The sequence below is a fragment of the Rhodococcus sp. NPDC006774 genome, assembly GCF_040636045.1.
Classification (GTDB): domain Bacteria; phylum Actinomycetota; class Actinomycetes; order Mycobacteriales; family Mycobacteriaceae; genus Rhodococcoides.
The window spans coordinates 112,907-338,922 of record NZ_JBEYIW010000005.1 but is presented as its reverse complement, the minus strand read 5'-3'; the positions used below and the strand labels follow the sequence as shown (position 1 = coordinate 338,922).

Genomic DNA, 226,016 nt, shown 5'->3' with positions numbered 1-226,016 from the left:
CTCAATGCGTTCGCGATCACCTTCGAAGGACGCATCACCCCGAACGGTAACTAACCGACACCGAGGTCGGATCCACCGTTAATCGGACACTCCCTCACATTGAGTGGACGGTCGGGTCCGGCAATGGGGAACTGACTCGGTCGGCGGGGATACCGTCTACGTTGCAAGTGCATTCTGACTTCGGGAGTGAGATATGACGGCGACAGCAGTTCCCTCGGAGCGGTCCGGGTCCATGGCTCCGCGGTCGTTCGTGCCACCCGCGCGTGGTCGGTTGAGTGAGGTGCCCCATATCGCGGGGTTGGTGCTCGGCGTGTTCGCGGTGTTGTTGTTTCTGTGGAGTCTGTCGCCGACTCTTCGCTTCCTGATTCATGTTCCTCGCGAGTACGTGGACAGCTACTACTTCGATGCTCCCGATACGAGTTTGTCGTGGGCGTTGGTGGTCGGGTTGTTGGCGGCGGCGCTGGCGAGTCGCAAACGCATTGCGTGGTGGTTGTTGACGATCTACCTGGTGTTGTTGGCGATCACCAATGTCGTCGAGGGCATCACGGAGAAGGACGTCAGCTCGTGGATTGCACTGGCTGTGCATGTCGTGGTGACGGGGTTGTTGATCGCCGCGCGCAAGGAGTTCTACACCCGTGTGCGCCGCGGTGCGGTGTGGAAGGCGCTCGGCGTGCTCGTGCTGGGCGCCGCCATCGGGACGGTGATCGGGTGGGCGCTGGTGGCGTTGTTCCCCGGGTCGTTGCCGGAGAGTCAGACGTTCCTGTGGGCGTTCAATCGGGTCACGGCGTTGGCGACGGTGGACAACGAGCAGTTCGACGGCAGGCCGAACGGAATCGTCAACACGGCGTTGGGTCTGTTCGGAGCGTTGGCGTTGCTGGGGGCTGTCATCACGTTGTTTCGGTCTCAGCGGTCGAGCAATGCGCTCACCGGTCGCGACGAGTCCGCTCTCCGTGGCCTGCTGGACAAGTGGGGCGCCGACGATTCCCTCGGCTACTTCGCCACCCGACGAGACAAGGGCGTCATCTTCGCCACCAGTGGCAAGGCAGCGGTGACGTATCGCGTCGAGGTCGGTGTGTGTCTTGCCAGTGGTGACCCGATCGGCAACCCCGAGGCGTGGCCGCATGCGATATCCGAATGGTTGGACCTGGCCGAGAAGTACGGCTGGACCCCGGCTGTCATGGGAGCGAGCGAGATCGGCGCCACCGCGTACAAGCGGGCCGGCCTGAGCGTCCTCGAACTCGGCGACGAAGCAATCCTGAAAACCAAAGATTTCAACCTCAATGGACGCGAGATGCGCCCCGTGCGTCAGGCGGTCAACCGGGCTCGCAAGGCGGGTGTTGTGGTCACCGTGCGTCGTCATCGGGATATTTCGTCGGAGGAGATGTCGGAGATCATTGCGTGCGCGGATGCGTGGCGCGATACCGAAACCGAGCGTGGTTTCTCGATGGCATTGGGCAGGCTGGGTGATCCGCTGGACGGCGATTGCCTTCTGGTGCAGGCAGTTCAGGGTGAGAAGGTGATCGGTGTTCTCTCGTTGGTCCCGTGGGGTCGTACCGGTGCATCGCTGGATCTGATGCGCCGGGATCCGGCGTCGCCCAACGGCGTGATCGAACTGATGGTGACCGAGCTCGCCACCGGCGCAGATCATTTCGGTATCAGCAAGATCTCGCTGAACTTCGCGGTGTTCCGCGCGGCGTTCGAGGAGGGCAGCCGGATCGGGGCCGGGCCGGTGTTGCGGATCTGGCGAAGCGTGCTGGTGTTCTTCTCCCGGTGGTGGCAGCTCGAGGCACTGTATCGCTCGAACGTGAAGTACCTTCCGGAATGGGAGCCGCGCTACCTCTGCTTCGCCGACAATCGGGTGTTGCCCAAGGTCGGCGTCGCGTCGGCCATCGCCGAAGGCTTCCTGACTCTTCCGACCTTCCGACGGGCCTCGAAGCACACCGGTTCCCACGTCGCGGTGCCCGCAGCTCTGGCCGACGCCGCCGACATTCATCCCGACGGCAGTGGACCCGACAGCGTTCCGGACGAGCCGACGCCGGGCCGGAAGCGTCCCGACCAGGTGCGCGTGCGCATGTCGAAGCTCGATCGTCTCGAACGCGAGGGCACCGAGGGCTATCCCGTCGCGTATCCCCCGACCCACACCGTCGAGGCAGCGGTGGCGTCGCCGCAGGGCACAACGGTGCGAATCGCCGGACGCATTCTGCGTATCCGTGACTACGGCAGCGTGTCCTTCGCCGTCATCCGTGACTGGTCGGCCGATATCCAGGTGCTGTTCGACCGCGAACGCGTCGGCGACAGAATCGAAGAATTCGATGCCGACTTCGACCTGGGTGACCTCATCGAGGTCAGCGGCACCATCGGGTACAGCAGGCGTGGTGAGCTCTCCCTGCTGGCCACCGAGTGGCGCATGAACGCCAAGTGCCTGCATCCGTTGCCGGACAAGTACCGCGGTCTCACCGATCCGGAAGCTCGGGTGCGGCAGCGTTACGTGGACCTGGCGATCAATCGGGATGCTCGAGCTCTGCTGATCGCACGCTCGAATGTGGTCAAATCCCTCCGTGATTCGCTGGCAGAGCGCGGGTACATGGAAGTCGAGACACCGATTCTGCAGCAGGTGCACGGCGGTGCGAACGCCGCGCCGTTCGTCACCCACATCAATGCCTACAACCTCGATCTCTACCTGCGAATCGCCCCGGAGCTGTATCTCAAGCGCCTGTGCGTCGGCGGCATGGAGAAGGTGTTCGAGATCGGGCGTGTGTTCCGCAACGAAGGAGCGGACTTCAAACACAATCCCGAGTTCACGATCCTCGAGGCGTACGAGGCCCACAGCGACTACGAACGCGCAATGGTGTTGTGCCGCCAATTGATTCAACGGGCTGCTGTTGCGGCGCACGGACGCGAGATCATCCTGCGTCCCGACGGCCCGAACGGAGAGATGATCGAGATCGACATCTCCGGCGAGTGGCCCGTCAAGACGCTGCACGGTGCCGTCGCCGAGAAGTTGGGCGTACCCGTCGAACCGTCGACCCCATTGGGCGAACTGCAACGCCTGTGCGACGAGAACGGCATCCCGTACGAGAAGACCTGGGATGCGGGAGCCGTCGCGCAGGGAATGTACGAGCATCTCGTCGAGGACTACACGGAATTCCCCACCTTCTACAAGGACTTCCCGACGTCGATGTCGCCGTTGACGAGGCCGCATCGGAGCATCCCCGGGGTCGCAGAGAAGTGGGATCTCGTCGCGTGGGGTGTCGAGTTGGGTACCGCGTACAGCGAACTGACGGACCCGGTCGATCAGCGGCAGCGACTGACCGAACAGTCTCTGCTCGCGGCCGGGGGCGACGAGGAGGCGATGAGCTTGGACGAGGACTTCCTGCAGGCACTCGAGCACGGGATGCCGCCGACCGGTGGTCTCGGCATGGGCGTCGACCGGGTCGTCATGCTCATCACCGGAGGCAGCATCCGCGAAACGTTGGCGTTCCCGCTGGCCAAGCCGCGTCAATGACCTCCGCCACGACCCCATCCGCGAGGCCGAGTGTGAAAAACCGGGAAAATGATGGAAACTGGACGGTGAAACAGACGGCAGGTCGGCTGAGCATCGTGGGGAACCAAATATGGACAACGGGGATCGAGCCGAACGCAGTGCGTTGTTTCCCGTGAAACATCCGCCCGGTCGATACGTCGAGGTGGACGGACAACGTCTGCACCTGCTCGTACGCGGAACCGGCCCCACGGTGGTCCTCTGCGGAGGCCTCGGCAGCAATTGGTTCGACTGGAACGACACCGTCGACATCTTGAGCGCCCACCATCACGTGGTCGTTCTCGACCGCCCTGGCTTCGGACTCAGCGACCCCCTGCCCGTCGGTGCCACGCCCACCGTCCACGGAGAGGCAGACAGGATCATCGGCGTCCTCGACGCACTCGGAGTCACCGAGCCGGCCGTCGTCGCAGGTCATTCGATTGCCGGCTTCTACGCAGAAGCCGTCGCCCGGCTGTACCCGTCGCGCATCCGCGGGATTCTGTTGCTCGATTCCAGCGCAGAATCCGACCCCCGACGTTTCATCCCGGCTGCCGTGCGTGTCGAGGCCGCGCACGTGATCGCAACGATGCTCAGCAAAACCGGCGTGCAGAAACTGATCGGACCGCGTGTGCGCCGCATCCTCAACCAAGCGACACCGCCCGACGGCACACCGCAGGAGACATTCGACTGGGTCGACGACATCTATCGCAGACCCACCTACCTCGCCGCCGCGCTGGTGGAGGACGTCGTCTACCCGGATCTCTCGGTCGAACTGAACCGCATCCGTAAGCAGTTCCGACTCGGTGTGCCCGTCATCGTGGCGGCCGCACACACGGGCAGGCCGTCGCCGTGGGGCAAGAGATGGGTACGGACACAGCGCAAACTCGCTGCCTACCTGCAAGCGGATTTCACCGTCGTCATGCCCGCCCATCACCACGCCATGATCGACAAACCCGCCGAGGTCGCGGCCCTCATCGCCGAACTGGTGTGAACTCCTCGCGGCGACGCACGTAACGTGTGTCACCGAGCCCGCAGCCCAAGACCCGAGCCGAAGCTCGGCGATGGCGCGGTAGCACGAGAGGAAATTGAAGATGGGTGCGATCAGCACGACGCAGGGACGACAGTCGAAACTACTCGGACTCGGCGTTCACCGCCCCGAACGAGTCGTGACCAACGACGAGATCTGCGAATTCATCGACTCGAGCGACGAGTGGATCCAGACGCGATCGGGAATCAAGAACCGGCGCTTCGCCGATCCCAAGGAAAACGTCGTGGAGATGTCCATCGCAGCAGGCCGCAAGGCCCTCGAGGCCAGCGGAATCACGGCCGACCAAGTCGACACCGTCATCGTCGCCACCTCGACGCATCTCGAACTGACACCCCAGGCAGCTGCGAAAGTAGCGCACGGACTCGGCACCAAGGGGCCGGCCGCATTCGACATCTGCGCCGGCTGCGCAGGCTTCTGCTACTCCCTCGCCGTCGCATCGGACCTGGTCAAGGCCGGAACCTCCAAGTACGTCCTCGTCATCGGTGCAGAACAGCTCAGCGTCACCACCGACCCCTACGACCGCACCACGCGATTCATCTTCGCCGACGGTGCCGGTGCCGTGGTCGTCGGACAGAGTGACGAAACCGAGATCGGGCCCGCCGTCTGGGGCTCGGACGGCTCGCAATCCGACGCCATCGTCCAGACAACCGACTGGTACGACTACATCACCGAGGAAGGCCTCGAACGACCCTGGATCCGGATGAACGGAATCTCCGTCTTCCGCTGGGCCGCATTCGAAATGGGCAAAGCCGCGCAGCGGGTCCTCGACGTCGCCGGCATCAAGACCGACGAACTGCACGCCTTCATCCCCCACCAGGCAAACAGCCGCATCACCGAACTGCTGGCCAAGAGCCTGAACCTCGCCGACGGCACCCCGGTCGCCAACGACATCGCCGAAACCGGCAACACCTCGGCTGCCTCGATCCCCCTGGCCATGGAAGAACTACTGCGCACCGGCAAAGCAAAAGCAGGAGACACCGCACTGCTACTCGCCTTCGGTGCCGGACTCTCCTACGCCGGACAGGTAGTCAAACTCCCCAACCTGTAGTCCCACATCCACACCGAGTGCACCCGATTCCCGAGTGCACCCGCAACCCCAGTCCACTCGATGTGACATTCAGTGGCCTTTTCGGCAGTCAATGTCACATCGAGTGGACTTCGGGGGCGGTGTGGGCGGAAGCAAGACCGCTGCGGGGGTCGAGTCGTAAGGTTGTCGTATGCCGAAGCCCCCGTTGCCCGATGCTGCTGTGGAATTGTTGAAGAAGCCGAATCCCGCCGTCATGGCTGTGGTTCGTGCCGATGGAACGCCGATCACCGCACCCACCTGGTATTTGTGGGAGGACGGGAAGGTCGTGCTCAATTTCGACGCGTCTCGGAAGCGTCTCGAGCACATCAGGGCCAATCCGAAGGTCTCCATTTCGGTGTTGGACGAGGCCAGTTGGTACACCCATGTGACGGTGCACGGCTCGATCGAGTTGCAGGACGATCCCGATCTGGTGGATATCGATCGCATTTCGACGCACTACACCGGTAATCCGTATCCGGTTCGGGATCAGCCTCGGGTGACCGGTTACGTCACCGTCGACGCGTATGTGGGCTGGGGCAAGCTCGGCACGTAGCGTCGCGAGAGAACGGTTGCGACGGCTGTCCCGAGGTGCCACACTCCCGCCATGGGTTATCCGCAGGGTGATGGCAGCGATTCGTTCGACGCGTCCAGGAAGGACGAGTCGTACGGGGATTCGCAGCAGTACCCTCCGTACCTGGACCCGAACGCCCAGCACCAGCAGTACCCTCCGAACCCGCAGTACCAAAACGCCCAGTATCAAAACCCGCAATACGCCAACCCCTACTACGGGAATGCACCGTATGCCGGCGGGTATCAGGCTCCCGCGTCCACGAACACGTTGGCGATCGTGTCGCTGGTGCTGGGCATTCTCGGTCTGACGTTCATTCCGTTGCTTGCGTCGGTGTGCGCGGTGGTGTGTGGCCACATTGCGCGCGGTCAGATCAAGCGCACCGGCGAAGGCGGGTCGGGGTTCGCGACCGCAGGGCTGATCATCGGTTACGTCTCGATCGCACTGTTCGTCGTCATCGTGGGTGCGATCGTCATTTTCGCCATCGCTGCCGCGAACACATCAACCTACTGATACCGGCTGCGCCAATCGGCCGTGCAGACATGCGGCCCACACGCCTGCGATCAGTGCCAACGCAATGACGAACAGCGCCAACGCGTTCCATCCCAACGACTGGAACACGACGCCGCCGATCCATCCGACCATGGACGATCCGCCGTAGTAGAAGAGGTTGTACAGCGAGGTCGCCTGCGCGCGGCCGTGAACGGCGCGTTGTCCGGTCCAGCCCGACGCGATGGCGTGGGCCGCAAAGAATCCCATGGTCAGGATCACCAGGCCGGTCAGAATGACGACGAGATTCGACGCCATCGTCAGGGCCACTCCGGCGATCATCGTTGCGGTGGATCCGGCGAGCACCATCGACCTGCCGTGCTTCGTCGCGAGCTTGCCCGCTACCCGTGAGGACACCGTACCGCTGAGGTACGCCACGAAGATCAGGCTGATCAGAGACTGTGGGAGCCCGAAAGGCACGGCCTCCAAACGGAATCCGAGGTAGTTGTAGATCGCGACAAACCCGCCCATCAGCAGGAATCCCTGGCCGTAGAGTGCCGCCATCCCCGGTTCGCGCAGGTTCACCAAGAGCCTTCCCGGCAGGTCGCGAATCTGGCTGTGCACCAGCGTCATTCGCGGTTTCGGTGCAAGCCACACGAACAGCGCGGCGGCGAGGGCCGCGATCAGCGAGACGGTCAGGGTGCCGATGCGCCAGTTGGTGTATTCCGCAACGGGTCCGGCGACGATGCGACCGAGCAGTCCGCCGAGCGTCGTGCCGGACACGTACGTCGCCGCGGCCAAGGCAGTGTGACTGCGATGCACCTCTTCGCTGAGATACGCGATCGCTATGGCGGGGAGACCGCCCAGTGCGGCACCTTCGAAGAATCGAACGACCAGAAGGACTTCGAGCGACGGCGCGAGCGGTACCAGCAGTCCCAACGTCGTGGCGGTGAGGATCGACGCCGTCATGGCCCGGACTCGACCGATGCGATCGGCCGCAACCGACCAGGGAATGACCGACACCGCGACGCCGACCGTCGCGAGTCCGACGGCGAGCGAGGACAGCGACGGGGTGATGTCGAGATTGGCGGCGATGAGCGGCAGGATTCCCTGCACCGAGTACAGCTGAGCGAACGTTGCGACGCCGGCGAACAGCAGGGCCAGGACCAGTCGGCGGTATTCGCGCGATCCCTTCGGGTGTCCCTCCCACCCGAGGACCTCGGGCTGCGTCGTAGTCATGGAGATCACGTTAGAAGCGCTCACGGTATTCGTCCAATGCATGAGACATGGCAAACCGATACACCAGCGATATGATTCGTCTCATGCGTCGCGAAGCGATCGAACTGCTGCCGCTGCTGCCGACCCTCGTGGCGGTGGCCGACACCGAACACATCACCGACGCCGCGCACGTGCTGGGCCTTCCACAGCCCACCGTCAGTCGGCAGGTGGCCCGCGCGTCGGCGATCCTGGGCGTCGACATCGTCGAACGACGCGGCCGCGGAATCGTGCTCACCAGCACCGGCCGAGTGCTGATTCCGTACCTGCAGCGAGCGTTGAGCGATATCGATGCCGGCATCGACGCCATGACCGAGCACGACGCTCGGGCCCGCGGCCGTATCGCAGTGGCGTTTCAGAACACCCTGGGCGAGGACGTCGTACCGGCGCTGATCCGGCAGTTCCGCGTCGACCACCCGGCCGTCACGTTCGATCTGGATCAGGGTGCCCGCGCGCGCTGCCTCGACCGTCTCGCCGATGGAGTCTCCGACCTGGCGTTCGTCTCTCTCAGCGCCGAGCACACCGACGACAATTCGTTCCAGCTCTACGACGAGAGGCTGATGCTCGTGGTCCCGGCCGATCATCGCCTGGCCACCCGCAGATCGGTCGATCTCGCCGACACCGCCGACGAGAACTACATCGCGATGGGCCACGGTTTCGGCATGCGGTCGATCTGCGACGAGTTGTGGGCGGACGCCGGTTTCAGCCCGCGCATCGCCTTCGAGGGGCAGGACACCCACACGGTGCGCGGACTCGTCGGGGCCGGACTCGGCATCGCCATCCTGCCGCGGATCCGAGCGCACGGCGGAGAAGGAGGAACCGTCGACATCGGGCTCACCCAGCCCGCGGCTCGTCGACGTATCGGCATGGTGTGGGATCCGCAGGCCGATTCGCCGCGTCAGGTCGCGGCCTTCCGATCGATGGTGCAGCGCAGCGGCCGCACACTCGTGATTAGGTGAGTCGATGCAACTGGTTCTGGTGCGGCACGCGCTGCCACAACGGTCGGAGACCTCGGCCGATCCCGCTCTCGCCGACCTCGGCGTCGAACAATCTCTGCGGGTGCCGGGTGCAGTGGCCCGATTCCCGATCTCCCGAGTCGTGTCGAGTTCGCAGCTGCGCGCCGTCCAGACGGCGCAGCCTCTTGCCGATCGGCTCGGTCTGACCGTCGAGTCCGACGAGCGCGTGACCGAATACGATCGCGACTTCGGCGGGTACGTTCCGATCGAGTCGGCCAAGACCGAATTCCGGGAGGCATTCGATCGCATCAAGGCCGGGCATCTTCCCGAACAGGTCGACGAGCAGGCATTCCGGCAGCGAGTCCTGGCCGGTGTCGCCGATATCGTCGCGGCCGCCGCACACACCGACACCGTGGCGCTCTTCGCCCACGGCGGCGTGATCAACATCCTGCTGCAGGACATTCTGCAGGTCCCGAAGGTGCTCGGCTTCCCGATCGACTACTGCTCGGTGACGCGTGTGCTGTTCTCGCGCAGTGGCGCGAGGTCGGTCTCCTCGGTGAACGAGACCGAGCATGTGTGGGACCTGCTGCCCCGCAACCGGCAATCCACAGAGAGCTCTTAAACTCCCAGGTAGAGGGCATGAAACGCGGCGTCGACGGCCATCGAGTGGTCGGCGAGGCCGTACTTGGCAGTTAGCCTCGAACCCATCATGGGTGAATTGCGTATCTTCCGACGTCCTGCCGTTGCTCTCACTGCGCTGGCGTTTCCTCTGGTGGCGGTGGGTGCTTTTGCACTGGGCACCGGCTACGACCTCGGCGGCGAATCCACGGCCACCACCACCGCCGCCACAGAGCAGGCACCGGACCAGCAGACGGCGGACCAGCAGACGGCGGATCCTCTGGCCGCGGCCAGGAGCAGCCTCAACAGCGCTTCGCTGCCCATCACCTTTCTCTCCAGCGGTATCGGTCAGCTGACCGACGGCGGCACGCAGCTCAACGACGGCGTCGGACAGCTCGCCGACGGCATCACCCAGGCGCACGACGGAACCATCCAGCTCGCCGACGGGTTCGGGCAGTACCGCGACGGCATCGGTCAGCTCGGGGACGGCGCGTCGCAGATCAGCGGTGGCGTCGACCAGGTTGTCGACCAACTCACCGGCTTCGGCGCTCTGCAGGCCGATTTCACTGCGAAACTCGCCGCCACCGCAGACCAGGTCGATCGCTTCCCGCACCCAGGATCCGACGCCATCTCCGGCGAGATCCGCGGGGTCATCGACACCCTGAACACCCAGGCATTCGGGCCCGACACCCTCGCCCAGCTGCAGACCCTCAAGGGCGGTGCTCAGCAGCTGTCCTCCGAACTCAACGACCCCAACAGTCAGTTCCTCGGTGCCACCGCACAGCTCGGCGACGCCACGGTCCAGCTGCGGGACGGACTGGGCCAGCTCGACGACGGCGGCCAACAGCTCAAAGCGGGCACCGATCAGCTCGTGACGTCCGTCGAGCCGGTCGAGGGAATCGTCAACGGCATCGCCACCAACGTGCGCGACGCCTCCGCGGCACTCCCGCAGGGAACCGCTGCCACCACCACCGACGACGCCGCCACGGACCAGAATCTCGCGGCCGTGACGACGTCCACCGGAACCGGTGCCACCCCGTATCTGATCGCAGCCCTGGTGGCTCTCGGAGCTCTGGGATGCGTCAGCCTCGTTCGAGTACTCGGCAAGGACAGCAGCCCACGACTGCTCTCGGTGGTTGCGGCCGTCGCCGCGGTCGGCGTCAGCGCCGCTGTGGCCTTCGCCTTCGCCACCGATGCGGCCCTCGGGCCGGTGCTCGGCGCAGGCGTCTTCCTGATCGTCTCCGCCGCGGCATATCTCGCCGCAGCGGGAGCGATTCAGCGAGTGCTCGGCGCCGTGGTCGGCCAGATCGTCAACGTCGTCGCGCTCGTGGTGCAGGTCGTCGTCTGCGGGTTCGCATACGCGTCGACCGCGCCCATCTGGGGCGATCTGGCGGCGTTCATGCCGATGAGTTACACCGCGGCCGGTGCCCGCATCATCGCGTCGGGCGAGATGAGCGGGACCGGCTGGCTCGCGATCGGTGCCACGGCGGCTCTGCTGGCCGTCTCGGCGCTGGTGTATGCGAGCGCGCGGGGTGACTCAGCCGACGGGCCGGAGCGGATGGATGGCGGGCGGAGCCGCGAGATGGGCACCGAACTCGCTTAGCGCCTGCTGCAGATGCGGGGTCTGCATGTGACCGTCGAGGTCCTCCTGCGACTTCCATACCTCGATGGTGACGAACGTGCCCGGCTCCACTGCTGACTCGAACAGCTCGTAGGAGATGTTCCCGTCTTCCTTGCGTGTTTCGGCGACGAGGGCCACCAGTCCGTCGCGCACGGCGTCGACGGCATCGGGCTTGGCGATGATCGTCGCGACGACCTTCAGATCGTTGCTCATGAGGCGTTGCTTCCTTCGTTCGGCGAGAGAGACATTCCTTCACCGAACGTACCCCCGACCCGCCTAAGCTGAGGTGTCCATTCGGGAAGGGAAGTCACAGTGAGCCAGACGGCAACCGACCAGCGCGCCACCAAGAAGGATTGGCTCGGCCTCGCAGTGTTGGTGGTGCCGATTCTCGTCGTGTCGATGGACATGTCGGTGCTGTACCTCGCTCTGCCGTTCATGACGGCCGATCTCGAACCCACCGGCAACCAGACACTGTGGATCCTCGACATCTACGGGTTCCTGCTCGCCGGCCTCCTCATCACCATGGGCTCACTCGGCGATCGGATCGGCCGTCGCACCCTGCTCATGATCGGTGCCGTCGTGTTCGGGGCCGCGTCACTCGCCGCGACGTTCTCCACCTCCCCCGAGATGCTGCTCGTCGCGCGTGCACTACTGGGCATCGGTGGAGCCACCATCGCACCGAGCACATTGTCCTTGATACGCAACATGTTTCACGACCCGACGCAACGCAAGGAAGCCATCGGCCTGTGGACCGCCGGCTTCGCGGGCGGTGCCGCGGTGGGACCTGTCATCGGAGGTGTTCTGCTCGAGCACTTCTGGTGGGGTTCGGTGTTCCTGATCAACATCCCGATCATGGTCGTACTCTTCGTCGCGGCCCCACTTCTGGTCCCCGAGTTCAAGGACACCGACCCCGGCAGATTCGACCCGATCAGCGTGGTCCTCGCGATCTCCTCGATGCTCTCGATCGTCTTCGCCATCAAACACGGCGCGCAGGAGGGAATCGACCTCGCAGCAGCCGTGAGTGCGGTGGCCGGGCTGGCATTGGGCGCGGTGTTCGTTCTCCGGCAGCGCAGGGCCGCGAACCCGCTGATCGACGTGACGCTGTTCGCCGAACGAGCCTTCAGCGCAGCTGTTGTGGTGCAGTTCCTGGTCATCTTCGCGATGACCGGATTCAGCCTCTTCGCCTCCCAGTACCTTCAGCTCGTCGTCGGTCTCGGACCGCTCGAAGCCGGCCTGTGGCTGCTGGTTCCCGCCGTCGCGGCCGCGGCCGGTGCCGTGCTCGCACCGACGCTCAGCAAGGTGATCCGGACGGGCACGATCATTGCGGGCGGACTGTTGTCCATCGCCATCGGTTGCACGGCAATGGCATTCGTGAACGCCGATTCCGGGCTACCGTTACTGCTCACCGGTATGGCCGTGCTGACCTTCGGGATCGGCGCTGCCTCGACGCTCAACTCCGACATCGTGCTCACCGCCGCGGCTCCCGAAAAGGCCGGGGCCGCATCGGCATTGTCCGAAACCGGAGCCGAATTGGGCGGAGCCGTCGGTATCGCCATCCTCGGCACGATCGGCAGTACCGTCTATCGACACCGCATGGACGACGCCATCCCCGCTCAGACGCCCGCCGAGATCGCCGATCCGGCACGAGAGACCATCGGTGGTGCCGTCGCCGTCGCCGATTACCTACCGGAGCCGTTCGCCTCGCAACTGACTGCAGTCGCGAACTCGTCGTTCATCGACGGCTTCACTCTTGCGTCGGGTGCGAGCGCCGTCCTGATGGCCGTCAGTGCGGTCACCGTCTTCGTGCTGCTCCGCCGTCAGACCGCGTCGGTGAGGTAGCGCGCCAACCACCGCGTCGCGGACTGGCCGTTCTCGACGTCGTAGCTCTGGTACTCCTGGTGGATGCCGGAGCGGTAGAACGCCTCGATCTCCCGCTGACGCTGAGCGTTCGCCTGGTCGGTGAGCTGGCCCTGCAACACCGGCAGACCACCGGCCGCTGCGAGGTCCGCGATCAGGGACTGTGCTTCCTGCGAGTACTGATCGGCAACGTTCGGCGCGGGGTTGGAGGACACTGCCAAGAAGCCGGCCAACCGCGCGACGTAATCGTCCTTGGGCGTCGAGCAGTACAGATCGCCGACGGCACAGAACGTCCGCACCACGGGGCTGACGTAGCCGAATCCGCCGACCCGGGGTCCACCGACACCGGTTCCGACTACGGCCGGCCCCACCAGAGCGTCGGTATCGGAGCGCTTCGGGTCGGAGATCAAGCCCACCGCCACCACCTTGTCCGCGGGAACGACGCCGACTCCGGTGCCGATGGCCGCGGCGAGATCGCCCGCCGCGTCCGCTCCCTGGCTGTAGCCGATGATGCCGAGTTTCGTAGCACCGCAACGATCCGCCATCGCCTTCAGCATCCCGCCTGCGTTGGCGACGGCTGCGGCGCGGGACTGCCCGTACACCTCACCCTCCCAGGGGAACGCGGTGGCGGGATACGAGACGTAGTCGGTGCGGATGCCGCTACCGAGACGATCGGTGACGTCGGTGAGCATCCCCGGCTTCGGTGCGGCACCCGAGCTCGTCTCCCAGGTTCCCGGAATGGCCACGACGTACATCGTCGGGCAATCGGCAGGGTCTGCGGCGGCGGGCGATGCCGCTCCGACGACCAGCCCGGACGCAACAGCTGCAGCGACGCCGATACCGGCGCAGATCTTCTTGACACTCATGGGGAGGGGGCCTCACTGGGTGATCGAACGCTTCGTTTGTTCGATCACCACAATGACAGCGGCCTGTGACCATCAGATGCCCACATGGTTAACGGACGTAACCGTGTGGCCGGCGCCGTGAAACGCAGACGAGCTCGACGTTGTGGACGGGATCGGACCGCAATCCGTCCACAACGTCGAGCTCGGCGGGAAAAGCTACTACCGCTGCGGTGCCTGGGTCGGCACGATCGGCGACGGCAGTGCGGTTGCTCCCTGCAGGAAGGTGTCGACGGCGGCCGCGCAGGAGCGGCCCTCGGCGATGGCCCACACGATGAGCGACTGGCCACGACCCATGTCTCCGGCGACGAACACACCGGGGACGTTGGTGACCCACTCGTTGGTGCGCTCGACGTTGCCGCGCTGGTTGAAGTCGACGCCCAGGTCGGTCAGCAGACCGCCCTTGTCCGGTCCGACGAATCCCATGGCGAGCAGCACCAGATCGGCTTCGAGCGTGAATTCACTGCCCTCGACCTTCTCGAACTTGCCTGCCTTGAACTCGACCTCGCAGGCTTCGAGTGCGGTGACCTTGCCGTCTTCGCCGACGAAACGTTCGGTGTTGACCGAGAAGACGCGCTCGCCACCCTCCTCGTGTGCCGAGGCAACCCGGTACATCAGCGGGTACGTCGGCCACGGGGTGGACGTCGCACGCTCCTCGGGCGGGCGGGCCATGATCTCGAACTGGTGGACGCTCTCGGCGCCCTGACGGTGCGAGGTACCGAGGCAGTCGGCGCCGGTGTCGCCGCCGCCGATGATGACGACCTTCTTGCCCTCGGCGCTGACGGGCGGCGCAGCGAAGTCGCCCTGCTGGACGCGATTGGCGTGCGGCAGGAACTCCATGGCCTGGTAGATGCCGTCGAGCTCGCGGCCCTCGATGGGCAGGTCGCGCCATGCGGTGGCACCGCCGGAGAGGACCACGGCGTCGAACTGCTCGCGCAGTTCGTCGGCCGAGATGTCCACGCCCACATCGACACCGGTGCGGAAGACGGTGCCCTCGGCCTCCATCTGCGCCAGCCGACGATCGATGTGGCGCTTCTCCATCTTGAACTCGGGGATGCCGTAGCGCAGCAGTCCACCGATGCGATCGGCACGCTCGAACACCGTGACGGTGTGGCCTGCGCGGGTGAGCTGCTGCGCTGCAGCGAGTCCCGCGGGGCCCGATCCGACGACGGCGACGGTCCTACCGGTCAGGTGGGTCGGGTAGACCGGCGTCACCCAGCCTTCTTCGAAGGCCTTGTCGATGATCTCGACCTCGACCTGCTTGATGGTGACCGGATCCTGGTTGATGCCAAGGACACACGACGCCTCGCACGGGGCGGGGCACAACCGTCCGGTGAATTCCGGGAAGTTGTTGGTGGCGTGCAGCCGATCGATGCTGTCGCGCCAGCGGTCCTTGAACACCAGGTCGTTCCACTCGGGAATCAGGTTCCCCAGTGGGCAACCGTTGTGGCAGAACGGGATACCGCAGTCCATGCATCGACTTGCCTGGGTGCGCAGGGTGTCCTTCGAGAAGTCTTCGTAGACCTCTTTCCAGTCCATCAGGCGCAGGTCGACGGGCCGCCGCTTGGGCACCTCGCGAACCGTGTTCTTCAGAAATCCCTGTGGGTCACCCACGAGCTGCCTCCATGATCGCTTCGTCCACGTCCGCGCCGTTCTTCTCGGCTTCGGAGATGGCCAGCAGTACCTTCTTGTAGTCGCGAGGCATGACCTTCACGAAATGGTTCACCTGCTGTGACCAATCCGCGAGGATCCGCTCGGCCACCTCGGAGCCGGTCTGCTCCTGATGGCGAGTGACGATGTCGCGGAGCCAGGTGAACTCGTCACCCTCGAGCTCCTCGATGTCGACCAGCTCGGTGTTGAGGTTGGCCTCGAACGTCTTGTTGGGATCGAAGACGAACGCGACGCCACCGGACATACCGGCACCGAAGTTACGGCCCGTCGTGCCCAGAATGACGACCTTGCCGCCGGTCATGTACTCGCAGCCGTGATCGCCGACGCCTTCGACGACGGCAACGGCACCGGAGTTACGAACCGCGAAGCGCTCACCGACGACGCCGCGGATGAGAGCCTCACCGCTGGTGGCGCCGAACAGGAACACGTTTCCGCCGATGATGTTGTCCTCGGCGACGAATCCCTTCGGGGCGTTCAACGACGGCCGCAGCACGAGATGTCCGCCGGACAGTCCCTTGCCGACGAAGTCGTTGGCGTCCCCGTTCAGGCGGAGCGTCATCCCGGACGGGACGAACGCGCCGAAGCTGTTGCCTGCCGAGCCGGTGAACGTGATCTCGATGGTGTCGTCCGGCAGTCCGACGCCGCCGTACGCCTTGGTGACCTCGTGCCCGAGCATCGTGCCGACGGTGCGGTTGACGTTGGTGATCTTGGACTCGAACGCGACCTTCTCGCCCTTGTCCAACGCATTGCGGCTGGCCGCGATGAGCTGCTGATCGAGTGCCTTGTCGAGACCGTGATCCTGGACGCCGGTGTTGTAGAGGTTCTGGTTCATGAACGCCGACTCGACCTCTTCGAGGATCGGCGACAGATCCAGCTTCGACGCCTTCCAGTGCTCCTTGGCCGCGGTGGTGTCCAGCAGACCCACCTGACCGACGGCCTCGTCGAGCGTGCGGAATCCGAGCTCGGCCATGAGCTCGCGAACCTCTTCGGCGATGAACATGAAGAAGTTCTCGACGAACTCCGGCTTGCCCGCGAAACGCTTGCGCAGCAACGGGTTCTGCGTCGCGACACCCACGGGGCAGGTGTCGAGGTGGCAGACGCGCATCATGATGCAGCCCGAGACGACGAGCGGAGCGGTGGCGAAACCGAACTCCTCGCCGCCGAGCAGAGCGGCAACCATGACGTCGCGGCCGGTCTTGAGCTGACCGTCCACCTGCACGACGATGCGGTCGCGAAGTCCGTTGAGCAGCAACGTCTGCTGGGTCTCGGCCAAACCGAGCTCCCACGGCCCACCCGCGTGCTTGACCGACGTCAGCGGCGTCGCGCCGGTGCCGCCGTCGTGACCCGAGATGAGCACCACGTCGGCGTGCGCCTTGGAGACACCGGCCGCGACCGTTCCGACGCCGACCTCGGAGACCAGCTTCACGTGGATGCGGGCCTGCGGGTTGGCGTTCTTCAGGTCGTGGATCAGCTGCGCGAGATCCTCGATCGAGTAGATGTCGTGGTGCGGCGGCGGCGAGATCAGGCCGACGCCGGGCGTCGAATGCCGAACCTCGGCGACCCACGGGTACACCTTGTGCGCCGGAAGCTGGCCGCCCTCACCGGGCTTGGCTCCCTGCGCCATCTTGATCTGGATGTCGGTGCAGTTGGTCAGGTAGTGCGAGGTGACGCCGAAACGTCCCGACGCGACCTGCTTGATGGCACTGCGTCGCCAGTCGCCGTTCTCGTCCGGCTCGAACCGCGAGACGTCCTCGCCGCCCTCACCGGAGTTCGAGCGCCCGCCGAGACGGTTCATGGCGATGGCGAGGGTCTCGTGCGCCTCGGCCGAGATGGAGCCGTAGCTCATCGCACCCGTCGAGAAACGCTTGACGATCTCGCTGGCCGGCTCGACCTCGTCGATCGAAATGGCTTGCCGCTCTTCGGTCTTGAAGCGGAACAGACCACGCAGCGACGCGAGTCGCTCGGACTGGTCGTCGACCATCTTCGTGTATTCCTTGAAGATGTCGTACTGGCCGGTGCGGGTGGAGTGCTGCAGCTTGAACACCGTGTCCGGGTTGAAGAGGTGGTACTCCCCTTCGCGACGCCACTGGTACTCGCCACCGGTCTCGAGCTCGCGGTGCGCGCGCTCCTGACGGTTGTCGAGGTACGCGACGGCGTGCCGCGCTGCGACGTCGTCGGCGACCTGATCGAGATCGATGCCGCCGAGGTGGCTGTTGAGGCCGGTGAAGTACTCGTCGACCAGTTCCTGCGAGAGGCCGATGACCTGGAACAGCTGAGCTCCGGTGTACGACGCGAGGGTCGAGATGCCCATCTTGGACATCACCTTGAGCACACCCTTGCCCGCGGCCTTGATGTAGTTGGTGACGGCCTTGTCGAACTCGATGTCGGTGAGGGCGCCACGCTCGATCATGTCCTCGATGGACTCGAACGCCATGTACGGGTTGACCGCGGCGGCACCGAAACCGATGAGCAGAGCCATGTGGTGCACCTCGCGGGCGTCACCGGCCTCGATGATCAGGCCGACCTTGGTGCGGGTCCGCTCGCGGACCAGATGGTGGTGCACCGCGGCGGTGAGGAGCAGCGACGGAATCGGAGCGAGCTTCTCGCTGGACTCGCGGTCCGAGAGCACGATGATCCGGGCGCCACCCGAGATGGCTGCGGAAACCTGAGCGCGAATGGCCTCCAACGACTTTCGGAGGCCCTCACCGCCCTCGGCCACCGGGTAGAGACCGCGCACGACCACCGAGCGCAGCTCTTCCTGAGTGCCCTCGTCGTTGATGTGGACGAGCTTGGCGAGGTCGTCGTTGTGCAGGATCGGCTGCGGAAGCACGATCTGCTTGCAGCTGTCGGCACCCGGGTTGAGCAGATCGCCCTCGGGTCCGATGGTGCCGCCGAGGCTGGTGACGATCTCCTCGCGGATGGCATCGAGCGGCGGGTTGGTGACCTGCGCGAACAGCTGCGAGAAGTAGTCGAACAGCATCCGCGGGCGAGCCGACAGTACGGCGATCGGGGTGTCGGTACCCATGGAACCGATGGCCTCGGCACCGGACTTCGCCATGGGCGAGACCAGCACGTTCAGTTCCTCGGTGGTGTACCCGAAGATCTGCTGACGGATGAGCACGCGGTCGTGCGGCATGTGCACGTGCGGACGCTCGGGCAGATCGTCGATCGAGGTCAGGCCCTCGTCGAGCCACTGCTGGTACGGATGCTCGGCGGCGAGCTCGTCCTTGATCTCGTCGTCGGAGACGATGCGGCCCTGCGCGGTGTCCACCAGGAACATGCGGCCCGGCTGCAGGCGAACCTTGCGGACGACCTTGGACGGATCGATGTCGAGAACGCCGACCTCGGAGGCCATGACGACCAGACCGTCGTCGGTGACCCACAGCCGGCTCGGGCGCAGGCCGTTGCGGTCCAGGACCGCGCCGATGACGGTGCCGTCGGTGAAGCACACCGATGCCGGTCCGTCCCAGGGCTCCATCAGCGAGGAGTGGTACTTGTAGAACGCCCGACGAGCGGGGTCCATGGACTCGTGCCGCTCCCACGCCTCGGGAATCATCATGAGCACGGCGTGCGGCAGACTGCGTCCACCGAGGTGCAGCAGCTCGAGCACCTCGTCGAAACGTGCTGTGTCACTTGCTCCGTGAGTGACCACGGGGAAGATCTTCTCGAGTGCCTCGGAGCCGCCGAACACGTCGGAGGTGATGAGCGCCTCGCGGGCACGCATCCAGTTCTCGTTACCGGTGGCGGTGTTGATCTCGCCGTTGTGGGCGACGCGTCGGAACGGATGCGCCAGCGGCCACGACGGGAACGTGTTGGTCGAGAAGCGCGAATGCACAAGTCCCAGTGCGCTTTCGACGCGCTCGTCCTGCAGGTCGAGGTAGAAGCCCTTGAGCTGAGGCGTGGTCAGCATGCCCTTGTAGACGAAGGTCTGCGAGGACAGTGACGGGAAGTACACGGTCTCGCGGCCGGGGCCGTCCTTGCCCGCGCCCTCTTCGCCCAGCTCGTGCTCGACGCGCTTGCGGATGACGAACGCACGAAGCTCGAGTTCGAGGTCGGTGATCGACGCGTCGGGGGCAGCGAGGAACAGCTGACGGAAGGTCGGCATCGCATCGCGCGCCAGAGCGCCGAGGGAGGAGTCGTCGGTGGGAACCTCACGCCAACCGAGGACCGTCAGGCCCTCGTTCTCGACGATGCGCTCGACACCCTCGCAGGCGCGTGCTGCGTCGCTGCGGCCCTGCGGAAGAAATGCGACACCGGTTGCGTACGCGCCGGGCGCGGGGAGCTCGAAATCTACGACGGCGCGGAAGAACGCGTCCGGAACCTGGATCAGAATGCCCGCACCGTCACCGGTGTTCGGTTCGGAGCCGGCAGCACCGCGGTGCTCGAGGTTGACCAGGGCGGTGATCGCCTTCTCGACGATGTCGCGACTGCGTCGACCGTGCATGTCCACCACGAACGCGACACCACAGGAGTCGTGTTCGTTGGCGGGATCGTAGAGGCCTTGCGGGCCCGGAGTGTGCTTCATACCTAGCCTTCGGATAAGTCCAGCCTTGATACTCGTCGGCGACGGTGTGGTGTAACCGGCTGCACGAACGGCCTGCGGTGCGTCCTCGCCGTTGAAGCTGCACCTGTCGATCGTCGACGCTTTCCTCTGCACGAGCAGGTAGGCGCGTGGTAGAAAAGTGAGGTCGGGCGGATCCGGCCGTGGTGAGGCCGATCCAACTACGAACGATAAGTCAGTACCTGGGTGCCCCCGCAAATAAGGTAAGCCTATTATGGGCTCTCACCTGCGAATTTCCGTATACGAGACGTCCTCGGGACCGGCACTTCGACTCCACTGCCGACATCGGCCGAAAATCACACGCCTGTAAGACGATTCGATGCAGAACACGCGGAAAAAACTACTGGCCGCAGCGATCGAATCAGCTGCGGCCAGTGTGGTGGGCGGAGGGGGACTTGAACCCCCACGTCCCGAAGGACACTGGCACCTGAAGCCAGCGCGTCTGCCATTCCGCCACCCGCCCGGGTGACGGCGAGAACACTAACACGCACCATGCCGCGCTCGAAAATCGCCACTTCGAGCTGCCGGCAGCCGACGGCGGCGGGCAGTCCCCGTCGGCGGCACCGTATATCATGCTTGCAGCGCGACTTCGTGATGACACGCGGCCGTCGCGGCCTGCACACCAGCAGGCACCACACGGTGGAAGAACACAGTGAGAGGAGGGGTCACGATGGGCATCGTTCAACGTTTCGAGCGCAAGCTCCAAGGCGCTGTCGGCGACGTCTTCGCCCGCGTGTTCGGCGGAGGCGTCGTACCGGCGGAGGTGGAGGCAGCGCTTCAGCAGGAGGCGTCGGATCTGGTTCGGCCCCTCGAGGGCGGGCACCTCCTGGCACCCAACAGCTACGTCATCACCATCAACAGCTCGGACCACGACGAGCTCGCCGGTGACCGAGCACTCACGGTCAAGGCGTTCTCGCGCCACCTCGACGATTACATCCGCGATCAAGGCTGGCAGACCTACGGCGACGTGGTGGTTCGCTTCGAGCCGTCACCCACCCTTCACACCGGGCAGTTCCGTGCCAGTGGCTCGGTCGATCCCGATGTGGGACGATCGGCGACTGCTGCGCGGAACGAGTCCGCACAGCAGGGCGCGTCGGCACAAGCAGCACCGAGTCCCGTCCCTTCAGCTACGCAGCGACCGTCTGCCCCACCGATGTCGATACCAGGAGCCGGCCACATGACGCAGAACCCAGGCTACGACCCGCAGCGCGACCCCGCGGACGGTCATCGTCCCGATCCGCGCGCGCGCAACGGTTACGCCGGTGGCCAGGATCCGCGCTACCCCGCACGTGAGCAGAACGCACGTGAGCAGAACGGGTACGACGCTCAGGCCTACGCACCGGCCGATCACGACCCGCGCTACGACCAGCAGGCGTACAACGGCGGTTACGACGAGCAGCCGTACCCCGAGCAGGGTCAGGCCTACAGCGCAGCCGGCCAGGACCAGGGCTACGACCCCCACGCCTACGGTGCGCCCGGCGGCCAGGACCAGGGCTACGACGCGCAGGCCTACAACGCGCAGGGGTACGACGGCCAGGCGTACGACGCACAGGGTTACAACGGCCAGGGCTACGACTACAACGCCGCCGAGCAGGGTGCTGCGTACTCCGAGGCCCCCTACCAGGAGCAGGCGTACAACGACCAGGCCGGTCGGTACGCCGAGCCCCAGGCCGCCGGATACCAGCAGCCCGGCTACCAGCAGCCCGGTTACGACTACCCGCCCGCTCCGGCCGCCTACGGTCGTGGCTACCCACAGGGCGCGGGGGACCGCGGCGACGGGTACGGCTACGACCAGCCCGCCTCGTACGCAGGTCAGAGTCAGGCGCTCGCCGCGACGCTGCAGCTCGAGGACGGCAGCGGCCGCTACTACCAGCTCCGTGACGGTCAGAACATCATCGGCCGGGGCCAGGACGCACAGTTCCGACTCCCCGACACCGGCGTCTCGCGTCGACACATCGAGATCCGGTGGGACGGCCGCGTGGCCATGCTCTCCGATCTCGGTTCCACCAACGGCACCACCGTCAACGGTGCCCCGGTGCAGGACTGGCAATTGGCCGACGGCGACGTCATTCGGGCCGGCCACTCCGAAATCCTGGTCCGGATCGTCTGACGATCCTCGTGGGCTCGGGTGGGGGTTCGACTCGCACTCTCGTCCACCCGTATGTCGTCCACACGAGCTGCTTCACCCTATGATGCTGCGAGGCAACCATGTCTGCCGCGCCGCGGCTCTGTGCGTGGGCGGGATGCAGGTCGATTGCGAAGGAGGAGGTGAATCGTCGTGCAGGGATTGATTCTGCAACTGACAAGGGCGGGCTTCCTGCTGTTGTTGTGGTTCTTCGTCTGGGCCGTCCTTCGCACCTTGCGCAGTGACATCTACGCGGCCGCAGGCATGCGAGTGCCTGCTCGCTACTCCGGCGGTTCGAAAGTTCTTCCGTCGTTCAACAAGCAGAAGGTGGCCAAGTACCTCGTGGTGACCCAGGGCGGTCTCGCCGGAACGCGCATCTCGCTCGGCACGCAGCCCGTCCTCATCGGACGCGCGGACGACTCCACTCTCGTTCTGACAGACGACTACTCGTCGACGCGGCATGCGCGCATCTCGCCCCGCGGCGGTGATTGGTACGTCGAGGACCTCGGTTCGACCAACGGCACCTACCTCGACCGCGCGAAGGTGACCACCGCCGTTCGCGTCCCCTTGGGAACCCCTGTCCGCGTCGGCAAGACCGTGATCGAGTTGCGCCCGTGACCCTCGTCCTTCGCTATGCCGCCCGCAGTGATCGCGGTCTGGTTCGATCCAACAACGAGGACTCCGTGTACGCCGGCGCTCGCCTACTGGCGCTGGCCGACGGCATGGGCGGTCACGCCGCCGGTGAAGTGGCCTCGCAGTTGATGATCGCCGCACTGGCTCATCTCGACGACGACGAGCCGGGCGAGGATCTGCTGGGCAAGCTCGAAGCAGCCACCCGCGAAGGCAACGCGTCCATCGCAGATCAGGTCGAGGACGAACCCGAGCTCGACGGCATGGGGACCACGCTGACCGCAATCCTGTTCGCGGGCAAGCGAATCGGGCTGGTGCACATCGGCGATTCGCGCGCGTACATGCTGCGCGACGGCTCGCTCACCCAGATCACCCGAGACGACACCTTCGTTCAGTCCCTCGTCGACGAGGGACGCATCACCGCCGAGCAGGCGCACACACACCCGCAGCGCTCCTTGATCATGCGTGCCCTCACCGGCAACGAGATCGAACCGACGCTCACCGTTCGGGAAGTACGTGCGGGTGACCGATACCTGCTGTGCTCCGACGGCCTCTCGGACGTCGTCAGCGACGAGACCATCGAGAACACCATGAACGAGGGTGAGACGGGGCCCTGCGCAGATCGTCTCATCGAACTCGCGCTTCGCAGTGGCGGTCCGGACAACGTGACGGTCGTCGTGGCCGACGTGATCGACCTCGACTACGGACAGAGCCACCCCATCCTCGGCGGTGCCGCCAGCACCGAAGACGAGGAGGACGCCCCTCCGCCCAACACCGCAGCAGGGCGCGCCGCAGCGATGCGGCCACCGCGTACGACGCCCAAACGCGTCACCGCACCGGTCGTCACGCCCGAGAAGAAGTCGCACAAGCTGCGCTGGACGTTGATCGCCCTGACCCTGGTGGTGCTGGCGGGAATCGGTGCGCTGGTGGCCAATTCGATCATCAAGGGCAACTACTACGTCGGTGCCGACAACAGCAAGGTCACCGTGCTGCGCGGGCTTCCCGGCTCGGTACTCGGCTACTCGTTGCAGAGCGTCGAGCTGATCGGCTGCCTCGACGACGACGGAGCCGTCACGCTGACCGCACCGGATGCCGCTCCGGCGGACTGCGTTCCGTTCGAGATCGACGATCTTCTGCCCGCCGCACGCGAGCAGGTCACGGCCGGCCTGCCGTCGGGATCTCTCGACGATGCGCGCGGCCAGGTCGAGCGGTTGGCCTCCGGGGACCTGCTTCAGGTCTGCGAGACCGAGCCGGTCGTCACCACGACCGTCGAACCGACTCCGACGGCGATCATCCCGCCGCCCGCGGCACCGCTGCCGCCCACGGTCGAACCCACTGCGGAACCAGCACCGACGACCACAGCGGCACCGACACCGACGGTTCCGCAGATTCCCGGCCAGAACTGCAGGACCGGTACTCGATGAGTTCCAATCCGTCCGCGGGAGGGTCCTTTCCGAGTCCGCCCGAAGGATTCGCGCCAGCACCGATTCAATCGAACCGGCGCGGCGTCGAACTGCTTCTGCTCGGGGCCGCCGTCCTGATCACCACGATCTCGCTGGTACTGGTCGAAGCCAGTCAGGAACAGACCATCACCTGGGATCTGGCGAAGTACGCGGTCGCGTATCTCGCGCTGATGACAGTGGCGCACCTGGCCGTGCGACGCTTCGCGCCCTACGCGGATCCGCTGCTGCTGCCGATCGTGGCGCTGCTCAACGGACTCGGTCTGGTGCTCATTCATCGCCTCGACCTGGCCGACGAGCAGCAGGCTCAATATCTCGGAAACCCCATTCCGTCGCCCGATGCCAACCAGCAGGTGCTGTGGACCACGCTGGCCATCGCCGGCTTCGTCGCCCTGCTGGTGCTGTTGCGCGATTACCGCACCCTGGCTCGCTACGGCTACACCGTCGGACTCGCCGGACTGGTACTCCTGGCCATCCCGGCGATGCTGCCGTCGGCATTCTCCGAGGTCAACGGATCGAAGATCTGGATCAGGCTGCCCGGCTTCAGTATTCAGCCCGGCGAGTTCGCGAAGATCCTGCTGCTCATCTTCTTTGCATCGCTGCTGGTCGCCAAGCGTGAACTGTTCACCGTCGCAGGCAAGCACTTCCTCGGCATGGACTTCCCGCGAGCGCGCGATCTGGGGCCGATCCTGGTCGTCTGGATCGTCTCGGTCGGCGTGCTGGTGTTCGAGAAGGACCTCGGCACGTCGCTGCTGATCTTCGGAACCGTCCTGGTGATGATCTACATCGCCACCGAACGCGTCGGTTGGTTGATCATCGGTTTCGGGCTGCTGCTAGTCGGGTTCCTGTTCGCGTACCAGGTGTTCGGCCACGTCAAGATCCGCACCGACACCTGGCTGCACCCGTTCGACGACTACAACGACACCGGCTATCAGATCGTCCAGTCGATGTTCAGCTTCGCCACGGGCGGGTTGGCAGGCACCGGACTCGGTAGTGGTCGCCCCTCCCAGGTTCCGTTCGCCAAGACGGACTTCATCATCGCCACGGTCGGCGAAGAGCTGGGCCTCATCGGCCTGACCGCGGTCCTGATCCTGTACTTGCTGTTCATCATTCGCGGCATGCGTACAGCGCTGGCCGTTCGCGACAGCTTCGGCAAACTGCTGGCCGCGGGGTTGTCGTTCACCATTGCCATCCAGCTGTTCGTCGTCGTCGGCGGCGTCACCAAACTCATCCCACTCACCGGCCTCACCACGCCGTATCTGTCCTACGGAGGATCGTCGCTTCTCGCCAACTACCTGCTCCTCGCGCTGCTGATCAAGATCTCCGACGCAGCCCGTGAGCCGGCAAAGCCCAAGAAGAAGCCCGCCCCGGCGGCGCCCATCGCGGAGGCACCGACCGAGATGGTGAAGCGCGCATGAACACTCCCCTGCGCCGCGTGTCCATCGCCGTGATGGTCATGGTCGTCGCGTTGCTCGCCAACGCCACCTACCTTCAGGTCATCAAGGCCGACGATCTGCGCACCGACCCGAGAAACTCACGAGTGCTGCTCGACGAGTACTCACGCCAGCGCGGTCAGATCTCGGCAGGCGGCCAGGTGCTCGCATCCTCGGTCCCCACCGAAGACCGCTACAAGTACCTGCGCACGTACCCCCAGAATTCGATCTCCCCGGCCAGCCCGCAGGCCAACGCGCCGATCACCGGCTACTACTCGATGCTGTACTCGAGCAGCGGCCTCGAACGCGCCGAGGACCCCGTACTCAACGGATCCGACGACCGGCTCTTCGGCGGACGACTGTTCGACCTCATCTCCGGCCGAGATCCCCGCGGCGGCAACGTGGTCACCACCATCGATCCCGTCGTTCAGCAGGTCGCCTACGACCAGCTGACCGCCAAGGGATACACCGGCTCCGTCGTGGCCCTCGACCCGGCCACCGGCAACATCCTGGCCATGGCCAGCACCCCCAGCTACGACCCGAACCTCCTGGCCAGCCACGACGGCAGCACCACCACCGCGGCATGGGAGAACCTGAGCAACGATCCCGAGAAGCCGATGGTCAACCGGGCGATCTCGCAGACCTACCCACCCGGATCGACGTTCAAGGTGATCACCACCGCAGCCGCACTCGAAGCGGGCGCGACACCGGACGATCAACTCACGGCCGCGTCGAACATCACGTTGCCGGGAACCTCGACGACGCTGGAGAACTACAACGGTTCGACGTGCGGCGGCGGCCAGACGGCAACGCTGAGAGAAGCTTTCGCACGCTCGTGCAACACCGCCTTCGTCGAGCTCGGCATCGACACCGGGGCCGACAAGATGCGCGAGACCTCGGCGGCGTTCGGCATCGGTGAGAACACCACCATTCCGCTCACCGTCGCCGACAGCACCATCGGACCCATCGACGACGACGCCGCCCTCGGTCAATCCAGCATCGGCCAGCGCGACGTGGCGCTGACCCCGCTGCAGGACGCCGTCATCGCTGCCACCGTGGCCAACGACGGTGTGCGAATGGCCCCGAACCTGGTGCAGCAGCTGCAGTCTCCCGACCTGTCGGACCTGTCGAGCTACCAGCCCAAGGCCATGGGCCAGGCGATCAGCTCCACCACCGCGGCGACGCTGAAAGACCTGATGATCGGCTCCGAGAACAACACCAGCGGCGAGGGCAAGATCCCCGGGGTACAGATCGCATCGAAAACCGGTACAGCAGAACATGGTTCCGACCCGCGAAACACCCCGCCGCACGCGTGGTACATCGGATTCGCACCCGCCGACGACCCCAAGGTCGCCATCGCCGTCATCGTCGAGGACGGCGGCGACCGCGCCCTCGCCGCGACCGGTGGATCCGTGGCCGCACCCATCGGCCGCGCCGTCATCGCAGCCGCATTGCAGGGGAGGTGACATGACGTGCCACTGAGCAACGGAGCTGTCATCGCGCAGCGCTATCGACTGCTGCGACTCATCGCCACCGGCGGCATGGGTCAGGTGTGGGAAGCAATGGACAACCGCCTCGATCGCCGAGTCGCGGTCAAGGTGCTCAAGGCCGAGTTCTCCGAGGACCCGGAGTTCCTGCAGCGCTTCAGGTTCGAGGCACGCACCACCGCGCAGCTGAACTACCCCGGAATCGCCGGGGTCTACGACTACGGCGAGACCCGCGACGGCGCGGGCGAATCACTGGCCTACCTGGTGATGGAACTGGTCAACGGTGAGCCGCTCAACGCCGTGTTGGGTCGGATGTCCCGGTTGCCGCTCGGCCATGCCCTCGACATGCTCGAGCAGACCGGCCGTTCCCTGCAGATCGCACACACCGCAGGCGTCGTCCACCGCGACGTCAAGCCGGGCAACATCCTGATCACCCCCACCGGGCAGGTCAAGATCACCGACTTCGGCATCGCCAAGGCCGTCGACGCATCCCCGGTGACCAAGACCGGAATGGTCATGGGCACAGCGCAGTACATCGCCCCCGAGCAAGCACTCGGCGAGGAGGCCACGTCGGCTTCGGACGTCTACTCGCTCGGAGTCGTCGGATACGAAGTACTCGCGGGCACGCGGCCCTTCGTGGGTGACGGAGCGCTGACCGTCGCCATGAAGCACGTCCGCGAGATGCCGGCCCCCATGCCGCTCGACCTGCCCCCGGCCGTGCGGGAACTCATCGAGATCACGATGGTCAAGGACCCGGCCGCGCGCTACGCCAACGGTGGCGAATTCGCCGACGCCGTCGCCGCGGTCCGGGCCGGCCGTCGCCCACCCGCACCCGGAAACTCCCGCGGTACGGGCACCGGCAGGGTCATGATGCCGGGCGTCGTACCCAGCCCTGCGCCGTCGAGCACCCAGATGATGCCGACGTCGCAGCGCGAGTACCGCGGACCGGCCACCGGAACGGCTGCGGGCGCAGTGCCCGAGGCCACCGGAATGTCGTCGGCGCAGAAGGCCCTCGCCTGGGGCGGTGCCGGACTGCTGCTTCTCGCCATCCTCATCGGCGGATACGTGCTGTTGACCGGGGGCAGGGACGACTCGCCGACGCCGTTCGTGCCGCCGACCACCACCACCACGCAGCCGACCACCACCACGACCACGACGACGACCACCACGCAGGAGCCGACGACCACCGAAGAAACCACGACGACCTCGGAACAGCCCACGCAGACGACCACGAGACGGCCGCTGATCGAGATTCCATCCCAGCAAGATCCTCGAGGACAACCATGACGACTCCCCGTACGCTCTCCTCTCGCTACGAGTTGGGCGAGATACTCGGTTTCGGCGGCATGTCCGAGGTTCATCTGGCACGTGACACTCGGCTCGACCGCGACGTCGCCATCAAGGTTCTGCGCGCCGATCTCGCTCGCGACCCCACGTTCTACCTGCGGTTTCGACGCGAAGCCCAGAACGCGGCCGCACTGAACCACCCCGCCATCGTCGCCGTGTACGACACCGGTGAAGCCGAGACCGAAGCCGGTCCGCTCCCGTTCATCGTCATGGAATACGTCGACGGCGACACCCTCCGAGACATCGTGCGCGCCGAAGGACCCATGGCGCCGCGTCGAGCCATGGAGGTCATCGCCGACGTCTGTGCCGCACTCGATTTCAGCCACCGCAACGGAATCGTGCACCGCGACGTCAAACCCGCGAACATCATGATCAACAACGCAGGCGCGGTGAAGGTGATGGACTTCGGCATCGCGCGCGCCATCGCAGATTCCTCGTCGCCGATGACCCAGACGGCAGCCGTCATCGGAACCGCTCAATATCTCTCGCCCGAGCAGGCACGCGGCGAACAGGTCGACGCTCGATCGGACGTCTACTCCCTCGGATGTGTGCTGTTCGAGATCCTCACCGGCGAGCCCCCGTTCAAGGGTGATTCACCGGTCGCCGTCGCCTACCAGCACGTGCGCGAGGATCCTCAGCTGCCGTCGCTGGTCAACGACACGGTGCCGCGCGAACTCGACTCGATCATCCTCAAGGCGATGGCCAAGAACCCCGCCAACCGCTACCAGAGCGCCGCCGAGATGCGCACCGACCTGGTCCGTGTCCTCGGAGGTCAACGGCCGAGCGCCCCGATGGTCATGAACGACGAGGACCGCACCACGATTCTCGGATCGGTCGATTCCCGGCAGGCAGACTTCTCCGGCACGGACAAACCCGCCGCCGTCGCCGCCGCACCCCGTGCGTCGAGGCACGGCGAACCCGAGGATCGACCCAGGAACCGTCGAGGCCTCAAGATCGCGCTGATCTCCGCGGCGTCGATCATCGTCGTCGCGATCGTCGGAGCATTCCTGTGGTCCCTCGGTCCAGGAGCGGATCCCAAGTCCGTCACCGTGCCGTCCGTCGTCGGGCTGGCCTCGGACGAGGCGCAACGGGAGCTGGAGAATGTCGGCCTGCGCGTCACCGTGCAGGAGAAGCCCGACGCCTCGGTGCCGGAGGGGTCGGCGATCGGCACCAACCCGGCCGCGGGGTCGCAGACCGAATCGCCCGGGGACATCCAGCTCGACGTCTCCTCGGGCCCCCAGCAGGTGCAGGTGCCGCGACTGACCGGACGGACGCAACAGGAGGCGTCGGACGCCTTGAACGAGGTGGGCCTCGAACTCGATCCCACCGTCGCCCGTGCGCCGTCGACGCCGGAGAACCTCGACAAGGTCGTCGAGCAGAACCCGTCCTCGGGCGTGAGCATGAACGCCGACTCGCAGGTTCGCATCACGCTCGGTTCGGGACCGGCGCAGGTACGGATGCCCAACGTCGTCGGCCAGCTCGTCGACGTCGCGCAGCCGAACGTCGAGGGTGCCGGGCTCCGCGTCCAGGTACAGAACATCGATTCCAGCCAGCCGGTGGGGCAGGTCGTCTCGACCGACCCCGCCGGTGGTGCCAACGTCGCCGAGAACACCGTCGTGACGTTGCGCGTCTCGAACGGGGACAAGATCCCGATGCCGGACCTCTCCGGCCTCACCGAAGCTCAGGCTCTGACAGCACTGGAATCGGCAGGATGGACCGGAACGGCGTCGAACCTGTCGACATCGAGGCAGTCGACGCTCGACCCACTGATGGTCGGCCGGGTCGTCAACCAGACCCAGCCGGCGGGCTCGGAGATCAGCAAGACCGACACCATCACCGTGAGCATCGGGGCGTTGGGAATCCCCAGCGGCAACTAGCCGCCCCGAGGCCGGCTCAGGCGAAGGCGTCGGCGACCTGAGCTTCGAGCTTGGCGACGAGACCGGGGTCGGTGGGCATCCCGCAGACGGTGAGCCAGTTCGCCAGCATGCGGTGTCCGCCCTCGGTGAGGATGGACTCCGGGTGGAACTGGACGCCGTGAATCGGTAACTCGGTGTGCCTCATCGCCATCACCAGACCGGATTCGGTGCGCCCGATGATCTCGAGTTCGGCCGGGATCGTGTCTTCCCGGACGGTCAGCGAGTGGTAGCGAGTGGCGGTGAAGGGCTCGTTCATGCCCTCGAGAACTCCGACGCCCGAATGGTGCACCAGACTGGTCTTGCCGTGCAGCAGTTCTGGAGCCTTCTCCACGGTTGCGCCGAACGCTGCGCCGATCGCCTGATGACCGAGACAGACCCCGAGCAGGGGCGTCTTCGTGCGAGCACTTGCCGAGACCAGATCCATCGTGGCACCTGCGCGCTGCGGCGTGCCCGGTCCCGGGCTGAGCAGAATTCCGTCGAACCGGCCCGCGACCGCATCGCGGTCGGTGAGGCGCTCGTCGTCGTTACGCCAGACCTCGACATCGGCGTTCAACTGGCCCAGGTACTGGACGAGGTTGAAGACGAAGCTGTCGTAGTTGTCGACGACGAGAATACGCATGCGGACAGCGTACTCAGCGAGGCTGTGCATACCGCATGCGCACCGATTCGGAGTACGCGGGCACCGAGAGGTCCTCGGACGCTGCGACGTCGTAACGGAGGCCGTATCGCAACGCGTACTGCTCGTACAACCGCACACCCGGCTCGTTCTTCAACGCCGCGCGCAGCCGATCCGAATCCCCGATCGCCGTCATCACGTACGGCGGACTGTATGTCCGCCCGCCGAGAAGAAGGGTGTTCCCGATGCAGCGCGGAGCCGACGAGGCCACCAGCCGTTGATCCTGCATCGCGATCGCCGACGCGCCGCCTGCCCACAACGCGTTGAGCACGCTCTGCACATCGACCTGATGAACAACCAGATCGTCGACCGACGCGTCGGACGCATACGAGCCGTCCGGACCACGAGGGGCGTCGGCCATCGTGACGGTCAGACCCCCGCCGGACGCGGGCTCGCGTCCCGCCGCGTCGGCCAGGGAATCGACACGCGCCAACGCGTCGGCGACCTCGGTGTCCCCCGTCGCAGTGCGCTGCTGAATGGACTCGAGCTGCTGCTCGAGCGTGTCCCGGCTCCGCTGGGCATCGTCACTGCTGCGTTGGGCCGCGTCGACCAGATCTGCGAGCCGGGTGGTGTCCCCGCCGCGCAACTCGGTGCCGTCGGATACATGCCTGGTGGTGCCGAGCAGGAGACCGACGACAGCGCACACCGCAACGGCGAGCACCCACCAGCGGGTGTCGGCGGGGGCAGTCGATCGTCGTGTCACGGGTGCTCGCAATTTGTCCGGTGGGTCGGTGCTGGGCTCACCTGCGTTAGCGTGTACAGCAACCGGTCGGTGACCGTCACGGTCCTCGAGGTCACACTAGCCTGGGGATGCGCGGCATCCGCCGATCCACAGGTTCCGGTCGTCAGTTGTCCACAGGTACGGCCGCAGTGCCACGGGCCGTCACGAACGCGAAGAGGAAGCAATGCCGAAGTCGAAGGTACGGAAGAAGAACGACTACACGATCAACCCGGCGAACCGCACGCCGGTCAAGGTCAACGCCGGGCCGTCACCGGTCTGGTACGTGGTGCTGATGCTGGGATTCATGCTGGTCGGGCTTCTGTGGCTGATCGTCTACTACCTGGCTTCCGAGGACATCGCCTTCATCGGAAACCTCGGTGCCTACAACTTCCTGATCGGCTTCGGGTTCATGGTCGTCGGACTCGTCATGACCATGCGGTGGCGCTGAGAGCCGACCGAGTTACATCGATGTCATTCATCCCCAATGTGGATAAACCCTGTGGATAACTCTACGAACGATCCACAGGGTGTGTACGAACAGCAGTGGGCGACGCCCCTCGTCGCCGTCGCAGCCCTGGTCGTAGGCGGAATCGCCCTCGGAATCGGCGCCGCATTTTCCTCCACCGACGCCGCCGGAACATTCCTCGTCGGCCTCGCAGCCGTCGGAATGTGGATCATCGCCGCACTCGCCGCCGCACAACGCCCGCGACTGGCCATCACCCGCGACGGATCACTGGTGATGAAACGCCTCACCGGAACACGCACCTACACCCGCAACGACATCGTCCGCGTCAAAATCGTGCGATACCCCAGACTCGGCCGACGAGTGCCGATGCTCGAACTCGACATCCGACCACCCGGCGAAGACGACGACAGACTGATCATCTTCGGCCGATGGGACCTCGGAACCGACCCGCGAGACGTATTCGACGCACTCGAAATCCACGGGCTGGTGCCACGCAACACCTGAGCGTCCGGCCCCTGTGGGTTACTCGATGTGACATTCGGTGGACTTTTGGGGGGTCGATGTCACATCGAGTGGACTTGCTAGAGGCCCATCTGGGCGCGCAGGTCGAGGACGCGGATCGCGATGATTCCCAGGGACACCAGAGCGACGGCGATGACCGACAGCCATGCCATGGACACGCCGGCCATGGTTCGTGGTTGTCCGGTGTCTGGGGTTCGGTTGGACAAAAACACCAGACCGGCGGTGGCGGCGGCTCCGGCGACGAGTCCGCCCATGTGTCCCCACAGCGAGATGCTGGGGATCGAGATGCTGATGAAGATGTTCACCGCGATGACGATGAGGATGGGTGCCGGGCTTCGCTTGAGCCGTAGCAGGATGACGGCCTGGGCACCCAGGAGACCGAAGACGGCTCCGGACGCGCCTACGGTGAGCGCCAGTGGGTTCTCCAGCAGCATCACCGACGCACTTCCTCCGAGGAGCGAGAGGAAGTAGACGACCAGGTAGCGGGTTCGGCCAAGCACGAGTTCGACGTCACGACCGATGATGTACAGCGCGAACATGTTCACGAGCAGGTGTATCGGCCCGTAGTGGACGAAGCCGCTGCCGATCAGCCGGAACACATCGCCGTTGGAGACGAGCAAGCTGTTGAGGGTCCAGCTGCGGGCGAGCGCGGATCCGGAGGTGTTGTTCATCGGATCGCCGGACTGCGCCACCGTGATGGCATAGACGATCACGTTGATGGCGATGAGAGCGTATGTCAGCGGGGTCTTGGCGGATCGTGCCATGGGTGCACCGGCGACGGTCTGCGCAGTGCGGACGTTCTTGTTGCCCTCGCGCACACAATCGACGCAGTGCTGTCCGACGGCCGCGGCCTGCAGACACTGCGGGCATGCGGGCCTCCCGCAGCGCGAACAGGCCAGGCCGGTCGGGCGATCGGGATGTCGGACGCACACCGACTGGGGTGGGTTGGGCTGGTCGCCGTACGCGCCACCCCAGCCGGGGTTCGTCATCTTGTCGAAAGTCCTTCGGTCAGATCAGGCGATGGTGATGTTGTTGATGACAACCTCGTCCACCGGGCGATCTCCGCGGCCGACCGGCGTGCTCGAGATCGCGTCGACGACCTTCTTCGACGCCTCGTCGGTGACCTCACCGAAGATGGAGTGCTTGCGGTTGAGGTGCGGGGTCTTGCCGGTGGTGATGAAGAACTGCGAGCCGTTGGTGCCGGGGCCTGCGTTCGCCATGGCCAGCAGGTACGGGCGATCGAAGGACAGTTCCGGGTGGAACTCGTCCTCGAACTTGTAGCCCGGTCCACCGGTACCGGTGCCGGTGGGGTCGCCGCCCTGGATCATGAAGCCGTCGATGACGCGGTGGAAGACTGCGCCGTCGTAGAACGGTCCGGTCTTGGCACCCGACGCGTTCTGCGTCGTGTACTCCTTGGATCCGTCCGCGAGGCCGACGAAGTTCGCGACGGTCTTGGGGGCGTGATTGCCGAACAGTTCGATGACGATATCGCCGCGGTTGGTGTGCAGCGTGGCCGTTTGGGTCTTGTTTGGTGAAGTCACGCCCTCCATCGTGCCATCTCGGGTGATCGGGCAGTTCACAACGGGCGTCGAGTCCGCTGGATCGGGAAGGTTCAGCGGGGGTCGTGTTGTGGAACAGTGAGGGTATGACGAGCACAACGAAGTCCGACCGGGTTCGGTCGTCCACCGGTACCGCAGCATCCGCGCTGCTCGGCGCCGCATCCGCCGCAAGCAAGGGCCCGGCCGGAGTCGGTCTGCTGTTGGCCAGACGAGGTTACGGGCTGGCCCGCAAGCAGGCTGCGCAGCGCCGGGCAGTGACCGCAGAACGCATTGCCGAAGCGAATCGCACCCGAGCGTTGGTCACGGTCGACTCGGGATCGCGTCGGACCAGGCGAATTCTCGTGTTCGGCGCCGCTGCTGCCGTGGTCGGTGGTGTCGTGTTCTTCCTCGGTCGCCGTCGCAACGAGGTGCCCCCGCCCGCCGATGTTCCGCCGAGCCTGGCCGACTACGACGACACGTCGTCATAGGTACAGAACTCTCTGCAGCAGATCGAGCAGACCCGGCCTCGCTCTGACCACGGCCTCCCCGCTGCGATCGGCGACGACCAGCGCGGTATTCCGACCGCTGGTGGAGCCCTCGGTGAGATAGTCGCTGTGCCCGATCGAATCGTGGCCCCCGTCGGAACGCTCCGTGGACAGCACGGTGACTCCGTCCAGTGCGCCTGGATCGCGACCGAATGCACCCAGGTCGGCGACGATATCGCCCTCGGCCTCCGCCGCGAAGACGTGTCCGACGGGAAGCCGAAGATCTGCGACGCTGTGTGTGCCGAATCCCGGTGATCCGAGAGCGACGAAATCGTCGACCCCGGTGTCGTCCCGGAGAGCGGTTGCCGCGGTGAGGGACCCATACGAGTGGGCCAATACCGACAGATGCGGGTCGCTCGCACGTGCGGCGTCGAGGCCGTCCAGGAACGGAACCAGTCGATCCGCTCCCGCCCGCGCCGCCGCATCCGAGGCCACGCTCCGGTCCGGATCGAGCAGGCTCCAACCGAGCTGCGGGGCCTGGTAGTCGAGCCATGTCACCGCAGCCGCAGACTCCGAAACAAGCTGCGACACAGTGTCTTTGACGTTCTCCATGTCGCCGTCGTAACGAAGAAGGTTGCCGTGCACGGTCGAGTCGAGACCGGGCACGAAGACGGCGACATGGGTGGCCGAGTCGACATCGCCCACCGCTACGGCCGCCAGCGTCTCCTCGTACGAAGAATTGTCGAGGACCAGAAGCTGCCGAGCCCCCTGCGCCAGCGTCGCGTCGATCGCATCGAGTGATGCCAGCCGCGTGCGAGTCTGCTCGAGTCCGGCATCGGCGTCACTGAACATGCCGCCGAACACGTTGTCGGCCAACTCTTTCTGCAGTTCGACTTCGACGGCGCGGAGGCGGAGACGCTCGGCGGCCAACACTCGACGGTTCGCGCTGTCACGTACTCGTCCAGGCAGGCCGTCGAGATTGCCGATCAGCGCCGACTGTTCGACCAGCAACCTGGTGCGTGCCGCAGGCGAGAGCGCGCTCCAGAAGGCAGCATTGGCCGCCGGGGACCCATCACGGGGCACCGAAGCGGCAACTGCCGTCGCAACGGAGGCTGCGGAGGTTCCCCCGACGAGGCGTCGGGCAAGGACGTCGTCGAAGTCCGTGGCCGTACGAATCAGCTGCGCGATTCGCTCGGCGAGCTCCTCACGGCATCGACGTCGCTCTCGCATCGTCGACCACAGATCCAGGAGGGCAACCGAATACGACGCGCCGGCGTCCGACACCGAGCCGTCGGAGCCGACCGCGAATCGCTCCTCCGCCGCCGTCTGCTCCACCGAGCGGAGCGCAGTGACCAGACTCTGCATGTCGATCGACGCATCCGCGGTGCATGTCGCGATCCGAAGCAACTCGGCTGCGGCGTCTCCCAGATCGGACCGGATGCGTCTCATCGCCTCCCGTGCCGCCTCGGCCGCGGGACCGTCCCACCCTTTGCCCACAATTTCGTCCGTTACCGAATCGTGGACGGCAGCCACCTCTCGCCACCGCCGCATCAGGCTTTCGGACGCGGCGACCAGCACTCGGCTGTCCCATGACCTGAATTCGTCGAGAGTGACCATCGCGTATCCCCCGCAGCATCGTCGTTGCCGACGAGTCAACGCGAGAAGTACACCTCGCCGAGAAATCTATCCCCAGCCTGTGGATGAAATCTGGGGATCAACGGTGCGTCGAGTGAGTGCTACTGCGCAATTCTGCGGATCGGGCCGCTGTAACCGGCGTCGGGATCGGACGGCCGACTGGTCCTCGGCGGCCTGCTTCGCTTCGCCCGGTACAGATCGGCGTCGGCTGCGCGATAGATCTCGCCCCAGCGGCGTCCCGCGGGCATGCACGCCAATCCGACGCTCCATTCCGCGCGATGAGCGAGGCGCAGGCGCTCGATGATCTGCCAGGCCTCCTTTTCGAGAACTCCCGGCATGAACAGGACGAATTCGTCTCCGCCGAGCCGACCGAGAACATCCCGTTTGGTCAGCTGCCCCTTCCAGGCCTTCGAGACCCGAGTGAGCAGGACGTCACCGGCAATGTGGCCGTACTCGTCGTTGATCTCCTTGAAATTGTCCAGATCGAGCACGGCGAGACTGACCGACAATCCGCGAGCAGCACACGCCGGCAGCATCTTTTCGATCTTGGACTCGAACCCGAACCTGTTGAGCAGACCGGTCAGGGCGTCGTGCGTCGCGGAATAGCGCATTCGGCGCGCGAAGACACCGAACACCTCGGTCGCACCGACGATGCCGAGCGCCACGAGGATGTAACTGATGAACGGCGTTCCGTACGGCGCGATCGCCGCTCCGATGACCGCCGAAACAGCAAGCACTGCAACCCAAATGCCTGCGTTGCGTTCGGACCAGAACGCACCGATGTGCATACCGAGGAACATTGCGGCCTGCACGCAGATCAAGAACGCGGGCATGGTGTCGCTGCTCCCCAACGCACAGGCGAGTGCCATCACCGACAACGCGGTCGCGAATCCCACCGCCTGTTTGGGGCTCGGCACACCCGCCCTCGCCAGCACCACGATCGCAGCCGGACCCAGAAGCAGAGCCAACGCGGCCAGAACCTGCTGGGCACCGGTCAGATTCGACCACGACGCTATCGCGCTGGCAGCGTAGAGAACCGTGGTGACCGCCGCGAAGACGGCGAGCATGCGGCCGGACTCGTCGAACCTGGGCCTGCTCACCAGTCGATTCCAACCGTGCAAGACCATGATTCGGCCGTCTGGAGGCAGCATTCACCGATGGAGACACCACCACTCACCCGATACCCCCCAGGCACCATCGGCCCTCCCCACGCACTACGGCCATCGCCTCACATGACCCAACGATGCCCGGACTCTAACACCTCCGAGACGCGATCACGACTCTGGCCAGAGAAGATGCAGCAGGTCAGGACGCCTTCTCGGCGCGAGCAGCCTCCCTGGCAAGCAGTCGATCACGTGACTCCTCGAACTTGGTCGCCTTCTCCGCCAAGTCTTCGACGAACGCTGCCAGTCGATCGCGATCCCGCTCGCCCTCACCCGTGAAATCGTTGCGCTCGAAGATCTTCCATTTGCGCAGAACCGGCATCAGCACCTCGTCGAGATGCTGCCGGAGATCGTAGATCCCGTGCTTGGCCAAGGTCATCGCGTTCTTGCGGAAATTGGGCATGTTCAGGCCGGGCATCTGGAAGTCGGTCGCGACATCGGTGATGGCACGAACCATCTGATCGGGCACCAGATCCAGCGACGCCTCACCGAGGTTGCGATAGAAGATCATGTGCAGGTTCTCGTCCGCTGCAACACGAGCCAACATCCGATCCGCCACCGGATCTCCGCACGCCAACCCCGTGTTTCGGTGCGAGACCCGCGTGGCCAGCTCCTGAAACGTCACATACGCCACCGAGTGCAGAAAATTCGCGCCGTCCATCGGCGCATCGATACCCACCGTCATGTGATGCATACGAGCCCGCTCCAACTCCACGGGATCGACGGCACGGGTCACGACCAGATAATCGCGCATGACGATGCCGTGACGGTTTTCCTCCGCAGTCCAGCGCCCCACCCATGTGCCCCACGCACCGTCCAACGAGAAGTTGTCCGCCAACCCCCGGTGATACGACGGCAAGTTGTCCTCGGTCAGCAAATTGGTGATCATCGCCGTACGAGCCACTTCCGACAGCGACGACTGCTCGAGAGACCAGTCCTGCCCACCCATCGCCGCAAAGTTCCGCCCCTGATCCCACGGAACGTAATCATGCGGATGCCATTCCTTAGCCATGGACAGATGGCGATTCAGATTGGCTTCCAGCGTGCCGTCGAGTTCGGTCAACAGCTCTTCATGATCGAGAACACGCGTCATCTGCGGGGCTCCTTCGAAACTCGAGATGCCCGAATCGCCAACCGATCCGAGACAGTGGCGAACACCGCCCGCCGAGATCGAACGACGGCACACCCCCCTGCGGTGCGCCGTCTCGACCGTTCACGTCGATCCGAGAACCGACGCCCTTGCACACCGACCACGCTAAGGACCGAACCATCGATGCGACACAGAACAGATGACTGTCTGGATATATGGGCGCCGAAGCACAGACCGCCTTGGGTCCGATCACAACCGGTCGGCTGATCCGCTGCGGACGTCTCGGTACTCGAGGGCACTCAATGTCACATTCAGTGGACTTTTGGGGGGTCAATGTCACATCGAGTGGACTTGGGACCGGATGGAGAGACAAAAAAGGACGCCCACCGAAGTGGACGTCCTTTTTCTTGTGGAGCCTAGGAGATTCGAACTCCTGACATCTGCCTTGCAAAGGCAGCGCTCTACCAACTGAGCTAAGGCCCCGGGTGTTGCCGGTAATCGTGAACGAACCTTACACGTCCACTCCGAGCGATTGTCACGCGGTGGGGATGCTGTGCCAGACGCCGTCCGAGCTGCGCTGCGAGCGCACCTTGGATAATGTCAGCACTGCGATCACCGCCGATGCGACCAGAAGAAGGATTTTCATGTCCTGCCTCTTTTCGTTCGTTCGGTGTGGGCCTAGGAGGACTTGAACCTCCGACCTCTTCCTTATCAGGGAAGCGCTCTAACCGCCTGAGCTATAGGCCCTCATCACTACTTCGGACCGAAGAAAACCTCTCCTCGAACCGAGGCATGAGATTACCGTATCGGGCCGCTGTCTTCCAAAACGGCCCGATACGGCTCTCGATGGTGCAGGTCAGTCGCGGTCTGCCAGGGTCACTTCGACGCCACCGACCAGGTCCGACGACAGGTTGTAGATGAAGGCGCCGATGGTGGTGAGAGCTGTGAAGAGTACGACATTGATCACACCGATCACCGCTGCGTAGCCGAACACCTGCCCGGCACTGACGAGTCCGCCGTCGCCGGATTCGTTGACGATCTCGGTGAACGCACTGTTGAGACGTTCCCAGACGCCCATGCCGTCGAGCACGGCGTACAGCAGGCCGACGGACACCATCCACACGAAGAACAGTGATACCGCGATCACGAGGGCGATCTTGAGCGTCGACCACGGATCGATCTTGCGGATCTGAATGGTCGCCCGCAGGGGATCGCCGTCCGCACTGGGCACGGCCGTGATCGCCGCGGGTGCTGCGCGCTCGGACGGGGACGGCTCCGGGTGCCGGACGGCAGACAGATCCGGCATGTCCTTCGCCAGATCCTTGCGTTCGATGTGCCGTGTCGGTCCGTCGATGACCGCTGCTTTCGACCTGGCGGCTTCTCGCCGTTCGGTCTTGTCCTCGGTCGATTCGCGCTGGACCGGCTCGGCGGCCGTACGTGCGGACCGATCGAACTCTGCGTTCGGAGGCAGTGCGGCACCGCGTCCGGACAGGTTGGTCTGCGGCTGGTTCTGCGGCTGCTGCCGGTCGTCCGTTCCTTGCGATGCGGGACGCTGACCGACTCCGCGCTGCCAGGGCGGCGTTCCGGAGCCACCGTGTGGAGCGTCGCTCTGCTGGGCCGGCATCGCCTGAGTGGCTGCCGGACCGGCCTCCTGAACCCGAGCGGGCTCACGAGATGCTTCACCGGTAGCCGCCGACTCGGCGGACACCTCCGGAGAGCGCACGGTCTCGTCGGGCGACGCCGAAGGCTGCGGGGCCGAGGGCTGCTGTCCCGACGGCTGCGGGGCTGCCTGCCGTGGGGGTTGACCGGCCGGTGCCTGCTGCTGCGGTGGCTGACCGTTCGGCGGCGGCCCACCATTGGGCCGGCCGGGTGCTTGCTGACCTGGACCGGGTTGACGGCCAGGAGCCTGGGGCGGCTGAGCCTGCGGCGGACCGGCAGGAGCCTGTCCCTGACGAGGGGCAGGCGGACCCTGTTTGCCGGATCCCGGGGGCGCCTGGGGCGGCGGTCCCTGAGGTGCGGGCGGTCGCTGCGGGGGCGGAGGTCCCTGAGCCGGACGTGCCGGGCCGTTCTGAGCACCGGGTGCCGGTCGCATCGGAGGACGGGCACCCCCCTGCGGGGCCGGGCCACGGCCCGCGGCGGGCGCGGGACGAGCAGCCGGCTGCGGGCGGTTGCCCGGGCGAGCTCCCTCGGGCGGCACCGGACGCGCGGGCTGCGCAGCCCGATCGCCGTCCCGGCTGTCCGGTCCACCGCTGGGGCCGGGCCTGCTACCAGGCCGGTTGGGAGTGCTCACTTACGACTCCTTCGCTGCATCGTCTTCGGTGCCCAGAGCATCCGGTTCGATCTCGTCGGCGTTGCGCGCGATCGCGAGCAGGGTGTCGCCTTCACCGAGATTCATCAACCGCACGCCCTTGGTCTGTCGGCCGGCCTTCCGAACCTGCTTGGCAGCGGTTCGGATTACGCCACCACTGGACGTGATGGCGTACAGCTCGTCCTCGTCGTCGACGATGAGAGCTCCCACCAGCGTGCCACGCTTCGGGTCGTACTGGATTGTCAGCACTCCCTTTCCGCCGCGGCCTTGCTGGGGGTAATCCTCCATCGCGGTGCGCTTGGAGTAACCGCCCGACGTAGCGACCAGCAGGAACTTGTTCTCGCTGACGACGTTGAGCGAGAGCAGCGCGTCCTCGCCGTTGAAGCGCATACCCTGCACACCCGAGGTGGCACGGCCCATCGGGCGCAACACCTCGTCGGTGGCAGAGAACCGGATCGACTGGCCCTGCGCCGAGACCAGCAGCAGATCGTCGTCCGAGGACGCGAGAACGGCTCCGACCAACTCGTCCTCACCACGCAGGTTGACCGCGACGATGCCGCCGCTGCGGTTGGAGTCGAAGTCGGTCAGTCGTGACTTCTTGACCAGACCGCCCTTGGTGGCGAGCACCAGGTATGGAGCATCCTCGTAGGTCTTGATCTGGATGACCTGCGCGATGCGCTCGTCCGGCTGGAAGGCGAGCAGGTTCGCGACGTGCTGACCGCGGGCGGTTCGGTTCGCCTCGGGCAGTTCGTAGGCCTTGGCCCGGTAGACGCGACCCTTGGTGGTGAAGAACAGGATCCAGTCGTGCGTGGAGCAGACGAAGAACTTGCTGACGATGTCGTCCTGCTTGAGCCCTGCGCCCATCACTCCCTTGCCACCGCGCTTCTGCGAGCGGTAGAGGTCGGTCTTGGTGCGCTTGGCGTATCCGGTCTCGGTGATCGTGACGACCACGTTCTCCCGCGCGATCAGGTCCTCGTCGTTGACGTCCCCGTCGGCGGCGATGATGCGCGTACGACGGTCGTCGCCGAACTTCTCGACGATCTCGGCGAGCTCGTCTCGCACGATCTGTCGCTGCCGCTCCGGCTTGGCCAAAATGTCCTGCAGGTCGGCGATCGTACGTTCGAGTTCTGCCAACTCGTCGATGATCTTCTGACGCTCGAGGGCTGCGAGGCGTCGCAGCTGCATGTCGAGGATGGCCTGGGCCTGGATCTCGTCGATGTCGAGCAGGTCGATCAAGCCCTGCTTGGCCAGATCCACCGTCTGCGACGCACGGATGAGCGCGATGACCTCGTCGAGTGCGTCGAGAGCCTTGACGAGTCCACGCAGAATGTGGGCCCTCTCCTCCGCTCTGCGTAGCCGGTACCGAGTACGCCGAACGATCACGTCGAGTTGGTGAGTGACGTAGTACCTGATCATCTGGTCCAGGCGCAGTGTGCGCGGGACGCCGTCGACGATCGAGAGCATGTTCGCGCCGAAGCTCGTCTGCAGCTGCGAATGCTTGTAGAGGTTGTTCAGCACCACCTTCGCGACCGCGTCGCGCTTGATGGTGACCACGATGCGCATACCGACACGGTCGGAGGACTCGTCGTCGATCTTGGAGATGCCCGAGAGTTTGCCGTCCCGCACCTGCTCGGCGATCGAGGTGATCAGGTTGTCCGGGTTGACCTGGTACGGCAACTCGGTGATGACGATCGTGGTGCGGCCGTTGGAATCTTCTTCGATCTCGACGACGCCGCGCATCCGGATGGAGCCGCGGCCGGTGGAGTACGCATCCTGGATGCCCTGGCCACCGACGATGAGTCCGTGCGTCGGGAAGTCGGGGCCCTTGACGCGCTCCATGCAAGCCGCGAGCGTTGCTTCCTCGTCGGCCTCGAAGTTGTCGAGTGCCCAGAACACCGCGTCGCCCAGTTCACGCAGGTTGTGCGGCGGAATGTTGGTGGCCATACCGACGGCGATGCCGTTGGAGCCGTTCATCAACAGGTTCGGTACCCGCGACGGAAGTACCGTCGGCTCTTGGGTTTTGCCGTCGTAGTTGGGGATGAAGTCGACGGTTTCCTCGTCGATGTCGCGCAGCATCTCCATCGCGAGCGGGGTCAGCCGCGCCTCGGTGTAACGCATGGCTGCGGCGCCGTCGTTACCGCGCGAACCGAAGTTGCCCTGGCCATCGACCAGCGGGTACCGCATCGACCACGGCTGGGCCAGACGCACCAGTGCGTCGTAGATCGAGGTGTCACCGTGTGGGTGGTAGTTACCCATCGTTTCGGCAACGGGGCGTGCGGATTTGACGTAGCTGCGGTCGGGTCGGAAGCCCGAGTCGTACATCGCGTACAGCACGCGGCGGTGTACCGGCTTGAGTCCGTCACGCACCTCGGGCAGGGCACGCCCGACGATGACGCTCATGGCGTAATCGATGTAGCTGCGTTGCATTTCCTGCTGGATGTCGACCGGATCGATCCGGTCGCCGCCCTCGGCGTTGGTGGTCGATCCCGGCGGGGGTCCTACCGGCGGTTCGGTGATGTCAGACATGCAATTCTCCTCGAGAAACGGTCACCTTCACGCACCGAGAGAACACATCGGTGCGTGAAGGGAAGTGACTAGACGTCAAGAAAGCGAACATCTTTCGCGTTACGGGCGATGAAGCTACGACGCGCGGAGACGTCCTCGCCCATCAGAACGCTGAACAGTTCGTCGGCGGCGGCCGCGTCGTCGAGCGTCACCAGACGCAGGACGCGGACCGACGGATCCATCGTGGTCTCCCACAGTTCCTTGGCGTTCATCTCGCCGAGGCCCTTGTAGCGCTGGACGCCGTCCTCGATGTTGATCTTGCGCTTGTTGGCGATGCCGGCCTCGAGCAGACCGTCGCGCTCGCGGTCGGAGTAGGCGAAGTCCGGTTCACCGCGGCTCCACTTCAGCTTGTACAGCGGCGGCATGGCGAGGTAGACGTGGCCGTGCTCGATCAGCGGTCGCATGAAGCGGAACAACAGCGTCATCAGCAGGGTGGAGATGTGCTGGCCGTCGACGTCTGCGTCGGCCATCAGCACGATCTTGTGATACCGCAGCTTGGTGATGTCGAACTCGTCGTGGATGCCGGTACCGAACGCGGTGATGATCGACTGGACCTCGTTGTTCTTGAGGACGCGGTCGATGCGAGCCTTCTCGACGTTGATGATCTTTCCGCGCAGCGGCAGGATCGCCTGGAACATCGAGTCTCGCCCCGACTTGGCCGAGCCGCCTGCGGAGTCGCCCTCCACGATGTAGATCTCGGACTTGCTCGGGTCGTTCGAGCGGCAGTCGGCGAGCTTGCCGGGAAGGCCACCGATATCGGTTGCGCTCTTGCGGCGCACCAACTCTCGGGCCTTACGTGCGGCCATCCGGGCCTGCGCGGACGAGACCGCCTTGTTGATGATGGTCTTGGCGTCGGCCGGGTTGGATTCGAACCAGTGCGCCAGGTGCTCGTTGCATGCCTTCTGTACGAACGACCGAATCTCGGTGTTGCCGAGCTTGGTCTTGGTCTGCCCCTCGAACTGCGGTTCCCCGACTCGCACCGAGATGACTGCGGCAAGACCCTCGCGGATGTCGTCGCCGGTGAGCTTGACGTCCTTCTCCTTGACGAGCTTCTTCTCCAGCGCGTACTTGTTCACCGTCGAGGTCAGAGCGGTTCGGAAACCCTCTTCGTGGGTGCCGCCCTCGTGCGTGTTGATGGTGTTGGCGAAGGTGTGCACCGACTCGGAGTAACCGGCGTTCCACTGCATGGCGATCTCGACCTCGTGGCCCTCACCCTTGCCGGTGAAGCCGACGACCGAGTTGTGGATCGCGGTCTTGGTCCTGTTGATGTGCTTGACGAAGTCGACCAGACCGTCGGGGTAGTGGTAGGTGCGCTTGCGCACCTTGGCCGGCTTGGCTGCTGCGGCGTCGGCCTGCTCTTCCTCCGCCGTCTTGGGAGCCTCGGCCGTCTCACCGAGTTCTTCCTCGGTCGCGTCGGTTGCCGCCACTCGCTCGTCGGTGAAGTTGATGGTCAGTCCCTTGTTCAGGAACGCCATCTCCTGCAGGCGGCGGTGCACGGTCTCGAAGCTGTAGTCGAGGGTCTCGAAGATCTTGCCGTCGGCCCAGAAACGCACGGTGGTACCGGTCTCACCGGTGTCGCCGACGGTCTCGAGGGGACTGGGCTTGGCGTAGTCGTAGGTCTGCTTGTAGCGATGACCGTCGCGCGCGATCTGCAGCTCGACCTTGGTGGAGAGCGCGTTCACCACCGAGATGCCGACGCCGTGCAGTCCACCGGACACCGCGTAGGAGTCGGAGTCGAACTTGCCGCCTGCGTGCAGCTGCGTCATGACGACCTCGACGGTGGGTACACCGGAGGAGTGCATGGCGACGGGGATTCCTCGACCGTCGTCCTTGACCTCGACGCTGCCGTCCTCGTGGATGGTGACGTCGACGGTGGAGGCATAGCCGGCCATGGCCTCGTCGACGGAGTTGTCGACGACCTCCCAGATCAGGTGATGCAGGCCTCGTTCACCGGTGGAACCGATGTACATACCGGGCCTCTTACGAACCGCTTCCAGGCCCTCGAGGACCGTGATGGACGAAGCGCCGTAATCCTTGCTGTTCTCGTTGTTACCTGACTTCTGGGCAGCCACGGTTAGCTGGTTCTCCTTCTACGCGTCCACTACCCCGCTCACACCCCGTCAGGGTGCTACCGCAGGGACGAGCGCAGTCGCTTTCGGCCGCGCCCGGGTCCATGCGTTTGTTCCGGGCTTGATGTCGTACCGGTCCATAGTACTGGTTGCCTACGACAGCATGGGCACGATGACACCCCTAAAAGCCCCCTGATTGCTTCACAGGCGCATTTTCTCGATGCCGGACGACAAATATGAAGGGTGAATCCAGCTGCTCCCCTAGAGATCGAGCACGATCCGTTCGCCCTCGGATCGCGAAACGCAGATCAACATCTCGTGTTGCTGCTCCTCGACCGTGAGTCGATTCTCTCGATGCTGCGGTGTTCCGCTCAGTACTCGAACCCGACACGTCCCGCAGAATCCCTGTTGGCAGGAGTACGCGACGTCCGGGCGCAGACGCCGAATGGCATGCAGCGCAGTCTCGTCCGGACCCACTGCGATGACCTGCCCGGAATCGACGAGCTGGACCTCGAACTCGGCGCCGTTCTTCACCGGCGGAGGCGAGAACCGCTCGAAGTGCAGATGAGTGGCGGGCAGCGAGTCGAACGAGGCCCGAACCAGATCGATCATCGGCGGAGTGTCATTGGTGACCGATGCGCTCGACAAATGGTTCGCTCTGCTCGACGGTGACGACTACGACGCGTCGTTCGCGGCGCCGGCCGTCGCACGCACCCGGCTACTGACGTTGGATTCACGCGAGGTGCTGTGCGTCGACGAGCAGGTGGTCCAACTGACGTTCTCGGCCGCCGACGGCGCGGCGCTGCCTGCTTGGGCACCGGGAATGCACCTGGATTTCTATCTCCCGTCCGGACGCCGTCGGCAGTACTCGCTGTGCGGACGACCGAATACCGACTCCTACTCCATCGCCGTGCGCCTGGTGCCCGACGGCGGCGGCGGGTCGCGTGAGATGCACGATCTCCCGGTCGGTACCGAGGTGGCAATTCGCGGGCCGCGCAACGGTTTTCCGTTCGTCCAGTCCGAGCATGCAGTGTTCGTGGCCGGCGGAATCGGCATCACCGCCATCATCTCGATGGTGCGTCGTGCTCGTGAGACGGGGATGGACTGGCACCTCGTCTACTGCGGCCGCTCGCGCGAATCGATGCCGTTCCTCGACGAGATCGCCGGCTGGGATGCCGATCGCGTGACGGTGCGGACCGACGATGTGGACGGCATGCCGTCGAGCATGGATCTGCTCGGTGCCACGGCACCCGGCGGTTCGGTCTACGTGTGTGGACCGGTCTGATCGGGCTCGTCACGGCCGTACAGATTCTTCGGAATGGTGCGTCCCGCTCGGAACGAGTCGACCATCTGTGCCATTGCGCCGAGCTTGCTCCGCAACGTGCGTTTGGTCATCGATCGGCGGACCGAGCTGCCGGTGAGGTGGCCAGATACTGCACTGCCTGCGCCGTCGACCCTTCCTGAGAAGGGTGATAGGTGCGCTTGAAGTAGCGCAGCGATGCCTTCATCATCGACATCGGGGTCGGGAACAGACCGGCGTTGGCCACTCGGCGAAATTCTCGGAACGACGGTGTGCGCTGCTTGGGTGGAAGGTGCGCGAGCGTCGGATCCTGGCTCATCAGAAAGCGAACGCCGCGGGTCCAGAACCACACGAGGGTGGGCGCGATGACGACGTACGTGCGAATTCGGCGGGCCGGGCGCACGTCGAAGTACCGCATCACCTCGTAGGCCACCGAACGATGTTCGACCTCCTCGGCTCCGTGCCACCGCAGCAGATCCAGCATGATCGGATCGACGTCGGCCTCGTCCAACTCCGAGGCATTGAGCACCCAATCGCCCAGGAAGGCGGTGAGGTGCTCTGCGGCGGCGATGAGGGCGAGACGTTCGACCAAACTGTTCTGGCCGTGACCGGACCTGTTGCCGAGGGCGCGGCCGAAGAGAAACTTCATCTGATCGACGTAGGGATCGACATCGATGCCGTGCGCCCTGAGCTGGTCGTGGACATCGGTGTGCGCCTGCGCGTGCATGGCTTCCTGACCGATGAATCCGATCACGTCGTCGCGCAGCTGATCGTCGTGGATGAGCGGCAGCGCTTCCTTGAACGTGCGCACGAACCATTCCTCACCCTCGGGCAGAAGCAGGTGCATCACGTTGATCAGGTGGGTCGCGAGTGGATTGCCGTCCATGTAGTGCAACGGCAGAGAATTCCAGTCGAACTCGACTTTTCTGGCATGTAGAACGACTCGGTCTTCGGGGGTTCCGTCCACATCGACGGCCGCTGTCGATGCCTTCTTGGTTGGTGCAGACACAACTTCTCCTCGTCCGATGGCCGTGCAGAACATCTTCATCGATCCCCCGACCGCTGAGTGTCGCGAATCACGCTACGCACATCGACCATGTCACAGCAACACTGGCCCCAACATCTGTTGAGGATCACCTGGACCAGCCGGTTCGGAAAGCCATCGTTGGGATGTATCACTATCCGTACGTGTCGCGCGGGCCCCGTCCGCGCACGTGACGTTCTCCCTTTCTCCAGCTCTGCGTCGTCGGACCGGTGATACGCAGAGACGTCACCACGCCGTGACCGACGGCAGCTGCGATCTTGGCCAGAATCTGCGACTGCATCAGCCTCAACTGCGTCGCCCATGCCGTGGACTCCGCCGAAATACTCAACACTCCGTCCTTGAGACCGGTGGGGTCCGCATGAGCCGAGATGTCCTCGCCGACCACGCTCGGCCACCGGCCCAGCACCGCGCCCTCGGACACCTTGGCCGACCACCCACGCTTGGACGCGATCGAATTCGCCAACGCCCCGAAGGCCTGGGGATCACGGTCGTCCGGTCCGGCACCCGACCAACCGCGTCTACGACGCCCCCGCAGCGCTCGAACTCCGCCGGTGGGCGACGACCGTCCCTGTCCCACCGATTTGCCACTGGCCTTGGCTGCGGCCCGCGCGTCCTCGAGTGCTCGACGCGCCAGATCGACGCCTTTCAGTTCCGGTACTTCACCGTTGTCTGTGGGCGATGCCTCGTCGTCAGTCATGGAACCTCACCTTCCGAACGTGCGATGCCGTTGTCGTCCGACAGGTCCGAGATTCGCGAGATACGCCCTGCTGCACCGGAATCCGAACTCTGCGTCGCCTCGACCCCGTACCGTCGAGCATCGAGTTCGGGAGGGACGTCCTCCGGTACCGCCGCCGTGATGAGGACCTGCTCTGCGCCGGCGGCCACCGTCGCCAACGCAGTGCGCCTCTTGCGGTCGAGCTCGGCGAACACGTCGTCGAGCATCAGAACCGGGTCGGTGCCGTCCTCTCGCAACAGCGCAAAGGACCCGAGCCGCAACGACAGTGCATACGACCACGATTCACCATGGCTGGCAAAGCCTTTGGTCGGTTGATCACCGAGCATCAATTCCAGGTCGTCGCGGTGCGGTCCCACCAGACACACCCCACGTTCGATCTCGCGCTGTCTCATCACCGAAAGTTGGTGAAGGAAAGCAGCTTCCAGCACATCGATGTCATCAGGCTCGGGTGCGCGATCGGCATCGGAGAATTCCGGTGGGAGCGCATCGGCAAGACTGCAACGATAGGCAACGGCAGCCAACCGCGATTCCGGTGCGATCGAACTGTAGGCCTGTTGCACGAAAGGCATCAGCTCGTGCACCAAAGCTATTCTGGCAGCGAGCAATCGAGCTCCATGAGCCGCGAGATGACCATCCCAGACGTCCAGGGTGGCAAGGGCACTCGCGCCGTCTCCGGACGACGCTCCGCGGCGCAACGATCCACTCGCTGTCTTCAGCAGAGCCGATCGTTGCCGCAGAACCTTGTCGTAATCGGCACGGACAGTGGCCATTCGAGGAATGCGACTGGTGAGCAGCTCGTCGAGATAGCGTCGTCGCTCGCCGGGATCGCCGCGGACCAGCGAGAGATCCTCGGGAGCGAACAGCACACTCTGCAACACGCCCAGAATCTCGCGTGGGCGCCGCAGTGGTGACCTGTTCATCCGAGCCTTGTTGGCTCTACCTTCGAGAAGCTCGACATCGATGATCAGTTCGCGACCGTGATTGACCACGGCACTGCCCACGAACGCCTTGGCGGCACCTGCCCTGATCATGGGAGCGTCCGACGACACGCGATGGGAGGACAACGTCGACAGATAGTTGATCGACTCGAGCAGATTGGTCTTGCCGTGTCCGTTCGGCCCCACGAACACGGTCGAGCCCGGTCCGAGGTCGACGGTGAGGTCGTCCCAGGATCGGAAATCGTGTAGCTGCAGAGACCGGACGAACACTTACTCGGTGTTCTTCGGCGCCGGGGCGCGCAGGGTCTCGTCGGCGTCGGCCTTCTTGACCGCATGCCCGCCGAACTGATTCCGCAGTGCCGAAACAGCCTTCATGGCAGGCGAATCCTCTTGCCGCGACGCAAATCTCGCGAACAACGCCGCAGAGATCACCGGCGCGGGGACAGCGTGACGAATGGCTTCCTCGACGGTCCAACGGCCCTCACCGGAATCCTCGGTGTACCCGGAGATCTCACTGAACTCCGGATCCTGACCGAGCGCTTCGACCAGTAGATCGAGCAGCCACGACCGCACGACCGTGCCCTTGCTCCAGGCCCGAAGCACTCCTTGCACGTCCTGCACGAGTTCTTCGGCTTCGAGGATCTCGTAACCCTCGGCATACGCCTGCATCAGCCCGTACTCGATGCCGTTGTGCACCATCTTCGAGTAGTGACCGGCACCGACCGGACCGGCGTGAACGAAACCGTCCGCGCGCTCGCCCTCGGGACGCAATGCATCGAAGATCGGCATCGCACGGGCGACATGCTCGTCCTGGCCACCGACCATCAGGCCGTAGCCGTTCTTCAGGCCCCAGACGCCACCGGATACCCCGGCATCGATGTAACCGATTCCCTTGGCGTCCAACAACTCTGCGTTGGGCTTGTCGTCGGTGAACCGAGAGTTGCCGCCGTCTATCACCAGATCGCCCGGCTCGAGTACATCGGCCAGACCGGTGACGGTATCGCGGGTGATCTTGCCCGACGGAACCATCACCCACACCACGCGGGGCGCCGTCAACGCCTCCGCCAGACCGGCCAGTGACGGGGTATCGGTCACCTCGGGTCGAGGGTCGTAACCGACGACCTCGTGACCGTGCTCACGCAGTCTCTCGCGCATGTTGAAGCCCATTTTTCCGAGACCGACCAAGCCCAGCTGCATGATGAGGCGTCCTTGTCTGTGTCAGGTGCGAAAGTTCCCGCGGGTTCAACAGTAACGAGGCTGGATCAGCCCGGCAGCCTGACCGGCATCAGCAAGTACGTGTACTCGGACTGCGGTGCCGCGAACTTGCCTGCGTCATCGGGCACGAGTTCTTCGTCCGAGGTCGGCCGCAGCACTGCGGGCCGGCTCGGCGTGGTGAATCCGAAGGTGACCTTCTCGCTGTGCAACGACGACAGTCCGTCGATGAGGTAGCCGGGGTTGAACGCGATGGTCAGTGCCTCGCCCTGGAAATCGGCAGGCAGTGCCTCCTCGGCGCGGCCTGCATCGTCGCCACCTGCGGAGAGCAACACGCCCTCGGCGTTGAATTCGAGGCGAACCTGCGCGCCACGCTCGGCAACGAGAGCCACACGCTTGATGGCCTCGATGAGCGATGCGATCTCGAGGGTCGCCACCGCAGTGTGCTCGGCCGGCAGCAACTGACGGAACTTCGGGAATTCGGCATCGAGCAGACGCGTGGTGGTGCGGCGCCCGTCGCTGACGATGCCCAGCAAACCGTCGCTACCGATGGACGAGCCGGAACCGAGGGCCAGCTCGACCGGTGAGCCGGAGTTACCACCGAGCGTTTTTGCCGACTCGGACAAAGTCTTGGCCGGGATGAGCACCGCGGTGGTGGTGTCGGCCCCGGCGGGAGCCCATTCCACCTCACGAACCGCCAACCGGAAACGGTCGGTGGCCGCGAGAACGACGTTGGTGCCGTCGATCTCCACGCGGATACCGGTGAGCATGGGAAGCGTGTCGTCCTTGCCCGCCGCAATCGCGACCTGGGCAATCGCCTCGGAGAAGACATCACCGGCCAGCGAACCGGTGTTGCTGGGCAACTCGGGGAGCTGCGGGTAATCCTCCACCGGCATCGTCGGCAGCGAGAACTTGGCGCTTCCGCAGTTGACCAGAACGCGGGTGCCGTCGACCGTGACGTCGACCGGCTTGTTCGGCAAAGACTTGGTGATATCGGCAAGTAGCTTGCCCGACACCAGGACTCGGCCGGCAGTGGCAACTTCGGCCGACACTTTGACCTGAGCGGAGACCTCGTAGTCGAATCCGGACACCGTCAGACCCTGCTCGTCGGCAGCGAGAAGAACTCCACCGAGAACGGGAACGGGCGGCCGAGACGGCAGGCTACGGGCTACCCACGCGACGGAATCGGAAAAATCTTCACGAGCAACGCGAAACTTCAAACTTCCAAGCTCCATCGCTCGGCATTTCCTCTCGTTCGGTGGTGTTCGTCGTCATGGCCGGAGCGGTGCAACCACGATGGTTGCGGCTCGAACCGATGCAAGGACGAGTGTGGCACATCCAGCGCAAGCACACCGTATGCCCTCCGAACCGAAGACGGAAGCGCGAGGGTCACGCCGAACGTGGGATTCGGGTGATCTCGGGGGGCCTGTGAACGGATCGTTCCCCAACACCTGTTTTCAAAGAAGTTCTTTCAAGGAGAAAACAGAAGTATTAATAGGTCCTGTGGAATCTGTGCACGGACCATTCGATCCGCTGGTGGCCGAGCGTGGTGTCGTGGGGATGAACTCGGGACCAATACGTGGTTGACGACCGGCTGCCTGTGGACGAATCACATCGGTGCACAGGCGCCCACACTCCATCCCCAGAACTTCGATGTTGTCCACATGGTTATCCACAGGTGTGAATCAATGGTCGGCGCCTCCAGAAATCGAGGAATCTGCGTCGAGAATCGCTCCGGCGAACGACGGGAAAACAGCGACGGCACCGAACCCGCGATGGGATTCGGTGCCGTCTTCCGGGATCGTTCGTTGCCGGTTGCCTACCGCTTCGAGCGCTGCTTGATCCGCGCGGTCAGCTCCTGAACCTGGTCGTACACCTTGCGACGCTCGGTCATCTCCTTGCGAATCTTCTTGTCCGCGTACATCACCGTCGTGTGGTCCCGGCCGAACGTCTGGCCGATCTTGGGCAACGACAGATCGGTGAGCTCCCGGCAGAGATACATCGCGATCTGCCTGGCCATGGCCAGTGCTCTGGCCTTACCCGGCCCACACAGGTCCTCGATGGAGGTGTTGAAGTACTCCGCGGTCACGGCCATGATCGTGGCCGCATTGATCTCCAGACTCGACGAATCGGGGATGAGATCGCGGAGAACCACCTCGGCCAGAGTGAGGTCGAGTGCTTGTCCGTTGAGCGATGCGAACGCCGTCACTCGGATGAGGGCGCCTTCGAGCTCACGAATATTGCGCTCGATTCGGCTGGCGATGAGCTCGAGCACGTCGTGCGGCACATCGAGCCGGTCCATCCGAGCCTTCTTGCTCAGAATGGCGATCCGCGTCTCGAGCTCGGGCGGCTGCACATCGGTGATCAGGCCCCACTCGAAGCGGGTACGAAGCCGCTCCTCGAGCGTGGCCAACTGCTTCGGTGGGCGGTCGGACGAGACGACGATCTGTTTGTTCGCGTTGTGCAGGGTGTTGAAGGTGTGGAAGAACTCCTCCTGGATGCCTTCCTTGCCCTCGATGAACTGGATGTCGTCGACGAGCAGTACGTCGGTCTCCCGGTAGCGGCGCTTGAACGCCACCTTGCGGTCGTCACGAAGACTGTTGATGAAGTCGTTGGTGAATTCCTCGGTCGAGACGTACTTCACGCGCATGCCCGGGAACAGGCGCTGCGCATAGTGCCCGGCCGCGTGCAGGAGGTGAGTCTTGCCCAGACCCGACGCCCCCCACACGAACAGCGGGTTGTAGGCGCGAGCAGGTGCTTCGGCAATCGCCACCGCGGCTGCGTGAGCGAATCGATTGGAGGCGCCGATGACGAAGGTGTCGAAGGTGTACTTCGAGTTGAGGCTGTTGGCACCCGAAGAAGGAGGCGTCGACTCGGGAGGTTTCGTGAAGTACGTCGGCCACGAGTTCTGGACGCTAGCGAGAGCCTCGCGTTCGTCGTCGACCTCTTCGTAGTCGGCCGTCTCGGAGTCCGACGGCTCGTCGTCTCTGCTGGTCAGGACGCGGCGCCGATAAGTCGGAGAACTGGGGGCATCGGGGTACGGCGATCGCTCGGAGTCGATCTTCTCGTCCTCGGGAGCGGAGATACGCACTCCGAGTCCCTCGACACCCTGTCCCAGGTGACGCCCGAGGGCGCCGAGAATGGGTTCGCGAAGATCTCGTTCGATCGCTTCCTGCGCAAAAGTCGACGGAACTGCGAGCAGTGCGAAGCCCTGCGTCAATGTCAGCGGTTTGACCAGCGCGAGCCAGGCCTTCTGGCCTTTGGTCAGCGGCGACCCACTGTGTCGGTCGGATGTGAGCTCCGCGACCACCTCGGGCCAGATGCGCGCGAGCGCATCCGGATCGTCGTTCACGTTGGGCCCTCCGTCGTCGAGCATTGGTCTCGGGCGGTGTTCGACGCGTGAATTCGCGCGTCGTTTCGTACCCGCGCGGCAACGTCGTCGGATAGCGTCGTCGTTCGTGCGTCGCTGCGGCCGAGACCAGGGTCCGTGGGTGGACCCCGCAAGGTACGAATATGCCACCTGAACTGTGTTTCCACACAATTATCCACAGGTGTGGATAAACGACACCGATGTGACCCCAGAACGCGTTCGGGCTCGTGGTATGGCAATTGCGCCAGTCTGACCTGCACCGATGCCGACTGTCTGTGGTGCGATCGAACGAATTGTGTCGCAGCGTGTGGTCGTCCGGCGGCGATTTCGACGCACATCACACCATCGGTGGCGGGAAACCGGCACTGCCTGTGTATGAACGACGGCGCTCGTGGCTCGAGAGCGAGTTTGACCGGCGGTGACTCGATCAGTACTCTCGAACAGTCACCCAATAGCGAGGTGGCCGATGCTTGCTGGCTGCTCACAGTCTGTCTTCACTCGGATTTCTCGCTCGGGAGGCAAGCAAGTTCATCCGGACTCGCTGAGAACCTTTCCAGCAGGCGCCGACAGATCGGCGTTTCAATCTCGAGGAGTGTTGACCGTGGCCAAGGGCAAGCGGACGTTCCAGCCGAACAATCGCCGCCGCGCGCGCGTTCATGGCTTCCGTCTTCGTATGCGTACCCGTGCGGGTCGTGCAATCGTTTCCGCACGTCGCGGCAAGGGCCGTAAAGAACTCACAGCCTGATATCTGTTCGTCCGAAGCTTGGAGCTCGGGATGCTTCCTGAGCCGAATCGACTACACCGAGCACGTGATTTCTCCGTAGCGGTGCGTCGAGGACGCCGAATGGGTAGATCGAATCTTGTGGTTCACGCCGTAGTGCGTGACGAACAGGACATCGCATCGACCGTTCGCGGGCCACGTTTCGGATTGATCGTCAGCAAGGCAGTCGGGCCGGCCGTAACTCGTCATAGAGTTGCGCGCCGGCTTCGGCATATCTGTACCGACGTCATCGGTGAGCTCCCGGAGACCACCGACGTGGTGATCCGTGCACTGCCCGGAGCTGCGAGTGCGTCCTCGGCAGATCTACTGGTTCAACTGCGTTCAGGATTGAAGAAGCTCGGTCTTCTCGAAGCTCCGAAGGGTCCGCCGTCATGACATTCATGGGCAACCTTCGTTCCATTCCTGCTCGAACACTCGTCTATTTCATCGGGTTGTACCGGACCTACGTGTCCCCGATGAGACCCCCCACCTGTCGCTTCTCCCCCACCTGCAGCGAATACGCCATCGAGGCGCTCCAGGTACACGGGATGACGAAGGGCTCGTTGCTGGCAGTCGTCCGCCTCCTCAAATGTGCTCCCTGGCACTCTGGAGGTTGGGACCCGGTACCCGAACCCGGTAGGTGGCGCGCGATCGTCACCGAACCGACCGAAACCGAAGAACACCACGATCTCGCGCGAGTGGAAGAACAGAGGAGTACATAGAGCCGTGCTCGACTTCATTTACTACCCGGTTGCCTGGATTCTCTGGGTGTGGCACAAGGTGTTCGGCTTTGTGTTCCAGGATCCCAGCAATGGGTTCGCCTGGGCACTGTCCGTCGTCTTCCTGGTCTTCACCCTCCGCCTGATTCTGTACAAGCCCTTCGTCAAGCAGGTCCGCACCACGCGGCAGATGCAGGAGCTACAGCCGCAGATCAAGGCTCTGCAGAAGAAGTACGGCAAAGACAAGCAGAAGATGGCCGTGGAGATGCAGAAGCTCCAGAAGGAACACGGCTTCAATCCGCTGATGGGTTGCCTGCCCGTGCTGGCGCAGGCACCGGTGTTCATCGGTCTGTTCCACGTGCTGCGCTCGTTCAACCGCACCGGTACCGGCTTCGGCCAGCTCGGGTTGACCCCCGAGGAGAACCGCGAGCTGTCCAACTACGCGTTCAACGTGGCCGACGTGCAGTCCTTCCTGGACGCCCGTCTGTTCGGCGCTCCGATCTCGGCGTGGATCACCATGCCGCAGGATCAGCTCAACGCGTTCGCCGTGGGTCCCGACGCCACCATTCCGTCCACGTGGGTCATCGCTGCTGTGTCGATCCCGCTGATGATCATCGCGGCGATCATGACGCACATGAACTCCCGTGCCTCGGTTGCACGCCAGAGCGCAGCCGCTGCTGCGAACCCGCAGTCCGCGATCATGAACAAGCTCGCGCTCTACGTCTTCCCGCTCGGCGTTCTGGTGTTCGGCGCCCTGCTTCCCGTCGCGATCCTGCTGTACTGGGTCAGCAACAACACCTGGACGTACGTGCAGCAGCATCTGGTGTTCGGAAAGATCGACAAGGAAGAAGCATCCAAGGCCGCAGTTGCGATGGAGAAGCGTTCCGAGAACGCGCCGAAGCCGGGTGTGAAGCCGGTGTCCACCACCAAGCCGAAGCCCGGTGCTCGCCCCAAGCTCTCGAAGATGACGCCGACGAGCGATTCGTCGACGGCCGAGACCGGCGAGGGCATTGCCGATTCGACCACCGGTGCTGCATCGCCGGCGAAACCGAGACCGCAGGCGAACCGGAACAAGTCGACCAAGCGCAAGCGGCGCTGACCGACACGTCGAGAGAAGGACGAACATGGCAGCGGACGTAGAAGAAGCTCAGAACGACGAAGTACAGAACACAGTCGGTGCGGTATCCGGGGATGGAGCAAGTGACGTGGCGGTCGAGGCCGATCAGGTGAGTGCAGTCGACGTGGATTCGAACGAGACTCCTGTGGTCGAGAAGTCCGAGGATTCGAGCGTCGTCGAGGACAAGTCCGACGATGCGTCGGACGAGGACGATGAGGACGACGAGGACTACCTGGTCGAAGAAGGCGAGATCGCCGGCGACTACCTCGAGCAGTTGCTCGACGTCCTGGACTTCGACGGCGATATCGATCTCGACGTGGAGGGTGACCGCGCCATCGTCAGCATCGACGGTGGCGACGATCTCGCCAAGCTCGTCGGTCGCAAGGGTGAAGTTCTCGATGCACTGCAGGAGCTGACTCGTCTCGCCGTTCAGCAGTCGACGGGTGAGCGCAGCAAGCTGATGCTCGACGTCGCCGGCTGGCGTGCGAATCGGCGGACCGAACTCGGCAACCTCGGTGCCGAAGCAGCGCGTCGTGTACTCGAATCCGGAGAGCGCGAAGAGCTGACCCCGATGACCCCGTTCGAGCGAAAGATCGTGCACGACGCGGTCGCCAAGATCGACGGCGTCGCGAGCGAGAGCACCGGCGTCGAGCCGGCTCGACGAGTAGTCGTCGTCAAGGCATAACAGAGCGTTCCAGTCGATGGCCCCCACTTCGGTGGGGGCCATCGTCGTATCCGGATGTTCTGGATCCGTCGGCGGAATCTCATCGATGTAATTTGCTCGACGGCTGCCAATGGGTCGCGCGGTTGGGATCGATTTTCTTGCCGGATTCTCGAGATCAGGCATGCACTGCGCTTTCGTCACTGTGACGGCAAAGACGACGGTGATTCTTCTGCTCCGTTGCGCGTCGGTCGAGTTTGTTTCACGTGAAACACGCCGCATGCGAGGCGCGAACATTTGTGGCCGAAACTTCGATGGAGATTAGTTCGTGGAGGGCTGCCGTGCGACCGACCGCCCGGATAGATGCACGGGCGTCGGTTCCAGGCAGTTGCGAATTTTGGCGACCGATCGAGCTGGTCCGGATCCCGGCGGTTTCACGGGAAACAGTACGACTGCTATCGGAGTCCATCGACTTCTGGTCAGCACAGGACACCCAGCCACAATCGATCCGGTGGGCCGAATCGATTCGATCCAGATCGGCCTTTGTCGGGTTCAGCGATCGTGTCCGCTGAGCGGGTCTCTGCCGGTGGCCCTACCCATGATGTCGTGACCATCCCTCAGTGGCGCGACCTGTGCCAGTTGTGAAGGGCTGGAGTCGCACTCCACGAGATGTCGACGATCCATCGGTACCGGATCCATCCAAGGCAATCGGATTGCAGGAAGGGCACCGCTAGTCGGAGGTTCGAGCTGTGACCATCCTCGGCAGGCCATCCAGGCGCGTGGGGCCGAGGTTGTCACGAGCGGTGCCGATCGAGGAGCTCGATGTTCTCGATTCGGAGAGACGGGCCGGAGAGACGGGCCGGAGTGCGTTCGGGACTGCGGGACATCGACAGGACGCGCGTGTGGGTCGTCGAGTCCGTGGGCGATCTGGATGACCGGTAGATGCAAATGATCTGTGGATGCGGCTGCGAGTTCGGATGCGGCGAGTAGGTGTTCGAGTCGATCATGATGCGATCGAGAACATCTACGTCTCGGGGCCGCTCCCCGACTGTGGCCGTGACTGGAACCGCGGGTGCCCGGAACTGTGCTCGTCGCGGGACGAGATTCGTTCGTGTTCCGATCGTCCGCGGATCCACTCCCCCCGGACAACGTCGGCTCCAGCTGGTGCCCAGTTTCACGTGAAACATTGTCATCGTTGATCGGTTGCTCACGGACGTGTCTGCAGACATGGACGCGATCGATGTCGGGTGTACATCAACGCGTGGGGTCAGGGATGGGCGGCCGACATTGATGTGGCCGACACTTCGCCCTGTGGATCCGTCCATTGTCGTGCGGGCGCGCGCCAACCGATCGGCCGAGCCCGTTGTGTGTAGCGCCGGCAATCCGATCCAGTTGGGACGAGACAGCTCGCCGAGTCACGGGCGCGACGATGTCGACATCGATGCGTCGGGAAGTCGTCGACCGCGATGTCGTCGACGACGCTCGGGAGAACGTGTCGAGAGGTTCGGCCGATGGTCCGTCCGGCAGCAGTTTCACGTGAAACATGGCATGCCGACTCGAGCGGCCTGTGAGGGCTAAGAAATGGCCCGGCGGCATCGGTCACACCATTCCGGTTCGGGTCGGCAGATTGGCCGCAAGACCGAGGACGGGATAGCTCCATCCGTTGGCCCGACTCGGCCGAACATCGGCATGCGCTTCGTTCGTGAATGGATGAGCGGCTCCGTCCGAGTGTCGCCCGTCAGGTGCCCGCTCTGCGGCCGATTGTGAAGTGGAGAGCGTATTCGACCGAGTTACAGCAATGTCGTTTGGCGTTCCGTGCCCGGGCACGGGAAGATGTTTCACGTGGAACAAGAAGGATCGGATAGCAACCAGTTGATGGCCGTGGCGGAGCAGATCTTCGGTGATCGGCTCGAGTTGGCACGGAGGTATCACGACTCGTTGGCGACGGCCGGTGTCGAACGAGGCCTCATCGGACCGCGTGAAGTGCCACGGCTGTGGGAGCGACACATCCTCAACTGTGCGGCGATCGGTGAGCTGATCGATGAAGGCGAGACCGTTGTGGATATCGGCAGTGGCGCGGGCTTGCCAGGAATCCCGCTGGCGATCGCGCGACCCGATCTGCGCGTGACCCTCGTCGAGCCCCTTCTTCGCCGAACCGTGTATCTCGCCGAATTCATCGAAGAACACGATCTGAATATCTTGGTCGTGCGTGGCCGCGCGGAACAGCCCGGCGTCAAGAAGGAAGCCGGCGGTGCCGACGTGGTCACGTCGAGAGCGGTGGCGCCGTTGGAGAAGCTGGCGAAGTGGTCACTCCCCCTGGTTCATGAGCACGGGCGCATGCTGGCTCTGAAGGGTTCGAGCGCCGCAGAGGAGATCGAACGCGACCGGACTTCCCTCACTCGAATGGGTGCTGGCAAGCTGGAGGTAGTGGAGTGTGGAGTGGGTCTGTTGCCCACTCCCACCATCGTCGTCAGAGCGGTGCGTGAGCCGCGGAGACTGAGTCGTCACTGATTTCGATCGTGGGCTCGTACGCCCCACGCTCGATCTGATCGATCGTATTGAACACAGTCAGTTCCGCACTAAGGAGCACATATGTCGGGTGGGTCCGATCCCGCTGTTTCACGTGAAACAGCGTCCAAGAAGAACGCGTCGAGCAACTCGGGGAACAAGTCGGGGGTGGCGGCCAACTCCGGGTTCGAGTACACCAACGCGATCTCACCGAACGACACTCCCATCGGCGCCGCGGCACATCGAGCCAGCCAAGTTCTGCATCCCGGATCGGTGTCGCTGCCGAAGCCTGCGAAGCGACGCATGCTGACGATTGCCAATCAGAAGGGCGGCGTCGGGAAGACGACGACCGCCGTGAACCTGGCTGCCGCTCTCGCACTCCAGGGCCTGACAGTTCTGGTGGTCGATCTGGACCCTCAGGGCAACGCCAGCACGGCGTTGGGCGTCGAGCATCACTCCGGTGTGCCGTCCAGCTACGAGGTCCTCATCGGTGAGGTGAGCGCCAAGGACGCAGTGCAGAAGAGTCCGCACAGCGACAGGTTGTTCTGCATCCCGGCAACCATCGACCTCGCCGGCGCAGAGATCGAATTGGTGTCCATGGTCGCCCGTGAGGGGCGCCTCAAGACGGCGCTGTCGGTGGAGGAGCTCGCCGGCATCGACGCCGACTTCATCCTGATCGACTGCCCCCCGTCGCTCGGTCTGCTGACGGTCAACGCGCTCGTCGCTGCGACCGAGGTGCTCATCCCCATTCAATGCGAGTACTACGCGCTCGAAGGTGTGGGCCAGCTCCTTCGCAATATCGAGCTGGTGCAGTCGCATCTGAATCCCGAACTCCACGTCTCCACCGTGATCCTGACGATGTACGACGGGCGCACCAAGTTGGCAGACCAGGTCGCGGAAGAGGTCCGCAAGCACTTCGGCGACGCCGTCCTGCGCGCCGTCATACCTCGCAGCGTGAAGGTATCCGAGGCTCCCGGGTACGGCATGACGGTGTTGGATTACGACCCCGGTTCACGAGGTGCGATGAGCTACCTGGACGCCGGACGAGAGCTCGCTGCCCGATCGGCCGGCATCGACGAAGCACGAAAGAAGTAACCAGATGAGCTCAACGCGCAAAGGTGGTCTGGGTCGCGGCCTGGCCTCACTCATTCCCACCGGACCTGACGCCGGCCCACGTCTGGGCAACGCTGCAGCAGACGTGATCATCGGGGCCGATCGCAACGCGAAGGACCGTCCGGACACGTCCACCAAGCCGAAACGAACCGCACCGGCCGACGAGCCCACCGAGACCGCGACGGCACCCACACCGACACCGCCGGTGCTGAGTGGAGACGACCTCTCCCCCGTCGGCGCCGTCTACCGCGAGATCGCACCGGATCGAATCGAAGCCAATCCGAAGCAGCCGAGGCACGTCTTCGACGACGACTCGTTGGCCGAATTGGTCCACTCGATCCGCGAATTCGGGCTCATGCAGCCCATCGTGGTTCGTCTCGTATCGGGTTCCGCTGCCGCCGGAGACGCGAAATATCAGCTCGTCATGGGCGAGCGTCGGTGGCGAGCAAGCCAGGAAGCCGGCCTCGAGTCGATCCCCGCGATCGTTCGGGAAACCGCAGACGACGCCATGTTGCGCGATGCCTTGCTCGAGAACATCCATCGGGTGCAGCTCAATCCACTCGAAGAAGCGGCCGCGTATCAACAGCTGCTCGAAGAATTCGACGTCACGCACGAGGAATTGGCCGCGAAAATCGGTCGGTCACGTCCGGTCGTCACCAACATGATCCGTCTGTTGAAGTTGCCGATTCCCGTGCAACGACGAGTAGCTGCCGGAGTTCTGTCGGCCGGCCACGCCCGCGCCTTGCTGTCGCTGGACGCTGGGTCGGATGCGCAGGAGTCGTTGGCGGCGCGAATCGTCGCCGAAGGTCTGTCCGTTCGCGCGACCGAAGAGGCCGTCACCCTTGCCAATCGGGAGGACGGAAAGAGCCCGGAACCGGCACCCCGGCGCAAGCCGATTCAGATGCCGGGCCTCCAGGACGTCGCCGATCGCCTCTCGGATTCGTTCGATACACGGGTGACAGTCAGTCTCGGCAAGCGAAAAGGGAAGATCGTGGTCGAATTCGGTTCTGTCGACGACCTTCAGAGGATCGTCGAGATGATGGAAGCGCAGAAGAAAAAGTAGCGGCGATTTTTCAGGACCAGTCATACGCGGTCGAAACGTCACTGTGACGTAGCTCGGTCGGAGGCGGTCCCGAAATCTCGAAATCTGCTCGAAAAATACTGTGATGCAACACATTTGAATGATCGGCTCCACCCGACGGGTTAAACGAATCAATCGCCTATCCTGATCGAGGAGCGGATCGGCTCCGATCGAGAATTCTCGCGGTGAACGAGAGCACGAAGGCTGAGGTAAGCGGTGTCGGCGATGGTGACCGGAGTGACGCTCGGTTCGTTCGAGCACTTACCGACGCATTCGCGGCGATGCAGCTTCTGGGTCCTCGACCCCGCGTCGGAGAGTTCCACGGTCGACCTCGAATTCGAGAACGAAGTATGGCTGTCGACCATCATGCTCGAGTGGGGATCGTGCGGGCAGTTGCTGTCCGTCGACGGCAGGACGATCGGATGCGCCCTCTACTGTCCACCCCGCGCAGTTCCGCGGGCGACGACGTTCCCGACATCGCCGGTCAGTCACGATGCAGTTCTACTGACCCAACTCCGGATCGATTCGCCGGACGACGCGGACCTGCATTCGGCCACGCTGATTCAGGCGGTCGTGGGCGATCTCGTCAATCGTGGAGTTCGCGCTCTGGAGGCGTTCGGTATTCGGCGCAACGCCGACGATGCTGCGCCGGCGGTTCCGAACGCCACGGCGCAGCTGACGTGTTCGGCGTCGACGTGCATGATCGAAGCGGACTTCCTCGAGAAGGTCGGGTTCGAGGTCATTGCTCCCCACCACAGATTCCCGAGACTGAGGCTCGAGCTCGATCGCGATCACGGGTGGAAGCAGGATGTCGAGTCTGCACTCGAGCAGCTACTGATCGCGGCCAGCATCTCCGTCGTCGACATCGAGCAGAAGTCGACGGTCGGGGCGCGCTGACCGTTCACCGACCGACGCGTTCGCGCGCGGTAGGTCAGGGGCGATCGGAGGCAGCGAGCTCTTCGGCGAGCAACTCGGCGAAGGTGAACGTTCCGGTCGGCTGATCGTCCTGACCGAGTAGGTACAGGCGCTTCACGGCGATCAAAATAGCTTCGGCGATGATGTCGCGGAACCGCGGGTCGCTGAGAACTTCGACGTCGGATTCGTTGGTGAGGTAGCCGAGGTCGATCTGGATGGTCGGCATGTTGGTCAGGCGCAACAGATCCCACGTGCGGCCATGGCTGCGGCAGTCGAGAAGCGGTGTGCGGGCGACAATTTCACGCTGCACGTAGCTGGTCAGTACTTGACCGATCATCGAGGTGGATCCGTGCGAGTTACCGAAGTGGAAGCTCGCGACGCCGTTGGCCACGGGGCTGGTGCTCGATGCGCAGCGCAACGAGATCATCAGATCGGCACCCCAGGCGTTGGCCGTCTCGGCGCGGTCGGCGACCGAAGGATTGGTCCCGCGCGCACGGGAGAGGAAGGTCTCCATTCCGGTCGCGGCCATGCGGCCTTCGAGTCGACTCGCCAGATCCCAGAGAATCTCCGATTCGGAGACGCGGCCGAAGGCTCCGTCGACGATGCGTCCGGTGTCGGCTCCACCGAGATCGGGATCGATCACGATGCGCTTGCCGGTCAACTGCGGTCCGGACTTGCGAACGAGTTCTTCCTCGCTCATGGCGTGAGGGGATCCACCGGTGACGCGAGTTCCGAGAAGGTCGAGAGAGCGCAGGGTCGCCGGTCCACAGATGCCGTCCGGGGAGAGTCCGATCTCGCGCTGGAACGAAGACAGGCCCTCGTGTGTGCGGGGGCCGAAGAAGCCGTCGACGCGTTCGTTGTAGAAGCCGAGATCCTGCAGCCTCGTTTGCAACGAGGCGACATCGTCGCCGTACAGCGGAGCGGACAGCTGGTAGATGAGGGTTCGAGCGCCGAGATGGTACGACGCTTCTTTCAGCGCGCGATACGTGGCCGGGCCGACCACACCGTCGACCAGCAGACCGCGATGCTGCTGGAATGCGCGTACTGCTCCACCGAGGGCACCGTCGAAGACGGAACCGGGAGCTGTCCAGTGGCCGTCGTCCATCGGGCCGGGGGGAACGACTGCTTCGTGAAGAAATCCGAGAGCCGACAGAGTGCCGCGGACCTCGGCGACGGCGGGTCCGGAATCGCCGTGACTGAGTTCCTGCATCCTCGACAAAGCCTCTCGATCGTTCCGACGGCACTCACACTTGCAGCTGATGTGCCGATGCCGAAGCATCGGCACATCCGATGATTGTCGCAGAAAGACTGGCTTCCGCTGCAATCCACACTGTGTGTGGGTGAGTCAGATAACGCCTTCGAGGTCCTTGAGCAGCGCGGCCTTGCCCTTTGCGCCGACAATTTGCTTGACCGGCTTGCCACCCTGGAAGAGGATCAGCGTGGGAATCGACATGACCTTGAAGTCGCGAGCAGCCTGCGGGTTGGCGTCGATGTCGAGCTTGGCGATGGTGAGCTTGTCCTTGTGCTCGGCCGCGATTTCCTCGAGAACCGGGGCGACCATCTTGCACGGGCCGCACCAGGTGGCCCAGAAGTCGACCAGGACGGGCTTCTCACTGGTCAGAACATCGTCGACGAACGACGCGTCGGTGATGGTGACTGTGCTCTTGTCGTCGGACATTGTGTATCTCCTCGATGTTGGAAGTTCGGTGCCTGTCAGGCGTTGACTGCGTCGACCGGCTGGTCGGCGTGTTCGAGCGTGTTGCTGGTGATGTCGCCCTGCTCGGCCAACCAACGCTCGGCGTCGATCGACGCGGTGCAGCCCGTACCCGCAGCCGTGATGGCCTGCTGGTACACGTGATCGACGAGGTCTCCGGCAGCGAACACGCCTTCGACGGACGTGGCCGAAGTGGGCGACGCGACCGTGACGTAGCCGGCGTCGTCGAGCTCGACTTGGCCCTTGACCAGCTCGTTGCGGGGATCGTGGCCGATTGCCACGAACATTCCGGTCACGTCGAGGGTGGTCTTCTCGCCGGTTTCCGCGTGCTCGAGCGAAAGCCCGGTGACGCTGGTGTCGCCGAGGACCTCGAGCACCTTGGTATCGGTGAGGAAGCGAATCTTGTCGTTGTTCTTGGCGCGTTCGAGCATGATGCGCGACGCACGGAACTCGCTGCGGCGGTGCACGATCGTGACACTGCGGGCGAAGCGAGTGAGGAAGGTCGCTTCCTCCATGGCCGAGTCGCCACCACCGATGACGGCGATGTCCTGATCGCGGAAGAAGAAGCCGTCACAGGTGGCGCAGGCGCTGACGCCGCGTCCGAGCAACTTCTCCTCACCGGGGATGGACAGGTAGCGAGCTGCTGCGCCCATGGCGAGGATGATCGCGCGGGCACGGTAGGTCTCGCCGCCGGCGGAGACCGTCTTGATCGGGCCCGTCAGGTCGAGCTCCTCGACGTCCTCGGTTCGGATGTCGGCGCCGAATCGTTTCGCCTGCTCGCGCATCTGCTCCATCAGATCCGGGCCCATGATGCCCTCGCGGAACCCGGGAAAATTCTCGACCTCGGTGGTGGTCATCAACGCACCGCCGAACTGCGTTCCCTCGAACAGGATCGGTTCCAGTTCCGCCCGTGCGGCGTAGACACCGGCGGTGTAACCGGCCGGTCCCGAGCCGACGATGATGAGATCGTGAACCTTGGGGGTACTCAATGCAGACCTTCCGATCATGTGCGGGGTATACGTGCGGTCGACAACCGAGTGCTCAGCGCACACGCCGGTCGACGTACATCTGGTCAACACCACCCTAGAGGCAGTTGTTCCCCGGTGAGAGATCTGTCAGCCGATATCCCGACGCGTCAGCACGTCCGGGTTGGCGGTGCCACAGTCGTTACCCACCGCAAGGGCGATGAACTGTGCGGGCTGCGCTCCGGCGAGGACCAGCAGGGTTCCGTCTCGCCCGTCGACGCGCACTCGACTCGATCCGAGAACGGTGGTGGCCGGATCCACATCGTTGGATTGCAGACAGGCAGCGAGGTCGGCCGGATCGGCCAGTACCCCGGGATCACGCTTGCCGATGATGCTGAACGCGAAACCGGAGTCGAGGTCGGCAGAATCGAGAACCAGCGACGAATCCGGAGCCTGCGACGGGTCGGCAGTGATCGATTCGGGTTCGTCCGGTGTGAACAGGACCGCCGCGGCAGCAATCGATCCGGTCGCCAGAAGTATTGCGGCAGCGGCGGTTCCGAGAACGACACGGCGTCTGCGCGGACGCAGCGGAACGACGACGCCCACCGGGGACGCCGAGTGCTCGACCGCCGATTGCTCGACCGTGTGGAGGGTGCGATCGATCTGTCGAGCGACGTCGGGCGGAATCGGCATCGTCCCGGTGGGATCCTCGCCCACCTCGTGCAGACGAGCCGAGACGGCGTCGAGACCGGCGAGTATCTGCATCGAATCCTCGTCGAGTCGAACCAGTGGCCACAGTTGCCTACTGACGTCCTCGGGAAGTGCATCCGCATGCAGATCGGCGAGTAGCTCCGGCGAGAACGGGGCTTGTAGAGCGTCGGTGCTCGACGGCACGTTCCTGCCTCCCTTCGCCTGGTCTGCTTTCCCTCTCACACGGTATAGACGCGAGGGGGTCAGATTCGGTTCCCCGCATCTTTCAAGTACGCGAGCTGCGTCGAGAGTTTGAGTCGACCGCGGGCGCATCGACTCTTGACGGTACCGGTGGGAACGCCGAGCAATGCGGCAGCGTCGGCCACCGAGTAGCCCTCCATGTCCACGATGACGACGGCTGCACGTTGGTCGGGCGGCAACGTCATCAGAGCCTGCCGAACGAGAATGCTCGTCTCCGTCTCGGAGATCCGATCCCTGGGCGACACCGGCTCGTGACTTTCGTTCTCGCTCAACGGAACCGACGGGCGCGCTTTGTTTCTACGGATGCGGTCGAGGCAGGCATTGACGACGATCTTGTGCAGCCAACTCCGCACTGCGGCGTCGGCGCGAAACGACCCGGCCGTGCGATGGGCGGACAGCAATGCCTCCTGCAGAGCATCGGAGGCGTCCTCGGGCGTGTAGCTCGTGCGGCGGGCCGTCAGCCACAGATGTTCGTGGTGTCGGTAGATGAGTGTGGCGAAGGCATTCGGCTCCCCGGCCGCATGGGCAGCAAGAAGCTCCGCATCCGTGCGCTCCCCTGGCGCCGAATCGAAACGTTCGGTCATACGAAAACGGCTCCCCCCGTGTTAACGCATTGGGGGGAGCCTAGGCCATCGAGACCGCGAAGTACGAAACGAACCCGTTTTGGTTACCGAATGCCCGATCTAGGAGTCGAAACCGATCCCGGAGATCGAGGTGGCGATGCGACCGCCCTGTTCACCGAGACTCGTGATCCAGACGAGCACGTTCCCGGTCGGCTCCGTGTCGCTGAGGGCGATGTCGGTTCGGCCGTTCTGCAGCGTGGCTTCACCGAGCAGCGTGGTGTCGCTCAGGCTGGGTGAGTCGTTCGGGGCCGACCGGATCTCCACGACGGTTCCTGGAGACGTCGATTCGATCCACGCGTTCTGCAGCGTCGAGGACGGGATGGACACGAGCAGCCCGACACCGTTCTTGAGGGCCGGGAACTGCTGGAAGTACGAGTCGGTCGTCCAGGCGGTGTTGGGGTCGTTGTCGATCACGTTGGAGGCGGTACTCGGGTTGTCCGCGGAACCCTGGGGTGAGAACACGCTGACGCCGTTCATCGCCACCGGTCCACCGGCCTCGGCCGGAGGAGCAGTCGCATCGCCTGCCGGTGGTGCGGTGGCCGGAGTGGTGAGACCGAAGTCCTGGGTGTCGAGCGGAGTGTCGGTGTCGTTGCCGGCAATCGAAGTGAACAGCCAGAAGCCGGCGAACGCGAGAACGACGACAGTCAGTGCGCCGAGTACCGCGATGGCGATGTTGGTGCGCATCGACTTGGCCTTCTCGGCGGCGATCTCCTCGGGATCCGCGAGCGAGTGCCCACTGGCACCGGGCGCTCGCTGGCCCAGTCGCAGCGCCGGCATCAGATCCGTCTTGTCGTTGACGACCGCTGCTTGATCGAGGACGTGCTGCACGGTGGCAGCGGTGCGGATTCCGCTGTTCTGTTCCAGTGCCCGCACTGCGACTGCGGAGATCTCGAACGGAACGTCCGGACGGACCTGTCGCGGCTCGAGCGGGGCACCCTTGTCGTCGCGGTCGGCCGGGCGCATGCCACCGACGCTGCGGGCCTGAGCCGCATCACCGGATACGACGGCACCGCCGGTGGTGTCGGACAGCGGCCACCTGGCGGTGATCAGCGCGTAGAGCATTGCGCCGAGTCCGCGGACGTCCGAACTCGGGTCGGCGTCGGCCAGTGTCGCGGGGAAGGCGAGGACGGCATTGCCGCTGGAGCTGATGCGCACGCGATCGGGGTGATCGATCGACAGGGCACCGCCGCTGCGGTGTGCGGCCTCGGCTGCTGCGGCCAGTACCTTGATCGCGCGCGCAGCACCGGTGGGTGCAGGCACGGTGTCGGCCATTTCGCGCAGCGACCGGCCGGGCGTCCACTCGGCGACGACGATGCCGCCGGAGCTGCCACGCACCACGTCGAGCACGCGGGCGAGGCCGGGCGAATTGATCCGACCCAGACGGAGCGTGCGCGAGAGAATTGCCTGCGGTCCCTGGGTGCGGTCGTCGGTCGAGGCGGTGGATTGCTGATCGGCGTCGACGAACGTCAGTGCGACCTCGCGATCGAGCTTCACGTCGTGGGCCTGCCAGAACTTGAGTCCACGTGCGCCGCCGTGCGGTGCCAGCAGTCGGTACCGTCCTCCGGCCACAGAGGCACCGGGAATGAGTGTCGGGCCGCGGAGCGTGCGCTCGGGAGCGCTCGCCGGGGCTGTTGCAGCTGCGGCCTCGTCCGTGGTGGTCGAGTCGGCAGTGCCGGGTGTGGCCGGAGTTGCTGCGGTCTTCTCGGAATCCGCATCGGCCGCGGACTTCGACTGCTCCGGCTTCGACTGCTGCGTCGACTTCTTCTCGCCGGGGGTCTCGACCGGAAGATCGGCTTTGGAGATGGAGATGGTCTTGTCGGTCGGACGCGCCGCGAGAGCAGCCTTGGAGATGGAAATCGTCTGATCCACCGGCTTCGGAGCAGGCTTGTCGGCGGCGGGCTTGTCGGCAGCGGACTCGACGGGAGTTGCCTCGGCGGCGGTCTTCTCGACGTCCTGCTCGGGAGCCGCGGCCGCGCTCGGTGCCGTCGACTCGGCTGCAGTCTTCGAGTCAGCGGCAGCCTTCGACGGTGTCTCGGCGGGCTTCGGAGTCTTGGCGGAAGAAGCAGACTCGGCCTTCACGGGCTCGGTGCGGTCCTGGGTGTCGACCTCGACGCCGCCGCTCGTTCGGTCGGCTTCGCTTGCTGGAGATTGTGCCGGCCCCCCAGCAACATCGTCGTCGGTCACAGTAACTCCTTCAGGCGAATATGCCCCGTGTTGATCTACGAACGGTCGACCCTCATGAGCGTCTGCCCCCGGGTGCCGATGACCAGGGTACGGGAGCCGATCCCGCGCAGTGTCCCATGTGGGCTCGGTTCGAATAACCGGAATCACGCCGGTTTCTGCAGCAGCCAGATCTGCGTCCCGCGCTTCGGACGTGCCGCGGAATCTGCGGACGAGGCGGCTCAGGGCCACGGTGACCGCCAGAACTTCGGGAATCTTGCCGAACCAGAGGATCGAGAACGTGATGCCGAGCATGATGACGGCGTCGATCGCCACGCGGGCGAAATTGCCGACCCAGCCGTTCATCATGGCGTCGAGCCCGAGGATCCGGTCGATCGCGAGCATGGCCGCGCCGCCGGCCAGTGAGGCGATGAGCACCAGCCAGACCGTCTTGCCGACGTTGGCCATCCGCAGGCTGCCCAGGCTCTTGTGGAGCAGGTATCCGCCGATGATCGCGCCGACGGTGTAGCCCAGGCCGGTCGCTGCACCGAGGAGCAGCACCACCTGCTCGGGCGAGGACGCGACGATCGGGGCGAGCAACGACAGGCCGATCTTGACGGCGGTGATGCCGAGGATGATCCACGTCGGTGTCCAGGCCTTCTCACGGGCGTAGAAGACTCGCAGGTGGATCAGCACCAGGGCGTACGGGATGAGGGAGAACGCCGACCAGCTGACGGCCTCGCCGAGTCTGGGTGCGACCTCGGCGAACCGGCCGAAGCCGTACAGCGCCTCGCCCACCGAAGGCCCCGCGAAGGTCAGGAACACCACGATCGGCACCAGCGCGACCATCGTCAGGCGGGTCGCGACCGAGAGATCGTCGACGACGGACGGAGTGTCACCGTTGGCTGCGTTGCGGCTGAGTCTGGGCATGATGGCCGTCAGCACCGTCACGCCGAGGATGCCGTAGGGCAGCTGCAGCACGATCCAGGCCTGCGAGTAGATCACGTTGCTCGCATCGTCGGTGCCCGACGCGATCCTGGTGGCCACGATCAGCCCGATCTGGCTGATGACGACGTAGAGCACGATCGCGGCTGCCATCGCGCCGAACTTCTTGAGTCGCTCGTCGAATCCCCACAGCGGGCGCAGGTCGATGCGTTCGCGGCGCAGGGCCGGGATCAGAGCGAGGACCTGGGTGATGACACCGGCGGTCACACCGAGGCCGAGAACGAGGATCTTGGGGTTGCTCATCTCGATCGTGTTCGCGGTGATCTCGCCCGGGACGAAGGGGTACAGGGCGAACACCGCGAGCACGATCAGGTTGTTGTACACCGGTGCCCAGGCTCCGGGCTTGAAGTTCTGCCGGGTGTTGAGCACCGCCGTGAGCAGGCCGGACAGTCCGTAGAACATCAGCGCGGGCAGTACCAGATAGGTGAACGCGATGGTCAGGTCCTCGTTGACCTTCGGATCGCCGTCGAGCATCAGCCGCGCCAACAGTGGGGCTGCGATGGTGGCGGCGAGTGCCACGGTTCCGAGGAGCGCCACCGCGATGGTGAAGAGGCGCCGAACGAATGCCCGTCCGCCGTCGGCGTCCTCCTGCTCGGCTCGGACCAACACCGGAACGACGATGGCTCCGAGCACTGCGCCGAGGACCAGCTCGGAGATCATGTTCGGCAGGATCGTCGAGACGGTGAACGCACTGGCCAGCGCCGCGCCGAGGGTGGCCGTCATGGCGACCTGCTTGGCGAATCCGGTGATGCGGCTGACCAGGGTCGCTACCGCGATCGAACCGGACGCGGCCAGCAGTGACTTCTGCGGCCTCGGTTCGGGCTGTGGTGCCGGGTCGGACCCGCCCGGCGGAATTCTCGTCGGCGGAACCGTTCCGGACGGTGCCTGCGGGTAGTCCTCGTCCCGGAATCGCGGGATCATCTGGGTGACGGTGTCGTCGGCGGCCGGTTGCCCGTCGAGCGGCGGCGGCGCCGGGTACGAGCGCAGCTCCGGCCGCGACTGCCGCTCCCACGGCGCGGACCGCGGTGGCGTCGTGCGGCGGAACACCTGCGATGCGGGCATGCGTGACCGCGGCAGGTCGCCGTCGTACGGGACGTTGCCTGTCATGGTCTCTCGTACCCTTCGTCGGCCGGGTCGGGTTGACCTCTGAAACGGTGCCAGAGGCGTCGACCTGCAAGTAACAGTAGGAGAGCACCGGCGCAGGCGGTAATTATCGCCAGTGCCTGGCCGTATGCGTTCGATCGAACGGACACCGTCGAGACCTCGCCGAGCCGGGAGCCGTCGAGCGTCGTGACGGAGAAGTCGACCGACAGATTGCGGGTGTCGTCCACCTCGGCCGGGACGGTGATGGTCCGTGATCCACGGGCCGGAAGTTGGGTGATGCCGACGTCACTGATCGTCATCTCCTGCGGCGCATCGACCCGGAGCAGCACGTTGACCGGGACGGGAAGGTCGTTGCGGGCGACGAGCAGCAGCGGGCTCTGCTCCGAGGCGAGGGTGTAGACCCCGCCCGGGGCCAGCACGGTCACCGATCCGTAGATGGTGTCCAGTCCGATGCGGATGGCGGCGAGTCGGTCGCTCGCCATGGTGCCGGTTTCGTCACTGGCGGCGCCGGCGCGACCCGCCGTCGACAGTGCGCGGAGCATGTCCTCGCGCAGCGGGGCGGTGTACAGCCGTGGGGTCAGCTCGGACTGAGGATCGTCGACGAGCGATTGCATCAGGGTGTCGACCCGGGCGCTCTGCGATCGCACCAGGCCGATGGTGTCGGCATCGAGTTCGGTGGATGCGTCGATGCTGGTCACCGAGGGTCCGGACGTGGGCTCGGCGAGCAACTCGGCCAGTGGGCGCGGCGTCGCCAGACCGGAACGCAGCAGCGAGGACACCGTCGACAGAATCGCCGACGGTTCGTCCCCGCCCGCGGTCCAGTACTGCGGGGGCGCGACGGTGACGGTGCGGCCGGGCCGATCGGTGCCGACGAGTGCATGGAAGTTGATGGCTCCGAGCGCATCCTGCAGGCGTGCGGTGCGGGAGTCGGTGGCGAGATCGAAGCGCTGCTCGGTGGGGGTCAGGGCGGGCGTGGACGGGGTGTCTCCGACGCCGGCCAGCGCCGCAGCAGTAGCGGCGTCGTAGTGGGTGACGGCCAGTGTCTCGGTCTGCTGATCCCCCGACGGCTGGGTCTCGGACGAAACCAGCAGCGAGGTGGGGGCCGAGGTCGGCGGGTCGAGGCTGTTGTCGGCGACCAGCACGGTGTCGGTGCCGGCCGACCGCAGAGCATCGGCGGTGCCCGGGTCGACCCCGCCGGTGGTGCTCCAGGTGAAGCCTCGTGTCGAGGTGATGCCGAGGATGCCGTCGACGATGTCGGCCGGGGTACTGACGGCACTGCTGAGCAACGTGGGATCGCCGATGTCGGCCACCGCTCCCAGATCGGTCTGAGCGAACGGCATCGCCGTCACGCAGCTGCTCGACGCGACCGCTTCGAGTCGGGACAGCCACTGGGCCGCGGCTGCACTTCCGGTGCCCTCGCGGGTCGTGCTGGCGGGATCGGCCGGGTTGTCGACGACGAGGTATCCGCGGGTCATGTTCGAGACGGTGACGAGCAGGTCGGGGTCGAGGCCGATACACAGGCTCGACGCCAGTCTGCCGTCGGGATCGAGGCCGGGTTGCGTCGCGAATTCGAAGGCTTTGAGCAGGGTGTCGAGCCGTCCGCCACCGGTGAGTTCGCCGGCCAGTTCGTCGTCGATCAGCCGAACGCGCTCGTCCACGGAACCGGGGATTCCGGCAGCGAGGCGAGGAATGTCGGCCAGTGGCCACAGGACCGTCATCGCGACGGGGTTGCTGGTGTTCGGGGGCAGCGGCATAGCGCCGGGAGCGGTGGGGTCCATCTCACCGGGATTGCGGGGTAGTCCGACGACCGGGAGCAGGAAGCGGGCGTCGTCGAGTCGTGCGGTTCCGCCGTATTCGGGGGTGCCGTTGACGTTGAGCAGTAGCGGGTAGACGCCGGGGGCCTCGATTCCCAGCGAGGGTTCGGTGGTGCTGCGCAGCTGCATCGACATGTCGAACTGGCGGCTCTCGTCCTTCTCCAACGAGTCGGCGACCGTGACGAAATCGCCGACCCGCTCGAATCGGTCCTGGTCGAGAGTCAACGAGGTCCGCAGTCCGGCGGTGGTGTCGACGGCGGCAGCGGCCTGCATCCGGACACTGACGTCGTCGACGCGGCGGTCCCCGGTGTTTCTCACCGTGGCGCGCACGGTGACGAACGGGTCGCTGCTGGTGGTGACGGTGGAGGGGGCGACGGTCTCGATGCTCAGCGTCAGGAAGGGGTTGCCGTCCTGCGTCATCGGAGTGTCCGGAACTGCGCTGGTGGTGCCGCTCGCGTCGCCGACGGAGGAGTCGGGTTGGGCTGCGGCGCCGGGAAGCTGCGCGGGGATCAGTGCTGCGGTGCCGACCGACGGTGCCACCGCAAGAACGAACGTGGTCAATGCGGCGGCAGCGACCTTCCGGGCCCGCACGATCACTTCCCGCCGGGGATGGGTGCGCCCGAGTTGCCGCTGCTCATGTCGTCGATCAGGCGGGTGGCGATGGCGGCGAGTTTGCGTTCGTCGGCATAGGCGAGTCGAGACGGTAGTTCGGTCAGCGGAACCCACGCGACCTCGGTCACTTCGAGGTCCTCGTCGGAGAGTTCGCCGCCCAGGAATCGGAGCAGGTAGTGGTGGACGGTCTTGTGGACGCGTCGGCCCTCGGTGACGAACCAGTAGTCGATGCTGCCCAGCGAGGCCAGGACGGTACCGCGGATACCGGTTTCCTCGGCGACCTCGCGCATGGCCGTCTGCTCGGCCGTTTCGCCCTGCTCGATGTGACCCTTGGGCAGGGACCAGAGCAGGCGTCCGCGGCGGTCGGTGCGGCCGATCAGGGCGGCGCAACGCTTGGCCGGAGGCCCGTCGAGGCCGTCGACCACGAGGCCGCCTGCGGAGGTCTCGCGGACGGTCCGCAGCTTGGGTGCTTCGGTGTCGGCGCGTGCCTGACGCCGCCGCGGGTTGCGGCGGCTCCTGTTCGCACGTTCGGCAGCAGACACCCGATCCATACTAGTTGCCTGTGCGCACTCTTCTACTGTGCCGCACCGCGGGGTGAAGGCCGGGACAATCGATCGGCTCGGCGCAAGTAGGCTCTTCCACCGTGGCCGATCAGTCCCTGTCCTCCGTTTCCGCCGAGCAGACCGATGCCCGCCGGGAGAGGTTGCTGGCGGGAGCTGCTGTGACGCTGCGCGAACTCGCTCCGGTGTTGACGCCGCTGGGTGCACTGTTCGCGGCGGCGGGGCACGAGCTCTTCCTCGTCGGTGGCACGGTGCGCGATGCAGTTCTCGGTCGACTCGGAACCGACTTGGATTTCACCACCGACGCCAGGCCCGAGGACGTGCAGAGGTTGCTGTCGGGCTGGGCGGACCATCAGTGGGACACCGGCATCGCGTTCGGGACCATCAGTGCGGCCAAGGACGGCCAGACGATCGAGATCACCACCTATCGCACCGACTCCTACGATCAGGTCTCCCGCAATCCCGAGGTGCAGTACGGCAACAGCCTCGAAGAAGATCTCGTTCGACGCGATTTCACCGTCAACGCCATGGCAGTACGTCTCGGAGCGGACGGTGCTCAGGAGTTCGTCGATCCACTCGGCGGGATGGATGCGCTGCTCGAGGGTGTTCTCGATACCCCGTCGGCACCGGAGGTGTCGTTCGGAGACGATCCACTGCGGATGCTGCGGGCCGCGCGGTTCGTCTCTCAGTTGGGATTCACGCTGATGCCTCGGGTGCATCGGGCCATCGAGGACATGGCGGAGCAGATCGACCGCATCACCGCCGAGCGAATCCAGGTGGAGTTGGACAAGCTGTTGCTCGGCTCGCACCCGGTCGACGGCATCGACGTGATGTGCGAGACGGGATTGGCGCAGCGGATCGTTCCCGAGGTGCCCAACATGAAGCTCGAGATCGACGAGCACCACCAGCACAAGGACGTGTACACCCACTCGCTGACGGTGCTCGCGCAGGCGATCGATCTCGAGGACGGCGATCCCGACCTCGTATTGCGTTGGGCCGCACTGCTGCACGACATCGGCAAGCCCGATACCAAGCGAAACGAGCCGGGCGGCGGAGTCAGCTTCCATCACCACGAGGTCGTCGGAGCCAAGCTGGTCCGAAAGCGCATGCGCGCCTTGAAATATTCCAAGAAGATGATCGAGGACGTCTCGCATCTGGTGTTCCTGCATCTGCGTTTCCACGGCTACGGCAAGGGTCAGTGGACCGACTCTGCCGTCCGCCGCTACGCCACCGATGCCGGCGAGCTACTGCCCAAGCTGCACAAGCTGGTTCGGGCCGACTCGACCACGAGGAACAAGCGTCGAGCCGCGGCGCTGCAGGCCACCTACGACGACCTGGAAGAACGCATCGCCCGCATCGCCGAGCAGGAGGACCTGGCGCGGGTGCGGCCGGACCTCGACGGTAACGCCATCATGGAGTTGCTGAACATCCCGGCCGGACCCGACGTGGGCAAGGCATGGAAGTTCCTGAAAGAACTGCGCCTCGATCGAGGACCACTCTCCCGCGAGGACGCCGAGGCCGCGCTGCTCGAGTGGTGGCCCACGCAGTAGGCGCGTCCCGCGCACGTGCTCAGGACGAGCGAAGATCGGCCTTGACGAGGTAGACGTTGTAGCTGTCCCACTCGGAGATGGTGAAGTACAGCTCGTTCGAGGTCGACCACGGGTGAATGAAGCCGCCGTACGCTTTCGGGTACTCGGCAGTGTCGATCAACGTGCTGGGCGCGGTCCACTCCCCCTGCGGCGAATTCGCCTCTCGCAGCACGATATCCCCGCGGATCGGATCGAGATACGTCATCTGCCACAGGCCTCGGGACTCGTCGTGACGGACCGACAGTTCCCCGGCCATACCGTCGGCGATGGGGGTGGCCTCGTTCGATCCGACGGGAGCCCAGGTGCCGTTCACCCAGTATTGGTATGCGGTTTTGTTCAGCACGTCGGTTTTCGGGACGCGAGCGAGACCGACCTGTCCGACGCGTCCGTTGACGGTGCCGAACATGTAGACGTACTCCCCCGCCGGGACCATTGTGGACACCTGGAACTTGGAGAAGCCGAAGACGTTGTCCCACTTGGCATGCTGGTCCTTGACCCAGGTGGAACCGTTGTCGTCGGAATAGGCGATGCCGCCGTAGTTGGTCCACCACAGGCCGGGAATCGTGCTCCAGCGCCTGATGGACATGTACGACATGTACTGCCGATCGTCTATGGCGAAACCGGAGGTGGGAATGACCGTGGTCTCCCAGTTCTTCACCTTGCGCGAGGGCAGTAATTCGGCTGCGTGACAACGGGAATCCTGCACCATCGAGTCCAGGGTCATACCGTCGGACAGGTCGGTGTCGGTGCTGTGGCCGAGCGCGTTGGAGCGCCAGTCGTCGCCGCCGACGACGCCGAACTCCCACCCCTTACCGAAGGAATCGCCGAATGCGACGGCGACCTCGCCGGGCTTGCTCTCTCACATGATGCCGAGGTCGGTTCCGTTCACCTGCCAGCGCTTGTCGGTGCGGTTCTCCGACCCGGGTCCGGTCAATTGGGAGACCACTGCGACGCTCCCGACGGTGGGTATCGCCACAGGCGGAGTCTTCGGACCGGGCTCGGCTGCAGGGATGGCGGGTGCAGGCGGCGCCGTTCCCGGGGTACCACCGGGTCCGGGAATCGGGATGGGAATGGTTTCGGGTTGCGGGTCGATCTCGATGCGGGGGAACGGCAGATGATCTGCAGAGCCCGTTGCCGGCGTCGGTGAATCGGTGTCGTCGGTGAGATCGGGGCACGGGTCCGCACACGGGTCGGTCAGCGGTTCGGCCTGCACGCGAGTGTTGTTCGGGGCGGGGTCGGGAACCGGCACGAGTTCGATCGACGGATACGGCACGGGGATCACCACACGATCCGGCAACGGCGGCAGCTGCGGCGGATTGCCCGGCCCGGTGGGCTCGGGTGGGTAGTCCTTGGGGTCGAATCCTGTTTCGCCACAGGAGTTCACCGGCGGAGGCGGTGCTGCGAACGCCGGGGGCGCAGCAAGAACGGCCGTACCTGCGGCAACCGCGAGTATGCACCCGAGCGACGTCGTGCGGCCGTACATGCGGTGCCCCCGTGCTCTCCGACGAAACCTATCGGTCCGATACGGAAAGGTACACCACGTCAGCGGCGTGTGCGCCCGGTGTTCATCACCGCCGCGGCCAGGCCGAGAGCGTAGATACCGGCCCCGACGAACACCAGGATGTGCGCGGTGGGGTCCTGGCTCAGATCGGTCGTGTCCGGGCCGACCGCGACCGCCGCAGCAGCGAGGGCAGCGACGAATGCGACGTTGAACACGGTGTCCTGCAACGCGAAAACGCGTCCGCGATGGGCGTCGTCGATCTCTATCTGCATGGCAGCGTCGCCACTGAGTTTGACGGTCTGCCCGGCGATGCCCAGAAGGAAGGCTCCGATCAGCAGACTGGTCTGCGTCAGACCCGATACGGCACCGAGCTGCGCCACGATGGCGAGCACAAGCGCGGCGGCGATCGTGCGGGTGCGCCCGAAACGGGGAACGGCGAAGGGGGTGATCAGGGCGGCGAGGAACATGCCGATCGCCGTGGCACCGACAGCGATGCCGAAGCCGGCGAGGCCGCCGGGCAGCGAGCTCTCTACTGCGCTCTCGCGCAGAATCAACACCATGATCAGCGTGTTGATGCCGAACACGATGCGGTGCGCACCGATGCCGAGCATCGCGGTCGTGACACCGGCGGAGCGCCAGACGGCCTGTGCGCCCGATTTCAGTCCCGCAGCAACGTCTTTCAGCGGACTGTCGGTGCGGCTCTCGACGCCCGGTCCGAGCGATCGCGGGCGGAACCGCGCGGCGGCGAGCGCCCCGACGATCGATCCGGTGGCGGCGAGACCGACTGCGATGCCCGAACCGAGATCCCCTGCGCCGACGAGACCGATCACCGCGACCGCGAGGCCCGCACCTGCCGCTGCGAAACCGGATCCGACGGTCGCCAGTACCGAGTTCATCGGTACCAGCCACGATTGCCGAATCACGTGTGGCAAGGACGCCGAGGCGCCGGCCAGTACGAATCTGCTCAGCCCTACAGTGGCCAGCGCCAGCAGCAACAGCGGTGTCGAGTCCACTCCGGCACACAGCAGCAGCGCGGTGGCCATGATCAGGACAATGCGGATCAGATTGGCCCACAGCAGGACCGACCGCCGATCCCATCGATCCAGTAGAGCTCCGGCGAACGGCCCGACCAGCGAATACGGGACGAGCAGCACCGCGAACCCCGCCGCGATCTCGGCAGGATTCGTCGCACGCTCCGGGTTGAACAGAATGGCACCGCTGAGCGCGGCCTGGAACAACCCGTCGCCGAACTGACCGGCGAACCTGATGGTGGTCAGCTTGCCGACCCCCGGAGATTCGCGTAGCCGGGTACGGAAGGAAGCGTCGCTCACCGACGGGACTTTAGCCCCCGCCCGTCATACGGAGACGGCGGGAGTCGCGGCCCACCACGCCATCGTTGCGGCAGTGCCGTCGACGAGTGACGTCGGCTGCTGCCCGAGGATCGCCTCGCTGCGGCTCGAGTCGAGGACGTAGGGGTAGCGGAACTGGTAGAGGGTGTCGCCGAGTTCCTTCATCGGTCCGGGCACCGCGCTCAGCAGTCGCAGTGCCCAGGCCGGAATGGTGCCGACCTTCGGAGACGGTAATTGTGCTGCAGCCGAGAACATCTCGATCATCGCTCGTTGCGACACCGCAGGCGCGGTGGGCGCATGCAGGACGGTGTTCCACAGCGACGGCGACGCCGCGGCCGTGATCATCGCGGCTGCCAGATCCGGCACGTAGGTGAACGAGTGGGGCAGATCGGCAGAGGCCAAGACGCGGACCGGTTTGCCTGCCAGAATCGGCGCGATCACCCGCTCACCCATGTGCGAGGTCAACACACGCGGCCCGTAGAAATCCGAGGCAGCGACGCTGACGGTGGGTGTCGAGTGCGCGTCGCGTGCGGCCAACAGTTGGGTGCGCACCCCCAGCTTGCGGAACGTCGCGTCGCGGGGCGAATCCTCGCGGATCGGACCGTCGACTCGGCCGTAGGCGTACAGACTTTCGGGGAACGCGACGACGGTGCCCGCGGCCGCGTCGAGCACGCGGTGTTCCATCGCGACGAGCTTGTTCCGCCACACCGTGTTCTCGTACGCGACGTGGGTGCAGTGGTAGACGGCGGTGGCACCGCTCAGGTGGGGTCGAAGGTCATCGGATTCGATGTCCACAACGCGGCGTTCGATCATCGGGTGCTCGGGGCCGCTGCCGGATCGAGTGAGGACTCGCACCGAATGACCCTGTGCAGCAAGCTGTTCGGCGACCGTCCAGCCGACAGGTCCGGCTCCCGTGACGACGTGAAGTTCGGTCATGATCGCTCCATTCGAGGTAAACGAGAGCGGTGCTCTCTGATACGTCGAGTCTGCACCCATGGCTGCACAAAAGCAAGAGCACTGCTCTCTTAAAAGAGCAGGAGTTACTGTGAGTGCCATGGCGAGCACTCCCCGCACCCGAGCCCGCGCTCAGACCCTGGCCGACATCACGCGCATCGGACGCGAACACCTGGCCGCCGACGGCGCCGCGGCCCTGTCGTTGCGCGCCGTCGCGCGGGACCTCGGAGTCGTGTCCTCGGCCGTGTACCGATACGTCGCCAGTCGCGACGAGCTGCTGACCCTGCTCGTCGTCGACGGATACACCGAGCTCGGCGACACCGTCGACGCAGCGGTGGACGCAGCGGACGGACCCAAGGAGAAATTCCTCGCGCTCGGCCGGACGGTGCGGCAGTGGGGATTGCGGGAGCCGGCGCGCTACGCGTTGCTGTTCGGCAGCCCGGTGCCCGGCTATCACGCCCCCGCGGAGCAGACCACCGGGCCGGGCACCCGAGTGATCACCACGTTGGTGGCCGTCCTGCACTCGGCGTGGCAGACACGTCGACCGGACGTCGAGGCCGATCCTCCCGAGCTGGCGTCACTGCACGGCAGCTTCGAGGACATTCGTGCACAGATGGAGATGGATCTGCCCGACGAGCTGATCGCACTGGGAGTCATGGTGTGGGCGTCACTGTTCGGGGCCATCAGCTTCGATGTGTTCGATCAGTACGGAGCCACGACGTTCGCCAGCAGGGACGATCTGTTCGAGTACCAGTTGGGACTTCTTACCGATATCGCCGGACTCGACTCATGAGGACTGGCCGTATCGCTTGCGCCACATCCGCGGGTGCTCGGTGCCACAATGATGAGCGTGGCATCGCATGCGGAGGAACCCGAGGACCAGACGGCGTCGGCCTTGCGCGATGTTCGTCCCGGCAGTCTGTTGGTGTCGTCCATCGAACTCGTGGAGCCCACGTTCAGGCGCACCGTCATCTACATCATCGAACACAACGACGCGGGCAGCCTCGGTGTCGTGATCAATCGTCCCAGTGAGACGGCGGTGCAGAACGTACTGCCCAACTGGTCCGAGCTGGCAGCCAAGCCGCAGGCGTTGTACGTCGGTGGCCCGGTCAAGCGCGATTCCGCCCTGTGCCTGGCGACGCTGCGGACCGGTGTGTCGATCGACGGCGTTCCCGGTCTGCGCCGCGTCGACGGCCGAGTGGTGATGGTCGATCTCGATTCCGATCCAGCCGATATCGGCCCACTCATCGAGGGTGTACGCATCTTCGCCGGATATTCGGGCTGGACGTTCGGTCAACTCGAAGGCGAACTCGATCGCGAGGACTGGATGGTAGTGTCGGCGTTGGCATCCGACGTGATCGGTCCGCCGCGGATCGACTTGTGGGCGCACGTTCTACGCCGGCAGCCGATGCCGTTGGCACTGCTCGCGTCCCACCCGATCGATGTCGAGCGGAACTGAGTGCGGCTGCCGCAGGCACTAGTGAGCGAAAGCCTGCGCGGTCGAGTGTCCACCTGACTTCAGTCCGGCGATCACGTCGTCGATGGCGATGCACAGCATTCGGCCCAGGTCCGCGCTGAAGCCCTCTCGAACGACGATTCGGAGTACGGCGACGTCGGTGGCGTTGTCGGGCATCGTGTACGCCGGCACCTGCCATCCGCGGGCACGTAGCTCGTGGGAGACGTCGAAGACGGTGAAACCGCAATGGTCCTTCAACATGAACGACAGGACCGGGATGGCCGATCCGTCGGTGATCACCTCGATGTCGGGATGCTTGTCGAGGTGTCGGCTCACGCGAACGGCCGTGTCGCGCAGTGCTTTCATGATGTCGGTGTAGCCGGACCGGCCCAGGCGCAGGAAGTTGTAGTACTGCCCGATCACCTGGTTGCCCGGCCTGGAGAAGTTCAACGTGAAGGTAGGCATGTCTCCGCCGAGGTAATTGACGCGGAAGACGAGGTCCTCGGGGAGGTCTTCCTTGGTTCGCCAGACGGCGAATCCGATTCCCGGATAGGTCAATCCGTACTTGTGGCCGCTGGCGTTGATGGACTTGACCCGAGGCAACCGGAAGTCCCACACGAGCTCCGGGTACAGAAACGGTACGACGAATCCGCCACTGGCCGCGTCGACATGAACCGGTACGTCCGGCCCGCCGCTACCCGCGATCGCATCCAGTGCCGCGCAGATCTCCTGTACCGGTTCGAGTTCCCCGGTGAACGTGGTGCCGAGGATCGCGACGACACCGATGGTGTTCTCGTCCACCGCGTCTCGAACCTGTTCCGGGGTGATGACGTAGCGTCCGCGCTCGACCGGCAGGTATTTGGGTTCCACGTCGAAGTAGCGGCAGAATTTCTCCCACACCACCTGAACATTGCTGCCCAACACCAGATTCGGAGTGCCGGTGCCGGCTCCTTTGGCTCGCCAGCGCCACTTGAGCGCCAAGCCGGCCAACATGACGGCCTCACTGGATCCGATCGTCGAGACCCCCGTGGCCGACGACGGGTCCTCCCGGTCGAGTCCCGGCGCGTGGAACAGATCGGCAACGATGTTGACGCAGCGTTCCTCGATGGCGGCGGTGGACGGATATTCGTCCTTGTCGATCATGTTCTTGTCGAACGTCTCGGCCATGAGTTTCTCGGCCTGGGGATCCATCCACGTGGTGACGAACGTCGCCAGATTCAGGCGCGAGCTGCCGTCGAGCATCAGTTCGTCGTGGATGTAGCGGTAGGCGGCATCGGGGTCGAGCTGTTCCTCGGGAAGTCGCAGTGCAGGTACGGGATTGGTGGCGAGGCGGCCGGTGTAGGCCGCAGAGACGATACCGTCGGCATGGATTTTCCTGGTCATCGTCTTCTCCCGTGATCGGCTCGAGTGACACCCAATCTAGTCCGCGACGCTGCCCACCGGGCTCTGTTCCGTTTCCGGTCGTCGCGCGAAATGCTGGGCGATCACGGTGCACACCATCAGCTGAATCTGGTGGAAGATCAACAGCGGCAGCACGATCAGTCCGACGGGTTGGCCGACGAACAGCACAGCGGCCATCGGTAGCCCGCTGGCCAGGCTCTTCTTGGATCCGCAGAACAGCAGTACCACCCGATCCTCGAAGGGAAAGCCCAACCACTTGCCTCCGTACCAGGTGATCACCAGCACCAGGGCGAGCAGCGCAGCGCACACTGCGACGACGACGCCGATGCGCCACACCGCCACCGAGGACCACACGTTCTGGTTCATGGATTCGCTGAATGCGGCGAAGACGACCAGCAGGATCGAACCGCGGTCGACGAGTTTCGTCGGCGCGCTGTGCCGGGTGAGCCAGCCTGTCACCCAGGGCCGGATGAGCTGACCGACGGCGAACGGAAGCAGTAGTTGCAGGGCGATGTCGAGTACCGAGCTGGGGTCGATGGTCACGGAACCGGTCGTGGTCATCAGGGCGATCACGAGCAGTGGGGTGACGAAGACGCCGATGATGTTGGAGAACGAGGCGCTCACCACGGCACCGGCGACGTTGCCGCGGGCGATGGAGGTGAAGGCGATCGAGGACTGCACGGTCGAGGGGACCAGGCAGAGGAACAGCATTCCGGTGTAGAGGTCGTCGCTGATGACGCCGGGGACGAGGATCCGCAGGGCCAGCCCGAGTGCCGGGAACAGCAGGTACGTGCACGCCAGGATCACCGAGTGCAGCCGCCAGTGTTTGACGCCGTTCCAGGCGTCGCGGGGCGAGAGTCGGGCACCGTAGATCAGGAACAGCAGCGCAATGGCGATGCGCGTCACCCAGCCCAGTACGTCCTCCGCTGTGCCGGTCGCCGGGAAGAGGCTCGCCAGCGCTGCGACCGCGAAGATTCCCAACAGGAAGGGATCCAGCACGGTATCCCGCAACAACTTCACTCGGCTAACTTAATCCACCGTGGCGCTGCGAGTGCGGGCGGTCAATGAGTTGAGAGTGCCTGCGATCGTTCTTGCGTCGGCAGAACCGATGGTGAGCCGGTCCCCGTTGGCGAACGTGACGAAGGCCGCGGGGCCGGCCTCGGTGGCGACGGCGTAGTTTCCGCGTCCCTTGGCCCGCAGACCCCAACCGCCGAACTCCTTCGAGGGATCGACCGCCCGAACCGAGGCACCGGTGATCTCGTCGATTCCGTAATCGAATGCCGCCATGCCCAGGCTCGAGACGAAGAGGCCGTCGCTGTCGATGTGCACGGTGAATCGCAGCAACGACAGAATCAGAATCGTCAGTGGGGCGAACAGGAAGATCGGCCACAGTGAGCTGGACAGATAGCACGTCAGAGCGGCCCCGGCCAGGGATACAGCCACGACGGTGATACCGGCGATTCGACTGGCACCGACGCGGACGACCAGGGGTAATTCGGGGCTGCACCGCTGGAGATCGGAGTGCGGCGCAGACGTGGCGACGACGCGTTCGCGGTGGTCACGCAGTCGCGACGCTCCGAACAGCCCGGCCGCGAAGCCGACGACGGTCCCCACCGCAATGGCCCAACCGGGGATGGTGACGCTCTGCGCGGTCGCCATGTCCAGTTCGCGAACAAGGGTCGCGATCTGCAGAACACCGATCAGCCCGACGACGGTCAGCCCGATGATCAGCATCGTGCGACGCATGATCAGCAGCACCCGAGCCAACGATGCGACGGCGCTGCACCCGCCGCCCACCAGCACGATCACGATGGCAAGGGTCCAGGCGTTGGAGAGCGGATTGGAGAAGTCGTCCGGTTCGGTGCCGCTGAAGTGAGTGGCGACCTCCTCCGGCAGGCGGCCTTGCCACAGGTATGCCAGGACGAGTCCGAGTGCGGCTACCGCAAGGGGAACGACGACGCCGAAGACGACCCCGGCCGGGTCGAACGTGCGTAGTGCCTTCGCCTTCATCTGCTCAGCTCGGCTGGCAGGCGTCCTTGAGGCTGCACGAGATGCACGAGCTTCCGCATCCGTCCGCCTCGGCGGGTGGCGGAACGGCCGCTGCTGCGCGGGCCCCGATGGATCCGCCGGCCGCGGCGATGAACAGCGCGGCAACGAGGGCAACGACGACGCCCACGACGGCGACGATGCCGCTCAGCGCAAGAGCGGCCACGCCGCCGATGGCCAGCACCAGGGCCGATGCGGCGGTGGTGGGACCGGCGACGCGATTGGCGAGGGTGAACGTCTCGTCGTCACGCATGGCTTCGGCGGTGCGGACACCGGCAAAGCGGTTGCGTGGGAGCCGGCCCAGCAGCGACGCGAGGGCGACAGCGCCGACGACGAGGGCGAGCACGAACAACACAACCGAGACGATGACCACCTGGCCAGGATACGGCGCAGCGAGGTCCTGGTACCAGCCGGGCCGCGTCACACTTTAGGCTGGTAGGTGTGACCGATTCCGTTGAAGCACCCACCGAGTCCGCCCCCGAGTACCGCTACACAGCCGAACTCGCCGGGCACATCGAGGAGCAGTGGCAGGACCTGTGGGAGAAGCAGGGCACTTTCGACGCTCCCAACCCGGTCGGAACCCTCGCCGGAGACGTCCCGAAGGACAAGCTGTTCGTCCAGGACATGTTCCCGTACCCCTCGGGCAGCGGCCTACATGTCGGCCACCCTCTCGGTTACATCGCCACCGACGTGTTCGCGCGGTATCACCGCATGCAGGGTCGCAACGTGCTCCACGCGCTGGGCTACGACGCGTTCGGTCTGCCGGCCGAGCAGTACGCCGTGCAGACGGGCACGCACCCGCGCAGCACCACCGAGGACAACATCACCAACATGCGACGCCAGTTGCGTCGGCTGGGCCTCGGACACGATCGCCGACGGTCCCTGGCGACGACGGACGTCGACTTCTACCACTGGACACAGTGGATCTTCCTGCAGATCTTCAACTCGTGGTTCGACGCGGACCTCGGCAAAGCGCGGCCCATCTCGGAACTCGAGGCGGCGTTCGCGTCGGGTGAGCGCACGTTGGACGACGGCCGCTCCTGGGACTCGCTGACCGTCGGCGAGCGTCGTGAGGTGATCGACGGCTTCCGTCTGGTGTACGAGTCCAACTCGATGGTCAACTGGTGCCCCGGTCTGGGTACGGTGCTCGCCAACGAGGAGGTCACGGCCGACGGACGCAGTGATCGCGGCAACTTCCCGGTGTTCCGAAAGAACCTGCGGCAGTGGATGATGCGAATCACCGCGTACTCCGACCGCCTGGTAGACGACCTCGAGTACCTGGATTGGCCCGAGAAGGTCAAGACCATGCAGCGCAACTGGATCGGGCGATCCCGTGGTGCACAGGTCTCGTTCTCGAACATCGAGGTGTTCACCACCCGCCCGGACACGCTGTTCGGTGCGACCTACGTGGTGCTCGCCCCCGAGCACGAACTGGTCGACGGGTTGGTTGCTCCCGAGTGGCCTTCCGACGTGTCCGACAAGTGGACGGGCGGAGCCGCCACTCCCGCGGAAGCCGTTGCGGCATATCGCGCGTCGATCGCGGCCAAGTCGGATCTGGAGCGGCAGGAGAACAAGGAGAAGACCGGCGTCTTCATCGGTGCCTATGTGAGCAACCCGGTCAACGGTGAGCAGGTGCCGGTGTTCATCGCCGACTACGTGCTCACGGGCTACGGCACCGGTGCGATCATGGCCGTACCCGGGCACGACGCACGCGACTGGGAGTTTGCCACGGCGTTCGGTCTGCCTGTGCGCGAGGTCATTTCGGGCGGAGACGTCACCGAGGCGGCATATGTCGGCGACGGCGCGTTGGTGAACTCCGACTTCCTCGACGGCCTGCCCGTGGACGAGGCCAAGGCTGTCGTCATCGCGCGGTTGGAGGCCGACGGCACCGGCCGCGGCACCATTCAGTACAAGCTGCGCGACTGGCTGTTCGCTCGCCAGCGCTACTGGGGTGAGCCCTTCCCGATCGTTTGGGACTCCGAGGGCAACCCGCACGGCCTGCCGGATTCCGCTCTGCCGGTGGAACTTCCGGAGGTCGAGAACTACGCACCGGTCTCGTTCGATCCCGACGACGCCGGCTCCGAGCCGTCCCCGCCGTTGGCGAAGGCCAGCGAGTGGGTCAACGTCGAACTCGATCTGGGCGACGGGTTGCAGACATACACCCGCGACACCAACGTCATGCCGCAGTGGGCCGGTAGTTCCTGGTACCAGCTGCGCTACATCGACCCAACCAACTCCGAGGCCTTCGCCGACCCCGAGAACGAAAAGTACTGGGTCGGACCGCGTCCGGAGATCCACGGACCGAACGATCCCGGCGGAGTCGATCTCTACGTCGGTGGCGTCGAGCATGCGGTGCTGCACCTGCTGTACTCGCGCTTCTGGCACAAGGTGCTCTTCGATCTGGGCCACGTCAGCTCGAGCGAGCCGTACCGTCGCCTCTACAACCAGGGCTACATCCAGGCCTACGCCTACACCGATGCCCGAGGCGTCTACGTACCCGCGGCCGAGGTCGTCGAGCGCGACGGCGGCTACTTCTATCAGGACCAGCCCGTCAACCGTGAGTACGGCAAAATGGGTAAGTCCCTGAAGAACTCGGTCTCCCCCGACGAGATCTTCGCCGAGTACGGTGCCGACACCCTTCGCTTCTACGAGATGTCGATGGGGCCGCTGGACACCTCACGGCCGTGGGCGACCAAGGACGTCGTCGGCGCGCAGCGGTTCCTGCAGCGCGTCTGGCGACTGGCGCTCGACGAGGTGACCGGCGAGGTCCGCGTCACCGACGACAAGCCGACCGAGGACACGCTGCGGGTGTTGAACCGCGTGATCGACGGTGTGCACGCGGATTATGCTGCGCTCCGCGACAATACGGCCGGTGCCAAGCTCATCGAGCTGACCAACCACATCACCAAGGCGTACCCCGACGGTGCGCCGCGCGGAGTGGTGGAGCCACTGATCCTGATGCTCGCTCCGCTGGCCCCGCACCTGTCCGAGGAACTGTGGAGCAAGCTTGGTCACGAGAAGTCGTTGGCGCACGGACCCTTCCCGCGCGTGGAGAAGAAGTGGCTGGTCGCCGATACCGTCGACTACCCCATCCAGGTCAACGGCAAGGTCCGCAGCCGCATCACCGTCCCCGCCGATGCGACGAAGGACGACGTCGAGAAGACGGCTCTGGCCGACGAGAAAATCGTGGCCCTGCTCGACGGCAAGGCCCCGACCAAGATCATCGTGATCCCGGGTCGAATGGTGAACATCGTCCTGAAGTGACCCTCCGCCGAACTCGAAGTTGTGGATGAAAATCTGGCGATTTCCGTCCATAACTTCGAGGTCGGGGCTTTAATTTGTTCCATGTCACAGGTCGGTAAAGGATTCGCGATGAGGCTGGTGGCCTCCGTCGTCCTGGTTCTCGGGTCCGTCACGCTCGTGAGTGTCCCTGTTGCACAGGCAGATCCGGGGCCCGGCTCACCGATTCCGGCCGACGATCCGTTCTACGATTGGGACGGCGGCCTGGACGTCTCCCCGGGAACGGTGCTTCGGTCGAGGCCCATGACGTTCCGTACCCCCACCCAGCCGACCCCGATCACGGGTAGCCAGGTGCTGTACAGAACTACCGATCAGCAAGGTGACGGAGTCGTCACGGTCGCCACCGTCCTGCGACCCTTGGTCCCCGGGCCGACGCGGATCGTTTCGTACCACATGGCGTACGACGCCCTCGGCTCTCAGTGCAATCCCTCGTACACACTCAGCGGCGGGTCCACGAGTCCCATTGCCGGCGCGGAACAGGCGGTCATTGCCGGCTACCTGGCAGCGGGCTACACCGTCGTCGTGCCGGATTACGAGGGTGAGGAGCTCGAGTGGACGATCGGGCGGCAGTCGGGTTACGCAGCGCTGGACGGCATTCGTGCGGCTCAGTCCCTCCTACAGCTTCCGTCGAGCACACCCGTCGGCATGGTCGGATACTCCGGAGGCTCCGTCCCGACGCAGTGGGGTGCCGAGATTGCCCCCGAGTACGCACCCGAGCTGAACCTCGTCGGAGCGGCGGCCGGCGGACTGCCCGTCGACCTGGCTCACAACCTGCCGTACGTCAGCGGAAGCAAGGAGTGGGCGGGCGTCATCCCGGCGCTGATCGTCGCCTACGAACGCGCCTACGGTCTCGACCTGGACGATTTCATCTCCGACTACGGCCGCCAGGTGATCGATCAGGTCGATCAGGAGTGCATCGCCCAGTTCGCCGACGACTACCCGACACTCACCGACGCGTCGATGGTCAAGGCTCCGTACACCTCCATGCTCGACGTGCCCGAGGTGGTGGCGGCGATCGACGACAACATCATGGGTAGCCAGGGCACTCCGCGGACGCCGATGTTCCTGGCTGTCGGGCACGCCGATCCGATCGGCGATTCCGTCATGATCACCGCGGATGTACAGGGACTGGCGTACGAATACTGCGGCCGGGGCGTCGATGTGCAGTATGCGCAGTACGACGGTTTGACGCACAGCGAAGCCTTCCCGGCATTCGAGGCTCGAAGTCTGCAGTTCTTGACCCAGCGGTTTGCCGGTGGGCCGACGTACAGCAACTGCGCGACCATCCCGCCCGGCAATGCCCTGACACCGACTTCCTGATACGGGAAGACGGTACTGGCGCGTTCTCTCAGATCGCGCCCAGATCGGCCGACAGCCAATGCTCCGGCTGCAGGTGGAACACCACGTTCTCTTCGTGTTCGCTGTTCGCCATCTCGAGGTAGCCGTCGACCTTCTCCGGGGGTAGGTAGCGTGCAGCCATGGCGCGTAGTAGCTCCGGCGTACTCGGCTCTTCCCGCGCAACCGGTCCCTCGACGGACACGTATCTGATGGTCGGATTCGACTGCTCGATCATGAGCGTGAACCGCTGTGCAGCTCTGATCAATTCGGCTTTTCTGGACGTCTTGCCGGTGAGAACCCAGGCCTGGCCGCCAGGTGTGTAGTCGTACCAGATGGGGACGGTCAACGGACCACGATCCGGGCCCGCGGCCACGGACAGCGCGGCGACGTGAGACTCGGCCAGAAACTCTTCGCGTTCTGCCTTCGACAGTGCCATGACTCAACCGTAGGACTTTCGCAGACCGAGTTCCAGACCTGCGACCATGACCGAGCGTCGCGTGAGGACTCTGGGTGGACGGGTCCTCGGGCAGGTGAGGTGCCCGCACCCGTCGGCAGGACGGGTGCGGGGGGCTGAGCGGAGGTGCCTAGTCGATCGACTTCTGCTTACCTCCGGTGACGAAGCCGGCGGAGCGGAACGGCCGCAGGCGTACGACGGGTTCTGCGTCGTGACCCTTCTGGTCGTGCACGATGCGGTATTCCGCGCTCAATTGTCGAAGGCTGGCGATGGACAGCTGCCGGAGTTGTTCGGCAGTATCGGGATCGGATTCCAGTGTGGGCCGAAGCTCGGCGTCGAGCGTCAATGTCTGGCGCTGTTCGCTGTCGGTCTCGCAGCGAGCGATGAACCGTCCCGTCAATCGTGTTGCCAGAGAGATGTGTTCGACGGCCGGCCGCAAGTAGTCCGGATAGATGTTGACGGCACTGTAGATGGCGGCGACGTCGGTTCGTCCGAAAACCAACAGATAGTGCGCATTCGGGTCGATACCGTCCGCCAGAGCAGGATGGCCGGCGTCGGCCAGTCGTTCGCGGACGGCGCTGCCGACGAGGGTTTCACCCCTGTCGTTCACCCGGTACCGCACCAGCGGTAGTACGCCGCCGACCGTGAAGAGTAGGTACCCGTCGGAATCGACTTCGATGTAGGTGAACTCGGGTCGATACTGCACGAATGCGGGTTGCTGCACGACATCTCCTTCGGCGTACTCGGTACCGAACATCGCGCGGTTCAAGACCGAATCCTCAACTGACGCTGAGCGTATGGCGATTGTGGCTGCCGTTTCGTAGCCGACGAATCCGACGTCGGTTGCCCCGTACACCACACGCACTCGGTCTCCGTCGGGGTCGCCGAGCATGCCGTGGACGAGGGATCGCCATGCTTCGCTGACGGGTTCACCGCCGACGATGATCACGACGTCGTGCCGTCGAAGCAGTTCGCCGTGGGTGTCGAGGAGGTCTCGGGCAATAGGGGGATACGCGAAGATGACGATCTGCTGATATCCATCTGCGGCCTCGGACACCACCTCGGCAATGACGTCGGGATCCATGCCCGGGGTCGCTATCGAGAGCCGGTGACCACGCTTCCGGAGTTCGAGCAACATGGCGTACATGAAGGCACCTCCAATGTACGGACCGAGTGGGAACGTCACGAGGGCGAGAGTCGTGCGCTGTTCCGTGTCGGCACATTCCCGCAGTACGTGCCCGAACATCGCTGCTCCGTGATCGGTGCTCCGCTGGCCACGTGACCAGAAGGTCGGGGTGCCCGAAGAGCCGGCGCTGCTTGCGATGGTCTCGACTTCCTCGGGTCCGCCGGCCTGCAGATCGGAGAGGATGTTGGTTCGTCGGTAGTTGTCCTTCGAGGTGGTCGGCAACCGAGCGAGGTCGGTCATCGTGGCGATCGCGTCGATCTCGATTCCGTGCTCGGCCAGGAGACGGCGATACGCGGGCACGGAGAGCGCGATGGACTGGACGAGCCGGAGAGCCGTGTGTGTTGGGTCGTGCCGATCTGCCGGGTTCATGGCCTGACCTTTCGATCATGTCCACCGCCGGACGGGCGGTGAACGGGAATCACGTTGGGGGACGGTGTGATCCGATCGCACGGCGTGCTTGTTCCACTTCTCGAGAAACTCAGAACTGGCGACGAACATCACCGACCTGCGGATCCGCCATGCCTATCCCTGGCATGGCGGGCATCGTCCGCGTCCTGAACCGCGGCCACGTAGGCGTCGTGCAACCGCGTGAGGTCGAAGCGCTCGCCGATGGTGTCTCCGTGAGCATCTATGTCGGCGCAGAGCTTCTCCCCAGGTGCACTCCAACTCGAACCGGCTTTCAACCGATAGAACGCAGATCGGGAAATGCTGAACAAGATGCGGCCGAGATGATCGTCGTCCTTGCTGCCAGCCGCGCGTCGAATCGCACGGTAGGCCTCATCCGTGGCGCGTTCCAGTTCACCCCGCCGGGCCTCCACGCGCTGCAGGGCACGAACGAGGCGCTCGTGGTACGCGGTGAGTCCGTCTGGCCCCCGCGACTTCGGCGGATGAACCGAGCTGTCGTGGGGCGACAATATTTCGTGAAATGTTCCTGTTCCTGTTCCCCTGGGAATGATGTCGAGTCGGTTGCCGAAATCTCGTGCACGCTGGGCGAATTGCCGTGAGTCCAGCAAGGGCAGCGTCGTCAGGTAATGACGCAGCTGGTCATCGGCGACCGCAGCGAACATGTCAGCGGTGAGCTCGAGTAGTGCCGGGTGATGCGCCCACGCGGTCATGGCAATCGAGATGGGATACGGAAGCCCGGTGCGGATGAGGGTCTGACAGCTCGCGCGGACGGCGGGTCTGGCCAGCCGATCTGCTCCCAGGATGATCAAGGTTTGTTCGACCACGGCACCGACGAACAAATCGTCGGGCGTCTGTGCAACACGAGCTGTCAATCTCGGCAGTTCGTCTTCGGCTCCCCTGTTGGCGAGACCCTTGGCGGCGGCGAACTCGAAGAACGTTTGATGGAGAAACCGGGCACGATTGTCGGTTGTCACCAGCACTCCGCGCCGGGTCAGTGCCCGTACATGTCTGCGTAGGACCACGTCGTCGTACGCATGGTCCGCCGATGCGGCGACCTGCGCCGCGCGTCGAACAAGGACGTCGACGGGTGGTTCGGGTGTGCCCAGAGCGAGCATGGCGATCGCCAGAAACCCAGCACTGGCCGAGAGGTCATCGGAGTCCTCAGCCGGTACCTCCGGTCCGGAGCGGTGATCGCTGACGATACGGCGAGACCAGAACAGGTTGTAGAGGCCGGTGACGTCGAGTTCGAGCTGAGGGAAATGTGGTGCCGACAATGAGAAGAGCAGTCTGAGCAGCAAGGGGCTGGTGCACACGTCGTCGACGAGAGCACCGCGGGCCAGGGCGGACTGGATCGCCGACACCGGATTCGTGGACATCACCGAGTCGTCGGCGATGAATTCGACGGTCAGGGCCTCGATTGCGGTCGGGAGTTCGGAGTTCGAGGAGAACGGCCCGAGGGTGATCTTGTGCCCAAGGTTCGCGGGAAGGCTTTGTCCTTCGAGCGGCCTGGTCGTCAGAACTACGGGGACTGCCGTCCGAGCGAGCACTGTGACCAGGTCGATGATGTCGTGGCGAGCAGAGCGGCTGTGCAGCATCAGGTCCGCGGTGTCGAGCAACAGTATGGCGCCGGGTCGACCGGTGATGGCGGAGATGATCTCGGCGTTCGAGGCTGTACGTATGCCGTCGTCTCCAGGATGGAGCCAGGTGGCAGAGACCAGCAGCGGATGGAGCCCCTGCTCCTGTAGCGCTCGGTGCAGCGACCACAGCAGTGTCGATTTTCCGTGCCCGGCCTCACCGACCACGATCTGCGGCTCGGATCCCAGGACAGTGCGTCGAAGCAACGCGGCCTCGATATCGCGACTCACATACCAGGTGCCGTGGTCCCCGGATCCGACTTCGATGTCGTCGAGCAGGTGCTGCGACAGTCGTGCCAATCGATCCCAGTGCATGGGATCCATTTCGGGCACACTCACCTCGCCACGCCGCAGTTATCGGCGCGGTGGTGCGGCACCCTTATGGGGTCCTTGTTGCGATGCCGGGCATGAGCAGTCGGAGTACGCCGTCGGCAACGTCGACTGCCGTTTCGGTCGGCCGCGTCAAGCATCGAAACAGGACGTTGTTGGTCAGCATGATTGCCGCCTCGATCGTCGGTGCTTCATCGCTGAACACGCCCGCCTCGCGTCCCCGTTCCAGGATCGGGATCACCGCAGATGGCAGGTAGAGGTTCTCCAGAACTGTGGTGACGGTGTTGGGTTGCTGAAACTGCTCGAAGCTCAAGGCGAGCAGCATCCCGGAACTCATGGCTCGGTTGTCGATCACGAATTCGCCTACTTCGATCAGAGTGCGGCGCAATGCGATAGCGGGTTCGACGCCGAGACGCTCATCGGCTCGCCGCAATCGCAGTACGCGATCGAATTTCGGTTTCAGCGCGGCCACGATGATGTCGACTTTGCTCGGGAACAGCCGTCTAAGGTCGTCGGCTCGGAGGCGTGCGGCCGCCGCGATATCGGCGAGTGTGACGAGAAAGTATCCGTTGTCGACGAACAGAGCTTCCGTTGCGGCGATCACGTCGGCCTCGAGGTCTGGCCGTAGAGCGTCGGAGTCGTCGGAAGGGTATGCCGGTTCAGGGTCGAGTGCCTGCCGATCGGAATGCAGTGGATCGATTGCCCACCGCAGGATCGAGGTGGTCGTTGCGGCAATGTCGTCCCCGGAGAAGGAACCGGGAGTCAGCATCTCTCGTAGTGCGAGTCCGTCGAGCAGAGCTCCGAGGACAGTGGAGAGGGAGGTCAGTGACATCGGTTGGCGGACGGACCCGCCCTGAGCTTGGATAGCCTGACCCACCTTGGTGCGCAGGTCGGCGTCCAGTCGCTCGAATTCGGGGGTGACGGCTTTGCGTGCTCCGTCGTGGTCGGTAGCGAGCAAGGTGGCGACCAGGCGCCGCCGCATCAGGCCGGAGGTCAGGTCTTCGAATAGGGCGGACACGGGTGCGGCCGCGTCTCGTAGCCCGGCAGGCGGGTCGGTCGGTGCAGTTCCGCTGTAATTCACGGTGAGGTTGTCGAGCAGATCCGCAACGAACGCTTCTTTGCCGCCGGAACCTCCGCTGCGGGAGTTCCCTGGGTAGGTGTTGTGGAACGTCTGGTGCGACAGCCCAGCACCGTCGACTACCGCCGAGATGGACAGCGACCGGGCGAGATCGGTCATGTCCACTTCGTTCAGGAGCCGGTATCCGGCGTGGAGAAATTGTTCACGCGGGACAGGCCTAGGGTTCAACGTCAACCGCCTTCACTGGACTTCAGAGCACCTGAGTGGATCACGAACTATAGCAATCCGGTGACCGCGCCCGCACTGTTTAGTTATGACTACATCTCGGTGTAGACCGAACACTCGAATCGATGTTCTTCTCGAATTGGTTTGTGTTGCAGGGGGTTCAGGGCCGTGGTCCGATAAACATCGGCCTCAAGGCCGGTATCTCGAGGAGGATCAGATGGTGTTGATCGATCATCGACCCCAAGTCCAGACGCGCGTCGCAGTGCCCGGGACAGTGCGTAAACCCCTCGGCCCGAGGCCGCCCGTCACCCGTTCCACTCTTGCCTCGGGGCGAGATCATGGCCAACGGCCAGCGCCGACGTACACGTCACCCGGACTGACGGAGCGTGAAGTTGTAGTCCTGAAGGTCTGGTTGAACTGCGACACCAAAGTCGAAGTCGGTGCTCGTCTCCACATCGCCCTGGGAACCGTCAACACACACCTGACCCGAATTCGCGACAAATACTCCCGCGTCGGTCGGGCTGCGCCGACGAAGGCGACACTGGTCGCCCGGGCTCTGCAAGACGGCATAGTGAAACTCGACGATCTCTGAGTGGTGGAGATCAGCGGGTGGTCGTAGGCGAACCCGAGACGGGGACGATGCGCTCGCGACAGTTACCGCACCGCCGAGATGAGTTGACGCGTAATAGCTCCGCGAGCAATTCCAAGACCTCGCCACTGCGTCTCGCCTCCGAATTCACAGTCAACGGCTAGCCTGGCAAGCAGCCCTGCTGGGCGCCAGCACGGTTCATAGACGGGCACTCAGAGGAGATTTAAACGCCATGAAGCTCGATCGTATCGACGTGAGATTCTTCCGATCCTTCAACTATGACTTCGAACTGAAAACACGTGAGGGTAGCGAGCCTGCGGACTGGGAAACTAAGGACCCTTGGTATCCGTTCGTGCGCGTGCCCGTCGAACGCGATATCACCGCCATCGTAGGAGCCAATGAAGCGGGAAAGAGTCAACTGCTCACTGCGCTCAGAGCAGCCCTAACCGGAAAACCAATTTCGAGAGAGGATTTTTGCCGATATAGCGATGAGTATTCGGTTCAGACTGGAAAAATTCGGTTGCCGGAGTTCGGCGCATCATTTTCTCTGGAAGAAACTGATCAGGTTCCAGGTGTACCCGCGTTACGTGACGTACGGGCATTCACATTGTATCGACCAGGCGACGGCGAACCATACCTTGTGATCAATGATGAAAAAGTTCGATTGACTTCGCAAAACCTGGCAAAGCTCGAAGCATTCATGCCCGAGATTTACGAGCTTAAGACCGGCGTGGCGATACCGGACAGCGTATCTATCGCTGAGCTCACCGGCGAGAGCCGCATACGACTGCATGACCGACGGCAGAGATCGAATCTGTTCGCTCAGATACTGGGCATAAAAGAACCCACGGTAGACAACGTCGGTCAAGCCGTACTCCCTTCGCTAGCATCTCCAATCGATGAAGCATCGCTTGCAGCAGAACGCCAACGTAAGGACGAGTTCGAGTTGGCTCGGACTCTTCTCGTAGACGCAGCCCGGATCGACCCTCAAGCATTCACGGAACTAAGGCAAGCTCTCGCATCAGGAAAAGAAGGTCAGGTCGAGGCCGTCGTCGGCAGCATGAATGCCGCGATACGCGATAACTTGAATGTCCAGCGCTGGTGGACGCAGGACCGGAAGTTCGAACTGGTTCTGGAAGCGCGTGAACATGAACTGGCTTTTACCATCCAAGATAGGACAGGCTCGACATACTCTTTCGCCGAACGAAGTCAAGGACTGCGGTACTTTTTGAGTTATTTTGTCCAGTTATCAGCACACAAGCAAGGTCTGACGAAGCCGGATATATTGTTGCTCGACGAGCCGGATGCGTTCCTTTCTAGCGTAGGGCAACAGGATCTACTCCGTGTGCTTTACGACTACGCCCTGCCTGAGAACGGGTCTGCCGGGGGTCAAGTAGTTTACGTTACCCACTCCCCATTTCTAATCGACAAGAACAATCCTCAACGCATAAGAGTCCTGGACAAAGGTGCTGAAGATGAAGGTACGCGCGTCGTTCGCGACGCTGCGAACAATCGGTATGAGCCCCTCCGCTCGTCACTCGGAACATACGTCGCGGAGACTGCTTTTATCGGTGGGCAAAATCTATTTGTAGAGGGCCTGGCCGACCAGGTATTAATTGCCGGATTGTCAGCTCATCTTTCCCGATTCTCCGCCTTCAGGCAATCGGCACTGAATCTCAATGATGTCACTATAGTTGCTGCGGGCGGAGCGGACGGCATACCTTATATGGCATATCTTGCCCGAGGCCGCGACACTATTAAACCCCCGTGTGTAGCTTTACTTGATGGCGACCAGTCGGGACGTGATGCAGAAAGAGTGCTGAAGCGAGGCGAGGCAAGGCGTAAGCGTGTGCTGCAAGACAAATATATCATTAGACTTGACCTATGGTTTAGCGCCAGCGGCTTAGACGCAGAGGGAGGTGTGGTAGTCGAAGAGATCGAAGACCTGTTGCCAGTATCAATAGTTCACCGAGCGGCCCTCAATCATTTAGCCCGATTCAAAGACCTCGCAGAGGTAGATATCGATCTTTTTTCGGAGCAAGCGTTGTCGACCGCAGTGGCCGAAAAAAAATCGATCTGGGGCGCCTTAGAGGCAACCTACAGCACAGCGTTCGAAGGTGAACATATAGAAAAGGTGGGATTGGCTCGCGAGATAGTCTTGCTTCTTGACGTCAAACCTGACGTAGCGGGAGCGGACAAACTGCGCACTCGGTTCGCCGTCCTTCTGGAACACCTTGGTGCGGCTCTGGATACTGCCGAAATAGAAGAAGAGCACAGCCGGAGTGACGATCGCGTCAAGCGCGCGATAAAAAGCTTTGCTCAGAACTACAAAACGGGTATTACAAAACGCCAAGCGCAGAAACTAATCTACGAGCTGCTCGATGCATTTGACAGGAGCGATTGGGTCGAACAAGCGACGTTCCAGCTGTCGAGGATTCGGACTGAACACAACCTGCAGGACTCGAAGTCGCTGACTGTCGAGGATTTCTCGAAGTTCCGTGAGGATATTATTTCGCTAAGCACGCATGAAAAACAGCACTATCAAGACGATGCCGCAAAGGATCCGGCCGAAGAAGTGATAGGCAACCATGCTGCGCAGAACATACCGGTAAAGCCTGACGAGCCTACTTCCGTTCAAGCGTCAAAGCCCGATGTCGTTGACGGCTAGGGGTGTGTTTTCGCGGCGCGCTCCTTCTTTTGGTGCGGATGTTCGCCGCGTCGACTAAGTATGCGGCGACGGTGATCGGATGCGCCGGTAGCGTGAATTGACCATTCGTCTCGAGCCAATGGGTGAAGCTCCTCCACGCGGACCGCGTACGTGTTACGGGCTCCTTCGGGGCGAGGGACTGCACGGCGGCGGCGATCCGCTTTGCGACGGACGGCGTGCGGTATCTCCGGCTCGACAGCCACGACCCGGTACGGTCCGGGATGCCCAAGATAGTGGTTGCCGTAGGCATTCGGCCTGGTCGAAAGACCAATGCTGGGCAGCCTAGTGCAGGCCATCGGCATGTCCGGAGGGCAAATTGTGTTGAACGTGCGTTTCGCCACAGACGCTGCCGAAAATGCAAGCTACATAGCCCATGCCCTCGCAAGTCCGTCAAACTAGGCGATGACCGGACCTACGCCAAACCGTTTGTTGTGAGCGGAAATTCGACTCCTGCTACGAATTTCCGCTCACCTGGTGCGCAGCACCAATTCCGTGGGATGAGCGTCGGCAGGCGTATCGATCGCATTGCGCACTGCACGGGCAACGGTGCTGGGCTGCAAGAACTTCGAGCCGTCGTATTCCCCACCTTCGTGCGCGACGATCTCCTGCTGCATCTCGGTGTCGATGCGCCCAGGATGCAGTGAGGTCACGCGCAACGACGGCTCTTCCTGTCGCAGTGCATCGCCGAAGGCGCGGAGTGCGAACTTGCTCGCCGCGTAACCGCCCCAACCGGGGTTCGCGCGAATGCCGGCACCCGAATTGATCAGCACCACATGACCGTTCGCCTTTCGCAGCGCCGGCAGCAGCAGCCGGGTCAGCTCGACGACGGCGATGACGTTCACCTCGTACTGTCGCCGCCAATCCTCGGCCGTCGACTCCTCGACCGTCCCCAGCGCCGCCACTCCGGCGTTGTGCACCAACACGTCCAGAGAATCGATGCCCGACGCGGCCGCCGCCACCGCGTCGGGATCGGTCAGCTCCACCGGCCACGGGGTGGATCCGGCCAGTTCCGACGCGATCGGCTCGAGAGACTCGGCCGATCGTCCGCCGAGCAGGACGTGGTGATCCGGGGCGAGCAGTCGGGCGATGTGGGCCCCGAGGCCACGGCTTGCTCCGGTCACCAACGCAGTACGAGTCATACAGCCACAGTAACCAGACGGTCTAGAAGCTCATCCCCGCCGCGGCCGCCCAGGTCTGTGTGGTGTTCGCGCCGTCGAGTTCTTCGCGAATGATGTCTGCGTGTCCCGCGTGTTGGGAGATCTCGCGCAGGATGTGCAGCACTGTGAATCGCGCACTCTGCCAGATGCGTTCGGGTGCCCAGGGTGCCGTCGGCACCGGGACCGACAGGTCGAGGTCCAACGTCTCCAGCGCAGCCGAGGTGGAGCGTGCCACCTCTTCCCATTCGGCGATCAACCCCGCGACCGTTTCGTTCTCGGCCATGACGTATTCGCCACCGGCGGATTCCATGTCGAACTCGGCCGTGTCGTCGAGTTCGGCGATCACCTTCATCCAGTGCCGTTCGTTGCTGATCACGTGATGCAGCAGTCCGCCGAGGGTGAGCTCGCTGGCGGTCGTTCGGGTGTGCGCCTGTTCTTCGCTGAGGCCGCGGACCGTGATGAGGAAGTTCGCGCGCTGTTCGGCGAGCATTTTCTCGATGTCGGTGTTTTCGGTGGCCATTGTTTCCTCCTGGGTGGGCTGGTGAAAACCACTGTAGAAGTGATCGCGGACAGGTTCGGTCCGCAATCGAAACGAGCGGAATCGCGCGCGCGGACGCAAACTGTCTGCATGGGCGATCGAGGTTTCACTTCCACGCAGTTGGCGGCGCGCGCGGCATATCTGCTCAGGGGCAACGACCTGGGCACCATGACCAGCGCGGCCCCGAGGCTGTATCCGCACATGTGGAGCTGGGACGCGGCGTTCGTTTCCGTCGGGCTGGCACCGCTGAGTGTCGAGCGCGCCGTGGTGGAAATGGACACGCTGCTCTCGGCGCAGTGGAAGAACGGGATGATCCCGCACATCGTCTTCGCCAACGGTGTCGACGGCTACTTTCCCGGTCCGGCGCGGTGGGCCACCGGCACGCTCGCCCCGCACGCGCCGATGAACCCGCAGACCTCGGGCATCACCCAGCCACCGGTCCACGCGATTGCCGTGCAGCGCATCCTCGATCATTCCAAGCGCCACGGACGCACGACGCGTGCCGTCGCCGAGGAGTTTCTCGATCGACGCTGGGGTGATCTGGTGCGGTGGCATCGCTGGCTCGCCCAGGCCCGCGACGTGGACGACAACGGAAGAGTCGCCGTCTTCCACGGCTGGGAGTCGGGGATGGACAATTCGCCACGGTGGGATTCGGCCTACGCGAACGTGGTTCCCGGAGAGATGGATCCGTACTTTCGGGAGGACAAGGCGGTCATCTCCGATGCCTCCCAGCGGCCGAGCAATCTCGAGTACGACCGCTACATCTGGCTCGTCGAGGAGATGAAGCAGGTCGGGTACGACGACGACGCATTGAAGACGAAAATGAGCTTTGCCGTCGAAGATGTGTTCGTCAGCGCCATCTTCGCGGTGGCCTGCGATGTGCTCGCGACCATCGGCGAGGACCATTCGCGTCCCCACTCCGATGTTCGGGAGCTGCGGTCGTGGGCGGAGAAGTTCCGGAAGGGAGTCATCGCGACGACGGACGCGCGCTCCGGTGGGGCCCGTGACTTCGATCTGCGGACGGGTCAGTGGATCGGCACCGAGACCATCGCGATGTTCGCTCCGTTGCTGTGCGGCGGACTGCCGCGCGAGCAGGAGCGCAACCTACTGCGGATCTTCGAGGGCACACGATTCTGTGGACATCCGGATCTGCGGTACGCGGTTCCGCCGTCGACGTCGCCGGTGTCGAAGGATTTCCGTGCCCGTGAGTATTGGCGCGGGCCGGTATGGCCGGTGATGACGTGGCTGTTCTCGTGGGCGTTTGCGCGTCGCGGGTGGTCGGAGCGGTCACTGTCGCTGCGGGACGAAGGCTTGCGCCAGGCCAGCGACGGCAGCTTCGCCGAGTACTACGAGCCGTTCACGGGCAAGCCGCTCGGCAGCATGCAGCAATCCTGGACGGCCGCGGCCGTGCTGGACTGGCTGGGGTAGCGAGAAGGGTCAGCCGAGGTAGCTCTCGACGAGAGGGCCGACGACGTCGAACGAGGTGGCGTCGGGCACGAGGTACTTGGCGACGGTGCCGCAGACGAAGGGATGCCACGCGGAACCGGAGTCGGTGCCCAGGGACGAGACGGCCAGGATGTCGCCGAAGTAGATGCCGGGCAGGTGGCGCTGGACGAGTTCGTCGTTGTGCGACGCGACGGCGAGCAGTTCCTCGACATGGCTGCGATCGATCTCGTCGCCCATGGCTCCGAGGAGATCTGCGCCCTCGGCGCGGGCCAGCACAGGGTCGCTGTCCAGCAGCGTCAGTGCGCCGACGCTGATGCCCCGGTTCTGCAGCTCGACGGCGATGGCGTGGGCGAGAACTCCACCGAACGACATGCCCAGAAGGTGGACGGCGCCGTCGGTCTGGATGCGAGCGATGTCGTCGGCGTACTGCGCCGCCAGTGCTGCGAAGGATTCGGCGCGCTCACCGGACGCGGGTACCTGGACGCCGTAGATGGGGCGGTCGTCGTCGACGTGAGCTGCCAGACCCACGTAGCAGTCGACCAGACCCACCAGGGGATGGATGCAGAACACAGGGTCGAGGTGTCCGGTGCTTCGGATCGGCGCGATGGTCGGCACCGCGTAGTCGGACGGGTCGAGTTCCGTGAGAGCCAGATGCGAGAGATCGTTCACGACAGTCATGGGTGCGCCTCCGAGCCAAGAGATGTAGTTCGTGTTTCCATTGGGTTTGTTCGTGCCGACTCTGGGTATGTCGCTGTCGGCAGCGTGAGTGTTACCCACGTCTCATTAGTGACGACTCAACCACGTCTGTGAACAGAGTGCATTAGTGACTGTTCACCATTGAGTGCCCAGGTCCGGGCCCCTAATCTCACCCGAGTGGTCTTCTCCCGCACGTTGCGTGCCCTGTTCGGATTGTTCTCGGTCGGTGTCATCGCCTGTGCTGCGCCAGGGATAGCGTCCGCCGTTCCGCAGGGACCGGACGTCTCGTCGTGGCAACACATCGACGGCACCTCGATCGATTGGCACGCCGTCAAGGCTGCAGGCCACGGATTCGCGATGGTCAAGGCCACCGAAGGGCTGGATTACGTCAACCCGTATTTCGTCGAGGATTCCATCGTCATGCGTACGGCGAACGTGGCGCGCGGGGCGTACCACTACGCCGATGTGACGCTCTCGCCGGAGTTGCAGGGCGCGTACTACTCGGCACTGGTGCTGGGCATCAACGGACCTGGCGATCTGCCGCCCGTGCTCGACCTCGAAGATGCGAAGGGCCGGTCGCCAGCCGAGGTGATCGACTGGACGCACCGGTACCTCGATACCGTCCAGACCCTGACCGGCCGTCAGCCGATCATCTACACCTATCCGAACTTCTGGCGGACGGCGATGGCCGACACCCACGAGTTCAACAACTATCCGCTGTGGATCGCCGACTACGACGACGAGCTGGGGCCGCTGCCCGGCGGCTGGACCGACTGGCTGTTCTGGCAGTTCACCGATCGCGGCACGATTCCCGGAATCGACGGGCGAACCGACATCAATCACTACGCGGGCACGCCGGAATCGCTGCGGGCACTGGCTCGCTGGTGACGTCGCTCGACTGGTATGTGGATACGACCTGACTGTGGCTCGGCTGTGCACTCACCTCTACCAGGGCACGCGCGTACCGTCCCACGACCACAGGGCTCCCGTGGGGCCGTCGTCGGCCAGGAGGGCGAGCCGGACCACTCCCGTGGCCGCCTCGGCCGGGTCTCCGCCTGCCGACATGCCCGCGACCAGGTTGGTATGGCGCAGACCGGGTGCCAGGGCGTTGACCTTGACCCTCTCACCCAGGGTCTGAGCGGTCAGCAGCGTGACGGCGTTGACGGCTGTCTTCGAGCTTCGGTAGGCCACACCGCCGCCCATCACTCGTTCCCAGTCGAACTGTGGGTTCGAGCTGCTGTTCCAGGTCAGTGATCCGGTTCCGCTGGACACGTTGACGATGCGCGGGTGCGGGGACCTGTGCAGCGCAGGGAGGAATTCCTGAGTGACCGAGATGAGACCGAAGACGTTGGTCTCGTACGTGGTACGCAACTGCTCCAGCGTGGTGCCGACTATGTCGTCGTTACCTGGGTTCACCCCGGCGTTGTTCACGAGTATGTCCAGTTCGCCGACCTGCTGGGCGGCTGCGGCGACCGAAGACGGGTCCGTGACATCGAGCTGCACGACGCGCGTGGCCGAGCCCAGTTCCGCGGCGGCGCGTTGCCCCCTGTCGAGATCCCGCGCTCCGATCCATACGTCCAGACCGATGGCGAGCAGCTGTCGCGCCGTCTCGAGACCGATGCCACTGTTCCCTCCCGTCACCAGGGCCACCGAGCCCGGCTCGGGCGATCGGATTTCTGCGGGAAGACATTCGATAGTTGCCATGACCATTCTCCAACTCCAACGATGTGGTTGGAATGCTACGTTTCGAGCGCGTGGAAACTCCAACTCAGAAGTTGGTAATCTCGGCGGATGGCCTGGGACACGGACGGGACACGGCGTCGACTTCGTGATGCCGCGCTGGTGGAATTTGCAGCTCACGGGCTCGAGGGCACGACCGTCGCGTCCATCGCAACTCGATCAGGCGTCAACAAGGAGAGGCTCTATAGCTACTTCGGGGACAAGAAGGCTCTCTGGGACCTCGTCCTGGCAACCGAGTTGGAGCGCCTTGCGACCGGCGTCGAACTCACGGGGGTCGACTTGGACGACATCGGCGAATTCGCCGGCGCGACCTACGACTATCACGCATCTCATCCTGAACTGGGCCGCCTGCTTCAGTGGGAGGGTCTACAGTCGGGCCCGCCGGCTCACGCGGAGGTGCGCACAGCGCACTACCGCGAGAAAGTGGCGCGTTTCGCCGACGCCCAGCGACACGGCCTCATCGATTCGGAGATCGATCCCGCGCACTTGGTTTTCACGCTGATCGCGCTGGCCGCCTGGTGGCAGACCGTCCCGCAGCTCGCCGAAATGATCACCGGTGCCGGACCTCACGACCAACAGGCACGGGCAGCACGTCGCCACTTCGTCGTCGAGGCAGCGAGGCGAATCGCCGCACAACCCGGGTCGTGAGGGGAATGCGTGCCCGGTGGGCACTCGACCGATTCCAGCGCACCATCGACGGAGGTATGTGAATGGAACCGCAGTCGTTCGTACTCGCAACGCCCGACGTACTACGCGAACGTCGAGATTCATTCGACGTCTATCGGGCACCCGACACGGCATCCGGCGACGACGCTCTTCGGCCCGCTGTTGTCTTCGTTCACGGTGGTCCGCGCCCGCCGAGCGTCGAATGGCGACCGCGAGATCAACCGGTCTTCGTCGGGTACGGATCCATCGCCGCGGCAGCGGGCGTCGTCGGTGTCGTACTCGAACATCACATGGCCTCGCTTGCCGAGTGTGCTGCAGCTGCCGACGAGATCGCCGTCGGACTCGACCAGGTTCGACAACTTCCCGGAGTGGATCCCAATCGAGTTGCGCTGTGGTTCTTTTCCGGGAGCGGGCTGCTCGCTGCCGACTGGTTGAAGCACTCTCCGGCGTGGTTGACCTGTCTCGCATTGACATACCCGGTGCTGCAGACCCTCCCTGAATGGGGGGTCGAGCCGCGATTCGATTCCACTCTCGCCGTATCGGATTCGGGAGCACCGCCGATTCTGCTCACACGTGTGGGCCGCGATCGTCCCGCATTCATCTCGGGGGTGAACGCTTTTGTCGCGGCGGCCCACGCTGCGAACCTGGACATCATCGACGTACCCGACGGACAACACGGATTCGACATGCTCGATCACACCGACGAATCACGTGATGCCGTCAGCCGTGCGATGGCCTGGGTCGTCGCACGGCTGACGGCAGATTCAGCTGCCACCTGAGCGCCCGCGAGGACGCTTGACACAACCGAAGCGCCCGCAGTCGACTGTCTTCGACCACGGGCGCGTTCGGTTCGAGCGAAACAGCTACGGCTACGCCGACTTCCACACTGCGACGACGGAGGGCCGCGGCTGGGTGTCGCCGCCGTCGGGCCAATGCGAGATCGGTGCGTCGGCGGTGGCGTCGTCGCTCTCGCCTGGGTGCTGCACGCACACAACGACCCGCTCGTCGGAGACGATGGGACCGCAGGTCTCACCGCCGGCGGGAACCGTCAGGAACTGGCGGGTCTCACCTCGGCGTGGGCCGTCGAGCACTACGGCGAACAGGCCGTCGTTGGAGTCGAGAGCATTGCCGTCGGTGGAGACCCACAGGTTGCCCTTGGCGTCGAACGCCAGGTTGTCGGGGCACGAGATGGGGCTGACCTGGCTCTTGTCGAAGCCGCCGAAGTAGGTGTCGGCCTCGTTCGGGTCACCGCAGACCAGCAGCAGGTTCCAGGTGAAGGACGTGCCCGCGTGGTCGTCGTCGAGCTCGAGCACCTGACCGTTCTTGTTGGTGTTGCGGGGGTTGGCCTCGTCGGCGGCCGCCTTGCCCTCGGTGCCGCGGTTGGAGTTGTTCGTCAGCGCGACGTAGACCTTGCCGGTCACCGGGTTGGGCTCGAAGTCCTCGGGGCGGTCCATCTTGGTTGCGCCCACCTTGTCGCCTGCCTGACGGGTGAACACTGCGACCTCCTCGGCCGACATGCCGTCGACGAGGGAGGTGCCGCGGCCGTCCTCGCCGGTCTCGAGCAGTGGGATCCATGTTCCGGTGCCGCGGAATTCGCCGTTGGACGGAAGGGTGCCGGATCCGTCGATCTCGTCGGGAGTATCGCCGGTGAGGGTGGCGACGTACAGCGTGCCCGCGTCCAGCAGTGTCAAGTTGTTGCGCATCGCGGCCGCGCCGGTGCCGGGCATCATCTTTCGGCTGGAGACGAACTTGTACATGTAGTCGAAGCGTTCGTCGTCGCCGCTGTAGGCGACGACGGTGCCGTCGTCGGTGACGTGGATCGTCGCAGCTTCGTGCTTGAAGCGGCCGAGCGCGGTGTGCTTGATCGGGGCCGACTGCGGGTCCCACGGATTGACCTCGACGATGTATCCGAAGCGGTTGACCTCGTTGGGCTCCTGCGCCAGATCGAAGCGCTTGTCGAAGCGCTCCCACTTACGGTCGCTCGCGGCACCTTCGACTCCGTAGCGCGAGAGACGCTGCGCCACAACTGGATCGGTGACCGACTCGGCGTTGCCGAAGTACTGGTTGAAGTTCTCCTCGCCGGAGAGCACCGTTCCCCACGGTGTCAGGCCACCCGAGCAGTTGTTGAAGGTGCCGAGCACCTTGGTGCCGGTGGGGTCGACGCTCGTCTTGAGGAAATCGCTGCCGGCGGCGGGGCCGGTGACGACGAACTCGGTGGTGCCGGTGATGCGGCGGTTGTACTGGCCCATGGCCGGCGTCAGTTTGCCGGTGCCGGATTCCCCCTGCACCTGTACCACCGAAAGTCCGTGTGCGGCAAGGGCGACATCGAACTGCTCGCGGGTGGGGTTCTCCGCGTCGTAGCCCTTGAACATCGCCGGCTCGGTGCTGTATTCGTGGTTGACCACCAGTAGGTGCGCGTTGGGCGTGCCCTCGATCGGCAGCAGGCCGGCGAAGTCGTTGTTGAAGCCGAACTGCTTCTCCTGTGCAGCGGCCGTCTGGTTGTCGAAGTCGAACGCCGGTGCGCCTGCCACCACCGCGTCACCCCAGCGGATGACGACGCCTTGTTCGTAGCCCTCGGGTACCACGACCGCGTCCTCGGTGTTCGGTTCCACCGCAACGAAATCCACACCGTCGACGGGCGGGGTATCGGCACCCGACGTGCTCGAGGTTCCGCTTCCGGTGGTGGCGGGCTCGTCGGTCGAGCATGCCGCGAGAGCACTGCCCGCGCCCACGGCGAGCACTGCCATCGCTCCACCCTTGATGACGCCACGCCGCGACATCGCGGTCTTGACGATGTCGCCGAAGTACTCGCCCTTCGACGTATTGGGAATCTCGTGGAAGCACGCATCACCGCACTTGTACTTGCACGTCAATGATGAGCGCTTGGAGCTTCCGTCGTGAACCGCGAACAAGGGTAGTGGCTTCATGTCACGGCACGCTGTCACCCAAAAGCGAAAGTAAAGGAACGTTCAGATGAAGTTGGGGAGAACGAGGATGCCCTAAGGTCCGATCGTCTGCCACAGCGGATCGCCGGGGCCGATGTCGTAGGTGCACTCGCCCGGCCGCGGGTCGGGCACGAACGCCCACAGCAGTGCTCCCGCTGTGCCCGCGGCACGTTGGCCGTCGATCTTGGTGTCGATACTCGTTGCGCGAGAACCGAGATCGCCACAGGAACCGGCGAGTTGACCGATCTCCCCGACCAGGAGGGGTTTGCCCACCGCAGCGCTCTGGGTGATCCGCCGCTGCAACCCGTTCCACTGATCTCCTGGCAAGGGCACCCCGTCGGCTCCGTAGTCGTGGTACTGCAACACGTCGACGAACGGCGACCGGGCGAGGTACTCGTACTCGTCACCCTGGCTACCGCACTGTCCACCGCCGGTGAGGCCGGCGGTGATCAGGGTGCGGGGATCGACAGTGCGGAGTTGTTGCCCTGCGGTATCGAAGAAGGAGCGCAGAACCTGGGCGGCGTCGGCGGTGCAGGTCCGGGTGGTCCAGGAGCACGCCGCGTCGGTGCACGAGCTGGTTTCCGGCTCACCGACCAATTCCCACGCTGCCAGTGCGGGCGAATCCTTCCACCGGTTCACAGCAGTGAGCATCCACTGCTCGAAACTCGTCACCGCATTCGTGTCGGGGACGGCAGGGGGCGTCGTCCATCCGTCGACGTACCACTGTCTGCCCTTGAAGGCGTTTCCTTCACAGGCTCCGTCCTGTGGCGAGAGAACCGGGACGACCAGTTGCCCGTGCGCCTCGGCCGCCGCGAAGACCGCGTCCATCGGGCGAAAGTCGAGTGCGCCGGTGAATCGGTTGATCGCCAGTGCCTGGAATGCGTTGAACCGCGTGAGGGAATGTGGAGGCAGTGCACCGAAATAGCCGTCCAGGTCGACCATCGCTCCGCAGCCTGCGTTCACGGACCAGTCGGTCGCAAGCTGATAGGCATTGAATCCCGTTGGCCACCACGGCGCACCGTCGAGTGACAAACCGTCGGTACTCGCGGTGACGCGAGCACCGGACTCGGGGGCCGCGCCCGCGTCGGGCACGCCGAAGATCGAGGCGACCGACAGCATCAGGGCTGTGCCGAGTGCGCACCGTAGCAATTTCGAACCGATCCGCATCGGCGTAATGCTAGACGCCGACTGCCCGATATCGGAACTCGTGAATTCGACGGTTGTTCCGGAAATACTGCCGAATTAGTGCAGATTGTCGGGCACCGATCCGATGGAATGTGACGACGCTCGGGCGCGCCGCTCATTTACCCGAAATATTCTGTCGCCCTGGCGGTTCTGGAGTCGATTCGAGACCCGGGGGCGACAGTGGGTTGCTCCAGCACGTCGGAAAACGGTCCTACGCAGTAGAGTTCTGATTTTCGTTTCATCATCGAAGGCTGGATATCCCCCATGCGAATGGCGCGCATTGCATCGACGGCTGCTCTCGTCGTGGTTCCGCTTCTGCTTCCGGTCTCGGTCGTCTCGGCGCAACCGGCCGATCAGGATGCCGACCGATTGACCTTCGCCGAATTGGGTCTGGGTCGATCCACCACCATCGATACGACCGGAGAACGCACTCGGCTGACGGTTCCGTCTCCCACGGGCTCGGTGCCGTCGACCCTCAGCGGTGTACTCACCACGCTGGCCTGGCTCGATCGAGGGTGGGTAGACGTCGAGTCGGACGGTCGACCGATCACCCGGATCACGCTCGACAACACGGCACCGACCACTCCGGTGTCCATTCCACTCGCTGCGGCAACGACGGTCGACGGAGTGATCGCACTCGATCTGATTCCGTCCCTGATTCCCGACGATCGCTACTGCCCCGATCCTGACTCCGATGCCATCCGATTGATCGACGCGACCGTGGACTATGAGGGACAACCGGCGGTGCCGGGGACCATTGCGGACTTTCTGCCGGTAGTGCTGCGAACGCTCACGCTGTTCGTCCCCACGGATGCGGATCGCGAGACCATCACCGCTGCAACGATTGTGGCTTCCTCGGTGGTACACCATTACGGGGCGCAGCCGGTTCGGGTCGCGGTGCGGCCGGACAGCGAGCTGCAGGGAGCTGCTCCTGACGGTCCGCTCGAGAGGTCGGTCGTGCTGGCGAAGAACTCGGACGCCGGTGCCGAGCTGATCTATCCTGTCGAGCAGGCCCCGCCGCGCATGTATCTCACCGGTACCGGATCGGATCTGGTCGATCAGGCCCGTTTGATCACCAGCGATCTTTCCGAGATTGCCGTTGCCACTTCTGCCTTGGCAGGACCGTCCGCTCCGAAAGCGCAACTCGCCCCCGAATCGATCACGCTCGACGACCTCGGGATCGGCACGGTGACCGGTTCTGGCGGTGCCTCGGCGACCGCGTCCATCACGATCGACCAGACGCGGCTCGGCCGGTCTGCGTCCGACCTGTCCGTGCACCTGATCGGCAGCTACACACCGGGCGCGGGATCGGTGCGGGCCACGGTGAACGGGTCACCGCTCGCAGTGTGGGAGGCCGACGACACCGGTCGGCTCGACCGATGGATCGACATTCCGAATTCGGCACTGTCCCGCGTCGAGACGCTCGATATTTCCGTCGACCATCCGTCGACCGCAGGTGGCGGTGGTTGCTCCGCGGCCGCCGATACGAGTGTGACCGTGGACGGTTCGACTCTGGTGCGGTCGTCCGATTCCTCCACACCAGCCCCTCTCGGCCTGCGATCGATGCCGCAGGCGTTGATGCCGCAGTTCGAGATCGCGCTGGCCGACGAGTCCTACGCGGGAGTCGTCCGAGCGGTCACGATGGCAACCGGGCTGCAGCGACTGTCGAGTCTGCCGCTGGTGCCGGAGGTCGTGTCCATGGATCAGGCGCTCGACGGTAGCGCTCCCGCATTGGTGATCGCGCCGGCCTCGGAATTGCCGGAGACAGTGGCGCTTCCGCTGTCGTCGATCGACGAGACGACATTCCGGATCGCCGAGCCGGATTCCGCCGGCGGTGCCACCGAACTGACGGTCGACACGGATCAGCCCTTCGCGACGGTGCAGGTCACGTCGATGCAGAACCATGCTGTTCTCGTGGGATCCTGGAACTCGGCACCGGACCGATTCGACGCCATGTTGTCCTGGCTCGACGGCGACCCGGCTCGGTGGTTCGCGCTCGACGGCGACATCGTGTTCGCCGCGCAGAACACCGAACCGATGTCACTGTCGAGCGCGGCACTGTCGGGTGCGGACGACACCGTAGCGGCGTCCGACGACACCTCCGATCGAACGACGGTGCTCCTCGTGGGAGTCGGTCTTGCGGTACTTGCAGTCGCCGGCGTGGGCGCACTCGTGGTCGCGCTTCGAGCGCGCCGGTCGACGACCGAGCCGAGCCGGCACAGCGACTCGAGATGACGGTGGACACCGCACCGAACACCGGCGCGGAGCCGACGCCGACCGCGCCGCCTCGGTGGCGAGCTCGGCGTCCGCTCGACGTCTTGGTCGTGCGCTGGGTGGTTCTGCTCACCTGTGTGGTTCTCGCATTCCTCCCCACCTGGGTACGGCTGGCGCAGGAGGCAGCCGACGGCGCCATCACCGCGTACATTTTCGTCTTGCCGCTGCTCGCTGTCGTTGCGGCGCAGGGGGTAGCGCGGCGTAGGGCCGACGAGCTGCCCATTCACGATCGTCAGACCGACAACATCGTCGGGGGTATCGGCTTGCTGGTGTCCATCGCCATCAAGGCGCTGTGGCTGCCGCGCTACGCGGACCAATACGAACTGGCGCATCTGGATGTTCTTGCGGCGCTTGCGTTCTTTTTCGGTGGCGCGATACTGATGTTCGGACTGCGGCCGGTGGGTCGGTTCTGGTCTGTCTGGCTGTTGCTGCTCGCGTTGAGTCCGCTCGGCTACCGATTGGTCGCCATCGGGTTGGGCGGAGGCCGCTTCGCGTACGCGGCGGTGATGGTGCTCTTGGCAGGTGTCGCCGGTGCCATCGCCGTCGGCCGAACAAGGCGCCGCGGCTGGCTCGGGTTCGGGTGCACCGCACTGTCCGGACTCGCAGTTGCTGCACTGATGTTGACACTGTGGCCACAGATCGACATCGTCTGGCTGCAGCTCGTCCCTACCGTCGGTGCGGCAACAATCACCGGAATCGCCTTCTATCTCGCTGCGCGTCGCGGCCGATTCGACGAACGTCGGCCGCGGCGCCTCGCTGTTCCGACGGCGAAGTGGTCGCCGAGCTCGATCGTCGTCGCCATCGTGGCGGCAGCGGTCCTCGCTCTCGTTCCCCTACCCGAACGCATCCCCGTGGCGGCACCGGTGGGACCACCCGGCCCGGTAGCGACCCCTCTTGCGGCACCGGTCGGATTCGGCCAGATCGATATTCGGCAATTCGATTGGGTCCGTGCGTTCTTCGGTACTCGTTCCACTCTGACTCGGCAGACGATGCGCGCCGACGAAGGCAATTCCGAGTGGGACGTGCGTTCGAGGCCGCGGACCGTGGTGGTCGACGTACTGTCGACCACCAATCTGGCAAGTCTGGCCGTCTATCCGGAGAGCACCCTGTATCGATTGACCAACACGCGCACGAGCCATCCCCTGACCATCGATCTCGGACGCGGGGTGACGGGTGCGCTCTACACCTCGGTCAGCGACGCGTTGCTGCTCACCTGGACCAAGCTCGTCTTCCATTGGCAGCGAGGCGATGTGATGCAACGCGTGACCGTCATCAGCGTCGACAATCACGATCTCGATGCCGTCTTCCCGCAACCGATGCCGTCGATGGCATCGAACCTCGGGACGTCGATCGGCACCTTCCTGCGGGGCAACGCCATCGCCATCGACGACGATCCGGAATATAAGGACCGTGAGCTGTTGACGACCTTCGGTACCGGGCTCGTTCGCCAGCAGTGGGCCCTGGCGAACGGTGCGTCGCGATGACCACCGCTGCCAGGGGGAAACGGCCGACTCCCCCGCGCGTCGGAACGGAAACCGAAGAGTTCCGAGCAGCTGCGCTCGACGACGCGATCAACGGGTTGGCCGATCGAAATCCGTTGGCGTCGGCGGCGATTGCATTCGTTCCCTGGCAGAAGTACACGGCAATCGGGGCTGCGCTGCTGCTCCTGGCCTGTGGAGTGATCGCCCCCGTCGGAACGCTGCTCGCGGTCACGGTCGTCTGCACCATCGGATATCTGTTGGCGATGATCGACCGCCTGTTGCTGTTCTCCCGTGGTCTGGACGCGTCGGCGATCGTCACGGTGACCGACGAGGAGGCACGGGCAGTTCCCGATGATCGGTTGCCGTACTACACCATTCTGGTCCCGGCGTACGACGAGCCGGAGGTGGTGGGCGACCTCATCGCGGCGATGACCGGACTCGACTATCCCGCCGACAAGCTGCAGGTTCTGTTGCTGCTCGAGGAGGACGACGAGGTGACCATCGAGGCGGCCGCGCGCAGCGGCGTCAGCGATCTGGTGGACGTGGTCCTGGTGCCCGCAGGGGACCCTCGCACCAAGCCGAAAGCCTGTAACTACGGATTGCATTTCGCCACCGGGACGATCGTGACGATCTTCGATGCCGAGGATCTGCCCGAGAGACTTCAACTGCGTCGCGTCGTCGCTGCTTTCGAGCGGCTGCCCGACACCGTGGCGTGCGTGCAGGCGAAGTTGGCGTTCCACAACGGTTCTCAGAATCTGTTGACCGGGTGGTTCACCGCTGATTACGCACTGTGGTTCGGGTACTTGCTGCCTGGTTTGATGGCCAGCACCTCGCCGATCCCCCTCGGCGGAACCTCCAATCATCTTCGACGCGATGTCATCGACGAGGTGGGGGCCTGGGACGGCTTCAACGTCACCGAGGACGCAGACCTCGGCGTGCGCATCGCAGCCTCGGGCTACTCGACGGCCGTACTGGACTCCACCACTCTCGAAGAAGCCAACAGCGATCCGATCAACTGGGTCCGTCAGCGCTCTCGTTGGTACAAGGGCTATCTGCAGACGTGGTTGGTGCACATGCGCAGACCGGTCGCGACGGTTCGTGCCCTCGGGCCGGTCGGCACCTATCGTTTCACGTTGTTGCTCGCGGGAACTCCGATCACCGCGTGCATCAACATGGTCTTCTGGTTCACCACGGCGGCATGGATTCTCGGCCAGCCTGCATTGGTTGCCGAGCTGTTTCCGCCGTACATCTACTACTTCTCGTTGCTTTCTCTGGTGGTGGGCAACATCGCCACGGTGTACATGTATCTCATCGCGAGTCGAGAGAGCGACAACGCCTACCTGCTCGTTCCCAGCCTGACGATGCCCCTGTACTGGGTGATGATGAGCGTGGCCTCCATCAAGGGCTGTTGGCAGCTGGTGCGCAATCCGTCGTACTGGGAGAAGACGTTCCACGGCCTGTCCGGACCCGCCGCGGATTCGTCGGTCGGCGAAGAGCAGAACACGTGAATCGGCGCACCCCCTGGATCGTGTTCGGAAGCGCGCTGGCAGGCTACCTGGCGGTGGGGCTGACACTGAGCATGCGTTTCGGCTACCTGCTCGGCGACGCATTGTCGCGAACCTCGGCCGCGCAGGCGGTGCTGCTCAGCCGCGATCCGCACGTGTCGGCTGTCGGCTTCATCTTCACGCCGTTGACGGCCCTCGCGCAGTTGCCCATCGTCGCCTTCGCATCGTGGTGGCCGGCGATCACCCGGTGGAACATCTCCGGCATCGCGGTGTCGGCGGTCTTCATGGCCGGTGCAGTGGTGATGATTCATGGCATCTGCCGAGACCGCGGACTCGCCGGCCGATACAGCCTGCTGATCACCGTGGTCTTCGCGATCAACCCGATGATCGTCTTCTACGGTGCCAACGGCATGAGCGAGGCAGGCTTCCTGTTCTTCCTCTGCTGGGCCGTTCGACGGTTGATTCGATGGATGAACACCGACGACGTTCACGATCTCCTGCTGGCAGGCGTCGCGCTGGCTCTCGCCTTCCTCGCTCGCTACGAGGGCGTCGTTCCGATAGCTCTGGCCGCGGTACTGGTGGCGGTCGTCACGGTGCTACGTCGGGGTCGAACACACTGGAAAAGCATGCGGCGCAGAGCAATTCTGGATGCAGTACTCGTCGCCGGGCCCGGCACGGCAGTGTTTCTCGTGTGGATAACCACGAGCTGGCTGATCACCGGTGAGGCGCTGGCCCAGCTGTCCTCGAGCTACGGAAACGCCGCGATCCTGACTCAGTCCGGTGGGTCCAGTGGTGACCTGATCGGCACCGGCCTGTTCTCGCTCGCTGCGGTCGTCGTATTGGGACCGACCTTGCTGGTGACGCTCCCGCTCGCCGTGGTGCTGGCGATGCGTCGACGAGACCTCGAATTCGTGGTGGCACCATTGCTTTTCGGTGGGGTGATCGGGTTCCAGGCCGCGAGCTACATCGCCGGCTCGACATTCGGCTTCCTGAGATTCTTCATCTGCGCCGTTCCGTTGGCAGCCGTCGTTGTGCTGCAACTGTTTCCGGCTGCCGGAGATCAGCCCACCCGGCGCGCGGGTGCTTATTTCAGGCACCGCCCCGCGCTGCCGCCGCTGCGTCCTGCCGCCGCGGCAGCGGCAATGACGGTCTGCGCACTGGCTCTTCCGGTGACGGGGTGGGCGATGGTGCAGCCGTCGTTGTCCAGCCAGCAGTACGCCCTCGGCAGTCTTCTCGACGAGGATCCCCCGGCCGACGATCCCCAGGCGATGGCGGCACGTCGAGTGATCGATTCCTTCTCCACCGAACGTCGACTGGCGTCGTACCTAGACAGTCAGAACCTCCCCGAAGGTTCGATTCTCGTCGACACCGTCTACGGGTTCGCCATCGTGGCAGCGTCGAAACACCCGAAGCAGTTCGTGGTTCCGTCCGATCTGGACTTCACCAAGATCCTCAACGACCCGGCATCCGCAGGCGTGCAGTATCTGCTGACGGTGCCCAACGAGGGCCGTGGTGTATCCGACGCGGTCAACCGGCGATATCCGACGGTCTACGACAACGGCGCCGATCTGTATCCACTCGTGCTCGAAGTTCCGAACGATGGCGCCGACCAGCCGGACTGGCGTGTGTACCGGGTACCGAGCTGATCGAGGTTCGCTACAGCACCTGCGAGAGGAACGTCTTCAGTCGGTCGGTGTGCGGATCGTCGAACAACTGCTCCGGCGTTCCGGTTTCGACGGCGCTGCCGTGATCCATGAACAGCACCCGGTTGGATACCGATCTCGCGAATCCCATTTCGTGGGTCACCACCACCATCGTCATTCCGCCCTTCGCGAGGTCGGCCATCAATGCCAGCACGCCCTTGACCAACTCGGGGTCGAGAGCGGAGGTGGCCTCGTCGAAGAACATGACCTCGGGCTTCATGGCCAGTGCTCGCGCGATGGCGACGCGCTGCTGCTGTCCGCCGGAGAGATTGCCCGGACGCGAATCCGCCTTGTTGGCCAAACCGACCAACTCGAGCTGATCCATCGCGGCCGCGCGAGCCGCCTCCTTGGACAGGCCGAGCAGCTTCTGTGGGCCAAGGGCGATGTTGTCGGCAACGCTCTTGTGCGGGAACAGGTTGAACTGCTGGAACACCATGCCGATGCGTTGCCGCAACTGGTCGGGGTTGTCCTTCAGCACCGATTTGCCGTCGAGCAGGATGTCGCCCTGCTCAGGCTCGTGCAGTCGATTGAGAGCACGCAGCAGCGTCGACTTGCCCGAGCCCGACGGTCCGATGACCGTCGTGGTCGTGCCGGCCGGGACGTCGATGCTCACCCCGCGCAGCACCTTGTTGGTACCGAAGGACAGGTGAATGTCCTTGCCCACGAGCGAAACAGAAGTCATGTCAGCCTCTTTCCACGACGACGGCCTGCTCGACCGGGTCCAGCGTCTGCTCGGCCTTGCCGGTGCGCAGTCGCTTGTCGATGTAGTTCACGAGATGGGTGAGCGGCACTGTCAGCACCAGGTAGAACAATCCGGCCGCGACGAGCGGGGACAGATTTCCGGTCTGAGCGTTGAGATCTCGACCGACCGCGAACAGCTCGCGCTGGGTGGCGAGCAATCCGAGGAAGTAGATCAGCGACGAGTCCTTGATCAGTGAGATGAACTGGTTCATCAGCGCAGGCAGGACGCGTCGGACACCCTGCGGGACGACCACCAGGTTCATCGAGCGACGTTGGCTGAAGCCCAGTGCGCGTGCAGCTTCCATCTGTCCGGCTTCGACGCTCTGGATGCCGGATCGGAAGATCTCGCCGATGTACGCGGCGGCGAGCAGCGAGAGTGCCGCAGCACCGAGCCAATACGGATTGCCGCCGGTCACACCCTGCACCACCGGTCCGATTCCGAGGCCGATGATCAGAATGATGACCACGGCGGGCAATCCGCGGAAGATGTCGGTGTAGACGCGCGCCGGCCAGCGCAGCCAGCGCGTGCGAGAGAGGCCGGCCAGGGCCAGCAGCATGCCCAGGACCGTACCGATGATGCCCGACGCCAACGCCAGAATCAGCGTGTTCGGCAGACCCACCTTGAACAGGTCGGGGATGGCGGACTTGTACAGCGACCAGTCGAAGAACGTGTCCCCCAGCTGCGCGAGCGTGGATTTGGGTTGAACGGCAACGGCGTCGGGAGCATTCGCGTCGTTCTGTGCTGCGATGGCGGCGAAGTCGGGTAGCTCCGGCTCGGGGGCGGCCTTGCTTCCCGGCTTGAACCCGTCGGGCAATTCGCGAGGAACCCAGTCGGAGTACAGCGTGGCCCACGTGCCGTCGGCGATCACCGCGTCGAGGCCGGAGTTCAACGCATCGATCAGCGGTTGATTGTCGCGAGCGACGGCCCAGCCGACGAAGTTGTTCAACGAGAACGTGTTCTGCGTGATCGCCGTGCCGTCTTCCGGCTTGACCAAGCCCTCCGCCTGCTGGGACGGGGCCACCCATGCGTCGATCTGACCGGTCCGCAGATTGGCGTAGGCGGTGTTGTAATCCGGGAACTTCACCGGATCGAGGCCGAGCGTGTTCACCACGTAGTCGTCCTGCACGGTGCCCTGCACCACGCCGATCCTGCTGCCCGCGTTCAGGTCCTCGAACCTGCTGATCGGGCCGCCGGTCTGAGCAACGAGTGAGAAGTAGCCGAAGTCGTAGCCGTTGGTGAATCCGACGGTGTTCCTGCGCTCGTCCGTCGTCGTGATCGAGGACGAACCGACGTCGAAACGGCGGCCCGCAACCTGCGCGAGCAGACCCGAGAACTCGGTACCCGAGAAGTTGATCTGCAGGCCGAGCTTCTCGGCGACGGCCTTCAGCAGCTCGTTGTCGTAGCCGGTGTACTGGCCGGCCGAGTCCAGGCAGATGCTGGGCGGGGCGTCGGACAGGGTGCCGACGGTGAGCACTCCCGGCGTCGCCAATCCCAGAGCGTTCGTGTCCACTCGGTCCAGCGGAGTGACGTTGTCCGTCGTGTACCTGTCCTCCGTCGCGGCCGCAGCGGCCGCGTCGAAGTTCGTCGGGGTGGACGAGGCACTGTCGACGCCGGGAGGGGCGCACAGGTCGGTCGGACCTGCAGCCGCCTGATCATCGGAGTTCGACGTGCCACACGCGGCGAGCGTGAGGGCCATCAACAGTCCGAGAACGAGAACCACGAGCGCGCGTGAGGCGCGTACGGCAACCATGTACAAAACCCTAAGCGGACCAGGGCCCACTCACCCAAACGCGCCACGCGCAAGGGTTTCGCTCAGCGAACTGGAGTGGGCTGGCTTACTTGTGCGCGTCCCGCCACGCGATGGCCTGGCCCAGCTCGGCCAGGTCGTACTCGGGTCCGTTGACGCCGACGGTGAACAGCGTTGCTCCGGCGTCGACGAAGTCCTGAGCGGTGTCCGCGCCGGGCCACGAGACCGACCGGGTGATCCCCGAGACGTCGCGTCCGACGGTGGTGCCGTGCTCGGCGAGGATCTCCGACTTGCGCTTCAACGCCTCGAGGTCGGCGAAGCTGTGCCAGATGTGTGCGTACTCGGCCACCATCTTCAGCGTCTTCTTCTCCCCACCGCCGCCGATGAGAATCGGGATATCGCGGGTGGGGGCCGGATTGCCGACATCGAGGCGGTGGCGGATTCTGGCGAGGCTCTCCTTGAGCAAGGCCAGACGCGAACCAGCCGTGCCGAATTCGTACCCGAAGTTGTCGTAGTCCTTCTCGTTCCAGCCGGCACCGATTCCGAGGATCAAGCGGCCCCCGCTGATGTGGTCGACGGTGCGCGCCATGTCGGCCAGCAGATCCGGATTGCGGTAACCGCCGCCGGTGACGAGTGCGCCGATCTCGACGTTCGACGTCTGCTCGGCCCAGGCACCGAGCATCGTCCAGCACTCGAAATGCGCGCCGTCGAGGTCGCCGTACAGCGGGTAGAAGTGGTCCCAGTTGAAGACGATGTCGACGCCCGCATCCTCCGAGCGCAACACCGCGTCGCGGATGAGTTGGTAATCGGGAGCGTGCTGGGGCTGAAGCTGAACACCGATCTTGACGGTCATGTACATCTCCTCGTCGTGTGGGCTGCGTCTCCCATGATGCACCCGAACGGCATCAGCCGATGCGGACGCCGCTCTCGGCCATCATCGCCCGCAGTACGAACCCGGCCTCGGAGCCGACGATCTCGCTGACGAGCGTGATGTAGCGGTCGACGAAGGCGCCTCCGTGTTGCTGCTCGTTCTCGTCTGCGAAGTGGTGCGCAAGCTCGTGCAGAACCACCAGTTCTCGAAGCGCCCACGCTCTGTTGCCGTGATGCAAGGGAACGGCGATGGTGGCCGTGTCCGGTTCGTAGTGCGCAGCACCCGATCCCGAGCGGGCTCGGACGGTGATCGTGCGGCCGGCCTCGGGCCACGTGGCCGCCACCCACTCCAGTGCGAGTACTGCGTCGACGTACGCCTGCACCGAGTCGATGGAGGCGAACTTGCGCTCGATCGGCAGCGTGATCTGCGAACCCATCACCTGCACCATGCGAAGGCCCCGCTCCTCGGCGCGATCGAACATGGTGCGGACCAGTTGTTCTGCGTCGTAGACGGCCGCTCGCTGCGCGTCCCTCGCCCTGCTCATCCGGCCAGCCTAATTTGTGTGGTCCGTCCGGCTCGCCTACAGTCTCCTATCGATAACGATTGTCGAATTCGTTCCCATGTCTAGGCTGAGGAGATACCGTGCTGGCCGTCGATGACCTCTGCATCGATGCCGGACGTACCCGCATCGCCCGGCACGTGTCCTTCGAGATCCCCGCGGGTCGACGCCTCGGCCTGCTGGGCGCGTCGGGATCGGGAAAGTCGCTGATCGCGTCGGCACTGGTCGGAGCGCTGCCACCGGGCATCACCTGCACCGGCCGCATCACCGTCGACGGCCACGACGTCGCCGGAGTTCCGACCCCCCGCAGGCCGCGCACCGCCCGACCGGCGATGGTCTTCCAGGATTCGGCCACCGCGCTGAACCCGATGGTCACCGTCGGAAGGCAACTACGCACGCCCGACGCCTCCGCACTGCTCGAGCGCGTGGGTCTGCGCGACACCGAACGCATCCTGGCCTCGCACCCCCTCGAGCTGTCCGGCGGTCAACGTCAACGCGTCTGTATCGCAATCGCATTGGCGCGCACGAGCCCACTGGTGATCGCGGACGAGCCGACGACGGCGCTCGACGTGATGAGCCAGGCGCGGGTTCTCGACGCTCTGCGGGAGGTGCCATCGCTGCTGATGATCACACACGACATCGCCGTCGCCGCGCAGCTGTGTGATCACCTGATGGTTCTCGATTCGGGGCGCATCGTCGAATCCGGTTCCACGGCAGCGATTCTCGGTAGTCCGGAGTCCGATCTCGTGGTACGCATGCTCGATCGAGCTCGTTCCGCCGACCCATTCCGTCAGCTGGTGGCGCGATGAGTGCGGGCTTGACGGCCACGGGTATCACTCGCACCTACGTTCGGCACGGCTCGTCTCGGACCGCAGTGGACGGTGTCTCGTTCTCGCTGCCGCCGGACGGTCGAACAGGAGTGGTCGGCGAATCCGGTTCGGGGAAGACCACGTTGTTGCGCATGCTGCTGGCGTTGGATGTGCCCTCTGAAGGAACCATCGAAGTGGACGGGCGCACAGTACGTCCCGGCTCCGTGCGATCGCTCCGATGGTTTCGCAGACTCGTGCAGTACGTACCCCAAGATCCTGCGACCAGCCTCGACCCACGCCGCAGTGTCCTGGATCTGGTGGCGACGCCGCTGCGACTCCTCGGCGTCGACGGCGATCATCGAGCCAAGGCAGGTGCCGCACTCGCTGCCGTCGGACTGGACGAGCGTTATCTGCAGCGCCGACCGCCGGAACTGTCCGGCGGTCAGAATCAACGCGTCGCGATCGCTCGTGCGGTGGCATGCGAACCGCAGTACCTGCTGGCGGACGAGCCGGTCAGCGGACTGGACCCTGATCTGCGCGAGCAGGTCCTCGCAGTCCTGGCCGGACTGCCCAGCGCAGTGCTGATCGTCAGCCACGACCTGTCGGCGGTCGCTCGCCTGTGCAGCGACGTATCGGTCATGCATGAAGGTCGAATCGTCGAAACCGGCAGCGTACGAAACATTCTCACCGAACCGCAGCACTTCCGCACCCGAGATCTGATCGACGCCGTACCCCGGCTTGCATGATTATCACAGGAGATCCTTTGACGATTAACATGTTCCGCATCGGCACCCTGGCAGCGGTGGGCACCCTCACGCTCACCGGTTGCTTCTCGTCGGGTGCCGCCGACGACACCGCAGATCGGGCCCGCGTCGCGATGCTGCAACCGCCACGCTCGGGGCTCTCGCAGTTCAGCGACGATGCCTTCAAGCTCTCGCGCTGGTCCACCGCCGAAACTCTCGTCACCCTGGACGATCTCGGTGATGCTCGGCCTGGTTTGGCCACCGACTGGAACCGCGTCGACGAGCGCACCTGGAGTTTCGACCTCCGACCCGACGTGAGGTTCCACAACGGTGCGCCATTCGACTCCGCCGCCGTCGTCACCGCACTGACTGCTGCCACTACCGCCGCGCCGAAGCCGCGCATCCTCGACGGTGTCGAGCTGACGGTGACCGCCACCGACGACGACACGGTGGAGGTGGCCACCGAGGACATCGATCCGCTCGTGCCGCAACGACTCTCGAGCCCGCAGCTCGCCATCCTGGCACCCGCGGCCTACTCCGCAGGCGGCAGCAACCCCGTCGGAACCGGCACCGGACCGTTCGTGCTCACCGGAGTGAACGGCACGTCCAGCGCCACTCTGGACCGCAACGACGACTACTGGGGTGAGCCCGCGAAGCTCGCCGGCATCGACGTCGACTTCGTGCCCGACGGTACGGCCCGCGCAGCAGCGCTCCGCAACGGCACCGCCGATGTGGTGGAGGCCATTCCGGTGTCGCAGGCCGGCAACATCGACCCGTCACTGGTGCACGAGGTTCCGATGCCGCGCACCAACACCCTGTACCTGAACACGTCGGCCGGCGTATTCGCGGATCCGGCCATGCGCGCCGCCGCGCGGGAGTCGGTGGACAAGGATCGTCTGGTCGAGCAGGTCTACGAGGGCCGCGCAGACGCAGCGAACGGACTGCTCGGCCCCGCGCTGCCGTGGGCCGCGGACCGTCCCGCGCGCACCGAGACACCGGCGGGCGATGCGACCGGTAAGAAGATCACGCTCGCCACGTTCACCGACCGCGCCGAACTTCCCGAGGTCGCCGTGCTGCTGCAGCAGGAACTCGAGGCGAAAGGCTTCGTGGTCGAGCAGGTGGTGCGCGAGTACCAGTTCATCGAAACCGACGCTCTCAGTGGCGCATTCGATGCCTTCATCCTCTCCCGCGCGACCGTGCTCGATTCCGGTGATCCGGTGGCATACATGTACTCCGACTTCGCCTGCGAGGGATCGTTCGACATCTCCCAGTTCTGCGACCCGCAGGTCGACGCGGCGCTGGCAGACGCCTCGGCCACCGAACCAGGAGACGACCGCCGCGCCGCGATCCTGGACGCCGAGAAGCTCATCCTGGAGAAGGATGCGGCAGTGCCGATGCTGCACGAACGCGTCATCCAGGGCGAATCCGAAGGCCTCACCGGTGTCGCCCGCGATCCGCGGGAACGCACGCTCATCACCAACCAGACCGCCTTCGAGTAAGCAGTGAGAACAACCGTCTCGCGGCTGGTTGCCGTCGCCGGTGTCGTCATCCTCGTCGGGATGCTGCCGTGGCTGTCGAATCGCGATCCGGCACTGAGCATTCTGCGGGCCCGCTCGGCCGAGCAGGAAGCAACCCCCGAGGCACTGAACGCAATTCGCCGCGATTTGGGACTCGATGCGGGGCCGTGGCGAATGTTCTGGGACTGGCTCACCGGCATCGCGTCGGGCAATCCCGGAACATCGTGGAACACAGGGCAGCCGGTGCTGCCAGGGGCGCTCGATGCGCTACTGGTGTCGATGACGCTGATGGGCTTCGCGATGCTCGTTGCGATCGCCGTTGCCGCCCTCGTGGTCGTCCCCAGCGTCCGGGCCGGACTGCGCGGCACCCCGAAACGCACCGGTGGCGGCGTCGCCGCAGCACTCACGTCGATGCCGGAGTTTCTGCTCGCGTCGGTACTCGTTGTTCTCGGTGCCGTGTGGTTGTCGTTCCCGGCCTACGGGTGGAACGGGCCCGAGTACGCGGTGCTGCCTGCGCTCGCGCTCGGGTTGCCTGCGGGCGGGTTGATCGGGCGACTGCTCGCCGACGCAATCGCCGTCACCTTCACCGAGGGGTGGGTCATCACGTGGACGGTCGCAGGCTTCTCACGGCCCCAGATCGCCGGTGCGGTCCTGCGCCGCGCCCTACCCGGCCTCGCGTCGCAGATCGGTCTGGTCATGGTAGCCATGACCGGCGGCGCAGTGGCCGTCGAAAAGGTCTTCGCCATACCGGGATTGGGTCGGACAACGCTCGGTGACGCGCAGTCGCAGGATCTTCCCGCCCTGCAGATCGACATCGTTCTTCTACTGGCCGTCAGTGCTGCTCTCGGTGTCGCGGCCGAACTGGCCCGACGGCTGCTGCTCGGCAGCGCACTGCACGAGAAGGCGATGCCCATCCCGTCCGGCGTCTTCCATCCGTCGCCGCGACGATGGTTGGTGCCGATCGCTGCGGCGTCGGTCCTACTGGTCATGGTGCTTGCCGGACTCCCCCGAGACGGCCAGGCGACGACACGGGAGAAGTTCGCGGCCCCATCAGCGGCCCACCCCTTCGGAACGGACGCGTCGGGTCGAGATCTGTTGGCCCGCGTCGCCGACGGCGCACTGCGGTCGATCGGTCTGTCGCTGGCTGTCACGCTCGGGGCCCTGGTGGTCGGCGTGCTGCTGGGACTGGTTCCGCGGGCATCGCGTGGTCTGGTCGAGGTGACCAATGCGGCACCGCCGGTGGTCACCGGCATTCTGATCGCAGCGATCTGGGGTCCGAGTGCAGGCGGGGCGGCCGTCGCGGTTCTCATCGTCACGTGGGCTCCGCTCGCCGCGCACACTGCCGCTCTCGTCGAGGAGACCCGCGCTCGGCCGTACATCTCCATCCTGCCGACACTCGGGGCAGGGAACGCGCGAATCCTGTTCGGCTCCATCGTGCCCAGCGTCGTTCCGGTAGTGCTGCGGCACGCCATGATTCGGCTGCCCGGCGTGGCTCTCGCTCTCGCGGCCCTCGGATTCCTCGGCCTCGGACCGCAACCCCCCACTGCGGATTGGGGATTGATACTGTCCGACGGGGTCGCGGCCGTCGAGCGAGCACCCTGGGTCACCGCCGCTCCGCTCGCGTCCTTGATCGCACTCGCTGTTCTCGCAGTCTCGCTCGCCGGTGCCACCTCGGGGCGTGTGCGCAAGACCGGTAGCGTCGTCGAGAAAGTCGATGCAGGAGGGCGCGTTACATGAGTTCGAGGACCGACAGGTCGCCGACGCGATGGCGGTGGTCGTTTCTGGTCGATCTGCGGCGCGCCACCCCCACCGTCCGTTTGCTCGTCCTCACCCAAATGACCTTCAACATCGGCTTTTTCATGGTGTTGCCCTATCTGTCGGTGCATCTGACGGGCGACCTCGGGCTCGGTGCCGCACTCGTCGGAGTGGTCCTCGGGATCAGGACCTTCTCGCAGCAGGGACTGTTCTTCGTCGGTGGCACCCTCGCCGATCGATGGGGCATCAAGCCGGTCGTTCTCGTCGGCTGTGCTCTGCGGGTACTGGGATTCGTGGGTCTGGCTTTCGCCGATTCGCTGCCTGCCGTGCTGGTCGCCACGGTAGCGATCGGATTTGCGGCCGCATTGTTCTCTCCCGCAGTCGAATCCGCAGTGGCGATCGAGGCGGGCAAGAGTGAACGCGACGGCGGACCAACCCGTGTCGAGAGCTTCGCGCTGATGTCGGTGTGCAGTCAGATCGGCTCGTTCACCGGCCCACTCGTCGGATCGGTACTGCTGCTCGTCGATTTCAGGATCGCGTGCCTCGTGGCTGCGGCGATCTTCGTTCTGGTCATCGCCGCTCACGTGCGGTGGCTGCCGCGTGAGCGCGGCGAACATCGTGACGACCCATGGCTGTCGGGCTGGACCGACGTGGTGCGCAACCGGACCTTCGTGCTGTTCGCGGTGGCGATGAGCGCGCAATTGGTGGCCTACAACCAGCTGTACCTTTTGCTACCACTCGAGGTCGAACGCGCCTGGGGCTCGCAGACCGTGCTGGGCTGGTTCTTCGCGATCTCGGCAGTACTGGTGGTATCGGCGCAACTGCCCATCACCCGACGCGTCGCCGGGGTATCACCGCGGGTCACGTTGCCGATCGGATTCGCCGTCATGGCAGCGTCGTTCGCGCTCGTCGCGGCCACCTCCCCCCTCGAGCTGCAGGGTGTTCTCGGTCTCGTCCCGGCCGCCCTGTTCGTCCTGCTGCTGGCGCTGGGACAGATGATCGCCATGCCACAGGCCAGGGATCTGGTGCCGCGCATGGCCGCCGAACGTCGACTGGGCTCGTACTACGGATTCATGGCCTCACTCGGGGGCATCGGCGTGCTCATCGGATCGACCGCACTCGGTGTGGTGATCGACGCCGCCCCCGACACCGGCTGGGGCGCAGCCATCCCGTGGCTGGTCGCGGCCCTGTTCCCCATCGCCAGCGTCATCGGACTTCGGTTGGTGCTCGCGCGCCTCGACTGACTGCCCCCGAGTCCCCGCCGCTGCCCCCAATCCCCGCCCGCCGACCCCAGTCCCCGCAAACGCGCGCGCGTTTGCCAAACGCGAGCAGATTCGCCTCCGATTCGACGCGAATCCCCGCGCACCTGGCCAATGCGCGCGCGTTTGCCGAAACCTCGATTACACCCGAATCCGCAGCACCGAGATCCGCCCGTCCTGAGCACACTCGAACCAGTAGGACAGGTTCACCGGACTTCCCGGGAAGTCGCCCGAGATCTGTGCGGTGGTGGTGCTGCCTGCACCGGATTCGACGACGGAGAGTACGTCGTAGTGCACCTGCGGCACCTCGGTTCGCCATCGTCGGATCTCGTCGATGCCGCGATACTCGTGTCCCTCGTCCTCCACGATGGCGTCGGGGGCGAACAGGGCGAAGTAGGGCTCCGAGTCGGCCAGTGTGGCGAGCTCGAAGTAGCGGTCGATGGTCTGTGATTCGGTCATCAACCCAGACTGAGCCCTCCTCCTCGGGGAGAGTCGACTCTCCCCCACCGGGAGGGGTCAGAATGTCGACATGAACGGATTGCTGACGATCGGCGAGTTCTCTCGCATCACGCACTTGTCGGTCAAGACTCTGCGGCGCTATCACGAGTCCGGGTTGCTCGAACCTGCCACCGTCGACGACTTCACCGGCTACCGGTACTACGCCACCGATCAGGTCGCCACGGCACAGATCATCAGACGGTTCCGCAGCATGCAGATGCCCGAGCGTGAGGTGCGGGCGATCGTCACCACGCCGGATCCCGACGCCCGAGCCCGGTTGATCACCGAACACCTCACTCGGCTCGAGCGGCAGTTGGACGACACCCGATCAGCGGTGACGGCGCTGCGCCGGTTGTTGGATCCGACACCGCCCACTATCGAGGTACGACGCATACTCACCGAACAGTGTTCGGTTGCAGCCGTTTCCGAGGTGGTCGACGCGTCCGAGGTGCTCGGCTGGTACAGCACGGCGATGGCCGAGATCGATGCGGCCGGAGTCGAGCCGACGGGTCCTGCGGGTGGGTTGTACGACAACGAGTTGTTCACCGAGGGCCGCGGGATCATGACGGTGTACGTTCCCACGCTGAATACGCTGTCTGTCAACAGGATTCGGCCGCTGACGTTACAGCCCACCGAACTCGCCGTGACGGTACATCACGGGCCTCATGACGATATCGATGTCACCTACGGCGCTCTCGGGGTGTACGTGGAGACCAACGGCCTCGCCATCGCGGGGCCCGTTCGCGAGGTCTACGCCGTCGGGCCACGTGATACCGAGGATTCGACGTCGTGGCGCACCCACATCGGATGGCCGGTGTTCGCGGCCTCGACCCGAACGCAGTAGTCAGCGACCCAACTGCCTGCTTGCTCCGTCGATTTCTGCATGACCACCGATTCTTGCGTTTCGCCCCGCTCGATCCCCGGCCCTTCGCGCACCCTCGGAGTAGCCGGCGTTGGCGCTCTGGCCCCGCCAGTGTCCGCGCGCGGTCGATGTCTGTCGGTAGTAGTCGCGTAGTTCGATCTCTTTGTTGCGCAACACCAGTGCCGTCCCAGCACCCTGTTGTTCCTGCTCGATGGCCTTGGCCTCGGTGTCCTTCTTCACTTCGCCAAGCCGTTGACCGATGCGCGACGCGAACGCGGTCTGAAAGTTCAGCCGTGCCGTCACGGCAGCGACGGGCACCTCCTCGCGCCGGGTGTAGCGTCGACGATTCTTGATTTCGGTGACGGTGCGGATGGCTGTCTCGGATCGGTAGGCACCGGACTTGATGTACGCGTCCGAGGCTCGCACCATCTGAATCAGCAGCGAGGAATAGAGGGCCTCGGTGGTCTCGATGTCGGAGTCGAAACCGTAGGCGAACACCTGCGTCGACGATCGGGACACATCGCACTGGACGTCGTTGGCGTGGGCGATGGCCACGAACAGTTGCACGTAGGTCTTGAGCCCACGCTTGCCCGGCTCTCCGATGGGGACGACCTTCTGGCTGGGCGTCGCCTGCCGCTCCCTGGATGCACTGTGCGAACGAGCAACCGCCAGATCGACCGACGCCGACGTGGCCAAACGCTGAGCGGCCTCCATGAAGGCCTCGGCCTCGTGTGGATTGTCGGTGGACTCGGCCTGGCGTAGCAGTCCGCCGATCCGCGTCAGCATCTTGTCCGAACTCATGAGCGAGAGGCTACCGGCCGACTCCGACACATCCGGGTTGACCGATTCAGGAACGCGATAACGACCACCATTCGGTGCATTGTGTGCCACAGTTCCCATCGACATATGTGTCGGGGGAGCATCACAGCACGATTCTGCGGGTCTATCTCCGGGCGCATACCACCGTGTAGAAGTTAGTGGAGAAAACAATGGCGTCTTTGATCACGAAGGTGGCGGTGGTTGCTACGGCAGCCACGCTGCTGACGCTCACCGGTTGTTCGAGCGACAGCGGATCGAGCGGCGATTCGGGTGCTGCATCCGAAAACGCCGACGGCCGTGGACCTATCACCTATGTAGAGGGCCAGGACACCACCGAGACCGGTGTCGTCCAGCAGATCATCTCGGAGTGGAACTCCAGCCACCCCGACGAGCAGGTCACCTTCAAGGAACAGTCCGCCGACGCCGATCAGGCTCACGACGACTTCGTGCAGCAGCTGCAGGCTCAGCAGAGCGACTACGACGTGATGGCACTCGACGTCGTCTGGACCGCCGAGTTCGCGGCCAAGGGCTGGCTCGTGCCGCTGGAGGGCGAGTTCGCACTCGACAACGCAGGCGTTCTCCCCGCGACCGTCGCCAGCGCAACCTACAACGGCACGCAGTACGCCGCGCCGAAGAACACCAACGGCGGACTGCTCTACTACCGCAGTGATCTGCTTCCCGAGGCGCCCACCACCTGGGCCGAGCTCACCGAGGACTGCCAGGTCGCCCGGGACAACAACATCGATTGCTACGCCGGGCAATTCGCCCCGTACGAAGGTCTGACGGCCAACGCGTCGGAGATCATCAACGCGCACGGCGGATCGATCGTCGCCGAAGACGGCAAGACCCCGACCGTCGACAGCCCGGAGGCCAAGGCCGGACTGCAGACCCTCGTCACCGCGTTCGAGACAGGCGTCATCCCGGCCCAGGACACCACGTTCAAGGAGTCCGAGAGCCAGCAGGCGTTCCAGGACGGTCAGACCTTGTTCCTGCGTAACTGGCCGTACGTATACGGCACCGCGGCGGAGGAAGGCTCGGCTGTGGCCGGCAAGTACTCGGTCGCACCGCTTCCCGGAGTCACCGGAGTCGGCACCTCGACGCTCGGTGGATACAACGCCGCGATCAGTGCGTACTCCGAGAACAAGGCCACTGCTGCCGACTTCCTGCGGTTCCTGCAGGGTGAGCAGGCTCAGCGCATCATCGCCGAGGGCGCACTGCCGCCGGTGCTCTCGTCGCTGTACGACGATCCCGCACTGATCGCCGCGATGCCGTACCTTCCTGCATTGAAGGCATCCATCGAGAACGCCGTTCCGCGTCCCGTCACCCCGTTCTACCCGGCCGTCTCGAAGGCCGTGCAGGACAACGTTTCTGCCGCCATCAAGGGTGAGAAGAGCGTCGACCAGGCGATCACGGACATGCAGGCCGGTATCGAAACCGCCGGCGCCAACTGATTTCGGGAGAACGAATGGCTGTACCTGCTGGTGTGACCAGTGGGGCCGCCGCAACCACCGCGGCCGGGGGCTCGTCCCCCGGCCGCGGTCGGCATGTGCGGTCCAAGAACAAGCGGTTCGGCCTGACGCAGGGTCGGGCGTGGCTGTTGATCGCACCGACGATGGTGATCCTCGCGATCGTCATCGTCTACCCGGTGATCCGTGCGCTGGTGATGTCCTTCTCCAAGGATCCCGGTCTCGATCCCGCCACCGGCATGTTCGTCTCCGGCGGTTCTGCCGGCTTCGACAACTACACGCATTGGCTTCTGCAGCAGTGCACCTCGGCGTCGGGCACATCGGTGCCCTGCCCGCCGGGAACCCTCGGTTCTCAGTTCTGGGGTGCGGTCGGAAACACGGCGTTCTTCACCGTCGTGACGGTGTCCATCGAGGTGGTCATCGGCTTCGCAATGGCAGTGATCATGGGCAAGACCTTCGCCGGACGAGCCCTGCTGCGCGCCGCGATCCTGATTCCCTGGGCGATCCCGACCGCCGTCACGGCCAAGCTCTGGTACTTCATCTTCGCGTACGACGGCATCGCCAATCGCATTCTGGGAACCAACATTCTGTGGACCGGCGACGCCTGGCCCGCTCGTTTCGCCGTCATCATCGCCGACGTGTGGAAGACGACGCCGTTCATGGCGCTGCTGATCCTGGCCGGGTTGCAGATGATTCCCGCCGACGTCTACGAGGCGGCTCGCGTGGACGGCGCGTCGGCGTGGCAACGGTTCACCAAGATCACACTGCCATTGGTCAAGCCCGCGTTGATGGTGGCAATTCTGTTCCGCACCATGGACGCGCTGCGTATGTACGACTTGCCGGCTATCCTCACCGAGGGCAATCCCGCCACGCGGACCATCTCGATTCTGGTGGTGGATCAGATTCGGCAGGGATTCAACAGTGCTGCGTCGTTGTCGACCATCTCGTTCATCATGATCTTCGTCGTGGCGTTCATCCTGGTGAAGTTCCTCGGTGCCAATGCCGTTGCCACTCAGGACAATCAGCGCAAGGGGCCCGGCCGGTGAAGCAAGCTCGCATCTATCTCGGTGTCGTCGTCATTCTCATCTGGGGACTGGCACCGTTCTATTGGATGGTCGTTACCGCATTCCGCGACCCGCGGTACACCTTCGACACGACGCCCTGGCCGACGCACGTCACGTGGGAGAACTTCGAGAACGCGTTGTCGACGGCGAACGGCAACAATTTTCTGCGTGCGGTCGGCAACAGCCTGATCGTGGGCGGCGCGACCACGCTGATCGCGTTGGTCATCGGCATCTTCACGGCATACGCGCTCTCGCGCATCGACTTTCGCTTCAAGTACGTGGTGACGGGCATCATCCTGGGTGCGTCGATGTTCCCCGTGGTCGCTTTGGTGACCCCGCTGTTCCAGTTCTTCACCAACATCGGCTGGATCGGCAGCTACCAGGCGATGGTCATCCCGAACATCTCGTTCGTCCTACCGCTGACGATCTATACGCTGGCGGCGTTCTTCGCCGAATTGCCCTGGGAGCTCGAAGAAGCCGCACGGATCGACGGTGCCGGACGATTCCAAGCGTTTCGACTGGTGATGCTCCCACTCGCAGCACCTGCATTGTTCACCACCGCGATCCTCGCGTTCATCGCCGCGGTGAACGAGTACCTGCTCGCCAGTCAGCTCTCGAGTGACAGGACCGAACCGGTGACCGTGGCCATCGCGCGGTTCACCGGTAACGATCCGCTCGTGGTGCCGTATGCCGCGATCATGGCCGCGGGCACCATCGTGGCCATTCCCCTGGTGATCATGGTGCTGCTGTTCCAGCGCCGCATCATCTCCGGACTGACGGCGGGCGGCGTCAAGTCGTGACGGCGCAGGACCACCTTCAGTTGCTCGCGGGGATCCTCGGGTTCTTCGCGCTCGTGGCTCTGATCGTTGCCGTCGTCGGGATCATCGGGGGTGATCCCGGTGTGGTGCCGTCGGTGGCGCTGCTGGGTCTGTTGATCGCACTGTGGTTCACCGTCAAGAGGATTCGCTGAAGCTGCGCGTCGCCACCGCAACCAATTCGGTCAGCGCCGGACCCATTCTGGGCCGCCACACCAGTGCCAAAAGCGCGGTGGTGTACGAGTCCGTGAGCTCGACCGCGACGAGCTTGTCGCCGTAGAACTCCGCCATCGATGCGCTGAGGATCGCCACCCCCAAGCCACGGGCAGCGAGGTCGGCCACGGCGTCGGGAGCGCTGGCCCGCAACGTGATCTGCGGTGCCAGGCCTTCTCCGTAGCAGTCCCGGTCGAACACGGCACGGATCCCGGTGCCGGGGGGAAGGGCGATGATCGGGTGTTCACACACCTGCGCCAACGTCGCCGAGTCCTGTGCTGCCAGAGGATGCTGCGGTGGAACGGCCGCAACGATCCGCTCCTCGATCACCACGATCGATTCCACACCGTCCGGCACCCGAGCTGCGACACCGACCAGTGCGATGTCGAGTTCTCCGGCGCGCACATCTGCCACCAGTCGGTCCGAGTTGTCCTCGTGGAGAGCAAGTTCGACGCCAGGGTGCGCCGAATGGAAGCGGGCCAATGCGTCGAACAGTTGTGGGACGGTGCAGGCGGTGACCATCCCGACGCGCAGCGATCCGCGCAGGAGTCCGGCAACGTCGTCGACGGATTGCTTGACCGAGCCGGCAGCGGCCAGCGTCGCACGGGCTTGCGTCAGCGCGGCCTGACCCGCGGTGGTCAATGTTGCAGTGCCACCTGTTCTGTCGATCAACTCGGCTCCGAGTTCGCGTTCGAGCGCTCTGATCTGGGCGCTGACGCCGGATTGGCTGATGTGCACTCTGGCTGCGGCGCGAGTGAAGTTCGCTTCCTCGGCCACCGCGACGAAGTACTCCAGCTGTCTCAATTCCACTGCTGCACTCCCAGATCGGGGCCCTCGCCGGCGTCGAGTCTGGTGATGTTTCGCTTCGGGGCTGTGACGCGGTAGCTGCAGTCGATCAGTTCGGCGGCCTCGGCCCAGACGTCGTCGTCGGCATCACCGAGGTCGAATCCCACCCAGCCGGCGGGGCCGAGGTAGGCGGGGTGGAAGTAGCGGGGTTCGAGTTCGCAGGCGCGCTGTTCCTCGGCGCTCTCGCATTTGACGAGGATCGAGAGGTCGTATTGGTCGCCGCCCTTGACGCCACCGCCGAAGTAGACGAACACCGAGGCCGTGCGGAAGGTCGGCCGTCCGTGGGAGATCTTCTCGGACACCTCTGGATAGGCGAACGCCAGCGCGCGGACGCGTTCGAGGACCGGATGCGTGGAAGTGGGATCGATGGCCACCGGAGAACGATAGCGCGTATTGCCTAGCTGCAGTTATGAGTAGAAGTTCTGATGATGATCGCAACCAACTGTTGGAATTCTGGATCGGGTCGTTCAAGACTCGATGTCATGACACAGACAACGAAAGAAGTTGCAGCGACCTACTTCGAGGCCTGGAGGAGCAGAGATTTCGACACCCTGGCGTCGATCCTGCACGAGGACGCGACGTTCCGGGGCCCACTGGGCGCAGCCGCCAACGGCGCGGAATGTGTGGCCGGATTGAAAGGAATGTCGGAGATCGTCACCGACATCGACATCGCCCACGTCTTCGTGGACGGCCCGAACGTACTGACGTGGTTCGATCTGCACACGTCCATCGCATCCCCGGCGAGCACCGCCAACTGGCAGCGAATCGAGGACGGAAGAATCAAGCAAATCACGGTGACATTCGATCCGCGAGAAATCACCGCAGCCGGATAAGCGAACGCCCGCCGGTACTCAATGTGACATTTGGTGGCCTTTTGGGGGGTCAATGTCACGTTGAGTGGACCGGCGGGCGTCAGTGCCGCTGGGTTTTACGCGTCGATGATGAACGCTTCGAGTTGTTCGCGAGCGACGTCGTCGGCGAGTTGCTTCGGCGGGCTCTTCATCAGGTAGGCCGAAGCCGGGATGACCGGTCCACCGATGCCGCGGTCCTTGGCGATCTTGGCGGCGCGGACTGCGTCGATGATGACGCCTGCAGAGTTGGGCGAGTCCCATACTTCGAGCTTGTACTCGAGGCTCAGGGGAACGTCACCGAAGGCGCGGCCTTCGAGGCGGACGTAGGCCCACTTGCGGTCGTCGAGCCAGCCGACGTGGTCGGACGGTCCGATGTGGACGTCCTTGGCGTTGAATTCCTTCTGCAGGTTCGACGTCACGGCCTGGGTCTTGGAGATCTTCTTCGACTCGAGGCGGGTGCGCTCGAGCATGTTGAGGAAGTCCATGTTGCCGCCGACGTTGAGCTGCATGGTGCGGTCGAGCTGCACGCCGCGGTCTTCGAAGAGCTTCGCCATGACGCGGTGGGTGATGGTGGCTCCGACCTGGCTCTTGATGTCGTCGCCGACGATGGGGACGCCTGCGTCCTCGAACTTCTTGGCCCAGACGGGATCCGATGCGATGAAGACGGGCAGCGCGTTGACGAAGGCGACGCCTGCGTCGATGGCGGCCTGTGCGTAGAACTTGTCGGCTTCTTCGGATCCGACGGGGAGGTAGGAGACGAGCACGTCCACCTTGGCGTCGCGCAGGGCCTGCGCCACGTCGACGGCGTCGCCGTCGGCCTCGGTGATGGTCTCGCGGTAGTACTTGCCGAGGCCGTCGAGGGTCGGTCCGCGCAGGACGTGGACGTCCTTCGGGGGCACGTCGGCGATCTTGATGGTGTTGTTCTCACTGGAGAAGATGGCCTCGGAGAGATCGAAGCCGACCTTCTTGGCGTCCACGTCGAACGCGGCGACGAACTCGACGTCGCGGACGTGGTACTTGCCGAACATGACGTGCATGAGGCCGGGGACGGTGGCGTTCTCGTCCGCGTCCTTGTAGTACTCGACACCCTGGACCAGGGATGAGGCGCAGTTGCCCACACCCACAATGGCCACGCGGATTGCGTTGTTGTTCTCACCCATGGTCGGGTTCTCCTTCTGTCTTGACTGTCCTGTTTGGTGCTGTGTGGGACGGTGCTGGGTTGGGTTCGGCCTGCTCGGCTGCGATGACTTCGTTGAGCCAGCGCACCTCGCGTTCGCTCGATTCGAGACCGAGCTGGTGTAGCTGCCTGGTGTAGCGGTCGAGTGTCCCGTTCGCCTTGGCCACAGCGTCGCGGAGGCCTTCTCGGCGCTCCTCGACCTGGCGACGTCTGCCTTCGAGAATGCGGACTCGAGCTTCCGCGGGAGTCCGACTGAAGAAGGCAAGATGTACGCCGAATCCGTCGTCGGTGTAGTTCTGCGGTCCGGTGTCGGCCACCAGTTCGGCAAATCGTTCCCTGCCGAGAGGGGTGAGCTGATACACCCGTTTTGCTCGTCTCTTCACGAGCAAGTCGGGACCGGCGTCCTCGGCGATGAGACCGTCGGTTTGAAGTCGACGGAGTGCCGGGTACAGCGATCCGTACGAAAACGCTCGAAAAGCTCCGAGCAGGCCGGTCAGCCGCTTGCGGAGCTCGTAACCGTGCATGGGTGATTCGAGAAGCAGTCCGAGAATTGCGAGCTCGAGCATGCAACTCCCCCTTCTCGAATCCAAACGATCACATCATGGCGATGCGATTGACCGCACTATCGGAGAATGTATCGCGCCGATACATATTCTGACAACTCGGTGCGGAGTATCGGTAGAGCGATCCCGAGCGGACCGGTCGACACCACGACCGCATGACGACCTCGATCGACGGCGACAAGTCCATAGACGCATCGCCGACGGATGAGCCCGCTCGCGACTGCAATCGTGGATTGGCCTGCACCGCGAGGCAGACGGATGATCGGTTCAGCGAACCGGTGCCACCATGAGTACTGCGTCGACTCGGTACTCGCCCCACTGCTGCGCAGCCGTCCCGATTCGGTGCCAGCCTCGCCTGCGGTAGAAGCCGAGAGCGGCGCTGCTCGGATCGACGAGCAGCACCGGTGCCTGTCCTTCGTCCCGTGCCGCATTCACTGCATGTGCGAGCAACGTCGTTCCGCTGCCCGGTACGGAGCCGTCGGTCACCAACCGCGACACGACAGCGAGTCGATCGGCAGCGACCCCGGTTGCTCGCTGCCACTGTGCGCTCGCATCGTCCGCACCGGGATCCTGTTCCGGTGATGCCGTCGGGTGCAGCGCTACATGTCCGACGACGGCGTTCTCGTATTCGGCGACCCAGGCTGCGAGTTCGTTCGGTGCAGCAAGCCAGTCGGCTCGCACCGCAGCTGCGCGCATGGGATAGCGCTGCGTTTCGTGCGTACGTTGCAGGATGGGTAGGAGGGTGCTCAGGTCACTGTCCCGTCGGGGCCGCACGTGGATTCCCGATGTGGCGAACATGCGAGCGAGTGTAGGGACCGGACGGACCTGGGCGCCGCGGATCGAACCCTGCACGCAGCGAACGTCACGGCCGAAGGGTGGGCAAGCACCGGACGGTGAAGCCCACGTCGAGGATCAGCGCAGTGTTCATCGATCACGAACGACAGATCATTGCGTCGGCACAGGTGAAGCGCAGTGTCCCGAGGCCGAAACAGGACCTGCTCGCCGCCGAGGCGGGGTTCGCAGGTCCGCATCGGAGGGGCCGCACGTACTCTGGTCCTCGTGCGACTTCAGCGACAGGTGGTGGACTACGCCCTTCAGCGTCGGTCGCTGCTGGCCGAGGTCTACTCCGGTAGGACGGGTGTCGCAGCGGTCTGTGATGCAGATCCGTACCTGCTTCGCGCTGCCAAGTTCCATGGACGTGGCAGCGACGTGGTGTGCCCCATCTGCCGCAAGGAGCAGCTCACGCTGGTGTCCTGGGTGTTCGGCGAGAAGCTCGGGGCCCTGTCCGGGTCGGCGAGAACAGCGGACGAACTCGTCCGCCTCGCGTCGACCCAGGAGGAGTTCTCGGTCCATGTGGTCGAGGTGTGTAGGTCGTGCAGTTGGAACCACCTCGTCCAGTCCTATGTCCTCGGGGCCGTCCCCGCGCCCAAGCAACCCCGTCGTCCGCGGTCGGGTTCCCGTCAACCGAACCGTCGAACAGCGAGTGAGTGACACAATCGCTCTGCCTATCTCGTCCACCGAGAATTCGACGCGGCCGCCGAAATTACTGGAGATTCGTACGTGAGTTCCCCCTACGACAACAACCCGGGTAGCAACGAACCGGGCCGTAGCGACTCCGGACGGCGTCCCGACGTGCCCGGGCCGCCCCGCGGCAGTCGACACTCCGATCCCCCCGGGCGTCGCCCGGTACCTCCTCCCGGCCAGCGTCCGATGCCTCCGCAGGGTCGTCCTCCGATGCCTCCTCCCGGTCAGCGTCCGGGACCTCCTCCGGGTCAGCGTCCGGGACCCCCTCCCGGTCAACGTCCGATGCCTCCGCAGGGTCGTCCTCCGATGCCTCCTCCCGGTCAGCGACCGGGACCTCCTCCCGGCCAGCGTCTCGGGCCGCCTCCCGGCCAGCGTCCGATGCCTCCGCAGGGCCGTCCTCCGATGCCTCCGCAGAGCCGACCCGTGCAGGGCAGGCCGCCGGTGGATCCGGTGAGTGGACGTCCCGCAGGCGAACGTCCCTACGGCGAGCGTCGGTACGGAGAGCCACCCATCGCGCCTCCGGTTCGATCCGCTGCCCCGACGGGCGTCACTCGGTCCGGCTCTGTGCCACCACCCCACGAACCGAACGATCCATCAGTTCTCTCCTCGGGCAGCGAACCGCCCGAGCCGCCCGAAAGAGGTCCCGCCGCGAAAACGAAGAAGAAGTCCAAGTGGCGGGTCGTTCGACGCACGATGTACGCGTTGATCGCCCTGGGTCTGATCGTGCCGATCCTGGCGTTCATGGTGGCGTACACCGTCGAGGACGTGCCGCGTCCCGGCGACATCAGGACCAACCAGGTCGCCACGATCTTCGCCGCCGACGGCTCGAGTGTGCTCGGCAAGGTGGTGCCACCCGAGGGCAACCGCACCGATGTGACGATCGACCAGATTCCGGAGCATGTGCGTAACGCCGTGCTCTCGGCCGAGGACCGCGATTTCTACTCCAATCCCGGATTCTCGGTGACTGGCTTCGGCCGAGCCGTCCGTGACAATGTGCTCGGACGCGACAGCGCCGGCGGCGGTTCGACCATCACTCAGCAGTACGTGAAGAACGCGTTGGTCGGTAACGATCGGACGCTGACCCGCAAGATGCGTGAGCTGGTCATCTCCTCGAAGATGGCGCGTCAGTGGTCCAAGGACGACATTCTCGCTGCGTATCTCAACACCATCTACTTCGGTCGCGGTGCGTACGGCATCGCAGCGGCGTCGACGGCGTATTTCGGCAAGTCCGTGGATCAGCTCTCCGTCGAAGAGGGTGCGGTCCTGGCGGCGGTCATCCAGCAGCCATCCAATCTCGATCCCGAGTTCAACCCGACCGGCGCGCAAGCTCGTTGGGACTACGTGCTCGACGGCATGGTCTCGCAGGGGCAGCTCGACGCGACCCAGCGGGGAGCGATGATGTTCCCGGCAGTGGTCCCGAGCGCACAGGTCGATACCGGTGACGCCCAGGATGCCGGGCCGGACGGCTTGATCAAGGCCCAGGTGCTGCGCGAGCTGTCCGCTGTCGGTATCAGTGATCAGGACCTCAACACCGAGGGCCTGCAGATCACCACGACCATCGATCCGAAGGCCCAGGCGGCCGCGGTGGATGCCGCGACCAGCAATCTCGAGGGTGAACCGTCCGAGCTGCGGACGGCCTCGGTGTCGATCGATCCGCGCACCGGTGCGGTTCGCTCGTACTACGGCGGCGCGGACGGACGAGGATTCGACTTCGCCCAGTCCGGCTTGCAGACCGGATCGTCGTTCAAGGTGTTCGGCCTGGCCGCTGCGCTGGATCAGGGCATTCCGCTCTCGAAGATGTACGACAGCTCCCCGCTCGACGTCAACGGCATCGAGATCAGCAACGTCGAGGGTGCCTCCTGTGGAACGTGCACCATCGCCGAAGCGCTGAAGCGTTCTCTGAACACCAGCTTCTATCGAATGATGCTCGGGATGGACAACGGCCCGCAGGCCATCGCGGACATGGCGCACAAGCTCGGTATCCCGCAGGAGATCGAGGGCGTCGGCCCCACCCTGACCGAGCCCGACAACGCAGGCCCCAACTACGGAGTCGTGCTCGGCCAGTACCAATCTCGCGTCATCGACATGGCCTCGGCCTACGCGACACTCGCTGCGTCCGGGGTTTATCACACGCCGCACTTCGTCCAGAAGGTCGTCACCGCCGACGGCACCGTGCTGCTCGACCGTGCTCCCGAAGCCGGCCAGCAGGTCGTCTCGGCCGCGGTCGCGGACAACGTGACCTCGGCGATGCGCCCGATCGCCGGCTACTCCAACGGTCACAACCTCGCAGGCGGTCGCCAGTCGGCAGCCAAGACCGGTACCGCTCAGCTCGGAGACACCGGGCAGAACAAGGACGCCTGGATGGTCGGTTACACGCCGTCGCTGTCCACCGCCGTGTGGGTCGGTACCGAGCAGGGTCTGCCGCTGGAGAACAGCTACGGCGGACCGATCTACGGATCGGGCATACCGTCGGACATCTGGAAAGACACGATGGACGGCACGTTGGAAGGCACCTCGAACGAGACCTTCCCGACGCCAGAGGCCATTGCGGGTCAGGCCGGTGTGCCGCAGTACTCAGCTCCGGCCCCGACGGCCACGGTGGCACCATCGACAGCTCCGCCGCAGGTGACCTTGCCGATTCCGACGGAGATCTCGCCGCCGGTCGTCATCACTCCGCGGCAGGTCGAGATTCTGCCCGGCGTGACCATCCCGCTGCCCGGACTGGCACCGGCGCAGCCCGCAGAACCCGAACCGGCGGCGCCTGAACCGGCAGCGCCCGAACCGGCAACGCCCGGGCAGTAGCGACGCCGGCGGTGACGACCGAACCCGACCGCAAGGGTCGAGCAGTGGCGAGCCCGGGTCGCCTCGATTCGGCGAGCGCCGCAGACCGCGACCTGCCCAGTCGGACCGATCCGATGACCGAGGAACTGTCCTCGGTCATCGGCGGTCCGATCGGGAAGCACGCGCTGGTCGGTCGGCAGCGCTGGTTCACCGCGCTACGGGTCGTTCTGCTGCTGGCGGTGATCTTCCTGAGCTTCGGTTGGTTCGCCAAGGCTGCGTGTATCCAGCAGGCACCGGTGGGACCGGGCGGCGAACTCGGACTCGATTGGAGTGGCAGTCGTCAGTACGTGGCGATGTGTTATTCCGATACCGTGCCGCTGTACGGGGCGGAGCGACTCGATCAAGGTGCGTTCCCGTACAAGAAGTCCTGGGAAGAAACCAAGGCCGACGGGTCGAGTCAGATTCGGTACATGGAGTACCCGGTTATCGCGGGGCTCTACCAGTACGGCTCCATGGTCGTCGGAAAGGCCTGGAACTCACTGAGTTTCCTCCCGCAGGCGTTGCCGGTCGTCGTCTACTTCAACGTGGTTGCCCTGGGCCTGGCCGTCGCCTGGTTGGTCACCGTGTGGGCTACCGCCATAGCTGCCGGACGCCGTATCTGGGATGCCGCCCTCGTAGCGGTGTCGCCGCTGGTGATCGTGCACGGATTCACCAATTTCGACGCTCTCGCAACGGCTTTCGCGCTCACCGGTTTGCTGGCGTGGGCCAAGAAGCGGCCGGTTCTGGCCGGGGTTCTGATCGGTCTCGGCGGTGCCACCAAGCTCTATCCCCTCCTGTTCCTCGGACCCCTGCTGGTGCTGTGCTGGCGCACCGGCAAGATGCGGGAGTGGGGCATCACTGCCTGCGCCGCGATCGGTGCCTGGCTGGCGGTCAATCTTCCTCTCGCGCTGCTGTATCCGTCGGGGTGGTACGAATTCTTCCGGCTCAATTCCGAGCGCGGTGCCGACCCGGATTCGCTGTACAACGTCGTCACCTCGTTCACCGGCTGGACCGGTTTCGACGGTCCCCTGTACCCGGGCGACAAACCGTTGGTGCTCAATGCCGTGACGCTCGTGTTGTTCGCCCTCGTGTGTGCGCTCATCGCGTACATCGGCACGACGGCACCGACGCGGCCGCGGCTCGCGCAACTGGTGTTCCTCGTGGTCGCCGGGTTCCTGCTCACCAACAAGGTATGGAGCCCGCAGTATTCGCTGTGGCTGGTTCCGCTGGCCGTACTGGCACTACCGCATCGTCGAATTCTGTTGGCGTGGATGACGATCGACGCATTCGTCTGGTTCCCGCGGATGTACTACTACCTGGGTGTGGAGAACAAGGGCCTCCCCGAACAGTGGTTCACCGCGACCGTCGTGGTGCGCGATGTTGCCGTGATCGGGTTGTGCGCGTTGATCGTTCGGCAGATCTACCGTCCGGCCGAGGATCTGATTCGAAACGGCAGCGCCGTCGATCCGCTCGGTGGCGTGCTCGACGGCGCTGCAGATCGGACCGCTTCGTATCGGACCGCCCGGCGACCGGTCACATATAGCGGCCGAGCTGTTTGACGGCTTCACCGGCGTGCTTGGCCTGAATGCCGTCGCCGATGGCCTGGAGCTTCCATTCACTGCCCTGGCGGTACACCTTGGCCATCACCAGACCGGTGAACGGCATGCCACCCTGCAGGGTGAAGCGGGCCAGTTCGGTGTTGGTGGTGTTGTCGACCAGACGGCAGAAGGCGTTCGCGACCTGCTCGAACGTCTGACCGCGGTACGAGGTCACCGTGAAGACGATGCCGGTCACGTGCTTGGGTACCCGCGTCAGGTCGACCACGATCACCTCGTCGTCGCCCTCGCCCTCGCCGGTGAGGTTGTCGCCCTGGTGCACGATCGAACCGTCCTTGGCATTGAGCTGCCCGTAGTAGACGACATCGTTGACGTTGCGGTCGGCGAGCATGATCGCCGACGCGTCGAGGTCGATGTTTGCGGCTCGGCCGCCGCCGCCGAACAATCCGCCCTTCTTCGGAGTGGTCACCGGGTCCCAGCCGAGGCCCATTCGAATGACCGTCAGAGCCACGCCGCCGTCCTTGCGCAGGGTGACCTTCTGGCCCTTCGTGAGGCTGACGGGCCTGGCCTTGGTGAGGCTGACTTCCGGAGCCTCGGTGCGGACCGGGGCGGCGGGTGGTGCGGGCGGCGCAGCAGGCGGCGGTGGAGTGGCGGGGGCGGGAGGAGGTGTCGGGGCAGGAGCAGGAGCGTCGTCCACGGACACACCGTGGTCGGTCACCAGCGCGGCGAACCCGCCCGCGTAACCCTGCCCGACGGCTCGCACCTTCCAGCTTCCCTGACGGCGGTAGATCTCCAGCGCGATCACGATCGACTCCGAGCTCAAACCGTCGATCGTGTACTCGTACAGCACATTTCCGCTTGCGTCGCTCACTCGCGCAACGGGAGCGGCGGATCGACCGAAGTTGCTCGACGCGTCGTCGAGGGTGATGACGGCGCGGATCTGCTCGATGTCGGCGGGAACTGCAGCGAGCGATACGGCGAGCCGGGCCGGTCCGCCCTGACCGGGCTCGAGGCGCACGCCGGGGCCGGTGGGCTGGTTGAAGAACACGAAATCGGCGTCGGTGCGTACTTTTCCGGCGTCGGTGACCAGCAGCGCAGACAGGTCCGCAGGTACGGCCAATGCAATGGAGACGACGACGTCACCGACGGTGAGGGGGCCGTTCTGACCCTTGGACAACGGTTGACCGGCCGGAGCAGACAATGTGGTGGACTCTCTCTCGAAGTGCTGGTTACCGTCATCCAATGTACTTGTTCGATTTGTCCGACTGGTGTGGCTGCGATTCGGTGGCGGTCAGATCTGGCGGAGCGTGAACAGGTCGCCCGGTGTGCAGCCGAGGACGCGACAGACGGCGGTGAGTGTCGAGAATCGGATGGCCTTGGCTCGGTCGTTCTTGAGCACCGACAGATTGACGACGCTGACCCCAGCGAGACGCGAGAGCTCGGCGAGCGTCATTCCGCGGGCGTCGAGAATCTCGCCCAGATGGCAGACGACGAGGTGGTCGACGAATTCCTCCGCCATCAGACCAAACCATCGGCATCGCGCGCGAGCTTGGTGCCTTGGGTGATGGCGGCGTAGACGAACTGCAGGAAGGTCGACACGGCGATCGCGATCCAGAGACCGGTGACAGGCCGCGCAGTGTCGATGGTCGTGCTCAGCTCGAGCGCACCGACGACGCTGTTGGTGCCGAGCATGTTCATGAACCCAGTGATGATGGGGTACGCGAGAATGCACACACCGATCAGCACGACGTCGGTGCGCGCGGCGTTGGTGAAGGGATTCCCCGCGATCACGCGGTTGCAGAAGCGGTAGAAGAACAGCAGACCCACCAGGATGATGACCAGACCGACGACGGTTGCGCCGTAGCGCATCACGTCGATGAAGCCCAGCAGCCGCGTGATCTCGGCCTTCGGAACACTGAGCTCGACCGAGTTTCCCGGTTGCAACTGGCCCCCGAACAACTCGACGGGCGGTGTGTTCGATTCGGGTTCGACCGTGGCGACGACGTAGTCCGAGGAGTGGTATTTCCACATTTTCCAGCCGGACCAGCCCACGGCCAGTGCCGCATAGAACACCATCGACCATTTGTTCGTCCGCATCGAGCTCAGTCCGTATGCCATCCCGCCGCCTCCCTATCGATAATCGATAACAACGAATATCGATAACCTATCGCTTATCGATAGGGTGTCAAGGGCCGGCCGTGTTCACCGCCTCAGAGCAGCCGCCACATGTCGCTCGATTTCCGACGCCAGGCCGGCGGTATCGGCAGGCGCAATGTCGATCGTCTGTGCGGAGTGCACGATGTACCGGCCGTCCTGCTCGAAGTCCATCCAGAAGAACGAGACGGCATCGGTGTCGCGGCGGTTGTCGTAGGTCTTGCCACGCGCGACGATGATCTCGCCGACTGCAGACCGTGGGCGGTCGAAGAACGACCGGAACTGCTCGTCCGCCGTCGCACCCCGGGTCGCGGTGGACAGATGCGACCCGCCCGAAGTCGCTGCAGCAGTGGCGCGTTCGAGTCGCTCGGCCGGTCGGTGGCCGGCAGCAACAGTGGGTACGGATCCGAGAGCTACGGCGGGGGCATGGGCCGGGTCGGTCAGTTCGATGGTGACGGCACCGCCGGAGGAGGCGTCGGGCCCCGGCTCCTGGGTGAGTACCGCGGCCGTGTCGTGACGAATCGCTGCGTGGCTGCGGACGATTCCGTAGTGGGAATCGGTTGTCTCGCCTCGACATTCGATACGAACGATCGGGTCGACGATGGTCCGAACAGCTGCGCCGAGCTTCTCGTCCATCATCGCGTCGATCCTCGTCGACGCCTCCCGCCGCAGTTGTCGGAGTTCGTCCACGGTCTCGACGTCGATGGTGACCACCAGGGGATACGGCAGTCGGTCGCGTCCGAATCGACTGCACAGCATCATGAAGTCGATGCCGGGCATGGTCCAGCTCGTCATCGTCAGCCGCCGAGTACCGGAGGTGCAACCAGAGGCAGATCGCCGATCAATTCGCTGCCGTTGCTCACGTCGACGAGGTAACCGGGAGTTGCGTGTTCGCCGTCGTTGTCGCCGGCACCGCGCGCACCGCCCATGGCACCCATTCCCGGCATGCCGTGCGCTCCCGCGCGCCCGGCCGCCGCAGCTGCGCTGCCGGGACCACCGGTACCGCCTGCCCCGCCGCCCGCCCCGCCACCGATCGGAGGGCCGAGAACCGATCCGCCGTAACTCGATCCGGCACCGGAACTGCCTCCGGATCCGACTCCGTATCCCGCGCCGCCGCCGTAGCCCGAACCATTGGATCCGGCGAAGCCGCTGCCGCCCGGTCCTGTTCCGCCGTAGCCGCCGCCGGGACCCGCGCCGACCCCCGAACCCGTACCACCGCCGGAAGCACCCGGCCCGGTGGCCGCTGCGGCGCGAGTTTCACCGGAGTTGTCGGCCGGAGGCAGGGAACCCGAACCGCTCGACCCGGGCTGCTCCGACGCAGCAGTACCGCTCCGACCCGCTTCGGCAGCCTCGGCGCCGCCGGCCTGCGCCTGTGTTGCAGCCGTCCGGGCCGCCGAATCTCCTCCGTCCGCGCCGGTGGTGCCCGAGGTCGAGCCGATACCTCCGCCTCCGGCGGAGGTGCCGAGTCCCCAGCCTCCACTGGAACCGCCACCGTCAGCGACCGGGTCGTGCGCTGCCGGTAGCACGGGGACCTGGGAATCGGACTGCAATACCCCTGGTACGTAGACCGAGCGCATGATTCGGCGTGCTTCTTCCTGCTGCTCCTCTCGGGCCGACACTGCATCCTTCGCGGCGAAGGGAATGGGCAGAAGGGCATCGATCATGCTGCTCACAGGTGCCGCAACCACCGGTGGCATCCGCGACTGTGTCTGTGTGAAGCCGGAGTGCGCCTCGAGCAATTTGTTGCTGATCAAGCTCATCGAGGTGGACAGCGCGGTCGCGGACGAGACGTAGTTGCCCACACCGCCGCGGACGGCGTCGGCTGTCGGTCCCGACCAGCCCGACGTCATGGCCGCCTCGATGCCGGAACGGAAGCCGTCGGATCCGGTGGTTGCGGCAGCGGACAAGTCGTTCCAGTTCTTGGACGAGTTCACGATGGTGGCGGTTCCCAGCGATTCGACCATGGTCACGATCTGCTCGTGCGGCATCACCTCGAACGCCTCGGTGATGACCACTTCGGTCGGCTCGAACTCGCCGCGGTAGTCGAGGGCCACGTTCGCCTTCTCGAATGCCGCGTCCAGAACGGAGTCGAGAAATTCGGGACCCACCGGCGTCACGAACGTACTGGTGACGATCTTGTCGATCGTCGCTGCGAGTTCCTCGTACGGATCCGTCATACCCACCCCTTGCCCCGCGTCTGTCTACCCGACGAACAGTTAGACGCGGCGCACGGCGGTTCGGTTCCGCAGCCACTCGAGGATCTCCTCGGTGGCCCGGACGCCGGAGGAGTCGGTGACGGTCAACCCGGGCCGGGTGAATCCGAGCAGCTCCAGTTCACCGTGCCGCGGACGGATCGCGGCGTCGGCCGCGATGAGCATCTCGGCGTCGAGCGCCCCGTCACCGGCGGCGAAGACTCGGGCATCGGCGTCGAGGGTGCCGTCCTGAATCAGCCTGGTCCGAACCTCGGCCACCGCAGAGCTCTTGCACACCGCGTTGGGCATCGTGTAGATCTTGCGCCCCTGTTGCGAGACGTTCCAGTCCCGAGCGGCGCACCACTGCGACCACTCCGCGACGAAGCCCTCGGGCACAGCGGCCGTGTTCACCACCAGGTAGCAGAACAGGCCGTCGGCCTCGCGGTACTTGAGCACCCAGTCCTCGGAGACCCGCGATCTCAACTCTGCACCGATGCCCGCCAGATCCAACGCGAACCCGTTGCGCCAATGCATGTCCGGCTCACCGTCGACGAGGATGTTGCCGCCGTTGCTGGTGATGGCGTATCGCCAGGGTGCGCCGGGCAGCGCGATCCGTCGAAACTGTTCGATGGTTCGCGTGGTGGTCGGCACCACGATCACGGTCTCGCTCAACTCTCGAAGGAGTGCAACCGAGCGAGAGCTCATGTAGGACAGTGGCTTTCCCTCGTACATCTCTACACACTCGAACGAATCGTCCAGGGGCACTCCGAGTGCGCCCTCGGAGAAGATCATCGTACGGTCGAGATCCACCGCGACGAGAGAGCTCACGACGCGTCCGCGTTCGAGACGTTCTTGATCAGCCCCATGCAGGAGTAGGCGAGGTCGGGAACCACGTCCACCGGTACTCCCCTGGCCGCGGCGAGCATCCGAATGTGTTCGTGCTCGGGCGCATCGGCGTCCCGCACCAGCACCCGCCACGGGACACGGCGCAGCAGCACCCGAGTGGTCTCGCCGACGCCGGGTTTGACGAAATTGACGTGCGAGATGCCGTACTCCTCGCGGACCTTCTCCACCGATGCCCATCCCGTCCAGGTGGGGGTTCGGTCGGAGGCGAGCACGGCGGTCACCGAGGCGGCGACCTCCTCCCGGACGTCTTCGAAACGTGCAGCGACGGTGTCGAGCAGGTGACGCGAGACGTCGTCGGGCGCGAGATCGGCGTAGTACTTCGCGCCGTGGAAGTCACCGGGGCGAATCAGTTCGTCGTTGAGCACGGTACGTGAAACCAGGCCCGACACAGTCGAATTGAGGCAGGCCGACGCGATCAGGAAGTCGTCACGGGTGCCGTACGTGCGCGCGCAGTTGCCCGGATCGGCGAGCACGGCGAGGTCGTCGTCGAACTCGGCTCCGGGAAAGTCGCGGAGTGCGGCGGTGAGTTCGCGGGCGATCGCACCCTTGCCGGTCCAGCCGTCGACGAACACCACCGAGCGTGAGTCGTGGTGCTCGGCAAGGTAGCGCAGTGCGACGGCGTCGATACCTCGATCGCGCACGATCGAGACGGCGTAGTGCGGAATTTCGATGCCGTGGGCTGCGAAGGCCCAGCGGCGCATGAGAATTCCGACGGGGGTGCCCGCGCGGGCCAGCGAGGCGAGTGCGATGTCGTGGCCGCGCTCGGCCAGCACGACCTCGGTGACGGTTCCGACCGCGACCGCCAGCCGCGTTGCACTCTCCTGCAGCACTTTCTCGAACAGTTCGCGGTAGGCGAGATCCGGTTGGTACTCGACCGGGAGCGATTCGGCGTAGTGGGCCTCGCCGGCCTGAATGCGCTTCTCCCGCTCTTCGATTCCTGCTTCGAGCGAGACCGACGAGAGGTCCTTGAGCAGCCAGGTGACTTCGTCCGCTGCGTAGGAGCCGAACTCGGGTCCGCGGAGTGGTTGTGCCCGCCGCGAGACCTCGAGTGCCACCGGGTCGGCTCCGGTCACGACCACGAGGAGTACGTCGGTGCCCGACGCGGCGAGAGTCTCGGCGGCTGCCGCGAGGGCGTCGGTGTCGGCGGGGGCGTCGGCGACGAGCACCAGTGTCGCCTCGTGCGGCCCGGACGCGTTGTAGAGGTAGCGCAGTCCCGATTCGTCCTCGGGCGCGGCGAATTCGAAGCCGCGGCGCAGGGGGTAGTCGGGCACGTCGAGAACGTATGCCGGTGACCGGGTGGTGGTCTGGAACAGGGCACGGTGTCCCCGCTTCTGCAGTGCCGCCGCGAGTCGAAGCGGCAGATACATCAGCTCCTCGTGGCCGATGACGACCACCGGTGCCGATTCGGGGAGCGCTGCAGCGACCGTGGCCGACAGATCGTCGATCGCGGAGTCGAAACCTGCCGCGTCGGATCGGAGGAATCCGTGGCGGCCGCCGTCGGGCAGGGTCGCCGGCCAGTGGGCGTCGACTCGACGAACCGAACCGGGCTGTGCAGCAGTGGGATTGAACACCGGATCGGGTAGGTCCAGCACCGTCTCCACCAGACCCTGCTCCAGCTCGACCGATCCTTGCGCCAGGCTCACGTTGTCGATTCGAACGCCGAGTTCCGTTGCCACCGCAGCGGCAGCAGCGAGATGCTCGGCGGTGCGCATGTCCACCAGGGATGCGATGACGTAGTGCGCGCGCTCGGCCGACGCGTGAATCTGTCGCAACGCATCCAAGGCGGTCGCGCCGGTCGAGATCTCGTCGTCGACGAGTATCAACGGCAGGTCGCCGGCGAGCAGGTCGGCCGAGGTGGGCATCAGCAGGTGGTCGGTGGCGTGCGAGTGACCCTCCTCGAACTCGCCGTGCACGGTCATGCCGGGAACGGGGCGACGCGTCGAGTGCAGGTAGCAGTGTGCGTCCAGAGCCGTCGCAACCGTATGGCCCAATCCCGTTGCCGTTTCTGCGAATCCGAGAACGTCGACATCGGAACCGTTCACCGCGGTGCGCACCAGAGCGGCCAGTTCGTTGCCGGCGGCGATCACGACGTCCGGGTCGACGGGTATGTGTTTGCCGAGCACTGTCGAGACCAGCAGGTGGGCGCGGCGGGGGTTGCGACGCAGACCGGGACGCACCAATTGTGTTGCCGTCCAGGACGACGACGAGCCGGTGTCGGTGAGCACGATGCCGTCGGCCGGATTCGCGTTCATCGCTGTGCCAGTGCGGTCAGTAGATCCACGAACGTGATCCCCTCGTTGGTGACGCCGAACGCCTTGGCGCGCACCATCGTCTGCTTCGCCCAATTGCGGTGCGGGCCCAGTTCGTTCATCTTGTTGCGGTAGCCGGATGCCTGGACGCCGCCCTGGTCGGACGAGAGAATGTCGAGTGCGTCGTGGTACTCCTCGTGCGTCACTGCAGACAGTGCGTGCACCGCAGGCACGTGCGAGGGGTGGATGACGGTCTTGCCCTGAATGCCGTTCGCACGGTCGAGTGCCACCTCGCGCAGGAGGGCGTCGAGGTCGCTGCTGACCAATTGCTGGCGGAAGCGTACGGCCTCTTGATCGACGAACGGCGTCTGACGCAGCAGGGGACGGAACATGCGTTCGTGGTCTGCGAAGTACTCCCACACCGGTCCGGTGATGACGAATCCCGATCCGTCGTACCGGCCCAGGTGATTGACGATCGCGCTGATGACGTCGGCGACGACGCGGACGTCGTAGATCGTCAGGTCGCGGTCGCGGCGGATGCCGAAGGTCCCGCACATGTCGGTGGCACCGATGCGCACCGCCAGCACCGTGTCGCGATAGCGGCCGAGGAGTTCACGGATGGCAACGAGTTCCGCGTCGCGCGTCTCCCGGTGCACCACTTCCGTGGATTCGAGGACGGGCATGGCGAACAGACGGGTGCCGTGTGCCTTCGATGCGGCGACGATCTCGTCGAGGGACTCGGCTCCGCGTGCTGCCGTGAACTTCGGTACGACGAATCCCGCGAGCCCGGCGGCACCGTGGTCGAGGCCGGCGCAGATGCTGCGGATGTGCGCGGCGGTACGAGCCCGAACGAACACGAGCGATCTCGAACCCGAGAGTTCGTTCAGAGTTCGCACGGTGTTGGCCAGCGCTTCTTCCAGATTATGGTCCGCCACAGCGTCTTCGAGATCGATGACGATGGACCGCACCCCCTCGTCGGTGCGTTTGTTCACCGTCGCGGTCAGGTCGGGACGCGTCGCCGGGATGTACAGCGTTGCGCCGAGAGCCGTTGCCACGAGGTCGTTTCCGTCGCTCGTCTCGATGTCCTCCGGCTGCAGGAAGAACACTCGGTCACGGGTGTCTGCGTCGAGATGGCGAAAGTGTTGCACCACTGTCCTTCGTGTGAATGTGATCAGTGCGAGGTACGCATGCGGTCGATCACGCCTGCGATGAAGTCCGAAATGGTATCCAGATCCTGCAGATATGACCAGTAGTCGGGATGGGTACCCGTCAGCGCCGTGCTCGCCCTGTCGATCCGGGCGAGCTGAGCATCCAACACCGAGCCCCATTCGGCAACCAGACCGCGATTGATCGCGAGTTGTTGAGCGTCACGAAGTTTGAACCGCACTTTGTTCTCGGTCTCTTTCGGATCGGCCTTGACCGCGCGCAGTAGCCGAACTCGATCGGTGACCGCGTCGACCAGTTGTTCGGCATCGCTCAGGTGTTGGCGCGCCTGGGTCACCAGATCCAGTGCGTGTTCGGGATTGCCCGCACCGAGTGCCGAACGCGCCGCGCTCAGATCCTCGTCGGCCTGCTCGATGTGACGCGCACTCGACCGTTCGTTGCGAGACAGGTCTGCCGAGCTCTTGGCGTTGAACTCCCGAAGCAGGCTCGAGAATGCCGGGGCAATGCCCTCGGATCTCGTTCGCACGGCTTCGATTCGGGTGCGCACCGAGGCCAGTGCCGTCTTGGCCTCCTGAAGGCGTCCCGGGGCCGAGTCCACGGCAGCCCGCAGTGCCGCGGCCCGGTCACGGACCAGGGCGGCGTGCTCTCGGGCACGCAGGGGGTCACGCTGGTCGGCCTGCAATTGCGTTGTTGCCGAATCGAGTTCGCGCCAGGCCTGCCGGAGTGATGGGTAGCCGGCAAACTGTTCGTCGACGGTGGATCGGGCTGCGTCGGCCTCGGCCAAGGCGTCCTGGACCAGGCGCGGGGTGGCGGCGAACTGAGCGGAGGCCTGCTCGAGGGTGCCTCGATGAGCGTCGTAGAACCGGTCCACGGCAGTGCTGGCATCGTGCAGAAGCGCGGTCGCTCGGTCGAAGGCCGATCTGGCGGCCGGGGTGGTGATTCCGTCGAACTGCTCGACGGCAGCGAGGTAGGCGGCTCCGGCGTCGAAACACTGCTTCTCGGTGTCGGTCCATCGGCCGGCGAGTCGATCCTGGGGGCGCAGTGCGGTGGAGGCCTCGACGCCCGCCGAGGCGATGGACTGACGCTTGTCCATGTCGAGAAACGCGGCGACAGCGTTGTCCTGGGAACGACGCGCGGCGGCGTCCGCTTCGGCACCCCGGCGGAACACCCCAGGCCAGCGACTTGTCACCTGTTCGATAGTACTGACGGGAACCCTGGCGATGTCGTACTCGTTGGCGGAGTACGTCCAAGAACCGGACATTCCCACTACGGTTGAACCCGTAACGGGAAACCAATTGCGAAAGGACCTCTCCATGGGCGTCAGCCTCAGCAAGGGTGGCAATGTCTCGCTCACCAAGGCAGCTCCGAACCTGACCGCGGTTGTGGTCGGTCTCGGATGGGACATCCGCACGACGACCGGCACCGACTTCGATCTCGACGCCAGCGCCATCGCTCTGAACTCGACGAAGAAGGCCCTGAGCGACGGGCACTTCGTGTTCTTCAACAACCTGAAGTCTCCCGACGGCTCCATCGAGCACACCGGCGACAACACCACGGGTGAGGGCGACGGAGACGACGAGCAGATCAAGGTCGATCTCGCCGCTGTGCCGCCGGAGATCGAGACCATCACTTTCCCCGTATCGATCTACGATGCGGACGCACGCTCGCAGTCGTTCGGTCAGGTGCGCAACGCGTTCATCCGCGTCATCAACCAGGCCGACAACTCCGAGCTCGCTCGCTACGACCTCAGCGAGGATGCCTCCACCGAGACCGCGATGGTCTTCGGTGAGCTGTACCGCAACGGTGCGGAGTGGAAGTTCCGCGCAGTCGGTCAGGGCTACGCGTCCGGACTCGCAGGAATCGCGCGCGATTTCGGAGTAAACGTGTAGTAAAGACCCTCTCAAGATTGGGAGTACCCCCGCCTCGTCATTCATGATGGGCGGGGGTTTTTCCGTCTTTAGTCTCGAGAAGGGCCACGACTGTGGTTGTGAAGATCTTCGGATGGTCGATCGCGGTCACCATCGTGTCCGTCATCGTGGCTTTCCTGTACGGCGGGATCGAGGCGATGATCCTCGTTCTCATCCTCGGTGTGCTCGAGGTGTCGCTGTCCTTCGACAATGCCGTCATCAATGCCACCGTGCTGCGACGCATGAGCGAGTTCTGGCAGAAGATCTTCCTCACCATCGGCATCATCATCGCCGTGTTCGGTATGCGGCTGCTGTTCCCGCTGGTCATCGTCTGGGCTGCGTCGGGCCTCGGTCCGGTCGCCGCCATCGATCTGGCGCTGAACCCGCCGGCAGACGGCGCCGCGACCTTCCCGGACGGTTCTCCCAGCTACGAGACACTCCTCACCGACGCGCATCCGCAGATCGCTGCATTCGGCGGCATGTTCCTGCTCATGCTCTTCCTCGGCTTCATCTTCGAGGACCGCGACATCACCTGGCTGAGCTGGCTCGAGAAGCCCCTCGCTCGCATCGGCCGCCTCGATCAGCTGTCCGTGGTCGTCGCAGGCCTGCTGCTGGTACTGAGCGCCGAATTCCTCGCCGACGACGACAAGATCTCCACCGTCATGGTCTCCGGTGTGCTCGGCATGATCACGTACATCGCGGTCAACGGTCTCGGTGAGCTCTTCCACGTCGAAGAAGAGGGCGAGGAGTCCTCGAACGGTCCGAGCGAATTGGCGAAGGCGACGGGTAAGGCCGGGTTCTTCCTGTTCCTCTACCTCGAGGTGCTCGACGCGTCCTTCTCGTTCGACGGTGTCATCGGTGCCTTCGCCATCACCGCGGACCCCATCATCATCGCGCTCGGCCTCGGCTTCATCGGCGCGATGTTCGTCCGCTCGATCACGGTCTTCCTGGTTCGCAAGGGAACGTTGTCCGACTACGTGTACCTCGAGCACGGTGCGCACTGGGCGATCGGTGCGTTGTCCATCATCCTGCTGGTCTCGATCGGTGTGCACATCAACGAGTTGATCACCGGTTTCGTGGGAATCCTGTTCATCGGAGCCGCTCTGCTGAGCAGCATCCGACGCAACAAGCGTCTCGAGAAGGAAGGCGTGGAGACCGCCGTCAGCGTCTGACCGGCGGTCTCACAGCTCCGAGATATCGACGAGCCCGTCTTGCAGTGCTCGCGCGACGAGCCCCGCCTTGGTCGGTGCCGGGCGCCCGACAGAGGTGTACTTGGCCCGAATGCGGGTGAGGTGGGTGTTGACGGTGCCGAGCGAGAGAAACAGTGCCTTCGCCACTTCGGTCTTCGAATCGTGTCGAATCCAGCAGAGCAGGACCTCGATCTCGCGGTCGGTCAGATCCGGTCGGGGCGGGAACGGGCTCGCAGCGGCGGGAACGGGGTGTATCTGCATGGGGGGCGGAACCAGGCTGATGGGGCCACGTGAGCGAAGCGGTGCCGGGAGCGATGAGCCGCTCTCGGAGGGCATGGGGTCGAGCAGAGCGGACATCAGATCTCCCGGGCGCCGAAGTGGGTTGAGACCAACTAAACCAATGAGAACGATTCTCACAGGTAATGCGCAGGTTTTCTGCCCTGACAATTAGGGGCATTGAACCGTCAACCATGCGTTTCCCTCGTGCCGAGACTGTGGGATGAACCACAGCAGGGCCGCCGTCGTCGAGTCAATCCTGCGGAGGTAGCTCGGGCATCGGGAGCCAGCCGTCCTCGACCGCTCGCTTGTAGAGATCGGTTTTCGTCGGTGCCGGACGCCCCGCCTCGGCGTATTTGTTGCGGATCCGAACCAGGTAGTCGTTGACGGTCTGCTCGGACAGTCCGGCCAGGCGGGCGACGCGTCCGGCCTTCTCGCCCGACGCGTAGAGGGCGAGTACCTCGCGCTGACGTGGACTGAGTCCGACGTCGGGTAGCTGCGGATCACCGTCGATCGCGGCAGCCCAGTCCGTCGTCACGACCTGCCCGCCGCTCGCCGCGCGTCGGATCGCGGAGACGATCGCCGCTGCGGGTGCGGACTTTCGGACCACGCCCAGCACGCCTGCACGGGCTGCCGAGCGAACCAGGAAGGCGTTCTCGGCACCGGTGTAGACGAGGACGCGCGCGCCTGCGGCGTGCAACTGCTCCACGTTCGAGCGGGGTGACGAACCGTCACCGAGACGAAGATCGAGCACGACCAGATCGAATGTCTGCTGCTGGGCGAGCAACTCAGCGACCGTGGCGGCGGTGGACACCAGTTCTAGATCGGGTTCGTCCGCGAGCATTGCCTTGAGTCCGAGCGCTACCGATTCGTGGTCCTCGACGAGGCCGACGCGTCGTACTTCGGTGATCTGCTCCCCGGTGTTCCCCTGCGATCGTGACGCCTGCGTCATGTCCCCGCCCCACTGTGCGCCTTACTGCCCCGATGATGTCGTCAACGATGTCGATGCCGGCGGGCGAGACGTTACCGACTCGGAGTCGGTTTCGTCGTTCGACGGAATCCGCGCGTGCGCTCGGATGAACAAGACGAACAGCACGATCAGCAGCAGCGCTCGTCCCCACACCCCGACGAGAACGAAGAACTCCTCGTCGTTGGCATCGGCACCCGAGGCCAACGCGGCGAAGTACTTGAAGACGCCGATTCCCATCGACAGATCGACGAGCAGATACGCGGCGACGAGTCCCCACGGGACGCGAAGCAGCACCAGGAAGGGCAGCAGCCACAGCGTGTACTGCGGCGAGTGCACCTTGTGCAGCAGCATGAACCCGCACAGCATCGATCCGCTCACAGCGACCCACGGGTACGTCCCGTCGACCTTTGCTCGACGCCAGCCGAGCCACAGCGCAAGAGCGAACGCGGCGAACACCAGCAGCGGCGACGCGACGTCGACCACGTCCTGGAAGGATGCCTCGGCCTCGGCGTAGGCATCGGGAGTCATCTGGTCGCTGATGTAGAAGTGGCGCAGCCCCCAGTACCAGATGGAGTTGGTCGTCAGGTCTGCCTGCCGCAGCGACTGGAACGTGAAGGATGCGCGCCACCCCTCGTAACCGAGCACTGCGAACGGCAGATTCACTGCGACGACGGTGCCGATCGCAGCGCCGGCAACCATCAGGCCGCCGCGGATGTCCCAGCGACCTTCGGCGGTGTCGGCGGACTCGCGCCCGTCGATGCCGCCGGTGACCACGTACGCGATCAGGGGCAACACGAATGCTCCCGGATAGAGCTTGAGGCAGAAGCCGACGGCCAGCAGCGCCGACGCGAGAATCGCTCTGCGCCGCAGTGGCATCGGCAGCGTCATGACGAAGATCGCGCCGACGGCGGTGGCCACGACGGGAAGCTCCCAGTTGTGGAAGGCGTACATCACCAGCGGCGGTCCGATCGACCACAGCAGGGCGGACCAGCCCGCCATTCGGCCGAGCATCCAGGCGGTGAGCAGACCGAACGGCGCAAGAATCAACGCCGAGGTCAACAGGAACTGTGCATCGGTGTGGGCGGGAATGGCTCCGAGCCACATCAGCAACCCGCTGAGGACGGGGTACTCCACCGTCCCGCCCGTGAGGATCCCGTCGCTGGTGATGGCCCCGTGGATGTAGGGAAAGATGTGATTGTCGATGTCTCGGCCGAGCCACAGGAACTGGATGTCGGAGTAGCAGACCGAGGAATCCTTGATGGCGTCGAACACCGTGCTGCGACCGGAGGCGTCGAACGGCGCGACCGCGCATCGGGCCTTGTTCAGATACCCCAGAATCAATCCCACCGCAGCCATCGCGACGACCACGACGACCGTCATCGGATTGGCGCGGACCCCGGATCGCATGGTGCAAGACTATGACGCGCGAACGCCCGACCGTGCGCCCGACGCGAATTAGCAGGTCAGGGCCCTGTCGTGTATCTTCGAGGGGTTGCTGACGCAACGACCCTCCTGCCACGGATAGTCCGTGGCCGTTTTCACTAGTCCACAGGAGGTGATGAGGTCTTATGCGTCATTACGAATTGATGGTCATTCTCGACCCCAATCTGGACGAGCGCACTGTCGCTCCGTCGCTCGATACGTTCCTCAACGTCGTTCGCAAGGATGGCGGCACCGTCGACAAGGTCGATGTGTGGGGCAAGCGTCGTCTGGCCTACGAAATCCTCAAGCATGCCGAGGGCATCTACGCCGTTGTGAACCTCAACGCCGAGCCTGCCACCGTCAGCGAGCTGGATCGTCAGCTCGGACTCAACGAGTCCGTTCTGCGTACGAAGGTCCTGCGACAGGGCAAGTAATTGTCGTTGCCCGCCTCTAGGCTGGCATCTACAACGCTTACTACTGAAAGAGGAACCATGGCAGGCGAGACCGTCATCACCGTCATCGGAAACTTGACGGCTGATCCAGAACTTCGATTCACCCCCGCCGGTGCGGCGGTTGCCAACTTCACGGTTGCATCGACCCCGCGCACATTCGATCGTCAGACGAACGAGTGGAAAGACGGCGACGCGCTCTTCATGCGCTGCAACATCTGGCGCGAGGCAGCGGAGAACGTTGCCGAGAGCTTGACCCGAGGCTCGCGAGTGATCGTGAGCGGACGGCTGCGGCAGCGCTCGTACGAGACGCGTGAAGGTGAGAAGCGGACAGTCGTCGAGCTCGAAGTCGACGAGATCGGACCTTCACTTCGCTACGCCACCGCAAAGGTCAACAAGGCCAATCGCGGTGGAGGTGGCGGCGGAGGCGGCTTCAACTCCGGCTCCGGCTCCGGTTCCTCCGGCGGATCGGGCGGCGGCCGCTCGAACTCCTCGACCAACTCCGGTTCCGGTGGAGACGATCCCTGGGGCAGTGCCCCGGCGGCGTCGGGCTCCTTCGGCGGACGTGGCGGAGACGAAGAGCCACCGTTCTAGATCCTTCGATCGAGAACAACCAGATGTAACGGAGAAAGACCCATGCCCAAACCGCCATTGCGCGACAAGGTGCTCAAGAAGAAAGCGTGTTCCTTCTGCAAGGAAAAGAACACGTCGATCGATTACAAGGACACGACGTTGCTGCGTAAGTACGTCAGCGATCGCGGAAAGATCCGTGCTCGCCGTGTCACCGGCAACTGCGTCCAGCATCAGCGTGACGTGGCCGTTGCCGTGAAGAACTCGCGTGAGGTAGCACTGCTGCCTTACGCCGCGACGGCTCGATAGAAAGGGGCGATTGGTATGAAACTGATCCTCACCGCTGATGTGGACAACCTCGGTGCGCCTGGCGACACCGTAGAGGTCAAGGACGGCTACGGCCGTAACTTCCTGCTGCCCCGCGGACTGGCCATCCAGGCCACCCGTGGAGCTCAGAAGCAGGTCGACGGCATCCGCCGCGCTCAGGAAGCTCGTGCCGTCCGCGGCCTCGAGCACGCCAACGAGCTCAAGCAGGCCATCGAAGGCCTCGAGGCCGTCACGCTCTCCGTGAAGACCGCGGGCGACTCGGGCAAGCTGTTCGGCTCGGTCACCGCGTCGGACGTCGCTTCTGCTCTGAAGGCTGCCGGTGGCCCGGTCGTCGACAAGCGCAGCATCGATCTGCCGAAGGCTCACGTCAAGAGCACGGGCAAGCACGACATCGTCGTGAACCTGCACCCCGACGTGACCGCCAAGTTCAAGCTGGAGGTCGTCGGAAGCTGATTTCAGCTTTCGGCCCGTTACGGCACCGAAAAGCCCCACGAACCAAGGGTTCGTGGGGCTTTTTCGTGTCTTCTCACAAAATTCAACTGCCGCAACGGTTTCCGAATTGTGAAGGATCTCTCTCTAGGAGCCTATGGGCAGAGCTTTGCGTAACCTTTGCTGAGGGGCGACACAACAGCAGGACCATCTCGACGAATCACCTGACGCCTAGACGCCCGGAGGAACGCTGCCGTGACCACGACCGTGGAACCCGATTCCGACCCCAGTCCCGAGACCCGATCCGAGCCGCAGTCTCGCTTCGGGTCGATCCTGAAATACGACGTACCGGCCTCGCTGGTCGTTTTCCTTGTTGCAGTGCCACTTTCGATCGGCATCGCCGTCGCATCGGGTGCGCCGATCATGGCCGGTCTCATCGCCGCGGTGGTCGGCGGAATCCTCGCCGGGATCCTCGGCGGATCACCGCTGCAGGTCAGCGGCCCGGCAGCAGGCCTGACCGTCGTGGTTGCCGAGCTGGTCAACCAATTCGGTTGGGGCGTAACGTGCGCCATCACGGTCCTGGCCGGTGCTGTGCAGATTCTTCTGGGAATGAGCCGGATTGCGCGCAGTGCGCTGGCCATCTCGCCGGTCGTGGTGCATGCGATGCTCGCCGGAATCGGTATAACCATTGCACTGCAACAGATTCACGTACTCCTCGGAGGAGAATCCGAAAGTTCGGCGGTCCAGAACATCCTGGCCATCCCCATGTCCGTCGCGAACGGTCAGTGGCCGTCGATCATCGTCGGCGGAATCGTCGTCGTGCTGATGTTCGCCTGGCCACGGTTGGGCGGGTTGTCCGGCGTGCTGGCCAAGGTCACCAAGGTGCCGGCCGCACTGGTCGCAGTGGTCACCGCCACCGCGGTCTCGATCTTCTTCTCCCTCGATGTCGAACGAATCGAGTTGCCCGGCAACCTGATCGAATCGCTGAGCTTCCCGATCATGCCCGACGGGCAGTGGAGTGCCTTCGCGACCGGCGTCATCACCATCGCGTTGATCGCCAGTGTCGAGAGTCTGCTCTCCGCGGTGGCCGTCGACAAGATGCACAGCGGTGAGCGCACCAACTTCGACCGGGAATTGATGGCTCAGGGCGCAGGCAACATGGCCTCCGGTGCCATCGGCGGTCTGCCGATCACCGGCGTGATCGTGCGCAGTGCCACCAACGTCAAGGTCGGTGCCAAGTCTCGTGCATCGGCGATTCTGCACGGCGTGTGGATTCTGATCTTCTCGGTACTGTTCATCTCGATCGTCGAACTGGTTCCGTTCGCCGCTCTGGCCGGACTGCTGGTGATGATCGGTGTGCAGCTGATCAAGCTGGCGGACATCAAGATTGCCAACAAGACCGGAGACATCGCGGTCTACGCGGTCACGGTCGTCGGAGTGGTGGCGCTCAACCTGCTCGAGGGTGTGTTGATCGGTTTGGCACTGTCGATCATCCTCGTGCTGCGCCGTGTCGTGTGGGCCAAGGTCAGGGCCGAGGAAACGGTCGACGGCACCTGGCGTGTCACCACCGAGGGTTCGTTGAGCTTCCTTGCGCTCCCTCGATTGACGCACGTGCTCTCCACAGTGCCCGCAGGCACCGCCGTCACCGTGCATCTGGGCGTCGACTTCCTCGATCACGCCGTGCACGACGCCCTGAACGAGTGGATGCGTCAGCACGAACTCGGCGGCGGCACCGTGAAGGTCGAAGAGGTGGGCACCGCCTCGATGGCGGCTGCTGCGGAGGGTCCGCCCAAGCGCGGATCCGCGACGGTACGCAGCTCGTTGGCGCCGTGGCGCGCATGGCAGCTCAAGAGCGATGTTGCGCAGGAAGATTCGCCTGCTGCTCTGCGGCCGGTGTTGAGCGGGGTGGCGGAGTACCACCGCACGCACGCCCCCAACATACGTCCGCACCTCGAGGGTCTGACCGACAACCAGGATCCCGACACTCTGTTTCTGTGCTGTGTGGATTCGCGCGTCATGCCGAACACGATCACCAGCAGCGGCCCAGGAGATCTGTTCACCGTCCGAAACATGGGCAACCTCGTGCCCACTCAGGGGCAGGACTGCTCGGTGGAGGCGGCGCTGGCCTTCGGTGTCGATCAGCTGGGCACCTCGTCGGTTGTGGTGTGCGGGCACTCGGGCTGCGGTGCCATGAAGGCGGTGCTGAGTGGGCCGGAGAACGCTGCGGACGCGTCCGTCGCGGAGTGGTTGGGGTACGGGGTGGCAAGCCTCGACGCGTACCGCAGCGGGCATGTGGTGGGTCGTCAGGCGGCGGAGCTCGGCTTCGGTGAGGCGGATCAACTCGCGATGGTGAACGTGGCGGTGCAGTTGCAGACGCTCACTCGTCATCGCGTCGTAGGCCGAGCCAACGCCGAGGGGCGGTTGCGAATCACCGGACTGTTCTTCGACATTCCCTCGGCACGAGTGCTTCAGATCGGTACCAAGGAGGTCACCGTGCTGGACCCGGCGAAGTGCCAACAGGAGACGGTCGGCTGAGCTTCGTCGGCAGTATCGAGGGGCCCGATTCCAAGCCCGGAATCGGGCCCCTCGGGCTTGAACGGGACGTTGGTCTGTTTCTGTGAGGCTTCCCAGTCGCTGTGACCCAGTTCACCCTCGGGTTCACCTGGTATTTACTCAACACGCCCGAGCTGTCAATTCGGCCGACACGCCGATCCAGAATCGATGCACAGGAAGAAAACTTTATGTACACGCTCTGACCTGCCGAAAAGGGAGAAACTCGGAAAGTTATACCCAGGTTATCCCCAGACGGTCAACACGGTTGTTCAACACCATCCACATTTCATGCACAGATTCGTCCACAAGCCATGTTGTGACTCCTGCCGATAGCGCTTAACGTCCGTGCAGCGTCTCTCTCGATGCCGTGCAGCGGCGACGGGACAGTGCGAATCCGGTGCCGAGAAAGCTTGTCGGTGCCCGGGGGTAGAACTTGCTACACCGCACCGCCGGGTGATATCCGACGATGCCGACGACAATGGGGAGAGGACGGCCGGTTCGCGTGGCAGTTGTGGACGATCGAGGACAGTCCGACTACTCCGGCCCCTCGTCCAGCGAGGGACCCGGCGAGGATTTCGGTCGCCAGCCCCCGCAGGACATGGCCGCGGAGCAGTCCGTGCTGGGCGGCATGCTGTTGAGCAAGGACGCCATCGCCGACGTGCTCGAGGTGCTTCGTCCGGGCGATTTCTATCGGCCGGCTCACCAGAACGTGTACGACGCGATCCTCGACCTCTACAGCCGCGGTGAGCCTGCCGACCCGGTGACCGTATCGGCCGAGCTGGATCGTCGCGGAGAGCTCAAGCGTATCGGCGGCCCTCCGTACTTGATCACCCTCACACAGACGACGCCGACGGCAGCCAATGCCGGGTACTACGCCGAGATCGTCGCGGAGAAGTCGATTCTGCGCCGCCTCGTTCAGGCCGGGACTCGCATCGTGCAGTTCGGTTACGCCGGAGCAGACGGACAGGACGTCGCCGAGGTCGTGGACCGCGCGCAGGCCGAGGTGTACGAGGTCACCGAACGCCGCACCTCCGAGGACTTCCTCCCCCTCGAGGAACTGCTGCAGCCCACGATGGACGAAATCGACTCCATCGCCAGCCGTGGCGGCATATCCCTCGGTGTACCAACAGGATTCGCCGAACTCGACGAAATCACCAACGGCCTGCACCCGGGTCAGATGATCATCGTGGCGGCTAGACCTGGCGTTGGTAAGTCGACCCTAAGTATGGATTTCATGCGTTCGTGCTCCATCAAGCACGGCATGCCCAGTGTCATCTTCTCTCTGGAGATGAGTCGTACCGAGATCGTCATGCGACTGTTGTCCGCCGAGGCGAAGATCAAGCTCGGCGACATGCGTTCGGGAAAGATGACCGACGACGACTGGACCAAGCTGGCCCGCCGAATGAGCGAGATCAGCGAAGCGCCGTTGTTCGTCGACGACTCTCCGAACCTGACGATGATGGAAATCCGCGCCAAGGCCCGTCGCCTCAAGCAGCGCAACGGCCTGAAACTCATTGTGGTGGACTACCTTCAGCTGATGTCGTCGGGTAAGAAGGTGGAGTCGCGTCAGCAGGAGGTCTCCGACTTCTCGCGTCAGCTCAAGCTGTTGGCGAAGGAACTCGAATGCCCGGTGGTCGCGGTCTGCCAGCTCAACCGTGGTCCGGAGCAGAGAACCGACAAGAAGCCGATGGTCTCGGATCTTCGTGAGTCCGGCTCACTGGAGCAGGACGCCGACATGGTCATTCTGCTGCACCGCCCCGACGCAATCGAGCGCGACGACCCCCGCGGCGGTGAGGCCGACTTGATTCTCGGCAAGCACCGTAACGGTCCGACCGCGACAATCACTGTGGCACACCAGCTTCACCTGTCGAGATTCGTGGACATGGCGCGGGGCTAGGGCCGACAGCGCTGGGTCGCGTATTCTCTCTGTGGATCCAACCAAGCACCTAACGCAGCATTCGACGAAAGAAATCCATGCCAGAGGATCAGAACACAGACGTTCCACCGAATCACCTCGCGATCGATCCGCGGAGCCCCTTCTACAACGAAGAGGTTCTTCGCCGGGACGTGGGTATTCGCTTCAATGGCGTCGAGAAGACCAGTGTTCGCGAGTACAACGTGACCGAGGGTTGGGTGCGAGTCGAAGTCCCCACCGCGAAGGATCGCTACGGCAATCCCATGCTCGTCAAGCTCAAGGGCACTGTTGAACCGTACTTCCGCGACGCGAAGTAGCGGAGTGGGTACCGAGCATGTCGCCCTCGCCTTCGGACGTTACTGATCAGATTCGGTATCGGATAAGTCGCGAGCTGTTGCCGACGACCGCGACCGAGGATGCGTTGTGCAGAATCGCGGCGAGCACCGGAGACAGTGCTCCACCGGCGCTGACCACGAGGCCCAGCGCGTTCACTGCGATCGACATTCCGTAGTTCTGTCGGATGACGGACACCGAGTGTCGGCCGAGATCGCGAACGTCGAGCAACCGTGTCAGATCATCGCTGGCCAAAGCTACATCGGCCGTTTCGACGGCAACATCGGTGCCCGCCAATCCCATTGCGATTCCGATGTCGGCGACGGCCAGGGCGGGAGCGTCGTTGGTGCCGTCTCCGACCATGGCGACGACGTATCCCTCTTCTTGGAGCTTGCGGACGGCCTCGAGTTTGTCATCGGGCATCACCTCGGCTCGCCACTCGGCGATGCCCAGTTCGGCGGCTACGGCCGCAGCGGTCTCGGGGTGATCTCCGGTGAGCATGACGATGCGTTCCACACCGTCGGCACGGAGCGCATTCAACACTTCGAGAGCATTCGACCGGACCTCGTCGCGCAGGCTGATCAACCCGACCAACACCCCGTCGACTGCGAGGAGCAATGGGGTCTCGGCCTGCCGCTGAAGTCGCGAGACCCAGTCGGCCGCATACTCGGACACGTCCACACTTTCGCCGCGCAGTAGAGAAGGACTGCCCAGCAGCAAGGTCCGGCCATCTGCGACCGTGCGCATCCCGAGCCCCACGAGCACCTCACACTCCTCGTGCGGAGGGATGACGATGTGGCGTTCCTCGGTACTGCGAATCACGGCCTCGGCCAGCGGATGCCGTGAGTGGATCTCGGAACTGGCGGCGTACGCCAGCACCTGTTCCGGCTCCCAGTCGTCCTGGAACGAGACGACATTGGTGACGACGGGGCGTCCGACAGTGAGGGTTCCGGTCTTGTCGAACACGAAGGCGTCGACCCTGCCTGCTTGTTCCAGATGCGATCCACCCTTGATGAGAATCCCTCGGCGAGCACCGTTTCCGATGGCGGCGCTGATGGCCGTCGGAGTCGACAGGCCTACCGCGCACGGGCATGCGACGAGCAGCATGGTCATCGCTCGTCGGACATCGCGGGTGACAAGAAGGGTGAGGGCCGACAGGATGAACGACGCGGGCACGAAGCGACGCGAGAAGTTCTCTCCTACAGTCTGAATTGGAGCGCGGTCTTCCTGTGCCTCCTCGACGCGGGAGATGATGCGGCCGATCGTCGTATCTCGGCCTACCGCAGACGCGCGGATGACTATGCGGCCCCTGACGACAACGGATCCGGCATGGATGCGGTCGCCTGCGACGATCGACACCGGCAATGTCTCGCCGGTGATCGCCGACTGGTCGACCACCGCGTCCCCGTCGACGACGGTCCCGTCCACCGGAACGCCGACGTGATCGTGCACGACGACCTCGTCGCCGATCTCCAACCGATCGACATCGACGGAGATCTCGGAACCGTCGGGAAGCCGAATCCACGCGGTGTCCTGCGTGCCGGTCAGAAGATCCGAGATGGCGCGGCGAGTGCGCTTGAGCGTCAGCTCCTGCAGGTACTCGCCGATGTTGAGCAGCCACAGCACAGTCAGGGCAACGACATTCTCGCGGAGTACGAGACTGGCCACGGTCGCCGCACTGACGAGCGCGTCGGTGCCGGCCGATCGGTTTCCGGCCAGCGAGCGGAGTGCTCCTCTCAGGAACGGATAACCGGTGAAGATGGTGGCTCCGGTGGCCACGACACGGCTGGTGGGGCCGAGGATGGGTGGTCGCCGGAAGGCGTAGCGACGGAAGCCGAGAAGGATCAGAGCCGCGCCGCCTATGGTCATCCGCAGGACGTCGCCGCTGGTGACGTCCGCAGACCGTGGGCTACGCACGGGTACCAATCCCCAGTCGGTCGTGCGACCCGCGTTCACCGCGTCGAACAGCTCGGCCCGGTCGATGCGTGAGCGGGAGTACCAGACGACAACCGACGCGGTGCGGGGGTACGCGTGGACGGCCCGCACGCCGCGAATCTTGTCCACATGGTCTTCGACGGCGACCGCGCGGCCTGGACTCGACCTCAGCCAGTCGACGCGAATCCGCATCCGGCCGGCAGCGTCGGACAAGACTTCGATGCCGTCCGCGCGGTCGGGAGCCACACCGAGCGGGTGTTCGACGAGCGTCGTCATAGTCGGTCGACTGCCGTGGTCAGTGCGAGTGACCGTGGCCGACTTCGGTGGCCGAGGGCGGCGGTACTTCTTCGCCGAGCCGGTCGCGTGCCTCGGCGACGACATCCGACACGGCCAAACGTGCGGACTCGGCGTGGATCTCGGCCTTCCGTGCGGCGCGAAGTCCGAGTTCGGTTGCCGATACCGCAGCCTTGCGGACGGGAGTCTTCTCGTACAGCTTCTTTGCGCCGTTGTACGCGGCGACGCCGACTGCGCCTGTCACGACCGTCGATACTGCCTTCGCGACGATGATCGGAAACGCCATGTTGTAGCTCCTCGAACTCGAACCGATACCCACTTATTGGGAATCATATTCGTTTTGCTCGGCTGTGGCGACTCCAAGGTGGGGAGAGAGCTATCGGATCGGCCGTGTGGCGCGGAACGCCCTTGTCACATAGGGCAGTTCGATCGTCGTCGATCCCGTCAGCCCCACATCGACGAACAGTGCGGTGAGATTCCGATCGATGCCGTTGCGCTCATCGGTGGTCGCGGTGATGTAGAAGCTGCGCGACTTGACCAGGTCGGTCAACTGGGACCGGGTCACCGTGCGCGACCACGTCCACCGCTCTTCGTCGAGCTGATGGAAGGGTTCTGCGACCGGTGGTGGACCGTCGTCGAACATGGCCAGCGCTCCACCGCGCGAGACCACCGAGTTCAGTCGCCGAACCCACGGCACCGATTCGTCTCGAATATTCCAGATCAGTCCCAGGGTGCCGCCCGGGCGGAGGACCCGGCCGATCTCGGCTGACGCGGCCACTGGCTCGACCCAGTGCCAGGCCTGTCCGAGCAGAACGGCATCGACGCTCCCGTCGTCCAGCGGGAGGGATTCGGCATTGCCGACGTGGGCGGGAACGCCGGGCACCGCGTCGCGCAAGGCGTCGAGCATGGCGGGATCAGGGTCGACGGCGACGGCATCGCACCCGGCGGCGGTGATGATGCGGGTGAGCTTGCCGGTCCCGGCTCCGACATCGGCGACAAGAGGACGCTCGCCGGCCTCGAGAACGGATTCCAGCAGCCATTCGACCGCGGCCGACGGGTAGTCGGGGCGAGCAGATTCGTACACGTCGGCGACGGCCCCGAACGACGTCGAGCTGTTATCTCGGCTAACCATATGACCAGGCTACATCTCCTGCGTCAGTCCAGTTCGAGTTCGTAGTACAGAGCCTTGGGTCCGTTGCCCTGGCCTTCGTGACAGTCGAAGCCACGCTTTTCGTACACGTGTCGCGCCGCCTCGTCGTCCTCGGAGGTGTTGAGGTCCATGTAGGTGGCACCCTTGCCGCGCGCGTGCTCGATGACGGCGTCGAGAAAGATTGTGCCGTAACCCTTCCCGCGCAGACCGGGCTGGACGTAGAACTCGGCGAGATAGGCCTCCAAGTCTGCGCTCAGCGTACCGATCCGAAATCGCAGCACGGCCACCCCGATGGCGGGAGCCCCGAATGTCAGCACGCTGGTGTCGCCGGACTTCACCAGAGTGTCGAGATGTGTGGCAAGCCAATCAGTTTCGGGCACCGGGTAGTCGTATTCACGATTGAAATCGATCAACAGAGTTGCGGCCTCGATGAATTCGGCGGGATCCTGCACTGCACGTGTGCCGCTGGCCGATGTCATCGCCTCGTCCTCCGTCAGTGGTCCGGTTGGACGAGATTCTTCGCATCGAGCAGACCGAGACCGGGATGCATCTCTCGCAGCGCTTTGATGGCGTGGACAGTTCTGCCGGATTCTGCGACCACTGCCTCGACGTCCTCGGCGGGTACGGCCTCGGGTCCGATCTTCTCAGGAGACGTCGGGGTCCGGCTCTCTCCGTACCAGATGTACAGACCGGCTACAACCAGCACTAGCAACTTCGACCAGTTCCAGGCAGAAGGATCGGACACAAGGTCGGTGATCGTCAGGAACGCGAGCGCGGCCAGCAACGCGGCAAGCCCGTAACGCTTCCAGGGGCGTTCTTTGGCCTTCATGCCTTTCATGCTGTCACCGCACCCCGATATGGGCAACGGCTCAGTGTCGCAATTCGGTATCGAGTCGAACCATGAGCACGCCGAAACTCGGGCGCCCAGCAAGCGGTGGCGGAAATCGTCCCAGAACCGCTCGAACGGCGTGGTCGGCGTGGTTGCGAACCCATTCGATTTGCTCTGCAGCAGCTTTGGGGTCGGCGAGCACCAGATGCGCGGCAGATCCGAGAATGTGTTTGACCTGATGTGGGCTGTACAGCGGATGGAGAAAGGCAGCACCGGCGGCGTGCATTGCGGACAGTGCGGCGTCCGTGGCCGCAGATGCCGGCACTTCGCGGGCAGCTTTGTGCGCTGCCCAGGCGAGTTGGCGTAGTGCTGCCGTGCGCTGGCCGGTCTCGGCAAACGCCTCGGCACCGTCGATTGCCGCGCGTGGACGCACATCGTCGGGGTGGACAATCTCGTAGATCGGCAATGCCCGTCGGGCGCAGGTAGCTGCGAAGGCCGTCACGCGTCGAATGTCGTCGAGGCTCAGTTCGACTTCTGCAGTCCCGGCCACCTCATGCCTCTCGAGTTCGCCTGCGCGTGAGCACGAATCCGAACTTGCCGAGGACGAATCCGGCCAGTGCACCGAGAGCTGCGGTAGCAATGGGGACTACATACAGCCACGTGGAAGACACTCCTTGCGACCGGCAGGGGAACTGTCTATTCGACTTGTCCATGGCTTGATCGCTCATCGTGGCTCCGTACAGCGGCTCGTAGCTTCCGTAGTAAACGACGTCGCTCGGGTCCGTCGTCATTTCGCCGATCAGGTACCAGCCCAACGGCACCAATCCGACTATGAATCCGAACAGGAGCAGAACGACGACGAGATTGCGCACCATCTCAGGCTATTGCCCCCGTCAACTGTCGTACACCTCCGTGGTGATGCAGAAGGGGTGGCCGGCGGGGTCGAGGAGAACTCGCCATCGGGGGTCCGGCTGCTCTGCTGCTTCCCTGGCACCGCATTCGACTGCGTAGGCGACGGATCCGGCAAGGTCCCCTCCCGCATCCACGTCGAAATGCACGATAGAGGTCGACGGCCATACGGGCGGGATGTAGTTCTCGACCGTCTGCGCAACGATGCACAGGCCGGATTGTGTGCGAAGCCCAACGCTCTCGGAGTTCTCCCACAACAACTCACCGCCGAGTAGCGCGAGATAGAAGTGCGCGAGTTGCACCGGATCGGCGCAGTCGATGGACGTCCCCGCTACAGCGAGGTGTGTTCGCGGCATGTCATGAGAATACGGTCGGCGGTGACCTCAGTGTCCACAACTCGGCTCGAGAATCGGAAAAGCGTATCGGCGTAGAAATAGTGGACACCGATCGCACATACCGAGAAGAGCCCGGCCGCGAAATGTCAGCAGTACAACTGCGCAGTAGCCCTCGCGCGTTGGGCCAGTTCGTCTCGGAGTGAATTCGGCTGCAACACAGTGACGCCGGGCCCGCAGTGCCACAGCGCTCCCGTCGCGTGATCGTGTCCGGAGAACTCGATGACTGCGAGGTGCCGTCCGTCGTCCTGCATGTCGTCGCTGATCACTCGAACTACGTTCTTCGTCAACGATATCCACTCCGAATCGTCCACGAGGCAGGTGATTTCGATGTGGGCCAAACTCGCGCGAAAGGATTTCCAGTGTGCCGTGAACGCCCCTTCCAGATCCACGACATCACTGCGGTCAGCGGACTCGTCGAGCATGTCCAGACTGTCGATACGTGATACTCGATAGACACGTTCGGTGCCGTCGCGCGCGGCGAGCAGGTACCAATGATCACCGGCGTACACGAGTCCGATGGGGTCCAGGATTCTCTCGGCTACCGCACCGACACGATTGCGATACGACACGCGTATCCGCTTACCGTCGACGACGACACGCTGCAATTCCGGCAGATGGTCCTCGGGTTCGTGGGGGTAGGCAAACCCGTCGGGCCGGACCAGAATCCGTTGTGATGCAGTGCTTGCCGCTGCTCGGTGCGCCTCGGGTATCGCGGCGGCGACTTTGCGCATCGCGCGCGCGAACGCCGGGGTCGCCACTCGTCCGGAGCCGGAGGCCAGCAATGCCGTTGCCTCCTCGGCGGTCAGTCCGGTCAGCTCGGTCCGGTAGCCGGGCAGCAGACTGATGCCGCCACCGCGACCGCGATCGGTGTAGACCGGGATGCCCGCCGAGGACAACGCTTCGATGTCGCGCAATACGGTCCGCGTCGATACTTCGAGCTCCGCTGCGATGTCGGCAGCATTCAGTCTGCCCCGGTGTTGGAGCAACATGACGATGGACAACAAGCGGTCTGCGCGCACCCGAAAAGTCTCTCACCAAAACATGACAGAAGATGTCATGTTCACCCGATTTACTTCTGTCCAGGAGGCCGCAACGGCGGCCGCGGAACGGAAGGCCGAACAATGAACACCATCGAGACCACGCAACAGACAGATCCGCGCGAGGTGTATTTCACGTCCGCCGCATGGGTGAGCGGGCTACTCGGTGCGGTGCGAGCCGAACAGCTCGACCTTCCCACCCCGTGCGACGAGTTCGACGTCCGGACGCTGGCAGGTCACCTCGTCGCGACGGTGGCGAGGCTGATCGCGATCGCCGAACTGGGTAGCCCGGACTCGGTGTCGCCGTACTCCGCCGATCACGATGTGGCAGCGTTCGACCGGCTTGTGTTCGAGGCGCGCGCGGCGTGGGCCGACGACGCAAGGCTCGACGCCCCCGTCGTGGTTCCGTGGGGCGCGGTGCCGGGTCGATCTGCGGTGTGGGGGTACGCCCGGGAGCTGTTGCTGCACGGATGGGATCTTGCGGTGGCAACAGGCCAGTCGGCCCGAGTCGATGCCGCTCTCGTCCATCCGGTGGCCGAAGAATTCAGAACGATGCTGCCGGCGCAGGCCCGGGTTCCGGGAGTGCCGTTCGGACCTATCGTGGAGTCGCGCCCGGACGCAGGGCCTTTGGAGCGCCTTGCGAACTTCTCGGGCCGCTCCTCGGAGGGTTGGGTGTAGCCGAAAGCTTGACCTCGAGTGCGCTCGAGGTTGCAGGGTGGGGTCATGCAGATGACTTTCGACGAGTTGCCGCAACTCATGACACTGATGACGGGCGACGAGAAGCACAGCACCAGTGCCACTTCGACACTGGATGTGCTGTGGGTGCTGTACTCCGACATTCTGCGGCTCGACCCAGCGAATCCCGACGACCCGGACCGTGATCGGTTCTATCTGTCCAAAGGGCATGGTCCGATGGCGTACTACGCCGTGCTTGCGGCGCGCGGATTCTTGACGCCGAACGAGCTCGCGTCGTTCGGCAGCTATCACTCTCCGCTGGGCAATCATCCGGATCGCACGTTGGTTCGCGGGGCCGATATCGGTTCGGGATCGCTCGGACACGGTTTGGCGCTGGCCGCAGGAACTGCTGTCGCGCTGCGTATTCAGAAGAGAAGGGCCCGCGTCTTCGTACTGATCGGAGACGCGGAACTCGACGAGGGCAGCAATATGGAGGCCATTCAATTCGCTGCGCGCTGGAACTTGGGCAATCTGACGGCCGTGGTGATCGACAACGACTCTGCCGGGCTGGGGTGGCCCGGCGGCATCGCGTCGCGGTTCGCGGTCGAGGAGTGGTCCACATCCGACGTCGACGGTCGAGATCACGATGCTCTCCGCGAGGACTTTCGCACCGATCACACAGACCGGCCGCACGTGATGGTCGCTCACGTCGAAACGAAGGAGAGCTGATGAGCGCATCGCTGGACCAACGTGAGTACTTCTACCGTCTGCTGCCCCCACTGTTGGCGCAGAACGAGCGAACAGCGTTGGTGTTGGCCGAGATCGGGGTCGGATATCTCGAACCGCACCTCACTCCCGATATCCGATCGCGGGTGATCAACGTCGGGATTCGAGAGCAGGCGATGATCGGTGTTGCGGGTGGTCTGGCCCTGGCCGGAATGCGTCCTATAGTGCACACCTTCCCGCCGTTCCTGATCGAGCGGCCCTTCGAACAGGTGAAACTCGATCTGGGGCATCAAGACGTCGGAGCGATCCTGGTGAGCTCCGGCGGGTCCTACGGGTGGCCGCAGGGCGGCGAGACTCATTTGGGTCAGCGAGATGTCGCTCTCCTCGACACCTTGGGCGGGTGGACGGTCCACGTTCCTGGGCACGTAGACGAGGTCGAGTGGATGATGAGCAGTGCGGCGTCCACCGACGATCGCGTCTACATCAGGCTGGACGGGGTGTCCAACGATCGTCCGTACGGACAGCCCGATTGGACGTTCACCGTTCTGCAGCGGGGACATTCGGGAACGGTGATCTCCGTCGGTCCGATGACGGACCGGGTTCTGGCCGCAGCCTCGGGGCGCGACGTGACGGTGCTGCATGCGTCGACGATCAGGCCGTTCGACAGCGCCACACTACGAGAGACGCTGACTGCGCCGGACATCATGATCGTCGAGCCGTATCTCGCGGGAACGTCAGTGCTGCAGGTCGATCGGGCACTGGCCGATATGCGGCATCGCGTGCTGGGAATCGGGGTGGAGGGGGGAGAGCGTCGCAAGTACGGCACAGTGGCCGAACACGATCGGGCCAACGGCCTGGATGTCGATGGGCTGTCCCGATCGATGGACGACTTCTTCGCCTGATCAGCCTCGGCGTCGCTCGTATCTGCTCTTGGCAACGTTGTAGGCGGAGTCCAGTAGTTCTCGAACATGTGTCTCGGTCTGCGAAGACGGGTTGACCACCGACAGCCAGCCGGCAGTGCCGTACTGAGGGTGGGCGGCAATGGCGTCGTCGCGGTCTGCCTGGGGTGCGTCGGCCGCCTCGCGGGGCGTCACTCCCAGGATCTCCTCGAATTCCTGCTTTCCTGCAACGATATTGACGCGGAACGCGCCTGGCCTGTTCAGTTGGGACATCTCGTCACCCGGGTAGTTCTTGGTCACGATCGTTGCGAACGGCTGAGTGGTCGGGATCGTCCCGTCGGGTGAGTAGTAGAAGAACGCATCGCCCCAAGCGAGTTCGGGAGTTCCATCACCCTCTCGAGGGCGCTGCGTCACGGTGCCCTCGAAGCTGCCGACCAAGTTCACGATGTCGTCGAGTGTCATTCATCGATCGTCACATGTTCGGCAGCTTCTGCCCAGAGTTCAGCCCACTTTGTAGGTTCCCGTACCGGTTGCGACGAGGCGGCCGGATTCGGTCCCGACGATGTCGACTCGACACGTCTTCAGGCTCCGGCCCGCGTGCATCCGAGTACCGACGATGTCGACACCCTCGGCATACACCGGCTCCATGAACTGCACAGACATGGAGACCGTGACGCCCCGAAGCTTTTCGGGCACTGCGGCTCCGGCCCATGCGGCGGTCATGATGCCGATATCGATGCAGCCGGCGATCACTCCGCCGTGCAGCATCTGGCCGACGGTGGACAGCTCATCGCGGTACGGCAGCCGCAGTCGAGCTGTGCCCTCGTCGATGTCGACCAGCTCGATGCCCAGTTGCTGAACGAACGGTGACTGCGGAAGCGTCGAACGCACAACGCTGTGCTCGACGCCGGTCGGACGCTCTTCCTTCGGCACGGCTATCGCGGAACGACGATCGAGATGCTCACTGCAACAGCAGATGTGGCAGTCAGTTCGATCTACGCCAACTTCGGGGCAGGCAAGGTCGACGTCTACGCGGCTTTGGCGTGGCGAACGGCGCTCACTCACGTCGAGCAGATGTCTGCACCCGTCGACGCGGTCGACCCCGTCCGTGTGGTTGCCGAGTTCCTCGATCGGTACATCGCGTTCCACCGCGAGAATCCACTGGCGCTGCGACTGCTGGCGCTGACGGATGTGGACAAGTCCGAGTCCGCATCGGTCGGCGAGGCGAAGAACAGGATCGACACTGCACTCGGAGAACTCATCGATTCGGTGACGCGAGCGGTGGAGGACGCCGGTACCGACGTCGTCCCCCGGGCATTGGTTCTGAATGCCTGGGCGGCAATGAACGGCGCTGTGTCACTGCGACAGCGACGCATCGTCGATCAACCGATGCTCGACGCGATGCTCGCCATCACGCGGGCAGATATGCTCCGTCACCTGACAGGCGCGTCCGATGAAAACCGGTGACCGCCCGCCCGGGCGGAGAGTCAGGCCCTCGCGGTGGAGACCGCGCGTCGGATGATCTGTTCGATTCCGTGGACGTCGTCGGAATCTCGTGGTGCATAGAGGAAGACATAGGTCTCGGGCAATCCGAGGACCGGGCGTCCGGCCAAGGGGTGCAATTCGCCCCATCCCGCGGAGATGATGGTCTGGGCGTCGTCCGGCTGCATCACCACGTGCATCGAGCCTTCGCTGTCGTGCACGTGCAGGATCTCCCCCTTGGTTCGGGCGATCCAGGGTGCGGCGCTATCGGTGTTCGATAGATACAGTGCGTCGCCTCGTCGCTCGAATCGACTGCGTTCCAGGTGAAACGGCGATTCCGATCCGGCTTCCTCGGTGACGGCGGCAGTCAACCGCTCGATCAGGGCAGGGGTACCCCGATCGGTGAGTTGGCGATGGGGTATCGGGTACGGCGCGATCGACGGCCGTGGTCCGGATCGGGGCTCCAGATGCCAGTGCAGACCAGGACTCGATGTGCCGGCGACCGTCAGAGGATCGCGTCGAGCAAGTGGCCTCAGGGCAGTGGTGATCAGCCAGCCACCGACGTTGGCGGGAAGTCCGCCCGGCCCCAGTTCCATCCACGCGGCGTAGTCGTTCTTGACGTTCTGCACAGTCCCCCCCGGGTCACGTAAGTCTGCACCAACGTAACCCACTGAGGCGCGGCCCTGACTCCGACCACGTGTACATCTCGAGATGTACGAGGAGATACTCACGCAGACCGATGTGGCGCGACCTGCTGATTCGTAACGTTGTTCAGGTCAACGACACAGCGATATCGGAGGAACCGTCATGCACGCCGCAACACTTCTGTCTCAGCAACCGTCCACCACCGAACAGGTGCTGGGGTGGGGTTTGGGAACCGTCGTTCTGCTGGCGGTGCTCGGCGCGGTCGTACTGTTCGTTGCTGCGCTGGTCAGCATCATCGGCTCGCCCAACTACACGGTCGCAGGCCGGGCCGTGTGGATCTTCGTCGTACTGGCGTTCCCGTTCCTCGGTCCCCTGGTCTGGTTCGTGTGGGGTCGGAAGTCGACGTTTGCCGTCGATGCCTCGAACGCTCTCAGATGATCGACCCGATCGTGCGTGCCGCATCGGCGAACTCTCCGGGGTCGGGGCCCGCGTAGTTGAGTCGAAGGTATTTTCCGGCGGGTTCGGCGGGAAAGTAGTCGTCGCCGGCCCCGACGATCACACCCGCCGACTTGCATTCCTGCACAACATGTTCCAGATCGGAGTCGTCGCGCAGGCGCATCCAGAGATTGAGTCCACCGCGCGGCACCGCATCGAGATGCCCTCGGGGTGCGAACTCGATGAGGCTGTTCGCCAACAGGTCTCGACGTGAAGCCAACTGAGTGCGCAGCCGCCGCAGATGAGTTCGCCAGGCGGGTTGAGTGACGACGTCCAAGGCGACGGACTGCAGAATCCCGCTGACATACATCGATTCGGCTCCCGTATCGGCGAGGATGCGCTCGTGTGCGGGCCCGCGAGCGATCAGGCCTGCCAGGCGAACCGAGGGCGACACCGTCTTGGTGAGTGAGCGAAGGTACACGACATGCCCGGCGTCGTCTCGTGCAGCCAGCGGACTCGGCTCCGAGGTGATGCCGAAATCGTGGGCCGAGTCGTCCTCGATCAGAAACGCGCCGTGGTGTCGAACAGTGGCGAGGACCTGCTCGGACAATGCGGGCGACCACTGTGCACCGGTGGGGCTGGCGAATGTCGGTTGGGCATAGAACGCCCGAGCTCCGGTGTGCGCGAATGCCCGGGCGAGCGCGTCGGGGTCCGGACCGTCGACGCCGCTGGGTATCGGTACGACGCGGACACCTGCCTGGGTGGCGGCAAGGATCGCGCCCCAGTACGTCGGGGACTCCATGAGCAACGGCCGACCGGCACCGACGAGCGCCCGAAATGCAGTGCTGAGTCCGGTCTGGCTGCCGGGAATGATGACGACGTCACTGGCCGACGGTGGCGTGATACCCAACGGTGTCGACGCCCCCAACTCGGCTGCGAACCATGCCCGCAATTCCGGCAGTCCGGCGGTGGGTGGCCGAGCGATCACCGCGTCGGTGCGGGACGCCCGAGTGAAGGCCGCGTGAACGAGACGCTCCGGCAACAACTCCCGAGCCGGATAGCCCGAGTGCAGTGCAATCACGTCGCTCGATGTCGACTGCAGAGCCGCCGGAAGTTGCAGGCGATTGTCCGGCGCTCCCAGCGCTGCAGTCTGCCACCCGTAATCGTTGGGGCGGGCCGTACGCACCGTCCTGACGAATGTGCCGACGCCAGGCCTGCTTTCGATGACGCCTTGCGCGATGAGCGTGCGGAGAGCCTTCTGTACCGTGACCGGGCTTGCCGAATGCTCGGCGACCAGGGCGCGGGTGGACGGCAGCCGGGCTTCCGGTGGCGCGGTCGCAATCCAGGTTCTCAGTGCAGACACGATCCGGGAACTGCTATCGTCGGACATGACACAGCATAGTAGCGCTACTCGGTCTGGGACGGGTCTGCTATCCCGCGCCGGACTGCTCTGGGGCCTGGCGGGCGTCACGGCGTTCTCGTTCACGGTGCCGCTGACCCGCGTCGCCGTCACCGGTGGCCTGTCCCCGCTCTTCGTCGGCTGCGGTCGCGCTGTGGTCGCCGCCGCACTGGCTGCGGTAGCGCTCGCCGCCACCGGGCAACGACTCCCGAAGGGGCGGCAGTGGATTCGGCTCGCGGTGATCGCAGCCGGTGTTGTCATCGGCTTCCCGGTGCTCACCTCGTACGCCCTCACCACTGCATCGGCGGGACACAGCGCCGTCGTCATCGCGTTGCTCCCGGCCGCCACCGCCGCCACTGCGATCATCCGCGAACGGCAACCGGTCCGGCCGATGTTCTGGGTGGTCGCAGGCGTGGGTGCCGCCGTCGCGGTCGGGTTCGCCGCCGTACAAGGCGGACAGTCGGCGGGGTTGCAGTGGTCGGATCTGTTGCTGCTCGGAGCCGTCGTTGCCGCGGCGGTCGGATACGCCGAGGGCGGCCTGTTGTCACGAGAACTCGGTGCCTGGCAGACGGTGTCGTGGGCGCTCGTCGTGTCGGTGCCGGTCACCGGAGCGCTGGCCGCGTTCTCGTGGTGGCGGCAGCCATCGACTGCAGGTGCGTCCGAGTGGGCGGCCTTCGCCTATCTGGCGGTGGTGAGCATGTACCTCGGATTCTTCGCCTGGTACCGGGGCCTGGCCATCGGCCCCATGTCGAGTGTCAGTCAGATCCAGCTGATCCAACCGGTGCTGACCATCTGCTGGGCCGCGATCATCCTGCACGAGGGATTGACGTGGCCGGTGGTCGGAGGTGGAGCAGCAGTCATCGCATGTGCAACAGTGGCGGTCCGGACTCGGATGTCGCCGACCGTTCGGCAGGAGGAGTTTTCGAAGTGACGAAATCGATCGATCAGGCGCGCAAGCTCGAGAACGTGCGCTACGACATTCGTGGACGCATTCTGGACAAGACCGAAGAGCTCGAGGAGCAGGGGCACACGATCCTGCGGCTGAACGTCGGCAATCCTGCGCCGTTCGGTTTCGAGGCACCGGACGAGATCATGATGGCGATGATCCGCAACCTTCCCACCGCACAGGGCTATTCGGACTCCCGGGGCCTGTTCTCCGCCCGCACAGCGGTGGTCCAGTATTACCAGACCAAAGGCCTGACCGATCTCGATGTCGGTGACGTCTACCTCGGCAACGGGGTATCGGAACTGATCACCATGACGATGCAGGCCCTGTGCAACCCGGAAGACGAAATATTGATCCCGTCGCCCGACTATCCGCTGTGGACCGGCTCGGTGGCCCTGGCCGGAGGCGTACCCGTCCATTATCTGGCCGACGAAAGCCAGGATTGGGCCCCGGACTTCGAGGACCTCGAAGCCAAGATCACACCCCGCACCCGCGCGATCGTGGTGATCAATCCCAACAACCCGACGGGGGCTGTGTATCCACGCGAGGCACTGCAGCGATTCGTCGATCTGGCCCGCAAGCACGATCTGATTCTGCTGGCCGACGAGATCTACGAGAAGATCGTCTACGACGGTGCGGAGATGATCAATCTCGCGACTCTGACGGGCAAAGATGTTCTGTGCCTGACCTACTCGGGTCTGTCGAAGGCGTACCGGGTATGCGGATTTCGGGCCGGATGGCTGGCGATCACGGGTCCGCGTCGACGCGCGGCGAGTTTCATCGAGGGCATCACCCTGCTGTCCAACATGCGGATGTGCGCGAATGTGCCGGCGCAACACGCGATACAGACTGCGCTCGGCGGCAGGCAGTCGATCGAAGATCTCCTTCTTCCGGCGGGGAGGCTGACCGCGCAACGTGACCTCGCGCATCGCATGCTCAACTCGATCGACGGAATCAGCTGCGTGCAGGCAGCGGGTGCGCTGTACATGTTCCCGAAACTCGATACCGAACGTTTCGGGATCGTCGACGACGAGAAATTCGTACTCGACCTCCTCGAATCCGAGAAGATCCTCGTCAGCCACGGCCGCGCCTTCAATTGGGATGTGCCCGATCACTTCCGGCTCGTGACCTTGCCCAACGTCGACGATCTCGGAACGGCGCTGGAGCGGCTCGGTAACTTCATGAGCTCGTACACGCAGTAGCGATCAACCCGGGTCCGGCTCGAACAGTTCCTCGATCGAGCAGTCGAATGCCGCGGCGAGGCGGAAGGCGACGGGCAGGCTCGGGTCGAATCGTTCCTTCTCGATGGAGATGATCGTCAGACGGGTGACGTCGATCCGTTCGGCCAGTTCGCTCTGCGACCATCCCTTTTCGGTGCGACGCCGTCGAACACTGTTCTTCACACGGACAGGGCTCGGTGTCGTGCGAGGGCATACCGCGCGGTGAACGACGCGAACGCAGCCAACAACAGGCCCGTCAGCAGCAGGGTCGCCGGGGGGTCGACGCGGGTGATGGCTACCACGGCCAGAGTCAGGCCGAGGACGGTCACGAGATCGGTGGCGGTACCGCTGGACGCCGATGTCGTCCAATGGCTTTCGACGCTGTCACCCGAAGTGTAGGTCTGGTCGGCAGCGACCGGTGCGATGATCAGTATCCAGCCCAGCATCGCCCCGAACGGGAGGGCGGTGAACCCGAACACCACCGCCGCGATCCCCGGTGCGACGGGCGATACCAGCCAGGCCAGCAATGCCGTTGCCGACGCGGTGGCGAGGCCGATTGCGGCGACCGATACCCATCTGAGTGCCATGTGAATGCTCCGATCCTAGGTATAGCTCACTATACGTATAGGAAACCATACATCGGGCCTCACACTCGGGTCGGAAGGACGGTGAGAAAACTGTCACCGATGTGCAGCATCGATGTAGTCGGTCGAAACGTGCCAGGTGATGAGGTGGTTCTACCCAGGGAAAGGACCATTGTCATGCCGGATCTCTTCAGCCCGTTCACGCTCAAAGGTGTAACTCTTCGAAACCGCATCGCCATGTCGCCGATGACGATGTACCGCGCCGTCGACGGAAAGATGAACGACTTTCACCTCATGTATCTGGGTGCGCGCGCAGCCGGTGGTTTCGGGATGGTGTTCCCGGAACAGGTTGCGATCACGCCCGACGGACGCACCACTCCCGGGTGCGCCGGAATCTACGACGACGATCAGATCGAGGGTCACGCTCGCGTGACGGCGATGATCAAGCAGATGGGTTCGGTCCCGGCGATTCAGTTGGGTCACACCGGACGCAAAGGCAGTGAAGTGCCACCGTGGCAGGGCGGACACCAGCTTCCGGCAGACCATCCCGACGGTTGGGAATGTGTTGCGCCGTCGGCGATTCCCTACGGCGGCGACCACTCGTTCCCCGTCCACGAACTCACCGTGCCCGAGATCAAGGCCATCCACCAGAGCTACGCCGACGCAGCCGTCCGAGCGGCGGAGGCCGGGTACGAGTGGCTCGAGATGCATTACGCCCATGGCTATCTCGGTGCCAGCTTCTTCTCCCCGCTGGCCAATCAGCGCACCGATCAGTACGGCGGCAGCCTGGAGAACCGGGCCCGGTTCCACCTCGAGGCACTCGACGCTGTGCGCGAGGTGTGGCCCGAGAAGTTCCCGCTCACCATGCGATTGGGCTCGGACGACCACCACCCCGACGGGGTTCAGTTCGACGAATCCATGGTCGCCATCGGATGGATGAAGGAACACGGCCTGGACATGGCCGATGTCAGCCTCGGCTTCAACACCGACGACATGGTGGACCCGCCGTTCGGCGACATGGGGTTCATGGTCGAGCGGGCTGCACGGGTCAAGCGTGAGCTGGATATCCCGGTGACCTGCAGCTGGAATCTGGGCGTTCCGGAAAATGCGGACGCCGTGATCCGCGAGGGCAAGATCGACGTGGTGTTGCTCGGTCGTCCGGCGTTGGCCAACCCGCACTGGCCGGTGTGGGCTGCACGCGAGCTCGGCCATGGTGACCCGTTCTCGCTGGTGCCCGAGGATTGGAGCTGGTGGCTGAAGAATTTCCGAGGACACGACCCGAGCATCGGATTGCCGCCCGCGAAGGTCGTCGAGGCCGAGCAGGAGCGCAAGATCGCGTAGCAACCAGGAGAGGGCCGGACGGCGATCACAGACCACCTGCGGACGGTAGGGTTCCAAGGGCTCGCATCATGAGGAGCCCAGCGGTGTTCTCGTATCGAAGCGGAGGTTTGTGATGGCCGGCGGACTCGTAGCCCTGCTCGACGACGTGGCAGCGCTGGCTCGTCTGGCAGCTGCATCCATCGATGATGTCGGTGCAGCGACCGGTAAGGCGACGGCGAAGGCAGCGGGTGTCGTGATCGACGACGCCGCGGTGACGCCGCAATACGTCCGCGGACTCGCGGCGGAGCGCGAACTGCCGATCATCAAACGCATTGCCGTGGGTTCGCTGCGGAACAAGCTGCTGATCATCCTGCCGATCGCGTTGCTTCTCAGTCAGTTCGTGCCGTGGCTGTTGACGCCCATTCTGATGCTCGGCGGCTGCTACCTCAGCTACGAGGCGGCGCACAAGATCTGGGGTGCACTGTTCGGCCACGGCGACCATCACGCCGCCGCCGAGGACGAGCCACGCGACGAGGACACCGTGGTCTCCGGCGCAGTGCGTACCGACCTCATTCTGTCCGCCGAGATCATGGTCATCGCGTTGGACACCATTGCCGGTGAGGGCTTCTGGAGTCGATTGATCATCCTCGCGGTCGTCGCCGTGGTGATCACGATCGTGGTCTACGGAGTCGTCGCGCTGATCGTCAAGATGGACGACATCGGTCTGAAACTGGCAGAGGGGTCCACCGGGTTCGTCGAGAAGTTCGGCCGTGGTCTGGTGAAGGCCATGCCCAAGGTCATGTCGGTGCTCTCGGTCGTCGGCACCGCAGCGATGCTGTGGGTCGGTGGACACATCCTGCTCGTCGGCATCGACGAGCTCGGATTCCATCCCATCTACGAACTCGTGCACCACGGCGAAGAAGCGGTGCGCGGCGTCGCCGGCATCGGCGGAGTGCTGGCGTGGATCGTCAACACGCTCGCGTCGGCGGTCATCGGCGCGATCGTCGGTTGCATCATCGTGGTTGCGCAGCTGGGGATCTCGAAGACGCTCGCCAAGCGGGCTGCCGCGAAGTAGTGGCAGCTCTCGTCACCGACGAGCCAGCTCGAGTACCCGTCGCTCGGACATGGAGGCATCGGCGAGCGATGCCGTCAATTCGTCCCACGCCCTCTGAACGCGGAGTTCGTCTCGGCGGAGGCGTTTTTGCGCAGCAGCGAGTCTGCGGCGCTCGGCCAGAAGCAGATGTCGATCGCGATCCTGCTTGACCATGAAGAGATACGTGTGCGGATCGAACGGATACATGCCAACTCCTATGGTGTCGTGGGGAATCCGTGCATCAGGACCATGACGTGTTCGCGCTCCCCCGAAGTCGCGTTCTCTCCGTGTCGACGCCACTTGTCGATGACAGCGCGCATTTCCGTGCCCATGGTCTTCGTTTCCTCCGCTGTGAGTCGCAGAACGTCGTCGCTGCTGAATGCCGCGCTTACCCAGTCCTGGCCCCAGGATTCGGAGGTTCGGCCGAAGTCGTGCAGACGTGACCATTGATGAGCCAGCCATGAATCCATGGATGCCTTCGCAACCGACAACGACTCGGGTGAGTCCGAGAAGTCGTTCTCCGACCAGCTGAACCCTCCCTCGTTGGCCTCCGACCACCAGCGCTGACGCTTGTCCGATCCGTTCTCGACCTCCTTGACGAACCCGTGCTCGGCGAGCTTGCGCAGGTGATAGCTCATCGAGGCGGGTGACTCGTCCACCAGATCGCCCAGCTGGGTTGCCGTCATCGACTTGTTGGCCCGCAACGCGTAGAGCATGCGCAGTCGAATGGGATGCGTCAGCGCCTTGAGCTCGGACATGTCCGTCAGCTTCCGGGGCATCCGGTCGGGAGGTGGTGGGCTCATGCGACAACCATAACCCGAAAGAAATATTTCGCAATAGTTCTTTCGGAACTAGCTGCTGTGCACGGTCACGGCATATCCGTCCGGGTCTTGCAGGACGAAGGTCTTTCCGAAGGGGCCGTCGAAGGGTGCGGTCAGGATGGTCACGCCGGCGGCGACCAGTGACTCGTGCAGCGCCTCGGCGTCTGCGCAGACGAGCCACAGCGCAACCCCGAGGCCGGGCTGTCCGCTGTCGAGATCGGTGCCGGGAGCGGGATTCCGGACAGCGAAAGGAATGGGCGAGGTTGTGAACACCACCGCGCCGGGGGGTGCCTGGGGTGCGCGGACCAGGCCGAGCCGGCTTTCGTAGAAGTCTGCGCTGGCGGCGAGGTCGCGTACTTGCAAGGAGAGGAAGCTCGGTCCGGAGACGGTAGCGGTGGTCATGGTGGATCCTTTCGTCGGGTTGTCAAGAACTTGACGAGACAAAGGTATGTCAAGATGTTGACATGAGTCAAGTGGACCTCGACACCTCGATCGGCTACGCCCTCAAGCGGGCCACATCCGCCCTGCGTTCGGCGATGGACGATCGCCTACGCGAACTCGACATCACCGTCTCGCAGTACTCCAGCCTCGAACTCCTCGCGCACAAGCCGGGATTGTCCAACGCCGAGCTCGCTCGCGCGGTGTTCGTCAGCAGGCAGGCCACCCATCAGCTGCTGGCCGGGCTCACGCGAGACGGCCTGGTGGAGATCGAGGGCACCGGTCGAGATCAACGCCTGCACGTGACGGCACGGGGAATCGAACGACTGCGGCAAGCGTCGGCCGCAGTGGCCGACGTCGAACGTGACATGATCGCGTCGCTCTCCACTCAGGAGCGAGAAGTGTTGCATCGCAATCTGGTTGCCTGCGCTCAGGCGTTGGATGGGCACAGGCAGCCGTGACCTCACTCGATCGAGTCGAGGAACTCCATCATCGCCGTGTCGAACTCTTTCGGCCGGTCCATGTTCGCAGCGTGCCCGCATTTTTCCAGCACTACCGATCGACCGCGGGGATTGTTGTCGACGGACTCGGAAGCGTGTGCAGCAGGCCAGAACTGGCTCTCACGCCCGGCAACCATCAGGTACGGCTTGTCGGTGCCCGCGATGGTCGAGCGCCAGTCCTGCGCAGCATGATCGGCCAGCAGAGCCTTCATCGGCGGGGTGTCGGGCGATGCAATCTTCGGAATCGCACGTAGTTCGAGCACGAGCTTCAGCAGCGACGGCACGGACTTCCACTTGGGCAGGCCGTGTCCGGTATCGGGTATCCCGTTGTCGAAGAATGTCGTTCGGTTCTCTTCGGTGAGACCGTAGAAGCCGTTCTTCCAGTCGGAGCTGTTCACCATCTTCGGAGTCTGATCGACCGACACGATGGCTCGCACGTGCTCGGTGCCGAATTGCGAGATGTACGACCAGACGGTGCTCGCCCCCATCGATCCGCCGATCAGGACGACGTCCGTGACGCCCACGGCCGCGAGGAGGTTGGCCACATCGCGTCCGTGCCGTTCCATGGACGCCCCGTGTGTCGGTGCCTCCGAGGCACCGTGTCCTCGTCGATCGAGCGCCAGAAGGCGATATCCGGCATTCACCAACGCTTTCTGCTGCAGCACCCAGGTGGTCGCCGGCGCGCAGAACCCGGCGATGAGGACCACGACAGGGCCTGCGCCCTCGTCGAGGTAGTTCAGGGTGACGGCATCGTCGGTGGCGATGGTCGGCATGGTCGAAACTCCCTCAGGCGAAGGTGGCGTGCATTTCCCAGATCATGATTTCGCTCGCGGTCGATGCTGTCACACGGTGTCCGCCGGTGGAGCTCAGTCGCACCGCGTCACCTTGGGCGAGATCGCCGATGTCCTCGAACGCCGCCGAACCGTCGGCAACGAAGACATGACCGAACGGCGCGTCGGGAACGGTGATCGACTGTCCCGGCTGGAGTCGCGCAACATGCAGTGCCGCAAAGCGATTGCCGATGCGTATTCCGTTTCGGTCGGGCATTCCCGATGCCACACAGACCAGCTCGCCGGATGCCAACTCGTCGCGCACGTCCAGTTCGTCGTACGAGGGCACCCGTCCGTCGGCATCCGGCGGAATCCACATCTGCACGACGCGGAGCTTGTCGCGGCTGGTCAGGCTCGACGCGTTGCGTTCGGTGTGGCGAATGCCGGTGCCCGCACTCATGCGTTGGATCAGCCCGGGGCGGATCAGCCCGCTGTTGCCCTCGGAATCGGTGTGTTCGAGCGTGCCGTCGAGCACCCAGGTGAGGATCTCCATGTTCCGGTGCTCGTGAGAGTCGAACCCTTCACCGGGAAAGACGGTGTCCTCGTTGTGCACCATCAGCAGCCCGTGCGCGTTCGCCGCCAGGTCGTAGTTGCCGGTGGCGGGGAAGGACTGTTTGGAGTCGAGCCATTCGTTCCACCAGTGGTGCCGCTGCTCGCCGGGAATGTACGTGAGGGTCACGACGCGTGGTTCCGCATTGCCGAGAAGGTGCGGGTGAGGGCCGCGAGATCCTTCGGGTCCACCAGGTCGAACATGTTCTCCCGTACCGCTGCGGCGTGCCCTGGACTGGCCTCGGCGAGCGTGCTGAGGCCGGCCTCGGTGAGTTCGGCGGACATGCCCCGTTTGTCGTCGTCGCATTTGACGCGCCGAACCCAACCGCACTCCACCAACCGGCTGATGGCCCTCGTCACGCCGCTGCGCGTCGTGGTGACGGCGTCGGCGAGTTCGCTCATGCGGCGTCGGCGATCGGGCGCTTCGGAGAGCACCACCAGCAGCTCGAAGTCGGTGAACGAGATACCGGAGTCACGCGTGAGCTGGTTGTCGAGATCACGAAGCAGCAGCCGCGTCGCGTCGAGGTATGCGCGCCAGGCCAGCTGTTCGTCCTGGCCGAGCCACCGTGGGGATTCCATGAACCCATAGTAGTTGACAACGCAACTACTCGGTGTACTGTTCTTGGTAGTTGACGAAGCAACTACTTGACCGAAGGGTAGAGCGATGACCGAGGCAGATCAGCACACCATCGAGCGTGACCGCATCCGCGCCCAGCACCTGAAGCCGGCAGGCGAACGGCCTGCTTCCTCAGCCCGCGGACTCCATCACACCGCGTTGGTCAGCAGCGACGTCGAAGCGACGGTTCGCTTCTATCAGGACGTACTCGAGTTCCCGCTAACCGAGCTCATCGAGAACCGCGACTACCCAGGCTCTTCGCACTTCTTCTTCGATATCGGCAACAGCAACCTGTTGGCATTCTTCGACTTCCCCGGACTCGACGTCGGACCGTATGCAGAGGTGCTCGGCGGCCTCCATCACGTGGCGATCAGTGTCGAGCCCACCAGGTGGGAACACCTGCGTACCAAGCTGATCGACGCCGGAGTCGAACTGATCGAGCACAGCGAGGTCTCGCTGTACTTCCGTGACCCCGATGGTGCGCGCCTCGAGCTGATCGCCGATCCACTCGGTGAGATGTACGGCTCGCACGTTCTGTAGTCATCCACTCACTCGACGATTCGAGGGCACACGTAATGACCTCTGCAGCAGCTCAACTCGACGTCCGGCGAGCCGACGACCGTTTCAAGACGCGGATCGGCTGGCTCGACTCCAAGCACTCCTTCTCTTTCGGCAACCACTTCGATCGTGCCAACACCCACCACGGCGTCCTGATGGTCAACAACGACGACATCGTCACCCCCGGGCAGGGATTCGACACCCACCCACACCGTGACATGGAGATCGTGACCTGGGTTCTGCAGGGTTCGCTGGTGCACCAGGATTCGATGGGTCATTCCGGCGTCATCTACCCCGGTCTCGCGCAGCGCATGAGTGCGGGCACGGGAATCCTGCACTCGGAGAAGAACGACTCGTGGCGACTCGGTGAGACCGCCGGGTCGTACTCGGGCAAACACGGTGATCCGGTTCGGTTCGTCCAGATGTGGGTCGTCCCGGACGAACAGGGCATCACCCCGGGCTACGAGCAGCTCGAGATCGACAGCGAATTGCTCAGTGGTGGTTTGGTTCCTGTGGCATCAGGGATGGCTCGTCACGTCGACCACGCGGCGATCCGTATCAAGAACAAGTACGCCGCCATGCACGCCGCACGTCTGCAGCCAGGACAAGCCCCAGTCGATGTTCCCGACGCGCCGTTCGTGCACATCTTCGTCGCCGAGGGCGAAGCGATGCTCGAAGGTGTCGGTGCACTCGCCGAAGGTGACGCCGTGCGGATCTCCGGAGGCGGCGGGCAAAAGCTGAGCACCGTCACCGGAGCCGAAGTGATCGTGTGGGAGATGCACGCCGCGATCGCCGGGTGACGTCGGCTATCGCTTCAGGCCGAACATCTTCGCAATCGTCTTCTCCATGAAGGTCGCCGGGAGCAACCGCCGCGCCATGAACACGACCGGTGCGTTGCTTCCCTTGGCGTACAACGGTTTCGGCTTGTCGGCCTCGATGGCCTTCAGCACCACCTCCGCGACATCCTCGGCGGAGATGCCGGTTCCCTCCTTGCGATCCAGGGACGAAATCGCGGTGTGGAAGTCGTCTCGGTGTACCGAATCCGGTGCGATGTACTTGGTTCGCCGCTCACTGATCCCGGTGTTGATCGACCCCGGCTCGACGGTGGTCATCCACACCCCGAAGGGTGAAAGTTCCAGGCGCGCCGCGTCGGAGAAGCCCTTGATAGCGGCCTTCGTCGAGGCATAGGACGAGCGGTAGGCGAGCGGGAAGCTCGCCAGCATCGACCCGACCATCACGATGCGGCCGTATCCGCGCTCGCGCATACCGGGAATGACGTTCTGCGACAGCGTCACTGCGCCGAAGACGTTCAACTGGAACAGTCGCTCGATGGCGTCGGTCGGCAGCTCCTCGAACGGCCCGGACTGACTCTCACCGGCGTTGTTGACCAGGACGTCGACGTCACCGAGATCGGCGACGAAGGTACGGATCGAGTCGGCATCGGTGAGGTCGAGAGCGCGATACTCGACGCCGGAGGCGCGTTGCGCATCGGTCATCGAGGCCGGATTGCGGGAGGTGCCGATCACTCGGTACCCCCGGGCGACGAGCGCCTGCGCGACCGCGCGTCCGATACCCGACGAAGCTCCGGTGACCACTGCCGTGCGATTCATGCCCAGATGGTACCGGGACGGACGATTCGTACCGGATGACGAACGAGTCCATACCGGTTAGTCTGTTACCCGTGCAAACGAATTCTGCTGCCCTGCTGATCGAGCACCTCTGCATGGCCTTCGGCCCCAAGGTTGCCGTCGACGACCTGTCGCTGATGGTTCCACCCGGGTCGATGTTCGGCCTCGTCGGCCCGAACGGCGCAGGAAAGACGACGTGTCTGTCCATGGCGGTCGGTCTGCTCAGGCCACAGTACGGACGAAGTCTGGTGTTCGGACGAGACGTCTGGGCCGATCCCATCGCCGCGAAAGAGCTACTCGGAGTACTGCCCGACGGACTCGCTCTGCCATCCCAGTTCACCGGCCACGAGCTCCTGACGTATTTCGGACGACTGCGCGCGATGCCCGAGGACGTCATCGCGCAGCGTCGAGACGAGCTGTTGAACGCGTTGGATCTCGCCGACGCCGGCGGAACCGTCATCGCCGACTACTCCGCGGGCATGACCAAGAAGATCGGACTGGCCTCGGCGCTGCTGCACGGACCCCGACTGCTGGTGCTGGACGAGCCCTTCGAGGCGGTCGACCCCATCTCCTCCACCACCATTCGCAACATTCTGGTCCAGTTCGTCAGATCCAGCGGGTCCGTGATTCTGTCGAGCCACGTGATGGCCCTCGTCGAGCAACTCTGCACCCACGTCGGCGTCATCACCGGCGGCCGCGTCGTGGCGGTCGGAACGGTGGACGAGGTCCGCGCCGGCGGAAGCCTCGACGACGCCTTCGTTCGCCTCGTCGGTACTCGCGAGCAGAACCCCGACGGTCTGTCCTGGATGCGCTCGTGACGTCCCTCGGTCGCACCGCGCTGCAGATGCGAATCACGCTCTACCGCAGACAGTTCAAGGGCGGGCAAGCAGTGGTGAAGACCGTGTTCGGGTTGTTGGGCCTGGTCTTCGCCGTCGTGGCATGTGTGTTGTCTGCGCGCAGTGGAGCCTCGCAGGTGTTGGTCGGTGGCACCGTGAGCCTCGGGCTGACACTGATGGGTCTGAGCTGGGTACTGTTTCCGGTGCTCTCGGGGATCTCCGACGACAACATCCAGCCCCGCCACTTCCAGATGCTGTCGGTGGAACCCGCACGCCTGGCGCGGGCGTTGTTGACCACGTCGGCGTACGGCATGGTGGTGCCGTTGACGGCCATCGCAACCGCGTCGATTCCGATCTATGCCGTGTCCCGTTCTCTTGCAACGCTTCCGCTTGCCCTGGTGGCCTGGCCTGCGACCGTCGTTCTCTTCGTGACGCTGTCCAGGGTGGTCACCGTGGCGATGTCTCAGCTCTTGAAGAGTCGGCGCAGTCGAGAGTTCGCTCTGCTCGCGTTCGGTGCGGTGTTCGGCGGCCTGTACTTCCTGCAGTTCCCCATCACCCAGAACTTCTCTCGGGTGCTGTCGGGTGAAGTGACATGGCCGTTGACGCTGGCACATTCGATTCCGTTCAGCTGGGGAATCACCGGAGTCGATGCTGCGCTCGACGGTAATTGGCCGACGGCGATCGGCGCAGTGGCGGGACTGCTGCTGCTCGATGCCGTCTTGGTGTGGTCGTGGCAACGACTCGTGCTGCGGCTCTTCGAGGGACGGGTGTCCGCCTCGTACGGCGCGTCGCGCAAGCAGATGGCAGCGAACGGCCACAACGGCGATACCGGCTGGCGTGCAACCCGTGTCGGCGCGGTGGTGACGCGCGAGCTGTCCCTGTGGCGCGGCGATATGCGTCGTCGAAGCCAGCTCTTGTCGGTCCTCATCTTCACGGTGCTCGGAGGCGTCGGTCCGTTGGTGACCGACTCGATTCCGTTCAGTGCCGCATGGGGTGCCTGGATGGTGATCTTCATGGCGATGGGCGCGGGCTCGAACCTGTACGGCCTCGACGGTGGTTCGATGTGGCACCTGGTGATGATTCCGCAGGCTCTGCGCGACGACGTTCGCGGTCGACAGATCGCATGGCTGATGGTCGCTGCACCGTTTGCGATCGTGTCCACGGCGGTCGTCCGAGTGTTCGGCGATCTCGGACTCGACCGGCTGGCGGTCCCCGTCTCGGTGACGTTGTCGATGCTCGGCGTCAGCGCTGGGCTCATCGTCGTGATCTCGGTTCGTGCCGCCTATCCGGTCCCCGAACCCACCAAGGCCTTCTCGCTGAACACCCGAGGGTCGTTCAACGGAGGGTCGTTCGCGTTGGTCCTGCTGTCGATGGTCGTGCTCGCAGTATCGGTGGTACCCGGTCTGCTGCTGGCACTACTGCTCCCCGGTGCCTTCGCGTATCTGTCCGTTCCCGTGGCCGCGGCGATCGGGTGGCTGGGGATGTGGTGGGGTGCGAGGATTGCCGTCGACACGCTCGTCGGTGACTCCGACAAGATCTTGCACGACGTGATCTCACGGTAGAGCGCGGATTGCCCGACACGGGTTACCGGCTGCGAAGGTGTGCGACGGCACGTCGCGGGTGACGACGCTGCCTGCACCGATCACCGAGTTGTCGCCGATCGTGACTCCCGGGCAGACGATGACCCCGCCGCCCAGCCACACGTTGTTCCCTATGGTGATGGGAAGCGCGCTCTCCCACCGTGTTCGGCGCGCCTCGTGATCCTCCATGGGGTGCAGCGCCGTCAGCAGTTGTGCTCGTGGCCCGATCGATACATCGTCACCGATGGTGATGGGGGCGCAGTCCAACAGGATTGCGTCGTAGTTGAGGAAAGTATTCGACCCGATGGAAATGTATGTGCCGTAATCGCATTGGAACCTGGGCATGATCCACGAATCCTCTCCGATGGATCCGAGCAGCTCGCTGAGCAGTTCACGCCTTTCTGCGTTCCGGTCTGCCGCGGTCGCGTTGAACCGGTCGAGCAGCTTCCCGCACGACACCCGGGACGCCACCAGGTCGGGGTCACTGTCTCGGTAGAGTTCGCCGCGCAGCATACGATCTCGGTTCTCGCCCATGGACGAGAGACTACCGATCGGTCGACTTCTCGAACAGGGCAACGCTGAACCACGAACTGCCGTCGGCGAACTCGCGGCGGCCGACGTAGCTGAACCCCTGATTCATGTAATAACTGCGCAACGCACCGTTGGTCTCGGCGCAGTCCAGACGCAGCAGCGAGCGTCCTTCCCGACGAGTCTGCTCCGACGCCCAGTCGAGCACCAACGTACCGAGTCCGGTGCCCGCCTCCCTTCTGTCGATCACCAATCCGTGTACGTAGCAGGCCGGTTCGTCGCGCTCGGTCCAGATGATCGGATCGGATCCGATCAAGCGTAGTGCTGCGACTAGCGGGCCGCGAGGATCGCGTCGGGCGACGTGGAACTCTCCTGCCTCGATCTGCGCAGCGACCGTGGTGAGGGGCACCTCGCGTGGCGTCCACTGATCGATGCCCCGAGCGAACAGCCAGTCCTCGGCGGCGTGCCGGAGGCCGAGTATCGTTGCCGCGTCGGCGGCAGATGCAAGTTCTACGGTGAGCACGGTGTCATCGTACGGAGGTGGCGAGTCCTGTGGTGAACGTGCTTGTGGTCGAGAATGGTTCGGACCGAAGGTCGTTCCCGGCGATCGATGGAGTCGACTTCCGAAGCTGCTCGACGGGTGAACTCGCCGATGTCGTGTCGTGGGCCGAGGTGCTGCTGTTTCGGACCTTCGAGACCGCCGATCTGCGGGCCGTCTGGCCCGATGCCGAGAACCTTCGCTGGATCCACGCGTCGAGTGCCGGCGTCGATCGACTGCTGGATCCGGTTCTGCGCGAGGGCCCGTGGATGCTGACGAACTCCGGCGGAATCCTCGACCGGGCCATCGCCGAGTATGTCGCAGCCGGCATTCTGGCGTCGGTCAAGAAGTTGCCCCGCGCGCTTGCTCGGCAGCGCGATCGAGTCTGGGAGCACAGAGTCACCAGCGGAATTCATGGTCGCGCCGCTCTCGTCGTCGGTCCCGGTTCCATCGGACGCGAGATCGGCCGGGTACTCGGCGCGCTCGGGATGCGCGTCGACGCCGCCGCAACGTCCGAGCGGGCGGGCGATGCGGAGTTCTCGCGAATCCGAAACGTCCGACAGTTGCCGACGTATGCAGGCGAATACGACGTGATCGTGCTGGCGACACCCTTGACCGACGCCACGCGCGGACTCGTCGACGCGGAGGTGCTGGCGGCCATGCGGTCCGATTCGGGCCTGGTCAACATCGCCCGCGGACCCGTCGTCGACGAACACGCCCTGTGTGACGCCCTGGGATCCGGCAGCATCGGGTGGGCGGTGTTGGACGTGTTCGAGGTCGAACCACTGCCGGAAACGAGCCCGCTGTGGGGCATGGACAACGTCATCCTGACCGCGCATCTGGCGGGCGACGCCGACGACTTCGCCGAGCGTCTGTGGGCGCTGTTCGAGGACAACCTGCAGCGATATGTCCGCGGTTCGGCACTGGTCAACGTCGTGGACATGCGGTTGGGTTACGTACGCCGCTGATACGGACCGCGAAAGTATGCGTAACACTGCGTAGCGTGTACTAGGCTGCGCTGGTGCGTGAAATAAATCGTTCGGCCGTGGCGTCGACCAGTCGCGACGCGGCGTTCGCCTACATGGACGACTTCAGGAACGTCCCGCAGTGGATGTTCGGCATCACCCGGTTCGAGCCGAAGAGCGACATCCTGTCCGGTCTCGGTGCCACGTACGACGCGACGATGCAGATCGGCCCGAAGGCCCTCACCTCCGTTGTGCACGTGACCGAATGGGTCCACAACGAGAGGCTCACACTCGAATCGGTCGAGGGCCTGTCCAACTCGTCCACGTGGTCGTTCTCCGATACGGCAGACGGCGGTACCCGTCTGGACGTGGTGTTCCGCTACAGCCTGCCCGGCGGCATCGCGGGCAAGGTGCTCGGCGCTGTGGTCGAACCCGTAGTGGGTCAAGCGATCAAGCACACGGAGTCGACACTGCGTTCCCGCCTGGAAGAGGCCGACTAGTACACGTACTTGTCGAGTGCATCCAGTACCTGGTCGACGGCGAGCCACGCGAACAGGAATGCGCAGACACCGAGCGTGAGGTTGGTGAACCAGCCGTTGCGCCACTGCCGCGGCACACGGTCGCTGTTGAGCAGAATCAACAGCGTCACCGCCAGGAACGGCATGAACACCGCCCCGAGGACGCCGTACGTGAGCACGAGCCCGATCGGTTGGTCCAGCCACAGCAGCGCCATGGGCGGGAACGTCAGCCACGCGACGTACCAGCGGAAGTACTTGCCGCCCACTCGCGTTTCCGGGTGACCCTGTTCGAGGCCCTTCAGATTGCCGACGAAGTCCGCGAACATCAGGCTCACGCCGTTCCACACCCCGATCAGCGACGAGAACGACGCCGACCAGAATCCGATGAGGAACACGTAGCCGAACACCGTGCCGTAGCGGTCGGCAAGTACGTCGGAGAGTTGGATCAACCCTTGATCGCCGGTGGAGATCGCGATCTGCGACGAGTACAGCAGTTCGGCACCGACGATGAGCATCGCGAGGACGAAGATGCCGGAGATGACGTAGGCCATCGAATTGTCGATGCGCATGACACGCATGAATTTCGGTGTGATCCAGCCTTTCTCGCGTAGCCAGTAGCCGTATGCGGCGAGCGTGATGGTGCCACCGACGCCACCGGCGAGGCCGAGGACGTACACGATCGAGCCGTCGGGAATGGTGGGGACGATGCCCTTGACGATCGCGGGAACGTTCGGAACCGCCACCACTGCAGCGCCGATCACGGTGACGAACATGATCCCGACGAAGACGGTGATGATCTTCTCGAAGAATCCGTAGCTGCCCAGCCAGATCAACGCGAACCCGAGGAGCCCGGATGCGATGGCGACGACCTTGAGATCCAGTGCCGGGAACAGTGCGACGATCGGTAACGCGCTCGACGACATCGCTGCCGCCCCGTAGACGAATCCCCAGATCACGATGTACGGCGCGAAATACACCGTCGTCCATCTACCCAGCGAACGCCAGCCCTGGAAGATCGTGTTGCCCGACGCCAACGTGTAGCGGCCGGCACCTTCCACCAGAACGACTTTCATGACGACGCCGACGATGATGACCCAGAGCAGTGCGTAGCCGTAGCGCGAGCCGGCCACCAACGTGGCGACGAGGTCGGCGGCCCCGATGCCGGTTGCGGCGACCACCAGTCCGGGGCCGACCACCTTCCATTTCGGAGGTGCAGTGGTCTCGGTCATCGGTTCTCCTCGCGTGCCGGCGGGTGCTCAGTGACCTGTCTCACTCTTTACGAAACGCATGGTCTCTGGCAAGTCGGCGCGGCGCGACTAGGAGATCGTCGTGGTGCAGACGACGAATTGCCTTGATTCGTAGGCGAATCCACCTTCGGGGCATTCGTTGGGATCGGCGGTACCGGTTTTGATCTCGGTGACCTGTTCGACGTCGGTCGCACTGGGGTCGCTGCAGTCGACTCGTGATGGCTCGTCCATCCCCATGGTGGGGACGCTCATGCAGCCGTCGACAACCCAGTCGACGTCGAGGCACAGAGCGCCCTGCTCGACCCCGTCGAGCGTTTCGTAGTAGGTCTGATTCACGTCGGTGGGGCACTGCTCGTTCTGCTCGGCCTTGGCGATGACCTTGTAGTTCGATTCCATGCTGCCGCATTCGGCGTTCTCGATGGTGGCGGCCGTCATCGTCCCGCCGAGCTGGACGCATTGACCGATCTCGACATCGATGTCGGTGGAGCCGCCGGCGTCGATGCCCTCTTGGCCCGAGACGTCGTCGGTCGTGCTGGGAGCGGTGGACGTCGAGGAGGCTGTGGTGGTATCTGCGGCGACCGCGTTGCCGGCTTCGGACGACGAACAGCCTGCGGCGAACAGCAGAGTGAGAGCTGCACCTGCGGCGAGGAGGCCTCTGGACAAAGCAAGCATGGCGACATGACCTTCGGAACTCATCCAGGCGAGGGCAGACCCTCGTCGGCAACCCCGCGGGCCACCGAAGAAAGATTCTTTACCATTCGCAGGGGTTTGAAAAGCGCACAGCTGGAAGTCACGAACGGAACACGATGCCGGCGACCCATTTGGTGTTGTGGACGCCCGGGAGGGCAGGAACGATCACGCGCGCGGGAAATCCGTGATCGAGCGAGAGATCGACACCGTTGACCTTCAAGGCCAGCAACGAGTCCGGATGCGCCGCTTGATTTCCCTGCAGCACCGCACGGGTGAAGGCTCCGTTCTGCTCCAGCGAGCTCACCTCGGCCGAGCGCGGTGCGGGGACGCCTGCCAGCGCGGCGAGTTCGGCCAACGGGACGCCGGTCCACGTCTGCGTGGTGGACCATCCTTCGACGCACGCGATCGGAAGTTCGGCAGTGCGCTGCGGCATCGACAGCAGCCTGCCTCGGGTCAACACGATCGGGACGGCGTCCTCGGCTGCGCTGCTGATCGTCAGTTGCCAGTCGGCTCCGGTCTGCGCCTCGGTGATCCCTGCGGCTTCGGCCGTTCGGTTGATCTGGAAGTCGTTGGGGCCATCACCGTAGGAGCGTCCGCGGGGTAGTAGAATCGCTGCCTTGCGCAGCACTCCCCCGAGCGTCTGTCCCACCGTCAGCACGGCGATGAAACCCATTCCGGCAGCGACCAATCCGATGGCACCGCGTCGACTCATGGTCGACGGAGGGTTGTCGTCGGTCTGCTGGTCCGGCGCTTCGTTGCGGGCGCGCAGAACGTCCATCAGCGACTCGGACCGCAGGGTGCGCCACATCAGCGGGACCTTGAGACCCAGGTGGACCAGAAATCCGGAGATGAACACCCAGGCACCGAAGTAGTGAGCGGCGTAGAAGTCGAAACCGAACACGTAGTCGTACTGGATGTTGAGAACACCGGTGACGATCTCGAACAGCAATCCACCGACCAGTGCCAACAGCGACAGTCGTTCGAGCGCATGTGCAGGCGATCGAACCGGCGGCAGTTCGACGAGCTTGGGCATCACCGACCACAGTTTGGCGATGACGAGCGGCACGATGATCAGCCCGAGCCCGACGTGCAGGCCCTGCGTGAGTTGGTACAGCCAGGCAGGGTCGGTTGGCCAGTCGAAGTACGGCAACCGCAGCCACCCCACGGCACCGGGTTTGGCCTGGTCGAACTGCGGCCCGTAGGCGCTGTACGAGAGCAACCCCGTCACCGTGACGATCGGCAGCGCAACGAGAAGCACCGCACCGAACAGCGACGTCAACCACGTCCCGCGCAGCGGACTGCGAAAGCGCACGAGAGAGTTGCGGGCTTCGGCCATGTAGGGCATTCGCTGCCCAGGCAGTCCCGGATGTGTCGCGTCCAACTCCCCTGCCCGACGCATCGCCTCGTAGAAGGCTTTCGCATCGGCGGCGGTGGACGTCTTGGGTCGGTCGGACGCCCATCGGTCGAACAGCTCGTCGTACCTCTCCCCCAGCGCCGACGGCACCGCCGGGTACCGAGCCGCGACCTCGGCTGCCCGCTTGCGCAGCAGAGCTGTTCGGGTGGCGTCGATGGTGGCCGAATCGAACCCCGGGGGCAGCGGGTCTCCCGCGACGAGTGCGCGGATCAGCTCCTTCTGTCGTCGCGCCAAGTTCTCGTTCACGTGGTCCGGCCCAGCAGCCGGTTCGGGGTGATTCGTGTCAGGCCGGCGGAATCGGAGATCGCATCGAGTTCGTCGAACAGCTCGTGTTCGGGCGGGTAATGGCCGTCGCGTTCGAGCATCAACGGCGGGCGGTGCCCTGCCGCGGTGAACGTGCGGAGCAGCTCGAGCACTTCCTCCGGTACGGATGCAGTGTGCGTGTCGTGGTAGAAGCCGTCGCGAACGGTGCCACCGGCGATGTGGCAGTAGGCAATTCGTTCCAGGGGCAGTCGTGTCAGTTCGATCCAGGGGTCACGGCGTCGGTTGCGCGCGTTGGCATGGACGTTGGCGATGTCCAACACCAGACACACGCCCGTGCGTTCGACCAGCTCGGTGAGAAACTCGCTCTCGGTGAGCTCGTCGTCCGGCCAATCGAACAGTGCCGCAATGTTTTCCACGGCCAGCGGGACGGAGAGGCCGTCCTGGGTCCGCGTGATGTTGCGAGCCAGCACCGTCAGCGCTTCACGAGTCCGCGGCACCGGTAGCAAGTGACCGGCCTCGATTCCGTCGGCGCGGACGAAGGCGACGTGCTCGCTGACGATCGGTGAGCCGAGCATCGACGCCACCCGTTCCAGGTGCGCAATTCGGTGCGGCTCGACCGGCTCGGCACCGCCCAGGGACAGGGCGATTCCATGAGTGACGACGGGGATGCCCAACGCGGTGAGGCGCTCCGGTGCGTGGTCCCCGATCGATTCGGCGATCACCTCGCAGAACGCGAGACCCGGCAAGTGCGAGATGATCCCGGAAATCTCGGAGCGCCAACCGATTCCGAGGCCCGCAGGCAGGGCATCGATGCTCACCCGCCGCACCCGCCGCCGCAGCCACCACCGCCACCGCCGTCACCGCCACCGCTGTCGCCACTGCTTCCGCTGTCGCCGCCGAATCCGAACGATGCAGCTCCGCCGGCGTGAGCGGATCCGTAGCTCAGCGCGCCCGCCATCGCCGGATCGAGCAGCATCAGTGCTCCCGCTCCGAAGAGCGCGGCCGACATGCCAGCGCGCGACGGACCGTAGGCGGTGAAGGACGGGCGAGAGCGTGGCGAGAGATAGTCGTTTTCGGTGCGGAGGCGTCGAAGTTCGGCATCGCCGAGTGCGGTTCGACGTCGTCGGCGAACTGCGAACGGAAGTGCCACGAGCAGCAGGACGACGATGCCGACGAGGAAGCCGACCGGCTTACCGTTCGCGATGCCTGCAACGATGCGTGCGACCCCGAGGGCTGCGACGAAGAGGATGGGGAACGCTCGGGGCAGCATGGGCTGCGCGGCGGCGCCGTGCATCAAGCCTTCGTCGACGAGAGCGTTGCGCAGCTGCGCACACGAACCGGACATGTTCGTCACCAGCCGGGATCGAACCAAAGGTGCTTTTCCGCTGCCGAGTCGTTCGAGGACGGCGCGCGTGAACCAATCCAGCTGCATGCGCTCGGAATCGGTCAGGGTGCGCCGCCGACTTCCCCGCGAATCGATCACGTCGGCACCGCGCAGGATTGCCAACGACGCCATCACCGCCTGGTCGTCGCTGGTGAGCGCCCCGACCTCGGGTGGGGTGAGGACTCGTCCGGTCGGCGATGCCGAAGCGGACCGATGTGCAGCGAGCCGGTTACTCACCAGCGTCAGGGCCACTGCGAGGACGGCTGCGAGCAGATACCACCGCAGGAACTCCGCGCCGGCAATGCCCCAGGTGTCGGTACTCTCCACGGCTGCACCACCCTTCGGTCGGAACCAGCATCTGGTGTCAGTATCGGGCCCACCGGCCAGAAAGCAAGCCCGAGACGTCCCCGCGGGGACGCGTCGAACCCCGTCGAGAAGTTCTTGTCGGTGCCCCACCGTACGGTTCGTCGAACATGTATTCGATGAATGGGGGCGTTCATGATCGACATGGCCGAGACGGGATCCGCGGCGGGGCGGATCGAGACGAGAGAGATCGAAACCGAGATATGCGCTCTGGCCGGTCAGATCGCTGCGGCGTCGGCGCAGTATCTGATCTTGGTGGGTGAGTTCGATGTGCGACGCGGATGGGCGGGCTGGGAAGTGCGGTCGTGTGCGCACTGGTTGTCCTGGCGTGCGGGAGTCGACCTGCACACGGCCCGTGAGCAGGTGCGGGTTGCCAAAGCGATGCGAGAGTTGCCGCTGATCACCTCGGCGTACCTGAGCGGCACGGTCTCGTACTCGAAGGTACGGGCGATGACGCGGGTGGCGACGGCCGAGAACGAGGCGTCGCTGCTGCAGAAGGCGCTCGATGCTCCCGCCGCACATATCGAACGGCTCTGCCGTGGTCTGAAGAAGGCGATGCGTCCCACTCGGCAGAACGGTGTGGACCGAGATCCGTGCGTCGGACGGTGGCGCTGGGACGAGGACGACGGCTCGCTCGTGCTGACGGCGCGCTTTCGGCCCGAGGACGGTAAACGGATCATGGCTGCATTGACCAGGGCGGAGTACGAACGCACCCGCACGGAAGAGGAAAGCGGCGCAGATCGGGCCGCCCCCGCGCCCATCGATCCGGTGCCGGCGATCATCGCCATGGCCGAGATGGTCTGCGCTGCGCTGGATTCGCCGGTTGTCTCACCGGCAGCGGAAGTGTTGGTCCACATCGGCAACAGTGCCGAAGCCGGATGCGATCACGCCCATTTCGACGACGGCCCGGGTCTGGACGACGAAACGTTGGCTCAGGTGCTGTGCTCCGCAGTCATGCGGACGGTCGGTCACGGCCGCCTCGGCAAGACCGTGCGTTGGAGTGCCACTGCCAAGGCTCCGAGCCGAACCCAGTTGCGTCAGTTGATCATTCGCGACCGATGCTGCGCGGTGCCGGGATGCGGCCGTACCCGCTTCATGCATGCGCATCATGTCACCTATCGGTCACGCGGTGGTGAGACCACACTCGACAACCTGGTCCTGCTGTGCGGCGAACACCATCGAGCGCTGCACGACGGTTACTTCTTCATCGAAGCCCGTGGAGATCAACGCTTCTCGTTTCGTCATCCGTCGGGAACCGAGGTCATCCACGCTCCCGCGATGTCGGGAGACGCCGACGAGATGAGGCGACGGTACGGCGGCATCGCGCCCGACGCCATCGTCCCGAACTGGGGTGGTGAAGGCCTCGACCTCAGCTACGCGACCGATGTCCTGATCACCAATTGGCAGCAGGCTGCATGAAATGGGGTCGTCGAGGGCAAGTTAGTGTGACGGCGAGACTCGGACAAGAAGCGGTGGCACATGAGCGTCGACAGATCATTGGGGGATGAACAGCCCTGGCCGGTGGAACGAGCACCGAGCCGGAGCGACGCGACCAGGCCCGAGGACGACCCTTTCTACACTGCGCCCGAGGGGTACGAAGCAGCTCTACCGGGCACGATTCTCAAGGTGCGGCCGGTCGAGGTCGCGATGTTCGGTCGCGTGCGCCAGCGAGTCGACGCCTGGCAGCTGCTGTATCGCACCGCTGATCTCGGTGGTTTTCCGCAGGCCAGCGTTACGACTGTGCTGCGCCCGCGGGATACCCAGCCGGTGTTGCTGTCGTATCAGTGTGCGATCGACGGCGTCGCATCCTCGTGTTTCCCGTCCTATGCGCTTCGGCGTGGCTCGCGGGCGTTCGGTACGGTTCCGCAGTTCGAGTTCCTGCTGGTACTGCACGCCCTGCGCCGTGGTTGGACCATCTCGATCCCGGACCACGAGGGTCCCGACGGTCATTGGGGTTCGCCGCAGGAACCCGGGTTCTGCACGCTCGACGCCGTTCGCGCGGCGCTGTCGTTCGAGCCGCTGGAACTGCATTCGACCACGCCGGTAGCGCTGTGGGGCTACTCGGGCGGCGGGCTCGCGACATCCTGGGCGGCGGAGATGGCGCCGGAATACGCTCCGGAGATCGAAGTGGTCGGTGCCGCCCTCGGCTCGCCCGTCGGAGATCCCGGTTCGGCGTTCACCAGGCTTAACGCGACGTTCCATTCGGCGTTGCCGACACTGGTGGTTGCGGGTCTGCGACGCACCTATCCCGAGCTGGACCGGGTCATTCGCCAGTACGTCAACGAGGACGGAATGCGCATTCTCGATTCCGTCGAGAACATGACGACCGTCCGCGCTGTCACCCGCCTCGCGCGGCACGATCTGGACCGCTACATCGACGTTCCGTTGGCAGACTTGCTGGCTCTGCCCGAGATCGTGCAGGTGTTCCAGGACATTCAGCCGGGCCGAACGGCTCCGACGGCACCGCTTCTGGTCGTTCAGTCGGTGCACGATCAGATCATTGCCGTCGACGACGTGGACGGGCAGGTGGATCGGTACATCGAGGCCGGTGCCCACGTGACCTATCTACGAGATCGGCTGAGCGAACACCTGTCGCTGCACCCGCTCAGCGCGCCGCTGACACTGGACTGGCTGGCCGATCGATTCGCCGGCCTGCCGGTCGAGGAACCGTCGACGCGAACGGTGTGGTCCACAGCGTTCTCGCTCTCTGCGGTGCGCGGGTTGTTGTCGCTGACCTGGACAACCATCACAGCGTTGGTCGTCGGCATCCGGGCGTAGCTACTCTCGGGCTGATGCGACGAACCTGGATACGAATACTCACCGGCACGATCGCCATTCTGGGCATCGTCACCGGGCTCGTGGCGATGGGCGTCTACTACACCGACACCCGGGTCAACGTGCTGATCGCGCTCGCGTCGTTCGCTCCGTTGATGTTCGTCGCCGTCGTGGTCGGTGCCCTGGTGGCGTTGATCGGTCGACGCTGGGTTCTGGCAGGAGTCTCCGCGCTGGTGCTCGCTGCAGGCGCATTCGCGTACGCACCGCTCTACGTTGCGGACGCGGCACCCGAGGACGGGACGAGCTCCGACGGCGTACGACTGCGCGTGATGCAGGCGAATCTGATGATCGGGCTGGCCGATCCGACTGTCGTGGTCGGGCAGGCCCGCGACAGCGCCGTCGATGTCGTCACGATTCAGGAATTGACCGATGCGTCGGTGATCGGCCTGCGCGACGCCGGCATGGAAGAGCTCTTTCCCTACCGCTACCTCCAGCCGCACGTGACAGGCGGCGGTGGGGCCGGAATCTACAGCCGATTCCCGATCTCGGACAACCGTGAGCTCGACGGTTACGGCCCGGTGAATCTCGCCACCGAGGTCGAGATCCCCGGTTCCGAGCCGGTCACGCTGCTGGCCGTGCATCCCGGTCCCGCCTACATCACCCCGGCCGATATTTGGACCGCCGAATTGGACACGCTCCGAGACGATTTGGAGGCAGCGGCGGGCAGTGGTCCGGTGATCGTCAGCGGCGATTTCAACACGACGTACTCGCACAAGAAGTTCCGCAACCTGCTCGATGCCGGATATTCCGACGCCGCAGCGCAATTGGGGAGGGGACTGATTCCCACGTATCCCACGGACAAGGGGACGCCCGCTGTCGTCGGGATCGACCACATCCTCACCAACACCGGTCACGCTCGGTCCTTGGAGCGAATCGATCTCCCCGGATCGGACCACCATGGGTTGATCGGGGAGATCGAGTTCTCCTCGAGCGTCAGCTGACGCGAACGACCTGCTTCCGAGACTTGCCGCATTGCAAGAGGATTCGCACCGCGGCGGGAGTGCCGTCCAGCGACGTCACGATGTCGTTGCGGGTCTGTGCCGCCGCGCTTGCCACCTTGTCGAGTGACGTGACTGCGGGGTCGAGCGTCGCGGTGATCTCGACGACTCTCTGACCACGGTCTGACACCGAACGACCGGTCGCCGAGACGACACCTTCGTGCGCGGCCAGCGACTTGGCGGCGCTTCGAGCAGCGGTTCCCAGGTCGACACTGAGCCGGCCGTCGACATCTGCATCCGCAGTGGACGCGAAAGCGACGGTGCCGACCGAGCGGCGCGGCAAGTGGGCGAGTAGCCACCACAGACCGAGCAGAACGAGGACGATGGCTGCTGCTCCGAGAGCCCAGGGCCACCAGCCTGCGTCGACGGCGGTGTCGACGAAGGCCGCGTCGAGACGTTCGCGGCCGGGAAACTGTCCGCGCTCCCAGGCGATTGCTCCGCCGCCCAGAGCGATCAGGGCAAGGCCGACGACGGCGGTGCTGGTTCGGTCGACCGAAGCGGTGGCGCGTTTCACGATGGTTGTCCTGTCGTTCGCACTCGGGTGCGGACCTTGGGAGCCGACGCGAGTGGGCGGAGGGCGTCGTCCACGGAGGTGACGACGGAGGACTTCAGCTGGGAGGTGTCAGTGCCTGCGACGGTGGACACGGCGACGGTGACCTTCTTGTTGCCGGCCTTGGCGGTCGCAGAATCGACTCCGACGCTGTCGAGAGCGGCGGTGCGGGCAACGGCTGCGACGTCGCCCTTGCGGAGCCAGACGTCCTGCTCGGAGAGGGCGCGGTGGGTGCGCCGACGGGGGCGGATCGCGGCGAAAACCAGAACGAAGCCCACGACGACCGCGGCGATGCCTGCGGGCAGCATCCACTGCTGCGCGGTGAGCCCGTCCAGGTTCGTGGCGGCGGGGCCGACCCACTCGGGGCCGTCGATGGCACCCAGGGCGAGCAGTGCCTCGCGGCCGAGGACCACTCCGGCACCGATGAGGACGAGTGCGAACAGGATTGCGGGTACGGCTGCGGTGGGGTTCGCCACCGGCTTCTTGCCTGCCTTCTCGATCACTGCACTCTCCCTTCTTCATGGGTGGCCTCGGCGGGTACGCATTGGACGGTGACGTCGACACGGTCGACGGTGTAGATGCCCAGCTCGGACAGATCCCGTGCCACGGCGGCACGAACGTCGGCGGCCACCTTCGCCAGCGGCGAGGGCCACGTGACCGCCACCGCTACCCGCGCGCGGACACGGGAGCCGTTGACCGTCACGTCGGCCTTGGGCAGATCGCGCCCACCGAGGACGCGTAGACCCGGCTGAGGTCGGGCGACCGCGTCGGTGCTGCGGGCAGCGAGGACGGCGAGACGCTCGACGGCCTTGTGCTTGATCTCCAGCGATCCGCGTTGACCGGCCTCCCCGAGCGTGTCGGTCGTCACTGTCTCAGTCACGACCGCGACCACGCATGATCGAGTTCAGGTCCAGCTCGCCGTCGATGTAGCGGCCGACGAAGAAGCCGAGGCCGCCGAGAACGATGGCGATGAGGAAGCCGGTGAAGCCGCCTGCCGCTGCGGCGATGGCCAGCAGAAGTCCCACGAACAAACCGATGGTCGCTGTGGTCATGGTCTTGATCTCCACTCAGAGTTCGAAGTAGTTGCGCCTGGTGACGCGTTTGCGGATGCGAGCGATCCGCTTGGGAAGTGTGCGTATCGGGGACGGAATCGAGGACGCGCGGAACGCCGTCGGCGCAGTCGCTGCGTTGGCAGGGGCGGAGGGCAGCACCGCGAACCGTCGGTCGACGGCGGCGAGTTCGGCCATGTACTGCGCCGGATCCCCACCGATGTCGGGGTGGTGTTCGCGTGCCACAGCGCGCCGAGCCGCCTTGTACGCGGCGGCTCGGTCGTGCGCTGCATGCTCGTTCACCTGGTCAGACTCGCACAATGTCCTCGACGGTGACGTGCACGGGCCCGTCGACCATCGTCGCTACTGTGCGCCGCACGGCGTCGGCGGTCTCGCGTACCGCAACCCCGAATTCGAGAGTGACGTGAACCTCGGTTCCGTCCTCCCCGATTCGAATGCCGGCGATCCGGCGTCCGGGCAGGTACGTAGCGGCTTCGCCGAACATGCCTCCGTGCAGGCCGACGACACCGTCGATCGCCAGAACGGCGTCGGCGATGTCCTCGGACCTGTCACGTTCCGTCATGTGCGGATCGGTCACTGCACTCGGGTGGTGGCGGGCTCGGTGGCGGTGTCGTCGTCGTCCGAGCCGTCGTCGAGGTAGATGTCGTGGACGACGATGTTGACCTCGGTGACCTCGAGACCGGTCATGCGCTCGACGGCGTTGATGACGTTGCGACGGATGCCTGCCGCGAGGTCTGCGATCGAGACGCCGTAGTCGGCGACGATGTCGATGTCGACGGCTGCCTGACGCTCGCCGACCTCCACCGAAACGCCCTGCGACTGGTTGACGCGTGCGCCGGGGATGCGCTCACGGAGGGCTCCGATCGCGCGGCTCGCTCCGCCGCCGACGGCATGCACTCCCTGAACCTCACGGGTGGCGATACCGGCGATCTTGGAGACGACGGTGTCGGCAATGGTGGTGCGGCCCTGCGAACTGACGAGCACGGAATCCGACTTGGTGGTGATGTCGGTCTTGCCTTCGCGGGTTGCGGATACGGTTGCCTTGGTGTCCGTCGTGGAGCTCATGAATGCCTCTCTTCGTTGAGTGTCGTGCAGAGTGTGTGTCAGGAGTTGGTCGTAGCTCGATCGCCGAAACGCACGTACCAATAAAGTGAGCTACGTCATAGATTACGTCTGGGGGCTCGATGGAGTGGGTTGATGCATCGGACCGCGTACTCGTCGGCGCAGCCGCGCTCGGCGAGACGGATGCGTTCGAGGAGATCGTTCGGCGCTACGGCCCGGAGATGTTCCGGTATGCGCGGAACATGTTGTCCGATCAAGGTGCAGCCGAGGAGGTGGTGCAGGACGCCTTCGTGGCAGCGTGGAAGGGCCTCGACAACTTCCGAGGTGACTCGGCTCTGCGAACATGGTTGTTCTCGTTGGTCTCGCACAAGGTGATCGATCATCGACGCCGTCGTAGCGTTCCGCCCGCAGAAGATTGGGTATTCGAGCGAAAGAGCACCGGCGCGGGAAGTGATCCCGAGGCGGATGTCGAAGCCGACAGCTTCATGACCGAGCTGGGCACAGCGCTCGCCGAGCTGCCCTACCGGCAGCGGGCCTGCTGGCTGCTTCGCGAGGTGGAAGGCCTGACGCACCCCGAGATCGGGGCGATCATGACCCTGTCCGCCGGAGCAGTACGTGGTCAGTTGACCAGAGCACGAGCAACATTGAGCGAAAGGTTGGCAACATGGCGAACCCACTAGAGCCGGACTCGGTTCTCGCGCGTGCTGCCACCGAACTTCGGGACGCACCGCAGGAACCCAATTGGGTGGACATCAGCGCATCCATCATCACGAAGGTACGCAACACCACCAGACGCACGTGGCCGATCGACAGCGCGTTCCCCTCCGGCTCTACGGCCGGACCGGAGGACTCGCTGCGGGTCAGCGACCACATCGTCAAGACGACGCTTCGCCGTGCGCTGGCAGGCGTGCACGGCGCACAGCCGACCGAGATCGACCTCGATCTCGACGACCACGCCTGCATCGGTCTGTTCGTCGCGGTGATCGGGGTGTACGGCGACGACCTGCAGGCCGCCGGAGACGAGCTGGCGACCATCGCGATCGGTACCGTGTCGGACCTGTTGGGCGTCACCCTCGGGCGCGATGTGGTCGAGATACGCGTCGACGACATCGAGGAGCGCTAGCTGTACCGGCCGGGTGAGGAGACAGGCTGTGGCGGACAGGGGTGAGCTGAGGATCTACCTCGGCGCAGCACCCGGCGTCGGCAAGACCTTCGCCATGCTCGGCGAGGCGCACCGACTGCGCAGCCGGGGCTGCGACGTCGTGGCCGCGGTGGTCGAGACACACGGCCGAGCGCGGACGATCGACGCACTCGACGGCATCGAAGTGCTGCCGATGGCGACCGTGAACTATCGCGGGTCCTCGGCGCAGGAACTCGATCTCGACGCCGTCCTGGCCCGGAAATCGCAGGTGGTGCTCGTCGACGAACTGGCGCACACCAACACCCCGGGGAGCGTGCACGGCAAGCGGTGGCAGGACGTCGAGGTGCTCCTCGACGCGGGTATCGACGTCATCTCCACCCTCAACGTGCAGCACCTCGAATCGCTCAACGACGTGGTGCAGCAGATCACCGGAGTGCCGCAACGGGAGACGGTGCCCGACAGCGTCGTTCGAGCCGCCGACGAGGTCGAGTTGGTCGACATCACCCCCGAGGCGTTGCGCAGTAGGTTGCGGCACGGCAACGTCTACGCCGCCGAGAAGGTCGACGCGGCACTGAGCAACTACTTCCGCGGCGGCAACCTCACCGCTCTGCGCGAGCTCGCGCTGCTGTGGATCGCCGATCAGGTCGACGCGGCACTGGTGAAGTACCGCAAGGACAATCGCATCACCGACACGTGGGAGGCCCGCGAGCGCGTGGTGGTGGCAGTGACCGGCGGCCCGGAATCGGAAACCCTGCTCCGCCGAGCGAGTCGGATCGCCTCGAAGTCCAGTGCAGAGCTGATGGTGCTGCACATCGTCCGCGGTGACGGGCTCATGGGCGTCTCGGCACCGCAGATGGGCTCGGTCCGCACGCTCGCCGCCGGCCTCGGTGCCAGCGTGCACAGCGTCGTCGGTGACGACGTGCCGTCGACCCTGCTCGACTTCGCCCGCGGGGTGAACGCGACCCAGCTGGTGATCGGCACCTCGAGAAGGTCCCGCGCGGCGCGAATCCTGGACGAGGGAATCGGCGCGGCAGTGGTGCAGAACTCGGGAAAGATCGACGTGCACATGGTCACTCACGCCGAGCAGGCTCGGCGACGGGGAGTGCAGGTCGACTCGGGACGGCACCGCATTCTTGCGTGGGTCGCCGCTGTACTGGTGCCCTGCCTGGCCGCGGCAGTGCTGAGCACGGTCGGGCCCGACTTCGACTCGAGCGGCGAGAGCGCCCTGTTCTTCATGGTGGTGCTGTGCGTCGCGCTGCTGGGAGGGGTTGCGCCGGCGGCACTCTCGGCGTTGATCGCGGGCTTCCTGCTGAACTACTTCTTCACCACCCCCAGATACAGCCTCACTATCGCCGAGCCCGACAACTTCGTCGTCACCGTCGTACTGCTTCTCGTCGCCGTCGCCGTCGCAGCCCTCGTCGACGCTGCCGCCCGGCGGACGCGTCAGGCACGCCGGGCGACGCAGGAGGCCGAACTGTTGACGCTGTTCGCCGGCTCGGTGTTGCGCGGCGCGGACCTGACCGCACTGCTCGAACGCGCCCGCGAAACCTACCGACAGAGCGGGGTAGCGCTGTGGGACAACCAGTCCGGATCGATCGTGGGTAGCGCGGGTGCGCAGGCTCCTGTCGATCGAGCCGGGGCGGACACCGAGGTCGACGCAGGCGACTTCACGTTGTTGCTCGTCGGCGAACGCACACACGCGCACGATCGGCGGGTACTCGCCGCAGTGGCCAACCAGGCCGCGGGCATGGTCCGGCAGGCGCGCCTCGCCGAGGAAGCCAGCCGCGCCAACGCTCTCGCCGAGGCCGACGCGTTGCGTCGAGCATTGCTCTCGGCCGTCAGCCACGACCTGCGGACGCCGTTGTCCGCGGTCAAAGCGGCATCCTCGTCGTTGCGCAGCACCGACGTTCAGTTCTCGCCCGAGGACACCGACGAGTTGCTGGCCACCATCGACGAGTCTGCCGATCAGCTGACCGCCCTGGTGAGCAATCTGCTCGACTCCTCGCGGTTGCAGGCCGGTGTGGTGCAGCCGAGCCTGCGGCCTGTGTTCGTCGACGACGTGCTCAGGGGCGCGTTGGTCGGAGCGGACGACCGAGTACGCGTCGAGGTGGGCGATGTCGAGGTACTGGCCGACCCGGGTCTGCTCGAACGGGTGCTCGCGAATCTGGTGAACAACAGTGCCCGCTACGCCCCCGTCGGCGACATCACCGTCAGTGCCGCCGCGCACGGCGAATGGGCGAGTATCTCCGTCGCCGACCACGGACCAGGCATCACCGAGGGAGCCGAGGAGACCATGTTCGACGCGTTCCAGCGCCTCGGGGACCGCGACAATTCGGTGGGCGTCGGGCTCGGGTTGTCGGTGGTGCGGGGATTCGTGCGGGCGATGGGCGGTACCGTCACGGCATCGAACACCGTCGGCGGCGGGCTGACGATGACGGTCGAGTTGAAGGCGGCGAGCAGGTGAAGGTGCGGGTGCTCGTCGTCGACGACGAGCCGCAGATCGTGCGAGCGTTGAGGATCAATCTCAACGTGCGTGGGTTCGAAGTGGTCAGTGCGGCGAGCGGCGGCGAGGCGCTGCGGGTGGCTGCGAACTTCCACCCGGACATCGTGATTCTCGACCTCGGCCTGCCCGACATCGACGGAATCGACGTCATCGCCGGTCTGCGCGGCTGGACCGACGTACCGATCCTCGTGCTCTCGGCGCGAACCGATTCCGCCGACACCGTCGAAGCACTCGACGCCGGTGCCGACGACTTCGTCACCAAGCCGTTCGGCATGGACGAGCTGCTAGCCCGATTGCGCGCAGCCCTGCGCCGTGGACCGCACACCGTCGCCGACCCCGTTGTCGTCACCGAGGACTTCACCGTCGACCTCGCCACGAAAACCGTTGTGCGAGAAGGTGCGAGCGTGCACCTCACCCGTACCGAATGGGGTGTGCTCGAACTACTGGTACGCAACGAGGGCAAGCTGGTGTCGAAGAAGGACATCCTGCGCACCGTCTGGGGGCCCGGCCATGAGCGCGAAACACATTATCTACGAATCTATCTCGGCCAACTGAGGCAGAAGCTCGAACGAGACCCGGCCTCCCCGGTGCATCTGATCACCGAAACCGGTATGGGTTACCGATTCGTGAGTTGACCCCTATCCACCCAGTACTTCACCCTCACGGCGCGGGTCCGCTCCACCGATCCAGCCGCCGTCGGTGCGCTGCAGCGCGCTCAGTCCACTGGACTGGTCTGCGACCGACACCTCGTGGCCCATCTCGCGGAGCGCCGCGACCACCGGATCGTCCTCGCCCGAGACGTTCGGGTGTTCACCGCCGTAGTTGGTCGACGGCGTATTGGCCGCTCCGAAGTCGACCATCGACACCGCCTGCTGCGGATCCATGCCCCAATCGAGCAGTCCCACCAGCGTTTTGACGACGAACTGTATGATCACCGAGCCGCCGGGAGAGCCGGCGACGAGGACCAGATCGCCCCGCTCGCCGTCGTCGTTGCGGTCGAAGACCAACGTCGGGGCCATCGAACTGCGCGGACGCTTCCCCGGCTCGACGCGATTGGCCATCGGAGTTCCGTCCTCGGCCACGGGAGCCGCGGAGAAATCGGTGAGCTGATTGTTGAGCAGGAAGCCGTCGACCATGTGGAACGAGCCGAAGGCCGACTCGACGGTCGTCGTCATCGAGGCCGCATTGCCCTGACTGTCGACGACCGAGATGTGGCTGGTACCGAACTCTGGATCGGTGGACGAGGCGAACTGCACCGGGCCGAAGTCGCCGGGCTGCGCGGTACCCATCGACTTGCCCTCGTCGATCAGTCCGGCTCGCTCGCTGAGGTATTCGGGATCGAGCAGCGCATCGGGTGAACCGCCGGGCAGGGGAACGAAGTCCGGATCTGCGACGTACTTGTCACGATCGGCGTAGGCCAGGCGCTCGGCCTCGGCGATCAGGTGTACACCCTCGGCCGTCGGGGTTCCGCCGTTGGCGTCCATCCCCGTCGGCGCGTACTGCGACAGGTCGAAGTTCGACAGAATCCCCATCGCCGACGCCACCGCGATACCGCCCGAGGACGGGCCTGGCATACCGCAGATGTCGTGGTCGCGGTACTCGGTGCACACGGCCGTGCGGGTCTTGGGTTCGTACGCGGCGAGATCCTCCAGCGTGATCTGCCCGGGAGTGCGGCCTGCGGTGGTGTCGGCGGTGGCGTCGACGATGGCCTGTGCGATGTCACCGGTGTAGAAGGCGTCTGCCCCGTCGGTTGCGATGGCGGACAGCGTCTTCGACATCGCCGGGTTGTTCAGCACCGTCCCGGCCGGCTTACCGGTGCCGTCGGGCTGCAGGAAGTAGTCCTTGGACGCGGGGTCGAGGGCGAGCTTCGGTGCCGAGTCGGCGATGGACGAGGCCATCCGTGGGCTGATCTCGATTCCGTTGTCGGCGAGGTCGATTGCAGGTTGGAAGAGCTCGCCCCATTGCTCGGTGCCGTGATCGTCGTGGGCCTGCTCGAGCATCCGCAGCACCCCCGGGACGCCGATCGAGCGACCGCTGGACCGGGCATCGGGTTGCGGCAGAGTGCGATTCGCGTCGTCGATGTACCGCAGGTAGTCCCCGGTGGCGCTCATCGGGGCGGTCTCGCGGCCGTCGTAGCTCTGCACTTCACCGGTGGCTGCGTCGTAGTACATCAGGAATGCCCCGCCGCCGATGCCGGAGGACTGCGGCTCGACGAGGCCGAGCACCGTCTGCGCCACGATCAGCGCGTCGGCCGCGGTGCCCCCGTCCCGCAGGACCGCGCACGCGGCCTCGGTGGAGACCGGATTGGCCGTCGAGACGGAGTACGAGGCCGTCTCCACCGGGGTCATGTTCGATCGATACCCGGTCGCCACTTCGGGATTGGTGGAGATGTCGCCCGAATTCGCACTCGGTGTCGCTCCTACCGGGGTGCCGCCACTGGCACCGAGGACGCAGCTGTTCTCGGCCGCGGAGTCGGGATCGGTGCTCTCGCTGCTACTGCACGCGGCGAGCGGCACCAGCAGCAGGGCACATGCAAGGACAGTCGAGCGGTGCACTCCGATTACAGACACCGACCGACGCTAACATCCGGCTCACCTGCCGGCACGGGTCTCGGCAGATTCGAGAAGCCAGTGTGCGACGGGTGCAGGTCTACCGAACAGAAAGCCCTGCGCGAAGCGGCATTCGAGAGCCTCGATGATCTCGGCCTGTTCCTCGGTCTCGACGCCCTCGGCCACCGTCGCGACCGGCAGCGCCGACGCCATGGCGACGATCGCGCGAATCAGCTGAGTGTCGGATTCCGAACTGCCGATCTGGTGGACGAAGGACTTGTCGATCTTGAGCAGCGCGATCGGCATCGCGCGCAACCTGCTCAGCGAGGAGTAGCCGATGCCGAAGTCGTCGAGAACGATGAGCACACCCATCGCGGCGAGTCGGTCGAGAACGCTTTTCGCCGTGCCCATGTCGTCGATCAGGACGCTCTCGGTGATCTCGAGGGCCAGATCCGCTCCGTCGAGGTCGTACGTGTCGAGCAGTCGCCCGACGATGACCGGCAACGAATCGTCCCGCAATTGCATCGGGGACACGTTCACCGACATGGTGACGTCCTGCCCGTTGGACCGCAGTGTCACCAGGTCCGACATCGCGGTGCGCAGCACCCATTCGCCGATTTCCTTGATGAGATTGGTCGATTCGGCAATCGAGACGAACTCGTTGGGGGTACGCACTCGCCCCTGCCAGTTCCAGCGCACGAGCGCCTCGTAGACGACGGTGGTGCGCGAGACGGTCTCGATGATCGGCTGGTAGTACACCTCGAGTTCGCCGCGTCTGATCGCGCCGCGCAGCGCGGTGGCGGTCTCGATCGCGGATGTCGCTCGCGCACGCAGGGACTCGTCGAAGAATGCGTAGCGCGCCGCGCCGAGAGACTTGGCGTGATACATCGCGGTATCGGCCTCGCGGATGGCGTCGTGCAATCGGTCCGCGTCGGCGATCCCCACCGAGGCCGTGACGTATGCCGTCGCGGCGCTCAGGGGAACGGTTCGTTCGTCCGATCGATGATGCGGCGGGCCAACGCCTCTGCTCCGCCGCGATCGCGGCGGGTCAGCACGACGAACTCGTCACCGGCATACCTGACCACGGTGTCGGCGGCACCGAGTGCGGCGCGGATGCGTCGTGCCGCGGCCACGATGAGTTCGTCACCGACGCGGTGACCGTACGAGTCGTTGACCATCTTGAAGTTGTCGAGGTCGACGAACAGAACGCAAGTGCGTCCCGGAGTCTGGCTGCGCTCGAGCCGGGTGAATTCCTCGTCGAGCATCGTGCGGTTCGGTAGGCCGGTCAACAGATCGTGAGCGGCCAGATATTTCGCGTGCTCCTCGCCGACCTGCACTCGGGTCAGCGCGCGTTCGCCGCGCAGGAAGGCACCCACCAGGATCGACGCGAGCAACAGGGACCGGACGATCAGATCTCCGGTGGACACGGCCGAGCCCAGCAGTGGCACCGTGGCACAGACGACCAGCAGTGTCACCACGAACACGACGCGGCGGCTGCTGTGCGCCGGTGCAGGAGTCTGCCGTTGGGAGACGGTGCGCATCGACGGATCGAGGGCCGCCATCGCCAGGGAGAGATACGCGAACAGGTAGATGCCGTCGAGCAATCCCGAGGACGGCGCGTCGTCGGTGGTGGCAGCGAATGCGTACGAGATGTCGCCGACGAGTGTCGCGACGAGTGCGATCAAGGCCCACTGCAGCGCTGGGGTACGGGGCTTGGACGAGAACAGTAGGTAGGTGGTCAGGGTGATCAGTGCTGCGTCTATCGCCGGATACAGCCCGTTGACCACCGTCGATGCCGAGGAACGAGGAGATTCGAGGGCCGGTGAGATGAACAGCAACCACGACAGGAAGAGGGTGCCGAGGAAGATCAGGCCGGCGTCGACGAGTGGAGTGATGTCGTCGATCGACTGCCGATCTCGGATCCACCGCGAGAGTGCGTACCCGACGAGGGCGTACCCGGTCAGTGTGAACAGATCCGGCAGCAGCGGGAACGAGTGATTCAGTGCGGTGGGATCGCTGCGGAGCGAGACCCCGAACATGAACAGCACCGAGGCACCGAACAGTGCCCACCAGCATCGAGAGTCGTCGGGACGGTATCTGCGGATCGCGGCGCTGATGGTGAGTACCGATCCGACGGCAACGGTGGCGAGGACACCGGCCCGCACTCCGGCGTCGCCGAGAACGAAGACGGTGCTCGCGACGACGACCACTGCCACCAGACCCGCGGTTCGTCTGGTGTGCATGGGGAAGGGCGCAGCGACCTTCGTGTTCATCGAAGGACCTACTTCCTTCTCGCTCGTGGCGTTCGCATGGCTGTTCGCGACGCCTCCACGGGTGAATATACGTCTTTGCGCAGCGCACACGGGGCCGAAGTTCGACGCCGCCGGTGAAGAAGTTCAACAGATGTTGCAACGGCACAGTATCGTCAACCGAGGGTTGACGGCTGCGCATCGTCAACCTACAGTTGACGCATGACGCAACCACTGAAGATGACGAACCCCGTCCGTCTCGACGATCTCATCGACGCCATCGAGAAAGTGCACACCGATGCGCTCGACCAACTCTCGGGTGCGGTGATCGCGGCCGATTCCCTCGGCGAGGTCGCCGACCATCTGATCGGGCATTTCGTCGATCGAGCCCGCCGCTCAGGGGCGTCCTGGACTGCGATCGGAGCATCCATGGGAGTCAGCAAGCAGGCGGTGCAGAAGCGCTTCGTTGCGAAGGGCGGCGCCGATCCCGCCGATCTCGATGCCAGTCAGGGCTTCTCGCGCTTCACTCCACGGGCGCGCAACGTGGTGGTCGGAGCGCAGAACGAGGCTCGGGCCACTGCCAACGACTGCATCACCACCGGGCATCTGATCCTCGGTCTGCTCGGCGAACCCGAGGGATTCGCAGCGAAACTGCTGGGCGCGCAGGGCCTCACGCCCGAGCAGATCCGTTCTGCGGTGACGGCGACGCTGCCGGAACCGACCGACCCCGTACCCGATCTCGTGCCGTTCGACGCCGGTGCCAAGAAGGTGCTGGAACTGACTTTCCGTGAGGCGCTTCGGCTGGGGCACAACTACGTCGGTACCGAGCACATTCTGCTGGCACTGTTGGAGAACGAGGACGCCACGCTCGCCTCGCTCGGCGTCCGCAAGGACACCGTCGAAGAGGGGCTGGCGGCGGCGCTCGGTATCTAGGAATCGATGGCCTTCGCCCGTTCGAGAGCGATGCGGACATCCTCCTCGATCAGGTCACCGTTGATCGCAGCGCCGGCCTTGACTCCAGCCGCGGACGCCGCCACAACGGTGTCCATCGGTGCAGACACGTTGCCTGCAACCCACACTCCGGGAACGGATGTAGCACCGACGGGATCGGCCTCGACGTACGTGCCGAGGACGTGGTCGTTCATGACCATCTCGGTCGTGGCCAGCCCCAGCGACATCAGGATGTCCGCGCGCGAGGTGAAGTTGGGTCCTACGACCAACGCGTCGAGCGGGATCTGCGTGCCGCTCGCGAGTGTCACTCCCACGATCGCGTCGCTGTCGACATCGACCCGAGCGATCTCCTCGCCGACGACCTCGATGCCACGTGCGGCGAGTCGCGCGAGGTCCTCTTCGGCCAGTGTCGGTGCCGTGTGCGCGAACACCGTGACGTGCTCGGTGAGCTGACGCCACATCAGTGCCTGGTGTCCGACCATGGCGCTGCCGATGATTCCGATCCTGCGATCGCGTACCTCCCAGCCATGGCAGTACGGGCAGTGCAATACATCGCGCCCCCACCGATCGGCGAGGCCGGGGATGTCCGGAAGAACATCGGTGAGGCCGGTGGTGACCAGGAGGCGGCGGCCGCGTACGACGGAACCGTCGGCGAGAGTCACCTCGAACCCGGTGTCGGTTCGACTCGCGGATGCGGCGACGCCCTCGACGATGCGTACGCCGTAGTGCCGCGCTTCGTCTCGGCCGAGTCGAACCAGCTCGAGAGGCGACTCCCCGTCGCGGGTGAGGTAGTTGTGGGAATGCGCTGCCGGTGCGTTGCGGGGATCGCCCGCGTCGATGATCGCGACGGATCGTCGGGAACGGCCGAGGGCCACGGCGGCGCTGAGTCCGGCGACTCCGCCGCCGACGATGATCGCGTCGACCTGAGTGTGTCGATCGGTGTCTGTAGTCATGTGGAGAGTGTCCGGCAGAGGCCAATAATTGGCAAGAAATCTTGCCATTGCAGCAAATGGTCGAAGCGAAAAATACCGCGTGCTGGGGTTGAAGGCGCAGATTCGGCCATTCGCCGAATTGTGATCGTGCCGACTGGCGTCGAGGCTGCCAGAGGTCGATGTAAGCGCGGATCTACCGCTTGAACAGGGCGTTCACTCGAGGTCTACTGGTCGGTAAGAATCGAGCCGGGGGGGCATGTGGGGCACTTCGAGATCGGCGAGACCGTGATCACGGTCCGCAACCTGGGACATGTGCGATGGCGCAGCGGAATTCCCAAAGGGACCGTGGGAATCGTCGTCGGAATCGATTGGCTCGGTGACGCTCGCGTGAACTTCACCGTCGACGAGTCGATGCTCACCCGAGGTGAGACGGTGGAACACATCGTCGCCGACGGCGACGTCCGCACGCTGCGGGCCGCTCCCCGCCGTCTGATCGGCTAGTTGCTGTCGGTTCGCTCGTCGTCGGTCGCGGGACCGGTTTCGATCGCTCCGCCTTCGCTCGACCAATCGTTGTCTTCCGCCGCTGCGGCCGGATCAGACGTCACGTCTTCCTTGGCGGCGGGGGCAGTGTCGTCGTTCTTCGAGTCGTTGTTGTGGGTAGTCATGACTCCGGGGTACCCGCGCGGAACCGAAGCAATCGTCGGCCCCGCGCGGGCGGGTGTTCCGGCGGTCTCTACAGCCCGAAGGGCAGCGTTCCCGGTGCCAGCTCGAAGCCGCTGCTGCCAGCGGAAATGGAGCCGAAGCCGCTGAGGATCTGGTTGATGAACGCGGTGATCATGTAATTCCTCTGTTCGATGCGATGGACGTTCTGTCCTGGACAACCAGGTCGAGGCTACCGGCAGCTGTAGCGTCGAAGCTGTGAGGAGCCAGGGAATTCTCGTCGGTCTTGCTGTGTCCGCCTGTGTACTGGCGGGCTGTTCGTCGGACTCGTCGGTGCCGGAATCGCCTGCTCGGCCGTCGGAAGCCCCGGCTTCGGCGAACTACGTCGCGTTGGGTGACTCGGCCGCATCGGGCCCGCGAATCCCCAACCAGGTCGGCGCACCGGGATGCCAGCAGTCCGACGCCAACTACCCGCACGTACTCGCCGAGGATCTGGCCGTCGGTTCTTTCGTCGACGTCACCTGCTCGGGTGCCGTCACCGAGAACATCGTCTCCACTCCGCAGGGAACGTCCAGTGGCGAGGTTCCGCTGCAACTCGACGCAGTGACCCCCGAGACCGATCTGGTGACCGTCACGATCGGCGGCAACGACATCGGGCTGGTCTCGACGGCCGTGCAGTGCCTCACCTTCGCGGACACCTCCGCCACCAACGTCTGCAAGGACCGCCTCACCGCAGGTGGCGTGGACACCGTCGCCGCTGCCATTGCAGACAAGGCCCCCAGCTGGGGTGCGATGCTCGACGCGGTGTCCGAGCGTGCGCCCGACGCGCGGATCCTGGTTGTCGGCTACGGCACCTATCTGCCGAGCGGTGGCTGCTTCCCCACTCAACCCATGCTGCCCGAGGACGCCGACTACATCCAGGGCAGCATCACCGCCATGAACGAGGCCCTGCGGACGCAGGCGAACGAGCATGGAGCGGAGTTCGTCGACACCGAGCCGTCGAGTGTCGGCCACGATGTGTGCGTGGCTCCGGACCAGCGGTATTTCGAGGGCGTCGTCCCGCAGAATCCCGCTGCGCCGCTGCACCCGACGGCGGCGGGGATGGCAGCCATCGCCGATACGGTGGCCTCTGCAGTGCGTGCCGGATAGGAACCACAAAACCGTAACTGGCTCTTCTCAGGCGGGCCGGTCGACGTGAAGTCTTGACCGCATGGTCTCGTATTCCGCAGTTCTCGGAGTGTTCGCTGTGGCCCTCGCGTTGGTGCTGACGCCGGGGCCGAACATGATCTACCTTGTCTCGCGCAGCATTTCGCAGGGCCGACGAGCGGGAATGGTGTCGCTTTCCGGAGTCGCGATCGGCTTCCTGATCTATCTGACGGCCACCAATCTCGGCCTGGCCGCGGTGTTCACCGCCGTGCCCGCGCTGTACACGGCGGTCAAGCTCGCCGGCGCGGCCTACCTCGCCTGGTTGGCGGTGCAGGCCTTGCGCGGCACGGTGTCGGCATTCGAACCGACCGAGCTGCAACACGATTCGACTCGGCGTCTGTTCACGATGGGATTGGTGACCAACCTGCTGAACCCGAAGATCGCGATCATGTACATCTCGGTCATCCCGCAGTTCGTCGATCCCACGGCCGGGCACCTTCTGCTGCAGGGATTCACGCTCGGCGGCGTGCAGATCGCGGTGGCGGTGGCGGTCAACCTGGCGATCGTGGTGCTCGCCGGTTCGATCGCGCAGTTCCTGGCCATTCGCCCGACGTGGCTGAGAGTGCAGCGCTATCTCATGGGTACGGTGCTCGGACTACTTGCGGTGCGTGTCGCCACCGACGGCAGCAGGCCCGTCTCCGCGTGAGCGGTAGGCCCGCCAGCCGCCGAATTCGGTGATGTCGGTTCCGGTCTCGGCCGCGTCGTGTGCGCAGCAGAACCCGGTCACCCAGCGACCGTCCGACAACTCGACCGGACCCAGACCCATCGGTGACGGTAGCCCGGCGAGGAACGTGCCGAGCGCCGCAGCGGACATGCGGTAGAGCTCCCCGGAGATGGGAGCGCCGTCACCCGCGCGCCGTACCAGACCGGGCTTGGGCGGGGTGGTGTGCAGATCCACCAGCCGGTAGTCCGCCGTGGTCGTCACCTCGCCGCTGAACCGTGCACCGCGATCGGTCAATTGGTGATGCACCGGAAAACCGCGCAGATGGGCACCGACGGCCAACACCTCGATGCCGTCGTCGATCAACGACGGTGAGGCTGTGCCTGCCAGTCGAGCAGCGAGGTCGATCGCGACCTGATCCTCGAATGCGGGCACGACGAACATGACCCCGAACGGGGTGCCCTCGTGCGTCGGGGCACCGGGAACCGCCACCGCGGCCATGTCGAGCAGGTTGCAGAAGTTGGTGAACGTGCCGAGGCGTCGATTGATGCTCATCGGATCCGACTGCACCGCAGCGATAGTGGGATGTTCGGTGGTGGTGGGTAACAGCAGGCCGTCGAACTCGCTCAGGAGCGTACGGACCGCTGTCTTCGCTCGCGCGAGGGCATCGAGATCGTCGACGTATCGGTGGGCGGACGGCTCGGCAGCCGAGCCGACGATCGCGGCCACCGTGGGATCGGCACCGGCAGGACCGGTGGCGAGAAACTCTCCGAGGGCCGAATAGCGCTGCGCCACGATCGCTCCGTCGTACAGCAGTGTTGCAGCGTCGAGCAGGGCGGAGATGTCGACCTCGACGTGGGTGAACCCCTTGTCGGCCAGTCCCGCGACCGTGTCCTCGAATGCTCGACGGTATGCCGGGCTCAACGACGCCAAGTCCTCACCTCGGGGGATGGCAACGCGGGGATCCGGTGACGCGGCGAGCCGGACGTCGGCAGGCCAGGCCCGGCTGCGTGGATCGGTTGCGGTGGGCCCGGCCATGACGTTCATCGCGGCCGTAGCAGTGTCGAGAGCGTGAGCCAGCACGGTGACGCAGTCGTAGTCGGCGCACGCAGGAACGACGCCGGTGTTCGGCACGATTCCCAGTGAGGCCTTGATACCCACCAGGCCGTGGAAGGCTGCAGGAACTCGTCCTGATCCTGCTGTGTCGGTGCCGATTCCGATGTCCGCGATACCCAGTGCCACCGCGACGGCGGAGCCGGAACTCGAGCCTCCCGAGATCAGTGTTGGGTCCCAGGCGCAGCGCACCGCGCCGTAGGGGCTGCGGGTGCCGACCAGTCCGGTGGCGAACTGGTCGAGATTGGTCTTGCCCAGGACCAGTGCGCCCTGGCTTGTCAGTCGCTCGATGGCGACGGCGGATACCTCGGGTGTGTAGGCGAACTCGGGACATGCTGCGGTGGTGGGTAGACCGGCCACGTCGATGTTGTCCTTGACGGCGACCAGTGTGCCCGCGAGCGGCAGATCCGCACCGGCCGCGATTGCCTCGTCGAGTGCGACGGCGTCGGCCAGCACGTCGTCCTCGTCGCGCAGGGTGATCCACACCGCGGGCCGATCGACCTCGGCGATCCGCTTGTAGGCCTGCAGAACTCGTTCTCGTACCTCAGGCTGCATCGGTTCTGCCCTTCGTCGTATCGAATTCGCCTGCTGCCGACCATGCGTCGCGCTCGGCACCGAAGGCGACGGCTTGTCTCGCGCGGAACTCGGCGATGGAGTCCGCGTTGGTCTCCAGGAAGTTCTCGTGCTCGGCCAGTGAGAACTCACCGTCGGTGATGTCCACTCCGCCGCCGCGGCCGGCCGCCAGATCGGCGCGCAGGTCCATCAGCTCCTCGGGTTCGACCGGGTACCAGGAGATTCGGTCGAAGAACCGCAACAGCCACGGCGTTCCTTCCTCGAACGGCCCGCCGCTGTACGCGGCACTGTGGTTCCACACCTGCGTGGTTCGGCCGACGAACTGGTATCCACCGGGGCCTTCCATACCGTAGATACACAGGTACGCTCCGCCGATACCGACGGCATTTTCCGGCGTCCAGGTGCGGGCCGGGTTGTACTTCGTCGTCACCAGGCGGTGCCGCGGGTCCAACGGGGTCGCCACCGGCGCGCCCAGGTACACGTCGCCGAGCCCGAGCACCATGTAGTCGGCGGCGAAGACGGTGTCGAACACGTCGGCCACCGAGTCGAGTCCGTTCATGCGTCGGATGAACTCGATGTTCCAGGGACACCATGGCGCATCGGCACGCACGCCGTGCATGTACCGCTGGATGGCTTCCCGGGTCGAGGGGTCGTCCCACGACAGCGGGAGCCGAACCTGGCGGCTGGGAACCACGAGTTCCGAGGCTGCGGGAAGATCGTCCTCGACCTCGGACAGCAGGCCCATCAACGAATCGATGGACAGCACATCGGGATTCACCTTCACCTGCAACGAGCGGATGCCGGGGGTCAGGTCCACCAGACCGCGCGGTGCGAGGGCCTCGACCCGCTGGTGCAGTGCGTGCACTCGAGCTCGTAGGGCCAGGTCGAGCTTCATGTCGCCGTATTCGACGAGTACGTTGTCGTCGCCCGAGCGGCGGTAGGTGACGCACGTGTCGGCGTCGCGTCGGGCGATGACGCCGTCGTCACCGTCTCCGCCTGCGGAGAACACTGCGGGCAGCGATGCGCGGCGAGCGAGCCCGAGTGATCCCAGCGGCGCGGTGGCCGCGGCCTTCACGGGAACGAAGCGGATGGTGTCCCCCGGTCGCAGTTGGCCGAGCTTCCACCGTTCGGCTGCGACCACGGTGACGGGACAGACGAATCCGCCGAGGCTCGGGCCGTCGGGTCCGAGCAGGATCGGGGTGTCGCCGGTGAAGTCCAATGCGCCGACGCTGTAGGCGTTGTCGTGAATGTTGGACGGGTGCAGTCCGGCCTCGCCGCCGTCGGCTCTGGCCCACTGCGGCTTGGGCCCGATGAGCCGGACTCCGGTGCGATCGGAGTTGAAGTGCACCTCGTAGCGGGTGGCGTAGAGGGTGTCGATGTCGTCGCGGGTGAAGAACTCCGGTGCGCCGTGTGGGCCTTCGGTCACGGCGATGTCCCAGTTGGACGTCAGGACCGGCAGGTGTTCCATGGGGATGGGCCCGAGGACGGCGGAATTGTCGGAGCGTCCGGCCAGGCCGATGACGTCGCCCTCACCGAGTGTGCCGCCTCGATGTCCGCCGAACTTGCCGAGCGTGAAAGTCGCTGCGCTGCCGAGGTAGTCGTCGACGTCGAGGCTGCCCTGGATCAGCACGTACACCCGTAGACCCGACCCGGTGGTGGTGCCGACATCGAGGGTGGCACCGGCGGGTACCAGAACGGGTTTCCACTGCGGGACCGGTGTGCCGTCGATGTGTACCGGTACCGCAGCACCGGTGACGCAGACGTAGGTGTCGGCGTCGAACGTCAATGCAGGCCCGGCCATGGTGGATTCGAGGCCGGGTGCGCCCTCGGGATTGCCGAGCGCGGTGTTGCCGAGCCGGAACGACAGATCGTCCATCGGCCCCGACGGCGGCACGCCCACCTTCCAGTAGCCGATGCGTCCTGGCCAGTCCTGCACCGTGGTGAGCATCCCGGGCCGGTGCACGGTCATCTTGGTCGCGGTCATGATCGCGTCACGATCATGCGCACTGCGGTGGGGTCGAATCCGTTGCAGGGGTTGTTGATCTGCGGGCAGTTGGACACCAGCACCAGCGTGTCGATCTCGGCACGCAACGACAGCTTCTTGCCGGGAGCCGACAGACCGTCGACGATGCCGAGGGTGCCGTCGGCGTCGACGGGGACGTTCATGAAGAAGTTGATGTTGGGCACCAGGTCTCGCTTGCCGAGTCCCCACTTGGATCCCTCGATGAGGAAGTTCTCGACACACGCGTGTTGATGCTGGGTGTGGTGGCCGTAGCGGAGGGTGTTCGATTCCTTGGAGCACGCTCCTCCGACGGTGTCGTGGTTGCCGACCTCGTCCTCGACGATCGTCATGATCGGCGTCGAATCATCGCTGCGTAGAACGGTTCCGGTGGTCAGGAACAGGTTCCGCTGCGCGGCGACGGTGGCGGGGGCCGAGTATCGGATCGAGTGATCGTGTGCGCCGTACATCAGTGTGTCGACGGCCTGATTGCCGTACAGATCGACGATCGTCAGGATGTCACCGGCCTCGACGACGGCGGACCAGGGGCCGAATGCGGGGGCGATCTCGTCTTTCACAATCACTGCACTGGTAGTCACTGTGCTGCCTTCCATGCGTCCTCGGTGTTCTGCACTGCGCGCTGGTATTCCGGTTCGGTGTTGTCGAGGGCGAGTAGCTCTTCCGGGGCACGCCACGCCAGCACGTCGAGGGTGGTGGTGGGGTACTCGGGGCTGGGGTCCAGTGGGTGAGCGGTGTTGGCCAGCAACACGATCACCGGCAGGTGGATGAGCAGGTCCACCGAGCGGCCCGGTCCGGCCGAGCCGGTGCTGACGAGGCCCCCGTCCGCGGCGACGGTGACGCCGTGGAAGAACGACAGGGACGGCGCGACGTCGCGTGGTTCGAGCCCGTGCTTGGCTGCGGCGAGGGTGAACAGTTCGCGTCCGGCCGGAGCCGACGAATGTGGTCCGCTGACTCCGTATTTCGCGGTGTTGGTCGCCGAGGACGTCGTGCCGCACAGTGCGTCGTGGCGACCGGAGGTGTCGTCGACGATGGTCGCCAGCACGCGGCCCTGGTCCGAGAGCAGGGGGTGGCCTGCACTCAGGTAGGCCTGCCACGGAACCTTGACGGTGTCGGCGGTGTTGAGTCGCTCCCACGGGGCGTCGGCGCGGTAGAGCAGCAGATTGGCGCAGGCGGCACCGTCGACATCGACGAGGCGTAGCCGGGTTCCGCGAGCGAGCACCTTGGTGGTGTAGCTGCCGCCGGGTACCGACTCGGCCCACGTGAGCTCCGAGATGCCCGCCGGTGCAGTGGGTGCCGGCGCGACGGTCGCTTGGGATCGTGCGTGTTCCTTGGCGGAATACGTTGTTGCGGTGCTCATGGTTCAGGCTCCGATCGTCACGGGCTTGGGGTGGACTTTGCCGCGGGGCAGGCAGGCGATGCCGACCACGATCACGGCGAGGACGGTCAGTGGTGCGGCCCATCGCAGCAGTGGGAATTCGCCGGTGGGGTCGAAGATCTCGGCCCGCGGCCACGACAGGTTGATCACCATCAGGCCGCCGTAGAGAACTGCGGCGATGTTGACCGGCAGGCCGAGGCGTCCGAGGGTGAAGAGCTTCTCGCCGTCGCTGTCCTTCTGCACTCCGCCGTGCGGCCAGCCCTTGAGTCGCTGGATCAGCAGTGGGACGGTCACCATCATGTAGGCGAGGTAGATCAACACGATGCAGACGCTGGAGAGCGTGGTGAAGATCGCGGAGTTGCCGACGTTGACGGCCAGGATCGCCACGCAGGCCAGACCGATGAGCACCGACGGTGCGATGGGAGTTCCGGTGCGCGAGTTCACCTTCGCCAGCGCTGTCGAGGCGGGCAGGCGACCGTCGCGGGCCATGGAGAACATCAACCGAGATGCCGCGGTCTGGATCGCGAGGGTGCAGATGAACACGGCGATCGCAACGTCGATGAGTAGGACCTTGCCCCACGGCGAGGTGAGGATCGAGTCGATGACGTACGGAAGTCCCTGCGTCGCAAGCTGACCATCGGTGAGGCTGGGTGCGGCCATCAGAGCGCCGACGATCATCAGGCCACCGCCCAATGCCGATGCAGAGAGGGCCAGGCGGATGGTGCGGGGCGCGACGCGTCGGGGATTGCGGGTCTCCTCGGCGAGTTCGCCTGCCGAGCCGAAGCCGACCATGACGTAGGCGGCCATCAGGCCCGAGACGATCCAGGCACCGATGTAGCCGGGATCTGCTCCGGCGCTTCCGGTATCGAAGACGACCTGCGGTCCGCGCTCGGCGTGGGTGAAGAACACCAGGACGAGGGCGATGACGCCGACGATCTCGCAGGTCACGCCGATGCTGTTGATGCGCGACATCCAGTTGACGCCGATGCAGTTGATGGTGGTGGTGAGTACCAGCAGAATCGATCCGAGCACAACGGCATTCGCAGCTCCGCTCGACGAGGTGAGTGCGGTGTCCTCACCGATGAACTGGAAGCCGCCCCAGATGCTGGGGAGTACGACCTGCAGTGCGATGGCGGCGGCGGAGGCAGTGACGATCTGCGCGATGATCATGAACCAGCCGGCGAACCACCCGACCAACTCTCCGCCCATACGCCGCGACCAGTGGTAGATCGCGCCCGAGATGGGATAGCGGGCAGCGAGTTCGGCGAAGTTGAGGGCCACCATGAACTGACCGAGAAACACCAGCGGCCAGGTGAGGAAGAAGGCCGGGCCGCCGAAGCTGAAGCCGAGGCCGAAGAGCTGGAAGATGGTGGTGAGGATCGAGACGAACGAGAAGCCGGCGGCGAACGACGCGTACTTGCCGAGGCTGCGGTGCAGTTGCTGGTCGTAGCCGAGGGCCGCCAGATCCGAATGGTCGGTGGTGGACGACGGTTCCGAACCCGCGCCGGGGGCCGGCAGTGTTGTCGAGCTCATGTTCTCTCCTACAGGCGAGGTGGGTGGTGAGTGACCGCCCGCTGCATCGCCGAGGCGGGTTTCTGTCAGTTGATAGTTTTCGGCACCGCCGTTCCCGGGCGGTGACCGTCGTGCAACAAGCTCGTTTCGTCTATTTCGATCAGATGACAGAAATCTCACCGACACGTCGACCTGACAAGATGAGGCCATGACCGGCGCAGGCAGACCCAGGCTGAGCACGAAGAAACGGCCCGGCGACACCGCTCGCGAGGAAATTCTGGACGCCTCGGCCGAGCTCTTCACCACCCGCGGCTTCACCAGTACGTCGACTCGCGTCATCGCCGACGCCGTCGGACTGCGTCAGGCCTCGCTCTATCACCACTTCGCCACCAAGGACGACATCCTCGACGCGCTCCTCAGCGGCACCGTCGATGCACCGCTGGCCGTCGCGCAGCGCATCCGCAGCGCCTCGGCCGATGCCGCAACCCAGATGTACGCGCTCGCCTTCTTCGACGCCGAGCAACTCGCCGCGTCCACCTGGAATCTGGGAGCGCTGTACCTACTGCCCGAGCTGCGCAGCGAGCGATTCGAGACTTTTCGCGACCATCGGTACACGCTGATGAGCCTGTATGCGGCTATCGCGTCGGACACTCTCGTTCAACTCGGTTCCGAGTGCCGACCTGGCACCGAGGACCTACCGTTTCGCCTGGTGGAGACCGTGGTGAATGCGCGGGCCGATCGTGAGAACGGGCGCGGTGACCCCACCGCCGACGCCGCGGGGATCGCCGCAGCCGCTGTGCGCGTGCTCGGTTGGGCCGGAGATGTCACTGCGCTGCACCGGAGTGCGGAGGCCCTGCTCGAGACGGTCGTCGGAATAGTCTTCGATCGTCGGTCCTTGCACGGGACATGACTTCCATAGCAATTGTCGGAGCAGGTGCAGGTCTCGGAGCGGCAGTGGCGCGCAAGTTCGGCGCGCAGGGCTTCTCGGTCGGCCTGATCTCCCGCAACCAGGCTCGTGTCGACGTCCTCGCAGATCAGCTCGCTGCCGACGGTATCTCCGCGAAGGGCTTCGTCGCCGATGTGCGCGACCCGGCCTCGATCGCCGCGGCCTTGGAGCAGGTCACCGAAACGCTCGGTCCCATCGAGGTGCTGCAGTACAGCCCGCTTCCGCAGAAGGACTTCATGCGGCCCGTGCTCGAGACCACCCCGGCCGACATGGTCGGCCCGGTCGAGTTCTCGATCTACGGACCCATCGCTGCCGTCCATCAGGTGCTACCGGGAATGAGATTCCTCGGCGAGAACAAAGGCACGATCCTGTTCGTCAACGGCGGCTCTGCTGTGAAGCCCGGTCGCACCGTCACCGGCACGTCCATCGCCTTCGCAGGCCAGGCAGCCTATGCGCAGCTGCTCAACGAGGAGTTGGCCGAGGAGGGAATCCAGGTGTCGCAGTTGATCATCGGTGGTGCCATCGACGGCAGGGATCCGAAGAAGAGCCCCGAGGCTCTCGCCGAGCAACTGTGGAGCCTGCACACCGAGCGCGACAGGTTCCGGGTTCAGGTCTCCACGGACTGACTAGGGTTGCGTGCATGACGTCGCTGCCAGACTGGGCCCTGAGCCTGGACCTTGCACCCCATCCCGAGGGTGGGTGGTTCCGCGAGACCTGGCGCAGCGAGGTCACGATCCCACAGACATCTCTGCCCGACGGTTATCCCGGCCCGCGGGCGGCAGGCACGGCGATCCTGTTCCTGCTCATGCCCGGTCAACAATCGGCGTGGCACACCGTCCGCGGCACCGAGATGTGGCTGTATCACCGCGGTAGTCCGGTGCAGCTCGACCTCGGTGGGGCCGGCGACGAGCCGGGCACCGTGACCTCGCTGCTGGTCGGACCGCAGTCGCCGCAGCAGATCGTGCCACCGTCGGTGTGGCAGCGGGCGCGTCCGATGGGCGACGAGCCGAGTCTGGTCAGCTGCACCGTCACCCCGGGATTCGATTTCGAGGACTTCCGGCTCGAGGACTCCCATGGGTAGGAAGCGGGAGTCCGCCGGGGGCCTGAAGCCCGGTCTGTTCGAAATCGATTCGGGTACCTGTGAATTGGTCCGTGACACATTCTCCGACGACGGCTGGGTCGTCAACGTCAACGACGTCCCCAGTTCGCACATCGACATGAACGACCCCACCGTGCTCGAGTTCGAGTACATGCGGTGGATCTCGGGACTGGTTCGAGCGCAGTGGGATTCGAGCTTTCCATTGCGGGCGCTGCATCTCGGGGGCGGGGCCTGCACGCTGGCCCGCTCGTTCACCGCCGAATTCCCCGGTGCACGTCAGGTGGTGGTGGAGCTCGACGGCAAGCTCTCGGAGCTGGTGCGCGAGTGGTTCGACCTACCGCGTGCACCGTTGCTCCGCATCCGCGTCGGTGAGGCACGGGCTGTCACCGAGACGCTCAACGAGAACAGTCGGGACCTGATCGTGCGAGATGTGTTCGCGGGAGCGGTCACTCCGGAGCCGCTACTGACTGCCGAGTTCACCGCGCATGTTCGACGCGTCCTCTCGCCCGGCGGCATGTACGTCGTCAATTGCGGTGACCGACGCGATCTCTCGCTCGCGAAGCAGGAGGCGGCGACTCTTCGCAGCGTCTTTCCGCATCTGGCGATCGTCGCCGATCCGGCGATGCTCAAAGGCAGGCGCTACGGCAACATCATCATCGCCGGCAGCGACGTGCCGATCGGGGATTCCCCGTCGTTGGCCCGCGAACTACTCGGCGGAGCGGTTCCGGCGCACGTGTGGTTGACCGAGCAGGTCGAGTCCTTCGCTCGCGACGCGCGAGTATTGAAGGATTAGGGCGCTGGAACGTTGCCCGCCAGGTCTTTCGCCAGTCGCTCGGCGGCCGAGATCAGCAGGGGTACGAACTGCTCGGCCGACTCCAGCGTGACCCGGGCGGTGGGCCCGGCGATGGACATCGCTGTGAGCGTCGGCGCACCGAGCACCGGTACGGCGAAGCAGCGCACTCCCACCTCCTGCTCACCGTCGTCGATGGCGTAGCCGCGTTCGCGGATCGTCGCGAGGTCCGCCAGCAGCGCGTCGAGGGTAGTGATGGTGTTGACGGTACGAGGGGCCATGCCGAGCCTGCCGACTATGGCGCGGACGGCGTCGTCGTCCAACTGCGACAGCAGTGCCTTGCCGACGCCGGTGGAATGCGGCAGGACGCGCTGGCCCACCTCGTTGAACATCCGCATCGCGTGTTCGGACGGCACCTGCGCGACGTAGACCGCCATGTCGTCCTCGAGGAAGGCCATGTTCGACGTCTCGTGGGTTATCCGGACCAGCTCGGCGAGGTACGGCTTCGCCCATCCGCCGATCAGCTTGCTTGCGCTGTCACCCAGGCGAATGAGTTTGGTGCCCAATGCGTATCGACGGGACGGCAGTCGCCTGACGTAGCCGAGAGACACCAGGGTCCCGATCAGTCGGTGCACTGTCGGCATCGGCAGATCGGTACCCTCGGCCAGTTCGCTGATCCCGATGGATCCTCCCGAGGCGGCCATGATGTCGAGCAGCTCGAACGCGCGCTCCACGGACTGCACCCCGCCACCTGCCGCCACAGTCCCACCTCGCATGCTCGTAGCTCCTACCGATCTCGATAGAACACTACTGGTGATGCCGAGTCGCCACCGGTGGTGCAGCGGTCACCACCGAGGGCGAGGGTTTCTGGCCGATCGTGACGACGTTGAACAGGATGTTCAGTACGACGGCAACGATGCTCGCGGCACTGATGCCCGAGTCGAGCACCACGTGTACCCAGTCGGGGAACGCGGCGTAGAAGCCCGGCACCGCGATGGGAATGACACCGAACCCGATCGCCACCGCCACGATGACGAGGTTGAGGTTGCCGTCGAACTCCACCTTGGAGAGCGTCCTGATGCCGCTGGCGGCCACCGAGCCGAACAGCACGATGCCTGCCCCGCCGAGCACCGGCAGCGGAACCGATGCCACCACCAGCCCGAGGATGGGAAAGAGGCCGAGGAACAGCAGCACCGAGCCGCCGGCCGCGACGACGTAGCGACTCTTGATTCCGGTGACGGCCACCAGGC

214 protein-coding genes, 3 tRNA genes and 3 pseudogenes (1 of these 220 cut by a window edge) are annotated in these 226,016 nt (G+C 64.7%); 98 read left to right on the top strand and 122 right to left on the bottom strand.

What is annotated here, in order from left to right:
- The first annotated feature begins 193 nt into the window (after positions 1–193).
- The 5 genes from lysX (at position 194) to ABZ677_RS10865 (ending at position 6,715) form a co-directional block, all read left to right on the top strand.
- Complete coding sequence (lysX, locus tag ABZ677_RS10885; RefSeq protein WP_358369162.1) at positions 194–3,505, top strand: bifunctional lysylphosphatidylglycerol synthetase/lysine--tRNA ligase LysX; 3,312 nt, start codon at positions 194–196, stop codon at positions 3,503–3,505.
- Between the two features lie 109 nt (positions 3,506–3,614).
- On the top strand, positions 3,615–4,511 hold the full coding sequence (locus tag ABZ677_RS10880; RefSeq protein ID WP_176460695.1) for an alpha/beta hydrolase: 897 nt from the start codon (positions 3,615–3,617) through the stop codon (positions 4,509–4,511).
- A 100-nt stretch (positions 4,512–4,611) separates the two neighbouring features.
- Complete coding sequence (locus tag ABZ677_RS10875; protein WP_032378786.1) at positions 4,612–5,616, top strand: beta-ketoacyl-ACP synthase III; 1,005 nt, start codon at positions 4,612–4,614, stop codon at positions 5,614–5,616.
- Positions 5,617–5,785: 169 nt separating this feature from the next.
- Positions 5,786–6,187: a PPOX class F420-dependent oxidoreductase gene (locus tag ABZ677_RS10870; protein WP_037195361.1), complete on the top strand. Its 402-nt coding sequence runs from the start codon at positions 5,786–5,788 to the stop codon at positions 6,185–6,187.
- Positions 6,188–6,238: 51 nt separating this feature from the next.
- Positions 6,239–6,715: a DUF4190 domain-containing protein gene (locus ABZ677_RS10865; protein WP_358369157.1), complete on the top strand. Its 477-nt coding sequence runs from the start codon at positions 6,239–6,241 to the stop codon at positions 6,713–6,715.
- Here the strand turns inward: ABZ677_RS10865 and ABZ677_RS10860 are convergent.
- Complete coding sequence (locus tag ABZ677_RS10860) at positions 6,704–7,930, bottom strand: MFS transporter (RefSeq protein ID WP_358369154.1); 1,227 nt, start codon at positions 7,928–7,930, stop codon at positions 6,704–6,706. The two genes, ABZ677_RS10865 and ABZ677_RS10860, sit on opposite strands and share 12 nt — an antisense overlap.
- Before the next feature lie 83 nt (positions 7,931–8,013).
- Between ABZ677_RS10860 and ABZ677_RS10855 the strand changes: the two genes are divergently transcribed.
- From ABZ677_RS10855 to ABZ677_RS10845, 3 genes are all read left to right on the top strand, one after another.
- A complete protein-coding gene (locus ABZ677_RS10855; protein WP_037195730.1) occupies positions 8,014–8,925 on the top strand; it encodes a LysR family transcriptional regulator in 912 nt (303 codons plus the stop codon).
- Positions 8,926–8,929: 4 nt separating this feature from the next.
- Positions 8,930–9,544, top strand: coding sequence for a histidine phosphatase family protein (locus ABZ677_RS10850; protein ID WP_358369151.1), 615 nt, complete (start codon positions 8,930–8,932; stop codon positions 9,542–9,544).
- Positions 9,545–9,631: 87 nt separating this feature from the next.
- Entirely contained in the window at positions 9,632–11,143 is a 1,512-nt protein-coding gene (locus ABZ677_RS10845; RefSeq protein ID WP_358369149.1) for a phage infection protein, read from the top strand.
- Here the strand turns inward: ABZ677_RS10845 and ABZ677_RS10840 are convergent.
- On the bottom strand, positions 11,078–11,374 hold the full coding sequence (locus tag ABZ677_RS10840) for a putative quinol monooxygenase (RefSeq protein WP_037195354.1): 297 nt from the start codon (positions 11,372–11,374) through the stop codon (positions 11,078–11,080). The two genes, ABZ677_RS10845 and ABZ677_RS10840, sit on opposite strands and share 66 nt — an antisense overlap.
- Before the next feature lie 99 nt (positions 11,375–11,473).
- On the opposite strand from ABZ677_RS10840, the gene ABZ677_RS10835 reads away from it, so the two are divergent.
- Positions 11,474–13,000 carry an MFS transporter gene (locus ABZ677_RS10835; RefSeq protein WP_094632138.1) on the top strand — a complete coding sequence of 509 codons (1,527 nt, stop codon included), beginning with the start codon at positions 11,474–11,476 and terminating at the stop codon, positions 12,998–13,000.
- On the opposite strand, the gene ABZ677_RS10830 is transcribed toward ABZ677_RS10835, so the two are convergent.
- From ABZ677_RS10830 to ABZ677_RS10815, 4 genes are all read right to left on the bottom strand, one after another.
- Positions 12,979–13,884: a cutinase family protein gene (locus tag ABZ677_RS10830; RefSeq protein ID WP_037195350.1), complete on the bottom strand. Its 906-nt coding sequence runs from the start codon at positions 13,882–13,884 to the stop codon at positions 12,979–12,981. The two genes, ABZ677_RS10835 and ABZ677_RS10830, sit on opposite strands and share 22 nt — an antisense overlap.
- Before the next feature lie 198 nt (positions 13,885–14,082).
- Positions 14,083–15,534, bottom strand: coding sequence for a glutamate synthase subunit beta (locus ABZ677_RS10825; RefSeq protein WP_037195349.1), 1,452 nt, complete (start codon positions 15,532–15,534; stop codon positions 14,083–14,085).
- Positions 15,527–20,116 carry a glutamate synthase large subunit gene (gltB, locus tag ABZ677_RS10820; protein WP_358369144.1) on the bottom strand — a complete coding sequence of 1,530 codons (4,590 nt, stop codon included), beginning with the start codon at positions 20,114–20,116 and terminating at the stop codon, positions 15,527–15,529. The genes ABZ677_RS10825 and gltB overlap by 8 nt, the downstream gene beginning before the upstream one ends.
- Positions 20,117–20,529: 413 nt before the next feature.
- Positions 20,530–20,615, bottom strand: a tRNA-Leu gene (locus ABZ677_RS10815).
- Between the two features lie 207 nt (positions 20,616–20,822).
- Here ABZ677_RS10815 and ABZ677_RS10810 point away from each other — a divergent pair.
- From ABZ677_RS10810 to pknB, 7 genes are all read left to right on the top strand, one after another.
- Positions 20,823–22,262, top strand: a complete 1,440-nt coding sequence (locus tag ABZ677_RS10810) for a DUF3662 and FHA domain-containing protein (protein ID WP_094740514.1) — start codon at positions 20,823–20,825, stop codon at positions 22,260–22,262.
- Between the two features lie 168 nt (positions 22,263–22,430).
- Positions 22,431–22,895, top strand: coding sequence for an FHA domain-containing protein (locus ABZ677_RS10805; RefSeq protein ID WP_037195344.1), 465 nt, complete (start codon positions 22,431–22,433; stop codon positions 22,893–22,895).
- The gene (locus tag ABZ677_RS10800; RefSeq protein ID WP_094740513.1) at positions 22,892–24,331 is read left to right on the top strand and encodes a PP2C family serine/threonine-protein phosphatase; all 1,440 of its coding nucleotides are present in this window, start codon (positions 22,892–22,894) and stop codon (positions 24,329–24,331) included. The genes ABZ677_RS10805 and ABZ677_RS10800 overlap by 4 nt, the downstream gene beginning before the upstream one ends.
- Positions 24,328–25,785: an FtsW/RodA/SpoVE family cell cycle protein gene (locus ABZ677_RS10795; protein ID WP_037195339.1), complete on the top strand. Its 1,458-nt coding sequence runs from the start codon at positions 24,328–24,330 to the stop codon at positions 25,783–25,785. Before ABZ677_RS10800 ends, ABZ677_RS10795 begins: the two co-directional genes overlap by 4 nt.
- Positions 25,782–27,266, top strand: coding sequence for a penicillin-binding protein 2 (locus ABZ677_RS10790; protein ID WP_037195336.1), 1,485 nt, complete (start codon positions 25,782–25,784; stop codon positions 27,264–27,266). Before ABZ677_RS10795 ends, ABZ677_RS10790 begins: the two co-directional genes overlap by 4 nt.
- Before the next feature lie 6 nt (positions 27,267–27,272).
- A complete protein-coding gene (locus tag ABZ677_RS10785) occupies positions 27,273–28,574 on the top strand; it encodes a serine/threonine-protein kinase (RefSeq protein WP_358369138.1) in 1,302 nt (433 codons plus the stop codon).
- Positions 28,571–30,511 (top strand): Stk1 family PASTA domain-containing Ser/Thr kinase, encoded by a 1,941-nt coding sequence (pknB, locus tag ABZ677_RS10780; protein ID WP_358369135.1) that lies wholly within the window; start codon positions 28,571–28,573, stop codon positions 30,509–30,511. The genes ABZ677_RS10785 and pknB overlap by 4 nt, the downstream gene beginning before the upstream one ends.
- A 16-nt stretch (positions 30,512–30,527) precedes the next feature.
- On the opposite strand, the gene ABZ677_RS10775 is transcribed toward pknB, so the two are convergent.
- The gene (locus ABZ677_RS10775) at positions 30,528–31,169 is read right to left on the bottom strand and encodes an aminodeoxychorismate/anthranilate synthase component II (RefSeq protein ID WP_358369132.1); all 642 of its coding nucleotides are present in this window, start codon (positions 31,167–31,169) and stop codon (positions 30,528–30,530) included.
- A gap of 13 nt (positions 31,170–31,182) precedes the next feature.
- On the bottom strand, positions 31,183–31,929 hold the full coding sequence (locus tag ABZ677_RS10770) for a DUF881 domain-containing protein (RefSeq protein ID WP_037195330.1): 747 nt from the start codon (positions 31,927–31,929) through the stop codon (positions 31,183–31,185).
- Between the two features lie 202 nt (positions 31,930–32,131).
- Here ABZ677_RS10770 and crgA point away from each other — a divergent pair, with 202 nt between their 5' ends.
- Both crgA and ABZ677_RS10760 read left to right on the top strand, forming a co-directional pair.
- On the top strand, positions 32,132–32,395 hold the full coding sequence (gene crgA, locus ABZ677_RS10765) for a cell division protein CrgA (protein WP_032396997.1): 264 nt from the start codon (positions 32,132–32,134) through the stop codon (positions 32,393–32,395).
- A gap of 36 nt (positions 32,396–32,431) precedes the next feature.
- Complete coding sequence (locus ABZ677_RS10760) at positions 32,432–32,917, top strand: PH domain-containing protein (protein ID WP_358369128.1); 486 nt, start codon at positions 32,432–32,434, stop codon at positions 32,915–32,917.
- Between the two features lie 77 nt (positions 32,918–32,994).
- On the opposite strand, the gene ABZ677_RS10755 is transcribed toward ABZ677_RS10760, so the two are convergent.
- On the bottom strand, positions 32,995–33,924 hold the full coding sequence (locus ABZ677_RS10755; protein WP_358369125.1) for a rhomboid family intramembrane serine protease: 930 nt from the start codon (positions 33,922–33,924) through the stop codon (positions 32,995–32,997).
- A gap of 24 nt (positions 33,925–33,948) precedes the next feature.
- On the bottom strand, positions 33,949–34,485 hold the full coding sequence (locus ABZ677_RS10750) for a peptidylprolyl isomerase (RefSeq protein WP_094632154.1): 537 nt from the start codon (positions 34,483–34,485) through the stop codon (positions 33,949–33,951).
- A 95-nt stretch (positions 34,486–34,580) separates the two neighbouring features.
- Here ABZ677_RS10750 and ABZ677_RS10745 point away from each other — a divergent pair, with 95 nt between their 5' ends.
- Entirely contained in the window at positions 34,581–34,961 is a 381-nt protein-coding gene (locus ABZ677_RS10745; RefSeq protein ID WP_143545985.1) for a hypothetical protein, read from the top strand.
- Here ABZ677_RS10745 and ABZ677_RS10740 read toward each other — a convergent pair.
- From ABZ677_RS10740 to ABZ677_RS10700, 9 genes and pseudogenes are all read right to left on the bottom strand, one after another.
- A complete protein-coding gene (locus ABZ677_RS10740) occupies positions 34,956–36,575 on the bottom strand; it encodes an alpha/beta hydrolase (RefSeq protein ID WP_358369121.1) in 1,620 nt (539 codons plus the stop codon). The two genes, ABZ677_RS10745 and ABZ677_RS10740, sit on opposite strands and share 6 nt — an antisense overlap.
- 119 nt (positions 36,576–36,694) lie before the next feature.
- Positions 36,695–37,693, bottom strand: a complete 999-nt coding sequence (locus ABZ677_RS10735; protein ID WP_230596490.1) for a GGDEF domain-containing protein — start codon at positions 37,691–37,693, stop codon at positions 36,695–36,697.
- A 205-nt stretch (positions 37,694–37,898) separates the two neighbouring features.
- Positions 37,899–38,849 (bottom strand): acyl-ACP desaturase, encoded by a 951-nt coding sequence (locus ABZ677_RS10730; RefSeq protein WP_358369118.1) that lies wholly within the window; start codon positions 38,847–38,849, stop codon positions 37,899–37,901.
- A gap of 407 nt (positions 38,850–39,256) precedes the next feature.
- Positions 39,257–39,329 (bottom strand) — tRNA-Ala (locus tag ABZ677_RS10725).
- 190 nt (positions 39,330–39,519) lie between these two features.
- Positions 39,520–39,593, bottom strand: a tRNA-Ile gene (locus ABZ677_RS10720).
- A 109-nt stretch (positions 39,594–39,702) separates the two neighbouring features.
- Positions 39,703–41,136 (bottom strand): DUF3566 domain-containing protein, encoded by a 1,434-nt coding sequence (locus tag ABZ677_RS10715; protein ID WP_358369115.1) that lies wholly within the window; start codon positions 41,134–41,136, stop codon positions 39,703–39,705.
- A complete protein-coding gene (gyrA, locus tag ABZ677_RS10710; protein WP_037195319.1) occupies positions 41,137–43,680 on the bottom strand; it encodes a DNA gyrase subunit A in 2,544 nt (847 codons plus the stop codon).
- 68 nt (positions 43,681–43,748) lie between these two features.
- On the bottom strand, positions 43,749–45,791 hold the full coding sequence (gene gyrB, locus ABZ677_RS10705) for a DNA topoisomerase (ATP-hydrolyzing) subunit B (protein ID WP_094632160.1): 2,043 nt from the start codon (positions 45,789–45,791) through the stop codon (positions 43,749–43,751).
- A gap of 258 nt (positions 45,792–46,049) precedes the next feature.
- Positions 46,050–46,406 (bottom strand): annotated as a pseudogene (locus ABZ677_RS10700) (2Fe-2S iron-sulfur cluster-binding protein); the annotation flags it as partial.
- A gap of 40 nt (positions 46,407–46,446) precedes the next feature.
- Here ABZ677_RS10700 and ABZ677_RS10695 point away from each other — a divergent pair.
- A pseudogene (locus ABZ677_RS10695) lies at positions 46,447–47,067 on the top strand (ferredoxin reductase); the annotation flags it as partial.
- On the opposite strand, the gene ABZ677_RS10690 reads toward ABZ677_RS10695, so the two are convergent.
- The 7 genes from ABZ677_RS10690 to dnaA form a co-directional block, all read right to left on the bottom strand.
- Positions 47,052–47,183, bottom strand: coding sequence for a hypothetical protein (locus ABZ677_RS10690; RefSeq protein ID WP_358369111.1), 132 nt, complete (start codon positions 47,181–47,183; stop codon positions 47,052–47,054). The pseudogene ABZ677_RS10695 and the gene ABZ677_RS10690 overlap by 16 nt on opposite strands.
- A complete protein-coding gene (locus tag ABZ677_RS10685) occupies positions 47,180–48,097 on the bottom strand; it encodes a metal-dependent hydrolase (RefSeq protein WP_358369108.1) in 918 nt (305 codons plus the stop codon). The genes ABZ677_RS10690 and ABZ677_RS10685 overlap by 4 nt, the downstream gene beginning before the upstream one ends.
- A gap of 169 nt (positions 48,098–48,266) precedes the next feature.
- Complete coding sequence (locus ABZ677_RS10680) at positions 48,267–48,830, bottom strand: DUF721 family protein (protein ID WP_037195312.1); 564 nt, start codon at positions 48,828–48,830, stop codon at positions 48,267–48,269.
- The gene (gene recF / locus ABZ677_RS10675; RefSeq protein ID WP_037195309.1) at positions 48,827–50,077 is read right to left on the bottom strand and encodes a DNA replication/repair protein RecF; all 1,251 of its coding nucleotides are present in this window, start codon (positions 50,075–50,077) and stop codon (positions 48,827–48,829) included. The genes ABZ677_RS10680 and recF overlap by 4 nt, the downstream gene beginning before the upstream one ends.
- Entirely contained in the window at positions 50,078–51,004 is a 927-nt protein-coding gene (gene gnd / locus ABZ677_RS10670; protein ID WP_358369105.1) for a phosphogluconate dehydrogenase (NAD(+)-dependent, decarboxylating), read from the bottom strand. It abuts the gene before it with no gap.
- Between the two features lie 65 nt (positions 51,005–51,069).
- A complete protein-coding gene (gene dnaN / locus ABZ677_RS10665) occupies positions 51,070–52,254 on the bottom strand; it encodes a DNA polymerase III subunit beta (protein ID WP_037195305.1) in 1,185 nt (394 codons plus the stop codon).
- 584 nt (positions 52,255–52,838) lie between these two features.
- Positions 52,839–54,371, bottom strand: a complete 1,533-nt coding sequence (gene dnaA / locus ABZ677_RS10660) for a chromosomal replication initiator protein DnaA (protein ID WP_037195714.1) — start codon at positions 54,369–54,371, stop codon at positions 52,839–52,841.
- Between the two features lie 619 nt (positions 54,372–54,990).
- Here dnaA and rpmH point away from each other — a divergent pair.
- The 9 genes from rpmH to ABZ677_RS10615 all read left to right on the top strand — a co-directional run bounded on the left by rpmH (position 54,991) and on the right by ABZ677_RS10615 (position 63,245).
- Positions 54,991–55,134 (top strand): 50S ribosomal protein L34, encoded by a 144-nt coding sequence (rpmH, locus tag ABZ677_RS10655; protein ID WP_026347786.1) that lies wholly within the window; start codon positions 54,991–54,993, stop codon positions 55,132–55,134.
- A gap of 30 nt (positions 55,135–55,164) precedes the next feature.
- The gene (gene rnpA, locus ABZ677_RS10650; protein ID WP_317801885.1) at positions 55,165–55,545 is read left to right on the top strand and encodes a ribonuclease P protein component; all 381 of its coding nucleotides are present in this window, start codon (positions 55,165–55,167) and stop codon (positions 55,543–55,545) included.
- The gene (gene yidD, locus ABZ677_RS10645) at positions 55,542–55,871 is read left to right on the top strand and encodes a membrane protein insertion efficiency factor YidD (protein ID WP_037195300.1); all 330 of its coding nucleotides are present in this window, start codon (positions 55,542–55,544) and stop codon (positions 55,869–55,871) included. The genes rnpA and yidD overlap by 4 nt, the downstream gene beginning before the upstream one ends.
- 4 nt (positions 55,872–55,875) lie before the next feature.
- Positions 55,876–56,967: a membrane protein insertase YidC gene (gene yidC, locus ABZ677_RS10640; RefSeq protein WP_037195298.1), complete on the top strand. Its 1,092-nt coding sequence runs from the start codon at positions 55,876–55,878 to the stop codon at positions 56,965–56,967.
- A 25-nt stretch (positions 56,968–56,992) separates the two neighbouring features.
- Entirely contained in the window at positions 56,993–57,670 is a 678-nt protein-coding gene (locus ABZ677_RS10635) for a R3H domain-containing nucleic acid-binding protein (RefSeq protein WP_358369096.1), read from the top strand.
- 1,809 nt (positions 57,671–59,479) lie between these two features.
- The gene (rsmG, locus tag ABZ677_RS10630) at positions 59,480–60,157 is read left to right on the top strand and encodes a 16S rRNA (guanine(527)-N(7))-methyltransferase RsmG (RefSeq protein WP_358369093.1); all 678 of its coding nucleotides are present in this window, start codon (positions 59,480–59,482) and stop codon (positions 60,155–60,157) included.
- A gap of 81 nt (positions 60,158–60,238) precedes the next feature.
- Complete coding sequence (locus ABZ677_RS10625) at positions 60,239–61,249, top strand: ParA family protein (RefSeq protein ID WP_037195294.1); 1,011 nt, start codon at positions 60,239–60,241, stop codon at positions 61,247–61,249.
- 4 nt (positions 61,250–61,253) lie between these two features.
- Positions 61,254–62,330 (top strand): ParB/RepB/Spo0J family partition protein, encoded by a 1,077-nt coding sequence (locus ABZ677_RS10620; protein WP_037195292.1) that lies wholly within the window; start codon positions 61,254–61,256, stop codon positions 62,328–62,330.
- Between the two features lie 234 nt (positions 62,331–62,564).
- Complete coding sequence (locus ABZ677_RS10615) at positions 62,565–63,245, top strand: GNAT family N-acetyltransferase (RefSeq protein WP_358369089.1); 681 nt, start codon at positions 62,565–62,567, stop codon at positions 63,243–63,245.
- A 34-nt stretch (positions 63,246–63,279) separates the two neighbouring features.
- Here the strand turns inward: ABZ677_RS10615 and ABZ677_RS10610 are convergent, their stop codons facing one another.
- The 8 genes from ABZ677_RS10610 to ABZ677_RS10575 all read right to left on the bottom strand — a co-directional run bounded on the left by ABZ677_RS10610 (position 63,280) and on the right by ABZ677_RS10575 (position 74,753).
- A complete protein-coding gene (locus ABZ677_RS10610; protein ID WP_037195287.1) occupies positions 63,280–64,473 on the bottom strand; it encodes an N-acetylmuramoyl-L-alanine amidase in 1,194 nt (397 codons plus the stop codon).
- A 135-nt stretch (positions 64,474–64,608) separates the two neighbouring features.
- On the bottom strand, positions 64,609–64,941 hold the full coding sequence (gene trxA / locus ABZ677_RS10605; protein ID WP_008711582.1) for a thioredoxin: 333 nt from the start codon (positions 64,939–64,941) through the stop codon (positions 64,609–64,611).
- A 35-nt stretch (positions 64,942–64,976) separates the two neighbouring features.
- Positions 64,977–65,966, bottom strand: a complete 990-nt coding sequence (trxB, locus tag ABZ677_RS10600) for a thioredoxin-disulfide reductase (protein ID WP_037195710.1) — start codon at positions 65,964–65,966, stop codon at positions 64,977–64,979.
- A 126-nt stretch (positions 65,967–66,092) separates the two neighbouring features.
- Positions 66,093–66,836 (bottom strand): hypothetical protein, encoded by a 744-nt coding sequence (locus ABZ677_RS10595; protein ID WP_358369084.1) that lies wholly within the window; start codon positions 66,834–66,836, stop codon positions 66,093–66,095.
- A 59-nt stretch (positions 66,837–66,895) separates the two neighbouring features.
- The gene (gene sigM / locus ABZ677_RS10590) at positions 66,896–67,477 is read right to left on the bottom strand and encodes an RNA polymerase sigma factor SigM (RefSeq protein WP_037195284.1); all 582 of its coding nucleotides are present in this window, start codon (positions 67,475–67,477) and stop codon (positions 66,896–66,898) included.
- A gap of 99 nt (positions 67,478–67,576) precedes the next feature.
- On the bottom strand, positions 67,577–71,788 hold the full coding sequence (locus ABZ677_RS10585; RefSeq protein WP_358369080.1) for a lipid II flippase MurJ: 4,212 nt from the start codon (positions 71,786–71,788) through the stop codon (positions 67,577–67,579).
- Positions 71,785–74,196: a glycoprotein gene (locus tag ABZ677_RS10580; protein WP_358369078.1), complete on the bottom strand. Its 2,412-nt coding sequence runs from the start codon at positions 74,194–74,196 to the stop codon at positions 71,785–71,787. The genes ABZ677_RS10585 and ABZ677_RS10580 overlap by 4 nt, the downstream gene beginning before the upstream one ends.
- Positions 74,193–74,753: an NUDIX hydrolase gene (locus tag ABZ677_RS10575; protein WP_032396972.1), complete on the bottom strand. Its 561-nt coding sequence runs from the start codon at positions 74,751–74,753 to the stop codon at positions 74,193–74,195. The genes ABZ677_RS10580 and ABZ677_RS10575 overlap by 4 nt, the downstream gene beginning before the upstream one ends.
- A gap of 101 nt (positions 74,754–74,854) precedes the next feature.
- On the opposite strand from ABZ677_RS10575, the gene ABZ677_RS10570 reads away from it, so the two are divergent.
- Positions 74,855–76,321: a CCA tRNA nucleotidyltransferase gene (locus tag ABZ677_RS10570; RefSeq protein ID WP_358369075.1), complete on the top strand. Its 1,467-nt coding sequence runs from the start codon at positions 74,855–74,857 to the stop codon at positions 76,319–76,321.
- Positions 76,322–76,340: 19 nt separating this feature from the next.
- On the opposite strand, the pseudogene ABZ677_RS10565 reads toward ABZ677_RS10570, so the two are convergent.
- The 3 genes and pseudogenes from ABZ677_RS10565 to ABZ677_RS10555 all read right to left on the bottom strand — a co-directional run bounded on the left by ABZ677_RS10565 (position 76,341) and on the right by ABZ677_RS10555 (position 80,146).
- A pseudogene (locus ABZ677_RS10565) lies at positions 76,341–77,843 on the bottom strand (DUF4185 domain-containing protein).
- Positions 77,844–77,902: 59 nt separating this feature from the next.
- Positions 77,903–79,192, bottom strand: coding sequence for an MFS transporter (locus tag ABZ677_RS10560; protein ID WP_358369072.1), 1,290 nt, complete (start codon positions 79,190–79,192; stop codon positions 77,903–77,905).
- A gap of 24 nt (positions 79,193–79,216) precedes the next feature.
- Positions 79,217–80,146: an NAD-dependent epimerase/dehydratase family protein gene (locus ABZ677_RS10555; RefSeq protein ID WP_358369069.1), complete on the bottom strand. Its 930-nt coding sequence runs from the start codon at positions 80,144–80,146 to the stop codon at positions 79,217–79,219.
- A 118-nt stretch (positions 80,147–80,264) separates the two neighbouring features.
- On the opposite strand from ABZ677_RS10555, the gene ABZ677_RS10550 reads away from it, so the two are divergent.
- Both ABZ677_RS10550 and ABZ677_RS10545 read left to right on the top strand, forming a co-directional pair.
- Positions 80,265–80,957 (top strand): WHG domain-containing protein, encoded by a 693-nt coding sequence (locus ABZ677_RS10550; RefSeq protein ID WP_358369066.1) that lies wholly within the window; start codon positions 80,265–80,267, stop codon positions 80,955–80,957.
- Between the two features lie 51 nt (positions 80,958–81,008).
- Positions 81,009–81,623 carry a YqgE/AlgH family protein gene (locus ABZ677_RS10545; protein WP_230596486.1) on the top strand — a complete coding sequence of 205 codons (615 nt, stop codon included), beginning with the start codon at positions 81,009–81,011 and terminating at the stop codon, positions 81,621–81,623.
- An 18-nt stretch (positions 81,624–81,641) separates the two neighbouring features.
- Here ABZ677_RS10545 and ABZ677_RS10540 read toward each other — a convergent pair whose 3' ends face one another.
- Genes ABZ677_RS10540 through ABZ677_RS10525 form a run of 4 tightly spaced genes read right to left on the bottom strand, consistent with a single transcriptional unit; the run spans position 81,642 to position 85,440 of the window.
- Positions 81,642–83,003 (bottom strand): glutamate decarboxylase, encoded by a 1,362-nt coding sequence (locus ABZ677_RS10540; protein WP_358369063.1) that lies wholly within the window; start codon positions 83,001–83,003, stop codon positions 81,642–81,644.
- A 36-nt stretch (positions 83,004–83,039) separates the two neighbouring features.
- Positions 83,040–84,041 carry a bile acid:sodium symporter family protein gene (locus ABZ677_RS10535; RefSeq protein WP_094632184.1) on the bottom strand — a complete coding sequence of 334 codons (1,002 nt, stop codon included), beginning with the start codon at positions 84,039–84,041 and terminating at the stop codon, positions 83,040–83,042.
- Positions 84,042–84,050: 9 nt separating this feature from the next.
- Entirely contained in the window at positions 84,051–85,031 is a 981-nt protein-coding gene (locus ABZ677_RS10530; protein WP_358369060.1) for a DUF1648 domain-containing protein, read from the bottom strand.
- Positions 85,032–85,035: 4 nt separating this feature from the next.
- Positions 85,036–85,440 carry an SdpI family protein gene (locus ABZ677_RS10525; protein WP_358369188.1) on the bottom strand — a complete coding sequence of 135 codons (405 nt, stop codon included), beginning with the start codon at positions 85,438–85,440 and terminating at the stop codon, positions 85,036–85,038.
- A 68-nt stretch (positions 85,441–85,508) separates the two neighbouring features.
- Here ABZ677_RS10525 and leuS point away from each other — a divergent pair, with 68 nt between their 5' ends.
- Together leuS and ABZ677_RS10515 are read left to right on the top strand one after the other, a co-directional pair.
- A complete protein-coding gene (leuS, locus tag ABZ677_RS10520; protein ID WP_358369057.1) occupies positions 85,509–88,331 on the top strand; it encodes a leucine--tRNA ligase in 2,823 nt (940 codons plus the stop codon).
- A gap of 108 nt (positions 88,332–88,439) precedes the next feature.
- Positions 88,440–89,687 (top strand): lipase family protein, encoded by a 1,248-nt coding sequence (locus ABZ677_RS10515; RefSeq protein WP_358369054.1) that lies wholly within the window; start codon positions 88,440–88,442, stop codon positions 89,685–89,687.
- Between the two features lie 28 nt (positions 89,688–89,715).
- Here the strand turns inward: ABZ677_RS10515 and ABZ677_RS10510 are convergent, their stop codons facing one another.
- The 4 genes from ABZ677_RS10510 to ABZ677_RS10495 form a co-directional block, all read right to left on the bottom strand.
- Positions 89,716–90,141, bottom strand: a complete 426-nt coding sequence (locus tag ABZ677_RS10510) for a pyridoxamine 5'-phosphate oxidase family protein (protein ID WP_358369051.1) — start codon at positions 90,139–90,141, stop codon at positions 89,716–89,718.
- Between the two features lie 148 nt (positions 90,142–90,289).
- Entirely contained in the window at positions 90,290–91,714 is a 1,425-nt protein-coding gene (locus tag ABZ677_RS10505) for a hypothetical protein (RefSeq protein WP_358369048.1), read from the bottom strand.
- A gap of 128 nt (positions 91,715–91,842) precedes the next feature.
- Positions 91,843–93,708 carry an ATP-binding protein gene (locus ABZ677_RS10500; RefSeq protein ID WP_358369045.1) on the bottom strand — a complete coding sequence of 622 codons (1,866 nt, stop codon included), beginning with the start codon at positions 93,706–93,708 and terminating at the stop codon, positions 91,843–91,845.
- A 55-nt stretch (positions 93,709–93,763) separates the two neighbouring features.
- Entirely contained in the window at positions 93,764–94,951 is a 1,188-nt protein-coding gene (locus ABZ677_RS10495) for a TetR family transcriptional regulator (protein WP_141216637.1), read from the bottom strand.
- A gap of 154 nt (positions 94,952–95,105) precedes the next feature.
- On the opposite strand from ABZ677_RS10495, the gene ABZ677_RS10490 reads away from it, so the two are divergent.
- Both ABZ677_RS10490 and ABZ677_RS10485 read left to right on the top strand, forming a co-directional pair.
- On the top strand, positions 95,106–95,609 hold the full coding sequence (locus tag ABZ677_RS10490; protein WP_358369042.1) for a LuxR C-terminal-related transcriptional regulator: 504 nt from the start codon (positions 95,106–95,108) through the stop codon (positions 95,607–95,609).
- A 229-nt stretch (positions 95,610–95,838) separates the two neighbouring features.
- A complete protein-coding gene (locus ABZ677_RS10485) occupies positions 95,839–98,274 on the top strand; it encodes an AAA family ATPase (protein ID WP_141216639.1) in 2,436 nt (811 codons plus the stop codon).
- A gap of 506 nt (positions 98,275–98,780) precedes the next feature.
- Here ABZ677_RS10485 and ABZ677_RS10480 read toward each other — a convergent pair.
- Entirely contained in the window at positions 98,781–99,452 is a 672-nt protein-coding gene (locus ABZ677_RS10480; RefSeq protein WP_358369038.1) for an SDR family oxidoreductase, read from the bottom strand.
- 22 nt (positions 99,453–99,474) lie between these two features.
- A complete protein-coding gene (locus ABZ677_RS10475; protein ID WP_358369035.1) occupies positions 99,475–99,990 on the bottom strand; it encodes a DinB family protein in 516 nt (171 codons plus the stop codon).
- A gap of 108 nt (positions 99,991–100,098) precedes the next feature.
- Between ABZ677_RS10475 and ABZ677_RS10470 the strand changes: the two genes are divergently transcribed.
- Entirely contained in the window at positions 100,099–101,436 is a 1,338-nt protein-coding gene (locus ABZ677_RS10470; RefSeq protein ID WP_094632204.1) for a glycogen debranching protein, read from the top strand.
- Positions 101,437–101,445: 9 nt separating this feature from the next.
- Here ABZ677_RS10470 and ABZ677_RS10465 read toward each other — a convergent pair whose 3' ends face one another.
- Positions 101,446–102,132 carry a thioesterase domain-containing protein gene (locus ABZ677_RS10465; RefSeq protein ID WP_358369032.1) on the bottom strand — a complete coding sequence of 229 codons (687 nt, stop codon included), beginning with the start codon at positions 102,130–102,132 and terminating at the stop codon, positions 101,446–101,448.
- A gap of 231 nt (positions 102,133–102,363) precedes the next feature.
- Here ABZ677_RS10465 and ABZ677_RS10460 point away from each other — a divergent pair, with 231 nt between their 5' ends.
- Complete coding sequence (locus ABZ677_RS10460) at positions 102,364–103,038, top strand: glycoside hydrolase family 25 protein (RefSeq protein WP_358369185.1); 675 nt, start codon at positions 102,364–102,366, stop codon at positions 103,036–103,038.
- Between the two features lie 57 nt (positions 103,039–103,095).
- Here ABZ677_RS10460 and ABZ677_RS10455 read toward each other — a convergent pair whose 3' ends face one another.
- A complete protein-coding gene (locus tag ABZ677_RS10455) occupies positions 103,096–103,854 on the bottom strand; it encodes an SDR family NAD(P)-dependent oxidoreductase (protein WP_358369029.1) in 759 nt (252 codons plus the stop codon).
- A gap of 87 nt (positions 103,855–103,941) precedes the next feature.
- Between ABZ677_RS10455 and ABZ677_RS10450 the strand changes: the two genes are divergently transcribed.
- Positions 103,942–104,538, top strand: a complete 597-nt coding sequence (locus ABZ677_RS10450) for a TetR family transcriptional regulator (RefSeq protein ID WP_358369026.1) — start codon at positions 103,942–103,944, stop codon at positions 104,536–104,538.
- A 62-nt stretch (positions 104,539–104,600) separates the two neighbouring features.
- Positions 104,601–105,335: an alpha/beta hydrolase gene (locus ABZ677_RS10445; RefSeq protein ID WP_358369023.1), complete on the top strand. Its 735-nt coding sequence runs from the start codon at positions 104,601–104,603 to the stop codon at positions 105,333–105,335.
- A 90-nt stretch (positions 105,336–105,425) separates the two neighbouring features.
- On the opposite strand, the gene ABZ677_RS10440 is transcribed toward ABZ677_RS10445, so the two are convergent.
- Positions 105,426–107,483 (bottom strand): PhoX family phosphatase, encoded by a 2,058-nt coding sequence (locus ABZ677_RS10440; RefSeq protein ID WP_358369020.1) that lies wholly within the window; start codon positions 107,481–107,483, stop codon positions 105,426–105,428.
- A 72-nt stretch (positions 107,484–107,555) separates the two neighbouring features.
- Positions 107,556–108,620 (bottom strand): beta-mannosidase, encoded by a 1,065-nt coding sequence (locus ABZ677_RS10435; RefSeq protein ID WP_358369182.1) that lies wholly within the window; start codon positions 108,618–108,620, stop codon positions 107,556–107,558.
- Positions 108,621–108,956: 336 nt separating this feature from the next.
- Here ABZ677_RS10435 and ABZ677_RS10430 point away from each other — a divergent pair, with 336 nt between their 5' ends.
- The 4 genes from ABZ677_RS10430 to ABZ677_RS10415 are packed head-to-tail and all read left to right on the top strand — an operon-like array spanning position 108,957 to position 115,592.
- Positions 108,957–110,921 (top strand): hypothetical protein, encoded by a 1,965-nt coding sequence (locus tag ABZ677_RS10430; protein ID WP_358369017.1) that lies wholly within the window; start codon positions 108,957–108,959, stop codon positions 110,919–110,921.
- Positions 110,918–112,444 (top strand): hypothetical protein, encoded by a 1,527-nt coding sequence (locus tag ABZ677_RS10425; protein ID WP_358369014.1) that lies wholly within the window; start codon positions 110,918–110,920, stop codon positions 112,442–112,444. The genes ABZ677_RS10430 and ABZ677_RS10425 overlap by 4 nt, the downstream gene beginning before the upstream one ends.
- Positions 112,441–113,949 carry a glycosyltransferase gene (locus ABZ677_RS10420; protein WP_037195676.1) on the top strand — a complete coding sequence of 503 codons (1,509 nt, stop codon included), beginning with the start codon at positions 112,441–112,443 and terminating at the stop codon, positions 113,947–113,949. The genes ABZ677_RS10425 and ABZ677_RS10420 overlap by 4 nt, the downstream gene beginning before the upstream one ends.
- Complete coding sequence (locus ABZ677_RS10415) at positions 113,946–115,592, top strand: glycosyltransferase family 39 protein (RefSeq protein WP_358369010.1); 1,647 nt, start codon at positions 113,946–113,948, stop codon at positions 115,590–115,592. The genes ABZ677_RS10420 and ABZ677_RS10415 overlap by 4 nt, the downstream gene beginning before the upstream one ends.
- A gap of 10 nt (positions 115,593–115,602) precedes the next feature.
- On the opposite strand, the gene ABZ677_RS10410 is transcribed toward ABZ677_RS10415, so the two are convergent.
- The 4 genes from ABZ677_RS10410 to ABZ677_RS10395 all read right to left on the bottom strand — a co-directional run bounded on the left by ABZ677_RS10410 (position 115,603) and on the right by ABZ677_RS10395 (position 119,553).
- Positions 115,603–116,331 (bottom strand): amino acid ABC transporter ATP-binding protein, encoded by a 729-nt coding sequence (locus tag ABZ677_RS10410; protein WP_037195243.1) that lies wholly within the window; start codon positions 116,329–116,331, stop codon positions 115,603–115,605.
- 1 nt (position 116,332) lies between these two features.
- A complete protein-coding gene (locus ABZ677_RS10405; RefSeq protein ID WP_358369006.1) occupies positions 116,333–118,141 on the bottom strand; it encodes an ABC transporter substrate-binding protein/permease in 1,809 nt (602 codons plus the stop codon).
- A gap of 85 nt (positions 118,142–118,226) precedes the next feature.
- Entirely contained in the window at positions 118,227–118,997 is a 771-nt protein-coding gene (locus tag ABZ677_RS10400; RefSeq protein ID WP_358369003.1) for an LLM class F420-dependent oxidoreductase, read from the bottom strand.
- Positions 118,998–119,043: 46 nt separating this feature from the next.
- Positions 119,044–119,553 (bottom strand): TIGR04338 family metallohydrolase, encoded by a 510-nt coding sequence (locus tag ABZ677_RS10395; RefSeq protein ID WP_037195237.1) that lies wholly within the window; start codon positions 119,551–119,553, stop codon positions 119,044–119,046.
- A gap of 98 nt (positions 119,554–119,651) precedes the next feature.
- On the opposite strand from ABZ677_RS10395, the gene ABZ677_RS10390 reads away from it, so the two are divergent.
- Genes ABZ677_RS10390 through ABZ677_RS10370 form a run of 5 tightly spaced genes read left to right on the top strand, consistent with a single transcriptional unit; the run spans position 119,652 to position 125,636 of the window.
- Positions 119,652–120,377, top strand: coding sequence for an ATP-binding cassette domain-containing protein (locus ABZ677_RS10390; protein WP_358369000.1), 726 nt, complete (start codon positions 119,652–119,654; stop codon positions 120,375–120,377).
- Positions 120,374–121,123 (top strand): ABC transporter ATP-binding protein, encoded by a 750-nt coding sequence (locus tag ABZ677_RS10385; protein WP_358368997.1) that lies wholly within the window; start codon positions 120,374–120,376, stop codon positions 121,121–121,123. The genes ABZ677_RS10390 and ABZ677_RS10385 overlap by 4 nt, the downstream gene beginning before the upstream one ends.
- Positions 121,124–121,140: 17 nt before the next feature.
- Positions 121,141–122,619 carry an ABC transporter substrate-binding protein gene (locus tag ABZ677_RS10380; RefSeq protein ID WP_358368994.1) on the top strand — a complete coding sequence of 493 codons (1,479 nt, stop codon included), beginning with the start codon at positions 121,141–121,143 and terminating at the stop codon, positions 122,617–122,619.
- Positions 122,620–122,622: 3 nt separating this feature from the next.
- The gene (locus tag ABZ677_RS10375) at positions 122,623–124,374 is read left to right on the top strand and encodes an ABC transporter permease subunit (RefSeq protein ID WP_358368992.1); all 1,752 of its coding nucleotides are present in this window, start codon (positions 122,623–122,625) and stop codon (positions 124,372–124,374) included.
- Entirely contained in the window at positions 124,371–125,636 is a 1,266-nt protein-coding gene (locus ABZ677_RS10370) for an MFS transporter (protein WP_358368989.1), read from the top strand. The genes ABZ677_RS10375 and ABZ677_RS10370 overlap by 4 nt, the downstream gene beginning before the upstream one ends.
- 156 nt (positions 125,637–125,792) lie before the next feature.
- Here ABZ677_RS10370 and ABZ677_RS10365 read toward each other — a convergent pair whose 3' ends face one another.
- Complete coding sequence (locus tag ABZ677_RS10365; RefSeq protein ID WP_358368986.1) at positions 125,793–126,110, bottom strand: nuclear transport factor 2 family protein; 318 nt, start codon at positions 126,108–126,110, stop codon at positions 125,793–125,795.
- 70 nt (positions 126,111–126,180) lie between these two features.
- Here ABZ677_RS10365 and ABZ677_RS10360 point away from each other — a divergent pair, with 70 nt between their 5' ends.
- Positions 126,181–126,993 carry a MerR family transcriptional regulator gene (locus ABZ677_RS10360; RefSeq protein WP_358368983.1) on the top strand — a complete coding sequence of 271 codons (813 nt, stop codon included), beginning with the start codon at positions 126,181–126,183 and terminating at the stop codon, positions 126,991–126,993.
- Here the strand turns inward: ABZ677_RS10360 and ABZ677_RS10355 are convergent, their stop codons facing one another.
- Positions 126,994–127,812 carry a DUF2786 domain-containing protein gene (locus tag ABZ677_RS10355; protein ID WP_037195659.1) on the bottom strand — a complete coding sequence of 273 codons (819 nt, stop codon included), beginning with the start codon at positions 127,810–127,812 and terminating at the stop codon, positions 126,994–126,996.
- Positions 127,813–128,000: 188 nt separating this feature from the next.
- Here ABZ677_RS10355 and ABZ677_RS10350 point away from each other — a divergent pair, with 188 nt between their 5' ends.
- From ABZ677_RS10350 to ABZ677_RS10335, 4 genes are read left to right on the top strand one after another with little or no spacing between them, the layout of a single operon-like run.
- Positions 128,001–129,281, top strand: coding sequence for an ABC transporter substrate-binding protein (locus ABZ677_RS10350; protein ID WP_037195231.1), 1,281 nt, complete (start codon positions 128,001–128,003; stop codon positions 129,279–129,281).
- A 14-nt stretch (positions 129,282–129,295) separates the two neighbouring features.
- Entirely contained in the window at positions 129,296–130,342 is a 1,047-nt protein-coding gene (locus tag ABZ677_RS10345) for a sugar ABC transporter permease (protein WP_358368979.1), read from the top strand.
- On the top strand, positions 130,339–131,160 hold the full coding sequence (locus tag ABZ677_RS10340) for a carbohydrate ABC transporter permease (protein ID WP_358368976.1): 822 nt from the start codon (positions 130,339–130,341) through the stop codon (positions 131,158–131,160). The genes ABZ677_RS10345 and ABZ677_RS10340 overlap by 4 nt, the downstream gene beginning before the upstream one ends.
- Positions 131,157–131,330, top strand: coding sequence for a hypothetical protein (locus ABZ677_RS10335; protein WP_358368973.1), 174 nt, complete (start codon positions 131,157–131,159; stop codon positions 131,328–131,330). The genes ABZ677_RS10340 and ABZ677_RS10335 overlap by 4 nt, the downstream gene beginning before the upstream one ends.
- Here the strand turns inward: ABZ677_RS10335 and ABZ677_RS10330 are convergent.
- Both ABZ677_RS10330 and ABZ677_RS10325 read right to left on the bottom strand, forming a co-directional pair.
- Complete coding sequence (locus tag ABZ677_RS10330; RefSeq protein WP_358368970.1) at positions 131,314–132,198, bottom strand: LysR family transcriptional regulator; 885 nt, start codon at positions 132,196–132,198, stop codon at positions 131,314–131,316. The two genes, ABZ677_RS10335 and ABZ677_RS10330, sit on opposite strands and share 17 nt — an antisense overlap.
- Positions 132,189–132,608 (bottom strand): MmcQ/YjbR family DNA-binding protein, encoded by a 420-nt coding sequence (locus ABZ677_RS10325; protein WP_037195229.1) that lies wholly within the window; start codon positions 132,606–132,608, stop codon positions 132,189–132,191. The genes ABZ677_RS10330 and ABZ677_RS10325 overlap by 10 nt, the downstream gene beginning before the upstream one ends.
- Before the next feature lie 108 nt (positions 132,609–132,716).
- Between ABZ677_RS10325 and ABZ677_RS10320 the strand changes: the two genes are divergently transcribed.
- Complete coding sequence (locus tag ABZ677_RS10320) at positions 132,717–133,067, top strand: nuclear transport factor 2 family protein (RefSeq protein WP_358368967.1); 351 nt, start codon at positions 132,717–132,719, stop codon at positions 133,065–133,067.
- A gap of 95 nt (positions 133,068–133,162) precedes the next feature.
- Here ABZ677_RS10320 and ABZ677_RS10315 read toward each other — a convergent pair whose 3' ends face one another.
- From ABZ677_RS10315 to ABZ677_RS10305, 3 genes are all read right to left on the bottom strand, one after another.
- Positions 133,163–134,245: an inositol-3-phosphate synthase gene (locus tag ABZ677_RS10315; RefSeq protein WP_032396939.1), complete on the bottom strand. Its 1,083-nt coding sequence runs from the start codon at positions 134,243–134,245 to the stop codon at positions 133,163–133,165.
- Entirely contained in the window at positions 134,238–134,828 is a 591-nt protein-coding gene (locus ABZ677_RS10310; protein WP_094632231.1) for a PadR family transcriptional regulator, read from the bottom strand. The genes ABZ677_RS10315 and ABZ677_RS10310 overlap by 8 nt, the downstream gene beginning before the upstream one ends.
- Positions 134,829–135,092: 264 nt before the next feature.
- Positions 135,093–135,623: a GNAT family N-acetyltransferase gene (locus ABZ677_RS10305; protein WP_094740475.1), complete on the bottom strand. Its 531-nt coding sequence runs from the start codon at positions 135,621–135,623 to the stop codon at positions 135,093–135,095.
- Between the two features lie 261 nt (positions 135,624–135,884).
- Between ABZ677_RS10305 and ABZ677_RS10300 the strand changes: the two genes are divergently transcribed.
- From ABZ677_RS10300 to ABZ677_RS10290, 3 genes are all read left to right on the top strand, one after another.
- On the top strand, positions 135,885–136,316 hold the full coding sequence (locus ABZ677_RS10300; protein ID WP_170945834.1) for a DUF5318 domain-containing protein: 432 nt from the start codon (positions 135,885–135,887) through the stop codon (positions 136,314–136,316).
- A gap of 726 nt (positions 136,317–137,042) precedes the next feature.
- Complete coding sequence (locus ABZ677_RS10295; RefSeq protein WP_094632235.1) at positions 137,043–139,151, top strand: transglycosylase domain-containing protein; 2,109 nt, start codon at positions 137,043–137,045, stop codon at positions 139,149–139,151.
- Between the two features lie 113 nt (positions 139,152–139,264).
- Positions 139,265–140,728, top strand: a complete 1,464-nt coding sequence (locus ABZ677_RS10290; protein WP_358369179.1) for a glycosyltransferase family 87 protein — start codon at positions 139,265–139,267, stop codon at positions 140,726–140,728.
- On the opposite strand, the gene ABZ677_RS10285 is transcribed toward ABZ677_RS10290, so the two are convergent.
- The 9 genes from ABZ677_RS10285 to ABZ677_RS10245 form a co-directional block, all read right to left on the bottom strand.
- Entirely contained in the window at positions 140,703–141,926 is a 1,224-nt protein-coding gene (locus ABZ677_RS10285) for a TerD family protein (RefSeq protein WP_256992111.1), read from the bottom strand. The two genes, ABZ677_RS10290 and ABZ677_RS10285, sit on opposite strands and share 26 nt — an antisense overlap.
- Positions 141,927–142,016: 90 nt before the next feature.
- Entirely contained in the window at positions 142,017–142,244 is a 228-nt protein-coding gene (locus ABZ677_RS10280) for a helix-turn-helix transcriptional regulator (RefSeq protein WP_032378705.1), read from the bottom strand.
- Entirely contained in the window at positions 142,244–142,843 is a 600-nt protein-coding gene (locus tag ABZ677_RS10275) for a hypothetical protein (protein WP_252341970.1), read from the bottom strand. Before ABZ677_RS10275 ends, ABZ677_RS10280 begins: the two co-directional genes overlap by 1 nt.
- Positions 142,844–142,927: 84 nt before the next feature.
- Entirely contained in the window at positions 142,928–143,659 is a 732-nt protein-coding gene (locus ABZ677_RS10270; protein WP_358368960.1) for an ESX secretion-associated protein EspG, read from the bottom strand.
- A 17-nt stretch (positions 143,660–143,676) separates the two neighbouring features.
- On the bottom strand, positions 143,677–145,056 hold the full coding sequence (locus tag ABZ677_RS10265) for a PPE domain-containing protein (RefSeq protein ID WP_358368958.1): 1,380 nt from the start codon (positions 145,054–145,056) through the stop codon (positions 143,677–143,679).
- A gap of 39 nt (positions 145,057–145,095) precedes the next feature.
- Positions 145,096–145,899: an HAD family hydrolase gene (locus ABZ677_RS10260; protein WP_358368956.1), complete on the bottom strand. Its 804-nt coding sequence runs from the start codon at positions 145,897–145,899 to the stop codon at positions 145,096–145,098.
- Complete coding sequence (locus tag ABZ677_RS10255; RefSeq protein WP_358368953.1) at positions 145,896–148,229, bottom strand: phosphoribosyltransferase; 2,334 nt, start codon at positions 148,227–148,229, stop codon at positions 145,896–145,898. Before ABZ677_RS10255 ends, ABZ677_RS10260 begins: the two co-directional genes overlap by 4 nt.
- Positions 148,226–149,374: an HpcH/HpaI aldolase/citrate lyase family protein gene (locus tag ABZ677_RS10250; protein ID WP_094635079.1), complete on the bottom strand. Its 1,149-nt coding sequence runs from the start codon at positions 149,372–149,374 to the stop codon at positions 148,226–148,228. The genes ABZ677_RS10255 and ABZ677_RS10250 overlap by 4 nt, the downstream gene beginning before the upstream one ends.
- A gap of 23 nt (positions 149,375–149,397) precedes the next feature.
- The gene (locus ABZ677_RS10245; RefSeq protein ID WP_037195637.1) at positions 149,398–150,483 is read right to left on the bottom strand and encodes a hypothetical protein; all 1,086 of its coding nucleotides are present in this window, start codon (positions 150,481–150,483) and stop codon (positions 149,398–149,400) included.
- 220 nt (positions 150,484–150,703) lie between these two features.
- On the opposite strand from ABZ677_RS10245, the gene ABZ677_RS10240 reads away from it, so the two are divergent.
- Entirely contained in the window at positions 150,704–151,279 is a 576-nt protein-coding gene (locus tag ABZ677_RS10240; RefSeq protein ID WP_027495074.1) for a TerD family protein, read from the top strand.
- A 92-nt stretch (positions 151,280–151,371) separates the two neighbouring features.
- A complete protein-coding gene (locus ABZ677_RS10235; RefSeq protein ID WP_037195213.1) occupies positions 151,372–152,469 on the top strand; it encodes a DUF475 domain-containing protein in 1,098 nt (365 codons plus the stop codon).
- A gap of 9 nt (positions 152,470–152,478) precedes the next feature.
- Here ABZ677_RS10235 and ABZ677_RS10230 read toward each other — a convergent pair whose 3' ends face one another.
- The 3 genes from ABZ677_RS10230 to ABZ677_RS10220 all read right to left on the bottom strand — a co-directional run bounded on the left by ABZ677_RS10230 (position 152,479) and on the right by ABZ677_RS10220 (position 155,140).
- Complete coding sequence (locus tag ABZ677_RS10230) at positions 152,479–152,844, bottom strand: helix-turn-helix transcriptional regulator (protein WP_037195211.1); 366 nt, start codon at positions 152,842–152,844, stop codon at positions 152,479–152,481.
- A gap of 172 nt (positions 152,845–153,016) precedes the next feature.
- A complete protein-coding gene (locus ABZ677_RS10225; protein ID WP_037195209.1) occupies positions 153,017–153,715 on the bottom strand; it encodes a response regulator transcription factor in 699 nt (232 codons plus the stop codon).
- A gap of 21 nt (positions 153,716–153,736) precedes the next feature.
- A complete protein-coding gene (locus tag ABZ677_RS10220; protein WP_358368947.1) occupies positions 153,737–155,140 on the bottom strand; it encodes a hypothetical protein in 1,404 nt (467 codons plus the stop codon).
- A 161-nt stretch (positions 155,141–155,301) separates the two neighbouring features.
- Between ABZ677_RS10220 and rpsF the strand changes: the two genes are divergently transcribed.
- From rpsF to ABZ677_RS10185, 7 genes are all read left to right on the top strand, one after another.
- Positions 155,302–155,589 (top strand): 30S ribosomal protein S6, encoded by a 288-nt coding sequence (rpsF, locus tag ABZ677_RS10215; protein WP_008711385.1) that lies wholly within the window; start codon positions 155,302–155,304, stop codon positions 155,587–155,589.
- A 57-nt stretch (positions 155,590–155,646) separates the two neighbouring features.
- Positions 155,647–156,198, top strand: coding sequence for a single-stranded DNA-binding protein (locus tag ABZ677_RS10210; RefSeq protein ID WP_358368943.1), 552 nt, complete (start codon positions 155,647–155,649; stop codon positions 156,196–156,198).
- Positions 156,199–156,240: 42 nt separating this feature from the next.
- The gene (gene rpsR / locus ABZ677_RS10205; RefSeq protein ID WP_032396926.1) at positions 156,241–156,483 is read left to right on the top strand and encodes a 30S ribosomal protein S18; all 243 of its coding nucleotides are present in this window, start codon (positions 156,241–156,243) and stop codon (positions 156,481–156,483) included.
- Between the two features lie 15 nt (positions 156,484–156,498).
- On the top strand, positions 156,499–156,954 hold the full coding sequence (gene rplI, locus ABZ677_RS10200) for a 50S ribosomal protein L9 (protein ID WP_032378698.1): 456 nt from the start codon (positions 156,499–156,501) through the stop codon (positions 156,952–156,954).
- A 231-nt stretch (positions 156,955–157,185) separates the two neighbouring features.
- Entirely contained in the window at positions 157,186–159,465 is a 2,280-nt protein-coding gene (locus ABZ677_RS10195) for a bifunctional SulP family inorganic anion transporter/carbonic anhydrase (RefSeq protein ID WP_358368938.1), read from the top strand.
- Between the two features lie 520 nt (positions 159,466–159,985).
- Positions 159,986–161,380, top strand: coding sequence for a replicative DNA helicase (gene dnaB, locus ABZ677_RS10190; protein WP_032396923.1), 1,395 nt, complete (start codon positions 159,986–159,988; stop codon positions 161,378–161,380).
- 77 nt (positions 161,381–161,457) lie between these two features.
- Entirely contained in the window at positions 161,458–161,715 is a 258-nt protein-coding gene (locus ABZ677_RS10185) for a DUF3297 family protein (RefSeq protein ID WP_094611446.1), read from the top strand.
- A 46-nt stretch (positions 161,716–161,761) separates the two neighbouring features.
- Here the strand turns inward: ABZ677_RS10185 and ABZ677_RS10180 are convergent, their stop codons facing one another.
- From ABZ677_RS10180 to ABZ677_RS10140, 9 genes are all read right to left on the bottom strand, one after another.
- Positions 161,762–163,942 (bottom strand): cation-translocating P-type ATPase, encoded by a 2,181-nt coding sequence (locus ABZ677_RS10180; RefSeq protein WP_358368933.1) that lies wholly within the window; start codon positions 163,940–163,942, stop codon positions 161,762–161,764.
- Between the two features lie 19 nt (positions 163,943–163,961).
- Positions 163,962–164,246: a DUF1490 family protein gene (locus tag ABZ677_RS10175; RefSeq protein WP_037195626.1), complete on the bottom strand. Its 285-nt coding sequence runs from the start codon at positions 164,244–164,246 to the stop codon at positions 163,962–163,964.
- Positions 164,247–164,336: 90 nt separating this feature from the next.
- A complete protein-coding gene (locus ABZ677_RS10170) occupies positions 164,337–165,092 on the bottom strand; it encodes a class I SAM-dependent methyltransferase (RefSeq protein ID WP_358368930.1) in 756 nt (251 codons plus the stop codon).
- Between the two features lie 23 nt (positions 165,093–165,115).
- Positions 165,116–165,589 carry a GNAT family N-acetyltransferase gene (locus ABZ677_RS10165; RefSeq protein ID WP_358368927.1) on the bottom strand — a complete coding sequence of 158 codons (474 nt, stop codon included), beginning with the start codon at positions 165,587–165,589 and terminating at the stop codon, positions 165,116–165,118.
- 14 nt (positions 165,590–165,603) lie between these two features.
- On the bottom strand, positions 165,604–165,939 hold the full coding sequence (locus ABZ677_RS10160) for a hypothetical protein (protein WP_358368924.1): 336 nt from the start codon (positions 165,937–165,939) through the stop codon (positions 165,604–165,606).
- Between the two features lie 40 nt (positions 165,940–165,979).
- Positions 165,980–166,489 carry a putative immunity protein gene (locus tag ABZ677_RS10155; protein ID WP_358368922.1) on the bottom strand — a complete coding sequence of 170 codons (510 nt, stop codon included), beginning with the start codon at positions 166,487–166,489 and terminating at the stop codon, positions 165,980–165,982.
- Position 166,490: 1 nt separating this feature from the next.
- On the bottom strand, positions 166,491–166,814 hold the full coding sequence (locus tag ABZ677_RS10150; protein ID WP_358368919.1) for a hypothetical protein: 324 nt from the start codon (positions 166,812–166,814) through the stop codon (positions 166,491–166,493).
- A gap of 18 nt (positions 166,815–166,832) precedes the next feature.
- Positions 166,833–167,204: a VOC family protein gene (locus tag ABZ677_RS10145; protein ID WP_358368916.1), complete on the bottom strand. Its 372-nt coding sequence runs from the start codon at positions 167,202–167,204 to the stop codon at positions 166,833–166,835.
- Between the two features lie 125 nt (positions 167,205–167,329).
- Positions 167,330–168,262, bottom strand: coding sequence for a YafY family protein (locus ABZ677_RS10140; RefSeq protein ID WP_358368913.1), 933 nt, complete (start codon positions 168,260–168,262; stop codon positions 167,330–167,332).
- Between the two features lie 102 nt (positions 168,263–168,364).
- Between ABZ677_RS10140 and ABZ677_RS10135 the strand changes: the two genes are divergently transcribed.
- From ABZ677_RS10135 to ABZ677_RS10125, 3 genes are read left to right on the top strand one after another with little or no spacing between them, the layout of a single operon-like run.
- Positions 168,365–168,958, top strand: a complete 594-nt coding sequence (locus ABZ677_RS10135; RefSeq protein WP_358368910.1) for a TIGR03086 family metal-binding protein — start codon at positions 168,365–168,367, stop codon at positions 168,956–168,958.
- Between the two features lie 45 nt (positions 168,959–169,003).
- A complete protein-coding gene (locus ABZ677_RS10130) occupies positions 169,004–169,684 on the top strand; it encodes a thiamine pyrophosphate-dependent enzyme (RefSeq protein ID WP_358368907.1) in 681 nt (226 codons plus the stop codon).
- Entirely contained in the window at positions 169,684–170,583 is a 900-nt protein-coding gene (locus tag ABZ677_RS10125) for a transketolase (RefSeq protein ID WP_358368904.1), read from the top strand. The genes ABZ677_RS10130 and ABZ677_RS10125 overlap by 1 nt, the downstream gene beginning before the upstream one ends.
- Here ABZ677_RS10125 and ABZ677_RS10120 read toward each other — a convergent pair whose 3' ends face one another.
- Together ABZ677_RS10120 and ABZ677_RS10115 are read right to left on the bottom strand one after the other, a co-directional pair.
- Positions 170,584–171,042: a DUF6194 family protein gene (locus tag ABZ677_RS10120; protein ID WP_037195172.1), complete on the bottom strand. Its 459-nt coding sequence runs from the start codon at positions 171,040–171,042 to the stop codon at positions 170,584–170,586.
- A 39-nt stretch (positions 171,043–171,081) separates the two neighbouring features.
- Complete coding sequence (locus ABZ677_RS10115; protein ID WP_358368901.1) at positions 171,082–171,471, bottom strand: PaaI family thioesterase; 390 nt, start codon at positions 171,469–171,471, stop codon at positions 171,082–171,084.
- 6 nt (positions 171,472–171,477) lie between these two features.
- Between ABZ677_RS10115 and ABZ677_RS10110 the strand changes: the two genes are divergently transcribed.
- Positions 171,478–172,047, top strand: coding sequence for a TetR/AcrR family transcriptional regulator (locus ABZ677_RS10110; RefSeq protein ID WP_358368898.1), 570 nt, complete (start codon positions 171,478–171,480; stop codon positions 172,045–172,047).
- A 20-nt stretch (positions 172,048–172,067) separates the two neighbouring features.
- On the opposite strand, the gene ABZ677_RS10105 is transcribed toward ABZ677_RS10110, so the two are convergent.
- Positions 172,068–172,691, bottom strand: coding sequence for a hypothetical protein (locus ABZ677_RS10105; RefSeq protein ID WP_358368895.1), 624 nt, complete (start codon positions 172,689–172,691; stop codon positions 172,068–172,070).
- A 178-nt stretch (positions 172,692–172,869) separates the two neighbouring features.
- Here ABZ677_RS10105 and ABZ677_RS10100 point away from each other — a divergent pair, with 178 nt between their 5' ends.
- Positions 172,870–173,145 (top strand): PLD nuclease N-terminal domain-containing protein, encoded by a 276-nt coding sequence (locus ABZ677_RS10100; RefSeq protein ID WP_037195164.1) that lies wholly within the window; start codon positions 172,870–172,872, stop codon positions 173,143–173,145.
- On the opposite strand, the gene ABZ677_RS10095 is transcribed toward ABZ677_RS10100, so the two are convergent.
- Complete coding sequence (locus tag ABZ677_RS10095; RefSeq protein ID WP_037195162.1) at positions 173,138–174,532, bottom strand: PLP-dependent aminotransferase family protein; 1,395 nt, start codon at positions 174,530–174,532, stop codon at positions 173,138–173,140. The two genes, ABZ677_RS10100 and ABZ677_RS10095, sit on opposite strands and share 8 nt — an antisense overlap.
- Here ABZ677_RS10095 and ABZ677_RS10090 point away from each other — a divergent pair.
- Positions 174,531–175,472: a DMT family transporter gene (locus ABZ677_RS10090; RefSeq protein WP_358368892.1), complete on the top strand. Its 942-nt coding sequence runs from the start codon at positions 174,531–174,533 to the stop codon at positions 175,470–175,472. The genes ABZ677_RS10095 and ABZ677_RS10090 overlap by 2 nt on opposite strands.
- Positions 175,469–176,689 carry a pyridoxal phosphate-dependent aminotransferase gene (locus ABZ677_RS10085; protein WP_358368889.1) on the top strand — a complete coding sequence of 407 codons (1,221 nt, stop codon included), beginning with the start codon at positions 175,469–175,471 and terminating at the stop codon, positions 176,687–176,689. The genes ABZ677_RS10090 and ABZ677_RS10085 overlap by 4 nt, the downstream gene beginning before the upstream one ends.
- A 3-nt stretch (positions 176,690–176,692) precedes the next feature.
- On the opposite strand, the gene ABZ677_RS10080 is transcribed toward ABZ677_RS10085, so the two are convergent.
- Both ABZ677_RS10080 and ABZ677_RS10075 read right to left on the bottom strand, forming a co-directional pair.
- Positions 176,693–176,890, bottom strand: a complete 198-nt coding sequence (locus ABZ677_RS10080) for a helix-turn-helix transcriptional regulator (protein ID WP_358368886.1) — start codon at positions 176,888–176,890, stop codon at positions 176,693–176,695.
- Entirely contained in the window at positions 176,887–177,294 is a 408-nt protein-coding gene (locus tag ABZ677_RS10075) for a hypothetical protein (RefSeq protein WP_358368883.1), read from the bottom strand. The genes ABZ677_RS10080 and ABZ677_RS10075 overlap by 4 nt, the downstream gene beginning before the upstream one ends.
- Positions 177,295–177,468: 174 nt before the next feature.
- Between ABZ677_RS10075 and ABZ677_RS10070 the strand changes: the two genes are divergently transcribed.
- A complete protein-coding gene (locus tag ABZ677_RS10070) occupies positions 177,469–178,632 on the top strand; it encodes an NADH:flavin oxidoreductase/NADH oxidase (RefSeq protein ID WP_037195622.1) in 1,164 nt (387 codons plus the stop codon).
- Positions 178,633–178,744: 112 nt separating this feature from the next.
- Positions 178,745–179,686, top strand: a complete 942-nt coding sequence (locus ABZ677_RS10065; protein ID WP_037195149.1) for a DUF808 domain-containing protein — start codon at positions 178,745–178,747, stop codon at positions 179,684–179,686.
- 12 nt (positions 179,687–179,698) lie between these two features.
- Here the strand turns inward: ABZ677_RS10065 and ABZ677_RS10060 are convergent, their stop codons facing one another.
- Genes ABZ677_RS10060 through ABZ677_RS10050 form a run of 3 tightly spaced genes read right to left on the bottom strand, consistent with a single transcriptional unit; the run spans position 179,699 to position 180,927 of the window.
- Positions 179,699–179,911, bottom strand: coding sequence for a hypothetical protein (locus ABZ677_RS10060; RefSeq protein ID WP_358368880.1), 213 nt, complete (start codon positions 179,909–179,911; stop codon positions 179,699–179,701).
- Between the two features lie 8 nt (positions 179,912–179,919).
- Complete coding sequence (locus tag ABZ677_RS10055) at positions 179,920–180,507, bottom strand: helix-turn-helix domain-containing protein (RefSeq protein ID WP_358368878.1); 588 nt, start codon at positions 180,505–180,507, stop codon at positions 179,920–179,922.
- 48 nt (positions 180,508–180,555) lie between these two features.
- On the bottom strand, positions 180,556–180,927 hold the full coding sequence (locus ABZ677_RS10050) for a VOC family protein (RefSeq protein ID WP_358368876.1): 372 nt from the start codon (positions 180,925–180,927) through the stop codon (positions 180,556–180,558).
- A gap of 62 nt (positions 180,928–180,989) precedes the next feature.
- Here ABZ677_RS10050 and ABZ677_RS10045 point away from each other — a divergent pair, with 62 nt between their 5' ends.
- Positions 180,990–181,424, top strand: a complete 435-nt coding sequence (locus ABZ677_RS10045; protein ID WP_037195145.1) for a MarR family transcriptional regulator — start codon at positions 180,990–180,992, stop codon at positions 181,422–181,424.
- Positions 181,425–181,426: 2 nt separating this feature from the next.
- Here ABZ677_RS10045 and ABZ677_RS10040 read toward each other — a convergent pair whose 3' ends face one another.
- The 3 genes from ABZ677_RS10040 to ABZ677_RS10030 are packed head-to-tail and all read right to left on the bottom strand — an operon-like array spanning position 181,427 to position 183,421.
- A complete protein-coding gene (locus ABZ677_RS10040) occupies positions 181,427–182,236 on the bottom strand; it encodes an alpha/beta hydrolase (protein WP_358368872.1) in 810 nt (269 codons plus the stop codon).
- A gap of 13 nt (positions 182,237–182,249) precedes the next feature.
- A complete protein-coding gene (locus ABZ677_RS10035) occupies positions 182,250–182,972 on the bottom strand; it encodes a pirin family protein (RefSeq protein ID WP_358368869.1) in 723 nt (240 codons plus the stop codon).
- Positions 182,969–183,421 carry a MarR family transcriptional regulator gene (locus tag ABZ677_RS10030; protein ID WP_037195142.1) on the bottom strand — a complete coding sequence of 151 codons (453 nt, stop codon included), beginning with the start codon at positions 183,419–183,421 and terminating at the stop codon, positions 182,969–182,971. Before ABZ677_RS10030 ends, ABZ677_RS10035 begins: the two co-directional genes overlap by 4 nt.
- Before the next feature lie 85 nt (positions 183,422–183,506).
- Here ABZ677_RS10030 and ABZ677_RS10025 point away from each other — a divergent pair, with 85 nt between their 5' ends.
- Positions 183,507–183,998: a VOC family protein gene (locus tag ABZ677_RS10025; protein ID WP_094634970.1), complete on the top strand. Its 492-nt coding sequence runs from the start codon at positions 183,507–183,509 to the stop codon at positions 183,996–183,998.
- A 35-nt stretch (positions 183,999–184,033) separates the two neighbouring features.
- Positions 184,034–184,816, top strand: a complete 783-nt coding sequence (locus ABZ677_RS10020; protein ID WP_358368865.1) for a pirin family protein — start codon at positions 184,034–184,036, stop codon at positions 184,814–184,816.
- A gap of 6 nt (positions 184,817–184,822) precedes the next feature.
- Here ABZ677_RS10020 and ABZ677_RS10015 read toward each other — a convergent pair whose 3' ends face one another.
- Positions 184,823–185,626, bottom strand: coding sequence for an SDR family oxidoreductase (locus ABZ677_RS10015; RefSeq protein WP_358368863.1), 804 nt, complete (start codon positions 185,624–185,626; stop codon positions 184,823–184,825).
- A 113-nt stretch (positions 185,627–185,739) separates the two neighbouring features.
- Here ABZ677_RS10015 and ABZ677_RS10010 point away from each other — a divergent pair, with 113 nt between their 5' ends.
- Positions 185,740–186,462, top strand: coding sequence for an ABC transporter ATP-binding protein (locus ABZ677_RS10010; RefSeq protein ID WP_358369176.1), 723 nt, complete (start codon positions 185,740–185,742; stop codon positions 186,460–186,462).
- Entirely contained in the window at positions 186,459–188,042 is a 1,584-nt protein-coding gene (locus ABZ677_RS10005; protein ID WP_094740417.1) for an ABC transporter permease, read from the top strand. The genes ABZ677_RS10010 and ABZ677_RS10005 overlap by 4 nt, the downstream gene beginning before the upstream one ends.
- Here ABZ677_RS10005 and ABZ677_RS10000 read toward each other — a convergent pair.
- Together ABZ677_RS10000 and ABZ677_RS09995 are read right to left on the bottom strand one after the other, a co-directional pair.
- A complete protein-coding gene (locus ABZ677_RS10000; protein ID WP_037195126.1) occupies positions 188,034–188,594 on the bottom strand; it encodes a sugar O-acetyltransferase in 561 nt (186 codons plus the stop codon). The two genes, ABZ677_RS10005 and ABZ677_RS10000, sit on opposite strands and share 9 nt — an antisense overlap.
- Positions 188,595–188,604: 10 nt before the next feature.
- Positions 188,605–189,111, bottom strand: a complete 507-nt coding sequence (locus ABZ677_RS09995) for a GNAT family N-acetyltransferase (RefSeq protein ID WP_358368860.1) — start codon at positions 189,109–189,111, stop codon at positions 188,605–188,607.
- Positions 189,112–189,143: 32 nt separating this feature from the next.
- Here ABZ677_RS09995 and ABZ677_RS09990 point away from each other — a divergent pair, with 32 nt between their 5' ends.
- Positions 189,144–190,094: a D-2-hydroxyacid dehydrogenase gene (locus ABZ677_RS09990; protein WP_358368857.1), complete on the top strand. Its 951-nt coding sequence runs from the start codon at positions 189,144–189,146 to the stop codon at positions 190,092–190,094.
- Positions 190,095–190,147: 53 nt separating this feature from the next.
- Positions 190,148–190,591, top strand: coding sequence for an SRPBCC family protein (locus ABZ677_RS09985; protein WP_358368854.1), 444 nt, complete (start codon positions 190,148–190,150; stop codon positions 190,589–190,591).
- Here the strand turns inward: ABZ677_RS09985 and ABZ677_RS09980 are convergent.
- The 5 genes from ABZ677_RS09980 to ABZ677_RS09960 all read right to left on the bottom strand — a co-directional run bounded on the left by ABZ677_RS09980 (position 190,588) and on the right by ABZ677_RS09960 (position 195,935).
- Positions 190,588–191,838, bottom strand: a complete 1,251-nt coding sequence (locus ABZ677_RS09980) for an Nramp family divalent metal transporter (protein WP_094634976.1) — start codon at positions 191,836–191,838, stop codon at positions 190,588–190,590. The two genes, ABZ677_RS09985 and ABZ677_RS09980, sit on opposite strands and share 4 nt — an antisense overlap.
- Before the next feature lie 87 nt (positions 191,839–191,925).
- Positions 191,926–192,552 carry a hypothetical protein gene (locus tag ABZ677_RS09975; protein WP_094634977.1) on the bottom strand — a complete coding sequence of 209 codons (627 nt, stop codon included), beginning with the start codon at positions 192,550–192,552 and terminating at the stop codon, positions 191,926–191,928.
- A 94-nt stretch (positions 192,553–192,646) separates the two neighbouring features.
- The gene (locus ABZ677_RS09970) at positions 192,647–193,891 is read right to left on the bottom strand and encodes a molybdopterin-dependent oxidoreductase (protein ID WP_358369173.1); all 1,245 of its coding nucleotides are present in this window, start codon (positions 193,889–193,891) and stop codon (positions 192,647–192,649) included.
- Between the two features lie 311 nt (positions 193,892–194,202).
- Complete coding sequence (locus tag ABZ677_RS09965; protein ID WP_358368850.1) at positions 194,203–195,042, bottom strand: DUF692 domain-containing protein; 840 nt, start codon at positions 195,040–195,042, stop codon at positions 194,203–194,205.
- Complete coding sequence (locus tag ABZ677_RS09960) at positions 195,039–195,935, bottom strand: TIGR04222 domain-containing membrane protein (protein WP_358368847.1); 897 nt, start codon at positions 195,933–195,935, stop codon at positions 195,039–195,041. Before ABZ677_RS09960 ends, ABZ677_RS09965 begins: the two co-directional genes overlap by 4 nt.
- A 171-nt stretch (positions 195,936–196,106) precedes the next feature.
- Between ABZ677_RS09960 and ABZ677_RS09955 the strand changes: the two genes are divergently transcribed.
- Genes ABZ677_RS09955 through ABZ677_RS09945 form a run of 3 tightly spaced genes read left to right on the top strand, consistent with a single transcriptional unit; the run spans position 196,107 to position 199,747 of the window.
- Entirely contained in the window at positions 196,107–197,390 is a 1,284-nt protein-coding gene (locus ABZ677_RS09955) for an HNH endonuclease signature motif containing protein (protein WP_358368844.1), read from the top strand.
- Positions 197,391–197,450: 60 nt separating this feature from the next.
- Entirely contained in the window at positions 197,451–198,749 is a 1,299-nt protein-coding gene (locus ABZ677_RS09950) for a lipase family protein (RefSeq protein WP_358368841.1), read from the top strand.
- 14 nt (positions 198,750–198,763) lie between these two features.
- On the top strand, positions 198,764–199,747 hold the full coding sequence (locus tag ABZ677_RS09945; RefSeq protein ID WP_358368839.1) for an endonuclease/exonuclease/phosphatase family protein: 984 nt from the start codon (positions 198,764–198,766) through the stop codon (positions 199,745–199,747).
- Here the strand turns inward: ABZ677_RS09945 and ABZ677_RS09940 are convergent.
- The 7 genes from ABZ677_RS09940 to ABZ677_RS09910 are packed head-to-tail and all read right to left on the bottom strand — an operon-like array spanning position 199,740 to position 202,489.
- Positions 199,740–200,318, bottom strand: coding sequence for a hypothetical protein (locus ABZ677_RS09940; protein WP_052048059.1), 579 nt, complete (start codon positions 200,316–200,318; stop codon positions 199,740–199,742). The two genes, ABZ677_RS09945 and ABZ677_RS09940, sit on opposite strands and share 8 nt — an antisense overlap.
- Positions 200,315–200,857 (bottom strand): DUF6286 domain-containing protein, encoded by a 543-nt coding sequence (locus ABZ677_RS09935; RefSeq protein ID WP_094634981.1) that lies wholly within the window; start codon positions 200,855–200,857, stop codon positions 200,315–200,317. Before ABZ677_RS09935 ends, ABZ677_RS09940 begins: the two co-directional genes overlap by 4 nt.
- Complete coding sequence (locus tag ABZ677_RS09930; RefSeq protein ID WP_358368837.1) at positions 200,854–201,234, bottom strand: Asp23/Gls24 family envelope stress response protein; 381 nt, start codon at positions 201,232–201,234, stop codon at positions 200,854–200,856. Before ABZ677_RS09930 ends, ABZ677_RS09935 begins: the two co-directional genes overlap by 4 nt.
- On the bottom strand, positions 201,227–201,406 hold the full coding sequence (locus ABZ677_RS09925) for a hypothetical protein (protein ID WP_027495126.1): 180 nt from the start codon (positions 201,404–201,406) through the stop codon (positions 201,227–201,229). The genes ABZ677_RS09930 and ABZ677_RS09925 overlap by 8 nt, the downstream gene beginning before the upstream one ends.
- A 15-nt stretch (positions 201,407–201,421) precedes the next feature.
- A complete protein-coding gene (locus ABZ677_RS09920) occupies positions 201,422–201,706 on the bottom strand; it encodes a hypothetical protein (protein WP_358368833.1) in 285 nt (94 codons plus the stop codon).
- 4 nt (positions 201,707–201,710) lie between these two features.
- Positions 201,711–201,986, bottom strand: coding sequence for an Asp23/Gls24 family envelope stress response protein (locus ABZ677_RS09915; protein WP_037195611.1), 276 nt, complete (start codon positions 201,984–201,986; stop codon positions 201,711–201,713).
- A gap of 11 nt (positions 201,987–201,997) precedes the next feature.
- A complete protein-coding gene (locus tag ABZ677_RS09910; RefSeq protein WP_358368830.1) occupies positions 201,998–202,489 on the bottom strand; it encodes an Asp23/Gls24 family envelope stress response protein in 492 nt (163 codons plus the stop codon).
- Between the two features lie 119 nt (positions 202,490–202,608).
- On the opposite strand from ABZ677_RS09910, the gene ABZ677_RS09905 reads away from it, so the two are divergent.
- From ABZ677_RS09905 to ABZ677_RS09890, 4 genes are read left to right on the top strand one after another with little or no spacing between them, the layout of a single operon-like run.
- On the top strand, positions 202,609–203,166 hold the full coding sequence (locus tag ABZ677_RS09905; RefSeq protein ID WP_052064936.1) for a sigma-70 family RNA polymerase sigma factor: 558 nt from the start codon (positions 202,609–202,611) through the stop codon (positions 203,164–203,166).
- Positions 203,151–203,609 (top strand): hypothetical protein, encoded by a 459-nt coding sequence (locus ABZ677_RS09900; protein ID WP_358368827.1) that lies wholly within the window; start codon positions 203,151–203,153, stop codon positions 203,607–203,609. The genes ABZ677_RS09905 and ABZ677_RS09900 overlap by 16 nt, the downstream gene beginning before the upstream one ends.
- A 28-nt stretch (positions 203,610–203,637) precedes the next feature.
- Complete coding sequence (locus ABZ677_RS09895) at positions 203,638–206,091, top strand: sensor histidine kinase KdpD (RefSeq protein WP_358368824.1); 2,454 nt, start codon at positions 203,638–203,640, stop codon at positions 206,089–206,091.
- Positions 206,088–206,765 (top strand): response regulator, encoded by a 678-nt coding sequence (locus ABZ677_RS09890; RefSeq protein ID WP_358368821.1) that lies wholly within the window; start codon positions 206,088–206,090, stop codon positions 206,763–206,765. Before ABZ677_RS09895 ends, ABZ677_RS09890 begins: the two co-directional genes overlap by 4 nt.
- 3 nt (positions 206,766–206,768) lie before the next feature.
- Here ABZ677_RS09890 and ggt read toward each other — a convergent pair whose 3' ends face one another.
- Genes ggt through ABZ677_RS09875 form a run of 3 tightly spaced genes read right to left on the bottom strand, consistent with a single transcriptional unit; the run spans position 206,769 to position 210,952 of the window.
- Positions 206,769–208,700: a gamma-glutamyltransferase gene (gene ggt, locus ABZ677_RS09885; RefSeq protein ID WP_358368818.1), complete on the bottom strand. Its 1,932-nt coding sequence runs from the start codon at positions 208,698–208,700 to the stop codon at positions 206,769–206,771.
- A 21-nt stretch (positions 208,701–208,721) separates the two neighbouring features.
- The gene (locus ABZ677_RS09880) at positions 208,722–209,624 is read right to left on the bottom strand and encodes a GGDEF domain-containing phosphodiesterase (RefSeq protein WP_358368815.1); all 903 of its coding nucleotides are present in this window, start codon (positions 209,622–209,624) and stop codon (positions 208,722–208,724) included.
- 29 nt (positions 209,625–209,653) lie between these two features.
- Positions 209,654–210,952 carry a GGDEF domain-containing protein gene (locus tag ABZ677_RS09875; protein ID WP_358368812.1) on the bottom strand — a complete coding sequence of 433 codons (1,299 nt, stop codon included), beginning with the start codon at positions 210,950–210,952 and terminating at the stop codon, positions 209,654–209,656.
- A gap of 198 nt (positions 210,953–211,150) precedes the next feature.
- Here ABZ677_RS09875 and ABZ677_RS09870 point away from each other — a divergent pair, with 198 nt between their 5' ends.
- Positions 211,151–211,861 carry a Clp protease N-terminal domain-containing protein gene (locus ABZ677_RS09870; RefSeq protein ID WP_358368809.1) on the top strand — a complete coding sequence of 237 codons (711 nt, stop codon included), beginning with the start codon at positions 211,151–211,153 and terminating at the stop codon, positions 211,859–211,861.
- On the opposite strand, the gene ABZ677_RS09865 is transcribed toward ABZ677_RS09870, so the two are convergent.
- Positions 211,858–212,832: an NAD(P)/FAD-dependent oxidoreductase gene (locus ABZ677_RS09865; protein ID WP_358368806.1), complete on the bottom strand. Its 975-nt coding sequence runs from the start codon at positions 212,830–212,832 to the stop codon at positions 211,858–211,860. The two genes, ABZ677_RS09870 and ABZ677_RS09865, sit on opposite strands and share 4 nt — an antisense overlap.
- 237 nt (positions 212,833–213,069) lie before the next feature.
- On the opposite strand from ABZ677_RS09865, the gene ABZ677_RS09860 reads away from it, so the two are divergent.
- Positions 213,070–213,312: a hypothetical protein gene (locus ABZ677_RS09860; RefSeq protein WP_230596480.1), complete on the top strand. Its 243-nt coding sequence runs from the start codon at positions 213,070–213,072 to the stop codon at positions 213,310–213,312.
- Here ABZ677_RS09860 and ABZ677_RS09855 read toward each other — a convergent pair.
- A complete protein-coding gene (locus ABZ677_RS09855; RefSeq protein ID WP_170945821.1) occupies positions 213,309–213,476 on the bottom strand; it encodes a hypothetical protein in 168 nt (55 codons plus the stop codon). The two genes, ABZ677_RS09860 and ABZ677_RS09855, sit on opposite strands and share 4 nt — an antisense overlap.
- A gap of 253 nt (positions 213,477–213,729) precedes the next feature.
- Between ABZ677_RS09855 and ABZ677_RS09850 the strand changes: the two genes are divergently transcribed.
- Positions 213,730–214,620, top strand: a complete 891-nt coding sequence (locus ABZ677_RS09850) for an SGNH/GDSL hydrolase family protein (RefSeq protein WP_358368802.1) — start codon at positions 213,730–213,732, stop codon at positions 214,618–214,620.
- A gap of 61 nt (positions 214,621–214,681) precedes the next feature.
- Positions 214,682–215,323, top strand: coding sequence for a LysE family translocator (locus ABZ677_RS09845; protein ID WP_358368799.1), 642 nt, complete (start codon positions 214,682–214,684; stop codon positions 215,321–215,323).
- Here ABZ677_RS09845 and atzF read toward each other — a convergent pair.
- The 5 genes from atzF to ABZ677_RS09820 are packed head-to-tail and all read right to left on the bottom strand — an operon-like array spanning position 215,273 to position 221,952.
- Positions 215,273–217,006: an allophanate hydrolase gene (gene atzF / locus ABZ677_RS09840; RefSeq protein WP_358368797.1), complete on the bottom strand. Its 1,734-nt coding sequence runs from the start codon at positions 217,004–217,006 to the stop codon at positions 215,273–215,275. The genes ABZ677_RS09845 and atzF overlap by 51 nt on opposite strands.
- Positions 216,996–219,008: a 5-oxoprolinase/urea amidolyase family protein gene (locus tag ABZ677_RS09835; protein ID WP_358368794.1), complete on the bottom strand. Its 2,013-nt coding sequence runs from the start codon at positions 219,006–219,008 to the stop codon at positions 216,996–216,998. The genes atzF and ABZ677_RS09835 overlap by 11 nt, the downstream gene beginning before the upstream one ends.
- Positions 219,005–219,637 carry an urea amidolyase associated protein UAAP2 gene (locus tag ABZ677_RS09830; RefSeq protein WP_170945820.1) on the bottom strand — a complete coding sequence of 211 codons (633 nt, stop codon included), beginning with the start codon at positions 219,635–219,637 and terminating at the stop codon, positions 219,005–219,007. Before ABZ677_RS09830 ends, ABZ677_RS09835 begins: the two co-directional genes overlap by 4 nt.
- Entirely contained in the window at positions 219,619–220,401 is a 783-nt protein-coding gene (locus ABZ677_RS09825; RefSeq protein WP_094634993.1) for an urea amidolyase associated protein UAAP1, read from the bottom strand. Before ABZ677_RS09825 ends, ABZ677_RS09830 begins: the two co-directional genes overlap by 19 nt.
- Before the next feature lie 3 nt (positions 220,402–220,404).
- Positions 220,405–221,952, bottom strand: a complete 1,548-nt coding sequence (locus tag ABZ677_RS09820; RefSeq protein ID WP_037195092.1) for an amino acid permease — start codon at positions 221,950–221,952, stop codon at positions 220,405–220,407.
- Positions 221,953–222,139: 187 nt separating this feature from the next.
- Between ABZ677_RS09820 and ABZ677_RS09815 the strand changes: the two genes are divergently transcribed.
- From ABZ677_RS09815 to ABZ677_RS09800, 4 genes are read left to right on the top strand one after another with little or no spacing between them, the layout of a single operon-like run.
- A complete protein-coding gene (locus ABZ677_RS09815) occupies positions 222,140–222,841 on the top strand; it encodes a TetR/AcrR family transcriptional regulator (protein WP_037195090.1) in 702 nt (233 codons plus the stop codon).
- On the top strand, positions 222,838–223,503 hold the full coding sequence (locus ABZ677_RS09810; protein ID WP_358368789.1) for an SDR family NAD(P)-dependent oxidoreductase: 666 nt from the start codon (positions 222,838–222,840) through the stop codon (positions 223,501–223,503). The genes ABZ677_RS09815 and ABZ677_RS09810 overlap by 4 nt, the downstream gene beginning before the upstream one ends.
- 14 nt (positions 223,504–223,517) lie before the next feature.
- A complete protein-coding gene (locus ABZ677_RS09805) occupies positions 223,518–223,958 on the top strand; it encodes a cupin domain-containing protein (RefSeq protein WP_037195086.1) in 441 nt (146 codons plus the stop codon).
- On the top strand, positions 223,951–224,769 hold the full coding sequence (locus ABZ677_RS09800; protein WP_094634998.1) for a fused MFS/spermidine synthase: 819 nt from the start codon (positions 223,951–223,953) through the stop codon (positions 224,767–224,769). Before ABZ677_RS09805 ends, ABZ677_RS09800 begins: the two co-directional genes overlap by 8 nt.
- Here the strand turns inward: ABZ677_RS09800 and ABZ677_RS09795 are convergent.
- A complete protein-coding gene (locus ABZ677_RS09795) occupies positions 224,766–225,542 on the bottom strand; it encodes an IclR family transcriptional regulator (protein ID WP_052048054.1) in 777 nt (258 codons plus the stop codon). The two genes, ABZ677_RS09800 and ABZ677_RS09795, sit on opposite strands and share 4 nt — an antisense overlap.
- 31 nt (positions 225,543–225,573) lie before the next feature.
- Positions 225,574–226,016, bottom strand: partial view of a nucleobase:cation symporter-2 family protein gene (locus ABZ677_RS09790; RefSeq protein WP_230596477.1) — the 3' portion only. Its footprint extends 961 nt past the window's final position; only the last 443 of its 1,404 coding nucleotides appear in the window; the start codon falls outside the window, past its right edge; its stop codon occupies positions 225,574–225,576.

Bases quoted from the DNA above. Each gene is read 5' to 3' on its own strand.
- lysX (WP_358369162.1), top strand. From the start codon at position 194: ATGACGGCGACAGCAGTTCCCTCGGAGCGGTCCGGGTCCATGGCTCCG.
- ABZ677_RS10880 (WP_176460695.1), top strand. From the start codon at position 3,615: ATGGACAACGGGGATCGAGCCGAACGCAGTGCGTTGTTTCCCGTGAAA.
- ABZ677_RS10875 (WP_032378786.1), top strand. From the start codon at position 4,612: ATGGGTGCGATCAGCACGACGCAGGGACGACAGTCGAAACTACTCGGA.
- ABZ677_RS10870 (WP_037195361.1), top strand. From the start codon at position 5,786: ATGCCGAAGCCCCCGTTGCCCGATGCTGCTGTGGAATTGTTGAAGAAG.
- ABZ677_RS10865 (WP_358369157.1), top strand. From the start codon at position 6,239: ATGGGTTATCCGCAGGGTGATGGCAGCGATTCGTTCGACGCGTCCAGG.
- ABZ677_RS10860 (WP_358369154.1), bottom strand. From the start codon at position 7,930: ATGACTACGACGCAGCCCGAGGTCCTCGGGTGGGAGGGACACCCGAAG.
- ABZ677_RS10855 (WP_037195730.1), top strand. From the start codon at position 8,014: ATGCGTCGCGAAGCGATCGAACTGCTGCCGCTGCTGCCGACCCTCGTG.
- ABZ677_RS10850 (WP_358369151.1), top strand. From the start codon at position 8,930: ATGCAACTGGTTCTGGTGCGGCACGCGCTGCCACAACGGTCGGAGACC.
- ABZ677_RS10845 (WP_358369149.1), top strand. From the start codon at position 9,632: ATGGGTGAATTGCGTATCTTCCGACGTCCTGCCGTTGCTCTCACTGCG.
- ABZ677_RS10840 (WP_037195354.1), bottom strand. From the start codon at position 11,374: ATGAGCAACGATCTGAAGGTCGTCGCGACGATCATCGCCAAGCCCGAT.
- ABZ677_RS10830 (WP_037195350.1), bottom strand. From the start codon at position 13,884: ATGAGTGTCAAGAAGATCTGCGCCGGTATCGGCGTCGCTGCAGCTGTT.
- gltB (WP_358369144.1), bottom strand. From the start codon at position 20,116: ATGAAGCACACTCCGGGCCCGCAAGGCCTCTACGATCCCGCCAACGAA.
- ABZ677_RS10810 (WP_094740514.1), top strand. From the start codon at position 20,823: ATGGGCATCGTTCAACGTTTCGAGCGCAAGCTCCAAGGCGCTGTCGGC.
- ABZ677_RS10795 (WP_037195339.1), top strand. From the start codon at position 24,328: ATGAGTTCCAATCCGTCCGCGGGAGGGTCCTTTCCGAGTCCGCCCGAA.
- ABZ677_RS10790 (WP_037195336.1), top strand. From the start codon at position 25,782: ATGAACACTCCCCTGCGCCGCGTGTCCATCGCCGTGATGGTCATGGTC.
- pknB (WP_358369135.1), top strand. From the start codon at position 28,571: ATGACGACTCCCCGTACGCTCTCCTCTCGCTACGAGTTGGGCGAGATA.
- ABZ677_RS10775 (WP_358369132.1), bottom strand. From the start codon at position 31,169: ATGCGTATTCTCGTCGTCGACAACTACGACAGCTTCGTCTTCAACCTC.
- crgA (WP_032396997.1), top strand. From the start codon at position 32,132: ATGCCGAAGTCGAAGGTACGGAAGAAGAACGACTACACGATCAACCCG.
- ABZ677_RS10760 (WP_358369128.1), top strand. From the start codon at position 32,432: ATGTGGATAAACCCTGTGGATAACTCTACGAACGATCCACAGGGTGTG.
- ABZ677_RS10755 (WP_358369125.1), bottom strand. From the start codon at position 33,924: ATGACGAACCCCGGCTGGGGTGGCGCGTACGGCGACCAGCCCAACCCA.
- ABZ677_RS10750 (WP_094632154.1), bottom strand. From the start codon at position 34,485: ATGGAGGGCGTGACTTCACCAAACAAGACCCAAACGGCCACGCTGCAC.
- ABZ677_RS10745 (WP_143545985.1), top strand. From the start codon at position 34,581: ATGACGAGCACAACGAAGTCCGACCGGGTTCGGTCGTCCACCGGTACC.
- ABZ677_RS10740 (WP_358369121.1), bottom strand. From the start codon at position 36,575: ATGGTCACTCTCGACGAATTCAGGTCATGGGACAGCCGAGTGCTGGTC.
- ABZ677_RS10730 (WP_358369118.1), bottom strand. From the start codon at position 38,849: ATGACGCGTGTTCTCGATCATGAAGAGCTGTTGACCGAACTCGACGGC.
- gyrA (WP_037195319.1), bottom strand. From the start codon at position 43,680: ATGTCTGACATCACCGAACCGCCGGTAGGACCCCCGCCGGGATCGACC.
- ABZ677_RS10690 (WP_358369111.1), bottom strand. From the start codon at position 47,183: ATGACCAAACGCACGTTGCGGAGCAAGCTCGGCGCAATGGCACAGATG.
- ABZ677_RS10680 (WP_037195312.1), bottom strand. From the start codon at position 48,830: ATGACTGACGACGAGGCATCGCCCACAGACAACGGTGAAGTACCGGAA.
- gnd (WP_358369105.1), bottom strand. From the start codon at position 51,004: ATGCAGCTGGGCTTGGTCGGTCTCGGAAAAATGGGCTTCAACATGCGC.
- dnaN (WP_037195305.1), bottom strand. From the start codon at position 52,254: ATGGAGCTTGGAAGTTTGAAGTTTCGCGTTGCTCGTGAAGATTTTTCC.
- rnpA (WP_317801885.1), top strand. From the start codon at position 55,165: ATGCTTCCTGAGCCGAATCGACTACACCGAGCACGTGATTTCTCCGTA.
- yidD (WP_037195300.1), top strand. From the start codon at position 55,542: ATGACATTCATGGGCAACCTTCGTTCCATTCCTGCTCGAACACTCGTC.
- ABZ677_RS10635 (WP_358369096.1), top strand. From the start codon at position 56,993: ATGGCAGCGGACGTAGAAGAAGCTCAGAACGACGAAGTACAGAACACA.
- rsmG (WP_358369093.1), top strand. From the start codon at position 59,480: ATGTTTCACGTGGAACAAGAAGGATCGGATAGCAACCAGTTGATGGCC.
- ABZ677_RS10625 (WP_037195294.1), top strand. From the start codon at position 60,239: ATGTCGGGTGGGTCCGATCCCGCTGTTTCACGTGAAACAGCGTCCAAG.
- ABZ677_RS10620 (WP_037195292.1), top strand. From the start codon at position 61,254: ATGAGCTCAACGCGCAAAGGTGGTCTGGGTCGCGGCCTGGCCTCACTC.
- ABZ677_RS10610 (WP_037195287.1), bottom strand. From the start codon at position 64,473: ATGCAGGAACTCAGTCACGGCGATTCCGGACCCGCCGTCGCCGAGGTC.
- trxA (WP_008711582.1), bottom strand. From the start codon at position 64,941: ATGTCCGACGACAAGAGCACAGTCACCATCACCGACGCGTCGTTCGTC.
- sigM (WP_037195284.1), bottom strand. From the start codon at position 67,477: ATGACCGAACGTTTCGATTCGGCGCCAGGGGAGCGCACGGATGCGGAG.
- ABZ677_RS10585 (WP_358369080.1), bottom strand. From the start codon at position 71,788: ATGACAGGCAACGTCCCGTACGACGGCGACCTGCCGCGGTCACGCATG.
- ABZ677_RS10555 (WP_358369069.1), bottom strand. From the start codon at position 80,146: ATGACCGAACTTCACGTCGTCACGGGAGCCGGACCTGTCGGCTGGACG.
- ABZ677_RS10550 (WP_358369066.1), top strand. From the start codon at position 80,265: ATGGCGAGCACTCCCCGCACCCGAGCCCGCGCTCAGACCCTGGCCGAC.
- ABZ677_RS10545 (WP_230596486.1), top strand. From the start codon at position 81,009: ATGAGCGTGGCATCGCATGCGGAGGAACCCGAGGACCAGACGGCGTCG.
- ABZ677_RS10540 (WP_358369063.1), bottom strand. From the start codon at position 83,003: ATGACCAGGAAAATCCATGCCGACGGTATCGTCTCTGCGGCCTACACC.
- ABZ677_RS10530 (WP_358369060.1), bottom strand. From the start codon at position 85,031: ATGAAGGCGAAGGCACTACGCACGTTCGACCCGGCCGGGGTCGTCTTC.
- ABZ677_RS10515 (WP_358369054.1), top strand. From the start codon at position 88,440: ATGAGGCTGGTGGCCTCCGTCGTCCTGGTTCTCGGGTCCGTCACGCTC.
- ABZ677_RS10510 (WP_358369051.1), bottom strand. From the start codon at position 90,141: ATGGCACTGTCGAAGGCAGAACGCGAAGAGTTTCTGGCCGAGTCTCAC.
- ABZ677_RS10505 (WP_358369048.1), bottom strand. From the start codon at position 91,714: ATGAACCCGGCAGATCGGCACGACCCAACACACACGGCTCTCCGGCTC.
- ABZ677_RS10500 (WP_358369045.1), bottom strand. From the start codon at position 93,708: ATGGATCCCATGCACTGGGATCGATTGGCACGACTGTCGCAGCACCTG.
- ABZ677_RS10495 (WP_141216637.1), bottom strand. From the start codon at position 94,951: ATGACCGATCTCGCCCGGTCGCTGTCCATCTCGGCGGTAGTCGACGGT.
- ABZ677_RS10490 (WP_358369042.1), top strand. From the start codon at position 95,106: ATGACTACATCTCGGTGTAGACCGAACACTCGAATCGATGTTCTTCTC.
- ABZ677_RS10485 (WP_141216639.1), top strand. From the start codon at position 95,839: ATGAAGCTCGATCGTATCGACGTGAGATTCTTCCGATCCTTCAACTAT.
- ABZ677_RS10480 (WP_358369038.1), bottom strand. From the start codon at position 99,452: ATGACTCGTACTGCGTTGGTGACCGGAGCAAGCCGTGGCCTCGGGGCC.
- ABZ677_RS10475 (WP_358369035.1), bottom strand. From the start codon at position 99,990: ATGGCCACCGAAAACACCGACATCGAGAAAATGCTCGCCGAACAGCGC.
- ABZ677_RS10470 (WP_094632204.1), top strand. From the start codon at position 100,099: ATGGGCGATCGAGGTTTCACTTCCACGCAGTTGGCGGCGCGCGCGGCA.
- ABZ677_RS10465 (WP_358369032.1), bottom strand. From the start codon at position 102,132: ATGACTGTCGTGAACGATCTCTCGCATCTGGCTCTCACGGAACTCGAC.
- ABZ677_RS10455 (WP_358369029.1), bottom strand. From the start codon at position 103,854: ATGGCAACTATCGAATGTCTTCCCGCAGAAATCCGATCGCCCGAGCCG.
- ABZ677_RS10450 (WP_358369026.1), top strand. From the start codon at position 103,942: ATGGCCTGGGACACGGACGGGACACGGCGTCGACTTCGTGATGCCGCG.
- ABZ677_RS10445 (WP_358369023.1), top strand. From the start codon at position 104,601: ATGGAACCGCAGTCGTTCGTACTCGCAACGCCCGACGTACTACGCGAA.
- ABZ677_RS10440 (WP_358369020.1), bottom strand. From the start codon at position 107,483: ATGAAGCCACTACCCTTGTTCGCGGTTCACGACGGAAGCTCCAAGCGC.
- ABZ677_RS10435 (WP_358369182.1), bottom strand. From the start codon at position 108,620: ATGCTGTCGGTCGCCTCGATCTTCGGCGTGCCCGACGCGGGCGCGGCC.
- ABZ677_RS10430 (WP_358369017.1), top strand. From the start codon at position 108,957: ATGGCGCGCATTGCATCGACGGCTGCTCTCGTCGTGGTTCCGCTTCTG.
- ABZ677_RS10425 (WP_358369014.1), top strand. From the start codon at position 110,918: ATGACGGTGGACACCGCACCGAACACCGGCGCGGAGCCGACGCCGACC.
- ABZ677_RS10420 (WP_037195676.1), top strand. From the start codon at position 112,441: ATGACCACCGCTGCCAGGGGGAAACGGCCGACTCCCCCGCGCGTCGGA.
- ABZ677_RS10410 (WP_037195243.1), bottom strand. From the start codon at position 116,331: ATGACTTCTGTTTCGCTCGTGGGCAAGGACATTCACCTGTCCTTCGGT.
- ABZ677_RS10405 (WP_358369006.1), bottom strand. From the start codon at position 118,141: ATGGTTGCCGTACGCGCCTCACGCGCGCTCGTGGTTCTCGTTCTCGGA.
- ABZ677_RS10400 (WP_358369003.1), bottom strand. From the start codon at position 118,997: ATGTACATGACCGTCAAGATCGGTGTTCAGCTTCAGCCCCAGCACGCT.
- ABZ677_RS10395 (WP_037195237.1), bottom strand. From the start codon at position 119,553: ATGAGCAGGGCGAGGGACGCGCAGCGAGCGGCCGTCTACGACGCAGAA.
- ABZ677_RS10385 (WP_358368997.1), top strand. From the start codon at position 120,374: ATGAGTGCGGGCTTGACGGCCACGGGTATCACTCGCACCTACGTTCGG.
- ABZ677_RS10370 (WP_358368989.1), top strand. From the start codon at position 124,371: ATGAGTTCGAGGACCGACAGGTCGCCGACGCGATGGCGGTGGTCGTTT.
- ABZ677_RS10365 (WP_358368986.1), bottom strand. From the start codon at position 126,110: ATGACCGAATCACAGACCATCGACCGCTACTTCGAGCTCGCCACACTG.
- ABZ677_RS10360 (WP_358368983.1), top strand. From the start codon at position 126,181: ATGAACGGATTGCTGACGATCGGCGAGTTCTCTCGCATCACGCACTTG.
- ABZ677_RS10355 (WP_037195659.1), bottom strand. From the start codon at position 127,812: ATGAGTTCGGACAAGATGCTGACGCGGATCGGCGGACTGCTACGCCAG.
- ABZ677_RS10350 (WP_037195231.1), top strand. From the start codon at position 128,001: ATGGCGTCTTTGATCACGAAGGTGGCGGTGGTTGCTACGGCAGCCACG.
- ABZ677_RS10345 (WP_358368979.1), top strand. From the start codon at position 129,296: ATGGCTGTACCTGCTGGTGTGACCAGTGGGGCCGCCGCAACCACCGCG.
- ABZ677_RS10320 (WP_358368967.1), top strand. From the start codon at position 132,717: ATGACACAGACAACGAAAGAAGTTGCAGCGACCTACTTCGAGGCCTGG.
- ABZ677_RS10315 (WP_032396939.1), bottom strand. From the start codon at position 134,245: ATGGGTGAGAACAACAACGCAATCCGCGTGGCCATTGTGGGTGTGGGC.
- ABZ677_RS10310 (WP_094632231.1), bottom strand. From the start codon at position 134,828: ATGCTCGAGCTCGCAATTCTCGGACTGCTTCTCGAATCACCCATGCAC.
- ABZ677_RS10305 (WP_094740475.1), bottom strand. From the start codon at position 135,623: ATGTTCGCCACATCGGGAATCCACGTGCGGCCCCGACGGGACAGTGAC.
- ABZ677_RS10295 (WP_094632235.1), top strand. From the start codon at position 137,043: ATGTACGCGTTGATCGCCCTGGGTCTGATCGTGCCGATCCTGGCGTTC.
- ABZ677_RS10290 (WP_358369179.1), top strand. From the start codon at position 139,265: ATGACCGAGGAACTGTCCTCGGTCATCGGCGGTCCGATCGGGAAGCAC.
- ABZ677_RS10280 (WP_032378705.1), bottom strand. From the start codon at position 142,244: ATGGCGGAGGAATTCGTCGACCACCTCGTCGTCTGCCATCTGGGCGAG.
- ABZ677_RS10275 (WP_252341970.1), bottom strand. From the start codon at position 142,843: ATGGCATACGGACTGAGCTCGATGCGGACGAACAAATGGTCGATGGTG.
- ABZ677_RS10270 (WP_358368960.1), bottom strand. From the start codon at position 143,659: ATGCCCGGCATCGACTTCATGATGCTGTGCAGTCGATTCGGACGCGAC.
- ABZ677_RS10265 (WP_358368958.1), bottom strand. From the start codon at position 145,056: ATGACGGATCCGTACGAGGAACTCGCAGCGACGATCGACAAGATCGTC.
- ABZ677_RS10255 (WP_358368953.1), bottom strand. From the start codon at position 148,229: ATGAACGCGAATCCGGCCGACGGCATCGTGCTCACCGACACCGGCTCG.
- ABZ677_RS10245 (WP_037195637.1), bottom strand. From the start codon at position 150,483: ATGGACAAGCGTCAGTCCATCGCCTCGGCGGGCGTCGAGGCCTCCACC.
- ABZ677_RS10240 (WP_027495074.1), top strand. From the start codon at position 150,704: ATGGGCGTCAGCCTCAGCAAGGGTGGCAATGTCTCGCTCACCAAGGCA.
- ABZ677_RS10230 (WP_037195211.1), bottom strand. From the start codon at position 152,844: ATGTCCGCTCTGCTCGACCCCATGCCCTCCGAGAGCGGCTCATCGCTC.
- ABZ677_RS10225 (WP_037195209.1), bottom strand. From the start codon at position 153,715: ATGACGCAGGCGTCACGATCGCAGGGGAACACCGGGGAGCAGATCACC.
- ABZ677_RS10220 (WP_358368947.1), bottom strand. From the start codon at position 155,140: ATGCGATCCGGGGTCCGCGCCAATCCGATGACGGTCGTCGTGGTCGTC.
- rpsF (WP_008711385.1), top strand. From the start codon at position 155,302: ATGCGTCATTACGAATTGATGGTCATTCTCGACCCCAATCTGGACGAG.
- ABZ677_RS10210 (WP_358368943.1), top strand. From the start codon at position 155,647: ATGGCAGGCGAGACCGTCATCACCGTCATCGGAAACTTGACGGCTGAT.
- rpsR (WP_032396926.1), top strand. From the start codon at position 156,241: ATGCCCAAACCGCCATTGCGCGACAAGGTGCTCAAGAAGAAAGCGTGT.
- rplI (WP_032378698.1), top strand. From the start codon at position 156,499: ATGAAACTGATCCTCACCGCTGATGTGGACAACCTCGGTGCGCCTGGC.
- ABZ677_RS10185 (WP_094611446.1), top strand. From the start codon at position 161,458: ATGCCAGAGGATCAGAACACAGACGTTCCACCGAATCACCTCGCGATC.
- ABZ677_RS10180 (WP_358368933.1), bottom strand. From the start codon at position 163,942: ATGACGACGCTCGTCGAACACCCGCTCGGTGTGGCTCCCGACCGCGCG.
- ABZ677_RS10175 (WP_037195626.1), bottom strand. From the start codon at position 164,246: ATGGCGTTTCCGATCATCGTCGCGAAGGCAGTATCGACGGTCGTGACA.
- ABZ677_RS10170 (WP_358368930.1), bottom strand. From the start codon at position 165,092: ATGGTTAGCCGAGATAACAGCTCGACGTCGTTCGGGGCCGTCGCCGAC.
- ABZ677_RS10165 (WP_358368927.1), bottom strand. From the start codon at position 165,589: ATGACATCGGCCAGCGGCACACGTGCAGTGCAGGATCCCGCCGAATTC.
- ABZ677_RS10160 (WP_358368924.1), bottom strand. From the start codon at position 165,939: ATGAAGGCCAAAGAACGCCCCTGGAAGCGTTACGGGCTTGCCGCGTTG.
- ABZ677_RS10150 (WP_358368919.1), bottom strand. From the start codon at position 166,814: ATGGTGCGCAATCTCGTCGTCGTTCTGCTCCTGTTCGGATTCATAGTC.
- ABZ677_RS10145 (WP_358368916.1), bottom strand. From the start codon at position 167,204: ATGCCGCGAACACACCTCGCTGTAGCGGGGACGTCCATCGACTGCGCC.
- ABZ677_RS10135 (WP_358368910.1), top strand. From the start codon at position 168,365: ATGAACACCATCGAGACCACGCAACAGACAGATCCGCGCGAGGTGTAT.
- ABZ677_RS10130 (WP_358368907.1), top strand. From the start codon at position 169,004: ATGCAGATGACTTTCGACGAGTTGCCGCAACTCATGACACTGATGACG.
- ABZ677_RS10125 (WP_358368904.1), top strand. From the start codon at position 169,684: ATGAGCGCATCGCTGGACCAACGTGAGTACTTCTACCGTCTGCTGCCC.
- ABZ677_RS10120 (WP_037195172.1), bottom strand. From the start codon at position 171,042: ATGACACTCGACGACATCGTGAACTTGGTCGGCAGCTTCGAGGGCACC.
- ABZ677_RS10100 (WP_037195164.1), top strand. From the start codon at position 172,870: ATGCACGCCGCAACACTTCTGTCTCAGCAACCGTCCACCACCGAACAG.
- ABZ677_RS10090 (WP_358368892.1), top strand. From the start codon at position 174,531: ATGACACAGCATAGTAGCGCTACTCGGTCTGGGACGGGTCTGCTATCC.
- ABZ677_RS10095 (WP_037195162.1), bottom strand. From the start codon at position 174,532: ATGTCCGACGATAGCAGTTCCCGGATCGTGTCTGCACTGAGAACCTGG.
- ABZ677_RS10075 (WP_358368883.1), bottom strand. From the start codon at position 177,294: ATGGCACTCAGATGGGTATCGGTCGCCGCAATCGGCCTCGCCACCGCG.
- ABZ677_RS10070 (WP_037195622.1), top strand. From the start codon at position 177,469: ATGCCGGATCTCTTCAGCCCGTTCACGCTCAAAGGTGTAACTCTTCGA.
- ABZ677_RS10065 (WP_037195149.1), top strand. From the start codon at position 178,745: ATGGCCGGCGGACTCGTAGCCCTGCTCGACGACGTGGCAGCGCTGGCT.
- ABZ677_RS10060 (WP_358368880.1), bottom strand. From the start codon at position 179,911: ATGTATCCGTTCGATCCGCACACGTATCTCTTCATGGTCAAGCAGGAT.
- ABZ677_RS10055 (WP_358368878.1), bottom strand. From the start codon at position 180,507: ATGAGCCCACCACCTCCCGACCGGATGCCCCGGAAGCTGACGGACATG.
- ABZ677_RS10050 (WP_358368876.1), bottom strand. From the start codon at position 180,927: ATGACCACCGCTACCGTCTCCGGACCGAGCTTCCTCTCCTTGCAAGTA.
- ABZ677_RS10045 (WP_037195145.1), top strand. From the start codon at position 180,990: ATGAGTCAAGTGGACCTCGACACCTCGATCGGCTACGCCCTCAAGCGG.
- ABZ677_RS10040 (WP_358368872.1), bottom strand. From the start codon at position 182,236: ATGCCGACCATCGCCACCGACGATGCCGTCACCCTGAACTACCTCGAC.
- ABZ677_RS10030 (WP_037195142.1), bottom strand. From the start codon at position 183,421: ATGGAATCCCCACGGTGGCTCGGCCAGGACGAACAGCTGGCCTGGCGC.
- ABZ677_RS10025 (WP_094634970.1), top strand. From the start codon at position 183,507: ATGACCGAGGCAGATCAGCACACCATCGAGCGTGACCGCATCCGCGCC.
- ABZ677_RS10020 (WP_358368865.1), top strand. From the start codon at position 184,034: ATGACCTCTGCAGCAGCTCAACTCGACGTCCGGCGAGCCGACGACCGT.
- ABZ677_RS10015 (WP_358368863.1), bottom strand. From the start codon at position 185,626: ATGAATCGCACGGCAGTGGTCACCGGAGCTTCGTCGGGTATCGGACGC.
- ABZ677_RS10010 (WP_358369176.1), top strand. From the start codon at position 185,740: ATGGCCTTCGGCCCCAAGGTTGCCGTCGACGACCTGTCGCTGATGGTT.
- ABZ677_RS10000 (WP_037195126.1), bottom strand. From the start codon at position 188,594: ATGGGCGAGAACCGAGATCGTATGCTGCGCGGCGAACTCTACCGAGAC.
- ABZ677_RS09980 (WP_094634976.1), bottom strand. From the start codon at position 191,838: ATGACCGAGACCACTGCACCTCCGAAATGGAAGGTGGTCGGCCCCGGA.
- ABZ677_RS09975 (WP_094634977.1), bottom strand. From the start codon at position 192,552: ATGAGTTCCGAAGGTCATGTCGCCATGCTTGCTTTGTCCAGAGGCCTC.
- ABZ677_RS09970 (WP_358369173.1), bottom strand. From the start codon at position 193,891: ATGCCCTACATGGCCGAAGCCCGCAACTCTCTCGTGCGCTTTCGCAGT.
- ABZ677_RS09955 (WP_358368844.1), top strand. From the start codon at position 196,107: ATGATCGACATGGCCGAGACGGGATCCGCGGCGGGGCGGATCGAGACG.
- ABZ677_RS09950 (WP_358368841.1), top strand. From the start codon at position 197,451: ATGAGCGTCGACAGATCATTGGGGGATGAACAGCCCTGGCCGGTGGAA.
- ABZ677_RS09945 (WP_358368839.1), top strand. From the start codon at position 198,764: ATGCGACGAACCTGGATACGAATACTCACCGGCACGATCGCCATTCTG.
- ABZ677_RS09925 (WP_027495126.1), bottom strand. From the start codon at position 201,406: ATGACCACAGCGACCATCGGTTTGTTCGTGGGACTTCTGCTGGCCATC.
- ABZ677_RS09915 (WP_037195611.1), bottom strand. From the start codon at position 201,986: ATGACGGAACGTGACAGGTCCGAGGACATCGCCGACGCCGTTCTGGCG.
- ABZ677_RS09910 (WP_358368830.1), bottom strand. From the start codon at position 202,489: ATGAGCTCCACGACGGACACCAAGGCAACCGTATCCGCAACCCGCGAA.
- ABZ677_RS09905 (WP_052064936.1), top strand. From the start codon at position 202,609: ATGGAGTGGGTTGATGCATCGGACCGCGTACTCGTCGGCGCAGCCGCG.
- ABZ677_RS09900 (WP_358368827.1), top strand. From the start codon at position 203,151: ATGGCGAACCCACTAGAGCCGGACTCGGTTCTCGCGCGTGCTGCCACC.
- ABZ677_RS09875 (WP_358368812.1), bottom strand. From the start codon at position 210,952: ATGAACACGAAGGTCGCTGCGCCCTTCCCCATGCACACCAGACGAACC.
- ABZ677_RS09870 (WP_358368809.1), top strand. From the start codon at position 211,151: ATGACGCAACCACTGAAGATGACGAACCCCGTCCGTCTCGACGATCTC.
- ABZ677_RS09865 (WP_358368806.1), bottom strand. From the start codon at position 212,832: ATGACTACAGACACCGATCGACACACTCAGGTCGACGCGATCATCGTC.
- ABZ677_RS09855 (WP_170945821.1), bottom strand. From the start codon at position 213,476: ATGACTACCCACAACAACGACTCGAAGAACGACGACACTGCCCCCGCC.
- ABZ677_RS09845 (WP_358368799.1), top strand. From the start codon at position 214,682: ATGGTCTCGTATTCCGCAGTTCTCGGAGTGTTCGCTGTGGCCCTCGCG.
- atzF (WP_358368797.1), bottom strand. From the start codon at position 217,006: ATGCAGCCTGAGGTACGAGAACGAGTTCTGCAGGCCTACAAGCGGATC.
- ABZ677_RS09835 (WP_358368794.1), bottom strand. From the start codon at position 219,008: ATGACCGCGACCAAGATGACCGTGCACCGGCCCGGGATGCTCACCACG.
- ABZ677_RS09830 (WP_170945820.1), bottom strand. From the start codon at position 219,637: ATGGAAGGCAGCACAGTGACTACCAGTGCAGTGATTGTGAAAGACGAG.
- ABZ677_RS09825 (WP_094634993.1), bottom strand. From the start codon at position 220,401: ATGAGCACCGCAACAACGTATTCCGCCAAGGAACACGCACGATCCCAA.
- ABZ677_RS09820 (WP_037195092.1), bottom strand. From the start codon at position 221,952: ATGAGCTCGACAACACTGCCGGCCCCCGGCGCGGGTTCGGAACCGTCG.
- ABZ677_RS09815 (WP_037195090.1), top strand. From the start codon at position 222,140: ATGACCGGCGCAGGCAGACCCAGGCTGAGCACGAAGAAACGGCCCGGC.
- ABZ677_RS09810 (WP_358368789.1), top strand. From the start codon at position 222,838: ATGACTTCCATAGCAATTGTCGGAGCAGGTGCAGGTCTCGGAGCGGCA.
- ABZ677_RS09805 (WP_037195086.1), top strand. From the start codon at position 223,518: ATGACGTCGCTGCCAGACTGGGCCCTGAGCCTGGACCTTGCACCCCAT.
- ABZ677_RS09800 (WP_094634998.1), top strand. From the start codon at position 223,951: ATGGGTAGGAAGCGGGAGTCCGCCGGGGGCCTGAAGCCCGGTCTGTTC.
- ABZ677_RS09795 (WP_052048054.1), bottom strand. From the start codon at position 225,542: ATGCGAGGTGGGACTGTGGCGGCAGGTGGCGGGGTGCAGTCCGTGGAG.